This is a genomic window from Rhizobium sp. 01T437, assembly GCF_056398505.1.
This window is the reverse complement of record NZ_JBFTPM010000010.1, coordinates 56,646-287,331: the sequence shown is the minus strand read 5'-3', so window position 1 is coordinate 287,331 and position 230,686 is coordinate 56,646. Positions and strand designations below refer to the sequence as shown.

The following is a 230,686-nucleotide window of genomic DNA, read 5'->3' as shown; positions in this document are numbered from 1 at the left end:
CGCAAGCTCTACGACCTGTCACGCCAGCAGGACGAGCGTCCCTGGTGCCTGACCGTCAGTTTCACCCATCCTCACGATCCCTATGTCGCCAGGCGCAAGTTCTGGGATCTCTACGAGCACTGCCCGGCCCTTGACCCGACTGTTCCGGCACTGCCTTTCGACGAGATGGACCCGCATTCGCAGCGTCTGCTGGAGGCCTGCGACTATACGGCCTTCGATATTACAGCAGAGCAGATCCGCCGGGCCAGGCGCGGCTATTTCGCCAACATCTCCTATATCGACGAAAAAGTCGGAGAAATCCTCGAGGTGCTGGAGCGGGGGCGGATGCGCGACAATACCGTCATCCTGTTCGTCTCGGACCATGGGGACATGCTCGGCGAGCGCGGCCTATGGTTCAAGATGTGCTTCTTCGACGGGTCTGCGCGCGTGCCGCTGATGATATCGGTACCCGAGTGGAAACCCGCCTTGATCGATCAACCGGTCTCCACTCTTGACGTCACACCGACGCTCGCATGCCTTGCCGGCCTGGATATTTCGGCGATTGCCAAATGGACGGATGGCGAAGATTTGGCACAACTGTTGTACGGCGCAAAAGCCCGCGGTCCGGTTTTGATGGAATATGCGGCCGAAGGGTCAATCGCACCGCTGGTGGGCATTCGCGCCGGGCACTTCAAACTGACGGTCTGCGAGAAGGATCCACCCCTGCTGTTCGACCTTCAGGCCGATCCCCACGAGCTCGTCAATCTGGCCGGAGATCCGGCCTATGCGAACACGCTGGACACGCTCCTCGATCAGGCGAAGCTACGTTGGGACCTTGCAGCTTTCGATGAAGCGGTTCGAGAAAGCCAGGCACGTCGCTGGGTCGTCTATCCGGCCTTGCGCGAGGGGGCCTATTATCCCTGGGATTATCAGCCCCTGCAGAAAGCCGCCGAGCGATATATGCGCAATCATATGGATCTGAACGTGCTGGAGGAAAACCAGCGGTTTCCTCGGGGCGAATGATGCTCAGGCACACCATTGGACGCTACATGCATCCGCCGGCCCGACCACCCGCACACCGAACCTTCCTCAAGCGCAATCATCTGCGCGACAGGCCACCTTTCAATGCGGCGTTTGTCGCCATCAATCCCGATCCAAAGCCTTGCTCAAACCTCGGTTTCCAGGATTTCGACCGTCGATAGCAGCAGCATTCGGGCGCCCGAGACAACATGATGCGGCGCCGCATATTCGGCTTCGTTATGGCTGAGGCCATCGCGGCAAGGCACGAAGATCATTGCGGCAGGCGCGACCCGGTTGACGAACAGTGCATCATGGAAGGCACCTGACAACATCCTCCTGGTTGCCAGTCCGCCTTTCACCGCGGCCCTGTCCAATGCATCCAGCACCTTTTGAGGAAAGTTGGCCGGCGGCATATTGAAGGTCTGCCTGAGCGCAACCTGGCAACGTTCTGCTTGGGCTCGTTCGCCAAAGACTTGCTCGATGGTCGCGCTCAGCCGCTCGATCTCTGATGGATCCGGGTGACGGATGTCGATGGTGCATCGCGCCGTCTGCGGGATGGCGTTGATGGCACTGGGTTCTACGGCGATACGTCCGACGGTAAATCGGGCACGATCGTCCTGAGGCATGATACTGGCGTAAAGTCTGTTAAGGGCCGCGATCATCGCGCGAAGCGGATCTCGTCGATAGTTGAGCGCGGTCGTCCCGGCATGGGCCGTCTGGCCCGAGACCGTCACTTCCAGCCACCGCGTCCCCTGAATGCCGGTGACGATACCGATAGGGATATCCTCTTTCTCCAGAGAAGGTCCCTGCTCGATATGCACTTCGAGATATGCGTAAGCGGGAAAGCCGAGGTCGCGCATCGAGGCCTGCGGAAGACTGGCAACAGTTGCTCTCAACTCGTCGTCAAACCGTGCGCCGTCGGTTGCGATGAGGTCGGACCATGCAAGCGGAATTTCGCCTGCCGAGAAGGCTGACGACCCCATGCAGCCGGGTGCGAAGCGGCATCCCTCCTCGTTGGTCCACGCAACCACCTCGATCGGCCTTCCTGTTCCAACGCCCGCATCCTCAAGACTTTCCAGGACCTCGAAGGCCGACAGCGTTCCGAGCGCACCATCAAAGCGGCCTCCAGACGGCTGGCTGTCGAGGTGACTGCCGATCAGGAGCGGCGGTGCCGCCTCGTCCCTGCCCGGGCGGCGGATGAAGAGATTGGCGGCTGGATCCTGGAACACGCCAAAACCGCGCGCCTCTGCCAACTCTGCCAGCAGCAACCGGGCCTTTCGATCCAGCTCTGTCAAAGCCTGGCGATTGACCCCGCCTCCCGCGGTCGCGCCGATCTCGGCAAACCGATCCAGGCGTTCCAGCAGACGTTTTCCATTGATAGCGGGATTGCCAGTCATTGCGCGGCCCCTCAGGAATAGGCTGCTTCGTGGAAGTCGATCTCAAGGCGTTGGGCACGGCCGAAAATGGCGCTCAATCGCTTGCGTTCGGCAAGATCCATCGTCTCGCCAGCCTCGTCCAGCACCGCCTTCAGCCAGCGCGCCTGCGCTTCGAATTCCGGTTCGGCATGAAGCCTGACCCATTCCTTGAGAAGCGGATCGCTGATGGCCATCCGGTCTGCCTCGGTCGACCAGGTCCAGTACATCCATTCAGCTGCAAACATGGCGGCGATCGTATCGAGGAAACCGCCGTCACGGGCAATCGCCAGCATTCCCTCTCGGAACGCAGCGACATCGGCTCGGCCGGTGTCATAGCTGGCGGGGTCGATGGCGCGCGCTGCGAAGGTCTTCTCGAAATAGGCAATCTGCTGGTTTGCGAGCGCGTCCAGCACACTGATCAGCCAGCGCTTCTGCTCGATGGTGCGGGCCTTTGCAGTGGCATAGGAGAAGATCGCAATCGCCGTATCGACGAAGGCACCCTCGAAGACCAGATATCGTTCGAAGGCTTCATTCGGGAGACGGTCAGCCTTGATGTCTTCGACGAAGCGGTGGTGGACCATGGCTTCGAAGACGTCGCGGTTCTCATCGAGCATCTGTTCGGAGAGAGATACCATGATCGTTACGACTCCAGACCGGGTTTTGCGGCTTCGACAAAGGCTGCGACACGGGCCGGCTCCACAGGGTTCCACCAGACGCCACCCTCCTTCAGCGACGAGGCGACGATGACGCCGTTGGTGCGCTTGAGGATCTCGACGATATTATCCTTGGTCACGCCCGAGCCGACGAGCAACGGAAGATGGGTTGCAGCACCGATTTCCTCGATCTCCTCCATCGTTGCACTGTTGCCGGTTCGCTGGCCGGTGGCGATCACCACATCCGCATCGAAGAAGGCCAAATCACGGGTCAGCTCATCGATCGTCCGGTCGGCGGTGATGGCGTGTGCCCCATGCTTGACGTGGCTGTCGGCAAACACCTTGATATGTTCGCCGCGCAGCAGCGAGCGATAGCGCATGGCCTCGGCTGCACGGCCCTCCATGAAGCCTTCATTGGCGACATAGGCGTTCGCCCACTGGTTGACGCGGATGAAGCGTGCGCCGCCGGCGGCCGCAATCGCGAAAGCGGGGATCGGCGCATTGGCAAGCACATTGATGCCGAGCGGCACGCCGACTGCACGAGCGATGCGGTCGGTTACAACAGACATGAAGGCTGCAGTTTCGTGGCCGATATCCTCGGGCTTGGAAAAGGGGATGTCGCCGTGATTTTCGACGATCAATCCATGAATGCCGCCTTTGACAAGCGCCTCGGCATCGCGCATGCAGGTGTCGTAGATCAAATCCATTGCCGCGTTGCGGTAGCGTGGAGCACCCGGGAAAGGCGGGCAATGGATCATGCCGATCAGCGCCTTGTCAGTGCCGAATATTTCCCGTATGGCGCTTGTGGCCTTATCCGATATCTGCTGCATTTTTCTTTCCCTTCTGAAAGCCCGTCATGCGTGCCTATGTCATCGGTAACGTCGCCATCGACGAAACCATTTCTGTAATGTCCATGCCCGAAGCGGGTGCCTCGATCCTCGGTCGGGAGGAAACCCGCGACCTCGGCGGCAAGGGCGCCAATCAGGCCGTCGTAATGGGCCGCACCGGCCTTCCCACGACGCTTGTTACAGCCGTCGGCGAGGATTTCCGCGCCCAGACGATCCGTGACCAGCTTGCTGGTGAAGCGCTGGACGCCCGATTGTTGGGCAGTCCTCACCGCTCCAGCGACTTCTCCATCATCTTCACGACGCCCGATGGCGAAAACGCCATCGTCACGACGACGGACTCGGCCGAGGCACTGACCCTGTCCGAGGCGCTTGCGCCGCTCGACGATGCGGTCGGCGGCGACCTCGTCGTCCTGCAGGGCAACCTCAGCGAAGACGTGACCCGCGGCATCCTTGTCGAAGCCAGACGCCGTGGCCTGACGACCGCCTTCAACCCATCGCCGCTCAGGCCCTATTTCGCCGAGCTCTGGCCGTTCATCGACATCGCCTTTCTCAACAGAGGCGAGGCCGAAAGCCTGACCGGATCATCCGGCGAGGCCGCAATCCATCTCCTTGCCGAAGCCGGGGTGGCGCAGACCGTGCTCACCCTCGGCGGCAGCGGGGCAATCCTTGCCAGCGGCAATCAGGTGCTGGCAACCGTTCCTGCCCGTGTCACAGAGGTCGTCGATACGACTGGCGCCGGCGACACATTCATGGCCGTCGCCCTCGCCTCTGCCGCGCTCAGATCGACCACGCTCGACGCCAAGGCCATTCATCATGCGACTGCGGCGGCGGCCATTACCGTCAGCCGCCGCGGAACGCGTTCGGCCTTTCCGAGCAGGACCGAACTCGCCGGCATCCTCGCCGGCGAATGACGCCTACTTCGCCTCTGTCAGCCAGCCGAGGATATTCTTCCAGAGACGCCCATAGCCTTCCCACTCGCAGAAGGCAGGCGAAAGCCAGTGCGGCCCAATATCCGAAGTCCAGGCGGCGGTTCTGCCTTTGCCGAAGCGTCCGGTCACCAGGAGCGGATGGCCGCCTTCCGTATCCGGCAGGCGAGCGATGACTTCGACATCGTCGCGCTCGCGCACTTCTACCTCGTTGACGCCCAGAAGCAGAGGCCATTCACCTGACAGGCCGGCAACCGTGGCGTGATCTGACTTGACGAGGACCGGCGTCGTTCCCTCCGGAATTTCCACTCGGTCGTCATAAGGCAGACACGTGACCGGCAGGACATCCTCGACCGGCGTGCGGCGCCAGCGCGCCTTGCCGTCGATGCCCTGGAACGAGAAATAGCCGCCGACCATCAGCAGACCGCCGCCCTTTTCAACCCAGGCTTTGAGCAGCTTCAACCGGTTGGGAACCGTCTTCGAATGCAGCCAGACCGCCGGGGGAAGCAGCAGGGAATTGGCGCCTATATCGGAAAGAATGATCGCATCGAAGGCGTCGAGCCCCGCCATATCGAAGGGGAATTTTTCGACCGCTTCATGGGCCGGCATGTAGGTGAGCTCGAATGCACTATCCTTGAGTGCCGCAACGAGCGGCTCGGCGCCGAGATGAAACGTGACGCTTCCGAACTGGTCGAAACCCTTGTAGTGCGTGGCGGAACTGACCCAGCTTTCGCCGACGAGAAGAACCTTCTTTGTCATGATGTTTCCATTTCTTTTATGTCACGGTCAGGCGCTGGCCTGAAAGACTGATTTCGGATTGGCGCGCATGAAGATATCGAGCGTCGCGTCGTCGAGACCGTGACGCTTCAGGCGCGGCAGGAAGTGGCGCAGGATATAGGCATAACCGTTGCCCCCGTAATGCTTGAGCATCATCTTCAGAAAGACGTCGTGGGAGAGCAGGAGGCGATCCGCATGCCCCATCTCGACGAGCTTGACGAGCGCGCGAGCCGCCTCCTCGTCGCTCGGGCATTGCACCTGCTGATCGGCATAGAAGAAATCCATCCCGATCATGTCATATTCGAGAAACGCGCCGCGGGCGGCAAGCTCGGACTGATAGGTGAGATCGTCATGTGACGGGTTCATGTGGCAGAGCACGGTGTGCCTGAGATCGCCGCCTTCGGAGGCGACGATATCGAGGACCTTGTGGCCCAGGCGGTACCAGCCGGGGAGATGGACCATCAGCGGCAGGCCAGTGCGCACCTGCGCCTGGGCAGCACCGCGCAGCGACTTTTCCTCCTCGGCAGTGAAATCGGACGACACGCCGATCTCGCCGATCAGGCCGATCTTCACGTCGCTACCATCCGCGCCGACGATGGCTTCGGAGACGATCTCGTCGGCGATCTCGGAAGCAGACATGCCGGCGACCTTGGCCGGATGCGAGGAACCAAGATAGAAGCCGGCACCCATGACGATATTCAGTCCCGTCGCCCTGGAAATCCGCCGCAGGGCAAGAGGATCCCGGCCGATGCCCTGGCACGTGGGCTCGACAACCGTTCGACCGCCAAGACCGGCAAAGTCCTGGAGTTCAGTGACAGCAAGCTGCTCATCGTCGAGCGTAATGTTGTGCTTGTTGACGAAAGGGTCCTGCCTGAGTTCGCCGAGGATCTCCATGCAGACGAAACCTTCGGCAAGGTATTGCCGCTCAGGCGTCTTCGGTGCATGCCACCAGCAGCGGCAATCGTTGAGGATGTGCTCGTGCATCAGCGTAACGCCGATCTCCGATACGGAAACCGGCCCCGAGACCGTCATCACCTTCCCGGATCGCACGTGACCCGGCGAAAGCTCATCCGTTACCATCAGCTTTTCCTCCTGCCGGCCAGACGGAAGTTTGCGGTGAAGATGCGGGTGTTCAGCCAGATGGCAACCAGAATGATGGCGCCGGTGACGATCTGGGTGAAGAATGGCGAGATATGCATCAGGATCAGGCCGTTGCCGATGACGGCGATGGTCATCGTGCCGAGCACCGTGCCGATCATTGTGCCGCGCCCGCCCATCAGGGAGGTGCCGCCGAGCACGACCGCGGCGATGACCTGCAGTTCGAAGCCGACAGCTGCGTTCGACGAGCCGGAGCCGAGACGGGCCGCAATCAGGAGACCGGCAAGCGCAGAGGCAACGCCCGATACGAGGTAAACCGAGGCGACGATCCATTTGGCCGGCATGCCGACGCGGCGCGCCGCCTCCATGTTCGATCCCACCGCGATAATCTGCCGTCCATATTTGGTGACGGCCATGATGACGTAGCCGACGATCGCGACCAGGATCGCAATCAGTGCCGGAACGGGAAAGCCCGCCAGCTCGCCGCGCCCCAGGTAGAAGAAGCCGGGCTCGTTATTGATCGGAATGGAATAGCCCTGTGTCAGGTAGAGGGCCACGCCACGCAGGATGGAAAGCCCGGCAAGCGTTACGATGAAGGCTGGAATGTTCTGGTAGGCGATAAACCAGCCCTGCAGCAGACCGACGATACCGCCGAAGGCGAGCATGCCGATCGAGACGATCGGCCAGGGTATGCCTGTGGCGAGAGTAATGGCGGCGACGGCGTTGATCAGAGCCAGCATCGAACCGACTGACAGGTCGATCCCGCCGGTCACAATGACGAGGGTCATGGCAATGGCGACGACGAGGATGGGAGCCGCCTGGCGCACGATGTTCAGGATGTTGCCCGTCGTCATGAAGGTGGTGGTCGTTAGCGTAAAAAAGACGAGGCATGCCAGAAAGAAGAAAGCGATCGACAGGACCTGGGCGTTTTCACCCAGAAAGTCCGCCATCGGCGAGCCCTTGGCGCGTTCGGTGTAGACGGTCAATGTCTTTCTCCCCCGACGATGAGCTTGACGAGATCCTCGAGATTGGTCTTGCCGATATCCCGCTCGGCAACCTTGGTGCCTTCGTACATGACGGCAATCCTGTCGCAGACCCGAAACAGGTCCTGAAGACGGTGGGTGATGAGGACGACCGAGACACCCTTCGCCTTGACCCGGTTGATCAGTGAGAGCACGGCTTCGACCTCGGCAACCGCAAGGGCCGATGTCGGTTCATCCATGATCAGGACCTTGGGCTGGAAGGAGGCGGCACGGGCGATTGCGATCGCCTGGCGCTGGCCACCGGACAGCTTCTCGACCTTGGCGGAGAGACGTGGAATGCGGATTTCCAGCGCATCCAGCATCTTGCGCGCCTCGCTCATCATCTTCTGACGGTCGAGGAACGGACCCCTGGTGAGTTCGCGCCCAAGAAACAGATTGCCGACGACATCGATATGGTCGCACAGGCTCAAATCCTGGAAGACCATTTCGATATGGCGGCCGCGGGCATCCGCAGGTCCGGAGAGATGAACCTCCTCGCCGTTCAGCGAAATCGTCCCTTCATCCGGCAGGTAGGTTCCGGAGATGATTTTGGTAAGCGTTGACTTACCGGCCGCATTGTCACCGACAAGACCAAGGCACTCGCCGGGAAAGAGGTCGAGATCGACGCCACGCAGCGCCTGATGCGAGCCGAAAGTCTTGCGGATCCCGCGCAGCGAAACAGCAGGTGTCCGGGCGGACGAGCCGGAGGAATGCGGGGAGGCTTGCGCCTCCCCGGCCCCGGCATAAACAGGCCGGTTGTCCGTCATCATTTGAAGACGGCCCGGTACGGCTCGACATTTCCCTTCGTCACGATCGTGATCGGGACGGAAATGCTCTTTTCGACGCTCTGACCTGCGGTCAGCTTGGCAAGAGCCTCGACCGCCGCCTTGCCTTCGCCGGCAGGATCCTGCTGGACGACGGCAACCACGTAGCCGTCGTCGAGACCCGAAATCGCCTGCGCGGTCAGATCCCATCCAAAGACCTTGATACTGTCCTGTTTGCCCTGGCTTTGGACAGCGGCGATCGCGCCGAGGAGAGCCGGTTCACCGGTTGCATAGATCGCCGTCATGTCGGGATTGCCAGTAATCAGGTTTTCGGCAGCGGCAAGTGCGTTATCCTGGATGTTCTGGCCGTCGACGACGCCAGCCGCCTCGATGCCATCGCTCTTGACAGCGTCCTCAAAGCCCTTCTGGCGAACGTTCTGGATATAGGAATTCAGGGCGCCGACCACGCCGAACTTGGCTTTACCACCCATGTTCTTCTTCACGTAGTCCACGAAATAGGCGCCCATGTCGGCACCGGCCTTGCCGTTGTCGACGCCGATCTGCGATTTCTGCGGGCCGTCCGGCAGGATCGCGTCAATGGCGACAACCGGAATGCCGGCATCCGAAGCCTGCCTGACGGCAGGCATGATACCGTTGACGTCGATTGCGACGACGATCAGGCCATCGACCTTCTGCTGGATGTAGTTTTCGATAGCGCTGTTTTGCGCGGCCGCTTCATTGTTGGCGTTGAAGATGACGAGCTTGTCGCCGGCAGCATCCGCCGCCTTCTGTGCGCCTTCATTGATCTGGTTGAAGAAAAGGGCCTGCTGGTTGATCTGCACCAGTGCATAGGTCTTGCCTGCAGCCTGAGCAAGTGAGGCTCCAAGCGTTGCACTGGCCAGCGCGGTGAAGGCAAGAGCGGCGGTAAACGCCCGACGTCTGATCTGTTTCATGTTCTCATCCTCTGGTTTTGTTCTCGTTGCTTATTATGGGTCGACGGCGGCGCAACGGAGTTCCGCACGACGATTTCGACTGGCACGAGTTCCTCGGTGGCGAGCGATTTGCTCTCCTGCCAGTTTGTTTCGAGAAGAAGAGATAGGGCGCGCCGGCCGATGGCGCGCACCGGCTGTCGGATCGCAGTCACTGGCGGCGCAAAGAGGTGCAACGGACTGACATCGTCGAAGCCGATGATCGACAGGTCCTCGGGGATCGATATTCCTTTCTCCCTCAGGACTTCGATCATGCCGATGGCTATTTCGTCGGAACTCGCAAAGATTGCCGTCGCCGGCATGCCTTCTTCCAGGAAGCGGCGCGCCATGTCGCGCCCGCAGGCGATCGTATATTCGCCGCTGTAGCGCCGGATCGAGGCATCGTCGCCGAAACGCTCCTGCAGGCCCTTGCGCAATCCGTTGAAGCGCCGCTGCGTGCTGATCATTGCATCGGGGCCGCCGACATAGAGCACGTCGCGATGACCAAACTCCGCCAGATGACGTCCCGCGAGATGACCGCCCTGGAAGTTGTCACAAAAGAGCTTCGGGACACTGGCAAGCGGAACGTCTTCGTCGACGACGATGACCTTGCCTGTTCGATTGATGAGAGCTGCCAGATCCCCGTTGTCGGGATGGTTGGTGACGAAAACCAGGCCGTCGACGTGATTGTGCTCGAGCAGCCGAAGATAGGCGACTTCACGGCCGGTCCGGTTGAGAGTGGCATAGAGCGAAACGGCAAGCCCCCGGTCGTTCGCCTCCTCTTCGACCGCCGCCACCATGGTCGCGAAGAATGGGTTGGCGATATCGGGTACGACCAGTCCGATCGTGTCGGAACGCCCGCGGCTCAGCCGCCGTGCGTGAGGGTTCGGCTGGTATTTGAGGGAAGTGATAGCGTTTTCGATACGCTGCTTGGTGAGCGCCGGCAAATCCAGCGAACCGTTCAGCATGCGCGAGACGGTCGTCACCGACACACCGGCAGCTTTCGCGACATCCTTCAATCCTGGGGTACGTCCATGCGCCATCAGCTTTGTAAACCGCTTTAGTAAAACGCTTTACTTACACTCCATGACAAGGGATTGCCTGTCAAGAGCCGTTATCAGCTGCCGACGATTCGATTTGGGAGGCCGACTAAGCCGCCCCGTGGAAATGCGCCGCTTCGGTTTCGACTGCGCGCGTCGCCAGCCATTCGACGAGCCATGGTTCTCGTGGGCAGGCGAAGGGCTCTTTAAATCAGTTGGTTAGCTTCCGGAGGAATACGGCGATCTCGTCTTTCTCGAAGTCGCAGACCATTGCTCGCTGCGAAGCCGCCCGCAACAGTCGCAACCACACGAAAAATGCGTCTCACACAGACGTCGAAGCTGATCAGCCTTTCGTCGGAATTTCCAGACGCACGACGTTTGCCGATTGGATCGCCGAGGTCCTCGCCTTCTCGAGGCAGGCGGCTAGATCCTCGACCTTGAAGGGTTTCGGGACGACCGGACGTCCGACTTCGGTACCAGCCTCCAGCCTGTCGCTATAGCCGGTCATCAGCACGACGGGTAGAGACGCATTTCTGCGGCGGATCTCCTCGGCAAGTTCGATGCCCGACATGCCCGGCATCATGATGTCGCTGACGATCGCCTCGATTTCAGGATGGCGGTTCAGGATCTCGATCGCCTCGGGTCCACCTGCAGCTACGAAGATCGTCGGCACGATGCCGTCAAGCGCCAGTCGCACGGATTCCAGCGATGCCGGTGTATCGTCGACGATCATGATCGTACGGGGAAGGCTCACCGAAGGAGCTGTATCCGCACGCACCGCCCGCGGCTCGTTTGAGCGCGGCAGAAGCAAGGTAAAGGCGCTGCCGTGGCCGGCCAGACTTGCGACCTTGACTGCACCGCCGCTGCCGGTGGCGAAACTGTGGACCTGCGTCAGACCAAGGCCCGAGCCACCATCCTTCTTGGTAGAAAAGAACGGCTCGAACACCCGTGCGAGATTTTCCGGGGCAACACCTGTCCCGGTGTCGGAAATCGTCAGCGCGACGAACGGCCCCTCCAGCCCGGAATCCTCCGTGGCGGCGTCGAGCACATTGCGGGCGGAAATGGTCACCTTTCCACCTCCCGTCATGGCTTCGCGCGCATTCGTCAGGATGTTGATCAGGGCAATTTCAAGCCCCGCAGGATCGACGTGAACCGGCCAGGTATCTTCCGGCACCCTGATTTCCATCAGGATCGCGTCGTTGACGGCTTGGCGCAGCAGCGGAGACGATTCGGCAAGCCTGACGTCCAGCTCGACCTGGGAGGCGCCCTGGTTGGAGCGCCTTGAAAACGACAGCAGCCGTTGCGTGATCGCCTTTCCCCGGGCCACGCCATCGCTCATATGCGCCAGAAGCTGCGTCACGCGCTGTTCGTCATTTCGTCGCCTCTTGATGCCCTCCACCCCGGACTGGAAAACCATCAGGAGATTGTTGAAATCGTGGGCCGCCTGCCCCGTCAGCTTTCCAAGCGCATCCATCCGCTGCCAGTTGGCCATGCTCTCCCATTCCCGGTTTCTGGCGCGCACCTCCCTATAGAAGAGAAATACAGCCGAGCCGGACAGCAGGAGCGTGAAACAGCTCGCCGTCACGAGCAGCATGGTGGCCCTGCGCGCTAGCCGCTCATAGTCGGAGACCGGTAGACCAACCCTTACCCGCCAGGGCGTGTCGGCGAGCGCAACTTCGGCGACCCGAAGCTCCATCCCGTCCTTGAGGGTGGCCGCGCCGATGTCCTGGCCTGAAAAGGTTGCGAATTCGCTGGCCGGATTACCGGCAAGCGCGGGAGCGCCGGTCGATGCCACCAGACGGTCCTGTCCATCGACGATCCAGGCCGACCAGGATCCTGGAAGTCCATTGGCATAAAGCAGCTTGGTCACGATCGTTGGACGGATCACCACCGACAGGACGGCTCTCAAACGATCGCTTCTCTGGATCGGAGCGCGCAACGCAAAGGCCGCCTCGCCTTTCGACCCGATGGCGATATTGCCGACCAGGGCGACACCTGTGCGAACCAGGGCGTCGTGGCTTTCCATGTCCACAACGCGCGTATCGGCCGACGGATCGAGCGGTGGAAACGACAGAACCACCTCGCCCTTCTCGTTCGAAATCCGGATCTGCTCCCATTCAGGCACCCGATCGCGCAGACGCCGCGCAGTCTCGGCAAAAGCCGCGCGGGGAATCGGTGGGTCGAGGCGGGGAGAGTCGGCGACGATCGAGAGCAACTGGATCTGGCTCTTGAGTTCACGTTGAAGAGTGGCGGCCAGCGTTGCTGCCCGGCCGCGAATGTCATCGTCGAGAGCGGCTTGCTGCTCCTTGATGAAGAACCTTCCCATCAGCGCCGCCAGTATGATGACCGGAATGAGCGACGCCGTAATGAGAAGGAGTGCTGGCCGGGTTTTGTTCAACAGACACTCCGGATGTGTTCTTCGAGCCCTATCAAATAATCCAGGGCACGAAACTTGCAATGCCAAGCTGCGAAGAGACCGAACTTTCCCCCTAAAGATACGCGGTGACAGCAGAGCTGGTATCATAACTCGGCTTCCGAATGGGTATGCTTCAACCCGTCAGACCGCGTCGCCAGCCGGCTGTCGATGCGAATCACGCACGTCATTTGTCTAAGTCTTCCAGATCGCCAGCAGATCACCGTAGATCTGAGGTCCATGGACGTGTGGCGTCAGAACGCCGCACACGTTGTCCGCCGCTCCAAATGTCCGGCACTCAGCTACCGTGCGGTAATCGACAATAGAGCGGTAAAGACGGTACCTTGCGCCCGCTCGGTATCGTAGGTCCCATCCATCTGGCCGACGAAGGATTTGATCAATCTGCTTCCCATGCCGGTTTCTGTTGCAACCGGCTCATATCCGACGCCGTCGTCCGCCACTTCAAGCAGGACCTTGCCATCGGGACGCTGAAGCAGTTTGATGCGGATATGTCCGTCGGCCCGGCCGACAAAGGCGTATTTCATGCTGTTTGTCAGAAGTTCGTTGAGCAGCAATGCAAATGGCGTGGCCTTATCCGCATCGATCCTAATGTCGTCGATCTCGAAGGTCAGCTTGATTTCGCGATCATGCAGCCCGACCAGCGTGCGAACCAGGTTTGGGACGAACTGCCGTGCAGTGACGCTACTGAACTGATCGAAGCCATACATTTGTTCGTGCACCGCCGACATGGCGACGATCCGCTCGTTCACCCTCCGGACGGTTTCAGGCCGCAAGCCCTGCAGCCGGATGAGCGCCATCACGGTCTGCAGATTATTTTTCACCCGGTGATGAATTTCCCGCATCAGCACCTGATTGGTTCGAAGCGCCTCGGCAAGTTCGGCGGTGTGGCGCGCGTCCGCATGCGCCAGCCTCAAGATCTTCAATCCGCCGACCACGGCCGCGCAAAGGGCCAGAAGAACGATCAGCGCAGCAATCGAAACATCGGTCCAGAAGGGCTTGAGGATTGCCGCGGTGTCGGCCGATGCGATGGCGACGAAGGGTGTGCGCTCGACGATGCGGTATGCCACCAACCTTTCGACCTGGTCGACGGGGGAGACAGACACATAAGAGCCCGATGTTGCCTTACGCATATAGTCGGTAAACAGGACGTAGTTGCCGAGATCGACAGCTTCTTTCGGCTCGGGATATCTGGCGATCAGCTTTCCATCGCGCCTCAGGAAGCTCACCGTCGAGCTTGGCCCGAGCGACGCAGCGTCCCAGATCGATCGCAGCATCCCGACATCAAACGCCAGGATCGCGACGGCTTCGAACTTGTCGTTCCGCTCGATGCGCGCAGCCGAGAGGAAGACGTGGCGATCTGTGTTGCGCATGACCGTCATCGCCGACGTATGGTCCTCAGCGCCATTGGCCAGGCGGCGGAAAAAGGTCTGGTCGACGATGTCGGCGGGGCTGCTTTCCCGGTCGGTCGAATAAAGCAAGGTCCCGTCCGCGGCGACCACATAGGCGGTTGCCGTGGTCGGCAATTCGGCCGTCGCGGCGTTGAACCTTCGAATGCGCTCTCCGTCTGACAAGTCCTCTGCCGTTCCGAAGGCATCGTCCATGCGGTGAAGGGTCTGGCGCGCCAGGGAGTTGATCCAGATCGCGTTGGCTGCAACGATCTTGGCCGTGGCTGTGACCTGATCTTCCCCACGCGTAACGGCGGACATGTAGCTCGAATGCAGCCAGAAGCCCAAGACAAGCGAGAGCGCAAGGAACATTGACACGAGGGCGGCTATCGCAGCCCTGCCGACAATCGTGAAGCCTTTCGTGAGGCCCATCGAATCCCCATGGATTTAACAGGCAGCACTGTCGGATAGCAGGCTATCAGAGTCAAGGATAGGTTGCAGCCGCCCCACTCCTCCCATTCTCTGCAACCCGATTTAGCGGACTAACACACTCTTTCCGAGATTGCTGGCCAAGGGTTCCGGCTCATGAAATCGGGACCCCAAGACAATGTCGTCATGATCGGTGACCCAATGGCTCTGGCCAGTGTCAGCGTGGAAGGCAAGCGATCGGACGAGTTCGGAAGGCTCGATTGTGAGGCGGCTGACATTGCTGCCTTTCGACGAGAATTATGGTATTCTCAAAATTACGGTTGTCCTTGGCTGGGAGGCAGTTGATGGTCGCGCGAAGGGACATGACAAGCGACGAATGGAAGTGGCTTGTGCGGCTCTGCCAGCACGAAGCTGATAGCATTCCCAAGGCGATCGAAGCGAGGTTAACCGAGCTCGGACTATCCGGGCCGAATGGTCTTTCGAACGAAGCGAGAGACCTGGTCCAACATGAATTGTTGAATGAGCGGCGAAATCGGCTGCAAGGCCTTCATTGACTTGTTGATCAGACACAAAGGAAGTATGCAATCTCTTGTGTGAGATCCAATCCGCAAGGCAAGATCTTTCTGCGAGCCGACAGGTGCGACAGTGCTTGCAGCATGCGATCTGTTCGTGCCGGGCAAGATCGGACTGAACGATATAGTCGTCTGCATTGTCGCGTACCGGTCAAAGCTTCACGATAGGAACTATCGTCTCGACCCTTCGTTACCTCCGCACAAAAGCGAGGTAACGTCATGAAGAAAATCATAGGACTATCGGCGGCGATCTTTGGATTGATCTCCACTTGCGCCTTTGCGCAGGCCCCAGCTGAACCATCGCCGCTTCCACCCCCATCGCCAGAATCCAGTAGGGAGAATCCGCCACTTCCGACGAATTCTTCACGCAAGAACGAAGAGCGCGCGGACGCTGATTGGCGGTCGCAGCCGAGGGAGCGCGGCGCCCGGTTCCACATCGAGAACGGCCAGACCAGGATCGACCTCAGGTGCGCCGACGGGGACTCCACGAAGGATTGCGCCGACGCAGTTCTGCAGGTGCTGGAGCATTTGCAAACATCCAACTCCGGCAACAACGATCGACGCGGCGATGACCGACGTGATCGCTGGGAGCGCGACTAGCAGCTGAAGCTGTCCCTCAGGTGAACGGCGTTTTCAGCCTCGGTTCACCAGGACAGGCGCTAAATCCCTCCGACAATCGGAGAAAAGAAGATGCGAAAACTGCTCGTCACTATAGCCCTTCTCGCAGCCGGAATAACGGCTGGAGCCGCCAATGCCGCACCTGTCGGCAGCATGACGGCGCCAGCAGCCTCGAACATCATAACCGTCGATTTTGCATGTGGCCGCGGTTATCACCTGAGCCCGCGCGGTTTTTGCCGACCCAATCGGTGGGCACCGCCGCCGCGACGCTACTACGGTTGGGATCGCAGCTACGGTTGGGATCGTCCCCATCGCGGCTGGCGCGAATACAGGCGCTACGAGCGCTCGGATCGCGATCGCGACTGGCGGTAATCACTCCTTTCGCCGGCCGGAATCTCGATCATCTGCTATAGTTCATGCCGGTGATCGACCGCCACCGTTATCGGGTATGACTATTTCCCGTTCGTGTCCCCAGATTGTTTCGTAGCTGCCCGCAACACGCCCTTCTGCAAATCCGCCTCGTCGGCAAGAATGGCCGCTGCCTCGTTCAGCAAGACGTCTTTTGCTTTCTTGCGTGCATTTTCAATGGCAATATCAGCACTCAGGCTGCGCTCGTTTGACTCCAGGCCATCATCTCCACCGGGACCTTCGCCATCGCCTAACTCGGCTCGAGACTTCCGTCGATTTTCTCGAGCAGTCGCTTCTTTGCGGCGTTCGGCTTCATTGAGAGAGATAATTCCCTTCTCGCGCTGCGCCTTCAGGTCGGCAATGTCCTTCACAAGACCTTGGAAGTCCGGATCGCTCCCAACCCGCGTATCGTGGCGGCTTTGCAATGTGGGCAGCAACTTCGTGACCGTGTCGGCGGGCGTGTAGTTTGCGGGCTTGATCTGCGCCCACGGCAGGGCATTGTCATAACTGGTCTCGCCGAAGCTCGTCGGATCGGAAAGTCCAGGCAAACTGATATCAGGCGTCACACCGCGCAGCTGCGTCGTACCGCCGTTAACCCGGAAAAACTGGGCAATCGTCACTTTCAGCTCCCCGAATTCGGGTTTGCTGTTGCGAACCATCTGGTCAAGATCGACGACGGTCTGAACCGTCCCCTTCCCGAAACTGGGTTCGCCGATGATCACGCCTCGACCGTAATCTTGAATTGCCGCAGCAAAAATCTCTGAAGCCGATGCCGACCCGCGATTGATCAGAACACCCATCGGGCCTGTCCAGACAGGCGCTGCAAACTCAGCGCTTCTGACCTCGACCTTGCCGTCGCTGCCGCGTTGCTGAACCACCGGGCCATTGCCGATGAACAGACCGGTCAGATCAATCGCCTCGTCCAATGAACCGCCGCCATTGTTGCGCACGTCAATGAGAACGCTATCGACCTTTTCTTGCTTCAGTTCGTCAAGAAGCTTGGCGACATCGCGGCTTGCACTTTTATAGTCCTTGTCGCCTTTGTGCCGGGCCTCAAAATCCTCGTAGAATGTCGGCAGAGTAATCACCCCGATTTTGCGCGTGACGTCGCCCACGTTCACGGACAGCACGGTCTTCCTGGCGGCCTGCTTATCGAGACTGATTTTATCGCGCACAAGGCTGACAACGCGGTGCGTGCCATCTGCGCCGGCATCCGCCGGCAGGATGTCCAAGCGCACGACGGAGCCTTTTTTCCCGCGTATCAATTGCACGACTTCATCAAGGCGCGTGCCTACAACTTCTTTTATCGCACCGTCCTTTCCTTGACCGACGCCGGTAATGCGGTCTCCGACCGAGAGCTTGCCGGACAGCTGGGCCGGACCGCCAGGCACGAGTTCCCGGATCGTCGTGTAGTCGTCGCGCTCCTGCAGTACCGCACCGATACCAAACAGTGAAAGCTTCATCGAGATATTGAAGTCGGCCGAAGCGCTCGCGCCAAAATAGTCGGTGTGCGGGTCGATCGACGTCGCATAGGCGTCCATGAACAACTGGAAAACGTCGTCACTTTTGTACTGGTAGGCGCGCTCGAGAGCGTTTGCGTAGCGTTTGTCGAGCGTTTCGCGAATAGCGGTGTCGGTTTTGCCGGCGAGTTTCAACGGCAACCAATCGCTTTTGACGCGCTTGCGCCAAAGCTCATTGCTCTCGGCTTCCGACTGCGGCCAGGGCTCTTTGTCGCGCAGTACGGAATAATTTTCCTGCACACTGAAATCGAAGTCCTGCTTAAGCAAATTGCGCGCGTAGTTCATGCGATCGACAATACGCTGTTCATACGCGTTGAAGATCGCAAACGGGATCTTCAAATCCTTCTGTTCGATGGCGTCGTCGATCTCGCTGCGGTCAGACATGAACCTGTCGATGTCGGCTTGCAGGAAGAGCACATGGTCCGGATCCAGTGACTTGATAAACTGATCCATAATTCTGGCCGACAAGGCATCGTCGAGTGCAATGGGCCTGTAACTGTATCGCGTGAGAAGTTGTGCACTCAACTGCGCGGCTTGCGCCTGTTGCTTTAGCGGCGCCAAAACAGGAGGTGATGCGACTTCAGCATAGGCGGACTGCGCGACTGCAAGAAATGCAGCAAGAAAAAGGTATGGTATGCGCATTCAGCTTCGATCCAATTCTTAGTGCCTGTTATCGATGTGCGATCTAGGCGGGTAATTATGGTTTTTTGGCAACCAAATGGTAAACGGCATGGTTTGCAAAGCCGCGAAAAACCATCCGGCACGATCGGTCGGGAGGCAGTGAAGCCCATCGGGGCTTCAGCATAGCACCACGCAAAGCGCGCGGGAAAGCGGGAATTCGCGTCACACGAGGTCGTGACAAGGGCAGCCGCAGGAGCTTCAGGATAGCGGTCCGCAGGGAAGCGGGGCCAACTGCCCTAGGACTTCGCGTTCCGCCTTCGGGCCGCGCTCGCCACAAGTCGCGATCCTCACACCTGCCAACCAGCCAGCACTGCCTCACCTTCTTCAGTTCACCCCGGGTTCGGCAAGTGACCGCCTACCGACGCATGTCGTATTGATATACTGATGCATTAGCGCTTTAGAACCTCTTTGCGTAGCATGACGTGCCCCCGTCAAATTGGGCCATTCAGACCTGGGATTTTCCACTTATGATCCCCGTTCGGAAGAAGAGGAGAATTCGATGAAGGCCTCGAAGTTTTCAGAAGCGCAGATCGCGTTCGTTTTGAAGTAGGCAGAGGACGGAACGCCGATCGGTGAAGTCTGCCGCAAGGCAGGAATTTCGGACGCGACCTTCTACAACTGGCGCAAAAAATACGCAGGGCTGATGCCCTCGGAGATGAAGCGTCTGCGGCAGCTCGAGGAGGAGAATGCCAAGCTCAAGCGGATGGTGGCCGACCTGTCGCTGGACAAAGCCATGCTTCAGGACGTGCTGTCAAAAAAGCTCTGAGGCCTGCCCGCAAGCGCAAGCTTGTCGACACTTTGAGAGGCGGTGAAATCGCCATGGCTGCGACGGCGGCACCGGCGGAAAGGAGTGCGCTCCTGCGTGTCATGGAAGAAAAGGTCTGGGTCATTTTCGGCTGCCTGCGGCTTCTTCGTTGAGGCATCAGGCGACACTGAGTTCGTCTGACGGGCTGATAGTGCCGCAAGCGTGGGGCGCTCACAATTGCGCCAATAGTTTCGATTTTATTGCGAAATCTGAAATGGTGACGGTGGTCGACGGTCCCGATGGCCGCAGTATGCTGATCGTGACGCACGAGATGGCGTTTACGCGCGACGTTTCCAATAAAGTTTCTTCACGAGGGTGTCATCGAAGAAGCCGGCGCGCCTGCCGAGCTTTTCACGCAGCCGAAATCCGAACGATTTCGGCAGTTTCTGTCAGGGCGAGGCGACGCCGTTTGACGTGCGCTTCAGATCCCGTTCGCAGCCTGATATTCAACGTTGACACGTCAATCCGACCACTTGTTTAGTGCTTGCAGGCAAGTGGCAGCAGGTTCATGCTTGTCTTCGCTTTTGAAGCCCGCCAGTAGCGGCTGATCAGCCGAACAAAGTGGGCTCTTCGTGAGACGCGTGCGATGGAATGCGCCGGCTGCGGTTTCGACATTCAAAGCGGTTTTGCTTTCTGTCCGCGATGCGGCGCAAAGCAGCCGCTCTTGTGTGCTGGCTGCGGCTACTCATGTCAGCCCGATTTCGCCTTCTGCCCCCGTTGCGGCGCGTCGCTTGCCAGCAAAATGCAGCCCGTCCTGAAGTCAAGTACCGAGGTGGCGGTACCGGAAAAATCAGACAGCGATGCCGATCGGCGGCCGGTGACCGTGCTCTTTGCCGATCTCTGCGGCTTCACCACTCTGAGCGAGCAGATCGACCCCGAAGTCATGCGGGCGCTGCAGAACGAATTGTTCGAAGAGATGACCCGGGCGGTTGAAACTTATGGAGGCTTCGTCGACAAGTTCGTCGGCGATGCGCTGCTGGCGTTGTTCGGCGCGCCTGTGGCGCATGAGGACGATCCGATCCGAGCGCTTAACGCGGCGCTCGACATGATCGATCGGGCCACCGAGGTCGGCACGCGCTGGCGTTCACGCGCCCGCGTACCGCTGCGGCTGCATATCGGCATCAATAGCGGACCTGTCGTCACCGGCGGTTTCGGTGCGGTTGGCGCAAAGTCCTATTCTGTCACCGGCGACACGGTGAATACGGCACAGCGCCTGCAGTCCATGGCCGGCGAAAACGACATCCTCGTCGGGCCGCTGACCTATCGCCTCACCCGTCATGCCTTTGCCTTCGATAGTCTCGGCGCGCAGACACTTCGGGGCAAAAGTGGTAACGTCCATGTCCATCGACTGACAGGGCTCCTGGAAGCGCCGCATACCGCGCGGGGGCTCGAAAGTTTCGGCCTGCAAGCGCCGATGATCGGACGGGACGCGGAACTGTCGCGGTTGCTGACATGCCTCGATCTTGCCTGCGGCGGCACGGCACAGCTTGTTCGCTTGATCAGCGAAGCGGGCATCGGCAAATCACGCCTGGCGAATGAATTCGTGACAATCGCCGGCAATGCCGGCCGTTTCCCGGGCCTCGCCATTCGCAAAGCCACTTGCTCTCCCCTCGGCGAACAATCCTATGGTACGCTTGCCGCCGTGGTGCGGAGCGCCTACAGCGTCGGCGAGCGGGATGATCCCGACAGGACGCGGCAACTGCTGTCGACGGGGTTTCGCGCGTTGGATTTCACGCAGGAGGAAGTCGAGGGGCTTTTGCCGCTCTTCCTGCATGTCCTCGGCCTCGGTGACCCCGACGGCGCGTTGCGGCATATCGAGCCGGAGCAGTTGCGGCGGCAGATCTTCTATGCGGTCCGCACCGTCTTCGAGCGGCGGCTGGGACAGGGTCCGCTGCTGCTCGTTATCGAGGATCTGCATTGGGCGGACGCCGCCTCGCTGGAAGTGCTTCGCTTCATGATGGACCGGCTGGAGCGCAGCCGGCTGATGCTGCTTGCGATCTACCGGCCGACATCGCAGACCGACCCGCTGAATTCCGATCGTGTCAGCGTCACCGTGCAACGCCTTGGTCCGCTCATGGCAGCCGACGGGCAGAAGCTGCTTGCCGCGTTTTTCGGCGAGGCTCACGGAAAGCTGCCGGTCTCGATGCGAAAGCGCATCCTTGAGCGGGCCAGCGGAAATCCGCTTTTCATCGAGGAAATCCTTCGGGGACTGATCGACATGGGCACGTTGCATCATGACGGTCAGCACTGGCATGTTGCGGCCGAAGACACGGATGTCGATATCCCGGTCAATCTGCAAGCGCTGCTGCTTGCCCGCGTCGATCGTCTGCCGCAGGAGATAAGGCGGTCGGCGCAAGAGGCGGCGGTGGTGGGACCGAAGTTCGATACCGCGCTCCTGCGCACCGTCGCCACCGATCCGGCCGGCATCGATGCTGCATTGGATTACCTCTGCGACGCCAATATCATCGAGGAACTGCGCGGCCCCGATGCCGCTGTATCGCCGGGCTATCGATTCAGCCAGACGCTGATGCATGACGTCATCTACCATAATCTCCTGCTGCAAAGACGCATGGAGCTTCATCGACGGATCGGCCAGTTTCTGGAACGCCAATATGGCGCCTCTCCCGACCGGCCCGAGCATCTGGCGCTGCTCGGCCACCACTTCAGCCTAACCACCGAAAGAGCCAAGGGAGCAGCCTATCTGATGGCGGCGGGCGATCTGGCGCGCAAGACCTACGCCAATGACGATGCGATGCGCCTTTACCGCCAGGCGCTTGCTGCCTTCGCAAACGAAGCGGAGGTGACGCCGGAGCAACCGGCACTCCTGGAGCGCCTTGCCGATCTCTGCGGCCCGGCCGGTCTGCGCGACGCTGCCTTGAACCATTACCAATGCGCGCTTGCGATCCATCGCTCCAAGGACGACCCTATCGCCGCAGCGAGGATACTGCGAAAGATCGGCCGCCTGCATCTCGATGCCGGGCGCCGCGATCAAGCGGAGACACATTGCGCCGAGGCTGAAGCACTGATCGCGGCGATCGATGCGCCGGTCGAACATGCGCATCTTCTACAGGAGCGCGGTCATCTGGCCTTCCGCATGGGGGATCAGGCCGCTGCCGCCGAGTGGGCCACGCAAGCCCTACAACGCCTGCAAACGCTACCGATCGACGGAACGACTGAGGCCGGACGGGAGGCAGCGCGCGCGATGGCGGAGGCGCTGAACACCAAGGGTGCCGCACTTGCGCGGCTCGGGCGGCGGCGCGATGCCGTGCAGGAAGTGGAACACAGTCTTTCCGTCGCCGAAAAGGCCGATCTGCAAAGTGCCGCCTGTCGCGCCTATTCCAATCTCGGTGTCCTCTACACCATCGTCGATCCGGGCAACGCCATCAGGATCTGCCGGCGCGGACTGGAGGTGGCGACCCGTATCGGCGATCTCGGCTTCCAGGCGCGCCTTCTCGCCAATCTCGCAGTCTCCTGCTGCACTTTCACCGATCGCTGCGCCGCCGAAGGCGTGCCGGCGGCGGAAAAGGCCGTCGAAATCGACCGGGCGCTCGATCAGCGCGATCATCTCTCCGTGCCGCTGATTGTGCTCGCCCAGATTCATCAGTGCCATGGGCAGCCGAAGCTAGCTCGTAAGTATTACGAGGAAGCCCTTGAGGTTGCGAAGGAAATTGACGAGCCGCAATTGCTCTTTCCGTGCTATGATGGTCTGGCGACACTCAGCCTCGAGCATGACGACATAGACGAGGCGGAACGGTATTTCACGCTGGCACAGGATGTATGCATCCGCCACAACCTCGATCCAGCCACGCTCGTCGTATTGCCGTTCCTCGACTGACTGTCCCCGTTGCAACGACTGCAGGAGATCGATGAGGAGAATCGTATCCAACGCATAAAGGGAGGAATGAAAGATGCAGGAGAACCACGTAGCAAAACCATTGCAGCCAGGAGATCGCGCGCCGAACGTGGTGCTGGATGCGATCACCCGCCAGGGCAAGATCGCCATTGACGATTTTCGCGGCCAGAAGCCGGTGCTCGTCGGGTTGTTCCGCGGACTGCATTGCCCCTTCTGTCGCCGGCAGATCGCCGCTATGGCCGAACTCACCGATGCCTTACAGGAGAAAGGCATCGATAGCCTGACCGTCGTCAACACGCCGATCGATCGCGCCCGCCTCTATTTCCGCTACCACCCGCTTCCCAATCTGCTGGCGGCTTCCGATCCGGAACGGGTATCGCACAAGGCCTTCGGCCTGCCGAACCTTCAGTTCACGGAAAACGAGAACGACTGGCCGCACAAAGTCAGCATGAGCACTGTGTCCTCGATGCAGATCGACATGCCGGGCGAGCTTCCGGCGCCCATGGGCGTGATGGAGGCGGTGGAATATCTCGACAAGGCGGATGGCTATGAATTCACCGAGGACGACACGCAGATGATCGCCACCGGCCACGGCCAACTTGTCGGCGAATTTCTGCTCGATCGAGATGGCGTCGTGCGTTGGTGTTTCACCGAAGTCGAGGATGGTGGCCGCCATATGTTCGGCGGCCCCGCCCCGCGGGAGGTGATGTCGGCAGCTTCGAACATGGCAGTCTGAGACGAATTGCTGGTGCGACAAGCGACGACAAGATTATGTCGTCGCTTGAAGGACTGATGGTGACCGATCTTCTGGTTACCGAGAACATGGATGGGGAAAACACAACCATTCATCGTGGCGGATCCCACACCCGCAGTCCTGACAGCCGCTACCACCCGTCGCGTAAAAAGCTGCCGCGCAAACCTCATCCCTGAGGCCCAGAGGATCCTTGTCCGCCGCCCACGCCAAAATCCCGTTCGTTTGGATAAAATCTCAATTAGTTTGGATGTCATCGCAGGGCTGAAACTGGAAACGCAGGTCGCGGGCACCTACCTAAGTTATTGGTCCTACGCAGTCGGCGTTTGAGAATACGATTCTGGAATTCCAATAAGCTTAGCTAGAATTACGATTTTTTTTGATCCAGAATTCCCTTCTTTTGGTGCGGACACGGCGAGGCAAGCCTGGGGCGAAATGACGATCACATTCGAAGTCTTCTCCGACCACTGGGCGCATCTCGGCGAGAGCCCGATCTGGTCGGAGACTGAAAATTGCATCTGGTGGGTTGATACCGATGGCCGCAGGCTGCTTCGCACCGATTCGACAACCGGCAAGACCTCGACATGGGACGCACCCGAAGCAGTCGGCTGCATTGCGCTGCGGACAGATGGAACGTTGCTCGCAGGCCTTGCGACCGGCATTTTCCTCTTTGATCGGCGGACAGGCCTGTTCACGCGCGTCTGYGCGCCGGAAAGCCGCGCGGATGTCCGCTTCAACGATGGTACGCTCGATCCGGCCGGCCGGCTCTGGGCCGGCACGATGCAGCGGGAGATGGCAGCGCCGGCCGGAGCGATCTTCTGCATCGAGCCCGATTTYAGCCACCGCCGGGTCTTCGAAGATTTCTGGACGCCGAATGGCCTGGCCTTCGATCCGATACGGCAGAGAATGTATTTTTCCGATTCCCATCCTTCGGTTCAGGCCATCTGGGCCTGCGACTATGATCTTGCCACCGGCACGCCGTCCAACCGGCGGGTCTTTGCGACCACGCATGCCTTTACTGGACGGCCCGATGGCGCATTCGTCGATGAGGACGGCGTCTACTGGATTGCCGGTGTCGGCGGCTCGCAGTTGCTGCGCTTTGGGCCATCGGGTGAACCGCTTGAGCCGGTGGAGCTACCGGTAACCCATCCGACCAAGCTCGTGATGAACCGGACAATGCCGCGCGCAGTCTTCGTCACCACGCGACGCATCGCCGATCCGGATCAGAGCGACGCCTCCGGCCATCTCCTGCGCTGCCTGCTTGTCTGAGGCTGCCCTTAGCGCTGGACGAAATCGGGATATTGTTCGCAGATGAGATCGATGATCGATAGCGTACCGGACAAGTGCTTGCGCATAGCCGCGACCGCCCTTTCAGGCTCGCCGGAGCGAACCGCTTCAACGATCGCACGGTGATCGGCAAGCACCGTCTCCAACTTGCCGGGCATCGGCAGGTTGAGGCGGCGCAGCCTGTCGAGATGGACGCTCAGACGCCGCACCGTTGCCCAGAGGCCCAGAATGCCGCTGCGCTCAAAGAGCGTGCGATGGAAATCCCTGTCGAGTGAATCGAACTCGTCAAACTGATCCGGCGAGGCCACCGCCTCCTGTTGCCCAAGCACCCGCTCCAATACCTGCGCCGTCTCGGCCGGGCTTTCGAGCGTCAGCCGGCGGACCGCCTCGAGTTCGATCGACAGCCTGAGGAAATGCGCCTGGGTGGCGTGGTCGATATCGATCTTGGCGACAACAGTCGCATATTGGGGATAGACCTCGACCAGTCCCTCCTCTTCAAGCCGTATCAGGGCGTCGCGCACCGGCGTCTGGCTGACATTGAACTCGCTCTGCAGCGCGATGCGGGACAGAACCGTTGTCGGCGTCAGATCCATGGAGAGAATGCGGGAACGAAGGATTTCAAGAATTTGCGGCGCGACCTGGCGCGTTCGGTCAAGGGCAAAATGCGTCCGATTAACTTTCACGCCTGGCCATCCATCCTGTCGAAGCACTGCCGACCGTTTAAACATATTTTGCGGCTTGATGCACTGATACATTAGTGCTTTAGTCAAGCCAATGCAAAGCCGTTTCGCCAGAAGCGGGACGGCATTTTCTTCAGTTCGAGACAGGACTTCAAAACGATGAAGGCCAGAAAGACACCTTCCAAGCTGCGCAGCGCCAGATGGTTCGCGCCCGACGACCTCAGAAGTTCAGGCCACCGTTCGCGCACCATGCAGATGGGCTACGCGCCGGAGGAATGGGCGGGCAAGCCCGTCATCGCCATCCTCAACACCTGGTCAGATGCCAACCCCTGCCATGCGCATTTCAAGCATCGCGTCGAGGATGTGAAGCGCGGCATCTTCCAGGCCGGCGGCTTCCCGCTCGAACTGCCGGCGCTGTCGCTGTCGGAAAGCTACGTCAAGCCGACGACCATGCTCTATCGCAACTTGCTCGCCATGGAGGCGGAAGAACTGCTGCGTTCACATCCGGTCGATGGCGCCGTGCTGATGGGCGGCTGCGACAAGACCACGCCCGGTCTTGTCATGGGTGCGCTCAGCATGGGCCTGCCGATGATCTACCTGCCGGCTGGCCCGATGCTGCGCGGCAATTATCGCGGTGAATATCTGGGCTCCGGTTCGGATGCGTGGAAATTCTGGGACGAGCGCCGTGCCGGCACGATTTCCGAAACCGAATGGGTCGAGGTGGAGGCCGGCATCGCCCGCTCCTACGGCCACTGCATGACCATGGGCACGGCGAGCACGATGACGGCAATCGCCGAAGCGCTCGGGCTGACGCTGCCGGGCGCGAGTTCCATTCCGGCAGCCGATTCCAACCATATCCGCATGTCGTCGGCGGTCGGCCGGCGCATCGTCGAGATGGTCTGGGAAGACCTCGTGCCCGCGAAGATCGTTACACAGGCGGCAGTCGACAATGCCGTGACAGTCGCCATGGCGACAGGCTGTTCCACCAATGCCATCGTGCATCTGGTCGCGATGGCACGCCGTGCAGGCATACCGCTGACGCTTGACGATCTCGACCGTGCGGGCCGTACAACGCCTGTGCTCGCCAATATCCGCCCGACCGGCAAGACCTTTCTGATGGAGGATTTTTATTATGCCGGCGGCCTGAGAGCGCTAATGGCAAAGCTCTCCTCCAAGCTCGATCTCTCGACGATGACGGTCACCGGCGTAACACTCGGCGAAACGCTTGAGGGTGCCAGATGTTACAATGACGATGTCATCCGCTCTCTCGACAATCCGCTCTATCATGAAGGCTCGCTCGCGGTGCTGAAGGGCAATCTTGCACCGACCGGCGCCGTGATCAAACCCGCGGCCTGCGATCCGCGCTTCCACAGGCATCAAGGCCCCGCCCTCGTCTTCGACAGCTATCCGGATATGAAGAAGGCTGTCGACGACGAAACCCTCGACGTCACCCCGGATCACGTCATGGTTCTGCGGGGCGCCGGCCCGCAGGGCGGCCCCGGCATGCCGGAATGGGGAATGCTGCCAATGCCGAAGGCGCTGCTGAAGAAGGGCTATCGCGACATGCTGCGCCTCTCTGATGCACGCATGAGCGGCACGAGCTACGGCGCATGCATATTGCATATTTCACCGGAATCGCATGTCGGCGGCCCACTCGCTTTGTTGAAAACCGGCGATATCGTTCGCCTCGATCTCGAAGCCCGCCGTATCGACATGCTTGTCGACGATGGGGAACTGGCGCGCCGCCGTGCAGCCTGGGTCAAGCCGGCGGAAAAGTTCGGCCGCGGCTATGGCTGGATGTTTGCCCGCCACATCGCCCAGGCCGATACTGGCTGCGATTTCGATTTTCTGGAAACCGGCTTTGGGGCCACCCCCGACGAGCCGGATATCTATTGATTTCAGGAGGACAAGATATGACCACCACCTTGAGCCAGCAGACGCGAGAGAAGCTGAAGGGCGTTTCGACTGCGACCCTTTGTACCGCTCTTTTCAAACGCGGCCTGCGCAACCAGTTCATCCAGGACGTGCGCCCGCTCTCACCGAAGAAGACCAACATGGTCGGTCAGGCTTTCACGCTGCGCTATATCCCGGCGCGCGAAGACCTGAACACGCTTGATGTCTTCCGCAATCCGGAACATCCCCAGCGCGCCGCCGTCGAGCGCTGCCCGCCGGGCGCCGTATTGATCATGGATAGCCGGCGGGATGCGCGTGCTGCCTCCGCCGGCTCGATCCTCGTCTCGCGCCTGCAGGTGCGCGGTGTTGCCGGCGTCGTTACCGACGGTGGTTTCCGCGACAGCCCCGAAATCGCCGATCTCGATATTCCTGCCTATCACCACCGGCCATCGGCACCGACCAACCTGACCCTGCATCAGGCGATCGAGATCAATGTCCCGATCGGTTGCGGCGATGTTCCTGTCTTCCCCGGCGACATCGTGGTCGGCGACAATGAGGGCGTCGTGGTCATCCCCCTGCATCTTGCCGAGGAGATCGCCGACGAGGCCGTCGAGATGACGGCCTACGAGGATTTCGTTACCGAGGAGGTGCTCGGCGGCGCGACCATCATCGGGCTCTATCCGGCGACCAGCGAAGCACCGCGCGAAAAGTTTGCGCAATGGCGCAAGAGGAATAACCGATAGGCGCGGAAAGGGGCGGCTTCTGCCCTTTTTCATTCCTTGACGGCGCCTGTCATCGACGAGACGTAATAGTCCACGAAGGACGAATATCGAGCATTACACGCTATGTATGCGTATTTTCACGACTTTTCCGCCGGAGCACCGCCGGTCATCCACGCCCGACAAAGGGCATCTTGGTCGCCATCACAGTCATCGTCAGCACATTGGCGCTGAGCGGCAGGCCCGCCATATAGACGACCGCATCGGCGATATGGGCAGGGTCGATGGTCGCCTCTGCGGCAGTCGTCCCATTGGCCTGAAGAACGCCGGTGGAGATTCTTTTCGTCATGTCGCTTGCCGCATTGCCGATATCGATCTGGCCGCACGCGATGTCGAATTCGCGCCCATCAAGCGCGGTCGATTTCGTCAGGCCGGTGATGGCGTGTTTGGTCGCCGTATAGGGCGCGGAATTGGGACGGGGTGTCGTTGCCGAAACCGAGCCGTTATTGATGATGCGGCCGCCGCGTGGCGTCTGGCTCTTCATCAGCCTGAACGCCTGCTGCGTGCAGAGAAAGGCGCCTGTCAGGTTGGCCGAGACGATGGCGCTCCAGTCTTCGAAAGACACATCCTCCAGCGGCATGCCCGGCACCGAGACACCGGCATTATTGACCAACAGATCGAGGCGGCCATGCTGATTTTCGATCGCATCGAACAGTGCTCTGACCGAAACCGGATCGCCGACATCGGCCCGGATTGCGGTAACTTCCGCACCTGTCTCGCTGCCGAGTTCGACGGCGGCTTTTTCGAGAATCTCGGCACGCCGTCCCGAGATGACGACCCTGTAGCCGGCAGCCCCGAGCCCCTTGGCGATCGCGCGGCCAATGCCCGTGCCGCCACCGGTCACCAGGGCAATCTTCGACTGCGTGCCGGTACCTTCACTCATGCAATCCTCCCGCCGAGTTCATCCTCGATATGCACCTGCAGGATCTCGTCAAAACTCGCCTCCGCCTTGAAGCCGAGCGCGGACGCTCTCTTCGCATCGAACTGCGTCGGCCAGCCGGCGACGATGCGCTCGATCACCGGATCGGTCTCGCGCTTGATCAGCGTAACGGCCTTGTCGCCCGCAATCCGGCGCAGCGCTTCGATCTCTTCCGAAACCAGGGCCGAGAGACCCGGCATGGTCAGGTTGCGCCGCGACCCCACCTTTGCCGTGTCAATGCTCGCCGCGTGAACGAAGAAACCGACTGCCGCTCGTGGGCTCGCGAACCAGTGCCGGACGCTATCGCTGACCGGCAACACAGCTGGCTTGCCGGCGAGCGGCTCACGCAGAATATTGGAGAAGAAGCCGGAGGCCGCCTTGTTCGGTGCACCCGGCCGCACGCAGATCGTCGGCAGGCGAATGCCGATGCCATCGAAAATGCCACGGCGCGAATAGTCGGCAAGCAGCAGCTCGGCAATTGCCTTTTGGGTGCCGTAGCTCGTGAGCGGCGTGGAGAAGAACTCGTCGGGAATGACATCAGGGAAAGGCGTGCCGAACACGGCGATCGAGGAGGCGAAGACCACGCGCGGTACATAGGCGGACTTCAGGCCCTGATGGCGGATCGCCTCGAACAGTGCGCGCACACCATCGAGATTGACGGCATAGCCTTTATCGAAATCGGCCTCCGCCTCACCGGAAACGATCGCCGCCAGATGAAAAATCAGACCGGGCCGGGTCTCGACCAGCTTGTCGGCGACACCTGTCTGGGCGAGGTCGATCGTCAGGGTGCTCGACACGGACCGAAGAGCCTCGGGAACCGGCGGCGGAACTGCATCGACCAGCGTCAGTCGGCTGATCGCGGCGCCAAGCACACCGGGTTCGCGGGCAATTCTTTCGACCAGCTTGCGGCCGATCATGCCTGCCGCACCCAAAATCATCACATGCATATTGGCTTACCTCCCAGAGCTGCCGGCGTCATTTTTTCAAGACGATCTCGATGTTTGATCCGAATCCGTTCTCCCCAGTCTGATCCCGCGCACGTCACGCCAGGCGCAACGCCATCTGCTCCTTCAAATTTCCACTGCCTCGGACCGATACTCCGGAACGTTAGCGGCCAGACGAAACCAAACAAAACTGCAACCTGCAGGTCAACTTACCTCGCATGATCTGCGGGTGGCAGCAATCGAACCCAAGTCTCATGCGCATTTTGCGCCAGTACCGCCATCAGCCCAGAACCGTCATGCCCGGCAGGACGACACCGCTCTTTTCAGCGAGGATCTTTGCCACCGCAGCATCATCTTCGAGGCCGAGACCAGCGTCGGACGCTTGCCGGAAGAGATCGAGCGCGGTCACTGCGAGCGGCGTGAAGGCACCTGCCCGATCTGCTTCAGAGGTGACGATACCGAGATCCTTGACGAAGATATCGACCGCTGAGCGCGGTGCATAGTCACCCGAGACGATATGCTCGCCCCGGTTCTCGAACATCCAGGAGGAGCCGGCCGAAACCCGCAGCACCTCGTAGAGCGTCTTCAGGTCGATCCCGGTCTTGGCTGCAAACGTCATCGCCTCGGCGGTCACGGCGATATGCACTCCGGCAAGGAGCTGGTTGATCATCTTCACCTGCGAGCCGGGACCAGGCCTGTCCCCAAGCCGGAAGACCTTGCCGGAGACCGCATCGAGCGCCTGTTTGGCACGCGCAAAAGCTTCCGGCGAACCAGAACCCATGACGACCATCTCTCCGGAAAGTGCCTTGGCGTGACCGCCGGAAACCGGCGCGTCGACGACAAGCATGCCGGCGATCTCGAGCCGATCGGCAATCGCGACCGTTGCGCTCGGTGCCATGGTTGCGCAAAGCAGGAAGACGGTACCGGCACGAGCCGTCTCCAGCGCGCCGCCAGGCCCGAACAACACGTCCTCGGTCTGGCTGCTGTTGACGACAAACACGAAAACCGTGTCGGCTGTACCGGCGGCTTCGGACGGCGTTTTACACGATTTGCCGCCGGCCTGTGAAAAGCGCTGAAGAACATCCTGGCGGACATCGCATCCGTTGACGACAAATCCGGCCCGCAAGAGGGACAGGGCAGCACCCCATCCCATCGAGCCGAGGCCGATGACTGCAGCCTTGCCGACATCCTGTGAAGTTGTCTTCATAATACCAATCCGTCGATTGATCTTGTGTTACCGATACCGGTATCGATACCAAGCGCTAGAATCGCCACAGATGTCAAGCGCTGCCAGTTCCACTTCAACCTCAACAAGCTTATGAATACTGGCGCTCAGAAGCCCTGCTATCGGGAGATCCCTTGCATACGCACAAATCCACTCTGGAAGAGGTCGCTGCGGCAGCCGGCGTCAGCAAGATGACCGCATCGCGAGCCCTGCGCGGCGCGCCCGACGTCTCGATAAAAACGCGGGACAAGGTGCTGCAAGCGGCTGAGCGGCTGAATTATCTCGGCAATCGCCTGGCTCTGTCGCTCTCGTCGCAGCGAACCGACCTTGTCGCCGTCGTGGTTCCAAGCATGTCCAACATCGTCTTTCCCGAAGTCCTCGCCGGCATCTCGACCGGCCTGGAAGGGTCGGGCATGCAGGCCGTGTTCGGCATTTCCGATTACGATGCGACCAAGGAGCGCAACGTTATCCGAGACATGCTGTCCTGGCGGCCTTCTGCCATCATCGTCACGGGTCTGGACCAGCCGGATGAGACCGTGAGGATGTTGAAGAACGCGGCTATTCCCGTCATTCAAATCATGGACCTCGATGGCACGCCGATCGATTTCAATGTCGGGCTCTCGCACGGCAAGGCTGGCGAGGAGATGGCAAGCGCACTGATTGCGGCCGGCCGGAAGCGTTTCGGCTACATCGGCAGTGCACTGGACCGGGACCTGCGCGCCGGAAAACGCAAGGCCGGCTTCGAGCGCGTCCTGCATGAGAACCGTCTCGCCTTCATCGGGCAAAGGCTAGGCGACACCCTTTCCTCCGTCGGCCTCGGCAAATATCTGACGCACCAGTTGCTGAGTGCCGAGCCGAGCCTCGACTGCATCTATTACTCCAATGACGACATGGCAGCCGGAGGCGCATTCGCCGGCATGGAGGCTTCTCGCACCAACGACGTTCTGATGGCAGGCTTCAACGGACTGGAACTGGCTGCCGCGCTTCCAGTGAGGATCGCCACATCCAGATCGCCGCGCCATATGATCGGCGAAGTCGCAGCGCGTCTGGCACGCGGCTCCATGGCGCCGGACGCTCCATCGGTCAGCAAGATCACCGCCTTCGTCCCCGAGATTACGGGGATTGTATAGCTTGCGTCGCCACTCCAGCCGGCGGCCAGATGGCTACGGAGAAACCGCGCCTATGAATTTAAACGAATACTGAGATTTAAATCAAAGAAATCGATTTATATCGGCCTCTGGCAACTTGCTGTATCAGCATTGTCGATATAAAGCCGTGTGTGACGCAGCATGGAGTGATCATGGAACGCTCGTTTTTGACGATCGATGCCGGAGTCAATGACACCGTTATCAAAGCTCTCTCTGCACCAGGACGCCTACAGCTCCTCAAACTTTTGTGCTCAAAAGGCCCCATGAACGTCAACGACATGGCCCGAACTCTGTCGCTGCCGCAGTCAACCGTCGCAACCGGAATTCAAATTCTGGAGGACGTGGGATTAGTCGAATCTCGCCTCGCCAAAGGCCGGAAGGGCAATCAGAAAATCTGCTCTGCAGTTTATGATGAAATCCTCATCAGCTTTGAGGACAAGTCCGTCAACAAGGCAGACGACGTCATCGAGGTTGAGATGCCGGTTGGGCTCTATACGAGTTGCGACATCCACGCCCCTTGTGGCCTTTGCTCAAGTGACAGTGTCATCGGCCTGCTCGACGTTCCTGACTATTTCCTTGATCCACAGCGTATGCAGGCCGGTCTCGTGTGGTTCGGAAGGGGCTTTGTCGAATACAAGTTCCCGAACAATGCCAAGGTTTTGAACAAGGACGTACGCGCCATCGAGTTTTCGATGGAACTGTCTTCGGAAGTGCCGGGAACCAATCTCGACTGGCCCTCCGACATCACGCTTTGGGTCAATGGAATGCCGGTCGGCACCTGGACTTCCCCTGGCGACTATGGTGACAAGCGCGGCGCCTATACGCCTGACTGGTGGAAGCTTAAAGGGTCCCAATACGGCAACCTGAAAACCTGGCGTATCTCCACACGAGGCACATTCATCGACGGCGTCTCAACCTCCAACGTCACGGTTGGAGACCTTGCCCTCGCGCAGCATTCCTCGATCCGCCTGCGCGTCGGCATTGCCGAGAATGCCAGCCATACCGGCGGCGTGAATATATTCGGCCGTGGATTTGGGAATCATGGCCGCGACATCGTTATGCGGCTCTACATTTAACGAACAATATCGGAAATCCTGATTTCAATAGTACGATATTTTTTTCGCCAAAAGACGACAATTCCGATCTAAATCACTGTGAACTAATAATTATTTCTGGCGTCCGAGCGGTGCATAGCGCACGCGCTGTTCAATTGACTCCCTCCAATCAAGCCATCAAGATAGCTGTATAAGAACGAAGAAATCGATATTTAAGGGAGGGTTCGTTGAAGGCGAATGTTGTCGTTCATCGCGATTTTCGGGTCGCGAACATTGATCCCAGACTTTACAGTTCGTTCCTCGAGCACCTCGGGAGAGCCGTTTACGGCGGCATATACGAGCCGGGGCATCCAACAGCCGATGCGGACGGTTTCCGTCAAGACGTCATCGATCTCGTGCAGCAGCTCGATACGCCCTATTGTCGTTATCCCGGCGGCAATTTCGTTTCCGCCTACGATTGGCAAGATGGCATCGGCCCGCGTTCGGAGCGCCCTGTCCGTCTTGACCTTGCCTGGCGCACCCGTGAAAGCAACCAGATCGGCGTCAACGAATTCGTCGACTGGTGCAAGAAGGCGAAGACCGAGCCGATGCTCGCCGTCAATCTCGGCTCACGCGGGCTGGATTCGGCCCGCAATTTCCTCGAATATTGCAACCATCCTGGCGGCACCTACTGGTCGGACCTGCGCCGCAAGCATGGTTGGGAAGCGCCCCATAATGTCAAATTGTGGTGCCTCGGCAACGAAATGGATGGCCCCTGGCAGGTCGGACACAAGTCGGCGCACGAATATGGCCGGCTCGCCGACGAAACGGCAAAGGCCATGCGCAATTTCGACAAATCGCTGGAGCTCGTGGTCTGCGGCTCGTCACATTCCGATATGAAGACTTATCCGGACTGGGAAGCGCAGGTCCTCGACGAGTGCTATGACAGCGCCGACTATATTTCGCTGCATATGTATTTCGCAAACCGCGAGAAAAATACGCTCAACTATCTTGCCCGCACGACCAAGCTTGATCGTTACATCACCACCATCGGCGGCGTGATCGACTATATCAAGGCGAAGAAGCGGTCGAAGAAGACGATCGGCATTTCCTTCGACGAATGGAATGTCTGGTATCATTCCAACCAGCAGGACAAGGATATCCTGGCGAAGAACGAATGGCCCGATGCGCCACATCTTCTCGAAGACGTCTATAATTTCGAGGACGTGCTGCAGGTCGGCGGTATTCTCAATACCTTCATTCGCCGTTCGGATCGCGTGCGCATTGCCTGCATCGCCCAGCTCGTCAACGTCATCGCTCCGATCATGACCGAGAATGGCGGTCCGGCCTGGCGTCAGACGATCTACTACCCCTTCTATTTCGCATCAAAATACGGCCGTGGATCGGCCCTGCAGCTCATCACCGACGCGCCGACCTATGACTGCGACGAAGCGGACGACGTCCCCTATCTCGACGCATCAGCGGTCCTTTCCGATGACAGCCGGACGCTGACCTTCTTTGTCGTCAACCGTCATCCGCAAAACGCGCTTGACCTCGACGCCCGGCTGGATGGCTTTGCCAACGCCCGCGTGCTGGAACAGGTGGAGATGACGCATCCGGACCTGCAGGCCGTCAACACGGCTCGGCAGCCGGAGACAGTCGCCCCCGTCAAGGTCGAGAACGCGAAAATCGAGGATGGCAGATTGCGCGCAACGCTAAAGCCCCAGTCCTACAGCGTCATCCGGCTGTCGGTCTGACACTTTTCCGGCCATCACACTTGTGCTGGCCTGGAGAATATCCGCTCGCTGCGAGGAGGCAGCCGAGCCGGAGGAATGGTTCGCAGAAGCATCGGACCTGACAAGCACAAGTCCCAATGCGGCTACGAACCCAAAACCGCGACGTCCCATGCGTCCATTGCGGCCGCGCGCTCGTCGCATTCAAAGGGAGGAGATTATGCAGCATTGGAAGAAGCTTGCATTCGGCGTCGCCTTGGCGACGCTCGGCCTGATGGCCGCGGCTAAGGCTGATGACTATAAATCCTTGCCTCGCAAGGACACCCTCATCGTCGAAAATCCGGAAGGCACTATCAAGAATCCCGGCTGGTTCAATATTTGGGTCAACGGCGGCGGTGGCGTTTCAACCGGCCTGCAGCAGTTGACCATGGACACGCTCTGGTACATCGATCCGGAAAAAGGCCTCGGCGGCTCGACCTGGGACAATTCCCTTGCCGCCGACAAACCGCAATATAATGCCGACTTCACCGAGATGACGGTGAAACTGCGCAAGGGGCTCTATTGGAGCGACGGCGTGGAATTCACCGCCGACGACCTCGTCTATACGGTCAAGACACAGATGGACCATCCCAGCATGGTCTGGGGTGCTGCCTTTTCCGTGCAGGTGGCGAGCGTTGAAGCGACCGATCCCTATACGGTCGTCTTCAAGCTGAAAAAGCCCAATTCCCGTTTCCACGCGATCTTCACCGTGCGCTGGAACGGAGCCTGGATCATGCCGAAGCATGTCTTTGAGAAGGTGGCCGATCCGCTTCGCTATGATTTCGCCAATCCGGTCTCGCTCGGCGCCTACAAGCTCAAGGCCTACGATCCTCAGGGCCAATGGTATACCTGGGAGAAGCGCGACGACTGGCAGCGAACATCGCTTGCGCGCTTCGGCGAGCCGGGCCCGAAATACGTGACCTATGTCGATCCCGGCCCGCCGGATAAACGCACCATCGCGCAGCTCGAACACAATCTCGATATCATTCACGACAACACGCCCGAAGGCATGTTCACCCTCAAGGAGAAGTCAAAGTCGGTCGAGACCTGGTTCCCGGGCTTTCCTTTTGCCCATCCGGATCCGACGCTTCCGGCGGTGATCTTCAACAACCAGGATCCGGCCTTTGCCAATCCCGATGTCCGCTGGGCGCTTGCCCTTTTGATCGACATCAAGGCCGTAGACATGGCGAGCTACCGCGGCGCTGCCACGCTGTCGGCACTCGGCGTACCGCCCACGGCGGCCACCATGAAAGACTACCAGGCGCCGATGCAGGATTGGCTGAAGAATTTCGAGATCGATACCGGCAAACGAAAGATCAAACCCTATGATCCGACAATCGGACAACAGGTTGCCGATATCCTGCGCAAGCAGCCGAAGTTCAAGGACCAGATCCCGACCGATCCGGCAGCGATCAGCACGGCATTCGGCTACGGCTGGTGGAAACCGGATCCGCAGGCAGCAGCCGAACTTCTGGAAAAGGCAGGCTTCAAGAAAACCGGCGGCAAATGGATGACCCCGGACGGCCAGCCGTTCAAGATCCGGATGACAGTTGAGGGCGACACGCGCTCCGTCTTCACCCGAGCAGGCACCCTGATCGCACAGCAATGGGCCTCTTTCGGCATCGACGCCAAAGCCGTGCCCGCCGCAAAACTTTGGCAGGTTGCACTGCAGCCCGGCGATTTCCAGGTAGCGATTGCCTGGAGCGTCGAGACCTGGGGCGGCGATCCCGACCTGTCGTTCTTCCTCGACAGCTGGCACTCGCAGTTCGTGGCAAAGAAGGGTGACAATCAGCCGCCGCGCAACTGGCAGCGTTGGAGCAATCCGGAGCTCGATAAGATCATCGAAAGCATCCGCGGCATCAGCGCCGACGATCCGAAGGGCATCGAGCTCGGCAACGATTATCTGAAGCTGGTCGCCCGTGAAATGCCGACGATCCCGCTGATGTCCTATAACGTCTTCACCTCGATGGATACGACGTATTGGACCGGATATCCGACGATATCAGACCCCTATACCGACCCGGTTCCGAATTGGGCGAATTCCAGGCTCATGATGGTCAAATTGAAGCCGGCACAACCGAAATAATCCTCCCAACGCCGGCGCGATCATGTCGCGCCGGCCCCCTATTGACGGGCATGCGCCCCATGTCCGTCAATCCTTTCGAAAAAGGGAACCAGAGAGGAACCACTGCTCTATGACGTCCTATCTGATCTTTGTGCTGAAGCGGTTCGGTCAGTTTCTGCTCGTCGTATTTCTTGGCGTGACCATAACATTCTTCGTCACCCACCTGACCCCGATCGATCCGGTCGAAGAAAGCATAGGCGCCATCACGCAGATGGGGCAATCCGATCCAAATGCGATTGAACTGATGCGTCAGTCGCTGCGAGAGCTCTACGGAATGGAGGGTTCGATCTGGCAGCAATATCTGCATTTTTGGCTGCGGCTTGCGACCGGTGATCTCGGCCCCTCGCTCTCGGCCTTTCCCACGCCTGTTTCCACCATCATTCTGCGGTCCCTGCCCTGGACCATCGGGCTGATGACAGTTTCCACTCTGATCTCCTTCGTGCTCGGAAATGCGATCGGCGCGCTCGCCGGCTACTATAGGAAGGATATGGTGCTGAAGGCCGTCAGCCTCGTCTTCATCGCCCTGCTTCCCATTCCCTATTACATTCTTGCTTTCGTGCTTCTCATCGTGTTCGGCTATCTCTGGCCGGTGCTGCCGATCAATGGCGGCTACGAGATGAACACCAATCTGGACCTCTCCTTCGCGCTCGTCCTCGATATCCTGAAACACTCGATCCTGCCGGCGCTGTCGCTGATCCTGGTCGGCGCTGGAAGCTGGCTGATCGGGATGCGCGCGCTTGTTTCCAACATCATCACCGATGATTACGTCGTCTTCGCCGAACTCGGCGGCGTTCCGAAGCGAAAAATTCTCCGCTCCTACATCGCCCGCAATGCCATGGTGCCGCAATTCACCGGGCTTGCCATGTCACTCGGCGCTATCTTCAACGGCACCGTCATCACGGAGATCGTCTTCGGCTATCCCGGCATCGGAAACCTGCTGATTTCGGCGGTGCATGCCGGCGACTACAGCCTGGTGCTCGGCCTCAGCGCATTGTCGATCGTCGGCGTCGCCGCCGCCGTGTTCATCATCGACATTCTGAGCCCGCTGATCGATCCGCGCATCAAGGTGGAATAGAGCATGTTTACGATCATCCGTGACCTCGCACGCCAGAACATGGAGTTCCTCTGTGGCCTGCTGCTCTTTGCCGTCATCGTCGGATTGGTAATCGTGTCCTATTTCTCGCCCTACGGCGCCACGGACATCTATCTTCTGCCGCCTGACATGCCGCCCGACGGCGATTACTGGCTCGGCACGACATCACGTGGCCAGGACGTTTTCTGGCAGTTGACGACCGCACTTCGCAACACCTTGTTTTTCGGCATCGGCGTCGCCTTCCTTTCGCGCATCATATCGCTCGTCGTCGGTCTGGTCGCCGGTTATGCCGGCGGCGCGGTCGACCGGGTCCTGATGGCCATCAATGACAGCGTCATGGTCATCCCGCAGTTCCCTCTGTTGATCCTGTTCTATTTCGTGCTGAAGGACAGCATGACCTGGACTGCGCTCATCGTCATCATGGCCTCGCTCGGCTGGTCCTACGATGCCCGCCTCATCCGTTCGGTCGCGATCGGTCTGAAGACGAGACCCTTCACCACCCAGAGCGTCTATTCCGGCATGAGCATGCGCAAGATCCTCATCCAGGAGCACCTGCCCTATGTTTTGCCGATCGTCTTCGCCACCACGATGAACAACATGATCTGGTCGATCGGCATGGAGATCACCCTGTCGGTGCTGGGCTTCACCGATATCGAGACGCCGACCATGGGCATGATGATCTACTGGGCGAATGCCCATTCGGCGCTGATAGCGGGAATATGGTGGTGGGTGGCCGCACCCGTTGCCGTCATCGTCGTTCTCTTCCTGGCGCTGTTTCTCCTGTCCATGTCGATGAACGAATACAACGATCCGCGCAGCCGGCTGAACCGGATGGGAGGTTAGCCATGGATGCCCTGGTCGAAGTCCAGAACCTGAAAGCCTATTACCGCGCCTTCCTTTACGGTGTCGATCGTGAGGTGCGCGCCGTCGACGACATCACCCTGACGATCGGGCGCGGCGAAATCTATGGGATCGCCGGCGAATCCAGCAGTGGCAAGACGACCTTGATCAAGACGATTGCCGGCGCCATCCGGCCACCGCTCAAGGTCGTATCGGGCAAGGTGATATTCCATTTCGCCGGTGGCACGCAGGACATGTACGCCATGACGGCGGACGAGCGTATGGCGCTTCGCTGGCTGTACCTATCCTATATCATGCAGGCGTCGATGAATGTGCTGAACCCGGTTCGGCGCATCCATCACTCCTTCACCGATTTCGCCTTCCGTCACATGAAGGTCGGCAAGAATGAGTTCTTCACAAAAGTCGGCTCGCATCTCCAAAGATTGAAACTTGATCCGCATCTGCTCCAGGCCTATCCGCACGAACTCTCCGGTGGCATGCGCCAACGTATGACGATCGCGCTCGCAACGATCCTGACACCCGAATTCATCATTGCCGACGAGCCGACGACGGCGCTCGACGTCATCGTCCAGCGCGACGTGCTGTCGATGATCCGCGAAATCCAGCGCGAGATAGGCTCCTCCTTCCTATTCGTCACGCACGATATGGGCGTGCATGCGACGGTTTCTGACCGCGTCGGTATCGTCTACGCCGGCCGCCTCGTCGAAGAAGCGCCAACCCGCAAGCTCTTCGCCCTGCCGCTGCACCCTTACACTCAGCATCTGGTCGGCAGCCTGCCGCGTATCGGCGATGCGAAGGCCCGGCCTTCGCTCGAGGGACGTCCGCCAAACCTTGCCATGCCACCCGAGGGGTGCCGGTTCCATCCGCGCTGTCCGAAGCGGATGGAGATCTGCTCGCAGAAGGTCCCGCCGATGATCACGGTTGAGCCGGATCGGCGAGTGGCTTGCTTTGCGGTTACGGGAGATCAGGCTTGAGCGCTCTTCTCACTCTCTCTCATGTCACGAAGATCTACCGTCAGGGCGGCATGCTTGGCCGGCGGCAGATTGTGGCGGTCAAGGATGTCAGCTTCGAGATCGGCAGCGAGCCAGAGATTCTCTCCATCGTCGGAGAATCCGGTTCCGGAAAATCAACGATCGCAGCGATGATCCTCGGACAGACAGCGCCCACGCAAGGCGAACTCCAATTTCGTCAGAAAGCGGTCGCCCTCCACGGCAAGGCCGAGCGTCGCGCTTTCATGAGGGAAGTGCAGCCAGTCCTGCAGAACCCCTTCGAAGCCTTCAACCCACTCAAGCGCGTGGATCGCTACCTTTTCGAAACAGCGCGGAACTTCTCAGCTGGCGCGAGCAAGCTGGATCGGCAGCAGATCGAACGATTGGCCGACGAGGCTCTCGGCCATGTGGGCCTCAGTCTTGCGGAAGTGAAGGGCCGGTTTCCGCACGAACTGTCGGGAGGCCAGCTCCAGCGCGCCGCAATTGCCCGTGCCCTGATCCCGCAGCCACGCCTGCTTATCGCCGACGAGCCGGTATCGATGGTCGATGCGTCACTGCGCATGGCAATCGTCAGTCTTTTCGAACAACTGAAACGCGAGCTCGGGCTTTCCATCGTCTACATCACCCATGATCTCGCCACCGCCTACTACATCAGCGACCGGATCATCATCATGTGCAAAGGCGAGATCGTCGAGCAGGGCGAGGCGCGCAAGGTCCTCGACAATCCTCAGCACCCCTACTCGCGTGCGCTGAAGGAGGCCGTGCTGAGCGCAGATTTCGCTGCAACGGCCTAGCAACTCGAACGGCGGCGCCGTCCACGGCGTGGAGAGACGAGTGGCGAGGTCCGCGCGAAAGTCGAGAGAGCGGCGGCGATCCTGGGTCCTCAGCCCCTCCTGGAGCGCTATCCGCGACAATTGTCGGGCGGGCAGCGCCAGCGTGTCGCCATCGGCCGCGCCATCGTCCGCAACCCTGCGGTTTTCCTGTTCGACGAGCCGCTTTCCAATCTCGATGCGAAGCTGCGCGTACAGATGCGTACCGAAATCAAGGAGTTGCATCAACGCCTGCGCACGACAACGGTCTGTGTAACGCACGATCAGATGGAGGCGATGACGATGGCAGACAGGATTGTCGTCATGCGCGGCGGCGTCATCGAACAGATCGGCACGCCTCTCGAACTCTATGATCGTCCCTGCAACACCTTCGTCGCCGGTTTCATCGGTTCGCCGTCCATGAACTTTCTTGAGGGACTTATGACCGAAGAGGGGTTTCGTACAGCCGATGGCGTTCTTCTACCGGTCAACTCGACGAATAGACGAGCAGCAGTCTTGGGTGTTCGCCCCGAAGCGATCGGTCTTGATCCATCGGGGCTGGAAGTGGACGTCGTCCTGGTTGAGCCAACCGGTTCCGAAACGCAGGTCGTTGTCAGGCTGGGTGGCCAGAACTTGATCGCACTCATTCGCGAACGGATGAGATTCGCGCCGGGCGCCAAGATCAAGATCTCCATCGATACCTCGGCAGTTCACCTATTCGACGCGCAAGGCCACCGCCTCGCAAACGACGCATGAGCCGATAGCCCTGGAAGGCCGGGGTCCGTCCGCGGCTTTTACCCGCCAATGCTGAGGAAACAGGTGATGATTGAAGGGAGATTTTGCGCATCAGGCTTAAAAGCCCTGTCGCCGTCCGCGTTCACGCAACGAGGATGCTGAAATCGCCATTCCTGTTTGTCACTACCAGTTGGTGAAGCTGCCGTCGCGACGGCGCAGATGCGGGGGCTCGAAATACTGAAAGTCGAGCTTGTTCAGCGCATCTTCGTTCACCTCGATCCCCAGGCCCGGAACCTCCGGAATATCGTAGTAACTGCCGTTCAACTCTGCCTGCTGCGGAAAGAGCTCGCGGGAATCGAAGCCGAGCTGCTCGACGGGAGAAGCGCGGCATTCGAGCCAGGAAAAATTCGGCACCGCAGCGGCAAGATGCACTGTCGCCGCCGTGCAGACGGGACCAAGCGGATTGTGCGGCATGAGATCCACATAGTGGGCTTCGCTCCAGCCGGCGACCTTCATGGCCTCGGTGAACCCGCCGACATTACAAATGTCCAGTCGATTGAACTGATGGATATCGCGCTCGATATAGGGCAGGAACTGCCACTTGGAGGAAAACTCCTCACCGATCGCAAATGGCACATCCGTCATCCTTCGAAGCGCTTCATAGGCTTCCGGCGTCTCGTCCCGGATCGGCTCCTCGATATAATCGAGCGTTCCGGATGGCATTTTCTGGCAGAAGGAGGCCGCCTCGGCGACGCTGAGCCGATGATGGTAGTCGATACCGAGCACTGCCTCGGCGCCCAATTCCTCCCGGACCTTGACCATCCACGGCGCCGTGCGCGCAATCGACTCTCTCGGCTCGAAGACGTCGAGGGAATGCTGTCCCCACGGCACGAAGCGGATGGAGTTCCAGCCCGCATCCATCAGTATCCTGGCCTGCTCCATCATCTCGGGACCGGGATCGGCCGGCGCGGTGGCAAAGGCCGGAACACGATCACGGTGTTTGCCGCCGAGAAGCTCGTGGACAGGCACGCCAAGCGCCTTGGCGCGGATGTCGTGGAAGGCAATATCGAGTGCACCAATCGCCGCTGTCAGGACCCGCCCACCCTCGAAATATTGGCTGCGGTACATTTCCTGCCATAGTGCACCCGCCCTGCGGACGTCGCGCCCAACGAGAAATTCCTGATAATGCCGGATCGCTCCAATGACGGCATGTTCCCGACCCGTCAGACCGGATTCTCCCCAGCCATGAATCCCATCTGCGGTCGTGACTTTGACGAGGAACTGGTTTCGATGCCCCACCCTTGGCGTGAAGCACTCAATTCGTTCGATTTTCATCGGGCATCATCCGTCAGATTGATCAGGCCGTTTCAAGCAGTCTAAGATTTGCTCGCTATCGAATGCAATTCCAGCTTGACGGGGACGAGCTGACCGCCTCGCCTGTTTTCGCGAGGCGGCTGACTTTTGGTGATCTCAGAGCTCAAGACTACTCGAGCGAGAAAGCGTCCTGTATCTGCTGGGCCGCATCAGCGGGGCTCACGGCGCCGGAGACGATTTCGACCGACATGTCATTGACCACCGCACCCACGTTCGGCCCGAGATCCTGATCAAGAAAATTCTGATGCCAGGTTTCGGCCGCCACGGCGTCGGCCGCAGCCTTTACCGTCGGTTCGTCGATGGCATCGGCCGCGCCCTTTGCCGAAGGCAGAACACGGGTTTCCTTTGCCAGGATGCGCTGCGGTCCGGTGGAACTCAGATATTGCAGGAACTGTTCCGTTTCGGGTGGAGCGTTTTTGGTTATCGCCCAGCCGTTGATGCCGCCAAGATTGTCGGTTGCAAGACCGGGTGCGCCGTCGACGGCAGGAAATGCGAAGCGCCCAATGTTGGACAGGGGTTGTCCTTTTCCGTCGGCCGCGTTGACGGCCTGCGTTCCCGGCGTGTTTTCAAATCCGAGGATGATTGCGGCTTTGCCATTGCCGAAGGCACCGAGGGCATCGTTCCACGTCGCGCCGAGGTAACCGTTCTGGAAAGGTTCGATCTTGCCCAACGCGGCGAGCTGTTTGCCGGCCTCCACAAATGCGGGCCCGACAAAGCCGTCTCCGTTGCCGGACTTTGCCTGATTGAACCCATCCTTGCCGGCTTCGCGGATGGCGAGATAGCCCCAGTAGAAATGCAGCGGCCACTTGTCGCCTCCGCCACCCGCGATCGGCGTGATGCCGGCAGATTTGAGTGATTTCACGGCGTCGAGAAATTTCTCCCAGCTCGTTATCGAGCCGGCATCAACGCCCGCCTTGGCGAAGAGATCTTTGTTGTAGTAGAAAGAGACCAGACTGACCTTGAAGGGGGCTGCCCAGACCTTGTTGCCGCTCGAAAGGCCGTCAATTGCAGCGGCGTTCAGCGATGCCCTCCAGGCCGCGCCATTAGCGTCCAGCGCCGGCGTCACGTCGCGAAGCATCCCGGTCTGAGACTGCGCTCTCAACACGCCGCCACCCCAGCTGTAAAACATGCTCGGGGCGTCAGACGACTGCAACAGGGTCGGCAGCTTGGCCTTGAAGGCCTGGTTCTCGAGGAACTGCATCTGGATCTTGACACCCGGATGATCCTTTTCGAACGCATCGGCAATTCCCCGCCAGACCGCCACAACCTTCGGCTGGGCCTCTGGATGAAGCCATTTGATCACGGTCTCGGCCGCCGCCGCAGACGGCAACAGCGAAATTGCAGCGCCGGCTATAGCTGTTGAAAGACCGATCATCGTGGATATTCTCAAACCCATGCTTCTTCCCCCGTTTGAATGTCTGATCCGGTTGACATATCGATTGATCACCGCATCATTGCCTGCGACGCGCGAAGCCTCCTCAAGCTTGATCGGGCTTATAGATGGGATCTAAAGACTTTGCAAGAAGGACAATATCATGCTGCCGAAGGGGGTGATCGCCGATACGGTCGAGAGGTTCGGCAGGTCAATCGTCGAAGGTGACTGGCAGCCGGGGGAGCATTTGCCGCCGGAACCGGAACTCGCCGCCCGCTTCGGCGTCGGGAGAAACGCCCTGCGAGAGGCAGTCAAAGTCCTCGCGGGCAAGGGCCTGATCAGGACCGCGCGCCGTTACGGATCGCGCGTCGCCACGACCGAGGACTGGAACGGCCTGGATGTCGACATCATCCGCTGGAGGCTCAAAGACCGGAAATCGCATGCATCCTTCCGGCGCGAAGTCGCGCAACTGCGCGAAATGATCGAGCCCGGCGCAGCCGCAATGGCAGCTCGAAACGCGACCATCGAGGAACGGCAGACGATCCTGTCAATGGCCAGATCGATGCAGGATTTGCCGTCCATTGCGGCAATCGAGCAGGATATAGCTTTTCACCTTGCGATCTTGCGGGCCAGTCACAACAGCTTGCTGCAGGGGATCGGGCGCTCGCTCGAAATCATGCTGCGGACGCTTTTTACCGCGGACCTTGCACTCGACGAGCACGATTTGATCTACGATCCAAACCCGACGATCCATCTCGCGCTCGCCAACGCGATCCTTGGCGGCTTCGCCGAAGAGGCGCGGCATATCGCGATGGCGATGATCGCACGCGGCTCCGAGGGCGCCGATCGTCTGGAGCGTGCGAGCAACAACGGAAGGACCTTATCTTTGGATCCCTCCCTCAGATCATGAGGGAAGTCGCTCGGATTGCTCAAACCGTGGATCGGCATCGCGACCACTCGCCCAGAATCTTCTAGATGGGATTTATAGTTTGGATTGAAGCGAGAGCCGGCGGATCGCGGCAGGCGCTCTCGGCGCCGCCGTGATTGCTGCCGGCAGATGATGCTGCGCATTTATCTGCCGCCCGAGAGCAGGCAAGGACCGTCCCTGGAAAGGCAACCCCCGCGCCCTGCGAGGATTGCCTGATCATCAAACCAAGGAACAAGCTTTAGCAAGAGAGAAGGCTCAGGCAGCCTTGGCAATATCGTCGCTATGGCGGATTTCCGTGCCCAGCACCTTGAGGCATTCGCGGATGAATGCCGCAAGTGCAGTCCATCCCTTCGCCGAAACCATGGTGCCATCGACATAGGCTTCTGTCGGCGACAGATCGATATAGGTACCCCCTGCAAGCGTGACTTCCGGCTCGCAAGCCCCCAAGGCACCCACCTTCTTGCCGCGAACCACGCCGTCGACGGCAATCAGAATCTGGACGCCGTGGCAAATCGTAAAGATCGGCTTCTGCTTCTCGTGGAAATGGCGCACGATTGCCTGGACGCGTTTATCGGTCCGGATGTATTCGGGGCCGCGACCGCCTGCGCAATAGACTGCATGATACTGGTCGAGCTGCGCCTCGGCCTCCGAGAAGGTCTTATTGATTGTGAAGAAGTGCCCGAGCTTCTCCGTATAGGTCTGATCGCCTTCGAAATCGTGGAGCGAGGTTTTGATCAGGTCGCCAGCCTTCTTGTCGGGGCAGATCACGTGGACCGTATGGCCGACCGCCTCCATCGCCTGCTGATAGACGTAGATTTCATATTCCTCGGTGAACTCACCGGTCAGCATCAGTATCTTCTTACCAGGCATGATTTGCTCCTCTTCTTCATGCAATGGGGCGGCGGCTGCGGCCGCCCCGGTTTCAGGTATTGTCAGAACGGAGAGTCGGGGAAGTAATATTCCTTGGCGTTCTCCTGCGTGATCAGCGGCGCATCCAGCTTGACAGTGCCTCGCACCGGCGCCTGGCCGACAATATTGGCAACGGTCATGTAGATGGCGGTCTTGATCATCGATGGCGGATAGGGTGTTTCGACCGGCGTCATCTGATCGCCGTCGATGACCTTCTTGACGATGTCCTTCATGCCATTGCCGCCGAGGGCGAGCTTGATGTCCTTGCGGCCCGATTCCTTGACGGCCTCGAGCACACCAAGAAGCATATCGTCGTCATTTGCCCAGACGGCGTCGATCTGCGGGTATTTTGCGAGATAGTCCTGCATCAGCTTGAAGGCGTCGTCACTGTTCCAGTTCGCGTACTGGATGTCCAGAACCTTGAGATCGGTTCCCTTGATGGCGTCCTGGAAGCCCTGGATGCGTTCATCGTCGATGACGGTCGGGATACCGCGCAAGACGACGAGGTTGCCTTTGCCGCCCAGCTTGTCGATCATGAACTTCGCCGTATTGCGGCCGACCGCGATGTTGTCGCCGGCAAGATAGAGGTCCTGGATGGACTGGTCGTTCAGGCCACGGTCCACGACGGTGATGAAGGTGCCTGCATCCTTGACCGCCTTGACCGGCGTCGTCAGTTCTTCCGACGTATAGGGCAGGATGACCAGCGCATCGAGCTTGCGTCCTGCGGAGAGATCTTCAAGCGCGCTCACCTGCGCCGTTGCCGAGGGCGAGGTCTTCACGACGACCTCGACATTCGGAAAGGCGGCATTGATTTCCTTGGCGGCGGCCTGCGCGTGATAGACGATGCCCGCCGTCCAGCCATGGTCGGCTGCCGGGATCGACACTGCGACGACCTTTTTGTCTGCCGAAAGGGCCTGGCTGGCAAGCAGCACCGTACTGACGGCCAAGGCCGCAATCCATTTTTTAGACATTCATTCCTCCCAGAATCGGACCACAAACATCAATCCGCGCGGTCCGGACGCGGTTACTTCGAGAACCTCTGTATGAGCATGGCGATAATGATGATGACGCCTTGAACGCCGGCGACGAGATATTCGGACACGAAATCCGAGAGCACCATGAGGTTGGCAATGAGTTCGAGGATGACCGCGCCGGCGACCGTGCCCCAGACATGGCCCTTGCCACCCCGCAGGGCGGTTCCGCCGATGACGACTGCAGTGATGACCTGCAATTCCCACAGCACGCCGGTGGTCGGCGTTGCCGCACCCAGGCGCGGCACGTAGCAGATCGCGGCGATCGCAACACAAGCGCCCTGGATCGCATAGGCGATCGTGCGCGTCTTGATGATAGAAATGCCTGAATAGCGAGCAACGTCCTCGTTCGCACCAACGGCGGCGCATTTCCGGCCATATTTCATCTTGTAGAGGATGAAGGATGCGATGGCGGCGACGGCAATCGAGATGAGGATCGGAAAGGGAATACCGCCAAGGGTCCCGAAATAGACGGGCCGATAGGCGTCACGGAGGCTGCGATCGATCGGGATCGTTCCGCCGTCCGACATATAGGTAATGAGGGCCCGGAAGATCCCCATGGTGCCGAGCGTTGCGATGAAGGGCTCGATCTTTCCGACCGTAACGATGACCCCGTTCATCAGCCCGCAGATGAGCCCGACGACGAGCGCGACCGCCATGCCGGCGGGAATTGCCAGGACACCCCAGTCGGGAGCCATCCTATTCATGAACATGATGGTTATGCCGGTGATGAATGCGGCCATCGAACCGACGGAGAGATCCAGCCCGCCTGACGAGATGACGAAGGTGGCGCCGACCGCGATGATGGCAATGAAAGCGCTTCGGGTGATCACATTGCCGAGATTGGTCGCAGAGAGAAAATCCGAGTTGATCGAAAAACCGATCACCAGCAGCGCCAGAAGCGCAAGGAACGGACCGACATCCGACCAGCCGATGTTCCATTCTCGCTCCGGCCGAACCGGTGTCGAACCCGTAATCACAGTCATTGCCTTCCTCCCTGCTTCGCCACAAGCGTCGTTTCGCTGGTGGCAAGAAGCGCAATCTCATGTTCCGTCATTCTGTCGCCCGTCACCTCTCCTGTGATGCGCCCCTCCCGCATCACAAGAATCCGGTCGCAGATCCCGATCAGTTCCTGCATCTCGGACGAGATGACGATGCAAGTCCTGCCCTCTGCGACGAGGCGCTCGATGAAGGCATAGATCTGGGCCTTATTGGCGATGTCGATCCCGCGCGTCGGCTCGTCGATGACCACGACCGAAGGGTCGGTGAGAAGCACCTTGGCAAGCAGAAGCTTCTGCTGGTTGCCGCCGGAAAGTTGGCCCGCCTTGACCGCGTAACTTTTCAGGCGGATGTCGTAGGCCTTGATGGCCTCGACAAGCGCGCCCTGCTCGCGGCGGCGGTGCATCAGAAGGCCGGGATGAAACCTGCTGAGGGCGGACAGCGTGAGGTTCGGCGCGAGCCGCTCTTGCAGCAGCAGCCCCTTGCCCTTGCGGTCTTCAGTCAGATAACCGATGCCGGCATCCATCGCCGCCCGGGGGCGCCTGATGTCGATCGTCCTGCCCTGCAATTTTACGGTTCCCGTGGCGGGACGCAGGCCCATGATGCCCTCGAACACTTCGGTGCGGCCAGCACCAATCATGCCAGCAAATCCGAGGACTTCGCCTTTGTGGGCTGTAAACGAGATTTCGCTTGCAAAGCCAGGAACGCTGAGGTCCCGGACTTCAAGCATCGCCTGTAAAGCCGGCTTTACGGTCTTCTCGGGATAAAGTGCGGCGAGATCGCGCCCGACCATCAGCCGCGCCATGTCCATCTGCGTCAGGCTATGGCCGGGATATGTGCCGACCATCTTGCCGTCTCTGAGCACCGTCACCTTGTCGGCAAGCCGTTGGACCTCATCCAGGCGATGACTGATGTAGAGCACGGCAGCACCCTGCTCCTTCAGCTGCAGGATGATTGCAAGCAGCCGCTCGACCTCCTCACCCGTCAGGACCGCGGTCGGCTCGTCGAAAATGACAAGCTTGTAGTCGTCGAGGAGTGCGCGCGCGATCTGCACGAGCTGGCGATCCGCAAGCGAGATGTCGCGCACCAGAGCATTCGGCGACACGTGGCAGCCAAGGTCGTGAAGCTTTTCGACGGCCAGACGCCGCATCGTCCGATCATCGACCAAGCCATGGCGCATCAGTTCCCGGCCGAGGAAGAGATTTTCGGCAACGGTCAGGGCGTCGGCAAGCAGAATCTCCTGGTGCACCAGAACGATACCCGCTTCCTGGGCCTGCTCAGGCTTCGAGAAACCGACCTTGCGTCCGTCCATCGACAGCGTTCCGGCAGTGGGTTCGGCATAACCGGAGAGGAGCCGCATGAATGTCGACTTGCCGGCGCCATTCTCGCCGATGATGGCATGGATCTCGCCGGGCAGGATATCGAGCGTGACCTCCGAGAGTACGGTGACGGATCCGTATTGCTTCGACATGCCCTCTGCACGAAGGACCGGATGAGAGGCGAGGTCTTCTGTCTCGGCCACCACGCTCCTCCCTCTCCTCTCGATGGTCATGACGTTCGACATTACCCGCCTCTTAATCGAAGGCCGGCACGAGCCGGTCCCGTGAATGTTCGAGATGGGTTCTCATTGCCTTTTCGGCGGCCGATGGGTCGCCTGCAGCGAAGGCGGCGAGAAGTGCCTCGTGCTCGTCCAACGCCTCTTCGGTGACGCGGGAATGGAACATCAGTCGAAAGATGTGAAAATGCGTGTGCTGGTGGCTAAGGGTTTGGCGGATGAGCTCGTTGCCGGCAAATTCCATGATCCTGTCATGGAAAAGGGCATCTTGCCGCGCGAAGGTCGAATAGCGCAGCCGTTCATCGCCTCCTTCCCGGCGCCCCATGACACCGGCCGCCTCCCTCAGGATGGCGAGCTTTTCATCGTCCATCGCCCTTGCCGCCCTTGCCGCACCATCAGGCTCGAGAAGCAACCGCAAATGGTAAAGCTCGTCGAAGCGCCGATGAGTGATCTGCGGGGCCGCGCTGTAACCGATGAGATGCGTCTTGACGACAAGTCCCTCTCCTTCGAGGCGGCCGAGCGCTTCGCGGATCGGGGTCTGGGAGACGTTGAACTCCTTGACGAGATTATCGACGGTGATGCGCGCGCCCGGAGCGATCTTCAAGGACATTAACTGCGCAAAAATCACCTCGTAGACGCTGTCCGCGAGACTGTTGCTACGCTGGATGAAACCACTCGGATCAGGCGTGGCATTGAGCATCATCGTATTCCGGCCCTGTATTTCTTTTGCCTCTTGACAGGAACAATCGCTAACACGATGCTCGGCGATATGCAATCCCATATCCTATAGGATTTTATATCGGAGGTTTCATGAGGGTCATTTGGATGGGCGCGAAAGAAATCGCACGCCAATTTTGCGACACTTCCTCACGGTCTTTCTTCATCCCACAACTGGTGAAAGGACCAGCACAATGACCCTCTTCGCCGCCATCAGGCTCCCGAAAGAAATCCTGTTCGGCAAAGGCCAACGTTTTGCGCTGCCGGCGGTCGCCAGCAGGCTTGGTCGAAGGGCGCTGATCTGCACGGATGAGCGCCTCGCAGGAACGTCCATATTCGCCGAACTCGTTGCCGCGTTGAACGCGGCATCGATCGAGACATTGGTCTACGACCGGGTCCTGCCGGATGTCCCGCGCGACACTGTTGCCTCATGCGTCGAAGAGGCGCGGAGCTTCGCGCCCGACATGGTGATCGGGATAGGCGGAGGAAGTTGCCTCGACATGACAAAATGCGCCGCCCTTCTGCTGAGCCACGGCGGAAGCCTCGCCGACTATTACGGTGAGTTCAAGGTTCCCGGTCCGACAATCCCGATCATCGCTGTCCCGACTACGGCGGGGACCGGCTCCGAGGTGACGCCGGTTGCCGTCATCTCCGACCCGGACCGGACGTTGAAGGTCGGCATATCGAGCCCATATCTCATCGCCGCAGCGGCCATCTGCGATCCTGAGCTGACGATGTCCTGCCCGCCGGGCCTGACCGCTGTCGCAGGCGCAGACGCACTGACCCATGCAATCGAGGCATTCACGGCCGCCCGACGCGGCACCGACCCGTCGCTGCCACAGAACCACGTCTTCATTGGTAAGAGCGCAATTACCGATCATTTCGCACTTCTCGCCATCAAGCTCTTGGGACGCAGCCTGGAAACGGCTTGCAAGGAGGGATCGAACGAAGATGCGCGCGCTGACGTCATGATGGGTGCGCTGGCCGCCGGCTGTGCATTCGGCACGGCAGGCACTGCCGCAGCGCACGCCATCCAGTATCCCGCAGGCGCATTGACCCATACGGCCCATGGGCTCGGCGTCGCAACGATGATGCCCTATGTCATGAACTACAACCGCTCCGCCTCGATGACCGAAATGGCTGAGATCGGGCAAGCGCTGGGTCTGGATTCAACCGGCAAGACGACGCAGGAGATGGCGGAGGCGGCCATTGAGGAGATCCGCAGGCTCTTTCAGGCCATCGGCATCACGCCGACGCTCGCCGATCTCGGGCTTTCCGCCGACAAGCTCGACTGGACTGCCGAACAGGCGCTCAGCATCGACAGATTGATCAAGAACAACCCGAGGCCCTTCGACATCGACGCCATGAAGCGTCTCGTTCGTGCAGCCTATGACGGCGATCTTGCCGCCTCAGCCCTCTAAACATTCGAGGAACAAAATGACCATTGCCCAGCAAGTGCCACAGGCCGACCGCCACCTGCCAGACATCGAGGCTGCAGCCCGCGGTCTCTATATCGATGGGAGCTGGCGGCAGCCAAAAAGCGGGCGCAAGATCGATGTGATCGACCCCTCGACCGGGGCACTTCTTGCTGCTGTAGCGGACGCGACCGTCGAGGATGCACAGGCAAGCGTCGAGGCCGCAGCCCAGGCTGCGCCTGCCTGGCGGTCGACACCGCCACGCAAGCGCTCGGAGATTTTGCGACGCTGTTTCGAGCTGATGATCGAGCGTTCCGAAATGCTTGCTACCCTGATCTCTCTCGAGAACGGCAAGGCGCTGCGCGACGCCCGCGGCGAGGTCGCCTATGCCGCCGAGTTCTTTCGCTGGAACGCCGAAGAGGCCGTCCGCATAACGGGAGAATTCGGCGTCGCCCCGTCGGGAGCAAATCGGATCATTGTCGACTACCAGCCGATCGGCATCTGCCTGCTGATCACGCCCTGGAACTTCCCGGCTGCGATGGCAACGCGAAAGATCGCCCCCGCCCTCGCCGCTGGCTGTACCGTCATCCTGAAGCCGGCAAGCGAGACGCCGCTGACGGCCTACGCACTGGCCTCGATCTACGAGGAGGCCGGCGTACCACCAGGCGTCGTCAACGTTCTGACGACAAGCGCCCCTGCCCCATTCAGTGCCGCCATTCTGGCGGATCCACGTGTCAGAAAACTATCGTTCACCGGCTCGACAGGCGTCGGTCGCCTGCTTCTCGCAGAAGCGGCCAAGCATGTCGTCTCATGTTCCATGGAGCTCGGCGGCAACGCTCCGTTCATCGTTTTTGATGACGCCGATCTGGAGGCAGCGCTCGACGGCGCGATGGTTGCCAAGATGCGCAATGCCGGCGAGGCCTGCACCGCCGCAAACCGCCTCTACGTCCAGTCCGGAATCTACGCGGCCTTCGCTGAAGGGTTGACCAAAAGAATGGCAGCTCTGACCGTTGGTCCGGGCGTCGACACCCTGACCGAATGCGGGCCGATGATCACGCCAAAGGCTGTGGAGAAGATTGATCGCCTGGTCGGTGACGCAAAGGAAAAGGGCGCGCGCGCCATGTGTGGCGGCGAGGTCTCTGCTGGGCCGGGTTACTTTTACCCGCCGACAGTTCTTGTCGACATGCCTGATGGCGTAGAGATGGCGCATGAGGAAATCTTCGGACCGGTCGCACCTCTTTACAGGTTCGAGACCGAGGACGAGGTGATAGGACGTGCCAACGACACCGAATACGGCCTTGCCGCTTACGTCTTCACGCGCGACATTACGCGGGGACTGCGCGTTTCCTCCGCTTTGGAAGCGGGTATGATCGCGCTCAACCGGGGTCTGGTTTCCGATCCGGCGGCGCCCTTTGGCGGCGTCAAGCAGAGTGGTCTCGGTCGTGAGGGCGGACAGCATCACGGCATCGCCGAATTCATGGAAGCCAAATATATCGCAACGAGCTTCTGACACGTCAGAGGAGAAATCATTGGAAACCGATCCGTTCCGCATACGGGGACACGTGCCGGAATTCGACGCCATCGTGTCGGAGATCAAGGCAAGGAGTGCTTCTACCCGCGCAAGGCTCCGCATGAAAGAAATCTCCTACGGAGACGGTGCAAGCGAAACCCTGGACCTCTTCTACCCGGACGGTACACTCGAAGGGCGGCCGGTGCACATGTTCATCCACGGCGGCTACTGGCGGATGTTTTCCAAGCGCGACTACTCCTATGTCGCCGACACCATTACCGGCACAGGGGCAATCGCCGTTATTGTCGATTACGCCCTGATGCCGCATGTCCGGATGGACGTGCTTGTCGACCAAGTTCGACGGGCCAAGCAATGGGTGCTTAAACATATCGCGAGCCACGGCGGCGACGGATCGCGCTTTACGGTCAGCGGTCATTCCGCCGGTGCGCATCTTGCCAGCTTCCTGTTTCATCGACAGGAGGCTTTCTCAGGCGTGTCGGCCGCTCTCCTGCTTGGCGGCCTTTACGACTTGAAGCCCCTGCAGTCATCGTTTCTGCGCTCAGAGATAGCCATCACCGATAGAGAGGTTGCCGACTTTTCGCCGATGCTGCACTCCTTTGACCAGGGCTGTCACGCCATCATCGCGGTCGGCGCTGAAGAAACGCCGCCGTTTCATCAACAGGCGGACACCTTCTCATTGCGCTTGCAACAACAAGGACTGTCGGTCACCAGCGAAAGCCTCGAAGGCTCCAATCACATGAGCAGCGTTCGCGATCTTGGCCTGCCGGAAACGGCTATCGGTCGAATCCTCAGTGAAATGATTGCATCTGTCGGGTGATGTCGAAAGGTCGATCTTCAACTGAAATCGACCTTCTTGCTCGGCGTTTGCGATTGGCTTAGGCAAAAGGCCGCCGAGATAATTCTCTTGCGCCTGCCGTCTCGGCTGATAAAAGCCGGCCTTCCAACTGAAAACAGCGACTGAATGACAGAACACGCCATTACCTGGAGCATTGCCGGCTTGACCGCCATGGGTGTGGTCATTCGCCCATTCCGATGGCCGGAAGCGGTATGGGCCATGTTTGGCGCCTTGCTGCTCTTTGCCTTTCGCCTGATTGGATCAGAGGATGTCATCACGGGCGTCTTAAAAGGCGGCGACGTATATCTCTTTCTGATCGGGATGATGCTTTTATCGGAACTCGCCCGCCGGGAAGGCCTGTTCGACTGGATTGCAGCGATCGCCACAACGCACTCTCGTGGCTCCTCCCGACGCCTGTTCGTGCTTGTCTATCTGGTCGGCGTTGTCGTGACGGTCTTTCTCTCAAATGATGCGACGGCCGTCGTCCTCACCCCAGCCGTCTTTGCGGCCTGCCGGGCTGCCCGCGTCCGGGACCCGATGCCCTATCTCCTGATCTGCGCCTTCATCGCCAATGCCGCAAGCTTTGTCCTTCCCATCTCCAATCCCGCCAATCTGGTGATCTTCGCGGGTGGCGAGATGCCGCCGCTGGCGCGCTGGATGTCGACGTTCATGCTTCCATCGATCGTTTCGATCGTGGTTACATTCGTCTGTCTTTACTGGACTCAGCGCCGGGCTCTTGCCCAGGACAGCGTTGCCGAAAATGTACCGCGGCCGATCCTTTCCGCGAGCGCTCGGCTAGCCGGATGGGGAATTGTCCTGACGGCCGTCATTCTTATCGTGGCATCGGCGATGCATATTGATTTGGGTATGCTGACTTTTATCGCCGGCACGATTACCACCGCGCTCGTCCTGGCGCTGACCCGGCAAAGCCCGATCGAGACCTTCAAGGGGGTAAGCTGGAGCGTCCTGCCTTTGGTCGCAGGCCTGTTCGTCGTCGTGGAAGCGCTGGATCGCACTGGTCTCACGACCATGCTCTCCAACCAGTTGGCCCTGCTCGCGGCAGCATCGGAAACACAGGCGGCCGGCATCGCAGGCATGGTTGTCGCGCTTGTCTGCAACCTCGTCAACAATCTCCCGGCAGGCTTGGTTGCGGGAAGCGCGGTGCAGGCGGCGCATGTCTCAGACAAAATTGCCGGAGCGGTGCTGATCGCAGTCGATCTCGGCCCTAACCTTTCCGTCACGGGATCCCTGGCAACAATATTGTGGTTGACTGTCCTTCGCCGCGAGGGACTGCACGTCAGCGCGTGGCAGTTTCTGAAGCTCGGAACTGTCGTCATGTTTCCGGCACTGATTTTGTCTTTGCTGTCTCTCGTTCTTTTCTGAGACTTCCAACCGGCAACGTCTCGCGAAGTAGGCGGGACAATCCAAAACTGTCCATCAATGATGCCGTTCGCCTCCATGCTGCGACGCGACAAGAAGCCAATCGACGTCAGCACTATAGCCTCATCTGCGTCTCTGCATCGAAGAGACTGACGCTCGATGGGTCCACAGCAAAGGCAACAGGCTCTCCCCTTTTCCCAGCAAAACGTGGTTCCACCCGGGCGATAACGGTTTGGCGGCCGATGACAGTCGTCAGGATCGTATCTGGTCCCGTCGGCTCGACCACGTCGATGATCCCATTGAAGGCGCCATGTCCTCGCACAATCTTGAACTCCTCCGGACGAACACCGAGAATGAGGTCTCGCTCGGTCAATCCACCGTTGCCGGATCCAAGTTCCAGCGCTACGCCTTCCGCCCTGAACTGCCAGCCACCCTCGCTTCCGACCACGCGCCCGTGGAGGAAATTCATGGCCGGTGAGCCGATGAAGCCGGCGACGAACATGTTGGCGGGGCGCTCGTAGACGGTTCGCGGATCGGCCAGCTGTTGAAGGTGGCCGCCTTTCATGACCGCCACTTTGGTGGCGAGTGTCATGGCTTCGATCTGGTCGTGTGTCACGTAGACGATGCTGGTCCCGAGCCGCTCGTGGAGCCTCTTGATCTCGGTGCGCATCTCCACCCTGAGCTTGGCATCAAGATTGGAAAGCGGCTCGTCGAACAGAAACAGATCCGGATTCCGGACGATTGCGCGGCCCATTGCCACGCGCTGGCGCTGCCCGCCGGACAGATTTGCCGGTTTGCGATCGAGGAGATGCGTGACCTGCAGCATGTCGGCCGCTTGCGCCACGGCTTCGCGCCGCTGATCCGCAGGCACACCGCGCATCTCCAGACCAAAACCGATGTTACGCTCGACCGACATCGTCGGGTAGAGCGCGTAGGACTGGAAGACCATCGCGATGTTGCGGTCTTTCGGCGGCAGAGCCGATACCGAGCGACCGCCGATGGCGATATCGCCGCTGGAGGAATCGTCGAGCCCAGCGATGATGTTGAGCAAGGTCGACTTGCCGCAGCCGGATGGTCCGAGCAGAACAAGGAAACCGCCGTCCTCCAGCTCGACGTCTATCCCGTGAAGAACTTCAAGCGCCCCGTAGGACTTTCGGATGTTTTTGAGTGAGAGCGTTGCCATTCGATATTGTCCCCTTCAACCCTTGATCGCACCGGCAGTGAGCCCCTGGACCATCGCCCGTTGGACGATTGCGAAAAGAAGCATGACGGGCAGAATGCTGAGGATGCCTCCGGCGGCCAGAACGCCCCAGGGAAGCTGGAATTCACCGACCATCAGCTGGAGCCCGACGGGCCACGTGCGTGACCCCTGCCCGGTGGTCAACATGAGCGCGAAAATGAACTCGTTCCAGGCGGCGATGGCGATGAAGACGGAACTGGCGAGGAGACCATTCCGCGCTAGCGGCAAGACGATGCGGACCATGGCGCCGAGACGCGTCGACCCGTCGATGCGCGCAGCGCTTTCCAGCTCCTTGGGCGCGGCGTCCAGGAAGCCCTTGAGCATCCACACGAAAAGCGGCAGCAGGAAGCTGGTATAGGCAAGCGCGAGGCCAAACCGGCTGTCCACCAGGCCCACGGTTTTCATCATCACATAGAGCGGGATGATCATCATCACGGCGGGGAACATGCGGATCAGCAAGTAGCCCAGCATGAGGCTGTTGCGGCCGCGGAATGTCATCCGTGCAAACGCATAAGCGGCCAGCGTGCCGGCAACGACGCAGATAGCGACGGTGACGATGGTTACGATCAGACTATTGGTGATCAATACCGGAAAATTGGACTGCGTCCAGATCGCCACATAGTTCTGAAATGTCACGTGCTGGGGAATATACTGCATCTGCGAGGTGACGATGTCGGTCTCTGCCTTCAGCGAGGTCAGGAACATCCAGAGGATCGGCCCAAGGCAGAAGGCCCCGAGCGCACACAGGACGATGTAGGTGAGAACATCGGCTGCCAAACGCCTGCTGTGTTTGGTTCGAAACATGGATCATTCTTTCGTTATGCGCGACAGGCGGATGTAGATCGTCGCAAAGATCATCAGGATCAGGAACATCACGACCGACAGAGCGCCGGCATAGCCAAAATTGAAATCCCGATGGGCGGTCTGAAAGGCATAGAGTGACAGCACTTGCGTCGCGTTTCCGGGGCCGCCGCCGGTCAGGACCAGCAGAAGATCAGGAGAATTGACAAGGCTGATGACACGCAGGATGACTGCAGCGGCAATCACCGTTTTCAGCATCGGAACCGTGATCAACCTGAATTTCGTAAAGGATCCGGCGCCGTCTACCGCAGCCGCCTTGTAAAGGTCCTCGGGAATCCCCTTAAGACCAGCGAGAAACAGCAAAGCAAAGAACGGAAACCCGTGCCAGGCTTCGACGAGGATCGTGGCCGCAAGCGCGGTACTCGGGTCGGCAAACCATGCCTTGTAGGCACTGAGCACGCCTATCCGGACGAGGATGTCATTGATGACGCCAAGCCGCGGGTCGAGAAGCAGGGCCCACATGTGTCCGGCCACGACATTCGGAAGGAAATAGGGCAGCAGGATCAAAACGCCGAAGATCTTCGTCCCCGGCAGATTTCGGTTCAGTGCAACGGCCGCGATGAAGCCGAGCGTCATCTCGATGGCGATCGCCGCCATCACCCATATCGCAGTGTTCTTCAACGAGATCCAGAACACGCGATCGGACATCATCGCCACGTAGTGCTTCATCCCCACCCAGCCGTTGAGGCCGGGCCGGGTGAGGCGCATTTCCCGCGCACTGATGACGAAGCCATAAATCGTCGGATAGGCGACGACGAGGAGTAGCAGAAGGAGGCTCGGCAACAGGAGAAGGTAGACCCAGGAGCGTGTTTCCGAGAGTTCACCAAGGCGGCGAAACGGTTGGCGGCGTGAGGCTGATGTCATTGGATGTCGGCGATGCGCCGTCCTTGATTAAGGCGCGTGCCCCTTGCGGGACATCGCGCCTGAACGAGGTTAGCGAAGGGCGGCTTCGAGGCCTTCGATGATACGGTCCACGGCCTGTTCAGGCGTCAACTGACCAGTAAGGACTGCCTGGAAGGTCGGATTGACGACGTTCTCCGACCAGCCGGCGGCGCCGACGAAACTGTTGGGCAAGCGGCCGAACTCCAGCGTCTGCGTTGCCGCGTTGTAGATCGGGTTGCCCGTAATGCGCTCGTCCTTCAATGCTGCCGTGGAAGCCGGGAAATATCCCGTTGCCTCGAGAAGCGCGATGGCCGCATCGGTCTCGCCCCAGAAGCTGATCCATTTCCACGCGGCTTCGACATTGTCTTCCTTGAAGATCCCGTTGCCTGCGTAGGCGACGCGGGCGATATGCGCCTTCGGACCCGCAGGCATTGGTGCAGTGGAAAACTGCTCGCCTTGTTTGAGCGCTGCCGAGATCTCGATGAGCGAGCCGGTATGGTGCCAGACCATCGCCGTCTGACCGGTCCTGAAGCCCTCCATGATCTGCCGGTAGCTATCGTTCGGTGCGCTCGGCGGAACCACTTTCTCCTTGCGGAAGAGGTCGGCGTAGAAGGTGATCGCCTCGACGGCGGCCGGCTTGTCGATGGCAACCTGGCCATCCTTGACGAGCGGCGAGCCGAACGCTTCCATCACGTCGATGACGTATTTGAAAGCCCCGGCGCCGCCGCGCATCCCGAATGCATAGCGGTTCTTGGAAGGATCTGTCAGCTTTCGGCAAGCGACCAGGAATTCCTCGAAGGTCTTGGGGGGAGCGGAAAGCCCAGCTTCCTCGAAATAGTCCTTTCTGTAGTACATCCAATCGACGAAGGCGTAGGCTGGAACTGCGTAGATGGCACCATCCTGCGACATTCCTGTCCAGCGGTTGTCGGGCAGGTTCGCCTTGCCGGCCCAATTGTTGACGCGCGCGCTGATGTCAACCAACGCTCCCATCGCCGTCAGGTCAGCAAAACGCTCGGCGATCACCATGCCGGTGTCGGGGCGCCCTCCGGCAACGACCGCCGACGAAACCTTCGCCATATATTCGGAGTTCGGGATGCCCTCCTGCGTCACCGTCACATCCAAATTTGCTGCTGCGAAAAGCTGGATGATCTTTGCGAGTCCGGCCATCTCCGACTGGCTGGCGAAATGGTGCCAGTAGTTGATGGCGGTGGCGGCGTTGGCGCTGCGAAGGCTGGCCGCCAGGCTCAGAGCTGCCGAGGCTATCAGGAATTCACGCTTGCTTAGTTGCACTACCATCTCCTCCCGAGATATCAGACCACCAATCTGATCGATCAGACGGCAATATCATCGTTTTGGAGATCCCGCAACACACTCGCAAGAGGACAGCGAATATGGAAACGCTCAGACGAGACCGAGATTGCGTTGTACGGCAGCTTGGAAGTGCGCGATCAGGGCCTTTTCGGCAGCATCCGCGTCCCTCGTGCTACATGCTTCGAGGATATCGAGGTGCTCCTTCAACGTGCGCACAAGGATCGGCGTCGTGACCTTTCGCTCCAGCCGCAGAAGACGCAGATAGTTGTGCATGCGCCTGTAAGCACTGTCGATCAGCGGATTGCGCAGGGCCTTGATGATCTCGCCGTGCAACTCCAGCTCGAGCGCGTCCGTCTCCAGAAGCTGCTCCGGCCCTATGCCGTTGCGTTCAAGCTGGCGAATAAGCCTGGAATGCCTGACTTCCAGGGCATTCATCAGGTGCTCATCGCCCTCCTCGGCAAACACCCGAATAGCCGCGCGCTCGACGATCGAGCGGAACTGATAGGTGGAGCGCGTCAGCTCCATGCCCGGCCGGACGAACTGGATGCCCGAGCGAGGATGGATGGTCAGAATGCCCTCCGCTTCCAGCACCCGCAGCGCGTCGCGCAAGGGTGCCACGGGAACATCAACGATTGCCGACAGCTCGTTCTGCGAGATGAAGGCACCCACAGGCACCTTCCGTTCGAACAGGCTTTCCAGGATGCGCTCATAGGCTATGTCGCTGAGGCGCATTGCTGCGGCATCCCCGATCGCAGACTTCGCGACATGCGGCTCTTGCAGTTTCTTCATAGGTCCGATATCACCTTTCTGATCGATCAGATCAACGTTTTAAACGATCAGTGAGCGCTACGATGTCTCTCTCCCACTTCCGTATAACCCGATTTCAGTTTGCCCGCGACCGCGTAATCGGCGACAGTCAGGTTCGCGCCGACGAGACCAACGTCGCAGCACTCGAACTGATCTCGGACACAGGCGAGGTGGGGCTCGGATTCATCCAGACCCTTTTTTATCCTCTGCCGGATCAGGCGGAGATCGAGGCCGTTTTTGAGAGTGAGGTCTGGCCGACGATCAAGGGAGAAAAGGCGATCGGACTGGTTCATCGCGTGAACAGGCCGCGCGGCGGCAACCAGCGCGCCTATTCCCTGCCGTTCCACGAAGCGCTGCAGGTGGCTCTCTGGGATCTCGCCGCCAAGCAGGCGGGCATGCCCTTGCACCATCTTCTCGGAAGCCGACGCAACCGCGTCCGCGCCTATGCGAGCGGCCTTGATTTCCACCTGAGCGACGACGCCTTCAGCGCGCTGTTTGCGCATGCTGCAAGCGTCGGCTACACGGCCTTCAAGATTAAGGCCGGCCATCCTGATTTTGCCCGCGACCTTCGCCGTCTCGAACTCTTGAAGAAGGTCGTGCCGGAGGGATCGCAGATTATGATCGATCCGAACGAAGCCTGGAATTCCAAGGAAGCCCTGGTCAAGCTCACGGCAATACGCGATGCAGGACACGATCTCCTCTGGGTGGAGGATCCCATTCTGCGCCACGATTTCGAGGGTTTGCAAACCCTGCGTCACGCCGTCAACTGGACGCAGATCAATAGCGGGGAATATCTCGACCTGTCCGGCAAGAGGATCCTGCTCGACCATCACGGCACCGACATTCTGAACGTTCACGGCCAGGTGACGGACGTTATGCGGATCGGCTGGCTGGCCGCCGAACTGGGCGTCCCGGTCAGCCTCGGTAATACGTTCCTGGAGATCGGCGTGCACATGGCTGTCGCCCTGCCGGAGGTCGAATGGCTGGAATATTCCTTCCAGAACTTTGACCACCTGGTCGAGACACCGATCGAGATCCGCGGCGGCTTCGCCTACGCACCAGACCGCTTGGGTCATGGCCTGGTGCTTTCCGAGGAAGCGCGGCGCGATTGGGCGCGGCCACACCGGCTGGAGCGGTCCAAGCTTGGCCCAGCACCGAAAAACAACCGCCTCCCCCTCCTTTCGTGAGGAGAGGTTCGCAAGGGGCGAACGGCGGCGACGAAGACGGGCAGGACATCAGCCAAAGCGTCGAGTTCCTGCCCCTTCCACCATCCCATAGCCGCCGTGCAGATCATGCAGGTGAACGTCGGCGACGACCGAATTTTCATCAGGTGGCAGCTCCGCGCAGGTCGCGGCGGGCGGTCTCGAACAGGTCCGGACGATCCAAGTTGATATAATTGACGCCGACAGCGGCGATCTCGCGGTGAACGGCCATGTCGTTGCCACCATAATAGACCATCACTTCGAGGCCAGCCTTGCGGCAGGCGGCAAGCAGGCCCGGGCGCCGCATCTGTTCAGGCGTAATCTCGATGATTGTGGCGTGATGGACGGCGCCTACCAGTGACGGCGACTTGGCGATGTTCAGTGTCGTCATCTTGCGGAATTCCGGCGCGATCAATTGCAAATCACGGCGCATTTCCTCGGAAAAGGAGAAGTAGAACGTGTCGCGCACCATGCCGAGATCGCGCACAAGCGCAACGACCTTGGCCGGATCGCAATATTTCAGTTCGATATAGACGCCCGCGCGACCCCGAAGATGTTCGAGATAGGCATCGAGACGTGGCACGATGGCACCTTCGAACCGCTTGTCGAACCAGGCTCCGGCGTCGAGCGCGTCGATTTCGCTGGCGGATGCATAGCCGAAGGGTCCGGTGCCGTTTGTGGTGCGGTCAAGGGTCTCGTCGTGAAACACATAAAGTACGCCATCGGCGCTCTCGCGTACGTCGAGTTCGATGTAGTCGGCACCCTGCTGCAGCGCGAGATCCGCCGCCGCAAAGGTATTTTCTGGCGCAAAGTGATTGGCACCGCGGTGGGAAACGATCCTGGTCATTGGGAAAAGTCCTGTCAGTATGTCGGCTCGAGATCTCTGGCCCGGATATCGGTCTGGTATGAAAGCTCGGCGTTGAGGCCGGCAATGCGGTTGCCGTCCGCATTAAAGACGAGGGTCAGACCGGATTTGCAGGTCAGCCCAACCCGGGCGCCGGGCGGATGCCGCACCGCCTCGCCATATTCGAGCGCGTGGATGATGCCGGCAGGCGTGTCAAGTGTGTAGAAGACCTCGCGGCCCATGGGCTCGACCACTATCACCTCACCCTTCAACGACGCATCTGTCGCTGCAACGAGGACGACATCTTCCGGGCGAAAACCGAGCGTGACCTCACCCGTGCAGGACAGGTTCAGCCCGATTGTGATTTCGCCAACCCGCAATTCGCGACCGCTCGCGGCACCTTGAAGCCGGTTCATCGGCGGTGTGCCGATGAACCCAGCGACAAAGAGGTTGTTCGGTCGGCGATAGAGATCATCGGGCGTGCCAATCTGCGCGATGACGCCATTGTTCATGCAGATGATCCTGTCCGCCATGGTGATCGCCTCGATCTGGTCGTGGGTCACGATCAGCGTTGTAATGCCCAGTCGTTTCTGGATGCTCTTCAGTTCCGCCCGCATGGCGATGCGCAAGGTGGCGTCGAGATTGGACAGCGGCTCGTCGAGCAACAGTATGTTGGGCTCTTTTACCAGCGCGCGGGCAAGGGCGACGCGTTGCTGCTGGCCACCAGACAACTGCGCGGGGCGACGATCCAGAAGCGTGCGGATCTGAACAAGGCTTGCGGCGTCCGCCACCCTCCGGTTGACCTCGTCTCGCGGCATGTTCTTGAAGCGCAGGGGAAAGGCGATGTTTTCGCGGACCGTCAGGTTCGGGTAAAGCGCATAGGACTGAAAGACGATGCCGACATTGCGGTCGCGCGCATCGATGCGATTGACATTGTGGCCATCGAAGGCGATCTGGCCGCCGGTCGGCGCGTAAAGCCCGGCCAACAGGAACAGCGTGGTCGATTTTCCGCAACCTGACGGCCCGAGGATGGCGACGAACTCGCCGTCCGCAATTGTCAGGTTCATCGGTTGCAGGACCTGGGTGTCGCCCCAGCTTTTCGTGACATTGTCGAGGGTGATCTTGGCCATCGGTGTTATCCTTTGATCCCGCCGAAGCTCATCTGGGTGATGTACTTCTGCGTGAAGATGTAGAGGATCAGCACAGGCAGGAGATAGATGATGCCGACGGCGGCGATCATACCGTAATCAGCCCCCATGTTGTCCTGTGCGACGAAGAAAAGGTAGAGGCTCATCGTCATCTGGCTCTTGTCGATGAGCAGGGTCTGGACGAATACATACTCCTCCCAGCCACGTAGGAACGTGAACGTGGCGACAGCGATCAGCCCGCCTCGAAGCTGCGGCAGCACCACCATGCGGAATGCCTGCGCGCGTGTCGCGCCATCGGTCACGGCACTCATTTCGATGTCCCAGGGGACGTTGTCGAAAAAGCCTTTGAGAACGAAGATGGCGAAGGGCAGTTCCAAGGCGCTCATCACCAGCACGACGCCGAAGAGATTGTTGAGAAGGCCCATGTAATGCAGTTGCACGAAGATCGCGACCGTCAGCGCCAGGGCCGGAAAGGCGTGCAGCAGGAGCAGCCCGCGCAGAAACGATTCCCGACCAGCAAAGGCGAAACGTGACAGCGCGTAGGCCGCCGGCGTCGCAACGAGTATGACGATCAGGGTTTGCGAGACGGCGAACAGCAAAGAACTACCGAGAGCCGCCCAGATCGACGGCATCAGGTCCATACGCGTTGTGCCGGTCCCGGCGATGTCGCGGTTCCACAGGAAGCGATAGTTGTCGAGCGTTAGGTACGGAGCAACGAACACGAACGCGAGAATGGCGACCACCACGCCAAGCGCCGTCCAAAGCATGGCCGGACTGCGCATCCGTGTGGACGATAGTGCAATCGCGATCGCGCCGAGATAGCCGACAACGGCAATCGCACTGCTGCGCCACAGGACCATCTGGCTGATGTTTGGGTCCGATGAGGTGAACGACTTTACCAGCAGCCATAGGTAAGGCAGCAGGATGGGAACCGAAACCACGGTCAGGAAGACGATGATGGTGGAGAGAAAACGAGCTCGGTTGGCAATGCCGCGGCGCTTCAGCCGGGACCAGTCAGCCGCAATGGTTGAAGCAGAATTGACGAGCGTCATCAGAGCACCTCGATTTTCGGATGAGCAAAGGTCGAGCGCATGTTGCTGATACGCCATTGGATGAAGGTCACGACGACGCCGATGACCATCAGGCCAAGCGCCAACGCCGCGCCGTAGGCGTAGGCGCCGCTCTCGAAGGCACGACGGTAGATGTAGAGCGCGTAGGGCGTTGAGTCATAGACGGGACCACCGCCGGTGATGAGCAGGATGTATTCGTAGGTCGTCATCAGCGACAGTGCCTGGTAGAGTGTGATGAAGCGGATCGGCGCCTCCAGTGCCGGTACCACGACATGACGCAGCACGCCCCACTCGCTCGCTCCGTCAACGCGGGCCGCATTGGCCAGATGCGACGGGATGGAGCGGATCGAGGAGGTCAGAATGACCATTGCGAAGGATGCGCCGACCACCCCATTTGCCAGGATCACCACGAACAACGGAAAGTCGTTGCGCAGGTTCATTGGCTGAAAGCCGAACGTACCCGCGACCTGGTTCAGAAGACCCGAAGACGTAGGGTCGACGATCCAGATCCAGAGAATGCCGTAAAGAACGGCCGGGCTCATGCGCGGTAGCAACCATAGTCCGCGAAAAAAGTTGCCGAGCCTGTCGGGTATCGCCGTCGAGGCGATTGCCAGCAGCGCACCGAGCCCGATGTTGAAGATGAACAGCGTCGCGGTGACGTAGATCAGCGTCGTCAGCAGCACCAATGGCAACCGTCCGTCCCGCTGGACGATGCGCGGGAAATTCTCGACGGTGAACTTGCCGATGCGAAGATTTGCGCCCATGTCGGTGAAGGCGATCACCGTGTTGACAACGATTGGCGCAAGAAAAAACAACGCCAGAAGGGCGATCGCCGGCGCAAGATAGAGCATCGGTCGGGCTGGCCGATGTTGCCGAAGCTGGAATTGGGACATTGTGGAGTACCAGTGAGAGCAACGGTGCCGCCCGACAAAAAGCCGGGCGGCTTGGAGCGGGGCAAGCTTAATTGCTTGCGGAGTCGCGGATTTCGATGTTCGAACCGAACTGCAGTTCGAGTTCGTCAGCGATAAACTCGACAGCTTCAGGAGCCGTCATCTTGCCTGTCTCGACAGCCTGCAGGCCGCTGAACAGGATCTTGTTGTAGCTGCCGAATTGGGTGTGGTTCGGCACGAACCGAGCATGCGCCATCATCGGCGAGGCAGCCGACAGTACCCAGCTGTCCTTGTATTTCGGCATCGCCGTCTGGGCGTTGCTGATTGCCGTATGATAAGATGTCACGGCATGCTCGTTGTTGAAATACGGCAGTGTCGCCAGAGCGACGAGGTCGGCGGCGATTTCGGTATTCTTGCTCTTGGCATTGACGGTATAAAGCAGCGGATGCGACAAATTAGCCGGCTTGCCGCCCTTTTCGGCGGCAGGCGCCGGGATCCAGCCGATCTTGTGGAAATAGCCTTCCCTGTCGGTCGGCCACGTGGCGCCGTTCTTTTCACCGAGCTGCCAGGCGACGGCCCAGACGCCCTGATGGAAAACAAACGCCTTTTCCTGCTTGAAGGCGCCCTGGATTGCATCCCAGCTCATGGCGGTGTTGTCGACCGGAGTGACGCCCTGCTTGGCGTTGCGTTCGTACCAGCCAAGCGCCTGCTCCATCTCCGCCTTCGGCAAGACCAGCTTGCCAGTCGTTTCGTCCATGAATTTCACACCATAGGACTGGAAGACCATCAGGTAGTCGATGCCAACATTGGGGCGATGCAGCATGCCGTATTGGGCGACTTTTGCATCGACCACTTCCTTGGAGAGCGCGGTCAGGTCGTCCAGCGTGAACTCGCCGGCCTCGACCTTGGATGGGAGGCCCTCAATGAAGGCCTCATCCTTACCGATCTTGCGCAGCATATCCTTGTTGTAGAAGAACATACGGATCTCGGCATCCTGCGGTACGCCGTAGATCTTGCCATCGTTGCCCTTAGCGGAATTCCACAGCACTGGCAGGATGTCGCCGTAGACCCACGGGGCGGCAGCGATCCGTTCGTCCATCGGCAGCGCATAGCCGTCTTCGGCAAACTTGCCGATCCACTCATGCGGCACAACGTAGATGTCCGGACCCTGGCCCACGGAAAACGCCTTCAGCGTTTCCAGCGCCAGATCATCCCAACCCTTGACGGCGCTGTTATTGGCTTCGATGACAATACGCTTGTCGACTCCGGCAGCCTTGAACTGCCGGTTCATGATCTCGGCGGCACCTTCGATATTTGTCACGCGACCCGGCGCGTTGCGCTCTGCAAGAGTGGAAATCTTGATCTTAATATCCTCGGCATGAACCAGTCCGGCGGCAAGAGTGGAAAATGCGACGGTGGCGAGGAAGGCGAGGGATTTGTTCATAACTATCGCTCCAGTGGGGTGATAATTATTTAATTAAGTTGCTTAAGTAACCGATTTATGACATCGCCAATATCATTGATGTGGAGGTACAACATCCTGTGCTGAACAAACGACGGCCCCTAGACGGCATCGGCAACACACAAGCGGCAGTGCTTAGGCACCTACGCCGCAAAGGCATTGCATCGCGTGCGGAAATCGCCGAATTTTGCGGTGTTACGCCAGCTGCCGTTAGCATGATGACGCGTGACCTGATCGAACGGGGTATCGTCATCGAAGGGGCTAGACGTCTTAGTCGGCGTGGCGCGCCTCACATCGACCTGATGCTCGACGGCGGCACCGGATATGCACTTGGTGTACACGCCCATCGCTATTCGCTGACCCTGACGCTGCTCGATTTCTGCGGTAGACGGATTGGTGAGCAACAACTTGACGGGCCATACGATACATTTTCCGACATCCAAACGACCCTCGACGGTCTCAAAGCCGACCTCCTGGCGTCAAACGGCATCGATGAACGGCTGCTGATCGGCGCTGGCGTCGCCATGCCGACCCGCTTCCGCCAGGGCACGGCGGTGCTCGACCTTGCAGAGGAAGTCGTGTCCTGGGCGGGTTCGGATCTTGCCTCGACCCTGCGTGAGACACTTGGCTGCCCGGTGATGATTGAAAACGATGCCAATGCCGCAGCCATAGGCGAGCTTGCTCTCGGCAACGCCACCGAACACGACAACTTTGCATATCTGTACCTCTCCGAAGGCATCGGCAGCGGCATCATTATCGGCAAGGAACTCTATCGCGGCAATCTGGGAAATGCCGGCGAGGTAGGCGCTCTTCGGGCGCGCGGATTATCTCGCCCATCTTTTGACGATCTGGCAGCCTGGTGCAAAGAGCATCACGGAAACATACCGAAAGGCCGATCTTCGGCCCCCTGGACGGCATATCTCGAAGCGAACCCGATCGTTCTTGACGAATGGCTGGAGAGAGCCGGGCCGGAGGCAGCCAGACTTGCCTTTGTGGTGGCAGCCGTTCTTGCGCCATCGGCGATATACATTGGTGGAACGCTGCCCAGACTGGTTCGGGAAAAGCTCGCAACATGGCTTGATTTCTCGAAATCGGATCCGTTCGATGGGGCGCATATCCTTCAACCAGAAATCCTCATTCCGCAAATCTCAGCGATCGACGCCGTTGCTTTCGGCGCCGCCGCCATGATCCTTCATAGCGTGCCGCGAACGACTGTGGCTTAGCAACTGCTGGTTATCCTGTCGAAGCTGCGATTGGACCAGCCGAAGAAGCCATTCCTCTCATTATGGCTCGGATCAATCAGCACAAGCAGCGTCGCGCAAAGCGCCGGCGTCAGCGTCAACGCGAGAAAGGCCGAGAACAGGATGGATACTTCCATGGATAGCGTGAACTGCCGGTAGATCGCGCCGACCGAACCGCTTGCGAGCCCCATGGGAATAAAAACGGCCACCAGCACCAGCGTGATACCGATGACGGCGCCGGTGATCTCCTTCATCGCCTTCTGCATGGCCTCCTTGGGCGGCAGGCCCTCTTTTGCCATGATGCGCTCGACATTCTCCACCACGACGATGGCATCGTCGACGATGATACCGATGGCGAGCACCATGCCGAACATGGTCAGTACGTTGATAGAGAAGCCGGCAGCCAACATCATCGCAAAGGTGCCGAGCAAGGCGATCGGTGCGACGATCGCCGGAATCAACGTGTAACGGATCTTTTGCTGGAAGAGCAGCATCACGAAGAAGACCAGCACCATCGCTTCGAGGAGGGTCTGGACTACTTTCTGGATCGAAATCCTTACAAATGGCGAGGTGTCGTAGGGGATCGTATATTCCATCCCCGCCGGCATCGCCTGGGCAAGCTCGGCGAGGCGCGTGCGAACACCTTCGGCGGTGCGCACCGCATTTGCTCCCGGCGCCAGCTGGATGGCTGCCGCGGCGGCGGGCTTGCCATTGTTGCGGATCGAGAAGGCGAGGCTTTGGGCTCCGAGTTCGATACGGGCGACTTCGCCAAGAAGCAACTTGGAGCCGTCGGGTTCGGAACGAAGCACGATCGCCGCGAATTGCTCCGGTGTCGCCAACTGGCCGTGGACCGTGAGCGGAATGCTGATTTTCTGCCCAAGGACGGTCGGTTCGTCGCCGACACGTCCCGGCGCAATCTGCGCATTCTGGCTCTCGATCGCCTGGGTGATGTCGGATAGCGAAAGGGAATAGGAGACGAGCTTGGCAGGATCGACCCAGATGCGCATTGCTCTTTCCGAACCGAAGGACTGTACACGGCCGACCCCTTCGACGCGCTTCAGCTCTTCAACGATATTGCCGGTCATGTAGTCACCGAGGGCGAGCGCATCATACCGGCCATCTTTTGAATTGAGTGCGACCAGCATCGCAAACTCGGAGGATGCGGATTCGACATTCACACCGGCGCGTCGGACTGTTTCGGGCAGACGCGCCTCTGCGGCTTTTAGGCGATTCTGCACATCCACTTGCGCCAGATCCGGATCCGTTCCCGGCTTGAATGTCGCTGTAATGCTGGCGCTTCCCGACGTCTCGGCGGTCGATTCGAAGTAAAGGAGGTTCCTGGCACTCGATAATTCACGCTGGATCAGACTGATAACGCTGTCATTGATTGTTTGCGGAGTGGCGCCCGTATAGGTTGCGTTGATGCTGACGCTCGGCGGTGCGATCGTCGGATAGCGCGAGACAGGAAGCTGCGGGATAGCGATGACGCCCGCAAGCGCGATGAAGATGGCGATGACCCAGGCGAAAACCGGGCGGCTGATGAAGAACTGAGGCATGATGCTTCCCCTCACTGCTGCGTGGAGGCGTTGGCATTGCCTCCAGCGGTGAACGGAACGGTTTCCAGCAGGACGCCGTCGTGAACGCGGTCCTGACCCTGCACAACGACCGTCTCACCGGCTTTCAGGCCGGCCGTGGCGATGGCGCGACCGTCGACGGTCTCTCCAAGCTCGATGTCGCGCCGTTTCCCGTGCTTATTGTCATCGACGGCAACCAGTTGAGGCCGGCCGGCCGGATCGCGAACGACGGCTTCCTGCGGCACGAGAAGTGCGCCGTGGCGAACGGCGCGCGGAAGCCTGGCCCGGACATACATGCCTGGAAGGAGCACTTGAGCCGGGTTATCGACCTCGACACGTACGGTGACGTTGCCGGTGCCCGGATCGACGCTGATTTCAGAAAACAGCGTCCGTCCCCACACCGGATATGGCTTTCCGCTGGCTGAGAAGATAGCGACGGGAATCTTCCACCTATCGTCGATCTCGCTCGATTTGGCCGCATCGCGAATGGCGTCGATTTGCGAAGCGGGCTGCCGGACATCCACATAGACCTTGTCGATCTGCTGGACGATCGCCAGCGCGTTTGTGCCGGAGGCAGAAACAAGCGCGCCATCACTGACCAGTGCCTGACCGATGCGGCCCGAAATCGGCGCCTTGACGGTAGCGAACGCCAGATCAAGCTGGCGACGCTGCAGGGTTGCCTTGGCTTCGGCGACGCCCGCCTTGGCCTGAGCGAGATCCGCGACGGCCTCGTCGTAGGTTTCCACGCTGATCGCCTTGACGCCGATCATCTCCTTGGAGCGGTCGAATTTGGCTTGTGTGCGGGCAAGCACGGCTTCGACCCGCTGAAGTGCCGCCGCAGCACTGTCGACCTCCGCCTTGAAGGGCTCCGGATTGATCTGAAACAGCGGCTGACCCGCCTCGACCTTGGAGCCTTGCTCAAACAATCGCTTCTCGATAATGCCGCCCACCTGGGGGCGGATCTCGGCCGTCCGGAGAGCTGCGACGCGCCCCGGCAACTCGTCGACGATCGTCACCGTTTCCGGCCTGACGGACGTCACCGTCACCAGCGCGGGCGGCAGCCCGCCTTGTTTGCTATTTGCTCCTCCGGAATTTTCGTCACTGCATCCAGACAGAACGCCGGCTGTCAATGCACCGAGAACAACGAGCGAAACTCGCAAGCCATAAGCCATATGTCAGATCCAATCGGCATGCGCGCCAGCCGCGCTTCTTCATCAGGCGCTATTGCCTGCGGACGCTGGCAAACCGTGGAGATTGTGTGGACGTATCGCGCAGGCAGCGGTTGATAGCTCGACGTGGCGCTGCGACATCGAATATTATCAAAGCTTGAGAAAGTGGTGCCTTATTAGATGAACGCTCTTGCCATCATAGCCGAAGACGATTCGGAGATCGTCGAGATCCTTGACGCCTACATGACGCGTGAAGGGTTTCGCACGGTGCGTGCTGCCGACGGGAAAACAGCCCTTGACCTGCACCTCGTCCTAAAGCCGGACCTGATGCTTCTCGATGTGACGATGCCGCGCCTCGACGGCTGGGAAGTGCTCGCTGAGATCAGACGCAGAGGCGACACCCCAGTCATCATGATCACGGCCCTTGATAAGGATATCGACCGCCTCCAGGGTCTTCGCATCGGCGCCGACGACTACATCGTAAAGCCCTTTAACCCAATTGAGGTGGTTGCTCGTGCCAAGGCGGTCCTTCGCCGCGCCGGGCTGGGCAACGCGGCGGGCGTGCTGCGGGTAAGCCGGCTGACGATCGATCTGGATAGCTATCAGGCAAGGGTCGAAGTCGACGCAGAGAACAAGGCCGTGCCGCTGACGCTCACGGAATTCCGACTTCTTGCGCATATGGCGAGGGCACCGATGAAGGTCTTCGCGCGGGGAGAACTTGTCGACGCCTGTCTCCCGGGAGGCGATGCGCTCGACCGAACGGTTGACAGCCATGTCAGCAATCTCCGCAGGAAGCTTGAATTGGCTGGCGCTCCCGGGATGTTGTCGGGTGTTCGTGGCGTCGGCTATAGACTGGCCGCCGAGCAATGATCCGGCGCCCCGCTCTCAGCCGTCAGATCCTGCTGTCGATGGCGGCTGTCACAATGATTGCCGTCATGGTCGTGTTCTTCGGCCTCTATATCATCTATGCCATTCTAATTTCGCTCTTTCCGTCCCTGATGGAGGAGGATAGCTGGCTCCCATCGGGTACCGACCTTCTGGTTCTCACCGCCCTTGCCTTCCTGGCCTTGCTCGTTGCCGGATTTGTCTCCCTAAAACTCGCTGCGCGCATCCTCGTGCCGATCAACTCGCTCGCGGAGAGCGCTCGCCGCATCGCCGACGGAGACCTCACCGCCCGCGCGACCCCCGGTGACCGCTCGCTTGGCGAGACCGCCCATCTGGTCGCGGACTTCAACATCATGGCCCAAAAGCTTCAGGACATGGCCGACAACGTCGCCTTCTGGAATGCGGCGATTGCCCACGAGCTCAGAACTCCGCTTACAATACTCAAGGGCAGGCTGCAGGGTGTTGCCGATGGCGTGTTTCCCGTCGACGAGAAATTGATCGACGGTCTCATGGCTCAGACCGAAGGGCTTACAAGGCTGGTCAACGACCTGCGCGTGGTCACCCTTGCGGATGCGGGCCGTCTGGACCTGCAGATCGAGCCTGTCGATCTCGCCGCAGAGATAAGGAAGGTCGCAGATGTCGTCGAGCCGTCGCTTCGGCAAGCAGGTTTTTCGCTGGAGCTTACCCTTGTGGATATGATCGTTCCGGCGGATGCGGTCCGGCTCCGGCAGGTGCTTCTGTCGCTCCTGAACAACGCCCAACGCTACGCCAAGCCTGGTCGTATTGAAGTATTCACGCTGGCGTCGGGAAACACGGTTGTCATCCGGGTTGAAGATTCTGGCCCCGGGCTGCCGCCCAATTTTGACAAGCGTGCATTTGAACCTTTTACCCGCGCCGACGCTTCCCGCTCGCGCCTCTACGGTGGTTCCGGTCTCGGCCTGTCCATAGTTCGCGCCATTGCGGAAGCGCACGGTGGTCAGGCCTCGTGCTGCAATTCCTCACGTGGAGGCGCAGTGTTCGAAATCTCTTTGCCACGGGCAACTTGACGCCCAGCGGACACTCCGCACTGACGCTCAACATCACGTGCGGGCAAACGCCGCGGTTATTGCGTTTCATTGCAGCGATGATAGTTCAGCCTTCCTCCGGCTGAGCTTGGTACATATCTCACAAATCGGCAGATATCCCGGCCGCTGCAGTCCTTTCGGCAACCTGGGAATAGAAATCAAGAACATTGGCAATGCCTACTGTTCGAGAAAATGGACGCAAATCGTAAACCACACGGGACAGGCCAACGGCGCCTTCTGTGCGAAATGCGTCACCTAGGGCCGCAGCAAGGCAGTCGATAGATCCAGGCTCCACGAGGGTTATCGGATGGTCACGCAGATACTCCGATGGTCCTTCAGCCGCAGTCGCAATTATGGGAAGCCCCTCGTGCATGGCTTCAAGTATCGCAAGGCCAAACGATTCCTCGCGGGACGGAGAAACGAACAAATCCAGATTGCGTAAAAATCCGGAGACATTATCGCTATGGCCCAGCAAATGAATTCTATTGTCGCCTTTGGAGAGATTTTTCAATGCTGCGCGCTGCGGTCCCTCGCCTACAATGACCAACGCCGCATTATCAGGAGCAGCCCGTCGAAAGGCTGAGACCAGGACATCGTAACCCTTGCTCGGATGCAACCGCCCTACGGCGCCGACGAGTGTTGTTTCACGCGGCAACTTCAATTTCGAACGTAAGTCGAAACACTCGTCCTCTTCCACGGCCGGCAGCCAGTTCGAAATAAGGCGCGCTTGGCCGGCATAATTGCCAAGACGCGACAATTGGGCACTGTTCACGCAGATCACGCCGTCGAGCCGAGCGTGTTGCTTTGCCTTGAAGCCGACGTGCAGCGTTGCAATCTTTGTCACGCTGGCGGGAGCAGCGGCAAGCCCCTTGCAGGCAGGGCTGAGATGTGCGTGAGCAATCTCAATCGCTGCGCTTGCGATCAAGCGTCGCAATCTCATGCCGCGCAAGAAAGGCGTCGCGAAGCCGTGAAAGACGACTTCCCTGGAGAGAAGGGCGGCCATCGGGGAGGCAAATGTTCCCGCAACATGCACCTCGTGCCCAAGGGCGGCCTGTCCGTTGGCAAGGTCGATACAGTACCTTTCCGATCCCGCTATCCGAGAAGAAAAAAGCAGATGCAGGATTCGGTGCTTGCTTGTCGCTTTCCGGCTGCCGGAGGATGACGCTCCCTGATCTTTCGAAGGATGGGGAAAGTTCTCAAAAGTTGCAACGCGACTTGTGCCGCTATTTCGTGAATTGAAGGACATCGAGTTTCCAACCGCTGGATGGAAGCCTCCATAACGTCACGATGTTGCCGATGCGTGGAAGTTGTGTGGATGTTCGAAGGAGGAATGAACTTGAGTTCCGACCTTTGGTTGCACTCTTTCCTGAGCATTGGCTTGCGTCGATAACCAGCCGTGACCTCCATCAAAACTCCACCATGTCTGCGAACAAACTGAACGCGAGCCCTCAATATTGAAGTGAGAGAAAGGGTCACGAATGCTCATCAACAAAAGCTTCGAAGTGCTGCGCGAAGACATAGCCGCCACTCCCGAGGATATAGACGCGGTGTTTATCGCTGGCTTCGGATTTTCCAGGTCGCGGGGGCGATGACGAAAGTGCGTTGCATCGGTCCCGGCACGATCTGCGCACAGTTTGAAGCTTTTGCGCGGGAAAGGAGCGAGCCCACGCTGTTGAAGCAGGAAGTCGGGAACAGGGAGGCCTCGCTGTGAAGCGAGCCTGTTATCTGGTCCTTTTCCGTAAAGGGGTTACCGGGGTTCGTCGAGAAGAGTTCACACTGAAAACATTAGCGATTTTCGGGAAACGGATAGAAAGGTGACCCTTCGATGCAGGTTGGACATGGGCGAAACGACGGGGTGGATGATTGCGACCATGGGCAATATCCACATGACCACGGGACTGTGCCTTCTCGCAACGATCTTTGTGTTGTCGAGGAAGCTGCCGACGACAAGCAGCGTCGCACTGCGGATGATCGTCCGCGAGGGGGAGCGGACACCATCCTCATCTGCGTTCTGACCGGCCTGTCCGGCGCTGTGACAGGTTTTGTATTTGCCGGTCAATTCGCGCTCGCTGGCGTCGCCTACGCTGCACTGGTCCTCGGCGGAGTTCTCGGCTGGCTGGCGCGGGGAGCGGTGGCATGAGAGCTCTCCACAGGCGGCAGGCTGATCTTTCACATCACGGTGCGTTTGCGGAGTTCGAGAAAGCGTTGATCAGTGAAAGGCCACGCGGATCTTTCAGTAAATCACCTAGGTCTGGCAAACATATAGCAACGGCGCCTTGGCAAGGTTCGTGTCGACGCGCTGTTTTCTGTCGGCAACTTCGCGATAGAAATCAAGCACATTTGCAATACCCGTCGAGCGAGAAAAAGCACTCAAGTCATACCCGACGCGCGCCTCGCCCACAACGCCCTGAGGCTTGAGGGCGTCAATCAGGGCCACGGACAGTTGGTCGATGGAACCAGGTTGGACAAGCGTCACTGGGTGGCCACGCAGATATTTTGAGGGTCCTTCCGTCGCTGTTGCGATCACAGGGAGCCCCTCACGCATGGCCTCAAATATGGCCAGACCGAACGATTCCTCGCGAGATGGAGAGACGAACAGGTCCAAATTGCGCAGAAATCCGGGCACGTTGTCTGTATAACCCGGCAAGTGAACTCGACTGTCGCCTCCTGCAATTTTTTTCAACTCGCTGCGCTGCGGCCCCTCGCCTACTATAACCAACGCCGCATTTTCCGGCGCCGATTGTCTGAAGGCCGCGATGAGGACGTCGTTACCCTTGCTGGGATGCAATCGTCCTACGGCGCCCACCAACCGCGTTTCACGAGGCAGATTCAATTCGGAACGTAGGTCTACCGCCTCCCCACTTACTGCATCTGGTAACCAGTTCGAAATTAAACCTGCTTGACCGGCGTAACCGTCAAGCCGCGACAACTGATCGTGGTTCACGCAGATCACGCCGTCCATCCGCGCGTGTCGCTTCGGCTTGAACCCGACATGCAGGGTCGCAATCGTCGTCACGCCGTCGGGAACGCTGGCAAGGGCCCCGCATCCTGGGCTGTGATGTGCGTGCGCGACCTCGATTCCAGCCTTCGCAATCAACTGTCGCAGTCTCATCCCCCGCAGTAACGCAGTCGAGAATCCGTGAAAAATGACCCCATCGGAGAGGAGCGGGATGATCGGCGAACGGCAAAATCCGGCGACGTGAACCTCATGCCCAAGAGCTGCCTGTCCGTTGGCGAGGTCGATACAATGCCTCTCTGATCCTGCAATTTCGTCTGCGAAAAGCAGATGCAGGATGCGTAGCTTGCGCATCGCACCGCAGCCGAACGAAGATGAAACCTTTCCATCGATGGAACCTGACGAGGAGTTCGTGCTTCTCGCACCCGCGTCGATACTTTGCAAATTGACAGGCATTAAGACCCCCCCGGGTGTGCCAAATGACCTCTCTTCATATGGCCGACATGTTGCAGATTCGTGGACGGCATATGAATGTTTGGTGGACGATTTAATCTTGGAGAGATTGACCGGGGGGCCACCAATACTTTCAGGAAGCATTGGCTTTTCGGGATCACGTGGCACGACAAAGCCAACGATAAGGAAGCTCAGCGCGCCTCCACGCTGTCGAGCGCCGGAAGAAGCCATTTCCGCTAACTAGTTCACCATCCTGCGTATCGCCTCAAGAGTGCCGTTGGCGAGCATCGTTTCTTCGACTGAGCCGAGAACGACGGGGTCGGCTAGGTGAGAATCGGGCCTCTTTCCCTCCAACGCCGGTTGCCGAAGCGATCACGAACATCGCCGCCGCAATTCCAGCATCCAGACCCACCTCATGCTGCCGTGATCCAATCGCTGCGTTCGCAGAAAATTGCGCCCAGTCCATGTCGCGGGGAGAATTGATCCACCTCATTGGATATACAACGAGCGAGACATGAACTCGTCTCGATGCGCGTCTGTGACCACAGTCGAGAACATGATGGCGAAGGCTGCCATGATGACGCAGAAGATAATCAAGCGGCAGATAAGCATCCTCGCTCCTTTCTATCAGCTTGATATTGCTGGTGTATGTTCGGCGTCTGTGCAGATAGCGTGGAGCTTCGGTGAAGATCGCCATTATGCGTGAATTCGAGGCAGTTGATGCCTGTACACCTCGGTAATGTCCTGCAATACGTCGCTAACAGTCTTCCAACCACGGGCGGCGGATCGATCCGGCGCCGGCAGGTGAACGTGGTCGGCCCCACAACTGATGAAGATTGGCCGAGAAACCTCGCATCATCCACGGAGAGATTAAGTATGAGAGAAGCTCGATACCCGCTGGCAATTCGCGTTCTACATTGGATTATGGCGGCGATCGTGTTGGGGATGATCGCACTTGGTTGGGTAATGACGACGGCTGGCGAGTCCGGGCCGGAGGCGTTGTACCCGCTTCACAAGTCATTCGGATTGCTAATATTCCTTCTCGTAGCTCTGAGACTCGTATTTCGCATATGGGCGGGAGTACCGGAGTTGCCGAACGGTCTCAGCAAGTGGGAGGTCGCGGCCGCCAAGGCAGCCCATATTGCTCTCTATGCGTTGATGATTATCGTCCCCCTCATGGGATACGCGATGTCGAGCTCATTCACTCAGAGTGACGGAGTCGTTTTCTTTGGAATCACGGTGCCGGAGTTGTTGCCCAAAGACGATACGCAGTTCAGGCTGTTCCAGCTGCTGCATCGGCTTCTGGCGTACACATTGCTTGCCTTGGTCGCGCTACACGTTCTCGCAGTCCTGAAGCATCGCTTCCTCGATCGGAACAAGGAGAACGACGTCCTTTCACGCATGCTGTGATGCGTAGCCGAAACGGTGTCGGTGCTTGTCGAGCGTTGGCGTCTCCGGGGACAACTGGGGCGATCTTGGGGGGCGAACGCACCCCGTTATTGATCGCTACACAGGATATGGGAGCGACGCTAACAGAGCCGGCTGCCTGATAATTGCTGCTAAGCGGCAAGCTCCCCCAGGGGATGTTCGGGTCCGCTCGAATGCTGGGTTGCGGTCGTTGCCGTCGCGCTTGAAGGGTGTTCTTCCATGCTTTGTGGATTTGCATATAGCTCGACTCGGTCACGGCCGCCTCGCTTCGCAAGGTAGAGTGCCTGGTCTGCCTGATCCCGCAGCTTCTGTGCATTGCAATCGCCTCTCCAAACGGCAACGCCCGCGCTCACACTCGGCACTATCGTCTCCGCGCCAGATGCGAATGCCAAGGCATTGACCGTCCTGCGGATTTGATCCGCCTTGGCAACAGCAGTTTCTTCGGTTTGATCACGCAGAAACAGCGCAAACTCCTCGCCACCAAGACGGCCGAGCGTGATCTTGCGTCCAGCGGCCGTGGCGATGGCGATGGCTTGCGCTACACCGACAAGAACCTCATCGCCAGTTTCATGGCCGTAGCGGTCGTTGACACCCTTGAAGTGGTCGATGTCTATCATGATGAAGGCGTCGCCTCCCCTGAGCTCGCTCGGAAGGGATGCCAGGAAGTGCTGCCGATTTGGGATTCCCGTCAGTGCGTCGGTGTATGCCAGACGTTTGAGCTGAGCTTCCGCTCGTTCCTGGACCAGGACAACCACGAAGAGCGCGACGGAGAAATGGCAAATGATAAGCATGAAAAAGGCATAGCGGGGTTCGACCGGCCCATACTGTGGAAAGATCATTCCGACGGCGACCAGCGTCGAAAAGCTCATCGCAGCCGCGAGTGATGCAAGCAGACACCATCTCGCGGGCAAGCGGTCGAGGAAAAAATCCCTTAAGATGACAGCGCAGGAGACCCCAAGGAAAACCGCGGTGTTCGCATTGAATATTGCAGCGCGCGTTTGGTTGTCGGCGTACCAATGCATAGAGCCAACAGCGACCGACAAGGTTAGGGCCACAACGAGCAGAAGGTAATCCGTACGCTTTCGCCGGCGGCCGCTCAACTGGACAAATCCCATCGCCATCAGCGCATAACCTATGACGCCGATGGAAAAGCTTCCAAAAGTCCAAACCTCATAGGGCAGTATGCCCTGCTCTCCCACTCCGGCAAGCGTGGATGCAAAAGCAAGAAGGCCTTCGCCGATTGCCAGAAAATCGAGGCCTGGCTCGCTGGAGCGCCACCTAACGTAAAAAAAACAGATCGCGCCGACTATGAACGAGCACTTGTGAAGAAGAAGAACTGTAGCAAGATCCATCGTCAAACCGAAAAACAACCAAGGCTGCCGATGCCTATAATCTCCGAGAACTACTTTTGAATGAATCCTCTCCCGCTGGGAGGGCAGATTAGGAACGACTTCATCGCGAGACCAGCTTATGAGCTTTAAAAAATGCGAGGACTGCGCTTAAAAATTCTTCCGGCTGTTCCAAGTGCGCGAAATGGCCGCTTTGGGCGAAATGTATCAGCTCCGAATTCGAGCAGCTGTCATGCAGGTTCTTCGCCCATTTCGGACCGCATATGAAATCGTGAGCTCCGACCAGAACAAGCGCCGGTACGGAAAGGTCCTGAAGTCTTGAGCGGACGTCAAACGGCTCATTGTTGCCGATGAGAATTGTCGCCTTTATCCGCAAGCGGAATACTCCAAGATCAAGCTTCTCGTGAACATCGTCGGCAAAGTAAGCGGGAAGCAGGTCGCGCATGATCTCGGTATAGTGTTCGTCGCTCGACATCTTCGGAACCGACTGCCACGCTCGCAGTACTGCCCGTCCCTCCACCTGGTGGCGATCAGCAAAACTCCGCACACCGTCTGCGGCCGCCGCCATGAAGTCACTCCCTGTCACCGCTGACGAGGAATACAGGATCATCGCCGATACGCGATCCGGGTGCTCGATCGTATATTGCTGGATGACGAATCCTCCGTGGGAATGACCAAGAAGCACAACGTTTGAAAGATCGAGTGTTTCGAGCAACCTGCCAAGCTGTTTGGCGAAGCGTTCGACGGTATAGCCATGGGGGTGCTCCGCCAACCGGCCCGAGCCACCGGTGCCGATCGGCTCAAGGTAGAGCATGGTAAAATGCCGCTCCAAAAAACCCATGCGAAGATATTGCCAGTGGATCCCTGGGCCGCCAGGGTGAACGACCATGACCGGCCCCTGGCCCGCGACATGAAAGCTTTGCTGAATTCCGTCGATATCGACGACATGATGTCCGGGATTGAGGCTATTTCGCATTGACATCGATTAGACCTTATATCGCTTGAAAAGCACGGCCGTCGTTGCACCGCGCCAGAGAAATGGATTGAGTCCGGGGAGCCGTGGGCGAACACATTGGTGTCACTGCGAACCTGTAAGGGATGCCGCACGCTCGAGGCGCACGACACACTTGTCCTAAACTCCGCCGATCGCCGTTGCCGCAGCATTATAGGAAGAAAGCTGCGGCAAGGTCTGAGCTGGAAGGCCAAGCACGGTGGACTGCTGGTTTTGGTTCGTGCCAGTCATCGGCTGGTCAGAAGGACCTTACGTTTCGCGTCCACTAGTAGCATACCTCGGTCCTGACCGGACGCCCGGGGCGCTCAGCGTCCCATTGCCAATAGCAGCGATCATAGTCGTCGTTGCTGCCCAGGAAGAACGGCCCGCGATCCCTAAACCGTCCATCGAAGCGGTCGTGGGCAAAAAACGCACCGCGGTTACCTTCCCTGTCGAAATGGCCCATACCGAATCCCCCCATGTGCTCCCCCCCCATGTGCTCCCCTCCCATGTGCCCCCCTCCCATGTGCCCCCCTCCCTCGTGGCCTCCGCCTCCGTGACCTCCGCCTCCACCGTGAGCCAGTGCGGGCGTTGCGATGGAGCCAACTGCGAGGGTCAGGGAGATAAGACCTGTTGCGGCGATTTTACGAAGCATAGACATGGTGGTTTTCCTAAAAAGCGGCTCTGTGTAGCCACTATCCGTATGTGTTCATCGAAATTGGCGAACACCTGCCACAATTCAGGAATTTTGCTCACATCTTGTCACATCTTCTCACCACGACCCGTAACACCCGTGATCGCTGGTTGCGCGGAGGCGAGGCATTGAGAGGACAGCCTTCACCCGGCATTGCCAAACACCTGATGATCCCGGTCAGCGGAGACACGTTGGTCCGTGCAGCAAGAAGAAAATCTATATCTTAAAGTCCTTCCTTAACCGCCCGGAGCCAGATGAGATAGGTCTGGGCGCTTCGGCAACCCCTCGTACAAAGCCATACAGGAAGCCTTCGCTCTTCCTGGCAAAACAATCGCAGCAACGTCCAGAAGCGAGAATTGCGCCTTGCTTCAGCGTGCAAATGCCTCGAACGGATTGACTTCGGTGAGTTGCCGGACCGTGTCCTGGCTTACACCCGCGATTTTGAGCAACGGCAGAAGGCTCTCGACAAGGTGCGTGTAAGGTCTCGGGGTTCCACCACCGGGCTGCGCCGGATCATACCAGCCGAGATCGTGGCTTATGAGCAGCTGCTCGGCCAGCCCGTTTTCAAAAGCGCGCATTATCATTGCGACCAGATCCTCGTCGGGGGCCCTTCCGACATGGTCGTATTCGATCCACGCACCACGCTCCACCAATGCCCGGTGAAGCCCGAAGTCCCTTTCCTCCTGGGTATGAATGGATATGAAGCGTTCTGGTGCGCAGCCCTCTGACTGAAGGATGTCCAACTGCTCCATCACAACCCTTCCCCGGATCGTATGCGAGCCGATTACCGCATTAGTCCGCACGGATGCTCTTGCCGCTGCGCGGAGGATACGGGTTTCGAGCGGCGTAATCCCATCGTCGCCAGCGCTGAGCTTGATCCATCCCGCCAGCACACCAGTGTCCTCGATTCCCTCGGTGAGCTCACTTACCATCCATTGTTCAAGATCACTCTCACTGGCCTCGGCTACCCAAGCGGGTATCCATGGTTCACGATAGTTGCCGGTCGGGACGACGATCGGAAAGTCGGCTGCCTTCGACACAGCGAGATCTATGTCAGCACGTCTTCCAACGCCACCCGTCGTACACTCGACGAGCAGCGTAATGCCTTGTTTTTTAATCGCCTCAATCTGCGGGACCATCAGTGCCACAACGGCGTCTGTCTCCGCTTCGGCATAGCCAAGCTGGTCGGGCGTCCTAAGGTCGACGAACACATGCTCGTGCGGGAGGATCATCCCGAGTTCGTCGCGGCGCTTTGGTCCCAGAGTCGTGTAGATCTGCTTCATCGTTTAAGGCCTCCCTCTCGCAATTGGTAGAACGACAGAACTTTGAATGCATCTGATCCATCTGGTCTACAGAATAGTAGGATCAGTCGTCTGCAGGACATTCGATGACATTTCCCAATCGTGGACTATTCGACGGTGCCCTCGGACACCAGACCCCGGCAGGGTCTGCCGGGATCATCGACGTAAGCGGCTTTAACGTTAGGCGAGATGAGAGCTTTGCGTTTCCGCCGGTTGCTCACCGCGCCATGTGGCATATCCAAAACCGCCCAGGCTCAAATCGCTGCCGGACAAAAATTCAGTGGCAGGTCATGAGGCCACCAAACCCTTGGTCAACTCCAGCGCCTGCCGCTCGAACAACCGGCGATAGATGCCTTCATTGAGCCGGATCAGCGCCTGGTGGTCGCCCTCTTCGACAATCTTTCCTTTGTCGAAGACCAGCAGCCGATCCAGCGCCCGCACCGTCGACAGTCGGTGCGCGATGACAAGCGTCGTGCGGCCGTCCATCAGGCGTTCCATGGCCTGCTGGATCTGCACTTCGCTCTCGCTGTCGAGGCTCGACGTCGCCTCGTCGAGGATCAGCACCGGCGTATCGGCCAGGAACGCCCGGGCAATGGCGACACGCTGCCGCTCGCCGCCCGACAGCTTGACGCCGCGTTCCCCCACCATGGTTTCATAGCCCTTGGGAAGCTCCATGATGAAGTCGTGGGCACTGGCCTGTTTCGCCGCCTGCTCGATCTCGCGCCGCGAGGCATTCGGCCTGCCATAGGCGATGTTTTCCGCCAGCGTGCGGTGGAACAGGATGGGCTCCTGCTGCACGATGGCGATCTGGCCGCGCAGGCTTGCTTGCCTGACGCGCGCGATATCCTGCCCGTCGATGCGGATCGAGCCGGCGTTCACGTCATAGAGGCGCTGGATGAGCTTGACGAAGGTTGTCTTGCCCGAGCCCGAATGCCCCACCAGCCCCACGCGCTGGCCCGGCTTGATGGTGACCGAGAAGTCCTCGTAGAGCGGGTTGGGATGCGCGCCATACTGGAAGGTGACGCGATCGAAGACGATCTCGCCCCTACCAATCTTGATGGGCGTGGCGTTCGGCCTGTCCTCGATGCCGAGCGGCGTCCTGTCGAGCAGCACCAGTTCTTCCATGTCGTTGACGGCCCGCTGCAGATTGCGGATGTCCTGGCCGACGTCGCGCAGATGGCCTTGCAGGACGAAGAACATCGCCAGCACGAAGGTGATGTCGCCAGGCGTCGCCAGCCCCTGCCGCCACATGATGAGGCCCGTGCCCAGGATGCCCGCCTGCATGGAAACCATCAGGAAGCCCTGGATCGTGCCGCTCAGGTTGCCGCGTTTCCATGTCCGCCGCGTACGGCTGTCCCATCTGGCCAGCACATGGCCCAGCCGCGTTTCCTCGCGGCTCTCGGCTCCGAAGGCCTTGACCACCGAATTGCAGCTGATCGCATCCGCCAGCGCGCCGCCGAGCTTGGTGTCCCAAGCATTGGCAAGTTGTGCCGCCGGCGATACGAAGCCCATGGAAAGCGCTACCGTCACGCCGATATAGACGAGCGAACCCACACTCACGATCAGACCCATGATCGGCCAGTAGCTGCCCAGCACGATGCTGGCGCCGACCAGCATGACGATGGACGGCAGCAGGGCAACCAGCAGCAGGTCGTTGAGCGAATCGAGCGCCCACATGCCACGGGTGATCTTGCGCACCGTCGAACCGGCAAAGCTGTTGGCGTGCCAGTCGGTCGAAAACCGCTGCACCTTGTGGAAACCGTTATTGACCACATCCGCCATGGTGCGCAGCGTCAGCCGGACGATGCCGTTGAAGATGAACCAGCGCAGCGCGACGCTGGTCAAGCCCAGAGCCACGACTATGACGAAGGCGCGCAAAGCGCCGTCGGCCGCATTGCCGCCGGCGATGGCATCGACGATCTGGCCTGAAAACACCGGCACCATCACTTCGGCCAGCGTGCTTAGGATCACCAGCACGATGATGCCGCCGACCAGGAGAGGCCGATGGGTCCAATGATGGAAAACAAAGCCGAGCACGTGGCGATAGGCATCGGCGCGAAAATCGAGCTTCTTACGAGTCATTTTAACCAGCCCGGCCCATATCTCGGTAACCGGTCCTCAAAATCGAGAGCTAAAAGGCACAGCCCGTGCGGGAGACGAAATGATCCCGTCAGATCAATCGGGCTATGAAGGGAGATAAACCGCGTGTCGCGCGCTCGAGGCGGGCCGCGAATGGAAATGACCTAGTGTCGGGACATTCCACACAGGAAGGTTTCGATGATTGCTGGTCTCATGCAACGCCTCCCTTATGTTCGATCTGGAGCGGTTCAGCGTTTTGTACCGAACCAATTCGCCATTGCCAACCGGTTTTTTACAACCTTATGGAAAGTGATGCGAAAATGACACAATTTAGCAACTTGCAGCTTTGTATTTAGTCATGTTGGCCCAGAGGCCCTTTGGGTGGCGCGAAACCGCGACGGCCTCGACAAACTGGCCGAGGATTTCCCTTCGGTCGACATCCTGCAGCTCGACGCGACGAACGACGAGGCACCGCAAACGGTCTTCAGAGCAGTGCTCCCCGATATACCTGTTATTGCGGCCGGTGCGTTTCCGCCGGCTGGCCCTTTGCATGAGCTGAAGTGGGAAGATTTCGCGATGGCCCTTGGTTAGCTCATTCCATTCACGTGCTCACGCTGGAGGACGAACCTATCTCAAGGATCACTCTCTTCCACAAACCTGCTCAAACGCGCCTGTTCGAAGCTTTGGCCTTCCCGTGACCCTGCCGGCCAACTCCGTCTCCGGCGCTCCGCACCGAACCTGAGACGGCGGCGTCACGACGTTTGTCGCAACTGCCAAGAAAGGGGCTGCGAAAATCGCTGCGTGATCCAGTCAGCGAAGGCGCGCGTCTTGTTTGGGATGTGCTGCGTGGACGGATGAACGACGTAGATGCCGCCCTCGTCGGGGATTGGGAATCGATCCAGGACGCCGACCAGACGACCATCGGCAAGCTCGCGGCCGACGAGCCAGTCCGTCGCATAGAGCAAACCATGTCCTGCGACCGCCGCGTGCACCAGCGCTTCCGCATCATCCGACGCGAAGCGGCCGGTGACCGGGATGGAAAGCTGACCTCCCCGCGGCGCTGAAAATTCCCAGACGCTGGGGTTGGCCTTTCCCGTGAAGATCAGGCAATCGTGCGCCAGAATATCCTGTGGCGTCGCCGGCGTGCCTCTCTTGGAGAGATAGTCCGGTGAAGCGACAATCATTCGCTTCCGGTCGGCAAGCTTACGGCTCACCAACCGCGAGTCCGGCAAAACGCCCAGACGAATTGCGAGATCGAAGTTTTCACCGATAAGATCCACGAAGCGATTTGAGAAAGAAACGTCGATCGAGACCCCCGCAAACGTCTCGCGAAACTCGACAAGAAGGGACATCAGCCACATTCGGCCAAAGCTGCCAGGCAAAGCCAGCCTGAGCCTCCCGCGCGGTTCACCGTCCGAGAATCGCTCGGTTTCTTGGCCCGCAGCAATCAGTTCCTGTAGCAGCGGGCGAACCCTGTGAAGATAGGCCTCCCCTGCCTCTGTAAGTGCCGTCCGACGTGTCGAACGCTCCAGAAGCCTCACGCCAAGGATCTCCTCGAGTGAATTTACCCGTCGCGACACTACGGTTGCATCCCGGTGCAGCCGCTGTCCCGCCGCGTTAAACGATCCGGCCTCTGCGACGGCCACAAACGCAGTCAGACATTCGATATCAGGAAGATGGAAAGATTGCTGCATATTTTGCAGTTATAACCTGTTGATTATCCATATTCCAGTTTTTTCTTGCAGCATCATAATCGTCCCCGCTGAAACTCAAAAGAGGCAAGCTACGATGTTCGCAATATCACTCGGCGGCCCGTCGTTGGACCAGTTGAAAAGAATAGACCTTCCCGATCCGCCACTACCCGGCCATGGGCAAGTGCTTGTCCGCATGCACGCGGCGAGCCTCAATTTCCTCGACCTTGCTGTCGCGCTCGGACAATATCCTGGCATTGTCTATCCGCTGGTGCCCGTGGCCGATGGCGTCGGCGAAATTATCGCGATCGGTGATGGCGCCACCGGCGTCGCCCTCGGTGACCGGGTGGCACTACATCCCAAAGCGACATGGTTCTCTGGCCGAGGATCAGTGGAAAAGGCTGGGATCACCCGCGGTGTTACGCTTCCTGGATCCTTGATGGAGATCGCGACCGTAGATGCTCAATCAGTCGTTAAACTTGCTGACCACCTTTCGTGGGAGCAAGGAGCAACACTGCCAATTGTGGCAACAACCGCCTGGAACGCGCTTTCCTGCGCCAATATCGTTCCAGGCTCAAACGTTGTGCTTCTGGGAACCGGTGGCGTCTCCATGATTGCTCTTCAACTTGCCAAGGCCCGAGGCGCCCGCGTGATCGTGACGTCCTCATCCGATGCAAAGCTTGCGTTTGCCCGCGAAATCGGCGCCGACAAAACAATCAATTACACGGCCTACCCTAATTGGGATCAGGACGTCGTCGCGTTGACGAACGGTCTTGGCGCAGACCTCGTCCTCGATACCGTGGGAACGGCGACCTTCCCCCGATCTCTGTCCGCGACGCGCTATGGAGGGGTCGTCTTTACAATTGGATTCGTCACCGGCACCGCCCTGGAAATCGACTTGATGCCCATCATCGTTAAAGCGCTCAGGGTGCAGGGCAATAATACGGGCTCTGCCGAAGATTTTGCCAAGGCCATGCAGGCGATACGGGCATCGCGGATCGAACCCGTCCTCGCCACGACGTTCGGGATCGGAGAAGTGGCGGAAGCGTATCATGCGCAATCACACGGCCCCGTCGGCAAAATTGCAATTCGGTTGGATTGGTAGCGACTTCGCGATGGGCTGGGTCGACTGTGACTGTCGGCTTCATTTCTGAACCGCAAACATCCTGCTCGCCTAACTGCTTGAGGGTGACTAACTCGCATGCGACCGATGAGTTTTAGCTCATCGGTCAGTCCTTGGATTAAGTGGCCGTGGTGGCCACTATATCAAGAGGACGTTAGAGATGAGACTAAACAAGAAAGTTGCAGTCGTTTATGGCGCGGGCTGCGCGGTGCAGAGCACCGTTGCACAAACATTTGCCAACGAAGGCGCCATGATCTTTCTGGCAGGTCGAAATCCTACTTCGGTGGAAGCAGCCGCAGCGCGGATCCGGTTGAACGGAGGAGTCTTAAATTGGCGCAAAGCATCGCAGGAGAGCGCCTATAACAAAGCCGCCCGCCTCATGCGAAGTACCGAAGCGAGCGGCGGCGATGCACATATCAATCCCACGGTTTTCTCGGAAGGAATTGCGAATGAAGGAAAGCTATCTTTGGCGCTCCTCAATCGTATCCGCGATCATCACATCAATCTCTTGCGCCTTCACGGCGAGGAGAGACTCCGTGTCCGAGGCATCTAGCAGCAGCGGCCTTTCGAAGAGATAGCTCATCTCCACAAGCTCGTGCATGCCGAATTCTTCCATCTGCGCATGTGAGTACGTTCCGAGCGCGGGCGGCTCTTGACCGAGGAAAGCCGCGACTCTCAGGATCAACTCGCGGGGCGAGATATGCTGTGACGGAACATGGAACGCGCGATCCCATGCGCCTCTATATTCTGCAGCGGCCACCAACGTGCGGGCTACGTCCTTGGTGAATGACCAAGCATGCTTCGCGTCCAGGTCGCCTAGGAACGCGACGGGCTTCGACGCCAGAAGTGACGGCAGCGCCAATAGCGAGAAATATGTCACTGCTCCCTTCCCGAGGTAATCGCTCGCCCGTACCTCGATGGCGGGAACACTGGCCCGCAATGCCCGCTGCCACATGATGGTGCGGACGGCGCCCTTGCGAGAGCTGGGGTCGAGCGTTTGGTCGGGCCTGAGCAATCCCTCAGGGTTCGAGCCGTAGCCATAGAGATTTCCGAGGACAATCAATTTTGCGCCGACATTCTCAGCGGCGCGAGTGACGCCATCCATGATCGGGAAAAAATCCGTCGGCCAGCGATCATATGCCGCCATCGCGCACATGAAGATCGCATCTGCCCCCTTACACACCTGCGTTAAAGCTTCCGCGTCGGTAGCGTCCGCCCGGACAGTCCTTACGTTCGTCCGGTCCTCCGAATTGACGCTTCGGCTTGTGATCGTAACATCATGACCTGCGTCACCAAGTAGCCTCGCCGTTTCAACTCCAACCGGACCGGCTCCGACAACAACATAAGCGCTCATATCAACCTCTGCTCACCATTGCGATGAGCACAGTTTGCAAAAGAGCAGATTGAAAATCGCGCTGTAATCGCCAAATTTTGAGCACGTTCCGCCAATCATGGAGGGCACCGTGGGCCTACATTCCACCACATATCAGTCGGGTAGCGTATCGATCGCGTCTCTCAAGATTGGGGCCGGAAGCTTTCTTCTTCCTGAGGCGGATCGGCATCGCGTTGCTGTCCACGCGAGCCCCGCGACACGCTCGTACTGTTGTCAGGTGGGCAGACACTTCGTGCGTCGCTCAGGGGACATAGATGTGCTGGCTGCAGGAGAGCTTGGCGGATTCGATGCTGAGTCCGCTTTCGACACAATCATACTGAGCCTTCCCAAATCGCTCCTCCAGGACGTCGCTGACAGTGCCGGTGTAAAAGGATCCGGCCGACTCCAGACGCGCCACCTCCTCCGAGACGAGCAGATCGAGCACCTGACGCGTGCAGTCCAGGCAGACTACGAAGCTGGTTCGCCAAGCGGACCACTGTACGCGGAGAGCATTGGAATCGCGATAGCGGTGCGCCTATTGGGCCTTGAATGCTCGGCTCCCGCTATGGAGCGTCGGCTATCTGATGCTCAGTTAAAGCGGGTGATGGACTTCGTCGAGGAACAGATTCAAACCAGCTTGAGCCTCGACACTCTGAGCAGAGTCGCCGGTGTCAGCAATTCGCACCTGCGTACGTGGTTCAAGGCCGCGACCGGTTTGACGGTACATCGCTATGTGCTGCATCGTCGAATAGAAAGAGCTCGTGCATTGTTGGTCTCGACAAACCTCAGCATCAGCGAGATTGCCCATCGAACAGGCTTTGCACATCAATCCCACCTCGCCCAATGGATGCGACGCGAGATCGGTCAAACCCCGTTCGGGTTGAGGCGAGCCAGCGCGATGTAAGGTGTGCAGGAATATCAAACAAGTCGAGGAAAGCGGATGTCGAATATGATGGGCAATTTCGAGACAGTCTGCATCGTCTCGACGGCGACCGACGGAACGATGGTCGCGCAGGATCACGCCCCGGCATGCCTCTCGCGCAAGTCACCTATTGACTAGCCTCGCCTTGCCAGCCATTTTTCGGCTGCATCGTGGCGCCTAGGGGCGATGCTTTATCCGGAGAGCAATCTCGTTGAGAATGAGAGCCAAGAGGCTTACGCTTTTTTTTGTCGCCTCGGGGGTGCTGTTGACCGCGTCACTGGCGGGCGCCGCCGATAGCGAAGGCACGCCTAACCATCCCGATTCCGGCAGCTGGATCGTGACATTGGGTGCAAGTGTCGAGTACGGCCCAAAATTTCCGGGCTCGAAGCATGATGGCTTCAGCGCCTTGCCCTCTTTCGATATCAGGCGTTTCGACGAACCGGATGAGCACAGCGCGCCGGACGACAATATCGATTATGGCCTTATCGACTTCGGCGGCTTCGAAGCGGGTCCGGTAGTCGGCTTGCGCGACAGCCGTTCGCAATCCGATGATGACCGCTTGAAAGGCATCCACTCGGTGGATTGGGACATCGATGCAGGGGTTTTTGCACAATATTGGGCGATTCCGAACCAGCTTCGATTCCGCTCCGAGATCCGCCAGGCCGTGTCGAATGGCAGCGGTCTCGTCGTCGATATCGGCGCCGATTGGTTCCAGCCGCTCGGCGACAGATGGCTGCTCTCGGCAGGCCCTCGCGCTTCGTTCGGCAACGGCGCTTACATGCGGACCTATTTCGGCATTTCGTCGAGCGAAGCTTTGCAGAACGGCGCCCTACCCGCCTTCGATGCAAAGGGCGGCCTGAAGTCGATCGGCTTTACGGTTTCCGCCGCCTATAATGTGACCCCGACCTGGACGCTGCAGATTTATGATCGCTTCGATCGCCTGACCGGAGATGCGGCCAACAGCCCGATCACATCGAAGCTCGGCAGTGAGAACCAGAATGTAATCGGCATCTCGCTCACCAAGGCCTTCAACATCAGCTTCTGAAATCCGTAATTCAACCGCTCAGCCGGCCGGTCTCGACGCCGTTGCGATCAACCAGACACCGACCAAGATCAGGAGGCTGCCAGCAAGCCGAAGCAACGGCAATGGCTCGCCAAAGGCGGCCCAGGCAACGCCCATGATGAGAACATAGCTGATGGCCGAGAGCGGGAAGGCCTTGCTGAGATCGAGCTCGGATAGCACGCTCATCCAGATGGCAAAGCAGACGATCTCTGCGACAATCGCCGCCAGGAACCAGTGTGACGACAGAATATCGACCAGCCAAGCTCCGCCCGCCCTGCCCGCATCGACCGCGCTCTGCTTCAGCAATATCTGTTGCGCCGTGTTCAGGAGCGGCACCATCAGCCAGATCGGCCGCATCGTTCTCACACTTGCACCTCGCCACCATCGTCTGCGGCAAAAAGCGGTGAGACCGTCTTGAGGATGAATTGCAGCAGCGAATTGGAATGGCGGAAATACATCGCATTTGCCGTCAAGCAGCTTCCAAGCCGAACCTTGTTGCGATAGTAGGCCTGCCCGCTCTGATAGCGGCCCATGCCATGGTTCAGGCAATATTCGATATTGGCGCACCAGCTGAGATAATAGAGATTGTAGGATCTGCCCTTCTGACCGTCCATGCAGAAGAACTTGTCGATCAACCTGTCCTCGTCGTGGATCAGCAGATTGGCAGCAAGCAGTTCGTCGCCCACAAAATACATTGCGCAGAAAGATCGGCCCGGCATGCCTTTCAGCACCCCTTCGAAATAGGCCGGCGTCAGCTCTTCGAACTGTAATCCGCTCCGCTCGCGCGTCTCACGATAGAGCTGCATGACGCGCGGCAGAAGATCACCGAATTCCGTGCGGTATTCGACCCGAACCTCCTGCCGGCTCCGCAGTTTCCGACGCATATCCTTGCGGGTCGCCGTAGACAGGGTGACAAAATAGGCGTCGATCGTACCGAACCCGATGTTCATCCATGCTGTCGGCAGTCCGCCGATCTCGGCGTAACCTCTCGCCGACAATACCGGTTCGACGCCTGACGGAATGGGGTAGGACAGATCCTTCAGCGCCGTCAGCGAGCAGCCTTCCATGCGCGCATGCGCCTCAAAAGCGTCGAGGAGTTCGGTAAAAAGCGCCGACCGGCGAGCCTGTGCGATATCAGGATGAAAGCCGATGGAAGCCGTCTCCGTGCAAGGTGAGCCAAGACAGGCGAGGCGGAGCTTCAGGAAGCCGCTGAAGATGCGGCGGATGCTTTCCACCGCCTTCCGCAAACGCCCAGCCTCCAGCGTCGTCTCAAGGGCATAGCTGCAAAGGAATGCCGGCATGGCGGCAACAATCTCGTCGTCTTCGCGCACGACCGCATAGCGCCACTCAAAACCCTCGATACCGGCTTCCTCGACCGCGAGCAGATAGTCATAGGTCTCGACCTCGCCGGGGAAGCAGGCGTTCCAGTCATCGCGGTCGAGCATTCGAATGCTCGGAACGATCATCGCCGCCACGGATGACGTATCGCTTGAGACCTGCGCTTCAGGTGACCGCACTTTAAGCGCTTGCTGCATATTCTGCCTCGAAGAATTCCGCTGTCATGTCAGCCACACGCCTGTGCTGCCGATCGAGATGGATCATGTGATAGCTGTCGTCGAGCCAGCGTAGCTCCCGGCGCCCGCCAATATGCGCGGCGATATACTGGGCATGTGCGGGACCGCTGAGATCGTCTTCGCGCGAATGGAGGATTAGGGTCGGTGTCCTGATCTCGGGAAGCCGCGCTTTCAGCGTCCGGCCAAGCTCATGCATCTCGATCAAGCCGCGGCCGGGAAAGGTTTCGAGCATGCCCTCGCCTGTCATGCCGGCCACCATTCGGCGCATGCGCTCGTCCTTGATGCCGAGGGAGGCCGTCTCGCGAAAATTCAGCCGATCGATGAATGGGATAAACGAGATCCAACGAATGTGTGGAGAAAACAGCGAATAATAGCGCGGCACGTCCCATCCATCGTAATGGAAACAGGGCGAATAGACAGCGACGGCACGGATCGACATGGGATTGCGATCGGCTGCCATCATCGCCAGCTTGCCGCCAACGCAAATTCCGGCGGCAAAGACCATATCGCTGCGTTCGCAAAGCCAACCAGCCGCCGTTTCGACGCTGCCGAGCCAGTCTTCCCAGCGCGAGCGACGGAGCGTCGCTTCGTCTTCGCCGTGGCCGGCCAGCAGTGGGGCGTAGACGCTGAAGCCGCGGCGATGGAATTGCCTCGCCACAAGCCGCATTTCCGCCGGCGCCCCCGTCAGTCCATGAACGAGGATGACTCCCTTGCCGTTCGTGCCCTCGAGAAAGAAGGAAAGACTGTCAGCCGACATGCGGGAATTCCCCCTGCTGGCGGTTCTCCTTCGCCATGAAACCGAGAGCATGGCAAGTGCTGATCACATGCGTGCCCGCCGCCTCCTGCTCCTGCTGGATCTGCTCGTGGAAGGTCCTGAGCTTCGTCCAGTGCATCTTCGGGCGATAGTGATGTTCGGCGTGGTAGCCGTTGCCGAACCAGAGCCAGTTGTAGAAGCTGTTATGGCTGCTGACGCCCCAGGCGATTGGGACATCGGGGTCGCCGTTCAGATGCTCGTAATAGCCGTTGAGGGAGGACAGGCAGTTGCCAAGATAATAAAACGGCAGGAAAAAGAACGCCGCCCTCCAGTCGTAGATAAGAGCGAAGAGGACGAAGGCAAAGAACGAGACGAGCTCGATACGCCCCCATCTCGCATCGAATGGCCTTTTTTTCGCAATGGCTCGATGGATGTCGCCGACATCATCGCGGAAGAAGCTGAGAAAGGTATAGGAGAAGACATTTTCCGGCGCGCCGTTCTTGCCATGCTTGTAGATCGACAGGAGGTCGACCGTCTCACCGTTTTCGTTGGGACGGTCGCTATTGCCGGAATGGTGACGCATATGCACCCAGTGATAATAGACCTGCGAAAAGCCGATCGTTACGGATTCGAGCAGGCTGAATGCGTAGTTCATCCACTTCGGCTTGAAATAAGGCGTGTGGATGAAGTTGTGCGAGATGCTGTTGATGTTCCACGATATCGACACGGCATAGACCGCACCGAGCGCCGCCGACAGCCAGAGCGGCCGGCTTTGGAAGCCGGCAATCAGATAGATGTTGAATGCCAGATGCGCTGTCGCGGCAAGCACCGGCACGATATCCCATTTCGTGTGCGCGAAGATTTTCATAGTCCCGTCGCTCCAACACAGACCACGCCGGCCGTCACCAGGACGATGCCGAGAGCGTGGCGAAGATTGATGGTTTCCTTGAAGATGGCGGCGCCTGCAAAAGCGATCGCCGCATAGCTCAGCGCCATCAGCGGAAAGGCCACCGACAACGCCACCTGTTCCAGCACGCGCGTCCACATCACCAGTTCGACCGCCCAGAAAACGATCCCGAGCCAGATGACCGGTTTCTGCAGGGTCTCAACCAGCACGCTTGCTGCGCCATGCTTGAAACACAGCTCGCGGCCGGTTTCGGCAAGAATGCAAAAAGCAATGATGGCGAACGTCCATCCTGTCAGTCCCGTCGTCATGCCATCAGCTCCGACAGGACTTCGAGCAGTGCATGGTTTGCCGCGCTGTTGATGTTGCGGACAACCTTCATGTCGCGACGGCGCAAGGGCTGGTCGATCAGCACCTCTGCCTTCTTCATCGCGCGCGTGTAGAGATCGCCGCCGTAGTGCGGCGTCGAATAATCGCCGGTCACGTCGGCTCCGATGACGCGGTACCGTTCACCGATTTCGCTGAGCAGCCAAAGGACGTAGGGTAGCCGCATGCAACCCTGATCCCAATTGGTCACGGCATCGGCATCGGAGAGAGCGTCCTTGTCGATCGTGACATAGACCGCTTCGGTTTGGATGCGGCCTAGAAGCCGGTCGAGGAAATTGCTCTCGCCGAGTTCCGATATCGATTGCCAGTGCAGGGCGCCGTCGATCTGGCTGAAACTCGGACCGGAACCGTAGTGCAGTCTCACTTTGCTCGGCGGATGCTGATAGGGATAGAGTTCCAGGCGGCCATCGGATAGCGGCACGAGATTGGCGCCCTTGCGCTCCGGCGACCTAAGATCGCGGCTGCAGACCCCGAGGGTTATCACCTTTTTGACCAGGGGTTGTTCGAGCGCTTTGTTGACCCAGGAACCGCAATGCATGCCTGGGTCGAAATGGACCCAGTCGGGATGATTGTCGATATGGATGACGGTGACGGCTTTGGTGCTATTTTCCAGAGCCTGCGACAGAAGAAGAGCCGTCACATGGTGGAAGTCGCCCGATCCCATGAAACAAAGGCGGGTTCCCTCACGGGCTGATGGCCGTGCCTTCGCCAGGTTGCGCCAGACGGTATCAAGGTCCGGCCGTCGCCCCCAAAGCCTGATGGCGCGGCCGCTATCCTTGGCCTCGACTTCGCGCGCCCCTGCCATCCGGCAGGAATGCACGAAGTCGGGCTGCAACTCCAACGCATCATCAAGATGGAGAAGGARGAGCTGCAAGGTCCTATCTCCGCTCGGCGCGCGTCAGAAGCTGGTCGAGCAGCGAGATCGCAAGCTCGATCTCCTCGTGGCTGATCATCAGGTTCGGTGCAAGGGTGATGACGTTCTTGTGGTATCCGCCGACGTCGAGCACCAATCCATATTTCCTGCCATCGACCGCAAGATCACCCTTCATGCCTTCGTCCGCCATCCAGTCGAGCGTCGCCTTGTCGGGGGTGAAGCCGTCGGGCCCGCAGATTTCCATGCGAAGGGCAAGGCCAAGGCCGTCGACATCTCCGACGATCGCATGCCGCGACTGCAGGTCCTTCAAGCCTTCGAGGAAATGTGCGCCCTTTTCCATCACATTCGCGCCGAAGTCGGTTTCAGACACCATCTTCAGTGTTTCGAGAGCGACGGCCGTGCCCATCGGGTTGCTGGCAAAGGTCGAATGGGTGGAGCCTGGCGGGAAGATCGTCGGGTTGATCATCTCTTCTTTGGCCCAGATGCCCGAGAGGGGATTGAGACCATTGGTGATCGCCTTGCCGAAGACGAGTACATCTGGCGACACGCCGAAATGTTCGATCGACCAGAGCTTTCCGGTCCGATAGACGCCCATCTGAATCTCGTCGACGACAAGCAGGATTCCGTGATCGTCGAGGACCTTCTTGAGCTCCTTGAAGAAATTCATCGGCGGAATGACATAGCCGCCGGTGCCCTGGATGGGTTCGATGTAGAAGGCGGCATATTCCGATTTTCCGGCCTTCGGATCCCAGACGCCGTTATATTCACTTTCAAACAGCCGCGCGAATTTCTGGACGCAATAATGCCCGTATTCTTCCTTCGACATGCCCTTCGGCCCGCGAAAGTGATAGGGGAATTCGATGAACTGGGCACGCTCGCCAAAATGGCCGTAACGCCGGCGATAGCGGTAGCTCGAGGTGATCGATGACGCGCCGAGTGTTCGCCCATGGTATCCGCCCTCGAAGGCGAACATCAGGCTCTTGCCGCCGGTATAGTTGCGAACGAGCTTCAAGGAATCCTCGACGGCCTGCGAGCCGCCGACATTGAAGTGAACGCGGCCTTTCGAACCGAATTTATGTTCGGCATCCCGAGCGATCAGCGCTGCGAGTTCGACCTTTTCGCGATGGAGATATTGCGAGGCAACCTGCGGCAATCGATCCAGTTGCAGATGCGCGACATTGTTCAAACGCTCGTTGCGATAGCCGAAATTGACGGCGGAATACCACATCTGGAGATCGAGAAATGGTGTCTCGGCTGCGTCAAAGACGAATGAACCATCGCAGCTTTCGAAGAATTTCGGCTTCTGCGAATAGTGAACCGTATCGCCGTGGGAGCAATAGGTCTCTTCGAGCCGTCGCAGCTCGTCTTCGGAGGCGATGGGGTGCATGCTTGCAGCAAGTTTCAGGTTGGAACGCATGAAGTCCTCTTCTCACGCAGTTTTTGCCACGGGCAGCGCAACAGGCTGCCGTGACGGGCTGGAAAGGATGGCTGCGACACTCGCCTGGATTTCGGCGAAACCGCTATAGGGGATGAAAGGAAGGCAATTCGCGCGGCAGTAATCCGCAAGCTTGGCCTTGGCGAAGACAAGTAGTGCCTCATGGGAAACGCAGAAGTCGCTGCGGCCGTCGCCGATATAGATATGGTTGCCGGACGGCCTCACCTGGGCGCATTTGCACACGCCGGCGCCTGCTGCGCAGGCTGCGCTCTTGAACGGAAAGCCGAGATCGAAATCGGGCATAGTGCAAGCGTGCGGGCGAGAAATCAGCTTGTTTGCGATGATCTGAATGTCTTCAAGACCATGCCTGGCAAGGACCCGCCTGATAAAATGATCGACACCGTCGCTAACGATGGTGAGGCCTAACCCGTTCTTTTCACAGAATGCCTTGAAAGCTCCGAAGGCACTGTCGATTTCGATCGTGTCCAGGAATGCGTCGATGTCTTCGTGTTTTGCCTGAAGCAGCTGGATCTGGCGGCGCATGCACTGGGCAGCTGTGATCCTGCCGTTAGTCCACTGATCTTCGATCTCGCGCCACTCTGGACGCGCGAAACGGTCCAGAACCAGATCGGTCACGTCTTCTTTCGATATGGTTCCGTCGAAATCGCAAAACACCTGCATCGCATGCTCCTTCAATGTGAGGAAGCATTTAGCGTCGCTACCTGAAGGCGAGATGAGGCGAATGTGAAGCGAAACTGAATTGACCGCTTACGCGGCAGGAATATCGAGATCCACCTTCAGGCCGGATCCCCAGGCAGGCGTGCCGAGGCTGATCCCAATGTCGAGACGGTTGCCAATATCGGCGACGATCGGCAATCCCAATCCCGCGCCCTCCTCCCCGCCTCGAGCGTCAAGGCGGTTGAACCGCTGAAATGCGGCCTCCCGCTGCTCGGGTGGGATACCGGGGCCGCTGTCTTCAATGGAGAGGCGAAAGCCGCGCGAGCTAGGTTCGATGCGTACCTCGATCCGGCCGCCGGCAGGGGAATATTTGATCGAATTGTCGAGGAGATTATCGATCATGACGCGCAGCAGGGCACGGTCGGTCAAGACTTGGGGATCTTGCGTTCCGACCAACTCGGCATTGAAACCGCGGCGATTGAGCATGACCCCAAAATCCGCCAGGGCTGCCGCCGCAATCTGGCGCAGCGGCAACGCCTCCAGCTGCAGCGGCTGATGGCTGACCCGTGCAAGCCGCAGCAGCTGTTCTATGAGATGCATCGCGCGCTCGTTGCTGACAACAAGATCCTTCTGCAGGGCGGCGCGCTCCTCGTCGGAATCGGCACGATCGAACAGTTGCAGAAGCAATTTGATGCCGGCCTGCGGTGTTCGCAGTTGATGGGCGGCAAGATCGGAAAAGCGCCGCTCCATTGCCAGCGAGTGGCTCAGCTTTCGCAAAAGGTTGTTGAGCGAGTGGACAAGCGGCGTCAGATCCCGCGGCAGTCTTCCCGTCGCAATCATCGACAGATCATCCGGCGTGCGAGCCCGGATCTGCGAGACCAGCCCCCGGACATTGGTAAGCCCGTTATTGATGGCGAGCCAGATGATGATGGCGCTGACGGGCACAAGGACGAGCAGCGGAAAGGCGAGATTGAGAAGAATGTTATCGACAAGACCTTCCCGAAGGATGATCTTTTCGGCGACCTCGATGGTCACGTCGCTATTCGGGATCGGCAGAGAGTAGATCCGCCAGAGCTCATTCTGATAGGTCACATCGGAGAAACCGGCCGAGAAGCGCTTGACCTCGGCTGGAAAGGCGTTGCTGCTGGCAAAGGCCAGCGCCGGCCCCTTCCAGGCGCGAAACGAATGGGCGTCGGCATAGTCGTCCGCGTCCTCGTTGAGCGCAAGCTGGTTGTCCATATTGAAATCAAGATCCGGAACCTGCACCGTCGGCCTCGCAGTCATTCTTGTGAGGGGGTGCTTCATCAACGACCAGAGCACGTTGGCATCGTTGATCAACTGCGCATCGTAGATGTTGTCGATCTCGCGCGTTGCGCTGTGATAGGCGAAGATGCCGACGATTGCGATCGTGATGATGAGGGTCGGGAGAATGCGGAGAAAAAGGCGTTGGCTGAGTGTCACTGCTGCCGCTCGACCATGTAGCCGACGCCGCGGATCGATCGGATGAAATCGGTACCGAGCTTCTTGCGCAGATTATAGACAGTCACTTCGATCGTATTGCTCTCGACCGAAACATCCGTGTCGTAGAGTGCATATTCGATATCGTTCTTCGTGACGTAACGTCCGCTCCGCTCCATGAGGAGCCGCAACAGATGGAATTCCTTGGCGGGCATGTGAAGCTGTACGCCATTTCGACGCGCCACCATGGCCGAAGGGTCGAGCTCGACGTCGGCGCATCGAATGATGGTTTCGGTGCGGCCCTGCCGTCGCCGGATCAGCGCACGCAGTCGGGCGAGCAGTTCGTCAAGGTCAAAGGGCTTGACGAGGTAGTCGTCCGCCCCCTCGTCCAGGCCGTTGACGCGATCGCGCACGCTGTCGAGCGCTGTCAGCATAAGGATTGGGACGTCGTTGCCTCCCCCCCTGAGCGAACGGACCACCTCGAAGCCGCTTGCCTTGGGAAGATTGACATCGAGGATCACGCATCCAAATTGGCTGTCGCGCAGCGCATCAAGCGCCGTCTCGGCATCGCGGAACCAATCCACGCCATAGGCGTGCTTCTCGAATGCGCGTTTCAGCGAGGAGCCGAGAATGTAATCATCTTCGACCAGGAGTATGCGCACGTCCGCGTCCTTGCGATTTCAACTCTCAACTTGCTTCTTCGGTCTCGATTGAGGCCGAAATCCGGCGAAGGTTTCCGCGGGCTGTCCGAAGCCCTTCCACGCTACCATCTCGGCATATTGGCTCGAAGCAGCGAGGACGCCACCTCGTTGTTCAATGCCTTGACGCTGTCACGCCACGAGGAAACGCAAACTGTCCTGGCCAGCGGATTGCGGCTCGGCATTGTGTCAAATCAATGGAATTACCTCGCCGTTCACCCTGGCGCGACAATTGTGCTAAGGGTCCCGCCGTATTTCGTGGCGGAACCACATGCAAAAACCACGCGCCCGCCTAATGCGCAGAAAACCGTTCAGGTCGGAACGAAGCAAGCATAGGATGCTCTCTTCCAGTGGCGATTTCGAAAGCTTGCAGCTCGCCTACGATGAGGCCGAGCGTTGCGCCACTATGGCTGAAGGCAACATGGTAGCCTGCAATGGCTTTGAATGCACCGAGGACCGGTTCTCCATCGCCGGGGATTGGCTTGCCGCCGACGCCGATGGAAGCAACCTCGAGTTCTGGATTACCCTCCAATACCTTCGACGCTTCTTTAAGCAAAGCCGCAACGACTGAGTGGTCGATCTCATAGCTGCCATCCGGATTGATCTTCACGCCTTGATCTGCCGCCCAGTCGGCATCAAGCGAAAGGGTTCCGTCTGGTGCCGGACGCACCGCGACACGCGGCGTGTTCAAGACGGCCTTGAGGGGATGGTCAAGCCGTTTGGTCTGCACCAGAAGTGCAATCGGCGTCCCATCGCCGATCGTCTGCCCAGAGTCGGCCGCCATTTTCGGTACGGCAGGGCCAGTGGCAAGAAGGACAGCATCCGCCTTGAAACGGGTACCGGATGTCGTTTCGACTCCGATGGCCCGCCCGCCCTCGACCACGACCTTGGCTTTGCCCTGATCCGTAATGAGCACGCCCCCCAGCGTAAGAAACTCCTCAAGCAAATGGTCGATCAATCTCGGCAAATCGACCCAACCCTCCCCTGGATTGAAGATGGCGCCCGGCGACGTGACGGCCCTTGCATCAACGCCCGGGGTCACACTCGCGATCCTGTCGGCCGAAAGATGCTGAGCGTCATAGCCAATCGAGGTCTCGTAGTCGAAGGCGCGAACGATCTCATTCCCCTCGCCCTCGGCGTCCCAGGTCAGGCCGCCCTCGAAGCGGAGCCAGTCCGCATCGGGGTTACGTGCAGCCAGTGTGCGATAGCGGTCGATCCCTGCCATGCGCAACAAATGATAGGGTCTGGAGCGCATGCGCGCAGAATTGAGCCAGGAGAGCGAACGGCCCGAAGCGCCGTTGGCCGGCGGACCGTCATTGACGATGGTCACCCGGATGCCGCGCCGGACCAGCTGCAGACCGGTGGAAACGCCGAAGATGCCAGCTCCGATGATGGCCGTTGAGCTGATGATGTTGTCGTTCATTTTCGTGTCTTTCAATGGTTGTTCGTGATGAACTGGAAAGAGATTAGAAGGCTTCCCAGCGGCCGGTCGTCGCTGAGCGAATGAGAGCGTCAATCGCCTTCATGTTGGCGATGGCATCATCCAGCCCTGACAAGAGCGGTCCCCCGTTAAAACGGTTGAGGCAAAGGCGTCGGCCTGCTCGCCGTAGCCTGCGCCCGGCCCAGATCGCGCGAGGCGATGGCCGCCGCCCTACCCAGCCGGCTCGACTGGATCGCCGGAAGAACCGCTTCGATCGCCGCTGCGCAGCCAAGCACGCCCCACCGTATCGTTCGTGTCATTGTCATCTCCATGCGCCGTTTGGTCAGAGCACTTCCGCAAGGAAGCGCTGGAGGCGCGGGCTTTCGGGATTGTCGAAGATCGCCTCGGGCGTTCCCGCCTCGACCACGCGGCCCTCGTCCATGAACACGACCTGATCGGCGGCCCGACGGGCAAAGCCCATCTCGTGAGTGACGACGACCATGGTCATTCCCTGCTTTCCAAGATCGGCCATAAGGTTGAGCACACCCTTGACCAGCTCGGGGTCGAGCGCGCTTGTCACCTCGTCGAACAGGATGACCTCAGGCTCCATCGCCAGCGCGCGGGCGATCGCAACACGCTGCTGTTGACCGCCCGACAGACCACCGGGACGGTGATGCTGGCGGCTTGCAAGGCCGACATCAGCAAGCCGTGCCTTGGCGATGCGTTCGGCTTCAGCCTTTGGCAGGCCCTTGATCTTCGTCAGCGACAGCATGACGTTTTCGAGCGCGGTGTGATCGGGGAAGAGGTTGAAGTGCTGGAAGACCATGCCGACACGCCTGCGCAGCCGCTCCGGCTTCATGGCGAGAATGCTTTGTCCGTCGACAAGGATATCCCCGCTCTTCGGCTCCACCAATCGGTTGAGGCAGCGCAAAAGAGTGGATTTACCCGAGCCGGACGGACCAATGATACAGGTGACGCTACCAGCTTTCACCGTAAGGTCGACGCCCTTCAGCACATCGAGTTCGCCATAGGCCATGCCAAGCCGGCACACATCGAGGCTGCCCCCCTTGAATTTAGGCTGAGATATGCTGCCGGTGCCGTCGAGTTCGCTGACCTCCTCCAGCCCACTGGTGATGATCGCAGGGCGCTGCTTGCCAAGTCTCAAGCGATTGTCGATCGCGTTGACGACATGGGTCAGCGGCACGGTGACGATGAGATAGAAAATGCCTGCGAGCAGCAGTGGCGAAAGATTACCGGTTACGACCGCCTGGTCCTGCCCCACGCGAAAAATCTCGCGCTCCGATGCAAGCAGGCCGAGGAAGTAGACAAGGCTCGAATCCTTCACATTGCCGATGAACTGGTTGACAAGCGCCGGCAACACGCGGCGCACGCCTTGAGGCACGACGATCAGCCGCATGCCCTGACCGTAACTCATACTCAGCGCCCGACACGCCTCCATCTGGCCGCGATCGACGCTCTGAATGCCTGAGCGGAAGATTTCGCCGATATAGGCACCGGCAATCAGACTGAGCGCCAGGATGCCAAGGGGATAGGGCGACGGGCCGAAGAGTTCGCGTCCAATGCGCGCAAAGCCCTGGCCAATCAGAAGAATGGTGACGATGGCCGGCAGACCGCGGAAGACATCGGTATAGACGCGGGCTGGAACGCGCAGCCAAGGTGAGCGAGAGATGCCCATGATGGCAAGCACCATGCCAATGACGACGCCAAGCACGGTCGAAGCCGCGGCCAGGATCAATGTGTTCTTCAGGCCGACCGTGATCATGGTCGGCAGAACTTCGGCCATCGCATTCCAGTCAAGGAAGCTGCGACGCAGATTTTCAAGCCAGTTCATCAAATGGTCCCTTGCAAGAAAGGCCGGCCCGACCGACAGAGGTCGGACCGGAAGGTGGCATCACTGCTTGGGAAGATAGGCGTCTGGCATGGGGGTGCCGGGGAACCATTTTTCGTGGAGCTTTTTCCATGTTCCGTCCTGCATGGCGGCATGAAGACCCTTGTTCAGAGCTTCGCGCAGTGCGTCGTTGCCCTTGCGGACGACGAAGCCGGCCGGCGCATCAAAACTCGGGATGTTGATCGCCACCTTCAGCGCTGGGTAACGCGCCGAATAGTCCTTGGCAGCCTCGTAGTCGAGGAAATGCGCATCGACCGTTCCGTTGTTGAGGGCCGACACAGCAGAGTTGTTGTCCGGAAATTTCACGAGGTCGGCACTCGTGAAGTTCTTCTGTGCATAGATTTCCTGCAGCGTTCCCTGCACGACGCCGAGCCGCTTGCCCTTGAGGCCCGCAACGTCGGTAATGCCGGCATCCGACGTCAACACGGTGAGGTAACCCGCAAGGTAGCCATCAGAGAAATCGACCGTCTCCTTGCGCTTTGCGGTGGTACCGATCGCTGCGGCCGCAACGTCGAAGCGGCTGTTGGCGACCGATGGCATAAGGGCCGAGAATTCCTGGCCGGTGAAGACCACCTGCTCTTTTTTGAAGCCCATGCGCTCGGCGACATTGAGAAAGAGTTCGATGTCAAAGCCGGTGAAATTGCCGTCAGCGGTCGTGAAAGCGTAGGGCTTGGCGTCACCCATCGTGCCGACGCTGATGACGCCCGGATCGATCAGGCCATAGGGATTATCTTCGGCAGAGGACGGCGCCGCACCTGCTGAAAGGCCAAGGGCGATGGCAAAAAAGGTGACGCGAACTCTGGCGAAGGGGGACGTGATAATCTCGGGAAATTTCATCGTTTCATTCTCCTCTGGTGGTATCGATTACGATTTTCCACGACGCAGGGGTCCCATCCGGGCGACGGCCGAAACCGCACGTCCGGCCCATGCGATCGCATGTCGGATTTCGATGGATTTTTATATGAGACCGGTCTCTTTTTAAATTGAGACCGGTCTCATTGGCTTTTATCAATTGTTATCTTCGCATTTGCTAGTCGTCAATATCTCTTGTAAGGCTAGTTTTCATGGATCCGAACTCACCTCAAACCGCCTCCGTTACGGTGGCCGATGTCGCGCGCAAGGCGGGCGTATCAAAGGCAACCGCTGCGCGCGTGCTGGGCGGCTATGGGACCGTCAGCGATCGGGTGCGCGATGCTGTCACCGCCGCCGCCCGCGCGCTCGACTATCGGCCCAACGAACTTGCACGCAGTATGACGACGGGACGTTCCGGCACGATCGGCGTGGTCGTGGGCGATATTGAAAACCCCTTCTTCAGCCTCGCGATGCGCGGCATCACAGACGTCGCCCGGCAAGCCGGCTTTACCGTCATCCTTATCAATTCGGGTGAAGACGTATCGGCAGAAAAAGCCGCGATCCGGACACTGATTGCCAAGCGGGTAGACGGCCTGATCGTCTCTCCGGCCAAGGAGACCGACGTTGAGCATCTTCGGGAGGTTGTCGGTTCAGGACGGCCACTGGCGTTGCTGGACCGCGGCATCAATGCTTTCGAGGTTGATACCGTCATTGCCGACGACCGGCAGGCAGCCGAGGGTGTCACACGCCAGCTTATCGCATTGGGGCACCGCCATATCGCCTATCTCACGGCCTGCGACACGCCCGATCACCTTTTCCGAACGCCTGGTGACATCAATACCGGTTCCGTCCGCAGGCGAATTGAGGGCTTTCTTAGCACCTGTCGCGAGGCCGGTCTTGGCCCGGTCGAACGTTGGATTCACATGGGCGCCGTGATCCCCGAGCAAACGCGTCAGATCGCCGAGCGGCTGCTCGAGGGAAAGGATCGTCCAACTGCAATCATCGCCTCCGACAGCGTGATCGGGCTGGAAGTGTTCAAGACGAGCCGCACGATCGGGCTGGCAATTCCAGATGACCTGTCACTCATCTCATTTCATGATGCTGACTGGACCGCGGTCACCTCTCCTCCCGTAACGGTCGTGCGCCAACCGGTCTATCAGCTTGGTGAAATGGCTGCGCGTCTTCTCGTCGAGCGCTTGAACGGGTTTGCTGGGCCAGGACGCGAAGTCGTCCTTCAGACAGAGTTCGTTGAACGTGCGTCGATCTCCAGCGCTCCGACCCTACCGTGATAGCCCTCCACGCGGTCCGGACGGCAACTGTCCTTGCGCCCATCATGAGGGCACATCTACTGATCCTCTACTGAATCAGCAAAACGCGCTCGAAAACATCAGCAAATGCGCGTCAGGGCCCTTTTTTTGGCGGCCCAGACGACCAGTCCCGCCGAATCGCATCTGGTCACAATCGTACTATTTTGCGATCGGCAAGAGCTCTAAGCACCGCCGCTACAGAGAAACGGACGGGGCTTTTAAGCCGGCATATTCCTCGTAGGAATCCTCGACGGTGAGGATATGGCTTCGCATCGTATCGGCGGCAAGCTCGCGGTTGCCCTGCAGGATGGCGACAAGGATCGCGTCATGTTCTTTGTACGATTTCGCCAAACGTCCTGTGGTCAGAAACTGTGCGCGACGAAACGGCGATAGCCGCCGACGTGTCGCGAGCGTGATCTCCACAAGGTAGGCATTGTGGCTGCCGGCATAGATCGCCGCATGAAACTTCTCGTTGAGCACATGGTAATGGCTCGGATCGTTTTCCTTGAGAATCTGGGCAAGGCCTTCGTGAATGGTCTCGAGATTGCGCCGTTCCGAAAGGGTCATGCTGGCGGCGGCGAGGCTTGCGCAGAGCGCTTCAAGCTCCGCCATGACGTGAAACATCTGCCGCAGATGTTCCGGCGAAGGACGGGTGACTATTGCGCTACGATGCGGCCGCGTCTCAACGAGGCCCATGGCTGCCAGGTCCCGGATCGCTTCCCGCAAGGGAGTTCGCGAAACGCCGTAGCTTGCGGCAATCTCGGTCTCGTCTAGCGGCATTCCCGGCGAGAGCTTGCCATCGACGATATCGTCTGCAAGGCGCGTGCGCACTTCCTCGGCACGCGTCAGCTTCCGCCGCGATCCGGCTTCCTTGATCAAGGAATTGTCTTCGCCCCGGCTGGGTCTAGTCTTCATTATGTTGTCCAAAGCAGCCATCTTTGCGAGTATTCTTATGTCGGACTGGTGAGCTTGCGCAACATGCTTCGACCTCGGCGTGTATTAGACGGACCCGTCACCGATATAACCGCGCTATCGGCAAGCCTCCTCCAGCGCAGGAGAAGCGTGCAGGCGACGCTTGTAATGCCCACCAATACGCCGAACCAGATGCCGACGGCGCCGAGACCGAGCCCGAAGGCGAGAAAGATTGCGATTGGCATGCCGAGCAGCCAATAACCGCAGAGACCAATGATCATCGGCACTCTCGTGTCCCTCAAACCGCGCAGGGCTCCATTGGCTGCCGACTGCATGCCATCGAAGATGAGAAACGCCGAGAGGATCATGATCAGCTTTTGCGCCAGCGCCTGGATTGCCGAGAAATCGGCGGCCTCTTCAGCGAGGAACATGCTGGCAATGTCTTCCGACGCCAGCAGCAGGATCGCGCCGAACAGCGCCATCAGGCCGGCTGCGGCGATCAGTGAGAGATTGCCAGCCAGCCGGGCGACCGCGTCTCTGCCGGCACCCAGATGGTAGGCGACGCGGACGGTTGCCGCCTGGCCAATCGCAATGATCGGGTTGAAGGCGATGTTGTTCAGCGTATAGGCAATCTGGTTGGCAACGATCGCAACCGTCCCCAAGCCGCTGGTAATCAGCGTCAGAACCAGCGTCATACCGAGCTCCGCAGCATAGATCAGCGCGATTGGCCAGCCGATCGACCAGACATCCCTCGCCGCCCTTGCCGCCGTCGGAACGGCGCTGCGGAACGTCGAAAGCGGCAAATGTCCTCGAGCAATTGCATAGGCCGTCAAACCACCAGCGATCAGCCACCAGGCGATCACATAGGCGAGGCCGGCACCCGCAATCCCATGGCCGGCATCGCCGAAGGCACCGAAGGTGAGAACCGAGAGAAGCGGCACGTAGGAGAGCGCCCCAAGCCCGACCGACACCATGATCAGCCAGGATTTCCCCGATACCGAGCAATAGAGACGGATCGGCGCGATCCACAGGATAGCCGGTAGCGCCCAGGCCGCCCGGCTGATGAACTGCTCTACATCGCCAAGAATTTCGGACGCGACACCGAACGGCGCAAGTACGGACGGCAGATTGAGGAGGATCGCCACCGATAGGAACGAAAAGACGAGGCCGACCAGCACGGCCCCGCCATAGGCATAGGCCGCGCCATCCTCCTCAACCGTCCCCGTTTCGCTTCTTCCTTTTGCGGCCGCCATCAGCGGGTGCGCGCCGGCGATCACACCCTGGGAGACGACCGTCAGCGCCTGGATGAAGATGGCGCAGAGGCCACCGGCCGCAAGCGCCGAGCCGCTGAGGCGGCCGAGCATGACACTCGCCGCCAGGCTCATGACGAGCTGGCTCGCCTGGGTCACAGCCAGGGGAGCTGCGATGCCTGCAAGCGATCGCAGTTCATTCCATGTCGTACGGCTCATGCTTGTCTCGATCAGGCTGCAGCAACCTGACCGGCGAAGGTATCGATGACCTCCTGGGCGCAGCGGCGCGCGCCGGCCTGCAGATATTCCATGGCGACCAGCGCCGCATCATGTGCAGCCTGCCCGGAACCGGATACGCAATCCTCGATGACGCGGCAGTAGTAATCGCCCTGGTGCGCATCGACAAAGCTGTAATGAATGCAGACATCGGTGAAGCCGCCGACGAAGAACAGGGTCTCGGCTTTGACAGCTTTCAGCAGGATTTCCATTTCGGTGCCGTAGAAGACCGAATAGCGGCGCTTGGTAATGCGCAGGTCATCCGCACGCATCTCCATTTCCTCAACTGGGAAGGGCGTGCCCGGCGAGCTTTCGAGGCAATGAATGCTTTCCGAACCATCGAGCTCGCGCCCGAAGTCGATCAGGCTGTCGCGATGGGCTTCCTGCACGAAGATGACGGGGATGCCGGCCTTGCGGGCCGCATCCACTACCGACTTCGCACGCCAGTTGCGCTCGATATGATCGCCCATGAATTCCAGACGCGACGTCTTCGGACGCGGCATGAAGCCCGATTTTTGAATATCGACAACGATCAGGGCGGCACGCCCAACGATCATAGGCTTCGGCACGATCGGCTTTTCAGACATTTTCACTCGCTCGCTTTGAATAGACACTGTCGCCATTCTCTTCTTCAGCCATCAAACCGATGGGAACGGCTTTCACGGCCGCGATTATACACGCCGAAATTCAGTATGCAATATTGCATACAATACGCCTATTATTTGTGCATATGCCTACTTCTTCTCAAATATATAGGTCTCCCAAGGCAGAAATGAAAGAGCACAAATTTCACTACATGTCTGTATATAAACAGATTTATTTATCTGGCACGACCATTGCATAGCAATTGGTCATCCGCTCAAGAGGACAGTTAAGGAGAACATAGCATGGCATCCAGAAAGCCCTCCTCGCCTTCCGGTCAGGACAGCAACTCGGCGATATCGCGCAGATCGGTCCTGAAGGCCGCCGGCGGCCTTGCCGCAGCGTCGATCCTTTCGGCGCCCTTCGTGCGACCCTCCTATGCAGCAGCGACGCTCAGGGTCTCGAACTTCGGCGGCTTCTTCGAGGAAGCTTTCGCGAAGAGCGTCTATCCGGCCTTCACCAAGCAGACCGGCATCGCGGTCCAGTCGATCCCGCAATCCGGCAGCTCGCAGTTCTTGGTCCAGCTCGGCCAGGCGATCCAGGCAGGCTCGGCCCCGATGGATATCTGCTGCGCCGGCCAGGCGGATGTCATCCGCGGCCGCCAGCGCGGCCTCTGGGCAACGGTCGAAAGCTCGAAGCTGAAGAACCTCGGCAACCTGATGGACGGCTTCGTCTATAGCGAAGACGGCAAGGTCGACGGTGTCGGCGCCATGGCCTGGTACATTACCCTGATCGCCAATCCATCCGAATTCGAAAAGCTACCCGACAGCTGGACGGAACTCTGGAAGCCGCGTGCTTCGGCCTGGGGCCTGCAGGGCGGCGGCAACAGCGTGCTGCTCGACATCGTCGCTTCCGTCTATTTCGACGGTGCCTCGACGCTCGATAGCCAGGAAGGCATCGATAAGGTCATCGCCAAGATCGCCGAACTGAAGCCCAATGCAAAGCTCTGGTGGACCGACGAAGGCTCGATGCAGAGCGCCTATCAGAACGACGAGGTCGTCGGCGGCCTCTACTTCCACGACGTCTCAATGATCATGAAAAAGGAAGGYACCGACGTCGCCTCGATCTTCCCGAAGGAAGGTGCCGTGCTCGGCTACAACGCATGGTGCGTTCCGAAGGTCGCCCAGGTGAGCGACGCGACGATCGCCTTCCTCGACTGGAGCGCCACGCCGGAATGCCACGAACTGATCGCCCGCAATGTCGGCGCCGCTCCGCTGATCGAGCGTTCGAAGCTAAGCTTGACGGATGACGAGTTCAACGCGGTTTCCTTCACTGGAAACCCGATTGTCGTCGCTTCCGCGGCAAAGGTGAAGAACGCCGACTACATCTCGACGCAGATGCTCAAGATGCTCGGTCAGTAAATCTGGACGGAATGATGCAAGGCTTGGAAATTTCACACCTCACGAAGTCCTTCGGTGCAAACACGGTCGTCTCCGACGTCTCGCTTGCCATCGAACAGGGCAAGTTCGTCTGCTTTCTCGGCCCGTCCGGCTGCGGCAAGACGACCCTGATGCGCATCGTCGCCGGTCTGGAACAGCCCAGCAGCGGCACGGTACGCCTCGACGGTCGCGACATCACCGGAATTCCGACGAACGAACGCAACTTCGGAATGGTGTTCCAGGCCCTTGCTTTGTTCCCGCATCTCGATGTGGCCGGTAATATCGGCTATAGCCTTCGTTATCGCACGATGGCGAAGCACCACAAGCAGGAACGGATCGACGAGCTTCTGAGGCTGGTCGATCTGCCCGGAATGCAGTCGAGGCGGGTTGATCAGCTCTCCGGCGGCCAGCGGCAGCGCGTCGCGATTGCCCGCGCGTTGGCCCAGGAGCCGCTTCTCTTCCTGATGGACGAACCACTCTCGGCGCTCGATGCGAAGCTGCGCGACCATATGCAGGTCGAATTGCGGCAGCTGCAGCAGAAGCTGAAGATCACCACGATCTTCGTCACGCACGACCAGCGCGAGGCGATGACCATTGCCGACCAGATCGTTGTCATGGCGCATGGCAAGGTGCAGCAGGTCGGCAGCCCGGTCGATATCTACCGCAAGCCAGTCAACCGGTTCGTCGCCGACTTCATCGGCCAGAGCAATCTTGCCGAGGGCATTCTCGTCGATCGCGAGCATGTGCGGATCGGCGAAAGCGTCGTCACCACCAGCCCCGCTTCCGCTGCGCTGAAGACCGGGGATCGCGTGACGGTCTGCGCCCGGCCGGAAAGCACACTCATAAGCCGGCCGTCCGCCGGCAGCGACGGCCCCTTCGGAACAGTCACCTTCGTGCGCGACCTCGGCTCGAGCGTCGAAGTCTTTCTCGAAAGCGGTGACCGCCAGGTTGTTGCTTCGCTCGCACCGGCCGCCTGGGCTGAACTCGACGGCGGCCACGAGTTTTCGATTTCCTTCGCACCGGGATCGGTGACTGTGCTGGAGGATTGACCATGTCGCTCATATCCGGACAGGAAGGCATGAACCGGCAGCGTCTGTCGGTGGCATTCGGCTTGCTCTGGCCATTCTTCATGATCGTTGCCTTTTTCGGCGTGCCCTTCGTGCTTCTGCTTCGCGTCAGCGTCGCGCATGTCGATCCTGCTTATTATCAGGGCAGCGGCTGGTCGCTTGAGGCGATGGCAAGCCTGTTCCAGCCCATGGTGATGAACGGCCTCGCTTTCTCGCTCTGGCTTGCGCTCACGGTCGCCACGCTCAGCATGATCATCGCCTTTCCGGCGACCTATTTCATCACCCGGATGAACCGCAAGGCGCAGATCGTGTGGCTTATCGGTCTGCTGACGACGCTTGCGCTCTCCGAAGTGCTGATCACCTTCTCCTGGCAGATCATCCTCTCCAAGCGGGTCGGCATTTCGAATTTTGCCGTCTTCCTCGGCCTCATCGACAAGCCGGTATCGCTGACACCAAGCTTTTTTGCGGTCGTCAGCTGCCTGATCTATGTCGTCATCCCTTTCAACGTGATGACCATCTATCCCGGCCTGTCGCGCATGGATGCTTCCTATATGGAAGCGGCGTCCACCATGGGCGCGCCTCCGATCCGAGCCTTTTTCAACGTGCTTCTGCCCCTGATGCGCAAACCGATCGCCACCGCCTATCTGACGACTGTGGTGATGACGATCGGTGCTTATGTCGCGCCCCTCGTGCTCGGCGGCCCGAGCAATTGGACGATCGGCGTCATCATCAGCGAAGTCGCCAATTCCGCCCAGAACCTGCCGCAGGCCTCGGCAATCGCAGTCTTCCTGATGATGGTCACCGGCGCGATGATCCTGGTGATCAACCGCATCGGCGGCAAAGGATACACGTCATGAGCCGGTTTGCTCTCAAATTCGTGCGCCAGTTCTTCCTCCTCTGCCTGGCCTTCTTCCTGGCGGCGCCGCTCATCATCGTTGCAGGCGTCAGCTTCAACACCACAGCGCAGATGACTTTTCCGCCGCAGAATATCAGCCTGCGTTGGTATTGGACCTTCATGGAAGACCCGGCATGGACCTCGGCCTTCCTGCGCTCCGTCATCATCGCGATCGCCTCTTCGCTTCTGACGATCACTGTCGCCTTTCCGATCGCCTATATCCAGTGGAAGACCAATTCGCGCTTTGCAAAACTGCTGGCCGGAATGGCGGGCGTTCCCTTCATCCTGCCGCCCGTCGTCATCGCCGTCCTGTTCCTGTTGTTCTGGGGCACGGTCCGCCATGTCGGCCAGATCGAGAACATCGTCATCAGCCATGCCGTCACCTTCATCGCCGTGCCGCTGGTGATGATCTCGCTCGGCTTTTCGGGGATCGACAAGTCGCTCGTCGAGGCCGCCCGGACGATGGGCGCGCGCGAAAACGATATCCTCAGAACTGTCGCCATACCGATGGTCCTGCCTTTCGTCGTCTCAAGCTTCATCTTCGTCGCGATCTTCAGCCTCAACGAATATGTGATCGCCTTCATGGTGGCGGGTTTCACTGCCGAGACGATGCCGGTCAAGATCTTTTCCAACATGCGCACCGGCTTCTCGCCGACCATGTGCGTCGGCGCCGTCCTGTTCATGCTGATCGGCCTGTTCGGCTTCATCACCGTTGCTCGCCTGGGCAATCTTCCGAAACTTCTCGGTGCACGTTTCTAGATCGAAGGAGCATCCCATGCCAAAGAAGCAAAACCCCATGATCGTCGGCCAGCCGGTCCTGATCGTCGTCGACATCCAGAAAGTCGGTTTCGACGATGATGGCTCGATCCCCCTGATGCCGGGCATAGTCGAGCGCATGCGCAAGGCGCGTACCGTCATCGATGCCGCCCGCGAAGGCGGCGTGCCGATCATCTTCCTGCAGGAAAGCCACCGCAAGAGCGGCGTCGATTACGGCCGCGAAATGGATGGCGATGAAGACATGCACCTGCGCGAAGACTGGGAGGGCACCAAGATCGCCGCCGAGGAAGTCGGCCTGCGCGACGACGATTACGTGATCGTCAAGCGCCGTTATTCCGGCTTTATCGGTACCGACCTGCAGATCCTGCTGCGTGGCCTGAAAGCTGAGACGCTGATCCTCGTCGGCGGCCTCACGAATATCTGCGTCCATTATACATTCGCGGACGGCCACCAGTCCGACTACCATTGCCGCGTCGTCGAGGATTGCGTCGCGGGATCCTCGATCGAGGCGCATGACGCCGCGCTCGCCAATATGGAATACCTGCAGCATGGCGCCCGCCGTACCGCTGCAGAAATCAACCAGGCATTCCTAGCTTTCAAACAGGGGAAGGCTGCCTGACATGCAGGATCGCTTGAAGACGGAAACACGCCGCATCTGGTCGGGGCTTGCCGCAGAAATAGAGCAACTGTTTGCGGAGATGTGGAAAGTGCCGGAACTGCCGGCGCTGGAATACAAGTCGCAGGCGATCCTCTGCGGCTTCATCGAACGGCACGGTTTTTCGGTCGAGCGCGGCGTCGGCGGCGTGCCGACCTCATTCATCGCCCGCATTGCCAAAGGCGACGGCCCGAAAGTCGGCATCCTGATCGAATACGATGCGCTGCCGAGCCTCTACAATGACGCGGTTCCCTACCGGCAGGGCAATCGTCGCCTGCCCGGCCATGGCTGCGGCCACAACCACATCGGCCCGGCCAATACCGGCGCCGGCATCGCCGCCGCAAAGGCGATGATCGAACTCGGCCTGCCCGGCGAGATCGTCATCGTCGGTTGCCCGGCCGAGGAGATCGGCTGGGGCAAGCTTGCGCTGCAGGCGGCCGGCGTGTTTGACGGGCTCGACCTCGTCCTGACCTCGCACGGCGACTACCAGAACGGCTCGCTTGCCCGGCCATGCCACGCCATGGCGAGCGGCGAATTCAAGTTCATCGGCGAAAGCGCCCATGGCGGCAAGACCGCCACCCGCAACGCGCTGTTGGCCGCAGAAGCTGCCTATGCGGAATTCGACCGCCTCCGCAAGGAGGTTCCCGGCCTCCAGCTGAAGCACGTCTATCGCTTCGCAGGCATCACACCCGGCGTGACGCCCGAGGAAGTGCGCCTCTGGTCCTCCGTCCGACATCATGACTTCGACATAGTGCAGCAAGGTTACCAGCTGATGCTCGACACCTACAGCCGGATCGCTGCCGAACAAGGCGTCGAACTGATGGCCGAGCAGATCGCCAATTGCCGCGGTTATCTCGGCAATGACACCGTCGGACGGGTGCTGGATACGTGCCTGAGGGAAATCGGCCCGCCGCGCTGGACCGAAGCCGATATCGAATGGATGGAGCAGCTTTCCGCCGCCTGTGATCCCGGCAAACCCTTCAAGCTGCATCGTGAACTCGAATATTTCGACACTGGCATCGATTATTACGGCCAGGATGACGGCGACATCAGTTGGCATATCCCGCTCGGACGGGTTAACTGGGCCTATCCCGACAATGTGCCGATCCATCACTGGGCATGGACGGCGCTGTCAGGACATTCGTCCAGCAGTCCGGGACCGCTGATGGCGTCGGAAGCGCTTGCCATGGGCGCGATCACATTGCTCGCATCGCCGGAAACGATCGCTACCGCCAAGGCGGAACTCAGCGAACGCATCGGCGGCAAGCGTATTCCCGGACCGGCACCGACGATTTCCGACGTGCTGGCAAAGGATCCGCAGTCCTTCTGGGACGCGACCTGGGCGCGCTGAAGCGCCCCGCTCATCATAATGTAAAGGCTGATATCCAGGAGGAACCGAATGAAGGGCATGCTTGACGACTTCCGGATATTCGAGCCCTATCCGGGCATATTCGCCTATTATGACGGGCGCATCGCCGGCAAGCGGCTCTATTCGGAAGGGCCGAACTGGCTCGACGATGGCGCCTTCAGCCTCGGCATCGCATCCTATGCGATCGTCGATGGCAATGAGGCGCTGGTCTACGACACCCACATAAGCCTAGACCATGCCCGCGCCATCCGCGCCCATCTGGAAGCGCGAGACATATCGAAGATCATGGTCGTCCTCAGCCATTTCCACAACGACCATATCGCCGGCAACGAGGTATTTGCCGATTGCATCATCGTCGCGAATGGCGCGACCGCCCGGCTTCTCGAAGCGGAAAAACCGCTCATCGCCGCCCGCCTGCCGAAGATCGATCCTGTCATCATGCCGAACAGCCTGTTCGACGGCAACCGGTCGATCACGGTCGGAAGCCGCGCGATTGAACTTCACGAGTTCAACATCCACAGTCCCGATGCGACGATCCTATGGCTGCCTGAGGAGCGGCTTCTGTTTGCCGGCGACACACTCGAAGACACCGTCACCTACATAACGGATGCTGCCGCCCTGCCGCAGCATCTGGAAGAACTGAAACGTCTGCGCTCCTTTCCCATCGCCCGTATCCTCCCCTGCCATGGCGATCCGGATCGTATTTTCGCAGGCGGCTACGAGCCTTCCTTCATCGACGCGACGATCCGGTATGTCGAGGCGATGAGTGACGAGGCGCCAGAGCCGGAGATCTGGCGCAAGCCTCTGGCCGAAGCGGTCAGCGAGGATGTGAAAAGCGGCGCGCTGATCTACATCCCCGCCTATGAAGATGTGCATGCCTCCAATATCGCATTGCTGAAGACCTTCCGAGAAAGGTGAGGCGTTTACGAACGCTCTCCAACGGCATCCACGACGCTGACGGACCCGACCTGGGAGATGAACCGGATTTACGGAGCATCCTTGAACAAGAGGCACGTGGGATCAGACTGACGTTTCGGGTTCATGCAGGCCATGCTGGTCTGCAATCTCACGCTGATGTGCAATTCGATCGAGCCTCTGCCCCGACCCATCGCGTGATGGTCTTGATGAGATTCGAACTGCCAGACCGGGAACTTCTAAGACCATTGTCGTTCACGCACCGAAGGGATCCACCAACACCTTGCACTGGGTGGTTCGTTTGCGGAGAGCTTCAAAAACGTGGGGCAGGTCGTTCAGCGAGACTGTTTCGGAAATAAGATTCTGCGGCGCGTACCGGCCGGAATCCAACGCGTCGATGGCGGCCGCGAATTCGCGCATATTGAAGAACACCGACATAATGACGTTGACCTCTTTGGAAATTGCCCGGAAGCTGTCCAAATGGTCGCGCGCGGTACAAAGGCCCAGCACGACTACCTTGCCGCGAGGCCGGACGAGCTCGATACAGTGGTCGATGAGACCCGGCTTGCCAACACATTCGAAGACGATATCAGGCGGACCACCGAGAGCGGCCTCGACATTGGCTGCCTGATCGGGGTCGGCGGTGACAAAGACGCTGGCACCGACGTCCATCGCACGCGCTTCCTGATGACGATGGATGTCGGTGACGGCGACGGCCCCTGCTCCCAGTCTGCGCGCCCAGAAGGCGACTGCAAGTCCGATAGCGCCTGCACCCACGATCAGCACGCGGTCGCCCGGCCCCATGGCAGCCCGCATCAGCCCATGCAGGGCCACAGACAGCGGTTCCGCCAGTGCGCCATCGGCAGTGCGAATGCCCCAAGGCAGTTTACGGCACTGCCGGCCGGCAACGGCGGCATATTGTGCATAGCCGCCGCCGATCAACGCCATGCTATCGCACCAGGCCGGTTCCCCCTTCAGGCAGTTCGAACAATGGCCGCAGCCACGATTGGGCGCGACCGTCACCTGGTCGCCGACCTTGAAGGCTCCAGCCTTTGAGCCAACCTCGATCACTTCGCCGGAAAATTCGTGGCCGAGAATGTCGCCGGGCGCGACGCGAAAGACTGGATCCTCGGTCATATGGAGGTCTGAACCGCAAATGCCGCAGCGGCAGACTTTTAGCAGAAGATAATCTGTCTTTGGTTTCGGGTCCTCCGCTTCCATGATCTTGAGCGGCGCGCCGAGCCGGTCGAAAAGTGCAGCCTTCATCATGTCAGTTCCTACCTTCGTCGGATTGCCGGATTAGTTTGCGCCCAACAGGAAACCAGGCCGCATCGAAGAACCGGCAATAAAGCCCCCAGATACCGCTCCGGGCGTAGAGCGCCATGAACAGAGTGAGGATGCCGAGGACCACCATGTAGATCGCGCCATACTGGCTGAAATAGCGGTCGGCAAAGAAGTAGATCAGAGCGCCGATGATCGGACCCTCGATCGAGCCGATGCCCCCGACCATGACGATAAAGATGCAGATCGAGGCCCAATTCGGATCATAGCCAGATGACGGTGTAATCCTCAGCTGCGCCAAATAGTAGATTGCGCCCGCAAGCCCCGTGCCTACAGCTGCTGCAACATAGATCAGGAAGCGTAGGCGCTTCACGTTGACGCCCTGGCTTTCGGCGGCGACTGGATTGTCGCGCATGGCAGTCAGGGCCAACCCGTAACGAGAACGAAGCAGCAGATAGCTGCCGCCGACTGTCACCAGCAGCATGATCACGCATAGCGTTATGATCGCGACTTCGCGCTCATGCAGACTATATTTGGCGAGCACGCGAAGCGTGAGACCCGCGCCGGCATTGACGTAATCGAGATTGCTGGTCAACAGCCGCAAGGCCTCGGCCACGACCCAGGTCCCGATCGAAAAATACGGGCCGTCCAGCCGGTGCAATAGACCATAGGTCGGCACGGCGAGTAGAGCCGGCAGGGCGAGGCAGAGTCCGACGGCGAGGAACGGGTTGACGCCGAAGTTTGAGGCCAGGACGAACATGAAGTAAGCAGAAGCGCCGATGAATGCCTGCTGGCCGACCGACACCAGCCCGGCATAGCCGGCAAGCAGGTTCCACATCTGGGCGATGGCAATCAGACAAGAAAGCTCGATTGCCCAGCGGATGCTGCCCGAACCGGCCCACCATGGCATGGCGAGCATGGCAACGAGAACGAGAACGGCGATCGTCTGAGCTACCCTGCTCGACAGGGTGTGCCGGTCAACCCGAGCCGGCGCAAAAGCTCTCTTCATCGTCTCACCTGTCGTGGCCTGCAAGATCGTTTGGTTCATGACGGGTTACCTTTTCGAAATCAGGCCTTGCGGGCGGGTCGCGAGCACGAGCAGAAAAACCAGATGGCCGGCAAGAATTCCCCAACCCGAGTCGAGCCGGAACCCCACGGCCTGGGAGATGCCGAGCACCATCGATCCAAGGAAAGCTCCCCAGATCGAGCCCATCCCGCCGATGATCACGGCTTCGAAAGCGTAGATCAGTTGCGCCGGACCGTCGGCCGGCGAAACGGTGGAGCGCAAGGACTGGAAGACGGCGGCAAAACCCAGGATGCCGACGGAGAGCGCCGTCGCCAGGGCGTATACCTTGCGCGGGTTCACACCGCTGATAGCCGCCGCCTCGGTATCGGCGGCGGACGCGCGCAGCGCACGGCCGAACCGCGTAGAGCGCAACATCAGATCGATGCCCGCGGTGAGAAGTGTGGCGACCAGCAGTACGATCAGCGGAAGGACCCCGAGGTAGAGCCCGGCCACGTTGACCGACGCCGCCTCGATGCCCCCGCCCGGCAGCGAACGCGTGTCGGCCGACCAGATCTGCAGCATCAGGTTCTGGAGCGCGATAGACAGGCCGAACGTCGCGATCAGCGATGGTAGAGGATCGTCACCGAGGACGCGATTGAGAATGAGGCGCTGCAACAGCCAACCCACGGCCGCGGCCATCGGGATTAGCAGGATCATTAGCGTAAACGGCCCGAAACCGAGGATGCCCGCAAGCGAGATTCCGATCAGTGCGAGCAGGATGACCAGGTCGCCATGCGCGATGTTGACGATGCGCATCACACCGAACATGAGCGCCATGCCAAGCGCGTATTGGGCATACATGCCCCCCAGCAATATCCCTTGGATGACGGCGTCAAGCCACTGCATGATTTGCTCCAAAATAGGCCCGTGCGACATCCTCCCGCGAGACATCGGCGGAATCTCCCGAGAGCGTGATCCTGCCCTCCAGAAGGCAATAGAGCCTGTTGGACGCGGCCAACGCCCGCGACACGTCCTGTTCGACGAGGATCACCGCCGTGCCCGCTTTGGTTATGGCCGGCATGGAATCGTAGATCTCACCGATGACCTTGGGAGCCAGCCCAAGCGATATCTCGTCACAAAGTAGCACCTCCGGCTGGCTGAGCAGCGCGCGGCCTATGGCCACCATCTGCTGCTGGCCGCCAGACATCTTCTCAACCAACCGCTTTCGCATGGAAGCCAGGGCCGGAAAGAGATCGAGGACGCGCTGCATCGTCCAGGTCGCCGTGCCGTTCCTGCGGCCATGATCGAGCGCCACCAGGAGATTGTCCTCGACCGTCATGCCTGCAAAAAGCCGGCGGCCTTCGGGTACCATGGCAAAGCCTTTCTGAACCATCTGATATGGTGCGCTGCCACCTACCGACACGCCGGCATGGCGAATCATCTCCTGGTTGCTCGGCAACAAGCCCATAATGGTCTTCAGCAAAGTCGATTTGCCGGCGCCGTTGGCGCCGATCAGGGCAACCACCTCGCCGCGCATGACCTCGAAGTCCACCGAGAAGAGTGCCTGGAAATCACCGTATCCGGTGCAGAGCCCGTGGGTGGATAGGATCGGTACTTCAGTCGTCATGCTTCAATCCCCATATAGACCCGGCGGACATTGGGATCGGCGATGACTGCTTGCGGGCTGCCTTCAGCAATCTTCTCCCCGAAATTCAGCACCATCATCCGGTCGGCTGCGGCCATGATTGCGTTCAGCACGTGCTCGATCCAGATAACCGTGACGTTGCGGCGACGAACCTTCTTCACCAGATCAACCAGGACATGCGATTCATGCTCGGTCAGGCCACCAGCGATCTCGTCGAGCAGCAGCAGCTTCGGATCGCTTGCCATTGCGCGTGCCATTTCCAGACGCTTGCGATCGAGCAGCGTCAGCGAGCCTGCGGTCTTGTTGGCCTTGTCGGCTAGCCCGCAATCCTCGAGGATCTCAGCGCAATGACCGTTCGCACTTTTCTCCGAGCGGGACGCACCGAACATCGCCGCGACCATCAGATTCTCAAATGTCGTCATGCCCCCGTAGGGCTTGGGAATCTGGTAGGTACGACCTATGCCGCGCTTGCAGCGCTTGTAGGGCGGCTCGTGCTGCAAGATGGAGCCAGCGAACAAGAGTTCGCCGGCATCCAGTTTCAGATCGCCGCTGATCAGGTTGAAGAGCGTCGTCTTGCCTGCGCCATTCGGTCCCAGGATACCCAAGACCTGATTGGTGCGCACCTCGAAGCTTACGTCCTGGACAACACGAATGGCGCCGAAGGACTTGGAAACGCCCACTGCGCTGAGGAGCACTTGATCATCCATGGTGATGTCAATCTTCTCGCTCAGGACCAGTTGAGCAGGGACAGCTTCTGTTCCGGCGCGATCAGCTTTGAGACCGCGTTGTCGACGATCTTCAGGTCATAGGGGTATTTCGCGCCCTTCACCCACTGGCCGCCGAAGATCGGCGTCTTGCAGATGTTTGGGTGCGGACCACCGCTGAACTTGATGGGGCCGACAACAGTGTTGAGATCGGTCGTCTTCGCCGCGTCGCGGATCGAAGCGCGGTCGCGCGGGTCTTCGGCGCGCTTGAGCGTGTCCACGACAACTTCCCAGAGCGCATGTGCATAGCCGAGCGGCTGGATCCACTGCTTGTTTTGTGAGCTTTCCCATTCATTCGCGATGTCGGCGCTGTTTTGGCCCGTCAGCGACGATTTGAAGGTGAAAGCCGGCGTCCACCAGACCTCCGTCGACATCCCTTCGCCAAGCGGACCCATGGCCGCGATACCTGATGGGAAGAGCAGCGCCGCAGCCACCGTCACCACCTTGGGCCTGTAATTCTGCTGGCTGCATTGGGTGATGAAGGTCTTGAGATCCGAGGGGTAGGTGATGCCGCCGATGATATCGCACTCCTGCGCCTTGTATTCGGCAATCTGGGCGGAGAAATCGTTGGTGCGCGGCTGGAACATTGACGGGATCACCGTCGTGAAGCCTTCCTTTTGCACCGTCGGCGGCAGGCCATAGTCGTTGTTGCCCCAGGTTTCCCCATCGGCATTGCGCGGAAACAGCATCCCCACCTTCTTGTTGGTCTCGACCGATTTCCACAGACCAACGAATGTAGCAAGCGCATCTTCGAGGCCCCAGAAGAAATGGTAGTTCCACTCGAAGGGCTTCTCGGCGCCGCCACGCGGCATGACGAAAGCCTGCCAGGGTGCGGCGGTCGAGATCGAGGGACACCCGTAGAGTTCGGCCTGATCCGCCACCGGATTGTTGATATCGGTGGTCGAGGCCGGAATGATCAGGTGCACCTCATCGTTAAGGATGAGATTGCCGGCAATTTCGGCGGCCTTGTTAGGGTTGGACTGGGCGTCGTGGGGAATGATCTCGATATCGTATTTCTTCCCCTTGTTCTCAATGCCCCCGGCCAGCAGCGCACGCATCTTGTCAAGTGTGTAGCTGTCGGCCTCACCGAAGGGCGCCAGCGGCCCCGTCATCGGCGAGACGAAGCCAATCTTGATCGTGTCGGTCGTGCCTGCCCGCAGGACGGCGGGCATGGCGAGCGTGGCGGCCGCGGTGCCCATAGACTTGAGTGCGGTGCGGCGGCTTATGCCGCCTTTCAGAAATTCGATCCTGCTCATTGTGTTCTCCTCCACTTGTTTGTTGTTTCACGCCGTCACGCTGCCTCCCGCAGCCCGTGGCGTGAATTGAATGGCGTCCTCGGCGGGCCTGAGAACCAGGCCTCCGTCGATCACGATATGCGCACCTGTGACATAGGATGATGCAGGCGAGGCGAGATAGAGCGCCAAACCCTTGATCTCCGAGGTTTCGGCAACCCGGCCGAGGGCCGACCACATGCTGAACGCCTTGCGGTCCTCCTCGAACCGCATTCGGCCGCCGGCAATATTGGTGATGAAAGGACCCGGCGCGATGGCATTGACAAGAATGCGGTGACGGCCGAGCTCCATCGCTGCCTGACGGACGAGATGGGCGACACCTGCCTTTGCCGGCATATAAGGCGTGCCAACGATGCCGTCATTGTAGAGGGCGGCGACGGAGGATGTTGCGATGATCCGGCCTCCGCCAGTGCGCTTCATGTGGCGGGCAGCGAGCTTGATCGTGTTGTAAACGCTCGTCAGGTTCGTGGCGATTACTTCGTCCCAATGATTGTCATTGAGGTTGTCGATCTCGCCATCGGGATTGCGGTCTCCGTCTGGTGTGAGGAAGCCAGGGCCGGCATCGATGCCCGCATTGGCGAACACCACGTCGATCCTGCCATGGCGTTTGACCACTTGATCGAAGGCGAACGCCATGGCCGGGCGGTCGGTAACGTCCACCCGCATGCCCCAGACATTGCCACTGCCCCGCGAGAGTTCTCCAACCGTGCGGTCGAGCTCGCTCTGGTTCATATCGAAAATACAAACGCGCGCCCCCCCATCTGCGAGCACTTCCGCATAGGCACGGCCGAGACCCGAGGCGCCACCAGTGACGATTGCTGACTTATCCGATACGTCGAACATTTCCTGAAGCGACATGCTTCCTCCCGATGCTGCAATTCTCAAGGGGTTTACGAAGGATCAGATGAACATCTGCTCGTTGATCTTCAGACCTTTTTCCCTGCAGTAACTGGTGTAGTGTTCGATGAACCAGAACACATCCGCGGTGAAGGTGAACTTGGCGTCGTCGTCGAAAAACTCGATAGGCCCATTGATCCAGAAGAGCGCCTTCATGCCGTTGGGATCGTCTGAGTAGAGCGTGTGCGCCGAGCCCGGCAGCTCGTAGACGAAATCACCCGGACGCGCCGTCCAGTCATATTCGTAATAGCCCCACGAACCCTCGAGCGTGACCGCCGAGACTACGCCGCGATGCTTGTGGGTGCCGATCCGACCGCCGCCTTTGACCCAGAGGATGTTGGCAACGGAATTGGTACGCACATCGAAACAGAGATGTTTGATTGCGGCGGAATCGCCGAAAGGCACCCACGGTGTCGAAGCGTCGTCGCCGGGAATATGGGCGCCGTCGCGGGCAAAACGGCGGATGGCCTCCTCGTACGGCTCTTCGGGCAATTTCACGATTTTCGGTCGTTCGTTCATGGAAATCTCCTCCGAATATTTTCCATCCGACAACTGCAACGAAGCTTAGGAAGCGGCCAAAAATCCCGTCAAATTCTTTCTTTCAGAGATTTCTGCGCGGAGGGTGTCATCGATAGCACCCGTTGAAACTGTTATGGAAAATCGCATTTCGAACGCTCGTTGTTGCGATGCCAACGCCTCATGATGCGCTGCAGAATTTATCAAATGGCAAATTCCACTTGCTCAAATCATAAACTCGAGCACTCTGACGGCGGGGAGCCCGCATAGATTTAGAGTGGACCGTCAGGGGAGGATGCATTCATGAAACTTGCCGTAAACCAGGAGTCCCTGCTCGATCGGGGCGGCAATCCGACGATCCGGGAATTCCTGAGCAAGCTCACCTACAATCCCGTCGACGGCACGATCAAGCTCAACGAGCGTCGTCTGATCATGCAGCGCGCCACCTCACGCGGCGCGCTAAGAGACGAGCTTGTCCGCCGGTATGGTCGTGATGACGCCTTTGTCATTCTGACCCGCCTGGGCTATCTGGCAGGCAAGGAAGATGCCGAGTTCATTCGACAGGCATGGCCGGCACTTGATCAGGGTGACGCATTCACAGCCGGGACCAGGCTTCACATGCTGAAGGGCGAGGTTCGCGTTGAAACGGTGCATAACGACTTCGACTTCAAAAAGGGTAAGTTCTCGGGTGAGTTCTTTTGGAATGACAGCATAGAAGCCACCGAATATCTCGAGCGCCACAATATCGCTCATGAATCCATGTGCTGGACGCAGGTCGGCTACGCCGCCGGCTATGCTTCCCATTTCTTCGGCAAGCTGATCGTCTACAAAGAGATTCAGTGTATCGCGCGCGGTGACAAACGCTGTCGTGTGGTTGGCAGGCCGGCGGAGGCATGGGACAAAGACGACGAGACGGTCCGGCTCTATCGCCGCCACGTTTTGGCTGAGGGAAAGCCGTCCACGCTCCAACCGCAGGCGATGCGGACGACGACAATACAGCAGGATGGGCACGATGGTGGACACGACACCTCGGATCCGGTCGCCGCCATCCTTCTGGAGCCGGTGCGGCAGCGCCTGGAGCAGATCGTCCAGATGGCGAATATCCCCGTTTTGATAACCGGTCCCTGCGGCAGCGGAAAATGCATGGCCGCACGTCATATCCACGATGCCGTTCACGGTACCGCGGCGCGGTTCGAAAGCTTTTCCTGTTCTGCGATTGCCGATGGCAACCTGTCCGACATGATGGCTGCCCAGCAGCGCCGCGGCCGCAAGTCGGCGGCAGGCGGGGAAGCTGCAACAACGATCGTGCTGCAAGATATAGAGGGGCTGAGCGAGGCGGCCCAGCTTGAAATCGTCGAAATGCTTTCCGGCCGAAGAAGAAGGCAAGAAAACAGTCTTCATTCGAGACTTATTGCGACCTCAACCCTCTCTCCCCAGGAGTTGGCGAGCCTGCCACATCTCCGCAAAGATCTGCTCTATTCGTTCATGGCTCTGCCCGTCGCCATGCCTGCGCTTGCAAGTCGGCCCCACGACATCGGCCGTCTGGCCGAAGCCATCATCAGGTGTTTGGCGCCCGGATACGGCAAGAGCCAGCCTATGCTGGCAGAGGATGCCACGGCATGGCTCAAGGCGCTTCCATTGCCGGCAAACCTGCTCGAACTCGAAGCATTAATGCGTGGAGCAATTCTGACCGCGAAGCAAGATCGGGTGACTGCATCGACGCTCGAAACCGTGGCCGGGGATATGGGAATGCTGCCACAGCCTCTAGCGACAGACAAAGCCCTGGCGGTCGTTCTGGCGCAGACAATCGAGCAAGGTGGCTTTTCCATCGATGATCTTAACCGCCAGATCTACCAGATGACCATCCGGCAAGCAGATGGCAACGTAGCACGGGCAGCCCGTATGCTCGGGCTCAGTCGGGCCCAGTTCGCCTATCGGCTGGGTCAGATCAGCAACGGCAGGGGCCGCTGAAGCAAAGCTGCCGCTGCCAATTCCCAGGCTATGAGCGATTTCGGCGGGTGCTTCAATCCAAAAACGTCTTCCTCAAGCGATGAATATGAGCAGCACCGATGCCGCAGCAGCCACCGATTATTGTCGCACCCGCTTCGACCCAGGAACAGGCATAACGCGAATAGGCATCGTCATTGAGATCGTTGCGGGTGTCGTGCAGGCCTTCATTGGCGGCTGCGTCGCCCTGTTCCCCTTCGAAGGCATTGGCATAGACGCCGATTTCGAGGTGAGCGTCCACCTTCCGGAACGCGCGCACTGCCGTCTCCACGGCCGATTGCATGACTTCGGGCTTGCTGCAATTGAACAGGAGGGCTTCAGCACCCGATGACGCCGCCCAGAATGCCGCGTCCTCGACCCTTTCGTTGGAGCGGAGCTTCGCTTCTCCACCCTTTATGGCTGCCTCGTCATCCGCCGCGGTGAAGGAAATCCAGAACGGCTTGCCTGATGTCGCCACCGCCTTGCGGACAGCCTCTGCCTCGGCAATCAGGCTCAACGTCTCGCCGAGCCATATGTCGACGAAGGGGCCGAGGTTTTCGACAAGCACCTCGAGATAATCCTGCACCCGCGAAGGCTGAAAGTTCTGCGGCTCGTACGAGCCGAAGATCGGCGGCAGCGAACCGGCGACCAGCACCTTCCGATCCGTGACGGCATCGGCTGCCTCACGCGCCAGGCGACCTGCGAGACGGATCAGCGCCGGCCCTTCCTTCCAAAACCGGTCCTCGCCGATGTGAAAGGGCACGAGCGCATAGCTGTTTGTCGTAACGACCTCAGACCCGGCGGCGATGAATTCCTGGTGTACCTTGCGCACGATATCCGGCGAGTTGATCAGCGCCAATGCCGACCATTCCGGTTGTTTCAGTTCCGCGCCCAGCCGCAGCAGCTCGCGGCTCATGCCGCCATCGAGAATTCGGGTCGTGCTCATGAAGAGGTCTCCATTCAGGCTGTCGCACCGTCACCGGCAGCGGGCTTTTCATAACAAAGTGGGCAAGGTGCACATGGTTCGTGCGCAAGCGAGTTCATGGCCAGACCTTTTCCATCGGCCTAACGACGAACCGGCACCTGCGCTTCGAAACCTCGAAAGACGCGGGCGATCACTGCGGTCAGGGCGAGATAGAAGAGGGTGACGACCAGCAGCGGTTCATAGACGAGCAGCGTGTCCTGCCGAACCTTGTTTGCCACAGCATAGAGATCCATCACCGTCACCGTAAAGGCGAGCGGCGTCGCCTTGAGCTGCATGACGATCTCTCCCGCAATGGTCGGCAGGGCAATGCGAATGGCGCGCGGCAGCCAGATGCGGCGGGTCAGTTTCCAGGGCGACAGGCCGAAGGCCCGGCCGGCTTCGAGCTCGCCCTTAGGGACGGCAAGCAGCGCGCCGCGCAACACCTCTGCCTCATAGGCGGCATAGTTCAGCGTGAAACTGACGGCGGCAAAGAAGAAGCCCTCGCGCAAGACTGGCCAGAACAGGCTCTGGCGGATGCCGGGTATCATGGGGAGCAGCGAGCCCACGCCGTAGTAGAGAAGCCACAGCTGTATCAATAAAGGTGTGCCACGGAAGAAGGTGCAGTAGCTGCGGGCGAGCAGCCGCGTCAGCCTGCCGCCGCTGACCTGCGCGAAGGCGAGACCAATGGCGATGACGAAGCCGAACACCACGGAAATCACCAGCAGGCAAACCGTCTGCCAGGCGCCCGTCAGAAGCAGCGGCCAATAGGAAGAGATCCAGGTGAAACTCATAGGGCGCTTTCTTCAGGCAAGGCGCGGCTGCCCTCGCCGTACCCGTCCCTCGATCAGTTTGACGATGACGTTGGAAACGAGCGTGATGGCGAGATAGAGAAGGGCCGAGGCAAGGAAAAAGACGAAGTAGTGTTTGGTGCTTGCCCCGGCAAGGCGGGTGGCGAGCGCCAGCTCCTGATAGCCGACGACCGCGACCAGCGCGCTGTCCTTGGTGACCGACATCCAAAGATTGGCAAGACCCGGCAGGGCGTTTGGCAGGAGCGCCGGCAGCAAGACCCGGCGGAACCTCAGCACCGGTCCCATGCCGAAGGCCTTGGCGGCATCGATCTGGCCGACAGGAATGGCGAGGATCGCGCCGCGCAGCACCTCCGTCATGTAGGCACCCTGCACGAAGCCCAGCACCATGACGGCCGCGACGAAGCCGTTCACATTGACCGGTGGCAGGTCCAAGGCGGCCAGGAGCCGGTTCAGGCCATCGGTGCCGGCATAATAAAGCCCGATGATCAGGATCAGCTCCGGAACGGCGCGGATCACCATGGTGTAGAAATCGAGCAGCAAGCAGAGCCCGCGATTGCCCGAAAGCTTTCCAAGCGCACCACCCGTGCCGAGCAGCAGGCCGATCGTGAAGGCGCAAGCCGAGATGGCGACCGTGGAGACTGCACCTGCCAGAAGAACGCCGCCCCATCCCGGAGGATAGGGAGACAGCAGGTCCAGAATACCTTGTTGCGTGGTCGCCATTATCAGGACTGCTTACTTTGCGCCGTAGATGTCGAAATCGAAGTATTTCTTGGTGATGGCGTCATACTGGCCGCTGGCCCGGACGGCAGCGATGGCCGTGYTCAGCTTGGCTCTCAGCTCCGTGTCTTCCTTGCGCAGGCCACCCGAAACGCCAGCGCCGAGAATTTCCTTGTCGTCGGCGACGTCACCCATCTTGGCGCAGCAATCCTTGCCGCCATCGCTCTTGAGGAAAGCGTCAAGCGCCAGTGAATCGCCAAAGACATAGTCGATACGGCCGGAGGCGAGATCCTGAAAAGCCTCGTCGAGCGTCTGGTAGGTTTTTTCTTCCGCAGCCTCGGCGAAATACTTCTTGTAATATTCCGACTGGATCGTCGACACCTGGATGCCGATGGTCTTGCCCTTCACGTCCTCGGCAGTGGCGCCCGGCTTCTGGTCCTTGGGACCGATCAAGGTGCTCGGCGTGTTGTAATATTTGTCGGTGAAGTCGATCACCTTCGAGCGTTCCGCGGTGTTCGACATCGACGACCAGATCACGTCGAACTTCTTGCTCTGGAGGGCCGGAATGAGACCATCCCAGGAAATGTCGACGATCGAGCATTTCTCCTTCATCTCTTCGCAAACGGCATTCATCAGGTCGATTTCCCATCCCTGCCATTGGCCCGACGCGTCCTTGGCGAAGAAGGGCGGATAGGATTCGTTCATGACGCCGAAGCGGACTTCGGCCTGTGCGGTGACGGCGGAAAGCACGAGTGCCGCGCCGGCGAAAAGCGTGGGGAGCAGTTTCATTCGCAGGATTCTCCTGGTTTGTGTTGTCGACGAGAGTTCGCGCATCAGTGGGCGCGCAGACCGGTAAATTCCCGGCAGCGGGCGCTCACCGGCGCCCCGAATATCTGCTCCGGCGGACCTTCTTCCTCGATCCGTCCCTGATGCAGAAAGAGAACACGGCTCGAGACATCCCTGGCGAAGCGCATTTCATGCGTGACGATCAGCATGGTCCGGCCTTCTTCCGCGAGATCACGGATGACCTTCAGAACTTCGCCGACCAGCTCCGGATCAAGCGCCGATGTCGGCTCGTCAAACAGCATGACATCAGGGTCCACGCAGAGCGCTCTTGCGATTGCCGCCCGCTGTTGCTGACCACCGGATAAGAAAGCGGGATAGACGTCACGTTTGTCGAAGAGCCCGACCTTGTGGAGCAGTGCTTCTCCCTTTTCGATTGCCTCACGCCGCGAAATGCCCATGACGTGCACCGGCGCCTCGATGACGTTTTCCAGCACCGTCCGATGGGCCCAGAGATTGAAACTCTGGAAGACCATCCCGAGCCCGGTCCGCAGCCGCTCGATCTGCCGCCAGCTGCGCGGCTGCAGCCGTCCGCCCCGACCGATCTTCAGCGCAATCTCCTCGCCGTTGACCGCAACCCGGCCACGATCCGGCATTTCCAGGAAATTGATGCATCGGAGGAAGGTGCTCTTGCCGGAGCCCGACGAACCAATGATCGAAATCACATCGGACTTGTGGGCCTCAGTCGAAATGCCCTTGAGAACCTGTTGCGTGCCGAAGCTTTTATGGAGATCTTCGACGCGAAGAGCAGGAAAGGGTTGATCCGACATGCATGGTTCCGGCTGAACTGAATTTGCGAAGGATAATGATAAAATAACGCGGTTTTTTCGCGCAATTTTCATCCATTATGCATATTTTATGCAAAATAATCTTCCCCGTGCGGCAAATGCGGCAGAATGCGTGAAGTGTCGCGGCAAGAATTGGACTGGACAATGGAACAACTGGATCGTTTTGACCGTGACATTCTCGATATCGTTCAGCGCGACTGCCAGCTGAAAGCCGAAACGATCGCCGAACGGGTCGGGCTATCGGTCTCGGCCGTGCAGAGGCGGTTGAAGCGCCTGCGCGAGGAAGGGATCATCAAGGCGGAGGTGGCCGTCGTCGACCGCAAGGCGACGGGGACATCGATGGTGTTCATCGTCGGGATGGAGATCGAGCGGGACAATTACGACGCGCTGGCGAAGTTCCGCCTCTGGGCAGAGAAGCAGGATCACATACAACAGGTCTATTACGTCACAGGTGCGGTCGATCTGATCGCGATCGTCACCGCCCGCGACGTCGAGCACTATGACGACATCGCGGCCCTGATCATGGCGGAAAACCCGCAGATCCGCCGCATGCACACGAATGTCGTGCTGCGAGACGTCAAGCTCGGCCTGTTCGTCCCGCTGGAATAGCGTGCAAGCAACGGTCCCACCACCCCGTTTGGTTTGGGCAGCGGAGAGGTCCCAGTTAGCACCGGCCTTTTATTGGGTGACAATCAAGGCTCAATAGACCTGACAGTTCATTCCTCGGGCACGCCCTCAAGAAGGCCATCATAGACATCCATGAGCGCGTTGGTGATCGCCTGACCCAGCGCGTTTCCGGCTTGGCGAACATCGTCATCGGTGCCGTCCCGCGCTGCCCTCGCAAGCTCGAAGCCCTGGTCGCCAACGATTTGCTTGGCCATTTCGATTGCCCATAGTCCGAAATCGCCGCGGTTATCGATCTTGATTGTATCGTTCATGCGCCGGGCTCCTGTGATCAGCTGCGAGGATTTACCCACTCACGCCAGGAAAGGCCAGCCTTCGACGTGGCGTGATCTGTCCAGGATCGGACGTTCTTGTGAACTACGACATTTATTCCGCTGGTTGTCGCAAGGAGCCCAGAGGAAGTCAAAAGCGCAGCGATGGCTTGGCGGATCGTTCGATCCAAGGATTTTCTGCGGTGAATTCGTTTATGGCGATCTTGAAAAGCTCCGGGGACCATGCAGGTTTGACGGCGCTTTGCTCCAATCCGATTTTTTCAAGATTATTGTCGATTTGCGAAAGGCTGCTTCGTTGTCAATATGAGCGGGCTTGTTCAGCGGCAATGGTGCCGGCGTCTCGCTACCGGAGGATCTTCCCATGCGTTTCATGTCTATCGTCACATCTACCGATTTCATGCATCCGACGCCGGAGCTTGGCGAGGCTATCGGCAAGCTTGCCGATCGGGAAATCAAGGCCGGCCGCATGCTCGACACCGCAGGGCTGATGCCGCTCGCGACCGGTGCCCGCGTCACGATCCGTGAGGGCAAGCTGAATGTGATCGACGGGCCTTTCGTCGAGGCCAAGGAGGTCGTCGGCGGTTATGCGATCTTCGAGCTGCAAAGCAAGGAGGAGGCCGTGGCGCTGGCGGTCGAGTTCATGCAGCTGCACAAGGATCTCATGCCCGGCTGGGAAGGCACGTGTGAAGTGCGCGCCTATTTTGAACCGGGTGCGGAGGGGATCTGCGACCCGCTCGCCGAAGCAAGGGCATGATCCTGTCGACCTGTAATCGGGACGGACGATCGTGACGGTCGCCGGCACCCATCAAACGATCCTGGCGGTCTGGCGGATCGAACAGCCGCGGCTTATCACCAGCCTGGCACGATTGCTGCGCGACGTGCCGCTGGCCGAGGATCTTACCCAGGAAACGCTAACTGTAGCCCTGGAACGATGGCCGAAGACGGGAATCCCCGAGCGGCCCGGCGCATGGCTCATGACCACTGCCAAGCGTCGGGCGCTCGATCATCTGCGGCATCGCCGGATGCTGGATCAGAAGCACGAGATGATTATTTGGGAAATGGAAGCAGAAGAGCAGATCATGCCCGATCTAGACACGCCTCTGGATGACGATATCGGCGATGAAATGTTGCGCCTGATATTCACCGCGTGCCATCCGCTGATCTCGCGCGAGGCGCGTGTGGCTCTGGCCTTGCGGATGATCTGCGGCCTGACGACACCAGAAATCGCCCGGGCATTTCTGGTGACGGAAGCGGCGATCGCCCAACGCATCGTCCGCGCCAAGAAGACGTTGTCGGAATCGGGGCTGGGCTATGAGACGCCGCATGGCGAGCAGCTGTCGCAACGTCTCGCCTCGGTGCTGGAGGTCATCTACCTGATCTTCAACGAGGGTTACACGGCTGCCCGCGGCGACAACTGGTTTCGGCTGCAATTGTGCAATGAGGCGCTGCGGTTGGGCCGGGTCTTAACGTCCGTGGCACCGCAGGAGCCGGAGGCGCACGCTTTGCTGGCATTGATGGAGCTGAACGCGTCCCGTACTGCGGCGCGCACGGACGCTGCCGGCAATCCGATCCTGCTGCTCGAACAAAATCGCGGCCGCTGGGATCAGTTGCAGGTTCAGCGCGGGTTGAAGGCGTTGATACGGACACAGGAGCTTGACGGGGCTGGCGGGATTTATGCCCTGCAGGCCGCGATCATCGCATGTCACGCAAAAGCGATGAGCGCCGATGAAACCGATTGGAGGCGGATCGCCGATCTCTATGCTGAACTTGCTGGGCTTCTGCATTCGCCGATCGTCGAACTCAATCGAGCCGTGGCCATCGGCATGGTCGAGGGCCCCAAGGCGGCACTGGACATCATTGAAAACCTGCGCGATGAGCCTGCATTGAAGAACTATCATCTTCTGCCCAGCGTCCGCGGCGATCTTCTTTATAAGCTTGGCCGATACGACGAAGCGGGGCGAGCCTTTGAAGCGGCAGCAGCGCTTGCCGAAAATAAGAGGGAGCGTGATTTCCTCATGCGCCGTGCTGGCGAAGCTGCCACCGCAGCGAAGGGTTGATCCGGCTGAGAGGCAGCTCTTTTTGCCCTAAGCTATTCCACAGCCTGAAGGCGGCCCCATCGGTCTCCGCTTTCCCGACGATCAAATCTTATTGGGCTTTTTCCGGATGGACTCTGCTGCAACGGTTGACGCCCCTTGCCCGGATAATGATGCGCGAGGTGGAAGATCCGGTGAGCTTACAAGTCTTCCTCAGAACGTAGGTCTAGGTGATTTCGGGTTGCGTGCCAGTGATAAAACTGCGCGCAACGGCCGAAATCGCATCGGCAACCTTCGACATGGATCCGAGATGCGGAGAGCGCAGCATCACGACGTCCAGCTGCAGATCCTGGTCGCTGATGTTGACCCTCTCGATGCCATGTGGCGGCGAGCTTTCAAACAGGCGCCTGGGCATCAACCCGAGGCCGAAGCCCCTGCGCACCAGCGCGAGCTGCATGCCCGCATCCTCAATTTCGGCCGCAATCGTCAAGGGCTGGCGCTGGCCGGCCAACAACTCTGCGAGACAACGGCGGGCGTCGCAGGGTTCTGGGCTTAATATCCACGTCCTGTTCGCTGGATGATCGGCGCTGCCGGTCCCGCTGGCGCCGATGACGATCAGTTTTTCGTCTCCGATATTTTCGGCGTGCGGATATCGGGAGCGCTCAGACAACACGATGGCGGCATCGAGATGCCCCAGCCGGAACTGCTCGACAAGTTCCTGGCTCCATTGCGATTTCAGCCGCATCGAGACCTTCGGAAACCGTGCCGTCGCCGAACCGAGTTCTCCGGCGAGACTGTCATGCGCAAGGCCCTTGGCCACGCCGAGCCGGAAAAGGCCATGCGCCTCCGGCGCCGACACGACGGCCTTCATGTTCTCGAAAGCAGCGAGAATATCGCGGCTACGGGCCAGCACTTCACGTCCTGCCGGCGTCAGAACCGGCGGCTTCTGCCGACGGTCGAGCAGCGTGACGCCGAGCGCCTGTTCAAATCTCTGGATCTGACGACTGACGGCTGGCTGGGTCAGCGGCAGACGTTGCGCGACCCTTTGAACCGATCCTTCATCGGCAAACATCACGAATGTCCGCATCTCGTCAAACATGTTTACTCCACATAATTATTTTGCATATTATGAATTTGAGTATCACAGAGATCAAGGTCATTTTGCGGGCACGGATAAATCAGCCCGGAGAAATTTCATGAAAGCGATCGTCCTCAACGAGGCAGGCAGCCTCGACAATCTGACACTGGAAGAGCGCCCGATGCCACAGCCCCAGCGCCAGGAAATCCTGATCCGCGTCAAAGCAACGGCACTCAACTATCGGGATCTCGAAATTGCGCAGGGACATTATCATACGGCATTCAGGCTGCCGCTCATCCCCTTGTCGGACGGCGTCGGCGAGGTGATTGCCGTCGGTAGTGACGTAACTCGTTTCAAAATCGGCGACAGGGTCTGCAGCACGTTCTGGCAACGCTGGACCGGCGGCTCCTTTCGGATGGCAGAACCGTCCTACCAACGCGGCGGCCCGCTCGACGGGCTTCTTTCGGAATATGCAATTCTCGATGAACAAGCAGCCGTTTTCGCGCCGCGCAATCTGAGCGATATTGAAGCGTCGACCTTGCCGTGCGCCGCCGTTACGGCGTGGCAAGCCCTTGTAACGGAGGGGCACATCAGGGCCGGAGAAACCGTTCTTGTCCAGGGAACCGGTGCCGTATCGCTTTTTGCACTGCAGTTCGCCCGCGCGAGCGGCGCTCGTGTGATTGTCACCTCCAGCAGCGACGAAAAGCTGGAACGCGCAAAGGGTCTCGGTGCATTTGGTGGGATCAACTATCGGCGCACACCGGAATGGTCTGCCGCCGTTCTCGATATGACTGATGGTCGTGGCGTCGACCACATCATCGAGGTCGGAGGACCACAGAGCTTTGAGCAGTCGCTAAAGGCAGCATCCCGTCGCGGCCAGATCAATGTGATCGGCTACCTTGGTGGCTCGCAGGGCACGATCAATCCTCTCGACATCTTTCGAAAGCAAATAGACGTTCGCGGCATTCCCGTAGGATCGCGTGAATCCTTCGAAGCCATGAACCGAGCCATAGAAGCCCTCGACCTCAAGCCGGTAATCGATCGCGTATTCGATTGGGCAGACGCTGCAAATTCGATGCGCTATTTCTCAGCCGCTTCCCGTTTCGGAAAGGTTGTGCTGCAACTCGCCGGATGAAGCCTGCTGCGGTCGTCACCTTTTGCTTGACTGGAACGGCCCCGTTACCGAAGTCCTGACCCTAGCTGTCGCCGACCTTTAATTCCGGCTCCTCGGCGCAAATCGCAGCGAGGAAATCGATGAATTGCCGCACTCGGGAGGGCATGCGCCGTCCGGCAGCGGTAACTGCGTTGATCGGAAAGGGCGGCGGCGCATGCTGGTCCAGAATTTGTACAACCTCGCCGGAGGCCAGCACATCCGTGAACAACCAACTTGCGTGGTGGGCGATGCCGAGGCCCGCGAGGACCGCGCCGCGGACATGCTCGGCGTCGTTTGTGCGGAACGCTCCCCCACCGTCGACCGTGACCTGCCGGCCGTCTACGTGGAAACCCCACCCTATGATATCGCCTTGGTGGACATAGCTGATACGCTGGTGGGTGCGCAGTTCGTCTAACGTTTGCGGCGTGCCGTGTTCGGCAAGATAGCCGGCGGAGGCCAGGGTTATCATCCGCATGTCGCCGATGCGCCGGGCGACGAGTGCCGAATCCGAAAGCCGACCGATACGGATCGCGACGTCTATTCCCTCTTCGATAAGGTCAACGTGCCGCCCAGAGACTTCCATCTCGATCGCGACGTCGGGAAAACGGTTTCTAAATTCCGATAGCCGGGGAATAACGAACATCCTCCCGAAGGCTGGCGAGAGGGTCACGCGAACCAGCCCTGAAGGGGCCGACTGCCCTTCAAGGATCCTCTCTTCGATGAAGTCGAGATCCTGAAGGATACGGACGGTGGCCTCATAATAGTCCTGTCCTGCGGGCGTCACGGCAAGGGCACGAGAATTTCTCGCGAGGAGTTGCGTCCCGAGCCGCGCCTCAAGAGCAGCGAGTTGCTTGCTGACCGTCGGCTGGCTGACATTTAAGTCCCGCGCTGCCTGCGAAAAGCTTCCGCTTTCGACGACGCGCACGAACATCCGCATCGCTTCTAGCTTATCCATTACTTTTTATTCCAAACAAGAATTGAAGGCATAACCGTTTCCGATCTCAAGCCATTCCGCTCAGTAATAGATGACATTCCATAAACATCAATGTCATTCTTGTAGGGAATATGGGAATTTGCGTTCGGCCGCCCGGTCACGGGCCCCGAACCGAAAGGAACAGTTATGGCAATCAAGATCTATGGTGATGCGGGCTCGGGCAGCTTGCGTCGCGTGAACACGGCTGCGAAGATCATGGGCATTGAACTCGAACGCGTTAACGTTGACCTGTTCAAAGGCGAGAGCCAGACCGACGAGTTCAAATCGCGCCTCAATCCCCACGGTCTGACGCCGGTTCTGGAAGACGAAGACACCATTCTCTGGGAGTCTTCGGCGATCAATTTGTATCTGGCCAACAAGGTGAATTCGCCGCTGGTCGGAACCACGCGGCAGGAGCGCTTCCAGGTCCTTCAGTGGATGTTCTGGTCAGGCGAGCAGTGGCGCACCTTCACCACCACCATCTTCAATGAGCGGGTCGGGAAGACGGTCATGGGCCTACCGAGTGACGACGCCCTCATCGAATTCGCTGAGGGTAAGATTCGCGCCGCAGCAAAGGTGCTCGACCAGCATCTTGAAGGCCGTGAGTTCATGGTTGGCAATGCGTTGACCTTTGCTGATATCGATATTGCGGCCCCCTTCTCCCAGGTCGATCGGGCAAAGTTTCCGTTCAAGGAATATCCGAACCTAATCGCTTGGCACGACAATCTTCTCCAGTCGTTCCCAGCGTGGGCGGAGACGAAGGCTGAGATTGACAACCGTATGGAAAGCTTCCTGGCGAGTGTCGGCGTGAAGCTATAATTCCTGGGCTTTCTGTCTGGCCAGCGCGCGTATGAGGATGGTGCGCGCTGGCCGAAATTGCCACGATCTCGTCAGTGGAGCGGTGGACGGCTTGTGGCCATTGATCATCTCTCTAGGCTCGCATCGAAATGACGCTCCCCACCGCTTCCAGCGATTGTACAGCGTCTTATGCGGGCCATAGTCCTTGGGCGCATCGCGCCATCGCAGCCCGCTGCGGTTGACGAAAACGATGCCGCTCAACACTCGTCGGTCATCAGCCTGAATCAGATCGCGCACCTCACATCAACGTGTCCTGACCCTAGGGATAACCACCTTTTTGTGGGGCACTGTGTTAGATCAAACCGAGAGCCAGCGACACCGGTTTGCCTTTTCTATTGCCCCGTCATTCCTGCCTGAATGCCCCGGCAAACGTGCTTGCCTCCTGCTTCCGCGAGACTAGCCAGAAGATCCTGCCACCGCGCGTCATGCTTTGCGACGTCGTCCTGCTGAGCCCAAAGCTTGACTTTCTTGGCTGCAGCCTCGTCCTGATAGGTTTCCGCGACATCGCTGTGCAGCGTCAGAACCAGCGTTTCGACGTCTCGGGCAGACAGGATCTCGGTCTCCGATAAGTTCTTGGGATTGGTGAACGAGAGCGAGTTGGGAAGCAGCCAATGCGTCCCGATTCCGCCATCCCGGAAAACGCGCGGCATGGTGATCTCGTGGATGCTGACTTCAGAATTGTGATCGCAGTAAAGTTTTTCGATCGCCGAGCGAAGCTCCGTCTCGAGGCCGAGGCCCAACTGACCCCCGGCGCCGAGCACCGAGCCAAAACCGAAGCTCTCGCTATAGCGGCCGGCAGGTGCTGAAACATCGGCGATGACGACGTGCAGCGGCGGCAGTGCCTGCAGCGATTGCGGCGCTGAGCGGAACGCATCGCGGATGGCGTAGTAGAGCGTCATGGCGCCACGGTTTTCGACCGCTCCGCCATCGGTCACCCAGTATCGTGTCCTTGCTTGGCCGGATACTTCGATGTCGATTGCAGCGTCGGGAAAGACCGGCGGAAAGTTTGCGCTCAGGGCTGCGGCGCGCGCGATCGACATGTCCGCATTGTCGAGTGCGACGAGCTGCATGTGCAGCGATCCGTCGTCCGGCGGAGACGCAGGCGCGGCAAGGTTGGTCAGCACCAGCCGCCCGCCCGCCTGGGCAGCATCCAGAAATTGGCGGCAGCGTGTCGCTCTCTCGGGAAGCGAAAGGCTCCGATCGGCTTGGCAGGAGGGGCTGTCATCGGAAAAAGATCCGACGATCGCGGTGTTGAGCATCAGGCCGAAGGACGGCGCTTCCATCGTCCCGGCACCCATATGACAAACGAAGGATTCAGCAAGAATCGCGCCCAGTCTCGAGCGCGCGGGTATCCAGCCCGTCACGTCTTCATCCGGCCTTTGAGCTTCACGGCAGGCCGAGGACGCCCAATGCCAGCGCCCGAAGGCGAAGCGCATGTCGCTCGCACCATCGATCACCTGTTCGATGAAGGGCAGCGCCATGGCCTGCGAAAAATCATCCCATGCCTTGACGTCCATGCTTTCACGTGGCCGGCGAAGCTCCTGCTCATGAAGCGCGAAATAGCCGAGCGCAGCACTGCCACCGGAGACGCCACTGACCAGAACGACGTTGCAGATCTGGTCGTGCTCGGCCAGCCCCCGCAGGAGCGAGGCCGTGTAGATCGCCGCACGCGTGCCGCCACCGGAGGCGATAACTGCAATTCTCGGCGTTGTGGGCTGGAGCGGACCGCAGCCGCCGTTGGGTTGGCCGCTTTCGAATAGGAATGATGCCGGCTGCTTGCCCACATGTCGTTCGGAGCGGATTGCAAGTTCCGGAGGCTGGATCGCCCGCAGGAAACTGAAGACAGCAGGACCGCCGATGAGGCCATAGGCCAGCGCGCCGACGAGGGCGGGATAGACGAGCGTCGAGCGCTGGAAATTGCGCAGGCTCGCAAGCAGATCCCCGGCCGGCGCCTGCTCGGCGGGCAGGCGCTCCAACTGCGCGCGAAACTGCGCGAGCACTTCCGCCGGCGTCATGAACTGGATCGCCCGGTCAGACGCGGCCTTGGTCCGCCGCTGGTACTGATCCTCATAGCGGCCCTCGATCTTCAGGCGCCCCGCGCCATGCAGCGCGATTGTCCGGCCTTGGTTGCGGACCGTGCTCAAGGTCTCGCTGCCTTCATAGTCGTAAGCAATTTCGACTGGAGTGATCGCCTGCTGCTCACTGTCGATGAGACGCATGAGCCGGCGCGCGACGAAGTGATCGCACCAGAAGGCGTAGTACCAGGCGACGGCATAGGCGAAGGCGATATAGCGCATGAGGGTCGTATTGCCGTAGCCTTCGGAGCCGGCATTGAAGAGGTAGGTGATGTAATGGACGTCGGCGAGGCGAAGCACTGCGACGACAATGACGAGAACGCTGATCACCCGCTGTGGGCCAATGAAGAAAAGACGCCCGATTGTCTGCAGGATTTCCATCAACCGGTCGAACAGGATGCCGAGGAAAAGGGCGATCCATGCAGCAATACCGGTCACCAAGAAAGCGTACCAGAGATAGTGATCCGGCACGAACAGGGTGAGCAGCGATCCGGGCAGAAGCAGCTCGACCGGATAGCGGATTGGGGCGATGACAAGGGCCGACACCAGCGCGGCAATCGGTCCGCGGCCCATGAAATCGTAGCGATTCTTGGGCAGGAAAAGCTCCACTTTCGGCAGGCTGTCGGCAAGCCCGCCGCCTGCATTGGAGCGGAATAGGCACCGCGAGAGCATCCAGGCCGCCGGCAGCGCAAGCACGAGTGCGCAGACGATCACGGCGCCGATATGCAGGCGGGGCCGCGCCGTCATCATGCCGTAGGTTTCCGGGCGCGAATTGATGATGAGAAGCGCGGCAAGGGCCGCAAGGATCACCAGCTGTCCGGCAAGCAGATACTGGTTGAAGACCGCTTGCCGGCTAGCAGCCGCATGCAGCAGGAAAAGAAGCGCGAACCCAATCGCAAGCAGACCGAGATTGCCCCAGCGCATCTCGACGGTCGGACCGAGCGCCATGGCAAGGGTCAGAATGCCCGCGAGCAGCGGCACGAACCAGGCATAGCCGTCGGGGGCGAGCCATCGCCACGCGAGGCCCCGCCCCTTCGGCAGCGGCTGGTTCAGCCAGGCATCGAATTCCCGCCACCATCGAACGAAGCCCCGGACGCGTTCGCCGAGCCAATTGTAGATGCTGGCTTCCCGATGAATGGGGTGTTCGCTCATCAGCGTGTTTCCAGTCAGCTGTCGGTGAGAATGACATCGGCCGCCTTCTCCGCGACCATGTAGACGGCAGTGGCAAGGAAGTAGCCGGGAATGCGGGGGAAGACCGAAGCGTCAACGACGCGCAGGCCTTCGATGCCGTGCACCCTGAAGCGGCTGTCGAGCACGCCGCCATCTTCGCGGGGGCCGATGGCGCAGGTGCCGCAGGCATGATGGCCCCAGGCGTTTTCGGCGACATAGCGGCGAAGCGCCTCGTCGCTCTCGTTCTGCCGGCCGGGCTCCTCTTCGCTTGCGATGAGATCGTCCATCGCATCGTTGACCTTCCGGACGAAGCGGATGGCATGGACGACGGCGTCGAAATCGAGGTCGTAATTGCCGCTTCCCTCGAAGAAGGAATGAAACATGACCGCAGGCAGGGCCGCGGGATCGGCGCTTTTCAGCCGCACCGTTCCGCCCTGATTTTCGGTATAGGCCTTGAGGATCGCCCAGGTCATGTAATCAGGCTTACGGATGCGCTCGGAATAACGAGGATAATAGCCGCGGAAATCGGCCAGCAGCGAAAAGCAATGCAGGTCTGGCTCCGTCAGCGTGTCGCGGGATTTAAGCGTCAGGGAAAACATGACGCCGTTACTCGTATAGTTGCCGATGCGAAATCTGCGCCACCGCCGGTAATGGGCATCACGCGCCGTATAGGTGACGCCCTTGAGCGCCGACCAGGGTTCGTTCATCCGGCTGACGACGCCGACCTCGTAGCGGTCCTGCAGGTTCCGCCCGACGCCCGGAAGCGCCTCGACGACGGGAATATTGTGCTCATCGAGATGGCCGGGATCGCCAATGCCGGAGAGCATCAGAAGCTGGGGCGAGGCGAAGGCGCCGCCTGACAGGATGATCTCGCGGCTAGCCCGAATGACCTCTTCGAGCCCCTCCCCGTTTATGCAGCGAACCGCGACCGCGCGCTTGCCGTCAAATTCGATGCGCGTGACCAGAGTGTTCAGGCGAAGCGACAAGCGGTCGGGGTGCCGCTTCATCACGTCGAGCAACCGCTCGCGCGGCCCGTGCCTGGTGTGGCGGCGCGTCGAAAGCGGAGTGACGCGCACGCCGCAGGCGCCGACGTTCCAGTTGCGGTGGTCGTTGGGATCGATCTCGGTCGTCTCCCAGTCGGAGCCCCGTTTGCCGAACGCATCGGCCGCCGCGCCGATGCAGCGTAGCAGCGCCCGCCACAGCGGCCAGTCGCGCAAAGCCCGCAGTGGCAGGGCCCGCTCCGTCGTCATCCACCCCCACCATCCGTGGCCCGTCGGATTGAGGCCCGTTGCGGCGGCGAGCCACCGCCACAGGAAGAAGCGGTAGCGGCAGCGTTCGATGCGCTCGAAATAGCCCTGCATGTGCGAAGCCTTCCAGCTTTCATCGCCGGTGATCGCAAAGATGTGGTTCCAGTCGCGATGATTGGGCCGCACGATGATCATCGCATGATGGGCGGTGCAGCCGCCGAGCCCGCGCACGCGCGGATAAAGCACGCCGTCCTTTTCTTTGCAGTATCGCCAGTCGCGCTCCTGCATTTCCTGATTTTCGTAGTGGCGCACCCAATGATTCTCGGCCATGCCGGGATGTTCGGAGGCAAAGGCATGAAAGGCCGGCACGCGACAGGCATCGGGAAGCGGTATGTCGGAGCCGTCGTCGGTCTTCGCCAGCGGATCGCCGCCGGCCTCGATGACGAGCACCGTCCGCCCCTCTTCGGCCAGCCGCGCGGCGAGGACGGCGCCGCCCGCCCCGCTGCCGATGACGATATAATCGTGGGTCGGCCCGCCGGACATCGTCAAAACTGCGTCAGATAGGAAATCAGGGCATTCTTGTCCGATTGCGGCAGACCGGCGCCGAATGTGTGCCCACCATTGACCACATAGTCAGGGCATTTGCTCAAGCCCACCAGGCGGTCGACGAGCTTCGTGTCGCGCACCACCTTCTCGGCTTTGGCGAGCACGGCGGGATCTGCGAGTTCCTCCGGCGTGCATTGCCCGCCGAGCTCGGAGAAGGCTGCGATCAGCGCCGGGCCGTTGGCGATCAGGCGCTTGTAGTTGGCGAATTTGCTCTCCTCGTCATTGTCGGGCAACAGCTCGGTGTTGGTCAGCGCGTTAACAGGGAAACCGGCTGGGAACGGGCCGACGGTGATCGAGCCGTCCTTCTTGAAGGCCCAGCCGGCGACCTTGTTCAGCAGGCCGGTGAAGGGCTTCACCTTGTCGGGCACGAAGCCCGGCGGCACGATGAGGCAGGAGGGAGCGCTGGTGCGGTAGATATAGCCCGGCACCGGCGCCTCGGTCATCTTATCCATGCGGCGCGTCTGCGGCGAGAGCATCTGGCGGATCGACCGGTCGAAGACCGCAAGCCTGTTTTCGACGCAGGGCAGATAGGGATCGCCGGCATCCGCCGCCGGGCAGGCGGTGCCGCGACCGGCGCCGTAGCCGCCGGCATAGTCCTGATTATAATAGTCCGTCCCGTAATAGCTGTCCTCGTGGCCAACGGAATTGTTGAGCAGGAAGGGCGCGGTCGACCAGAGGCTGACGAGCGAGGGCGGCCTTAGATAGCCGCGTCCGTTGCCTGCCGCCTGTAGCGGCGTTGCCGCCCCCGAAACCGGATGATTGACCGTCACCTCATGTGGAGGCGGCAGCGACTTGTAGGTGGAGGAGGTGAAATTGTCCCAGATGTCGCCCGAAAGACCGTTGGTGGCGATCGCGCTGCAGGCATTGGTGCGCACGACATCCATCGGCACGCGCCGTTCCGTCGATAGGTAATTGCCGTCGAGGAAGCTTTTGTTGTCGATCTTCACCCTGTCGGTGACCAGATCTGCCATGCCTTGCTTGAAGGCATCCGACTGCGCCCAGGCCCAATAGCGGTCCCAGCATTCGCGATAATGCGGGCCGGCACCGCCGCCTGCGCAGATGCCCTGATCGACGCCGAGCTCCGGCTCCGGCTCCGGCTGCTTGCTTGAATGGCAGGCCGCGCAATTTTCGGCAAAGACGATCTTCCCGCGCTCGACCTCCGCCGCATCGCGCGCTTCGAGTACCTTTTCTCCGACCGGCGTATCCTTCAGGTGATCGGCGCGGGCCGCGACCAGGAAGAATATCGCCATGTCAGGCGTCATCGCCTCAGTGGCCTGCCAGTAGACCGAGTTCTTCTCGGCATCGGCGATGCGGATCGGCGAGATCTTCTGCCCGCCGAGGAAGGGGCGGAAGTGCAGCAGCCATTCTTCGCTGAAAAGGCCGATATTGAGATAGACGCGATTGAGCGCACCGAGCGTGCCGACGGAATCGGCGCCGTCCTTCAGGACGCGCATCGAGGCGACCGTGCCGGTCGCCTTGTCGTAGAGGGAACCGAAGGCTGCGGTCTGCGGATAGTCCTGCGCCTGCTTGTTGTCCTTTTCGTCCCCCTTGATGATCTCCTTGCCCGTCTTCGCCCCGATGCGCAGCCGCTCCAGGACGTCGTAGACGGCATTCATCGTGCGGGGATTGTTCATGTAATCGGAAGAGACCAGCGATGTGTCGAGCGAACCCGGCGGGTTCGTATGGAACAGCTGGAAGAGGAAATTCCTCTCGTTCTCGGCCGGTTCCCCAGGCGTCGCGCGCGGTTTGGTGTTCCAGAAGAAAATGCGGTCGACCCAGAAATATTGGGCGCCGGGATTGGACGAGATTTCAGGGAATTCCGGGCTCTCGACATTCTTCGGCGGGTTGATCGGATTGGGACCGACATGGCAGAAGGCGCAGGACATGCCGACGCGATAGGGACGCACGAGATCCTTGTCGTTGTAATAGGAGGGATCGGTGTAATAGCGCACCGCATCCCAATGTTCGGCGGCCTTGCTGTCGAAATCAGGATTGGGGAAGAGACGCAGGCCCATCACGCCCGTCGGTTCGCCGTAATAAGAGCCGACCGGGATTTTCTTCTCTTCACCCTTTATCTTGACCGTGGTGCCGCGCGCGCCGATCTGGACGCCGGGATAGCGGGCATCCGCCTCGGCATTGCCGCCGAAACTGTCGGCCGCGCAGTCCTTTTTGCGTTGATCGATCCACAGCCCCCAATGATCGGGATCAGCGCTCTTCGGGGTGTCGAAGCAGGGTTCGTTGACGAGCCCGAGATAGCGGAAGCGGTTGTCGCGGCCATAGGCCATCGTCGGATGGGACGAGATGGTCTTCAGGAGATCGAAGGAGCCGATCGTCGCGCTGGCAGCGAAGTCCCAGAAACGGTCGTTGCCGCCGGTCCAGACGATCCAGGCATTCTGTCCGCGGATCGCTGCCCTACGGACGGCCTCCGGATCGAGCCCGGTGGCGGTTGCGACCTCCTTGATCTCGTCGGGATAATCGGCGCCGGCTGCCGGCGGCAGCAGCAGCCCCTTGTCCATCGCCGCGAAGTAAGGCTCGCCGGCTCCGGGAAATTCCTCGACCTTGCGATGGACTGTCTTCGCCTCGTCCTCAACATTGCCGAACTGGCTCGCATCCGGCTCGATCAGCCACCAGACGATGAGCGCAACCGCAGCAATGGCGATGACGGCGAGCGTGACGACGGCTGCGACCGTCCAGGCGAGAAATCGCACGATGCGCTGTCTGACGTTTGCCATTGCCCCCTCCTGATGGTCAAAGTGTCTTGAGATAGGAAAGCAGTTGCTCCTTCGCCTCCGCAGGCAGATCCGTGCCCCAGAGATGACCGCTATTGCCGTTGCCCGGAAGGCCGGTATCGTAGAGCGTGCCGTATTGCTCCCCCGGCTTATCCGGCATGCTCACGAAGCCGCCATTGTCGGCATCCACAAGATCGGAGCCGCGGTAAAACTGCCCCGGCCGCTCGGCAGGCGGAAGCAGCAGGGCGCGCAATGTCGGGACGCTGCCATTATGCAGGTAGGGACCGCGCAGCCACAGGCCACCAAGGCCGGTGGCGACATAACCGTCGGTCTTCTGGAAATTGGCAAAACCCCAGGCATAGCGCGGCTCATAGGCCGCATAACGATCGCGGGCTGCTGATGTCCACATATCGAGGCGATGGCGGTCCGTGCCGAGCTCGACGATCGGGATCGGCGTCCGGTAGCGTGCGCCCTTGGCATCGTGGCAGACGGCGCATTGCGCGGCATAGATCGCACGGCCGGCGTCGACTGCCGCCGCATCGACATGATAGGGATCGCCTGCCGGCTTGAGGGGAGAAAACGGTGACGGCGGCGGCCCCTGCAGGCGGATGAAATCCATAATGCGGCGAAGACCCTCTTCGCTTCCCCCATAGGATTTGTAGGTCATGCCGTCGCCGATCGCGCCCGAGACCACCGTCTCGTAGAGATCGGTCTGCAATCCGTCCCAATGGAGCGAGAAGCGGCGCGTATTGGTGGCGGCGAGGTCGGCAAGCGACCACAGGGGCATCATGTCGGAATTACCGATCGTGTGGTCATCGGCAAGTTGGAGGTTCTGGAACTTGACCGGATTGAAAGGATCGATCCGGCCTGGCCCCCAGTCCGGCCGATCCTTCATCCAGGCAAACTGCCGCCCCTGTTCCTGGAGGGCTGCACGGGTCGCCGGCACCAGGACGAAGCGATAGAGCGCCCGCTCCCAGACCGGCATGTCATAGATCCTGCCGATCTCCGTCATCACCCGGTCGGCGGTAAACCGCGGATCGGCGCCGACATCGATCAGGAAGCGGATATAGGCCTGCGGATTGACCCTCGTTCCTGGGCCCGCCTCGACCAGCCGCGCCGGCTCGGCGGCATGGAGCCGATAGCTGCCCTGGTGGCAGAAGGCGCAGTTCGGCGCAACGCGCTCTATGACGCCGAGCGTCTTGACCGACAGGCCAACCGGAACCTCGTCGCCGGCGCGCCAGTAGAGGCCGAAGGCGCCATAACCGTCCGCGTTTGCGGGCAGATGTTCGGGAAAGAGCTGCGGCAGGACGCGCCAGATCCAGTAGGGAATTCCCTGCGCCTCTTCATTGCCGATCGAGCCGTGATTGAAGACTTCCGCCAGATCGTTCGTCCTCGGCTGGGCGACCGGCCGGAAGAGCAGGAAGAACAGCGCAAAAGCGCCGAAGACGAGCAGGATCAGAACGGCGAAAAGCCATTTCCAGAAGACGCGCCTCATGCCTGTCTCCCTTCGGCGATGTTCTGTTCGAGCCGCAGGATGCGCAGGAGACAGAAAAGCGTCGCAATGCCGACCGACCCGTCGAGGAAGACGCCGGCGAGATAGCCGATCGGCTGGTCAAAGACGAAGACGGCGAGAAAGAAGAAAACCGTGCCGAGCGTGCGGGAAGGGAAGACCGCGAGCCAGGCGAAGACGCGGTAACGGTCGATATCGAGCGTCGCCGGAATGTAGAAGATCGACAGGATCCCGAGCAGCAGTCCGGCAAATCGCGGCCAGATCAGCTGGTTGACGGTGATGCCGAAGAGGCTGAGGATCCATTCCGGACAGAAGATGAGCGGCAGGACGAAGGCGAAGTTCAAAAGGATGCCGATCCAGACGAGGACCGCATGCCGTGTCTTCCATTTGCTGAGCGATCGCGACTGGGTCATAGCGTCTTCATATATTCGACGAGGGCGTCTTTTGCCGCCGCCGGCAACTCCGTACCGTAGCGATATCCTTCGTGGCCGGCATTGCCATTTCCGGGCCGCGTCGTGTCGTAGCGAAAGAGATCGCCGCCGGCAGACTGATCCGACCGATAGCCCACTTTGGCGAGATCGAACTCGTCGCTGCCGCGGAACCAGACGGACGGCCGCTTGGCGCTCGGTTCAAGCAGATCGCGCAAGGTCGGCACCGAGCCGTTGTGCAGATAGGGCGAGCGCGCCCAGATGCCGTCGAGCGGGTGATTGGCATAGCCGTCCGTCTTGTGGAAGCGGCTGAAGCGCCAGGGATAACCGGCATAGAGCAGGTTCTGCTCGGCGGCGAAATTTGCCGTATAGGAGGTCCAGCGTCCCGCATCGGTGCCGATATCGGCGAGCGGAACCGTCTTGCCGAGGCGCGTGAAACGCTGCCTGTCGTAGTTGTAGTCCTTCGCATCCTTGAAGCCGTGGCAATCGGCGCAATAGTGCAGGAACAGCGTCTTGCCCTCTGCCGCCTTCGCCTGATCGATCTTGGCAGCGATGGGGAACGGCGGCGAAGGCAGATCCCACATCCAGTCCTCGATGCGCGCGATCGACGCCCGGTCGACCGTCACGGGCGTCACGCCGGCGCCGAGTGCGGCGCTCAGGTTTCGTTCGGCCACGGAATCATTGTTGCCGTCCCAATGGAGGTTCATGCCCTCACGCGGGCGTTGGCGCCAGATGGCGGGATAGTCGGAAGAGCCGTTCAGCGCAGCACCGCTGATATGGGCCTCGTCCATGGGAAAGTTGAACTGCAGCGCCTTGTAGGGATTGAACGTGTCCACGCGGCCCGGCCCCCAATCCTCCTGACGCTTGACGAAATCGAGCTGGGTGCCGAGATCGAGAAAGGCGTTCTTGACCCGTGGGAAGACCACGTAGCGATAGACCAGCCGCTCGAAGACATTGAGATCGCCACCAACCTTGGGGCTATCGATCGTCGCAATCAGCGCATCCGCGGTAAAACCGGGATCGCGGCCGACATCGATGAAGAAGCGAATGAATTCCTGCAGGCGCAGATTATTGGAAGGTGCGCCGGGGATGAGATGGCGAACCGCGTCGCCAGAAAGATGATAGGTGCCGACATGGCAGACGGAACAGTTGAGCCAGACCCGCTCGACGCCTGAGACCACGCGGCGCGACACCCCGATCGGAAGGTCGTCGCCCGGCTTTTCGTAGAGGAAGCCGAAGCGGCCCCAGCCTTCCGGCCCGAGCTTGTCGGCATACATGACCGGCAAGGCCTTGAAGACCCAGTAAGGCGGTCCCGTCGCCGTCTCGCTGCCGATCGAGCCGTGCATGAAATGCTCGCTCTGGCTTTTGAAGGCGACGACATACTGGTTGACGAACACCAGGTAATAGACGAGCGCGAGCAACAGCAGCACGACGATCGCCAACCACCAGCGGCGATGGCGGGCGACGGCGATCTCGACGGGCGTCTTGCGGTCGTTGTCGCTGCTCATAGGTCCACTCCGAATGCGCGGGTGATGGCGCGTGTCAATGGAAGGTCGGCGGCTCGAAAACCGACATGACCTGCTTGATCATCTTGCCGTAGCGATCCTCGAAGCTCGCTCCGTCAAACCGGCTGAGATCGTAACAGCCGAGTGGGTTTTCGAGATCGTTGAGCAGACACTTGTTGCAATAGGTGCATTCCTTCTCCGGGCCGTTGGCCTCGGCGAGGATCTTCGGCAGATCGTTGTTGGCGATCAGCGGGCGGGCCATGGTGACGCCGTCGCAGGCTTTCGAGCGGATGGCCTCGGCGATCCTGTCGGCATGCTGGAACCCGCCTGTACAGAGCACCTTGATCTCGGGATCGATCTTGCCGATCGCTTCGGAAACCGCGCGCGCATAATCGAGATTGATGCCCTCGATGACCTTGCCCCTGCGCCAGCGCCAGAGCGCCTGGAAGGCGCGCCCCAGCAGGGGATTGGAAAAGATCGCATAATTCATCGGCGCACGCGTGCCCTGCGAGAGCATGCCGTCGTACCAGCGATGGAGATCGTTCAGCGGCAGGTCTCCGGCCGGATTGCGTGGATGCGGAAAGGTCGAGCCGCTCGAAACATGGAAGGAGTCGACGCCCTTGCCGCCGTCGAGCAGCATCGTGCAAATCTTGACCGTCTCGTCGAGCGTGTTGCCCTTCTTGATCCAGGGATAGAGCCAGTCATTGTGGTCGACGCCGTTGATCTTCATCTGCAGATGGAAGTCCTGGCCTACCTCGCGGCGGATCGCCCTGACGATCTCGAGCACGAAACGCGCCCTGCCCTCCCAGCCGCCGCCATATTCATCCGTCCGGTCATTGATGCCGGAACTCAGGAACTGCGTCAGCAGATAGCCGTTGGCGCCGTGAAGCTCGACGCCGTCGAGCCCCGCCTCCCGGGCGCGCCGCGCCCCTTGCGCGAACTGCTCCACCACTTCCGCGATTTCGGGTTTCGTCATCGCCTGGGCGAGCAGCCCATGGAAGTAGTCGCTCTTATCGGTCGAACTCAGGCCCTTGTTGAACAGGTTCTCGACGCCGCCCATGTCCTGCTGGCGGCCAGAATGGCTGAGCTGCATGATGAACCGACAGTCATGGCCGTGGACGCGGCGGCCGACTTCCCGCCAAAAGGGGATCTTATCGTCGTCGTCGATCATCGCATAACGCACGAGGATGCGGCCACGCACGGAGACCGGCGTAAAGGAGGAAATGATGCAGCCGATCCCGCCGCGCGCGAACTTCTCCTCCCAGTTCAGCCGGGCATTCCCGCCGTGACCGTTATAGTCGTCGAACTGGCCGGATATATTGGATCGGAAAAGACGGTTCTTCACCGTCAGCGATCGAAACTTCAGCTCATCGAAAATGAGCGCCGCATTGTCGGCGTGGATGTATTGACTGTCTGGATGCATGAAGGCCTATCCGATTGACGTGCCGAGGCGACGGAAGAGGAAGTAAAAGCCGAAATGCAATGCTAAAGTTATAACTTTCTAGTGTATTGAAAGCTAATGCAATTTAATGTGGTTTGCAAACGAATTTCGGGGCCATGCGCCGCTTTACGTGGCAAGTCGCATGCAACCATCAGGGCACACAAACCCGCTGATGTTTGTGATGATCAGCAGGGCGGCGAGCATCGCCACAATGGCCCCAGCAATTTATAGGTTCATCGGAGCGGTCAATCGCCGATCCCCGTGAGGATAGAATTGCAACGACCCGCCGGTCGCTTCATCGGCGCAGCCACAGGAACGGCGGGACGCTTTACGCCTCGACATCGCCGGCATGAACGAGAGCCGCGGCGCCGACAGGCGGTTTTGTGATGGAACTGCCGGTCTTGGTTCGAAAGAGATGAAGGCGCGCGGGCCGGACCGCAAGTTGCAGGGTTGCACGGTCCTTGATCGCCACATGATCAGGCAGGTGGACGATCGTTGCAGTCCCGCTGCCCTCCACCACGCCATATACATAGGTATCCGTGCCGATGCTTTCGGCGTAATCGACTTCGAAGCGGATCGGATAACCGTCGGCGCCATTGCCCCTGGCGAGTTCGAAATGGCTCGGCCGGACACCGAGGACCACGGGTTCGCCGACGGTCGCATCCCCCAGTTGCGCCGGAATGTCCAGGCGGCCGAAGCCCGGTACGTCGACAACAACATGACCAGGACCGGTCCCGGCAAGCATTCCATCGAAGAAGTTCATCTGCGGCGAGCCGATGAAGCCGGCGACAAACTTGTTGGCCGGGGCCTCGAACAGCTCCAAAGGAGTGCCGACCTGCTCGACGCGTCCGGCATTGAGGACGACGATGCGGTCCGCCATCGTCATGGCCTCGACCTGATCATGCGTCACATAGATCATAGTGGCGCCAAGCCGCTTGTGGAGGCGACTGATCTCGCCTCGTGTCTGCACGCGAAGTGCGGCATCCAGATTGGACAGCGGTTCATCAAACAGGAAGAGCTTGGGGTTCCTGACAATCGCACGACCGATCGCCACGCGTTGCCGCTGCCCCCCCGAGAGCTGTTTCGGGCGTCGATCGAGGAGAGGCTCGATCGCGAGCATTCTTGCCGCCTCCATCACACGCCGATCGATTTCGGCCCGGCTCATCGTGAGGTTTTCGAGGCCGAAGGACAGATTCTTGGCAACGGTCATATGCGGGTACAACGCATAGGACTGAAACACCATCGCGATCCCCCGATCCCCCGGAGGCGACGCCGTCACGTCATCGTCGCCAATGATGATCTTTCCGGCGCTCACACCTTCCAGGCCGGCGATCAGGCGAAGCAATGTCGACTTGCCACACCCTGAAGGGCCGACCAACACGACGAATTCGCCCTCACCCACATCGAGATCGACACCATGGAGAATCGAATGATGGCCGAAGCTCTTCCTGACATCGTTCAATTTGAGACCGGCCATGAATCCATTCCTTTGACGTTTCTTCCGGAGGCGGCCGCAGCCACACCGAGGCAATCGGATCTCCTCATATCTCGGCTCAGTCTGCGTGGAAGCAATTAGTTCGTCAAGATGACGAACGTATTTTTCTATTAGCGACCATCAGTTTCCTCCCGCCTGCAGACAGGATTTTCAATAAACCCCATTCTGGGCGGCGTGCCCCTGCCCGGGTCTTGGCGGTCATTCTTCTCGGCTATCTGGCCTTTGGCGATGTGCAGCCGCCGTCACCGTTATCGGTGGCGGGACCGTCATTGCGCCTGGCCACTCCGGTACCGCGACCATTGTCGTATGGCACGGGGGATCTGCATGACAATCAAAGCGGCGGCGGCGGCAAGCGCCGCTGCTCCGGCAAGGTCTGGGGAGAAAAAAGCAGATTATGAACGTGGTTCAGTCCGATCGCGAGGGCCCCGACCAGCGTTGCCCGACCGCCAAGAACACTTGCCTCGACATCGATCGCACGGCGGCTCGCTTTCACGATACCTCGCCGAACGCCTTCGGCTATCAGGGGGTGGCGACCGATACTGCCGCCGAGAACGACGATCTTCGGATCGACGATCGCGTTGACGGACACGACAAGCAGCGCGGCAATGTCCGACACCTTGCCGATCACCTCGACCGCGATCGGGTCGTTCTTTTCGGCAAGTTCCAGGATGTCCCGGACCGAGGTGTCCTTCTCCCCCCCCGAACGCTCGTAGAGCTCACTAATTCCCCGAGCCGCGATCGCGCATTCCAGCGCGCCCCTTTCAAGACTGTCCTTCGTGTATGGATCGGCACCGAACGGCATGTAGGAAATCTCACCGCCCGCTCCGTTTGCGCCACGCATCAGCTTGCCGTCCTGGAGCACGCCGAGCCCGATACCCGTCCCGAGCGAAATGAACGCCACGGTATCGATTGCGGTCGCGCATCCCTGCCAGGACTCGCCGATAACGGCTGCGTTGACATCGTTTTCCAGGACGACGGGACAGCCGAGCCTCTGGCTGAGCGTCCTGCCGATATCAATGCCGGCGATATCGGCAAGATTCGGCGCCATCGAGAGCGCACCCGTCGCAGGATCGACAACCCCTGGCGTGGCTATCGCCGCCACGAGGAGGAACTCCCTGGCTATCCCCAGCTGCAACAGCATCTTGGACAGCATTGCCTCGGCTTGATCGATCAGATGATAGCCGCCGCGGCGGTCGGACGGATAGTCGACTTCGCCGACAACGCTTCCGACGATATTACCAAGCACGATGCGCGTCGTCGTTGCGCCCATGTCGATACCGACAGCATAGCCGGCATCGCCATTGACCTCATAAGTAATGGCAGTGCGGCCGATGCGACCGCTCGTGACGCCTTTTTCCCGAACCCAGCCACCTTCTTCCAGCGCCCTGATGACCTCGGACATCGTCTGCTTCGAAAGGCCGGTGATCTTTGAAAGCTCGGCTCGCGAGGTGGGTCCGGCATGGAGCAGCACGTCCATGACCGCGCGCACGGAGATCTGTCGCAGCACGGGAGGCGCGTTTTCGGTCAATACCATCGTCGAGCTACCCCGCCAGATCCGTCTTCATCGTTGCACCGGTGTTTTGCTTTTTCCATGAAAGCCCCCCGATTTCAAACAGCTTGTTGACAGTTCGCGGGCGCGGCCATAATAAATTCGTCAACCTGCCGAACAAATATCGCAAAAGGACTGCATTTGTCAAATATTTCAACCATTGCGTCTGGCTTGCGACAGGCGAACAGCGTCCATCGTTCGGACGAAGCGGGCGGATCTCAAGGCATGGTCGCCGGTGTTGACCTCGGCGGTACCAAGGTCCTGGTGGGACTTGCCGATCTGCAGGGGCGTATTGTGGCAAAGGCCGAAGAGCCGACCGAACACGGCGCGGGAGCCCCTGTATTGCGGCAAATTCCACGGATGATTTTGTCCCTAGTGCAGGACAATCGCGATCGAGGCCCGTTGCGCAAGGCTGTTGTCGGCGTACCGGGTGCGGTATCGCCGTTGACGGGGCTTGCGTCACTTTCCCCTCACTTGGCAATTCCTGCCGACCAGCCGCTCGCCGCGCTGCTCGCACGAGCCCTGCCATGCCCCGTCGTGGTCGAGAACGACGTCAATCTCGCAGCTTTCGCCGAGGCCACTCTCGGCAAAGGACAGGATCAGGACTCGCTTGCATTTATCGCTTTCGGAACCGGTGTCGGCATGGGGCTGGTCATCGGTGGAACGCTCTTCCGCGGCCAGCATGGGCGGGCAGGCGAATTGGGTTTTCTGCCGCTAGGCCCCAATCCTCATCAGGCGGCGCCGCAGGCCCGCGCTGGTCTCTTCGAGGATCAGGTTGATTCGCCTGCGGTGCGCAGCCTGTATGGCGATGGCACGCTGTCGGTCGCCGAGATATTCGCTCGCGCTGCTGCCGGAGACGAGGACGCTGTCGCGGCCATCGAGACGCTCGCAAAATCAGCGTCGGTCGGCCTGGCCTCCGTGCAAGCCCTCTTCGACCCCGCTCTCATCGTGCTGGGTGGGGGCATCGGGTCGCGCTGCGAGTTTGTCGAGGCCGTCAGGCGTCACATGTCGACGCTGCTGCCGTTTGAGACACGGATGGAGGCAACCGGGATTGGCCCTGAAGCTGGCATGCTCGGGGCGCTTATGCTTGGCCTGACCGATCTTGCGGCAACTGAGAATGCAGGAAAACAGGAAGCCATCCAATGAGCGCCGCACCAGCAAAACCGCAAGTTCTGATACCACTTGATGACGGACAGCTTCGTTCTACGACACCGGTGCTTGTCCCGTTCATGGCTCCGCGCCTGCAGGGCGATTGTCGGCCGGAAGGCAGGATTGAGCTTTCGCTATGGGGCGCCGGCAAGCTGGTCAATCTGACGTTCACCGGCTGGAGCGCCCCTTTCACCTATGCCCCGAACCGGGTGGAAGCGCATGGCGGAGGGCTTTACGTGGCGCAGTCGGTGCCTGCGCTCTTCTTGAAGGGCGCAAAGCTGCGGACCTTCATCCCTGCCCGGCGCTGTGCCTGGTGGGGCACAATGGCGAAGCGCGAACCGATCGAACGGCAAGAGGGTCGCCGCATTGCCCGCACCGGTTGGGGCATCGCCATTGCGGAGCAGAGGCCGGACGGCATTTTCGTGACCGCCGGCGCGACGATCGAGGAAGCGCTTGCAGCGCTCGAGCTCGACCAGACGAAACTGATTGCCGAGGCCAATGCCTATGTCACGCGTTGCGATGCGATGCCGGAGGCGCCTGCCCTGATGCGCAGCATGATCTCGCAGAGCCTGCATGCCGCTCTTTCCAGCATAAGGCGGGACGAGCATGGCGCCTTTGCCGGCCTCGCCGCCGGCCAGGCCTACAGCGCGCCGGCTCGCACCTATTACCGTGACGGCTATTGGACGCTCCAGGCTCTCCTGGATCGGGAACCGGAGGCCGTCCGCGCCCAGATCGATCTTCTTGCGCGGGGTGTGCAGGAAAACGGCGAGGCGCCAAGCGGCGTCATCCTCACGGGACCAGGGCAGGCCGAGGAATGGGAAAAGGTGCGTCTGACTGATCCACGGATCAAGGAGGAGCACCTACGGCCCGGCGACTGGTGGAGCGACCACTTCGACAGCCCGCTCTTCTTCATTCTGACGATCGGCGACTATGTCAATACGACCGGCGACGGCTCACCGCTGTCCCTGTACTGGGACAAGGTGATGGCGATCTTCAATCGCTACTGCAGCTTCGACGAGACGGGAACCGGCTTGCCGACCAAGCCGCGGCACGACCGCGATTGGGCCGACAATGTCTACCGCCACGGTTACGTGGCCTATGATCTCGGCCTGTGGATCGGTGCCCTCGACGTCATCGCCCAGCACGGCGCCTCGCTCGACAAAGCCGTTGCATCGAAGGCGGCAGCCGTGGCGCAAAAGGCGCGCGCTTCGCTGGACGAGGCACTTCTGCAACCGGGTGGCACTTATGCGGACTACGGGACAAAGACAGATTTCGTCGAAGACCACCTGACGCTGGACAGCCTGACGCTGCTTCGCTTCAAGGCGGTTTCTCCCGAGCGAGCGAAAAGCGTTCTCGCCAAGGTCCAGGAGATCCTGGAAAGTCGCAACAACGATGGCCAGCCTTATGGCGACTGGGGCGTGCTTTGCGCCTATCCGCCGTTCAAGCGCCCCAAGGATACGCGTGAGAAGTCCTATTTCGCGTATCGCTACCACAATGGCTCGGACTGGCCCTATCTTTCGGGCCTCTATGCCGAGCAACGGCTTGCCTACGGCCTGGACGGCGCGGACTACCCGCTCCTGCGCTGGTGGAAGACCTGCCTCGAAGAGGGCTGGATGGGTGCCGTCGAATATTTCTCGCCACCCTGGGGGCGTGGTTCGCTGCTTCAGGGATGGAGCAGCATGCCGGCCGCCGCAGCCCTCGCCCACAAGGACAAACTGCCGGCGGCGATCCGCTAGAGGTTTTGCGACCGGTCGCCACCGAGGCGGCTTTTGAAAGAGCAAATGCAAAAAGGGCCGCCGGAAAGGCGGCCCTTTTTGCATGACATGTTGCAGCACTATTCCTTCGTTGCGCCCGCCATCAGGCCGTTCATCAACATGCGCTGCAGGGCTGTAAACATGACGAGCACGGGCAGCACCGAAAGCACGGACATCGACAGCAGCCTGGGCCAGTTGATACCGAAGCGCCCCACCGTATTGGCCAGCGCGACCTGAACCGTCCACTTGTCCTGGTCGCTGATGATCAGGAAAGGCCAAAGATAGTCGTTCCAGCGCCATACGAGATTGAAGGCGAGCAGCGTGCCGATTGCAGGTATGGCAAGCGGAACGATGATCCGCCACAGGATCCGCCATTCAGGCGTACCATCGAGACGTGCCGCCTCTAGAAGGCTGTCAGGAATGTTGGTGATGTATTGGCGCATGAGGAAGACCCCGGTCGGGGTTGCCGCCGGCGCGATGATGATGCCTGCCAGCGTATCGAGAAGATTGAGATCCCGCAGCACCAGAAAGACCGGGATCATGATGATCTGCAGCGGCACCATCAACGACGACATGATGAGCAGGAAGAAGAGCGTGTCTCCTTTAAACCGAAACTTCGCAAGCGCGTAGCCAGCCATGACGCTGATGGTGACGGACAGCAGCGCCGAGAGCACGGAGACAATGGCCGAATTACGGAAGAAGATGAGGAACTTCGCGCGCGACACCGTATCGATGAAGTTCTGCAACGTCGGTTGCGCCGGCAAAATGGTCGGCGGCCACTGGAAGATCTCCTGTTGTGATTTCAACGAAGACAGGAAGAGCCAGATCGGCGGCATCAGGAAGACGAACAGTGTCAGCACGACAAAGGCCAGTCGCCAGGGAGAGTAGATGCGTGTCATTTCTCGCTCCGCGATATGCGCAACTGGAAGATCGTGAGGAACAGCAGGATGATGAACAGCACCATGGATTGGGCGGCCGCAACGCCAGCCTGCATCGGTTTCTGGAACGCAGTGTCGTAGATCGTCTGTATGAGGTAGACCGTCGCCTTGCCCGGACCGCCACCCGTCAGGGATACGACGAGTTCGTAGACCTTGAAGGCCTCGATCGAGGACAGGACCAGGACGACGGCGAGCGTCGGCTTGAGGAGCGGCAAGGTGATATGGGTGAACTGCCGCCACTTGCTGGTGCCGTCGATCGAGGCCGCCTCGTAGTAATCAGTGGAAATCGCAGTCAGGCCCGCAATGAAGATCATCATGTTGAAACCGGCTTGCGCCCACACCCAGGCTATGATGACGGCGATCTGAGCCATCGTGTCCTGCTCCAGCCACGGGATCGGAGCGATACCAGTCAGCGAGAGCAGGTAATTGACGAGGCCGTTGTTGAGGCCGAACAGCCACCGCCAGGCGACGCCGATGATCAGCAGGCTGATCATGGACGGAAAGAAGACGATTGTGCGTACGACGGCAAACAGCCTGGTCTGTGGCGCCAGCAGGAGAGCCAGCGCCAACGAGACGACGATGTTCAGCGGAACCGCGACGACGACGAAAAGAACCGTCTTGAGCAATGAAACCTGAAAATCGGCATTGCTCAGGAGCCCGATAAAGTTATCCAGGCCGACATATTGCGGCAAGGTGTTAGGCACCTGCGGAACGACGACCACACCCCGCTTGAAAAAGGCCATGAAGAGGCCCTGGACCAGCGGGTAGAGGGTGAAGGTGACGAGGAGCGCCATTGTCGGCGCCATGAGCAGGTAGGGCCAACCGAGGCTTGCCAGGCTGCCTCGCAGACCTTTCGGCACTGGGTGGGGACCCAGTGCCGAACGGCTGTCTTCCAGTATGTCCGTCGTCACTTGCCAGCCTCAAGCGAGGCATCGGCAGCCTTCTTGATCTGCGAAATGGCCTCGGCAGAGGAGATCTGACCGGCAACAGCCTGCGTGACGGCTGTCTTCACGGTACCCCAAACAGCCTGCATCTGCGGCCAGGCCTGGTCGGTCGCAGCGTAAGCAGGGCTGGCGTTCAACTCGGCCTGCATTGCCTTGATCGCATCGGTCGCGGCCGGATTATCGTACTTGACGGCTGCCGCCTTCAGGTTGGCCGGGATCATGCCGAAGGTCTTGGCATACTGTGCCTGGATATCCGGCGAGGTGACCCATTTGATGAAATCGATCGCTTCGGGAAGATGCTGGCTCGTGTTGAAGGCCACGATATAGTCGCCTCCGTAGATCGACGACGCGACGGTACCCCGCGGCGTTGGACCAGCCTGCCACGCAAAATGCGCGTTGTCCGCCAGTCCGGCGATTTGCCAGCTTCCCGACATATAGGCTACGGCCTGACCGGCTGTGAAGATTTCCTTCGGATTGTCCGAGCTCGCGCCGGACCAGAGCCCGGGCGGCATCGCAGCCTTCGTGATGTCGATGAACTTGTCGAGCGCGCTCGTCCACGCTGCCTCGTCCATGACGACCTTCACAGGTTCTTTTTCGGTGTAGATGTGATTTCCGTACTGATACTCGTGAACGATCCAGCGGCTTGCCGAAACGTCCCAGACAAGCGGATAGCGTGTACCCGACTTTTCGGCGACTTCCTTGATCTTCGGAACGAATTCATCCCAGGTCCAACCGGTCGCGTGGTCCGGGATGGCAATGCCGGCCTTCTTGAAGGCATCGACGTTCAGGAAGACGCCCGTCGAGGTTACGCGCAACGGCGCGGCGATAACCTTGTCGTCGAGCTTGGCGCCATCGCCCCAGCCCTTGACGAAGTCGTTGATCCATTCGGGGCCGATCTCCTTGTTGAGATCGACGAGGAACGGACGGATAACCGGCTCCATCGACGAAGTAAGCGACAAATCCGGCATGATGCCGGAGGCCGCATATTGCTGGAATTTCTGGACCATCCCGTCATAAGGGGTGATCTCAAGGTCGAAGGTCGTGTCCGGGTGCAGTTTCGTGTACTGATCGAGCAAGGCGCGCGTGTTCGCCTCTTCCTGATCGTTGTCGACATACCAGACGATCTTCAGTTCGGATGCTGCCGCAAGCGAAATCGTCATCGCCAGGGCGCTTGCCGTCATAATCAATGTCTTGAGCGGTTTCATAGGGTTCCCCTTCTTTGCTCCTCAAACTCTGGCAACAACCGGCCTCCAAATCTCCCTTTGGCCGATCGTTTGTTCGTAACCATGACGAATTAAATACGAGTTTTCGGTGGTGTCAACACAAACAAGATTGACCGCATCAATTAGTTCGTCCTGTTGACGAATAAAATGGCGTAGCTTAATCATCCCGAGAGCCAGAGGAGAAGCAATGGATATTTCACTCGAGCCGAATGGCGCTGACCTGCAGCAATCTATCGACAGGCTGGTTAGCGCCGGTGGAGGAACACTTCTCCTGCAGGCGGGCAGGCACATTACGGGACCCATCCGCCTGTTCAGCGGTATTACGCTGTCAATCGGGCCGGGTGCCACGCTAGAGTTCGTCCCCGACTACGCGCTCTATGCCGGAAATTCGGTGAGCGTAATCGCCGAGGGATCCGATCGCGCCTATATCGTCGCGCAGGAGGCCCATGACGTCGCGATCGTCGGCGAAGGCAAGATCCTTGCTTCAGGCGGCGCCTTCAGCACCGGCTTCGACGAGACCGTCGGCACCTACACGCCGAGCGAACAGCGGCCGAGGGTCCTGGTGTTCGAAGACTGCAGCAAGATCAGGCTGGAAGGCTTTGTCATCGAAGATTCGCCGATGTGGACGGTCCACCTGGTGCGCTGCCGTGACGTGATCGTCGAGGGCATAGCGGTATTCAACAACCGACAACTCCCGAATACGGATGGGATCGTCATCGACAGCTGCGCAAAGGTCGCAGTGCGCCGCGTCATCATCAAAACGGCGGACGACGGCGTCTGCCTCAAGACCAGCCGAAGCGAAAAGGGCATCGCACGCTGCGTGGAAATCGAGGTTTCGGACTGCCTCGTCGAGAGCAACAGTTGTGCATTGAAGATCGGCACGGAGAGTTTTGGTGACATCCGCGACGTCGCCTTCACGCGTTGCAAGGTCCAAGATTCCAATCGCGCCCTCGGCATTTTCTCGCGTGACGGCGGAGTGATCGAAGACGTCGCCTTCTCGGACATAGAGATCGATTGCCATGAAACGCCCGACGGTTTCTGGGGCTCGGGTGAGCCGCTCACAATTACCCAGCTCGATCGCCGGCCGGAGATACCGGCTGGCGTCGTCACCAATGTCCGCGTCGAGAACGTGACGGGGCGCTGCCAGGGTCCGATCAATCTCTTTGCGGCGAGAAACGGTGGGATTGCCGGAGTGAGCCTCAGCAATATTCAGTTGACGATCGAGGAAGGCTTACTGGGAACAGCCAGGCAATATGACCTGCGCCCCACAAGTGCCGATCTCTCCCCGCCCAAGGACCACGAGGGTCGTGGCAATGCCTGGTTGCGGGGAGCGGACGGAAAAATTGTCGGCCTTATCGATTATCCGGCAGGCATGCCGGCGCTCTTTGCGCACAATATCGCTGGCCTCACGCTCGACAACATCGAAGTCCGGCGTCCGGAGCCTCTGCCAAACGGCTGGAACACCGAAACCCTTTGCATCGAGTGACCGATAGGGGTCAGTCACACCAAGAGCAATTTGGCGCATGATGTGAGGGAAGCCGTCCCGGGATCGTCGTCCTTACTGTTCCATCCGTCAGGAGGAACGCAGGTCCCCGGCGGCCCTGATCGTGGCTATTCTCGCGCGTTAGCGGCTCCGGATGGTCTTTCCTTAAGACGCCACCGCTACCGCCCTTCTGCTCAGGATGCCAATCACCAGGGATCCACAAAGCGCGGCAATAGCTGCAAAGCCGAACACCCCTGCCAGCCCCTGCGCCTCGACGATGAGACCACCAATGGCCGCCCCACTCGAAATGGCGACCTGGAAAGTGGTCAACATCAACGCACCAGCGCTTTCCGCTTCATCGGATGCTGCCTGCGTGACGAAGCTCTGAACGCTTACCGGCAGGGCTCCGAAGGCAAAACCCCACAGCGCGGTCGCGACAAACGCGACGCTTGCAAGGTTTCCGGCAAGCGCTAACGCCAATGTCGTCGCAGCGATCCCGGTGGCCGCGATGACGATGGACAGCGCCGTGCTGCGCTCGGAAACAAAGCCTCCGAACAGATTGCCGAGAAAACCGCCGATCCCGAAGGCCAGCAGAACCACAGATATCCCCTCAACCCCAAAATGCGGCACAGTTTCGAGGAAAGGCCGAATGAAGGTAAAACCAGCGAAATGGCCGGCGACCACCAGCAAGACGGTCAGAAGGCCCAGTCGGATTGCCGGGCGACGCAGCACCGTGGCCATCGTGCCCAATCCTGCGGCGCCGGTCGACGGCATCGCAGGCAGGGTGAGGAGCTGAGCGATGAAGGCAAGGCCGCCGACTGCAGCCGCGATGACGAATGCAGAACGCCAGCCATAGGCTTCTCCGACCCAGGCGCCGACAGGTGCAGCGCAAACCGTTGCAACGGATACGCCGGTCATGATGATCGCCATCGCCCGCGGCATTAACCGCTCGGGAACAAGCCGCATGGCGAGCGCCAGCGACATGGCCCAGAAGCCGCCGAGCGCGATCCCGAGCAATCCACGAGCAACAAGAAGCGTCGCGAGCCCATCAGAGAATGCTGCCAAGAGACTGGAAACAACGAGCAGGGCTGTCAATCCGAGCAAGGTAAGACGACGGTCAAATCGGCTGGTGCCAATGACAATTGCAGGGCCTGCGATCGCGCCGATGACCGCGGTCATCGTGACCGACTGGCCGGCAGCACCGATACTGACGTGGAGATCTTGTGAAATCGGCGTAAGCAGGCTGGCTGGAAGAAACTCGGCCGTCACGAGACCGAAGACGCCGAGCGAGAGCGATACCACGCCTGCCCAGGCCGGATCGGCCTCCTTCTCGTTCGCGTGGAAGCCATTGGCTTCGGGATTGATGTTCATATGCCATCTCCAAAGATTGTGATGACAAGGCTAGACGGCTCACGCTGGTGTTTCTATGCTAGAAAATCCACAAGACATGACTGTTCGTCCAAATGACGAGGGCACGATGAGTGATGCACTGACGGAAATGATGCGAGGGCTTCGTCTGGATGGCGTCGACTACGGCCGCTGCCAGCCGTCCGCCCCATGGGCGACGGCGTTTCCGACCAAGGATGAAGCGCAGTTTCACTTTCTGGCAGCCGGAGAGGCATTTGTGCAGACGCCGGACGGGGAATGGATAGAAATGCGCCCGGGGGACGCGGTCCTGCTGCCGCGGGGCGATGCCCATGTCCTTGCAAGCGCGCCCGGTATAGTGCCGACGCCCGTCGAATCCATGCCGCGCAAGGCCGTCTGCGATGGGATCGTCGATCTGCAATGCCCCTGCGCGGATAGCAAGAACCTGCTGTTCTTCGCGGTCATGCGCTTCAATGTCGACAAGCGGCATCCCTTGCTGCAATTGATGCCCAATGTGATGCGGACAAGCGATCTCGCAGCCAGTGAGCCCTCCATCCCTTCCCTGCTCGATGCGATGATGCACGAGGTCGATATGAACCGCGTCGGCGCTGGCGGTATCCTGGCCCGGCTTGCTGATGTTCTGACCGCGACGATCATCCGCGCTTGGGTGGAACACGGCTGCGGCGATGCTTCCGGATGGTTGACGGCCGTTCGCAATCCCGAGGTCGGGCGGGTCCTGGCAGCGATCCATCTCGACCCTTCCCATGACTGGACGGTCGAAGAACTCGCTCGCAAGATGGGCGCTTCCCGTTCTGGGTTCGCGGAGCGCTTTGCCAGGGCCGTTGGTGAAACACCCGCTCGATACGTCGCTCGCATGCGCATGCACCAGGCGCATCAGTGGCTGCGTGAAGGACAGCGCGTGGCCGCGATTGCCGAGCGCCTCGGCTATGAATCGGAGGCATCATTCAGCCGGGCGTTCAAACGCATCATCGGCGCCCCGCCCATGGCGTTCCGAGGGCGACCGCAGGATGGTCGTGCTTCCGCGACACCGTGATCTGTGAGGCACACACCGCTTCGATGTCGGTTTTTTGCGACAGCTGCATGAGCGACTTGGAGACGACGCACAAGTTTGTCGATCACAATGGAGACCGGATGGACACGATAGAAACTGACCGACTTGTGCTGAGAAATTTCCAAGGTGGAGATGCTACCGATCTGTTCGCGTATTTACACAGGCCTCGGGCAAGCTGTTTCCTCTCGCTTACGCTTGAGACCATGGAAGCAGCAGCAGTCGAAGTGAAAAAGCGAAGCAAAAGCGACGATCACATCGCCGTATGCTTGAAGGTTACGAACAAGCTCATTGGCGACATGTTCGCCATCCCCGAAGAGGATACGTTCTCTGTCGGCTGGAATTTTAACGCGGACTTTAGCGGAGCGGGATTCGCTTCAGAGGCCGCGTTCGCGTTATTTGCTTATCTCTTTAAGGTTAAGGGAGCTCGCCGTCTCTACGCTTACGTCGAAGACCATAACGCGGCCTCGCAGCGTCTATGTGAACGCCTGGGAATGCGCCAGGAGGGATTATTCAAGGAATTTGTGTCGTTTCATAAGAACGAAGTTGGCGATCCTATCTTCGAGAATACGATGCAGTACGCAATCTTGCGAAAAGAGTGGCACTCACGTGATTGACCAGGGACGTGGCTGGGCAATGGCCGCAAAAATCGGGTTTGACGAAGCCCCAGCGTGTTTCGTGGTTCGAACCGATAACCATCCGGCACAGATTGCTGAGGCACACGCGGGTATTGTCACTGTTTCAGCACGAGCTGCCGCTGATCGCGTCATGTGCTCAATTAAAAATCCAGTCCTTGTCTTCCATGCGATAAAGATTGCACGTTCGGTTGGAGCCGGATGACCTGTCTACGCCTTTCGGCTGAAAACCCGCGAAGCTCCTTCCTTCCGCCGATGATAATGCTAGAGTTTCCGTTAGTGATCCGGCTAACATCAACAGAGTGATGAATGAAGGCTTTGCCTACAAAGGCCGCGGCGACGGTAATCGTACTGTTCGCACGCGCGGTCACGGCGGTCCGCGCCGTGTGGCCCGAGGGAGGGCTGCCTTCCCGACCCTGCGTTTATTATGCCAACCACTCCAGCCATGGTGATTTCGTTCTGGTCTGGACGGTATTGCCGCCAAGACTGCGCAATCGGGCCCGCCCGGTCGCAGGGGCCGAATACTGGTTGAAGTCCTGGCTCAATCGCTTCATCGGCAGAGATGTCTTCAATGCGGTGCTGATCGCGAGGGATCGGGACAAGCGGACGGAAGATCCCGTCACTCAGATGGCCTCGGCCATCGATGCCGGTTCGTCCCTCATTCTCTTCCCGGAGGGAACACGAAACCAATCCGATGCAAGGCTCCTCCCGTTCAAAAGCGGCATTTTCCATCTGGCTGTGGCGCGCCCTGATGTCGATCTCGTGCCGGTTTGGATCAGTAATCTGAACCGCGTCATGCCAAAGGGTGAGATCGTTCCGATACCGCTGATCTGCACAGTTACCTTCGGCAGCGCTTTGCAGATCGCGCCGGGCGAAGACAAGGATGTTTTTCTCGAACGGATGCAGGCCGCACTCCTGGCACTGTCTCCGAACACTGTAGGCGGTGGGGAATGAGTGGCGCGAATTCCGATCTTATGACGCTCGTAGCCGGGATCTTCGGCGTGCTCGTCGTTGCGTCAGTCATCGGTTACATATTACAGCAACGCCTCTCGCCGAACGGTTCGAATGCGGCTGTCGAAAACCTCAACGCGCGGATCAAGGCGTGGTGGGTCATGGTCATCCTGATTGGCATTGCTTTCATAGCGGGCCGTATCGGCGTCTTGATCCTGTTTGGCTTTTGTTCATTTGCCGCGCTTCGCGAATTCGTAACCCTCATCAATACCCGAAGGGCGGATCATTGGGCGCTTGCGGCAGCCTTCTTCGTCGTCGTTCCGATCCAGTATTTTCTGCTCTGGGCTGAACAATACGGCATCTTTTCGATCTTCATCCCGGTCTATGCCTTCCTGCTAATGCCGATCATCTCGGTACTCCGAGGCGACACGGAGCGCTTTCTCGTTCGCATCGCGGAAGTACAGTGGGCCCTGATGATCTGTGTCTTCTGCGCTTCCCATGTGCCTGCACTGCTGACCTTGAAGATACCGGGATATGAGGGCCGCAATGTGCTGCTGATCGCCTTTCTGGTCATCGTCGTCCAGCTCAGCGATGTCCTGCAATATGTCTGGGGCAAACTGTTCGGACGCACGAAGATTGCGCCAAGACTGTCGCCATCGAAAACGGTCGAGGGCTTTGTCGGTGGGATCATCAGCGCGACGCTGATTGGAACGGGCCTCTGGTGGATTACACCATTCGCACCGCTTCAGGCAGGGCTTCTCGCCTTGGTCATCACGCTGATGGGCTTCTTCGGAGGCCTGGTGATGTCGGCGATCAAACGCGATCGCGGTGTCAAGGACTGGGGCAATCTCATCGAAGGCCATGGCGGATTGATCGACAGACTGGATTCCGTCGTCTTCTCGGCACCCATCTTCTTCCATCTTACCCGCTACTGGTGGTCGCTCTGATGCCCGTTGTGCTACAACGTCTTTTGCGTAGCGGAGTGGTACACGTCCTGTTCGCTTTTCTGGCGATGGGCAGCTGGGCCATCTTCGCCAATCGCGCTCATCTCATGCCGGCGCCGCTCTATGCCGGTCTTGTGCAGGGTACGATATCCGCCTGCCTGACGCTTTTCCTGAAATCGGCGATCGACTGGCTTTCCAGCCGCTTCAGCGGTCCAACACGATTTTGGGCGCCGCCGCTGATTGCCTGCTTTGGCTCGGCCAGCATTCTCGTGGCGATCCACGCGGCGAGCGGCACACCGGAGATACTCCGGACCATCGCGCTGCCGCTGCTGGTGTCGACGACTTATGCAGCGATCTACAATTATTCAATCTCCGCACGGCGAGGTTTCGACACATGATGGAGACGGGAGACAGGAGACCTCTGGCGAGCCGCAATACCCGCTGGGCGGGCGCAATTGCCCGATGGATGGCCGCGCGGGCCATCACGCCGAACCAGATCTCGCAAGCCAGCATGCTGGCTGCAGCGATTGCCGGCAGCACTTTCTATCTGGCGGGACAGACGACAGGCCTGCCACGTGCCGGCTACTTGCTGCTGGCTGTTTTATTCTGCCAGGCACGCCTTCTTTGCAATCTGTTCGACGGCATGGTCGCCGTCGAAGGCGGAAAGGGAGAGGCTGACGGTCCTTTCTGGAACGAGTTTCCGGATCGCATCGCCGACTTGATGATATTCGCCGGCGTCGGGTGCGGCATCGACATGCCGGGACTCGGCTGGGCGGCCGGTGCCTTCGCCGTGTTGACAGCCTATGTCCGGGAACTCGGCCGCGCCACCGGCAATCCCAGCGATTTCTCCGGCCCGATGGCCAAGCAGCACCGGATGGCGACGATCACGGCGGCGGGATTAGCATCCCTTCTCGAGCCATTGTGGGGCGGGCAAAACCAGATCCTCACGATCGGTCTCTGCGTAATAGCGGTGGGAGCAGCCCTCACAGCGATCCGACGCTCGAAGACATTGGTAACGCGCCTCAAGAGTCGCTGACGAGGCGGTCATAAGGTCGACACGAAGATCCTATGGGAAGGAAGTGGACGCCACTTCCTTGTATGTGTCGACGCCAGCCTTGACAGTCGTCAGGCGCGCCACGGGATGTCTGCACGCTCGGAGGCGTGGTTTGGAATTGGGATTTCGACTGCGACTGCCTTGATCGCCAATGCGCGACAGGGTCAATGGCAGCCGCCATTGCGTTGCAACGGCGGCTGAAGACTGATTATCGCAGAGTCCGACCGAGGCGCGGCCTGCCGAGACAGCGCTCGCTGCCACGCTCAGACGGGAGTCATATGCTCAAGCACAAATATTTAATCTCGACGTAGTCATCGAGACCATATTTCGAGCCCTCGCGGCCCTGGCCCGATTGCTTGATACCACCAAACGGAGCGACCTCGGTCGTAATGAGCCCGGTATTGATACCGACCATGCCGTACTCCAGTGCTTCTGCCACTCGAAAAACTCTCGATAGGTCCTTCGCATAGAAGTAGGAGCCAAGCCCGTATTCGGTGTTGTTGGCCATAGCGATCACCTCCTCTTCCGTGTCGAAACGAAAGAGCGGGGCGACCGGGCCGAATGTTTCTTCCCGCGCGATCTTCATATCGGACGTCACGCCCGTAAGAACGGTCGGTTGGAAAAATAGGCCACCAAGCGCATCGCGCTTTCCCCCGACTGGAACAGACGCTCCTTTATCCAGCGCATCCGCAATATGCTCTTCCACCTTCACCATCGCCTTCTCAGCGATGAGAGGACCAGTATTGACCCCCGGTTCGAAACCATCGCCGACCTTCATGGCGGAAACTTTTGCCGCAAGCTTTTCGGCGAAAGCCTCGTAGACGCTCGACTGCACATAAAGCCGGTTTGCACAGATGCAGGTCTGGCCGTTGTTGCGATATTTCGAGACCATGGCGCCCTCAACCGCCGCATCCAGGTCAGCATCGTCGAAAACGATGAAGGGCGCATTGCCACCGAGTTCCATTCCCAATTTCAAGACCTTGTCGGCGCCTTGACGCATCAGTATCTTCCCGACGCCGGTTGAGCCGGTGAAGGTCAGCTTCCGCACCTTGTCGTTCTCTGTGAACTCCTTGCCGATAGCCGAGGCATCCTGCGACGTTACGACGTTCAGGACGCCAGCCGGCAGTCCAGCACGCTCGGCAAGCAAGGCCAGCGAAAGAGCCGATAGCGGCGTTTCGGCAGCCGGCTTCGAGACCACCGCGCAGCCTGCCGCGATTGCTGGCGCAAGCTTGCGGGCCAGCATGGCGTTCGGAAAGTTCCACGGCGTAATGGCCGCCACGACACCGACTGGCTGCTTGATGACAATGAGGCGCTTGTCCTGCTGGTGCGCGGGAATGGTGTCGCCGTAGACGCGCTTGGCTTCCTCGCCGAACCACTCGACATAAGCGGCTCCGGAAAGTATCTCGCCTTTCGCCTCAGCGACAGGCTTGCCCATTTCCATGGTGAGGATCGCAGCAAGGTCGTCGGCATTGGCGACCAGAAGGTCATGCAGTTTGCGCAGCACCGCAGCCCGCTCCTTGCCGGTCCTCTTCGCCCATTGTTTCTGGGCCAGATAGGCAGTGTCTATGGCGCGCGCTGCCTCGGCGCGGTTCATGTCCGGCAACACGGCGATCACGTCACCTGTCGAGGGATTGATGACTTCAAATGTCTTTTCATGATCGCTCGCACCGACCCAAATACCGCCGATGAGCGCCTTGTCCGTAACGAGCGACGTATCCTTCAGTTTTGACAGAAGTTTTTCAGAAATGGTCATGGATCAGGCCTCCGCAGCGCATTGCCGCATTGTCGTTTCGAGAATGCCGAGTGCTTCGTTGAAAACCCCGTCCTCGATGGTGATCGGCGCGAGAAAACGGATGACATTGCCGTAGATCCCGCAGGTCAGCAGGATCAGACCTTTCTCCAAAGCCTTCTCGCGCACCCGGTTGGCGAAATCGGGATTAGGCACCGTCGAACCGGGGATGTTGAACTCGACAGCGTTCATGAAACCGGGACCACGAATGTCAGCGATCTGCGGCACGACGTCGGTGAGCGACTGCAGGCTTTGTTTCAACCGGTTGCCGAGCTGCGTTGCGCGCTCCGTCAATCCTTCTTCTTCGATCACATCCAGCACGGCATTGCCGGCAGCGACACCGATCGGATTGCCTCCGTAGGTCCCGCCGAGACCACCTGGCCCCGGTGCATCCATGATCTCGGCACGACCCGTGACCGCCGCGATCGGAAATCCTCCACCCAGTCCCTTGGCCATCGTGGTGATATCGGCAACCACACCGAAATGCTCCATCGCAAAAAGCTTGCCCGTGCGGGCAAAACCAGTCTGGACCTCGTCGGCGATCAGCAGGATGCCATGCTTGTCGGCGATTTCGCGCAGCCTTTGCATGAAGGCGCGCGGCACCTCATAAAAGCCGCCCTCCCCTTGAACCGGCTCGACAATAAAGGCCGCAACGCGATCGGGATCGACATCCGCTTTGAACAGCTTGTCCAGGACCGCGAGCGAAGCCTCCATCGTCTGGCCATGCAGTTCGACGGGGAATGGGACGTGAAAGACATCGGGCATCATGGCGCCGAACCCGGCCTTATATGGAACGACCTTGCCGGTCAGTGTCATGCCCATGAAGGTGCGGCCATGGAATGCGCCGCTGAAGGCGATTACCGCCGAACGACTGGTTGCCGCACGGGCAATCTTGACGGCGTTTTCCACCGCCTCGGCGCCGGTGGTGACAAAAATTGTCTTCTTCTTGAAATTACCGGGAACGGCAAGGTTAAGGCGCTCCGCCAGGCGCACATAATTTTCGTAGGGTACGACCTGATGGCAGGTATGGGTGAACTTATCGAGCTGTTCCTTTACGGCAGCGATCACCTTCGGGTGGCAATGCCCCGTGTTTACGACGGCGATGCCAGCCGCGAAGTCGATATATCGACGGCCTTCCACATCCCAGATTTCGGCATTTCGGGCATTGTCAGCATAGACTTGGGTGGTGACGCCGACTCCGCGCGAAATCGCGTCGGCCCTGCGAGCGGCTATAGCCGAATTCGACATTGTTGTTCCTCCAATTGACAGGGGATGGGCGGCGGGCGCGTTTCCTCGTCGCCCGCAACATGTTTTCTGCACGGCGACGGCTGCCCGCGTCGCTCCATCGCTATCGGCTCTTTTCAAGCAGCAAGTGCCCAGGGCCGATCAATACCCAAGCGCGCAACCGTCCTTGCGGTGATCGGATGCACCGAGCAAAGTACCGTTATCCCAATCGATCCAGATCGCTTGAGCGCCGCCTATTGCCCAATTGGGCGGCTGTACGCCGAAACCGCGTTCCTTGAAGACCTCGCCGACCTTCAGGCGAAGGCTTTCTTCCATCTCCACCTTTGCGGTTCCTGGCAGGGGAAACAGGCGCGGCAGTTCGATCGCCGCTTGCATATCCATACCGTAGTCGAACAGCTTCGACAGAAACTGAGCGTGGCCCATGGCCTGGTAATGTCCTCCCATGACGCCGAAGGACAGGAAGGTCTTGCCGTCTCTCGTCACCATTCCTGGAATGATCGTGTGCATCGGCCTCTTGCGGGGACCGATCGCATTCGGATGCCCCTCCTCCAGAACGAAGCTTTGGCCGCGATTGTGGAAAAGCACGCCCGACTTGGGCGTCATCAGGCCACTGCCGTAAGGATGGAAGATCGAGTTGATAAAGCTCACGCAATTGCGATCCTTATCGACGACCGAAATATAGACCGTGTCGGAGTGGGCGACCCCGCCGATCGTCGTTTTTGCATCGATGGGGCGCCTGAGGTCGATCTTCGAGGCCAGGTCGTCGGCGAGCGCATCCGATAACAGGAAGTCCGTGGACACGCCTAATGACGAAGGATCTGCAAGCCACCTGTCGCGGGCCGCATAGGCAAGCCGCGTCGCTTCGACCTCCCGCATGAGATTGTCGGGATCAAGCGGATCCCCCGCCGGTTTGTGCCGCTCCAGAATTTTAAGGATCATCAATGCGATGAGGCCTTGCCCGTTCGGCGGGCATTCATGCACGGTCCAGCCGCGATAATTGGCGCTGATCGGCGTTACATATTCCCCCGCAGCCTCTGCGAAATCCTCTTCCGTGTGAAGCCCGCCTCTCTCTGCCAGGTAGGAGACCATTTCCTCGGCAACGGAGCCGCGGTAAAAGGCGTCGCGCCCCTCCCGACCGATCGCTTCGAGCGTGTCGGCAAGTTCTGGCTGATACTGCACGGATCCGACCCGCGGCGTGTCGTCGGCAGCAAGGAATGTACGGCGCGTTGAAGGCTCCCGCATAAGCATGGCTTTCTGATGCGAAATGTCCGAAGCAACGCGTGGCGTGATGCCGTATCCGTCCCGCGCAAGTGCGATCGCCTGCGAAAGAATGTCGGACATCGGCATGCGCCCATGGTCGGCAACAAGCCGTGTCCAGGCGTCGACAGCACCCGGAATGGTGACGGCGTGCGGAGAAGACCGATCGATCGCCGTAATGCCTTCTTGCCTGTACCACGACAGGTCGGCCGCCGCCGGCGTTCGGCCGGAACCATTGAAGGCAATCACCTTGTCGCCTCCGTTTGCCGCCAGCAGGGCAAAGCAATCGCCCCCGATCCCCGTCGATCCGGCTTCGACCACGCATTGAACGGCGCAGGCCGCCACCGCCGCGTCGATTGCCGCACCCCCTGCCTTGAGGACTTCAATCGCCGCCAGCGTCGCCAAAGGGTGAGAGGTGGCAGCCATGCCGTTGCGCGCCACGGCGAGCGAACGTCCAGGATGTTCGAAGTTGCGCATGTTTCCCCCGTCAGATGAGGTTGCTGGTCTTTGCCCAGTCATATGTTTCATCGAGCGCTCTGGTTGAGCGATCGAACATCTCGTCAATTTCCGGCTCCGTCATGATGAGCGGTGGGCAGAAGGAGAAGTTATCGCCAAGCGCGCGGGTGATGACACCGTGCGCCTGGGCACGCTTGCCGGCATAGATCGCAACGCCATCGCTGGGTTTGAACGCTTCCTTGGTGGACTTGTTGCGAACGAGTTCCAGCGTGCCGATCATGCCGCGGCCACGCACGTCGCCGACCAGAGGGTGTTCCCGAAGCGCATTCAGTCGTCGTTGAAACAGCGGCACGACAGACCGGACATGACCCAATATGTCCCGCTCTTCATAAATCTTCAGCGTTTCCAGGGCGACAGCAGTCGCAACCGGATGGCCGCTATAGGTGAAGCCATGTCCGAAGGTGCCGATCTTCTGGCTTTCGGCGACAACCGCCTCATGCAGCTTGGCATTGATCATAAGAGCCGAGATCGGCTGATAGGCCGCCGACAACTGCTTCGCCATCGTGATCATATCCGGCTTCATGCCGAAGCTCTCGGAACCGAACATGGTTCCCAGCCGGCCGAAGCCGCAGATCACCTCGTCGGCGATCAGCAGGATGTCATAGCGCGACAGGATGGCCTGAATCTTTTCGTAATAAGTCGGCGGCGGAACGATGCAGCCGCCTGACGCCATCAGGGGTTCCGCGAAAAAGGCGCCGATCGTTTGGGGGCCTTCCTCAAGGATGAGCCGTTCAAGCGACGCGGCGCAACGGGAGGCGAATTCCTCTTCCGTTTCCCCCTCATGGCCGTAGCGATAGAATTCAGGGCAATCCGTGTGCAGGATCCGGTCGATCGGCAAATCGAAGTCCCGGTGATTGTTGGGAAGACCCGTCAGACTTGCGGACGCGATCGTGACGCCATGATAGGCCCTGTTCCGAGAGATGATCTTCTTCTTCTCCGGCTTGCCGATCGCATTGTGATAATACCACACCAGCTTCATCGCGGTGTCGTTGGCTTCCGAACCGGAATTGGCAAAAAACACTTTCGACATGGGCACGGGCGAGAGCTTGATCAGGCGCTCGGCCAGCTCAATCGCCGTCTCATGGGACTTGCCGCCGAAGCTGTGGTAGAAGGGCAATTCCTTCATCTGCCGATAGGCTGCCTCGACGAGGCGCGGCTCGCTGAAACCGAGGGAGGCGCAAAACAAGCCACCCAGCGCCTCGATATACCTGTTGCCATCGTTGTCGATGACATAGACACCCTCCCCTTTGGCGATGACCATCGGGCCATCCTCCAGGTGCTGCGAGGCATTCGTGTAGGGATGAAGCACAAAGGCAGTATCGCGTGCTTCCAATGAATTCAGCAGAGCCGTCACGTCGATTTCTCCATCGATCGTTCAAAGCGCAGACGCGCATTCGGTCAACCCGGCAATCTCCTGCCGGGCCGGTGTCGTGGTCGCTGTCGTATCGGGACTAGTTGACGCTCGCCTTGATCCATTTCTGGGCAAGCTTGTCGATCGTGCCATCGGCCTTTGCCGCGTCGATCGCCGTGTCGAACATCGTCTTCAATGCCGTGTCGTCCTTTCGCAAACCGACACCGATGCCCTGACCAAAGACGCCACCGGTGAATGTCGGGCCGGCGAGCATGTAGTCCTTGAAATCAGCTTTCCCGAGCGTCGCGATCAAAGCCGTCTTCTGGGCCATGACGGCGTCGATACGTCCGGCCTGAAGGTCGAGATCGTGCTGTTCGGTCGTCTTGTACTCGCGCGTCGTCACGGTGTCCTTCAAATACTTGTCGAGGAATGCGACGTTCGCGGTCGACACCTGGGCTCCGACGCTGGTGCCCTTGATGGCTTCACGCACCGGCTTCAAGGCAGCGTCGACAGCAGCGGCATCGCCGTTCAGGTCGACGGTCGTGCCTGTTCCCGGCAGCTTCGCCAGCGGTCCGTCCTTCTGCACCATGAATGTCGCAGCCGTGGACGCATAGGGCTTGCTGAAGGAGATCACGTCGAGACGCTTCGGCGTGATGATCATCGATGCCATGACCGCATCGAATTTCTTCGCGTTGAGCGAAGGGATCAATCCGTCCCAGTCTTGGGCGACGATGGTGCATTTGACCTTCATTCGGGCGCAAAGGTCGTTGGCGAGATCGATCTCAAGGCCGGCCAGCTTGCCGTCGGGACCCGTGAAGTTCCAGGGCTCATACGCCCCTTCCGTCGCGATGGTGATCTCTTTGGGCGCCGACTGCGCATGAGCGCCAGTTGCTGCAAGCAGCATCGCAGCTGCGATGAATTTCATTTTTTTCATTGTCATTCCCCTTTGTTTGGCCTCGCACAGACGCTCGGCGGTTGAATTTTCAAATATCGTTCAGACACTTCCCCTTGAGGTTTTGCGGATCCTGAAAGCCTCGGCCGCCAGGCAGAGCAGCTCGAACAGGACTTGCGCGGCAATTTGCGCGGTGTTCGTCGAGGGATCGTATTGCGGCGCAATCTCCACCACATCGCCACCGATGATATCGAGGCCCTTGAGGCCACGAAGAATTCCGAGCGCCTGCGCTGACGTCAGACCGCCCACCTCCGGCGTTCCGGTCCCAGGAGCAAAGGCCGGGTCGAGCGAATCGACATCGAAACTGACATAGGTCGGACCATCGCCGACAATTTCGCGCGCCTTGGCGATCACGGCCTTCAGGCCCATTTCATCCACTTCTTCAGCATGGATGACCGTCATTCCCGAAGCGAAGGAAAATTCCCAAAGATACTCGGAATTACCGCGAATGCCGATCTGAATCGTGCGCCGGGGATCAAGAACGCCATCGAGAACGGCTTGCCGGAACGGGCCACCGTGGTGGAACTTGCATCCTTCGAACGAGCCGCCCGTATCGCAATGGGCGTCGATATGGATCATGCCAACCGGCCTGTCGCGCCCGATCGCGCGCAAAACCGGCAACCCCATCGAATGATCGCCCCCGACCGAGAGCGGCACTACCCCGGCATTAACGATCGAGGCTATGAAACGCTCGATGTCCTCATGCGACGAAGCGAGATCGAAACGGCTCCGGAACGGCACATCGCCGACGTCGGCAACGCGCACATGGGCCGTGGGCACGGCCTTCAGGACATGTTCGTAGGGGCCGACCCGTTCAACGTTGCGGACCGCCCTGGGGCCGAACCGCGCGCCCGGACGGTTGGTGACGCCGAGATCCATCGGGACCCCCAGAAGCGCCACATCCAGGCCCTCAAATGTTGGCGCCAGATCCGGACGATAGGGTGCGCGCAACAGTGAGGGCAATCCACAATATGGCGCCTGCCGGCTGTCGCCCTCACCGAAGACGAGCCTGGCCACCTGCGAGAATTCCGGATCAAAGACGTCACCGCCGGACGCGCCGGCGAAGCGGGCGCGAAGCGCATCTAAGTCTAGAATTTGCGACATTTATCCCTCCCCCTATCGTCGTCCAGCACTCGAAAGAGCACCCTTGTTTTCCTTCCTGCCGAAACCGGAAAAAGACGATTGATTGGTGTGCTCAGTGTTGTATACATATTTGTACTCGATCTTGGATGCAAGCTTGAAATTCAAGACTTGACTTGCTGATGCAGACCGGAGAGCAAGCGATAGAAAGCTTCGCCAGTGGTGGGAGGAATGAGGTGATGGTGTCCGCAGATAAAGAACTCAAAGTCTCCCTGCGGGAGGCGACTTACAATCAGCTGAAGGATCTGATCCTCAACGGACAGCTTCGCCCTTCGGAGCGCTTGTCAGAAAATGGATTGGCCAAACGCTTCGGCGTAAGCCGGACCCCCCTTCGCGAGGCCCTGATGAAGCTGGAAGAGGAGGGCCTGATCACTGGTCAGCGCAATCTCGGCTATACCGTCGCCGATCTCGATATAACCGGCTTCTGCAACCTTCTCGTCGTGCGGGAAGCGCTTGACGTATGCGCCGCGAAACTCGCCTGCGAAAAGGCAACGGAAGAGGATTTGGAACGGCTGCGCGGCGTCATCGACCAGATGGTCGTACTGAAGGATACTGACAATCTCACCCCTTCAGCAGCAGCTGAGAACCTGCATCTCGGCCTTCACATACATCGTGTCATTGCCGAGGCGACGAAAAACGAAGCACTGGTTCGAGCGACAGACCAGATCTATCAGCAGCTTCGACTGGCCCTTTGGCTAGAAGTTCTGTGGGTCGATCTCGAGCATACCGACCTCGACGAACATCAGGCTATTGCGGACGCCATCATCGCCCGCGACCCGGAGGCTGCCGCCAAAGCGGCCAGCGCGCACGTACAAAGCTCTCTCAAGAACATGTCGAAGCTTGAGCGGATCTGGCAGCACCGGCGACTGTCCGGGCTGGCCTGAACTAAAAAGAACAAGGGGAACCAATGGATGCAATCAAGAATTATGTTGAGCTTGTCGGGTTCGGACAGGAAGGATGGGGTGGCCTTCTACTCTCGGCGATGATCATGACGATCGCCGTGTCGATCAGCGGCTTTCTGACTGGATCGGTCCTCGGCACGATCGTTGCCGGCATGAAACTTTCGTCAATTGGGCCGCTGCGCTGGATCGGCGGCTGCTACACGACCGTGCTTCGCGGCGTGCCCGATCTTCTTGTGGTCTATCTCTTCTATTTCGGCGGAGGCGCGTTTCTCAGCTACATTGGCGCTTTCGCAGGCTACGATGGCTATATTGGCATGCCAGCTTTCCTGACCGGTACTGTTGCTCTCGGTGTCGTTTCGGCTGCCTACCAGGCCGAAGTTTTGCGTGGCGCCTATCGCGCGGTTTCGCGGGGAGAACTTGAGGCGGCGGATTCAGTCGGCATGCGGCCATGGCGGAAATTCCGCCGCATCGTCGTTCCCCTTGTGCTGCGTTATGCCACCCCGGGGCTTGGCAACACCTGGCAACTGGTGCTGAAGGAATCGGCGCTGATATCCGTGACCGGTCTCGTTGAAATCCTGCGTCAATCACAGATCGCCGCCGGCTCGACACGCAAGCCATTCGAATTCTACCTTACTGCGCTCGTCCTTTATCTGGTGATCACATGGGTCTCCTCGCTCCTGTTCGGGCGACTGGAGAACCGGGCCATGCGTGGCTTCAGGAGGATGGCCTGATGGATTTCACCTTCATTTTCGAGACGCTCGAGACCCTAGTCACAGGATTGCCGCTCACTTTAAGCATGGCGGCGATTTCAATCTCGGCCGGCACGATTCTCGCGATTGCGCTCGCCGTCCTTGCCGTTTTCGGCGGAGCCTCCGGCAAAGCCTTCGCCAGCGGCTACGTCTTCGTATTCCGCGGCTCGCCTCTCCTGGTCCAGATATTCCTTATCTACTACGGATTGGGGCAGTTTCGCCCCGCTTTGCAGGCATGGGGTCTGTGGCCGATCCTGCGCGAACCCTATTGGTGCGCCGTCATCGCCCTGACGCTCAATACGACGGCATATTCGGGCGAGATTTTCCGCGGAGCGCTGCAATCGGTTCCAGCCCAACAGGTGGAAGCCGCGCGCGCCTGCGGGATGTCCGGCCTCCTGCTTTTCCGGCGCATAATATTCCCGATCGCCCTTCGCCAGGCGCTTCCCGGCTACGGGAACGAGGTCGCCTTGATGGTCAAGGCGACGGCGCTCGCCTCCGTGATCACGATCATGGAAGTGACTGGATTGGCTGGCAAACTGATTGCCGACAGTTTCAGGGCATTTGAAGTCTTTTGCGTCGCCGGCGCGATTTATCTGGCAATCAACCTGATACTCACGCACCTCGTCGCGATGCTCGAGTACAGGCTTTCACCGCACCTGCGTCTGCAACCGGCACAAGCCGCATAAAGGAGGGAACAATGTCCAGCGCAAAGCTCATTCCCGTTACCGCGAGGGAAACGGACGTCGCCGCTGTTTCGGTGCGGAACCTTCACAAGTCGTTTGGCCCGGTCGAGGTCCTCAAGGGCATTGATCTGGAAGCACGGGAGGGAGACGTCATATCGATTCTCGGCTCCTCTGGCTCCGGAAAATCGACGATGCTTCGTTGCGTGAACATGCTTGAGACGCCCGACAGCGGCGACATAGCGATTGCCGGCGAAACCATCAGAATGAAAATGCGGGGCGACAAGGCAACGCCCGCAGACAGGCGGCAGGTGGACCGCATCAGGCAGCATGTCAGCATGGTTTTCCAGAATTTCAATCTCTGGTCACACATGACCATTCTCGAGAATGTGATCGAGGCGCCAATCCACGTGCAGGGCCGGGACCGCGCCGAATGCGTCGCAGAAGCAGAAGCCCTACTTGAAAGGGTCGGGATTGCAGACAAGCGGCATGCCTATCCGAGCCACTTGTCCGGAGGGCAGCAGCAGCGCGCCGCAATCGCCCGTGCGCTTGCTCAGCGTCCAAAGGTGATGCTGTTCGACGAGCCGACCTCTGCGCTCGATCCCGAACTCGTCGGCGAAGTCTTGAAGGTCATGCGCTCGCTCGCCGAGGAAGGACGGACCATGCTGGTGGTGACGCATGAAATGTCTTTCGCGCGCGAGGTCTCCAACAAAGTCGTTTTTCTCCACAAGGGGCAAATCGAAGAAGAAGGCGAGCCCGGGCAGATGTTTGCATCTCCGAAATCCTTGCGATTCAATCAGTTTTTAGCCGCCGAACGACGTTAGAATTAGCAAACCCCTGCCCCGCGCGCTGCCCGGTCCAGCTCCCCGCGAAAATCGGGGTGGGCCAGCCCAATCAGCGCCCTTGCCCGCTCCGCCACGGACTTGCCCTTTAGGTTCGCCCATCCATACTCCGTAACGACGATATGCGTGTCGTTGCGCGATGTTGTCACTGGTCCGGTCAGCACTGGTACGATGCGCGAGAGCGTGCCATTGGCCGCGGTGGAATGACAGGCGATGATCGATCGCCCCCCGCGCGAGGCATAAGCGCCGCGCACGAAATCAACCTGGCCGCCGGACGCACTGAACTGCCTTCCGTTCACGAACTCGGAATTGCACGCGCCGTTCAAATCGACCTGCAGCGTCGCGTTGACCGACACCACCCGATCATTCTGCGCGATGATGAATGGATTGTTCACATAGTCGACTGGGTAGGCCTCAACTGCCGGGTTGTTGTTCAGGAAGTCGTAGAGGGATTGATCTCCGAGCGCAAAGGTGAAGATCGACCGCCCGGCATGTATCTGCTTGCGACTGTTGTCGACCACGCCCGTCTTGACCAGCCGGGCGAGGCCCGGCGTCATCATTTCCGTGTGAATACCGAGATGGTGATGTCGGGAAAGCCCCGAACACACCGCGTCAGGCAAAGCACCGATACCCATTTGCAGGCAGTCGCCATCTTCCACCAGGTCGGCGATGATCGCCCCGATAGCATCATCCACCTCATTGCGGGGAGCGGCGAGCAACACAGGCAGGCTGACATCGTTTTCAACCAGCGCTGTCACACTTGATACAGGAATCATGCAATCGCCCCGCACATAGGGCATATTGCTGTTGACCTCGAGGATCAGGCGGAGCCCGGGCTTTCGCGATACGGTGAGCGCATAGTCGGTACTGGCGCCAAGGCTGAAATTGCCATCGGCGTCCATCGGCGAGACGGTTGCAATCAACGTGTCCACACCGACATGCTCGACCATCGAGCGCGGCACCTGGCTGAAATGACAGGGTACCAGGTCGACCGCGGGCAGCGCCTTTGCCAATCTTCTCTTGTCGAGCGCACGCTCGACGCCTCCATGAAAATAACTCATTGGGACGATCAGGTCCCGCAGCTCGAAATCGAATACACTGGTGCCGGCGACGCCAGTGCAAAGAAGATAATAGAGTCGCACATTCTCGACGGCTCTCGCGCGGGCCCGTTCAGCAAGCGCCGCAAGGATAGCGGGTGGCTGACCGGCAGCCAGTGGCATCGCGACCTTCGCGCCGGACGGGACCATCGTGACCGCCGTGTTTGCAGATGTCAGCCGTTGGCGATACAGCCTCTGATGGATCGTGGTCATTGGGCCCTCCTCCCAGTGCATATTTCAGAGCAAATCAGTATCCATTTCCATGATCACAACCTTATCGGCGTTTGGGACCGTCGCAGGCGCTTTCGTCTGCCACAGAACACTCTATAAAAAGCGCCCAGCGCGTATTTTTTGCAAGGCTGGGCGCAGTGGTGCCGCCCTCGAGCGAGCCTTCGTCGGTGCTGTTTTAGTCGCAGCTTTCGCCCACGCGCTGGCGATGCCACTGCTGGAAATTTGGATAAGGACTCTCGAGCACACGCAGCGGCACCGTCGTAGAGCCGCGCTTACTGCCAGAATTCTGATCAGGTATGGGAAACGTCCTAGCCGCCCGAGGCGAGGGGCGGCGGTCAATGTCCAATGGAAGCCGAAATTGACGACCGTCACGCCAATGCCGACGACGGGTCAACCATCGCGATCGGTCGTCAATCTAGAGAAGATGGTTTGCATGCAGTTTGAGTTGACCGACCTCGATCGCTAGACGACAGTTGTAACTTGCAGCAATCCAGGAGGAAATGCGATGGACGAGCCAGACCGGTGGCGCCACATGGAAAGCGCCCCGAAAGACGGGAGTCGGATCTTGGTCACGATCCGCCCGTCCGAACAGGGGCCGGCAGAAGTTGACCTCGCCTATTGGTCGAACGGCGATCAGTTCGGTGGAGAGGGCTGGCGCGCCTCTGATTCCTCCCCCGGACACATCATCGAATATGCTGAGCCGGAATTGAAGTGTTGGATGCCGATGCCCGCGGCAAACCTCAGCCGCAGCTCGATGCCCTCGCCCTGGGAAGGCGACGACACTGAGCAGCTCGACGGGTCGGGGATTTAAGAACTCGCGCTGAACGACAATGGTTTCTGCCTCCGCAGAAGAGGTCCAGATTGCCGTCGACTGCAACAGGGATTCCGCCCGCGGCTCGCATCGGTCCAGCCTCCGAAGGCGCAACGGCAAACCGATGTTAACACGTACCATCTCCCGCGACGATTGATGCGCTCCGCTTCGGTGTACGGCGTCCCGGGTGATCAACCATTTGTTTCGACCATGTTGAGATGATCGTAGAGCGCAATCGCTTTTCAAGTCGCGCACCGCTTTACAAAGCTTCTTGGCCGCTGCCTGCACCTGCGCATCTCAAATCCGGCAGAGCTGAACATAGCCGTATTTTTCCTAAAACCGATCCCACTATTCTCTGTGAATAGTTGGCAGCCTTTCGCGGTGCCTGCAAAGTGACGTCGCCTAAACAACATTCCTTTGACGCTGCTTTGACGGTGGGGTGCTACGGCCAGTTTGCGAAGTTATGCAGAGGGATTTCAGCCGGTTATGCTTCAGTTCAACCATCGCCAAAGTATCGATTTGCCTTTTGGAGTTCCGGTTTCCCTTATCGGTTGCTTGCCAGACGCCGCAGTTGTGGCAGACTGCCCTCCGCATGCTAGGTCTTCGAGCTGCCAAACCAGCACATCGGAGGCAACGGGGGCGGGGCCGGTGGATTGCATGGACAAGGAGCAAAATCCGTTTCGGATGTTCCTGCTCGGGCCTTTCGCCCTTGTGGACGCTGGAGGTCGGTCGGTTACTCCAAAATCAAAAAAGGCCCAGGCTCTTCTGGCGATGCTTGCATTGTCCGCCCGTGGCTCTCGCTCGAGAATCTGGCTTAGGGACAAATTGTGGAGTGATCGCTCCGACGACCAGGCGGCAGCCAGTCTGCGCCAGGCTCTTTTCGACATTCATAAGACTCTGGGGCCAGCACGTAATCTCTTGATTACGGATAAGAATACCGTTTGGCTGGATATGGACCGACTCGTACTCGATACCGACCTGGTGGTTCGGACGGAGCGGTCTGCGGATCAAATCACCGATGAATTGCTCGAAGGTATCGACATCCGCGATCCGGAATTCGAGGACTGGTTAGCGCTGGAACGGCAGAACTGGTATCGCCGGCTCGATGAAGGACAAGTCCATGATGTATTCGAGCCGCGACAGCAGCCAAGCCGCGATATCGCCAAACATTCCGCCCTGCTGCCGCTGACAGGCGCTCCGGATGTGCCGAGGCCAGGCAAACCCACGGAAACCACCGGCAGCGACCCCAATCCGCGGCGGGCTTCCGGTGACTGGCGATGGGTGATGGCGCTTCAGTCACCCATTGTGGTGGGCGCAGCAGAGGGCGGACAAATTGCTGCGACACGGTTCCAGAACCTCATTGCAAAAGCCGTCATCGACGGGTTGGCCATTGGTGTCACCGACCTCTCCTTCACCCTGCCGGATATTGAAGAGAACGAACAGCAAATCAGCCTTCCGATATGCCTACAGCTTCGCCTGACGTTTGACGGCGACATGGTGCTGATCGAACTGGTGATGAAGCACCTGATCAACAACCGTATTCATTGGCTGGGCAGTCAGGCAATCAACCGCATGCAGTTCGAGCGAGGCGAGTTCGGCACCGCCGCTGCGCTGATCAGCCAGGCCATCGATCAGCTGGCCTATTTCCAGGAGACCCAGGCAACCGACAGCCGATTGTCGCAAGACGGTCTCCTGATCGACGCCGTCAATGCGATCTTTCGGCTGTCGCGCAGCGATCTTGATAACGCAGAGCGGCGGCTGGAAGAACAGATCCAGTATCAACCGCGGTCATCGGCTTTTGCCTGGCTGTCATTCATCAGGACTTTCCAGGTCGGCCAACGTTTCAACGTGCTCGACGCGCATCTGATCGAGGAAGCCCAGGCCTATGCGCGCAAGGCGCTGGAACTCGATCCGCAGAATTCCGTGTCGCTCGCGCTCGTCGGCCACGTCCATTCGTTTCTGTTCTGCGAATATGACTATGCGGCCAACCTGTTCGAAAAATCGATCCGCCTGAACCCGGCCCTGCCGCTCAGTTGGGATCTCTACGCCATGCTTCATTGCTATGCAGGCCAGCCCGACAAGGCTGTGGCCATGGCGCGTTGGGTGCAAGAGCTCGGCGTCTACAGCCCGCATAAATATTACTTCGATACGACCAAGTGCATTGCAGCCGCGCTTGCAAGCGATCATGCCACAGCCATAGCTGCAGGCGAAGAGGCTCTGCGGGCACGGCCGAACTTCAACAGCCTACTGCGCTATCTTGCCTCCAGCCATGCCCATTCCGACGATCTCGGCGGCGCGCGCCATTACCTGCAGCGTCTTGAGGCGGCCGAGGGCGGCTTCTCCATCAATGCCTTTCGCGGCAGCGGCTATCCGCTGCTCAACACAGGCGGCGGCCAGATCTTGATCGACGGCCTGCTCAAGGCGGGCGCTAAGCTGCGTTGAACCCCGGACAAATTCTTCAGAACTTCGCGCAAGGAGGCTTCAATGGAAGCGGACACCACCCCGGAACTACAATCAAAAATTGTTTCATTTCTAGACAGTTATAAATTCAGGATTGAGCCGGATACGGTTCTTCCATGCGAACCGAGGGGCGATGCGAGCGCTAATCCCCTCGCCAGTGCATCGCCGGCTGCGCCTGATGCAGCCTCCGAACCTGCGCTTTTCTTCGGCACGGATGAAGATGCGTCGCCCATGGCCGGGCCCATGATGGCGACGATGGCCGTAGCCTCGGTCCTCAACAAGAGCGTCGCGAACAAGTCGGTGCTCAACAAGGCGTCGCTGAACAAAAACAAGAATAAAAATAAGAACAAAAACAAGAACAAGTCGACGATGGACGGCGCCAGTCTCGGCGTGTCGCAACTTATCCCCTCCTTCGAACTGCGCAGGCTGCACCAGCAGCCCTCACGCAACGCCTATACCGCGGCGCGACGCTTCACCTGGGAAATGCTGGATATACTTCCGCCGCCCGGCCCGGATTATACCCGCCTCGAGACGACGGTGCTGCTTTCCATGCAACGCCGCGACCGCGAACGTGCGCGGCGCCTGCCCGACATCGAGATCGAAGCGACGATCTCCGTGGCGGAATTCACCCGCGCACTGCATATCGAGGATCTCGGCGGCTTCGAGCAGACGGAAGGCCTTTTCCAGGCGATCCTGACGGCCTGCGAATATGTCGGGCTGATCTACAAAAGCCAGTTTAACCGGCTGCGGCCAAACCAGTTCGAGCCCATGCTGCGGCCGCTACTGGCCGTGCCTGCCCACGAGTCCTATCCCAGCAACCACTCGTTCCAGTGCTTTTCGATCGCCTTCGCGTTCTCGACGATCCTGCCGGAACATCCGGCCACCGACGAGCTTGCCCGCATCGCTCAGAACGTCGCCGAAAACCGCGAATGGGCCGGCCTGCACTATCCGAGCGACACGCAGGCGGGGCGAGATCTCGCCCGACGCTTCGCTCCCTACCTCCACGACGCGTTCGGTCCTCTGTTCCAGGCCGTACACGACGAATGGGTCTGAATTCGCCAGCTGCTGCTCAACAGGATGATAACCATGACGGATCAAACACAAATGCCTGAGCCCGCGCCGATCGACTACTATTATCTCTGGCACCTGACTGCCCTTGGCGTCGTCGACGCGGAATATGGATCGGCTCCGCCTGCTCCACCCGCGCTCGATGCGAGCGCCGCACGCGCGCTCCCCGATCCCCTCATCACCGGCACGGTCTGGGATGCCATCGCTTCCGCCGGCCCGTTGCGACCCGCACGGGTCGCGCTGATCGATGTCGGCGTATCTCCTGACCATCCCAATCTGGCAACCCGGCTTGACCGGGAAGCGTCAATCGATTTGACGACCCATCGTTACGGCGCGCGCGTGCTCGAAATTCTCGAGACGACCACGTCCTTTGACCGTGAGGAAAGACATGCCTTCTTCGCCGGGCTCAACATCGCTCCGCTCGGCAATATCGGCCTTTCGAACGACGACCGGGACTATCTCAGTGACCTGGTTGCCGAATACGCCGCGTCGGAGGGGGTTCTCCGGCGGCTCTACAATCCGGAATCGCTGTTCGCATCGCATGGTACCTGCTGCGCAGGGCTGATTGTCGGCGAACCCGCCGTTGTTGCCGAAGAAGGCACACCAAGCCTCCCGCCGGAAGGAGCCTTCTACGGGAATGGTGACGAGCTGCGTACGAGCGGCAATCGCAATGTCATCCCCTATTTCGGCGTTGATCCTTTCTCGAGGCTCATCTCGATCAGAACGTCCTTCGAAGACGATGTCAGGCAGTTCATTGCGGCCTTTCTTTATGCCTATCATCAGAAAGCTGACGTGATCGTCCTGCCGCGCGGTCTGCCCGACCCCAAACGCAGCATCGTTGATCCGAAGAACGAGCTGAAGGCGGACCTGGAGCTATGGAAAAACCAGGATGCCGCCAATCTGTTCACGCGCATTGCCGTTGCTGATCAGGGTGGGCCTGAACTGGAGCCGAAAGCCGCGCAGAAAGGATCCAATCCGGATCGCCCGTGGCATATTCTCAAACAACTCATCCTCGCCATCAGCCGGCACATCCCGATCGTCTGCGCCGCAGGAAACAGTGGCGAGAGCCAGTTGATCTATCCGGCAAGTCTTGCCGCCGATAACAACGGCATCATTGCTGTTGGGGCCGTTACCGTCGAAGGTTTCCGTTCGGGTTACAGCAATTACGGCGAAGGATTGACGGTTGTCTCCCCCTCTGACGACGGTGAGGTCTTCAATAGGCATCAGTTGCGCCTCGACCGGCTTTCTCCATTTGCGGCGCAGCACGACTACGGCGCTTTTCGAACGCGGGAATACTACTATTCGCACTTCTCGCTGCTGACGACGGACCTGTCAGGGATTTTCGGCTATAATCATGGCTCCGATCCGTGGTCTGCCATCGTGCCGTTCGGAATCAATCCGGGCATCGGGGGCGGATACTACACCACTTTCGGGGGCACCTCCGGCGCGTCGGCGCAGGTGGGGGGGCTATGCGCCCTGATACAGCGGGCCTACAAGAGCCGCCACAATCCCGGTGACCGCCTCTCGGGGCCTCACGTGAAGTCAATTCTGAAGGCCGCATCCCGCCTGGACGCCATTGTCGCGCCCGGAACGAGGAAACTGACGGCGGATTGCATGAATGCCGAAAGCGAGGACGCGCTCGATATGGCCTATTTCTTTGGGTCAGGCCTGCCGAACGCGCGGGCGGCGGTGCAGGCAGCTCTGGCCATCTGAACCTCGGCGGCGCGTTTTCCATAATTCGAAGCCTCCTCTGTCGAGGGGGCTTTTTCTTTGTTTACGCCCTTTTTACGGATTTTTAACGCGGTACTGGCGAGCGAATGACGCCCTTGGGCAATAGTGCCTCTCAACAGACGACGCACACCGTTCCGATGCCGGACGAAGCGGTCCCAACCGGGGCATCTTCACCCGAGATGCAATCTTGATCCGCCCGAAGACAAACTCACGGAGGCTGTTGATGTCCGCGACCCGCATTCAACAATTGGCAGATGAGGCGCGCCACCTGCTCAAGGGCAATCCCTTGATGGCAAGTACCGTCTCCCTGCAGCGCGTCGCAACTCGCAACCTTTTGAAGCGACGCTTCCAATATGGCCGTACGCTCGCGACGGCTTCGAAGCTCGCCGATTGTTCGGCCGGGGTAGAGGCGCTGGCGGGCCATTTTCCCGACCTTGCAGATGGTGGATACGCTCGCCTGCTCGAGCTTTCGCCAGCGATTGCCGGACCGGTCAGCACCGACCCTTACCGTTCATCCGTGCTTGCGGCCTGGATGGGTGGGCTCGCGCGCAATCTGGAATGGCAGGCGGGCGGCCCCGATGCGCAGATCGTCCGCCGCTATCTGCGGACGGATCTGATCGCAGCCGATCTTGAACTCGAACGTCAGCCAGCGCGCCGGCTCTCCTGCGGCATTGGCCTCGTCCGCATCGAGAGCCCGGCGTGGAGCCATGTCATGCAAGCCCTCCTCCGCCAATGCATGCCTGACTATCCCGGTTCCGACGACCCCATCACGGGCGAGGCCGAATTGGATCGCATCGCCGAACATCTGGAGAAGGCCTTCGCCTTAATCGCTGAACTGGACGTATCCAGCTATCAGCGTCTGATCGCCGGCCTGCACACGCTTCACGTCGGCGTGCGGCTCGATCGGCCGTCTTCCTTCTCGAGTTCGAACGAATTGCCGGGCGGCGCGATCATCGCCCTTTCAAGTGAAAGATTGCGCGGCGGCGATCATGCCGCGACCGCGGCCCAACTGCTTCACGAGGTGGGGCATATCCTGCTGGGATTTTATACAACCTCGGCGGCGGCATCCCTGCCTGGAGAATTCCGGTATGTTTCCCCATACGAGAAGAACCTACAGACGCTCGAGAGCATCCTGCATACGGCCTACGCCATTCCCTGGGAGTGCGCCTTCCGCATGGCATGCCTATCCGCCGAGGTGGATCCTGAGCACCGCGCCCGGAAGACGGCATTTATAATCGCCTATGCTGCGCGGCAAATCCCGCTCATCGATATCGCTCGGAAAGGAATCGAACGTCTCGGCGGCGATGTCCTCCTCGACCTCCCAGACATCGCCGCCATTCCTTCCTGGAGTGGCCGGATCCTGTTCCTCGTGAGCCAGTTGCTTGCCGAAGAGCCCATCGCACACCGCCAGGCTCACCTTGCCGAGCGCCAACGAGTTCTCGATCGCCAAGCCTGGAACATCGGACAGGTGCTCCTGCGCGGCAAGGAGCCGATCGATCCTCGGATGGGCCAGCGAGAGATCGATGACAGCGGCGACAATGTCTGCCTCTGGTACGACGGCAGATTTCACGTGATCACGAAGGCTGCCGACCATGCAATGAGCAAGGATTACGGTCGCTGCGCCGAGACGACCCGTGTAACTGCGCCCAGCGAGATGGAGGCAATGTGATGGTCAATTCTCGGTCTAAACGATTGTCAGCGGCTGCCAGCGCGCCCGTCGATTTCCCGAACCCCTTCGCCCACAGCCTTGGGCGGGGCGGCAGAGGGGCTCTGTTCACCGGCAATAGTGCTGATGCTGTCGAGGAACAGAGCCCCAATGTTACCAGGGCTGCATTTGGCGTCTCGTTGAAGGCGCCCGATATGCCGGCGAAGAACGAATATGTCGCCGCCGCAATCGATCACCACGACGCCTTTCCGACACCGCTTTGCCATCGGCAACACGACTTCGCACGGTTTCGAGAAATCGACTTCGTCATCATCGGATGCGGCGGCGTCGGCTCGCAGATTGCCATCCAGCTTGCAACCCTCGGCGCGCGCCATTTCCTTCTCGCGGATGCGGATCGTATCGGCGAGAATAACTTAAGCGACCTCCCCTGGGTGGGAAAAGCTGACCTCGGCTGTCTGAAGACAGACAAGCTGGCGACTTATCTGGCCGCACGTTTTTCTGCCAACGTCTTCGCACTGCCGGAAACTGCGGAAGGGGCTGCTGCGCGTCGGTTGATCGCAGACTACGCCCATAATCCGTTCGTCGTTCTCGCCGGCGAGGATTCCCCTTTGGAAGGGAAGTTCGTGGCAGCCGGTCGCGCATCGACAGCCGGTATGCCGCCCTATTTGCAAGTGAGCAGCTACGGAGGCTATCGCACCCCCAGTTCCGCTGTCGTGGTGCATGCCGTCTCGCAGATCGCTCAACAATGCCTTTCGAAACACTCTGCATCGCCAGGACGCCGATGGATAGCCGACCTCAGAACCGATCAGGGCGAGCTCCGTTCTCCTTCCAAGAACCTCGCAAGTGGAGGCCCGTTCGTCGCTCCGAGAGGCGCCCAGAAGGAACCTGCCGAAATCGCTGATGCCATCAATCCGGCGCCGCATTCACAGATGTGGTCGCTCGCGCCATGTTCGCTCATCTACGATGCTGGCGAAACTGGCGGAATGAATGGTGAGCTGACGATATCAGAAGCTCTTCGCGATCCGCTGATCGCCATGGTGATGCGAGCCGACGGCGTAACCAGCGAAGAATTGAAGCAACTCCTGGAGACAGCAGCCCGCAAGGTCGAAACGAATCTGTCTGACGAAGTTCAGGAACAATGAGATTCGATATGATGACAAATTTCCCAACGATAATTCTTGCTTTTGCGGGAGGTAAAGATCGCAAGGTGATCCGTACCGCTCGCGAGGCTGCGCGACTGCTGCTGAATGAATGGCCCACCGACGATGGTGAGGAATTCTTCACGGCGGTGAGAATCTGTTTGGAGGTCCTTACCGGAAATACCGAACCCGAGAACTTGCACGAGGCAATCGTCCGCGCCGCATATGAAGCGGGTATTGCTGCGATCACGACTGATCACCGCCTGGGTATCCTCAGGATCTATCCAGTTACGGAGGTCTGCCGCGCATGCGCTCCTCGCGATCCCGCTCCCGTCGAACCGCTTCCGCTATTGCCATCAGGGCGCCGACCGCGGCAGCGAAAATGGTTGGGGCGATCCAAAAGGCATCGATCGGAAATGCATCGGGATGTTTCGAATGAAGGCGAAACTGCCCACGTATCTCTTCGCGACAACCGGAATGAGAAGACCAAGATATTGTGATTTGCCGAAGCTCATCGACCTGCGCGAAGCTATGCCCGTCCTGTTGGGCTCGTCCCAAAACTCTCGCGAAACCGGCGGGAGAAATGCGAGCGCGACACGTAGCCCGCAGCCTCGGCGGCGGCGATTGCCGTAGCGCCGGATGTGATTGCATGCTGCGCGGCCTTTAGACGCTCGCGCCGCAAGATTGCACGGAAGGACGTGCCGTCCGCGGCCAATCGACGTCGCAGCGTGGATGCTCCAATTCCGAGTTTTCCTGCGACATCAGAAACGTTCCAAGCCTCGGAAGGGGCCGTTGCGATCAGCCAGGCGATGTCGTCCGACAGGCTCTGTCTGAAGAGCGGTCGCGCCTCGGCAAGTGGCCGCAATAGTGCCAGGACCTCTGTCAGCCTCAGCCGTTTGATCGTTTCGCCGACGCTGACATCGGCGATCGTGGATGCTGCGTGGCAAATCGTCTCGACGAGATCGATGCTCAGCGGCACGGCGTCGAGATCGACTGCATTGTGGGCGTGCTCCGCAACGGACAGCGGTGGAATGCCCTCCGGCAGGAACGGCACATCGAGCCGCAACGCTGCGTAGACGCCCGTTTTGTCGTTTGGAATGTTGACTACGTCCATCGGCACACCACCGGGCAAGACGAAGAGCGAGCCGGCCGTAAAGGACCGGGTGCGATCGCCAAGCCACACGTCCTTTTGGCCGTAGAGCACGACGCAGATCATGGGACAATCAAGCCGAAGAGCTGCCACCCGTTCGCGGTCGAAGCAGCAATAGGCGAAAAGCTGCCCGCCATAAGGATGCATCCCAACATCGAGCTTTCCCGCCACCATGGGGCGGAGTCGATTGAGCAGGCGTTGGGAAAGCTCGGAACGTCGGTCGCGGATCATCATTTTCATAGGCACAATGTATGAGAAGGCGCGGCAAGAAAAAATACCGCCGGTGAGCGTTTCGGGCCCAAGTGATCACAAATCTGGCGCATGCCGAGTGGCCAAGGGCGGCACAAGAAGGATCTTCAAGACAAGGAGACCTTCATGAAGACCTTCAAATTTGCGCTTGCCATCGGGGCAACGGTCGCATCGCTGTCCTTCGCTTCCACGCCGACACGCGCTGCTCCAGACCTTGAACTCTGGCGTCTCGACTGCGGCGACGTCATCGTCAAGGATTTATCGATGTTTTCCGACACCTTCGCTTTTGCCGGCAAGAAAGGTGTGCTGACGGACAGCTGCTACGTTATCCGCCACGGCGGCGACTACCTTCTTTGGGACACCGGGCTTCCTGCCGGCATCATCGGCAAGGCACCCGATCAGGATGCGCCGATCGGCGTCTCGCTCAAAACCGACATCCCGACCCAGTTGAAACGGATCGGCATCAAACCGGAGCAAATCGCAACCGTCGGCATCAGCCACAACCATTTCGACCATCTCGGGCAGGCTGCGACCTTTTCGAAAGCCACGCTTATGATCGGCGCTGCCGATTGGCAGACTTTTCACGACAATCCTCCGCCCTTCGCGGTCGTACCGGATCTCGTCAAACCCTGGCTCGATGGCAAGGCGAAACTCGACCTCGTGACGGGTGACCGTGACGTCTTCGGCGATGGTTCCGTGATGATGCTGTCGATGCCCGGCCATACGAAAGGGGAAGCCGCCCTCCTGGTAAAGCTTGCAAAGATGGGGCCGGTTCTGCTTTCCGGCGATGTCGTGCATTTCGAGGATAATCTGGCCACCCACGGCGTGCCGGGTTTCAATGAAAACCGTGCCGACACGCTCGCATCGATGGAACGCCTCGAAGCGGTTGCAGCCGGGATGAACGCAACGCTCGTCATCCAACACGATCCCACCCATATTTCGCGCCTGCCGGCCTTCCCCGAAAGCGCAAGATAGGCGACGCGATCGCCATCGGCATATAGTTGCAAATGCCACCGGCGTTGACATGCCGGTGGCAGCAGCACGGTCGGGCTCGCCAACATCTTTCCCTTAGCAACCGGAGGCCGGCCATCCCTCCTTCACCTGCCCGGCGGTCCTCTCGGGCTCGATGCCGTGCTCGGCGCTAACGCGCCTTTCGCCCTTTTTCATAGGCTTCATCGAAGCGCGATGTGCGATGGATCCGACGTTCCCATCATCATGGACCCGACGAACAGGTCACTGGATCGTTTTCAGGCGCTTTGCGCGCAATAGCCACGCCAGCCGCCATAACCAGTGATATCCGGCTGGCCGGCGATGGCCGCACTTTCACAGAGAAAGCCTGTCACCTGCGAACCGTCGTCGAGCGTCAGCTTGCCGACCCCGAGCGGCGCGGGAATGCGACCGATGAAATCGCCGAAACCGGCAACCGGCAGGGCCCAAATTTCGACGGCGATCGGCGCACCGCCTTCGGCGCGGATCAGGCCCGGTTTGGCCGGAACAGTTCTGGTCAGCGCGTAGAGCCTGTAGTCGCTGCTGGTGGCGGTGGACCGGCGGAAAAAGCCGCCGCGTTCGACAAGTTCGTGGTTGAGCGGCATGCCGGAAAGATGGGCGCCAACCACGGCGATCTCCCAATAGCCTTCCGGCAGCGGCTGTTCGGTAACTTCCGGATAAGGGTTGTCGAACTTGGCCAGCTTGAGGCCCGTTGCCTTGTGGAAGGCGGCAGCTATGCCGGCTGCGCGCGCCTCCTCAAAACCCGGCGCCAGGAACGTCACGCCGAGCGGCAGGCCGTCCTTGCGGAAGCCGTTGGGAACGGCAATGCCGCAAAGCCCCATCAGGTTGACGAAGTTCGTATAGATGCCAAGCTTGCTGTTCAGTTCGATCGGGTTCGCGGCGATCTCCTCCTTTGTGTAGATCGTCGGCGTCGTGGGCACCATCAGAACGGCGATGTCCGTCCATACGGCGCGCGTGTCGCGCTTGAGTTCGGCAATGCGATGGATTGCCGCGAAGGTGTCGATGGCGTTGAAGCTGCCGGATTTCGAGAGGATCTGCCGCGTTACCGGATGGATCGCATCCCGATACTTTTCCAGCACGCTGTCGAGGCTGAGCGCGCGTTCGGAAATCCAGGGGCCGTCATAGAGAATGCGTTGCGTTTCCTCGAAGGGCGTGAAATCCACCTCGACCTTCTCGCCGCCCATGGCGATCAGCCGTTCGACAGCTTCGCCGAACAGGCGCTCGGCTTCGGCGTCACCGAAGAAACGAAGCGCATCGCCGGCCGGCACGCCGAAACGGAAGCGCGGCGGCGGCGCGACGGGAGTGAGCTGCACGTCGTCGGCTTCCGGCTTCGAGAAGGGATAGGACGGGTCATAGCCCGCCATCAGCTTCAGCACGCTCATGCCGTCCTCGACCGTCAGCGAGAATACGGAAAGCGTTTCGATGGTCTTTACGCAGCCGCCGCCGGAAACACAGGCATTGCTGACCAGACCGGGCGTCGGCTTGATGCCCACGATGTTGTTGAAGCCTGCGGGTACGCGCCCCGAGCCGGCGGCATCGTTGGCGATGGAAAAGCTCGAAAGTCCGGCGGCCACGGAAACGCCCGAGCCCGAGCTCGACCCCCCGGAAATATAACGCTCGTCGAAGACAGAGGAACAGGCGCCATAGGGTGTGCGCATGCCCACCAGACCGATACCGAACTGGTCCATATTGGTCTTGCCGATGAGAAGCGCGCCGGCCTCGAAAAGGCGGTCGAGCGCCTGGCCGGAGGAGTGGGCGACATAGGCGGCTTCCTTGAGCGCGTTCGTCGTCGGCACGCCGACGATATCGTTGCAGTCCTTCACCGAGAAGGGGATTCCCCAGAGCGGTCGTCCGTCATGGCCGGCGGCCTCCAGCGCGGCTGCGGCCTTGAGCGCGGTCGCGCGCGGCACGAGATAGGTCCAGACGTGGTCGTCGCCGCGCGCTTCGATGCGGTCGTAGATGGCGTTGACGATGCGGGTCGGCGTCAGTTCACCGCCAGCATAAGCCTTGCCGAGCGTGGTGAGATCGAGGCTGCCTGTGGCGTCGGACCAGTTGAATTCTGACATGATGCTACTCCTGAAGTGTCGTTAGTGCCGCCAGGACGTCGGCGGTGGCGGCAACCGTGCCGAAAAGGCCGTTGCCGAAAGTTGTGATGCGCAATTGCGCGCTGTGGCGCAGGGGCGAAGTGCCCTTGCAGGCATCCGCCACCGCCAGGCACTCGAAACCCATGTCGTTGGCCGCGCGCTGGGTGGCGTGAACGATGCCTTCGGTCGGAAGGCCGGTCACGAGCAGGTTACGCGCGCCGCGCTGGCGCAGTTCATCCTCGAGCCCCGTGCGGAAGAATGCGTTGTCGCCACCATGATCGACGAGGATTGCGTCACCGGGCAGCTCCAGCCTTTCGCTCAGCGCCCATTCGGCAGAATGTCTAGCGGGAACATGGTCGCCGAGGAGACGACGGCGAGCCGCCATCGCGCTTTCGGACGGGTCTGCGCCACGGCGGGCGGCAACGACGGTAAGGCCGGCTTTCTTGGCCCCTTCGAGCAGTTCCATGGCGGCTTCGAGCTCCGGCCCGGCCGACAGCGCGGCGATGTTGCCGTTCTGGAAGCCGAGGAGCAGAAGCGCGGTGTCTCTCGCCGACCAGATCCCGTCAAAGGGCCAGGAATAGGGATTGGCGGCGATGGCGGCGAAGTTTTTCATGTCGCGCTCAGCCATCGAGCATCTCCAGCATGGCCTTGAACGCAGCCCGGTCGGAGACGCCGCCCCAGCGCCCGCCGAATGCCCCAAGGATTTCGAGGGTCGCCTCGTGATTGGGTGATTCGACCGCCGCCGTGCAGTCTTCGAGAAGCACGCACTCGATGCCGTATTCGAAACCGTCGCGCAGGGTGGATTGCACGCAACAATCCGAGGTGACACCGGTGACGACAAGGCGAGAGATGCCGCGCTTTTTCAGTTCGCCCGCCAGTTCCGTGCGGTGGAATGACGACTTGCCCGGCTTGTCGATCACCAGTTCCCCCTCGACGGGACTTAGTTCGGGAATGATCTGCCAGCCCGGCTCGCCATGCACCAGGATACGGCCGGTCTTGCCCTGGTCGCCGATACCGAGCCCGTGGACGCGGGTACGCCATTGCTTGTTGGCATGCAGGTCCGAAAGATCGGGTCGGTGTCCCTCTCGGGTGTGAATAACGGTGATCTCCGCCGCCCGGGCAGCCTTAAGGACATCGCGGATCGGCGCGATAACGGAGCGGGTGTTGGAGACATCCTCGCCGAGTTGGTCGACCCAGCCGCCGGGGGCGCAGAAATCCACCTGCATGTCGATGATGATGAGCGCGATCTCCGCCCTTGAGACGGGACCGCCGAGCGGCCAGAAGCCGCCGGTTGCCGGACTCGTCACAAGGTTACTCCCGTTTGCGCATCAAAAACGAGGATGGACCCCGGATCGATGGCGAAGGACACGCTCTCGTCGCGGCTGATGCGATGGCTGCCGTCGATCATGGCCTTCAGCTTCGGCGACGACTTCATCACATCGCGTTCGTCCTCGATCATGTCGGCATGGCCCATGGCGATCTCGCCAGAATCCAGATGCAGTAGCAGGTCGGCTCCCAGATCCTCGACGAACAGGACCCTGGCGGAGAGGGTTCCGGGTCCCGTCGAGCCCGTGGTCACTTTGAAGGCTTCTGGGCGGATGCCGGCGACAACCTTGCCGCCAATACGCTGGGCCAACCGGTCCGCCGAGGCCGGAAGCGGGAGCAGGAAGGGACCGATCTGCAAGGCCGGTGCGCCATCGCGACCGACGAGGGTCGCCTCCATGAAATTGATCGGCGGCGAGCCGATGAAGCTCGCAACGAACATGTTCACCGGATTGTCGTAGAGCTTGCGAGGGGCATCGAGCTGCTGCAGCGTTCCCTTGTTCATCACGGCGACGCGATGACCCATCGTCATCGCCTCCACCTGGTCGTGCGTCACGTAGACCGTGGTGACCGCCCGCATGCGCTGCAGCCTCGAAATCTCTGTCCGCATCTGACCCCGCAGTCGAGCGTCGAGGTTCGAAAGCGGTTCGTCCATAAGAAAGGCGTTGGGCGAGCGAACCAGCGCCCGCCCCATGGCGACGCGCTGGCGCTGGCCACCAGAAAGGCGCGCCGGCTTCCGGTCGAGGAATTCCGTCAGTTCGAGCAGAGCAGCCGTTTCGCGAACCTTCGCCGCCACCTCCTCGGGCTTGGCGCCGCGAACCTTCAGTCCGAATGCGATGTTTTCGCCTACGGTCAGATGCGGATAGAGCGCGTAGGACTGGAACACCATGGCGATATTGCGCTCGCGCGGGGCAAGATCGTTGGCGACGTTATCGTTGATCCGGAGCGTGCCGCCGGTGATCTCCTCGAGGCCCGCGATCATGCGCAGCGCCGTGGTCTTGCCACAGCCCGACGGACCGACAAGCACCATGAATTCGCCGTCGTTGATCGAGAGGTTAAAGTCCGTCAGTGCTGCGGACTTGCCGCCCGCGTAGGTCTTGGACACGTTCTGAAACGAAATCTGGGCCATGGATCTGGGTCCTACTGTACGCCGTTCGTTGCGCCCTGAACGAAGTAGCGATTCATGAACAGCGCCATCAGGACAATCGGAATTGTTGAGAAGTGGGCAAGCGCGCCGAGCGTGCCCCAGGTGATGTCCTTGGTACCGTAGGCAGTCAGCAACGCGACCGATATCGGCTTGGAATCGAGTGTCGTGAGGAACATCGGATGAAGGAAGTCGTTCCAGGAAAACATCATGCAGAACAGGGCGCAGGCGATCATGCCTGAACGGGTGGTCGGCACAGCGACCTTGAGGAAGGCACCCATCTGCGTGCAGCCATCGGTCAGTGCCGCCTCTTCCATATCTGGAGGCAGCGACTTGAAATAGGAGAACATCATCCAGGTCACGAAGGCGCAGTTGAGCATGGTGTTGAAAACGATGACCGCCCACCAGCTTCCGAGCAGGCCGATGTCCCGCATGAGCAGATAGAAGGGGATCAGGGCGGCGATTGCCGGGATCATGCGGATCGCCAGGAAGAAATAGGCAAAGCCCGCGGCATATCTGGATTTCGACCTTGCCAGAGCATAGCCCGCGGGAGTGCCGAGCAGCAGCGACAGAAGCGTCGTACCGACGCTGATGACCAGCGACGAGCGCACCAGCGAGAACACGTCGAAAGCCGCAAAGGCCTTGCGGAACTGGTCGAGCGTTGGCTCGAAGAACAACCGCGGCGGCACGGAGAAGATCTGGTTCGAGGGCTTATAGGCCGTGGAAATCAGCCAGCATACCGGCAGCAGGAAGAGCACGGTAATGGTGAGAATGGTAGTCCGCTCGAGAAAGACGCGTCGTTTGGAAACCATGGCCATCGCATTACTTCCCATTGATCCGTACATCGGCGCGGCGCACCACAAGCATCAGCGCGGTCGCCATCAGCGCTATAAACAGCAGTGTGACGTTGCCGACCGCCGACGCATAGCCGACATTGAAGAATTGCAGCCCTTCCTTGACGCCGAGCATCATCAACGTGTTCGTGGCGTCGTCGGGTCCACCTCCGGTCGTGACGAAGACGGAATCGAACACGCGGAAGGCGTCCATGCTTCTCAGCGTGAGCGCCAGGAAGACCGATGGCAGCATCAGCGGCAGGATAAGCATCCGAAAACGCTGCCAGGCCGTTGCGCCATCGACCAGCCCCGCCTCCAGCACGTCTGCCGGCAGCGCTTTCAACCCCGCGAGCAGGATCAGCGCCATCAGGGGCGTCCATTCCCAGCAATCGATAAAGATCAGCACCCACAGCGCCGTGCTGCCGTCCGTCAGCAGGCCGCTGCGCGGCCCGATCCCGGCCTCTGACAGGAAGTATCCGATCATACCGTAGTCCGCACCGAGCAGCGCCTTGAAGATCAGGCCGACCACAAGCGGGGTGATCGTGGCGGGAATGAGCAGGAAGGCAAGGACAATGCGATTGAAGCGACTGTCGCGCCACAGCAGTAGTGCAAGGCAGAAGCCGAAAACCAGCTGCAGCCCGACGCTGAAGACCGTGAACTGAAAGGTATTGAGAATGGCCTTGCGGGCCGACGGATCCGAGAAGATGTCGAAGTAGTTCTGGAGGCCAACGAACTGGGTGCGGGCCGGGCGCAGAAGATGATACCTATAGAAACTGTACCAGATGCCCTTCCCAAGGGGCCACAATCCTACGGCTGCGACATATATGACGGCCGGCGCGGCCAGAAAGAACAGGAAAAACCTGCGACGGTCTGAGAAGCTGTAACGCACAGGTCCAACGCTCCACTCTAAATTCGGCAGGCTGTCGCGGCAACAGCCAGCGCCTGTCATATAGGTCGCAACTTTACTCAGGTTGCATTGAAGATCGGCCCGCCACCCATTCCTCGGATGGCGGGCGTCAAAGTCTGTCAGAACAGTTTTTCGGCTGCCGCCTGGGCTTTGTCCAGCGCATCCTTCGGCGTAACCGAGCCAGAGAGCGCCGAGTTCACGGCAGTGCCAAGCAGATCCTGGATTTCCGGATACTGGGGAATGCGCGGGCGGAATTCGCCATTGCCGTGCTCATAGGTTTCCTTGAGAACCGGCAGGAAGTCGAATTTCGCGTTGAGATCGGGGTCGTCGAGCTCGCTCTTGCGGATGAAGCCACCTGCCCCGAGCATGTTGAACTCCTTGTGGACCTTCTTGCTGCTGATCCACTTGATAAAGGTCCAGGCAGCGTCCTGCTTGGAGGCGTCGATGTCGGCATTGATCGACAGGCCCCAGCCGCCGACGCCGTATTGCGGCGTCATGCCCGTTGCGACCGGAGCGACCGAAATACCAACCTTGCCGACCACGTTGGAGACCTTCGGATCGGAATAGGACGTCGCACCGACGGACCATGTCTGCATGAAGGCTGCGAGCCCCTGACGGAAACTTTCTTCGCGACCGCCCCAGTCGTATTCGATTGCGCCGGGAGGTGCGGCCTCCGTGAAGAGCTGCTTGTAAACCTCGAGGCTCTTGATGTTGGCCTCGGAGTTCAGCGCCGGTTGGCCATCCTTGTTGAGAATGGAGCCGCCAAGCTGATTGTTATACTGCATCCAGTCCTGCGCGACCGCGGGCCCCTTCTGGCCATTGGCGACAAAGCCATACTGCTTCTTGGACGGGTCGTTAAGTTTCAGGGCGTCCTGGACAAGCTCTTCCATGTTCGTCGGCGGCTTCAGGCCGGCCGCTTCCAACAAGTCCTTGCGATAGGCCAGGACGTTGGCATAGGCCGCAAGCGGATAGGCAACATATTTGCCGTCATATTGCCCGAGCGATTCAAGGATCACCGGATAGATATCATCGAGATCGAGTTCCGCCGCATCGCGCTTTACCCTGTCGGTCAGGTCAACCGTATACTTGTTCTCCGCATAGGCGCCGGCCCAAACGATGTCCATGGTGACGAGGTCGTAGCCCTTGGTGTCGCCGATGAAGTCGGCGGTCGTCTTGGTCAGCAGCGTGCCATAGTCCATGATCTCGACCTTGACGTCGGCGCCCGTCTCCTCCTTGAAGGCGGGGGCGAGCGCCTGAAGGACGTTCGCAAAGCCGTCGTTCATGGAGGCGATCGTCAGCGTTACGCCATCGAGCGACTTCGCCTCGGCATAGGCAGCAGAAGCCATGAGCGCGAGCACCGATACCGCCAGCCTGCCTGCTTTAATGGTCATGCATGGTGAGGATAGTTTCATCATGGATCGCCAACCCCTTCTGTTTTTGAACCGGATGAAGGCAGGTTAGCTATGACCGCACTCAAGTCAAACAAAAATTCACATCCATCACAAAAAACATACCGAAGTCTATCTCTCTGATTAATCCTTTTGCAGGATGATCAATGCGTAGCCGCGATCTGATTTATTTTAAGGCAGTAGCGTCTAATTTTTCATCTTATTGTTTTTGCAGGGATATTTTTCCATTCTATATTTCCCCGTTTCGTTCTCAGAAGGGAGCCGCCGTTTGTGTTGCGAAGAAGAGTGCGTGTGCGAAAAAAAGTGAAAACAACACAATCAAACACTTTACAACTTTCCCTCTCTCGATACCTTGGTGTCGTTTCCCGGAGAAATGTCGCCATGCAGCCATCGCCAATGGATGTTTCAGCCTCACACCGCCCCGCATATGGTGCCGCGGCCGTCGCCGCACTTGAAGCGCAGGTTGCGCGCGACCTCGCAACGATAGAAGTCGGCCTGCGCGAGTGGGTGCCGGAACGACGCCGCACATCCGGCGAGGCGATATCAGATGTCGTCATCGTGGGAGCAGGTCTCTCGGGCCTGTCGGTTGCCTTCGGGCTGAAGCGGCAGGGCGTCCAGCGCGTACTCCTCATCGATGCTGCACCGGACGGCCGCGAAGGACCCTGGATCACAACGGCGCGCATGCGCACATTGCGTTCGCCCAAGACCCTCACCGGGCCGGATCTCGGAATTCCGTCATTGACCTATCGGGCCTGGCACGAGGCCACATATGGGTCGCGACATTGGGAGACGCTGGACAAGATCGATCGGATCGACTGGATGGCATATCTCGGCTGGTTCAGATCGGTCCTTGCACTCAATGTTTACAACGATACAAAACTGATCCGGATCGAGCCCGATGAAGGGCATCTGCGCCTCCTTGTGGAACGAGAAGGAGCGCTAGGTGAGCTTTCCTGCCGCAAGGTCGTGCTGGCCACCGGCCTCGAAGGGGCGGGCAGCCTGAACGTGCCGGACGCAATCCGTGAAAACCTTCCACGTCAGCACTGGACCCATAGCGGTGACGAGATCGATACCGGCTTCTTTGCCGGCAAACAGATCGGCGTGCTCGGTGCGGCCGCATCCAGCTTCGACTGGGCGGTCGCGGCTCTCGAGGCTGGCGCTGAATCCGTGACGGTTCTGGCGCGCTCGACTGTCCTGCCACGCACGGAACTGCTTGACTGGTCAAATTTCCCCGGCTTTCTCAACCATTTCGCCGATCTCGATGATCACAGCCGCTACAGATTTACCCGGCGGATGTTTGCCTTCAAGACACCGCCGACCAACGAGATGTTCAACCGCGCCATGGCACATGAGGCGTGCCGGCTGGTGACGGGCGCCTATATGCGGTCGGTCGCCATGGAGGGCGGGAAGATTTGCATAGAATCCGCGGCCGGCGATTTTCGGTTCGATCACCTCCTGCTCGGCACGGGCTATCGCGTTGATCTTTCATGCCGGCCGGAGCTTTCCAACCTGATCGGTTCGGTTGCGACATGGGCGAACCGCTTCATCCCGAACGAGGGGGAGGATGACCGCGATCTCCTGGCCTATCCCTATCTGGGCCCGGCTTTCGAATTCCTGGAGAAGACGCCGGGCTCTTTGCCGATGCTCGCCAACATCCATGTCTTCAACAATGCGGCAATCCCGAGCCTTGGGCCTGTGTGCAACGGCATCACCGGACTGAAATCTGGCGTGCCGAAACTCGTTGCCGGCATTTGCCGCGGCCTCTTCAAGGCCGATATTGAGCATTTCTATCGATCGCTCGACGGCTACGACAAGATCCATTTCCAGCCGGAATATTGCTTCGACGGCGGCGCGGCCTGAGGCGCCGGCCCGTCATCTGTCTTCAGGGCGAGCGAAGAATGGGTTCGGCGTTCAGCCCGTGACTTGCCCCTGAAGGGTGTCCGCATCGAAATCGATCAGCCCCATGCGGCGCGCGGCGACGACCTTGTAGAGCGGATCGCCGGTATCGCGAAACTCCTCGAATGCCGAAAACACCAGAGAATGGTCGTGTTCGTCATTTGAGGCGACGGCAGCGGCGGCAATGACCTCATCCGGCGGCACCGGCACAGTCCGCCATTGGTCGAGAACCTCCGGCGAGGGCAGTGCCGGCATGTCAATCTTGGTATAGAGCGCCATGACGACTTCCCAGAAATGCATGGCGAGGCGTTGCGGCTCATCCAGATGGGGACTGACGAGCCGCAGCCAATGGCAGCCGGTGACGGCATGCAGCGCCTCGAAACTCATTGTCGCGGCAAAGAGCGCAAGGGATGCGGGACGCATCCGGCCCAGCAGATCCGGCGACGGCGCCAAACGCCCGAGCCGCTCCTGAAACGCCGGCACCTTGCCCATGGCCTGGATCCATTTCCAAAGCAGATAGGTCGGCGCGTCGATATTGCGAAGCCGCGGATCGGCATGCATGTCGAGCAAAAGAGCGACCGGATCGATGACGTCGCGCCGGCGATCGGCCGGAATGGCGTCGTAAGACAGGTAGGTGGCCGCCCAGTAACCGAGCGCGACGGCAATCTCGGTATCGTCGCTGCGAAGCACCGCATAGGCGAGCCTCATCAATCCATGGGTGGCGGAAGCGGCAACGCCGGGAAAGAGGCGTGGCAGGTAGCGTCGGATGGCTGCGTGCCCGCCTATCTCGCCAACGACCCCCTGGAAGAAGCGCCGCAGGTCGCCCTCATGCTCGCGCTGCCCCAGCACCGTTTCCCAGTTCGAGGCATCGAGCTGCCTGACCGGCGCCGCAGGAAAGGGAACGGCATGAATGCGAGTGTAGTGCTCAGCATATTCCTCCAGCCGCGATGGTGAAGCGCCGAGCCGCCCCATGGCTTCGAGCACCATGGGAAGATGGTTGGCAAGCAGGACCGGAAACTCGCCGCTGTGACGGCCGATATCGGCGATCAACGAGGGCAGCCGCTCGCCGGCCGACGGATCGGGATAAATGCCTTTCAAGGAAGTGAACATGATCGCGCGCACCGTTTTTCTGTCCGGAGACTTCTGCCCATTGGAAATGAGCCATAGGGCTCAATTCACGAATAAAGAACAATCTCTAACAAAAAACAACAAATAGCAACCTGCCCTCCCCTCACTCCGGGGGAATTTCCAGCGGATTATCGTTCGCACGATCAATGCATGCAACGCGCATTTACGTCTTCAAAGGACAAGCACGTTCTCGGCAAGCAATCGTGATCCGAATTTAGGGACATTGCTTCGTGGGTATGCGGAACGGGGCCGGTCAATTGGCGACGATAATTTCCACGTTTGCGTTGGTCAGCGCCTTGTAGAGGTCACCCGTCGGCATTTCGTCACAGATAAGCGTATTGAACTCCGTCAACGCGGCCACGTACACCAGAGACATATTGTTGAATTTGGTTGAATCGCACAACACCACACGCCGGGACGCTCGTGAAAGATAGATACGCTTCATGTCCGTTTCTTCGAACGAATAGTCGAAGATCCCTTCAGGCGTCAGGCCGGAAACACCGACGAAGGCCACGTCGAACCACAGGGATTCGAACTGGCTCACGGCGGAAGAACCGCTTGTGGACATTTCCTCGCCGCGGATTCGACCGCCGGCGAGATAGATCTCCGCTCCCCTTCCGGCCAGATGTGCGGCGCTGCGAATGCTGTTGGTGAAGATCTTCGTGTGCGGACGTACCGCCAGGGTTTCCGATACGAAATAGGTGGTCGTTCCAACGTCGAGCGCGATACTGCGAGCTCCCGCCGCAAGATCGACGGCGGCAGAAGCAATCCGCCTCTTCAGGTTCTCGTTTCGAACAAGGCGGGTTTCGAAGGCTGGCTCTTCGCTGTCGGCACTTTCGCTGACCGGCATCGCCGGCGCACGATCTGGCTTCACCGCGCCGCCATGGGTGCGAATAAGCTTGCCGTCCTTTTCGAGTTCTACGAGATCGCGGCGGACGGTCATTTCCGACACCGAGAGCTGCTGGGCCAGATCGCTTACGGTCACCGAGCCGAAGCGGCCGATCGCTTCGACAATTGCGGCCTGCCTGACCTGCGCCAGGAATTTGGGCCGTTCATTCGTTTTCAACGCCGACTGTTCCCTCGCCATCTGCCTCTTGTCTTTCGTTTGTCGCCAATGTCCGTTGCGACGAAGATAAAAGCTAGCTTAGCCGAAAGGGAAAGCGTTTCAAACAAAGCTTGTTCGAATCAAACACGCCATGCACAGACGATTATGATCACCTCTGTGCGGAAGTACAGGCTGCACATTTCGCCTAACGCGTATGACTGGTTGCATTGCCTGTCGAAAAGAGCGCTGCGACGCCGGCCAGCGCGTCGATCGTCAGATCCGGTCGTCGGTCCGTGTCCTCTTCCTTAAGACCACCCTTCTGCATGGTGAAAAGCACAGAATAGAGACCTGCGGCCCTGGCGGAGGCGAGACCAGTGTGACTGTCTTCGACAGCCACGATCGATGCAGGAGAAAACCCCAGCCGTTCTGCCGCGTTGCGATACGGCATGGGCGAGGGTTTGCCCTCCGCTACATCATCGAGGCTGATCGAAAAACGGATGCAGGAGGAAATGCCCATGGCATCGAGATTGGCGTCGACGACGGGCCTGCAGGAATTGGAAACGCATACTTGCGGAATGCCGATATCGGCGAGCATCCGGATGGTTTCGACCGCTCCTGGCACGGCCTGCAGGCTGTGCCGGTTTTCACTATAGTGGCAATTGATCGCGTCCAGCCATTCCTGTTCTGCGAGCCCTCGCGGCAGGCGGGAGCGCAACAGCTTCCAGACGTCGCCCATGTGGACGCCGCGAAACGCCATATCCGGAAGATCGGACAGGTCGACGCCAAACCCCCACGATGCCGCCACAAGTGCACGATGGTGCAACGGCTCGCTGTCGACCAGCGTTCCGTCGATATCCCACGCAACGGCCAGAAAGCCGGCATCACTCACGAGCCGGCTCTCCAGCGCGGCGCGAGCCGTTCGTAGAGGTCACGGTAGCGGAGGTAACCCTCCCGGTATGAAGCAACATTCTCGGCCTGCGGCTGCAGGACTTCGGAAAAGGTGACGAAGCGGGTCACGCCCCGCCAGTCGTTTTCAAGGCCGACGCCGATCGCTGCCGTCCATGCCGCCCCGATGCAGGAGCCAGGATGACCGGACAGGCGCTGGACCGGCGCATTCAGCACATCCGCAACGATCTGCATCCAGACGGTACTCTGCGATCCGCCATCCGACACGAGGAAGCGCCTGAGATGGTGGCCCATATCGACCAGAACCTCGATATGGTGGCGAATCGCATAGGCATAGGCCTCCAGGAGGGCTCGCCAGAGATGGCCGATATCGTGCGAAAGCGTGAGCCCTTCAATGACGCCGCGCGCTGCGGGATCATGTATCGGGGTCTTCTCCCCGAGCAGATATGGCAGAATGGTCAGCCCGTCGGCGCCTGCAGGTTTGGCAGAAGCCAGGACATCAAGATGCTGATGAAGGCTTCGCCCCGCGGCCCGCGCCGCTTCCCGCTCGCCTCCAGCAAATGTCTCGACGAACCAGTTGAGGGCCGAACCGCCAGTCGACATGCAGCCATTCGGCATGAACAGGCCCGGCACGAGATGGTAGTCCAGAAACAGGCGCGGATCGGGCTTGACGAGATCGGTTGCTGTGAGAATGTCGACCGCTCCGCCGAATTTCAGGAGCACGTCGCCCGCATCAATGACACCTGCCCCGAGCGCCGAGGCGATCATGTCGGCCGCGCCGCCGACGACTGGCGTGCCGGCCGCCAGGCCAGTCTCGCTCGCGCCGCGGGCATCGATCAAGCCCATGATCTCGTGCGAAGCCCGCTTGGGCGGAAGGACGTCGGGCCTGACATGGGCAAGGCAGATCAGCTCCTCGTCGACAAGGCCCGTCGAAATATCCACGAAACCTGCTTCGAGCGCCCAGTTCTGCTCCATGGCCCGGCTGCCTGTCAGGCGATAGTTGATGTAGTCGTAGGAGCCGAACACAGTGGCAATGCGGGAGAAGACTTCCGGCTCATGCCGCTCGATCCAGCGCAGCTTGGCCGTGACGAGTTGTTGGTTGATGCCATTGCCGGCCCGCTTGAGAAAATCGGGCTCGTTCCATTCCTGCCGAAGTTCGGCAACCTCCGCCCCGCAGCGGCCATCGCTCTGCTGGATGCTCGGACGCAGCACGTTACCCTCGCCGTCAAGCAGCACCACAGCCGGCAACATGCCGGTGACGCCGACGGCCTTGACCTCGGACGCTTCGATGCCGCTCGCGTTCAGGAGTTCCGTCACGATGGCACGCACATTGGCCCACCATTCGGCCGGGTTCTCCTCGGCCCATCCGGCGTGGGGGGAGAAAAGCGTGACCGGGCGGGTAGCGGTCGCCAATATGCGGTCAGGTAGCCCGACCAGGATGCCGATGGTCGAGGTCGTCCCGATATCCAGGCCAAGAACAACGGTCATGAAGCGGTTCCGTCTCAGCGCAATGTTTCGACTACGTCCATGAAGCGTTTGACGCGACTTGCGTCAACCGCATTCCAGGTGTTGCCGTCGACCTTGAAATGGGTGCCGATGACGACACCCTGCGCCATGCCGAGAATATCCCGGACGTTGTCGATGTTGACGCCCGTATTGGCGAAGACCGGGACATCCTTTATGACGTCGCAGACATCGCGCAAGTCCGACTGATTGGCCGGCTGGCCGGTAATCGGGCCCGAAACGAGGATCGCATCGGCAAGCGAGGAGAAGACGGCGCTCCTGGCGCGAAGAGCAATCGGGCGCTGGTCGAGAGAATGGGCGAATTCCGCGTTGATGTTGAACAGCATCTTCATGTCCTTGCGGCCGAGAGTGGCGCGCAGGCGCGCGGCGCTGGCGCAATCCGGCTGCCACAATCCCATGTCCGAGGCGAACAGGCCCGTGAAGATCTCGCGCACGAAGCTTGCGCCGGTGACGGCCCCGATGGCGACGCTGGCCAGCGGATCCCACAGGTAGTTGACGCCGAACGGTACTTTCAGCGACGGCTTGATCGCCTGCACGATAGCCGTCATGGCCGCGATGCCTTCCGGCGAGCCCTTGAACACATACGGGCGGTCGTTTTCATTGCCGAACATGATGGCGTCCACGCCGCCGGCCTGAAGCTTCTCCACATCCGACATTACGTCATCGATCAGTTTCTGGACGCCGCCATCGGCATCATAGAGCGGAGAACCCGGCAGCGCCCCTATATGGGCCATGGAGATCACGACTTTCTTGCGGGCTCCAAAGCAGTCAAAAACCATTTCCAGATCCTTTAGCGGCGTCAGACTTTTCCGGGCGAAACTACCCGTCCGGTGTGAGATGTCGAAAGCATAGACAGAGAAACGAACGCAAGCAAACAAAAAAAACATTTGATAAGTTCGATTTTGTTTCTTATCGTGGTGCAGCATAATAAGGAGCAGTCATGACTCATCCGAGTTTCCCAGAACTACGCGAGCGCCGTGCCTTCCTTACCGGAGGCGGTACCGGCATCGGTCTTGCCATCGCAAAGGCGCTCGCCCGGCAGGGCGTAACGATCGCCATTGCGGATATCGATGTGCGATCTGCCGAAAAGGCGGCGCAGGAAATCGGAAACGGCGCGATTGCCCTTGAGGTCGATGTGCGCAAGCGCGCGTCGGTGCAGGCGGCTTTTTCGAGCGCGCTGGAGAAACTGGGCAGCATTGATATCCTGATTGCCAATGCCGGGGTTTCGACCATGCAGAAGGCGCTGGAACTGACCGACGAGGAATGGGATTTCAACTTCGATGTGAACACTCGCGGCATATTCCTGACCAACCAGATCGCCGGGCGTCATTTCTCGGAACAAGGCCGCGGCTGCATCGTCAACACCGCATCGCTGGCCGCCAAGGTTGGCGCTCCGCTTCTGGCGCACTATTCCGCGAGCAAGTTTGCGGTGCTCGGCTGGACGCAGGCGCTGGCGCGCGAGCTTGCTCCCCAGGGGATCAGGGTGAACGCCGTTTGCCCTGGCTTCGTCAAGACCGGAATGCAGAGCCGCGAGATCGAGTGGGAGGCCACCTTGCGAAGCATCACGCCGGAGCAGGTTTTCAACGAATATGTCGGGCAAACACCGCTTGGTCGCATCGAGACACCTGAGGACGTCGCCGACGTGGTCGTCTTCCTATGCTCTGACAGCGCTCGCTTCATGACCGGCCAGGGCATCAACGTTACCGGTGGCGTCTATATGACGTGATGGGCCGGGACGGCAAGCGGACCTGAGCACAAGTGCAAGGAGATGCCGCCAAACGGGTATTCCGGTTTCAGAGTTTTGTGCAGCTGGGGTAGGCTATCGGATGCCTTCAGCCGCAAGGTGAACGGCCTGGCTGACGCAAAAATAGATCCGGCTTGCAGCGGTCGAGGCGGTAAAGATTTGTCAGCTTAATAGACAAAAGGCGACCGTCGCGTTTTCAAGGCAATGCAGCAACAGAATTCTTTTGTTGGCGATCGCCGGCGGGGGCTTGTCGTCGGGAAGCCTTCGCTAACCGTCACTGGCGCTGCTTACGCCCAGCCGAACCTGTCAGATCAGACAGGCGCGAGGCCGGCGGGACCTTTCGGGTCCCGCCTCAACCTTCAAGATGGACACTACCGGCCCGCGGGCGTGGGCTCACCGAGCGAGAGCATCAGTCGGTTCGCCCAATTGAAGAAGGCTGCCCCGTGAATAACGTCGGCAATCTCCAGGTCCGACAGCCCCTCCTCCCGAAGACCCACAATATCCTCGAGGTCGAACTCCGTGGGCGTTGCGGTGATCGCGACCGATGCCGCGACCACCGCGTTCCAGCGACGGCTGCCGAGATCCACTTCTGTGCCTTCCTTCAGAAGCCGTTCCACGTTTTCGGTCCGCTTGGAGTGATGGGAGGCAAACCGCGAGTGAACGGATGCGCAGAAGATGCAGCCATTCGTACGCGAGGCAGCCGTTGCGGCAAGTTCCCTTTCCGCACGAGGCAGGCCGGACGTCGTATTATAAAATATGTCCTTGTCCGTCTTCGTGCGCGCCTCGAGCGTGTCCGGATCTCGCACGAGCAGCATGAAGTATGGAGACTTGGACCGCGCAGCATCCACAAGACCTGCCCAATGCCGGTCCGTAAGATCGGACTCTAAGAGAGGTTCAAGCCAAGGCGTCCAGCCGATTTCGTCTTGCGTGAAGACGTTCGGAGAATTTTCGACGTTCGGACGAATAACCGATTCAGTCATATCAAGCTTCCTATTCTGCAGCTGCCGAGGAGGCAGCCTGTCCGGCGCCGGCGGCGTCAAGCGCCTTGAGCCCCTTGATCACCCTGATCTGGAACGAGAGAAACGCGACGATCTGCGAGAGCGTGACGATCCCGGTCGTCGACCAGCCTGCATCCAACAGGCTCTGAAGTGCATTCGGACTGGCGTCGCGTGGACGAAACACCAAGAGATGGGTGTGCTCCAATCCTGCGCTCAGTTTCTCTCCCAATACCGCGCGGCCAATATCGGACACGGCAAAGACAAGCCCTTCCTTGTTTTCGGCGGATAAAGGACCCTCGGGATAGGAACCATAGGGACCATTGGTCACGCCATGATCCACTTCGGCTCTCACCGCGCCAGAAAGGGAAGATCCTCCGGATAATTCGTTAAGACCAGCATCGTAAAACCCGCTCGCTTCGTCGGCCTGGTGGAGCCTGGCGACGAAAGTGGCGAGTGCCAGTCGCTCTCCACGCGTGACATCGCCTTCTTCGCGGGGCTCGAACAGCGCCAGATAGCTCTTCTGTGCATTCAGCCTGGTTTCCGGCCGCTCGGCACGAATTCGATCCACGAATGAGCCAGGTTCTATCCCGGCCAGAAGATCGATCACATCCTTTGACGATGACTTTGATGACGGCATGGAATTTCCCTCCAATGAATTCAGGCTGAAGCAGCGTGACGCCGCGGTTGAGAATTGCGCGTGGCGCCCAGCCATCCGAGCGCCGGTGCGACCTCCGTTGCGATCAATTCCAGTGAGCGCAGGATGTAGGAATGAGGCGGATCGACCGAATGGACCTGGAAAACGAGATCGGTGACCCGTGCGAGCGACTGATCGGCCTTTAAAGAGGCAATCACGTCATCGGGCGTCCCGACATGGACGTCGAAGGCCTTGATGAGCTCTGCGGTCGTCGATGCGTTGACCTTGTGTCCGTTGGCGACGAAGCGCTCGACGCTGCGGTTGAGACCAATCTCGGCGAAATGAAGTGCCTCTTTGCGGTCGTCTGCGACGAACAGGCTTCGAGAGCCCAGGACGCGCGGGGCACGCCCCTCTGGGAGGGCAGCCAGATAAGTGTCGATGATCGGGTTCTGCAACTCCCAAAGTTCCGCTTTCGGCGTCTCGGCCGGCCGGGGTTGGGTGCGTGACAACATCAGACCATCGCCATCTCGCCCTGCTCGCTCACCGCCGCCCACAGAGAATGTTGCCTGCCAGACACGATCGCCGAGGTCCCCGCCTGCGGGATAGAGATAATTATCGCCGGCAAGCGCCCTGCCCGCCCAAGCGTCACGAACCGTTGCCAGATGCCTGGCGTAGACGGATCCACGATCACTGCTTTCCAGTCCGAACGGCAGGAAGGATTGCGGCGTCCCGCCAGTGCCAAAGCCGACCTCAAGACGACCATTGGAAAGCAGATCGAGAACGGCAGTGTCTTCTGCGACACGAACCGGGTCTTCCATAGGTAGGGTTATGACGCCTGTGCCCAAGCGGATGCGCGAGGTTCTTGCGGCAACATCGGCCAGAAACACCAGGGGGGCTGGCAACCCCCCTTCATCGCCGTTGAAATGATGTTGCGCTACCCAGGCAGTGTCGAAACCGAATGCCTCGGCGTGAACAATCTGCTCGGCCACAAGCCGGTAACGGGTGGCGGGGTCCGCCTGATCAAGCACTCGGCTGAAGAAGCCGAGCTTTTTGGGGATATCTGTCCGGGTCATGCTATTTTCCTGCATTGGACGTCGTTGGCTGAACGGCACGGTGAACAAGTTTCTTGCCTGGGATCGCGTCGATCAATTCGCGCGTATAGGCGCTCTTCGGATTGCGGAAGACCTCTTCTACGGGTCCGCTATCAACGACACGTCCGCTGTTCAGGACCGAGACGGTGTCGGCGATCTGCCCGACCACGGCGAGATCATGGGAAACGAAGAGATAGGTCAGGCCGAGATCGCGCTGGAGCTCGTCGAGCAAAGCAAGGATCTGCGCTTGCACGGTCACGTCGAGGGCCGATACGGCTTCATCGAGCACAAGAATTTCCGGTTTCAACACCAAGGCGCGGGCAATTGCAACGCGTTGGCGTTGTCCACCCGACAATGCTCGCGGCCGGCGCTGCAGGACGTCGAGGGGCAAGCCAACCCTCTCGATCGTCGTTGCCACACGTCTTGCCCTTTCGTCTTTGGACAGAGGCTCGAAGTTTAAAAGCGGCTCTTCAACAATACGGAAGATACTCTGGCGGGGATCGAGGGATCCAAATGGGTTTTGATAAACCAGCTGTATCTTCTTGCGGAATTGTCGCAGGGTCTCCCCGCGCAGAGTGGCAAGGTCGAGACCATCGACAATCACCCTCCCCGATGTCGGCTTCTGAAAGGCCGAAACGATCCGGATCGTTGTGGTCTTACCTGAGCCAGACTCGCCGACAACCGCGTGAGTGGTTCCGCGGCGAACCCGGAAGGAGATGTCATCAACTGCACGAAAGCTATCGCTCTTGCCGAGACCGAAGTCCTGGACAAGGTTCTCGACGACAAGAACGTCGTCCGTTGCGGGCCTGCTCACGTGCCTGGCCTCTGTGCGGCGCGTCTTCAAGTTCAAAGACGGGACATCCGCAAGAAGCTGCCGGGTATAGGCGCTTTTCGGGTTTGCCAGGATGTCGGCTGTGCGGCCCTGTTCTTGAATGCGGCCTTGCTTCAGGACGATGAGCCGGTTCGAACGATCGGCCGCCACACCGAGATCGTGGGTGACCAGAAGCACCGCCGTCCCGAACTCGCTGCGCAATTCGTCGATGAGATCAAGGATATGCTTCTGTACTGTGACATCGAGTGCGCTGGTCGGCTCATCAGCGATGATCAGGGCCGGCTTCAATGCGATCGCGATTGCAATGAGAACGCGTTGTTTCATGCCGCCGGAAAGCTCATGGGGATATTGCTGCGCGCGAAGCCTGGGCTCCGACAAGCCGACCCGTTCCAATAGCTCGATTGCCTGCGAATAGGCGACGGGCCCGGTTGCATGGCCATGAATGGCAAGGATCTCCGCAACCTGTTTGCCGATTGTCTTGATCGGGTTCAGCGAGTTTCCGGGATCCTGCGGGATCAGGCTCACAACCGAGCCACGGATCGCGTCGAGGCGCTTTTGCGGCCAGCCGGAAATATCCGTTCCGTTGAGCCGGATCGTGCCGCTGATGATGCGGCCATTGTCAGCGAGCAGACCGATGATGGCCTGGGCCGAAGAGGTTTTCCCAGAGCCGGACTCGCCGACCAGCGCGACCACTTCGCCGGCTGCCACGTTGAAATCGATCTCATCGACGGCCACACGGACCTGGTCACCATCTTGATACCCGACCGTCAGCCCCGATACGTCGAGGACAGGCTCCGGTCGGGCGCTGCCCTCGACAGGGTTGGAGAGAGGACGGTTCATCGAGATCCCTTTCCAATGGCTTGGCTGATGCGGTTTACCGATAACACCACGACGACAACGACGATCCCCGGGGCGGCCGTCAGCCACCAGGCGGTGGCGACATAGTTTCGTCCTTCGGCAATCAACAGGCCCCATTCCGGTGTCGGCGGCGGCGCGCCATAGCCGAGGAAACCGAGCGTCGACAGTTGCAGGATCGCCCAACCGATCTGCAAGGCGGTGTAGGCAATGACGGAGGTCAGCGAGTTCGGGAGGATGTGCCGCCAGAGCACTTTCAGGAAGCTTCCACCACTGCCGAAGGACGCCTCGACATAGTCGCTTCGCCTGACCGTGACGACTTCCGACCGAACCAGACGGGCAAAGCTCGCGATCGAGGTCACGCCGACTGCTATCGCAGCGTTTATCGTGCCGAAGCCCAGGAGAATGATGATGCTGAGCGACAATAGGAGCACGGGAACGGACAGCAGGACATCGACAATCCGCATGACGATGGTTTCGACCCATCCACCCAGGGATCCGGCAAGAAGCCCAAGTGTTGTTCCGACAACCAGCCCGATGCCGACTGCGGCAAGTGCACCCGACAATGAATGGACCGCCCCGTAGACAAGCCTGGCATAGAGGTCACGACCCAGAGAATCGGTGCCAAGCAGATGGAGCGCACTTGGTGGCTTCAACTGCTGACGTGGAATCCCCTCAATCGGATTGTAGGACGTGAACAAGCCGGGCGCGATGGCCGCAAGCAGAACGATTGCGAGCACTATTGAGGCAAGCAACAGGCCTGGTTCAATGGCAAGGCGCCGCTTTCGGCTGATCGATCTTGTATCGCCACGAGCATCCCGGCTCGCCGGTGCCGTCCAGTCGACCGGATCAGGGCTATCGATATTGAAATGAGGTTCGGGTGCTTCAACGTGGCTCATCAGGCGCCCCCCAGCTTTGTTCTCAGGCGCGGATCGAAGACCGGGTAGAGAAGGTCCACGGCCAGACTGATAGCGACGAAGGCTGCGGCGGAGATAACGACGATCGCCTGCAGGACAGCGACATCCTGGAAATTGACAGCCTGCTCTGCGAGGCTTCCGATGCCATTGCGACCAAATACGGTTTCCGTGATGACCGCTCCGGCAATCAACTCTCCGAACAGGAGGCCTGCCACGGTCATCACGGGAAGCAGGGCGTTTTTGGCCACATGCCGCCACAGGACCCAGACATGTGAAGCCCCCTTGGCGCGGGCGACCGGAACGAACGGGCGAGTGAGCATCTCATCGATGTTGCGCAGAAGGATCTGGGCGAGAGGCGCGGAAATTGGAACGGCAACGGTCAGGACAGGCAGGATCAAGCCTTGCCACGGACCTGGGTTGATGACCGGCACAAGCCGGAAGCGGAACGAAAAAATCTGGATCAGCATGATTCCGAGCCAGAAGGTCGGAACCGAGATGAAGAGAGAAGGGATCGAGTGCGCCAGCGATCGAAGCCATCTCAAGGGCGGCAGGTTTGCAAGTATCGCGATCAAGACTGACAGCAGGATGGCGCCAAGAAGGCCCAGTCCGGCGAGCCAAAGGGTTGGCGGAAGGTTGGTCGCGATTTGATCCCGCACCGCAACGCCAGCCTGCAGTGAATAGCCGAAGTTTCCGGTGAGAAAATTGCCGATGGCATGGAGATATTGCGAAAAGATCGTCCCGTCCGCCGCATAGGCAGCGCGGATGTCGGCAATCTGTTCGGGGCTTAGTCCGTAGTCCGGGTTCTGAAACYTGATCAGGACCGCGTCACCGGGCAAGGCTTGGAGCAGGACGAATGAAACGGTAAAGGCAGCCCATAAAACGAGCAATGCCTGTCCGATCCTCGAGAAAAAATATTTAGCCATGACGATCTCCAAAGCTGGCCCGGCCACACCGGGCCAGCTTGTGCTCCTCAGTGTTCGGCAAGCCAGGTACTGTAGAAGGAGGGTCGACCGACGGCTTCGAAGGCAACGCCGTTGACGTAGGGAGCACCCGCAAAGGCCTGCGGCTCCTCGAAGATCGGGATGGCATAGGCCTGGTCGAGGACGTAGTTCTGGATGTCGGCGGCGATGGCCAGGCGCTTGTCACGATTGGGTTCAGAGGAGAGGCCCTCCAACAGGTGGTTGAGCTTGTCGTCGACGAAGCTCTTCACCTTGTCGCTCTGACCGCCCTTCTGACGCAGAACGTCCCGGTTTTTCGGATAGTAGTTGCTCTTGATCACGTCCGGATCGGCGCGGCCGACCATTGCCGGTGCTACCGGGGTTTTTGCCGGATCGAGATCGTCCAACGTCTTGCTGCCCGCGTCGCCAGCCAACACGTTCAGCGTCACGCCAAGCTTTGCCCATTGCTGGGCGACCAGCTGAAGCGTCGCCTTGTTCTGTGGCTGCGGCAGCGATTCATAGGCGGTCAGGACGAGCTTCTGCCCATCCTTCCCGCGCTGCCCATCAGCGCCGAGCGTCCAACCGGCCTGATCCAAGAGCTTGGCGGCCTGCTCGGGATCGTAATTCAGCTTGGAAGAGAGATCGACATAGCCCTGAGCGGTCGAGGCGATGATCGATTTTGCCTGAGGGTAATGGTCTGAAAATAGCGTCGTTACGATTTCCTGCGCATTGGTTCCGTGAAGAAGGGCTTGGCGAACGTGAAGGTCCGCAACGAGCGGATTGTCAGGCCGGAACACGACGCTGTTGTTCACACCGCGTGTCGGGGCGGCATAGATCTTGTAACCTTGCGCTTCGACCTGCTCCTCGTCATAGGCCTGTACCTGGCGGATAAAGTCAGCTTGACCCGATAGAAGAGCTCCAATTCGCACACTGTCTTCACCAGTGACGATATATTTTATACCGTCGAGATACGCCCTGCCCTGGTGCTCCAGCTTGGCTGGTCCCCAGCTATAGTCGTCACGGGCTTTCAGCGATAATTCCTTGCCCAGGGTTTCGCTTTCGACGACGAACGGTCCGGAACCGATAATCTTGGTCGCATCGCCCAGTTGTTCAAATGGCAAGGAAAGCGTCTTCAGGGAGACCAGGCCGGAGCCAATGACCGATGTACCCTGCAGGAAGCCCGGCGATGGCCGCTTGAAGTAGAACTTCACCGTGTAGGGATCGACGACTTCGCTGTGATCATAATTATTGATCACTTCCGACACCGGAAGCTTGAGACCCTTGTCGCCCAGACCGTAGACGTCATAGTTTTTGGCAACCGCATTGGCGTCGAGCGGCGAACCGTCCGAGAATGTCACGCCCTGCCGGATCTTGAACGTATATTGCGTCGCATCGTCATTGACCGTCCAGGATTCAGCGATCCACGGCTCGATTTCGAGCGTCTTTGGGTTCTGGTAGGTCAGCTTATCCGTGATCTGGTTGAGAATACCGCCGTTCGGATAGAAGCCACCGGCCGGCGAATAGAGATTGGTGTGCGCCTGCTGCTCCAGATAGATCAGCGTCCCGCCCTTGACCGGCTGATCGGCAGAGAACGCGGTCGCAGTAAGCGACATCCATGCGCCCAGGAATGTTGCGGCAGTGAGTCTGGCTTTGATGCCCATTTTGAAAAGCCCCGAAATTGATACGGGGATCAAGCTAGCTCTATCATCATTTAGTACATAGAATTTGTATTCTATTTTTAGCCTGAGGTGTGAAACGAACTCCCCGAGGATCGCGCAGCATTGCGCACGCGATTGCCGTGACCGACATCCGATGCGGAAGGGAGCGGCGTGTTCCAGCACACCCATCTCGATCCAGCCGTGATGGCGTCCGCTCGACCGTCAGATCGTCGTCATACTGCGCAGGCAAATCGCGCCCGCATGCGCCTGACCGGGCCATCCAGATCAACGCATCGACGACGCGACGATTGTTTAGAGCGTGACCCTCGCCGCCCCTAGCGCCCTGCGGGCACAAAAGGTCCGATCCGAGACCATTGGTCGACGCTGACTGTGTCGATATCCATGACACGCCTCCAACGGCCAGTCTTGAATCCGATTTGCTTAAACCGCGAATTCCAAAACGTTAAATCGTCACCACGACCTAGTCCCCGACCCACACTTTTAGCTATATAAAGAGAAGGCGTAGCAATCGGCGCGCCAGCCGAAAGTTGCAATTTCCTGCGCGAAAAAGAGGTTTGAACATTTTTAATCCGGACTATCTAAATTAGATAATGCATACCTAAGTTGTGGCGGCTTTGAGTTGCGGTGATCGTTCTCAAGGAAACTCGACCATGGAGAGCTCAGACATGCGTAAAGTTCGTGCCACGCGCGCGACTCCTGAAGATAGACAGGAACATGCCCCGAGCCCGATCGATCGGCTCTTGTTCTTCGACCACGATTTCAATCCGATCAAAAACTTGCTGGGCGATGAACTGCCCGCTGCGCTTGCACCCGCAATGTCGCTATGGGAGCATTTTCCAGAACTGGACAAATTGGCGACCATGCAGGCACTCCGCTCAATGGGCGAAGGCGTCCAGTCCTTGCGATTGTCGGTCAATGTCAGGAAACCTGGTTCGCAAAGACTAACGATCTTTCAGATCGGAAATATGTACGCAGTTGTTCGATCCGGCGATCGCCTTGACGATGAACGAGCAACCCTATTGCATCTGGCAACCCACGATCCGTTGACGGGCTTGCCAAATCGACGCCAGTTTAGCGAGGATCTCGCTGTGTCGTTGACGGAAATAGCTGCCTCGGGCGAGACCTTGTCTCTGATGCAGCTTGACCTCGACGACTTCAAGCCTGTGAACGACACGTTGGGTCATCCGGCCGGAGACAAGCTTCTTCAACTTGCTGCTAGCCGCATTCAAGAATGCCTTGCAGAAGACGACAGGGCTTATCGCCTCGCGGGTGACGAATTCATGGTCATCTCCATGGGCCCGGGACATCCGGCCAAGGGTCACCAACTGGCGGAAGCCCTCGTTGCGGCATTCCAGAAGCCCTTCACGATCGACGGCATCGCGGTGTTTGTCGGTAGCAGCGTTGGCGTGTCAAGTGCGCCACCGGACGGCGCCAGTCCGGAGCAACTTATGAAGGCGTCTGACGTCGCACTCTACGCCGCGAAGAAGGAAGGTCGCCGTCGCGCAAAATCGTTTGATCCTTCAATGCTTGAATTGCTGGAGCAGCGCGAGCTACTGCGCCGGAGCCTTCGAATAGCCCTGGCAAACCACCAATTCTCAATGGAGTATCAACCGATCGCCGAGGTCGGTTCCATCGTCGGCTTCGAAGCGCTTCTGAGATGGCACCACCCCCTGCTCGGGAGTATTCCTGCAAGCACCTTCATTCCAATGGCCGAAGCAGATGGCTTGATGCCGGAAATAGGCGCATGGGTTTTGGAACAGGCATGTCGGGAAGCGATGACCTGGCCACAGAACTACATCGTCGCAGTCAATGTGTCGGCGGCTGAATTCCTGACAAACGGCCTTACCGATCGAATTTCGCAAACGCTGGATCTTGTGGGATTTCCATCGGATCGCCTGGAGCTTGAAATAACCGAGAGCGTGCTGCTCGAGCGGACTGTCAACAACATCGACACCCTCAATACTCTCAACGTACTGGGCATCAAAATCGCCCTCGACGACTTCGGGACAGAATATTCATCCCTCAGCTATCTGAAAACATTCCCTTTCGACACGATAAAAATCGATCGATATTTTATTACCGATCTCGAAAGCGATTTCAAAAGCCAGGCAATCGTGCGCTGTGTCATTGAGCTTGCACATGGCCTCCACATGCGCGTCACCGCCGAAGGGGTTGAGACGGCACAGCAGGCGAACTGGTTGCGCAAGGCGGGATGCGACAGGCTGCAAGGCTATTTGGTGAGCAGACCGCTCCCGATCGCGACGATTGGGGAATTTATCGATCATGCGAACACATCCCAAGGCCGCGCCACGCAATTGTGAGTGCGAGCGTTACAGCGTGTTCTAAAGGATGGCATGCGCCACCCATGTACCAACGGAGGGTGTATTGGAAGAGATAGCAACCAGCATCGATCACCGTGCATTCACCCTCATGCTGTCGCTGGAAATGGATGTCGCATTGGTGAAATCCGAATGGAGATTTTGCGACAGGATTACCGAGTATCTCTCCGACATTCTTGGTCAAGGACACAGCGACCCCGCCCGATACTCGAATTTTCTTTCGGTCGCGGCGAACGAGCTCGTTGAACTTGCTTTCCGCTGGTCGGGTCAATCAGGTTTGATGAGTTTCAGTCTCCATCGAAACGCAACAACAAATCGCCTGACAATTGAACTCCCCTATGAGGACCTGTCCGGTGGTCGTCACACAAGTGCGAGCCTGATCGAACTCCGGCCTCCCCTCGCGGGTGAGGCAGGAGACGGGAAGGCGTTCACGGCCGATACGACTGCGCTGCTCGGAGATTTGGCGACAATATTCCGCTCAACTATCCGGATTGAGACAGACGGTGTGCAGAGCACGAAGATCGTCGCGGATTTCCCCTTGGCCGAGGACTTTCAATGAGCCACGCCGCATCCTTCACAGTGCGTTTTGATCCGACAAACCAAGAGCTGGTTTTGTCCGGCAAGATACGGCCAAAAGGTGCCGCGGAAATTGCCGATGCCCTGTCGCTGATGCAGCAAAGCCTGGAAAGGTATAGCGGGGTCGTCTACCTCAATGTCAAACGCCTGACGCATATCAACATGACGGCCTTTTCCGCCCTTGCCGATATCCTCATGGAAAGCTGCCGGACGAGACCAGAGCGGAAGATCGTAATTGTGACCTCGAGCGTGATGGCGTGGTCGACTCCGGTTTTTGAAAAGCTGGCCAAACGCTACCCCAACCTGACGGTGGAAGCTTACGACTCGGCCTTTTATCCCGGGCAGAGCTTTGTGGAAGACGAGGCTTTCATTCCCATTCTCCGTACTCAGACTAAAATGACATGGAGGCACGAGAGAGAACTATTGCCTCGTCACGGTCTCCGTAGCGGTCTTGTCGTTGCGGACATCTGCTGCGGGATTGGTGATTTCGCAGCCTTGGTTCAACGGGAATTTAAGCCGTCCCGCCTTGTCGCCCTAGACCACTCGGTGCGCAGCCTGGACTACGCTCGTAGAGTGGCTGCGGACTTCGATTTGAAGGAAATCGAATACACCTATGGCGATGCGTCCCAGATGCTGCTGCGGGACAATCAATTCGACTTTGTGACGTGCCGGCATTCCCTCCAGATTTTCGACCGACCTGAGATGCTGCTGCGGGAGCTCTACCGTATCTGCAAGCCCGGCGGCCGGGTCTATATTACAAACGAGAAAAACTCGCATTGCCTGGGCGAGCCACATGCGGAAACGATCAAGTGGACCTATGAAGAAGTCGCCAAATTGTTCAGGCACTTCGACATGGACGTCGAGATGGGGCCGAAAAGCCGTCACCTGCTCGCCGACGCGGGCTTCGAGGCGATCAAGGTCGATGCTTTCATGGTAACAAACCTTGACGGCGATCCCCAGGACTTCGCCGACATCATCGAAGCCTGGGAAAACGTCTACGCGGGCCAGATGGCTGTCCGACGGGGAGACACACCGGAGTTCATTCGCAGGTTCAGGCAGGGATTTAAGGACCACATTTTCGCGGCCCTTCATCCGAAGGGTTACGCGGGCTGGCCGATCTGGGCGGCGTCCGGCCGAAAGCCATTATGATGGACAGGATATCTTCGAAAAGACCGATAAAACTGGGTTCATTCCGCGCAAAGTTCATTCTGGTCGTCGGCGGAGCGGTCCTTTTTGATCTGCTGGTGAGCGGAGGACTGGCACTCTGGAACGTCCAACGGCTGTCACGCGACGCGACGCTGGAGGTCGGGCAAGGCCTCGAGGCGGCAAGCCAGGAATACATCGGAACATATGCCGACTCCACCGCTGCCCAGGTCAGTTTGTTGTTACGGCAGGTTCACAACGATGTTGGCACGCTGGCAGGCGTGCTACAGGCACAAATCGACGATCCCGAGCGCAATTTAGACGTCGGCGCGGCGATCGCTCGAACCTCTCCCGGCAGCGTCAGGCTCGTTTATGACCAGAAGGGGAACTGGTCTCAAAACGTTCCGGGCGCTGTCTCCGTTGTGAGCGTTTGGGGCTACCTGCTGAGGCCTGACCATAGCCCAAGACCTGACGTCGAGGCCGACATCCAGGCCAGCTCGGTTCTGGACATCGTAGCGCCGAGTTTGCTGCAACACGGTTCTTCCAAGCTTCAGATGTATTACATTGGCTCGAAGGAAAGGCCGATTTTCAGAACCGCACCGTATACGGATCAGGCTCAGACTTTCGACCGTCTTTATCCCGGTCACAACGACGCAAATTTCTGGGACTTCTTTTTTCCCGGGCTCTACGAGTCTTGGCAGAGTTGGGCCACCAATAGGAATTTGCGGCCGGTCGCAGACGATATCACGCAGACAGCTCCATATACCGATGCGATTACCGGGAAACTCATCGTGAGTTTCTTTCATCCCCTATGGACAGCCGACAGGAAGGACGTCGCCGGCACGGCTGGCGCGGACATCACGCTCGACCAACTCGCGCAGACTGTTGAAAATGTTAAAGTGGCCCAATCCGGGTTTGGCTTCCTCGCAATGTCCGACGGAAACGTCGTCGCGATCAACCATACAGGCGAAGAGACCCTCGGCCTGCGATCCGCGAGCGATGCGAGCGGAACAGGCGTGACCGGACTGGAGCGGTCGTTAAAGGGAAGCTCCCAGCCCGAAATTGCGAAAATGGCGCTGGACCGCGAACAGGGCATCCAACACCTGTTGTTGGAACGAGACGGGCAAAAAGTCCCATACATCGTGATCGTGAAGAAACTGCCTGCGACCAATCTCTGGTCCAGCGGCCCGGTCCGTCAGGAGGCGATGTCCCTCGTACTGGCTGTACCTGAACGAGAAATCGATGCTTCCCTATACGCGGCACAAGCCAAGATTTCCGAAGCCACGAACCGCATCGTGCTCTATCAGGTCCTGGCAATCGCGATGTCGCTGGCGATCGTGACCCTCGCGGTGCTTGCCGCCTCAAAGCGAATAACGAGTGGTATCAGTGCCCTCGCAAATGCCGCGAGAAGGATCCAGACGAAGGATTACTCGGTGCGGGTTGCCATTGCCAGCAAAGACGAGGTTGGCGAGGCCGGAGAAGCATTCAACAGGATGGCGGAAGAGATCAGCTTCCACACGGAAAATCTCGAGCAACTCGTTGAAGAGCGAACGGCGCAGATCGAAGATGCAAAGGAAGAGATCTCAACGTTGAACGCGCAGCTTCAGCGCGAAAATCGACGACTTGGGACAGAACTGGCCGTCGCCGAGAGAATCCAGTTGATGGTGCTGCCATTACATCAGGAACTTGACGAACTGCCGGCGCTGGAAATAGCGGCATACATGAGACCCGCCGAGGAGGTCGGTGGCGACTATTACGATGTTTTGAAAAGCGGCAATCGTTTGAAAATCGGCATTGGTGACGTCGCCGGGCACGGGCTCGAAAGCGGAGTGTTGATGTTGATGGTTCAATCGGTCGCCCGCGCACTGCAGGAGGCAGGCAATGTCGATGCGGTCAAATTTCTCACCGACCTGAATAGCGCCCTTTTCAAGAATATCGTGAGAACCAAGATCGACAAGCATCTCACTTTGGCATTCCTTGACTACGACGGAAAAGAAATGATCCTGTCTGGCCAGCACGAAGAGGTGATCGTAATACGGACGAACGGCGAGATCGAACGAATCGATACTATGGATTTGGGAATACCGATCGGACTGCAGGCCGATATTTCCCCGTTCATCAAGACCCGCACGATTGCGTTCGAGAAGGGCGACCTCATTCTTCTCCACACAGACGGCGTGACGGAAGCCGAGAACGACGCTGGAGAACTGTTTGGCATTGACCGTCTGTGCCTCGAGGCACTTCGCCTCAAGAACGAAAGTGCCGACAAAATCGTCTACGAGATCGTTGCGGCATTGATGCATTTTATTGGGTCACAAAAGATCCATGAYGACATCACACTTCTCGCAGTACGACATAGGTGACGCATGACACCAACGTTATATGGGCTCGAATCTCTGGCAAATGAGAACTTGGATGCGAGCACGCGTCTGACATTGCGCGATGGACCGCTTCAACTCGGGTGGAAACATTCGGGGATGACTTCGGACTTCATCGCAGAAGTAATGGCCCTCCCGTATTCCCACTCAAAGAGAGACTACACGCAAGCGCATCACGACATCGGATATCTCAGCAATGAGCTAATCGAAAATGCCGTCAAATTTCGACAGCCCGGAGAAATCCTCATCGAAGCCGGGATATCGGACGGATGCTTCTTCATGAGGACAACGAACAGCATCGATAGCGCATCGTCATCTCGTCTTCAGCAGATGCTGCACCGACTTCGGTCGAGGGAACCCGGCGAGCTTCTTCTCGAACGGATCGAAAGCAATGCAATATCGGAAGGGAGCGGATCCGGTTTGGGATTGCTCACCCTGCTAAGCGACTATGATGCAAAAATGGCATGGGCATTCGAAGAAGCCGACGACGACCACGTCAAACTGACGACGACCGCATTGGTGGCGTTGCCACCCTCCTCCAAGCTGTGAGCGAAAAATGGAAATCAGCGACGAAAATTTCCGCGTATGGGCAGAAAACACCGAGGTATATTTCGATGGTATATTTCGGCTGGCAGGACCCGACGCCTACGCGCCCATTCATTCGATGATACTGGGGCTGCTCCATGAAGGACACAAACAAGTAACGTTCAATCTGACGGGTCTCGAGTTCCTCAACTCCTCCGGCATAAACCTACTTGCCAAACTGACAATCGAGGCCAGGAAAATGGGCGAGCTCCAGCTCGTTGTGAAAGGCACCAGCCAATATCCCTGGCAGGCAAAATCGCTTCCGAATCTGAAAAAATTGCACCCGCTGCTTGATTTGCGCCTGGCGTAACGGTTCGCTGCGAAGACAGGGACAAGGCCGTCGCAACTCCCGGTGAGTGAGGCAATGCGCCGACCCGTCCATAGGCGGCGCCGGCGCGCCCGCAAATGGAGGCTTACCTCCGCCGCATGACATTGACGATGAGAACACCTGCTATCGCCAATATCCCACCAGCCGCACCAATTGTCGTTAGCGTTTCGCCCAGCAAGGTAAACCCGATCAGCGTTGCTGTCGGCGGCACGCCATAGAGGAAATTCGTGGCACGCGCGGCCGGAAGCCGCTTCAGGGCAACCGCCCAGGTCACATAGGCAACCACCGTCGGGAAAACCACCAGATAGGCAACGTTTGAGATGACGATCGCTGGGGCAATAGCCAGAGCCTTGACGGTGGCGGGTATCGCCGGGAGGAGCGGAAGCGATCCGAGAAATAGGACCCAGGCGGTCACCGTCAACGCCGGCATGCGGGCAAGAACAGGCTTTTGCAAGACGCTTGCAACTGCCGAACAGAGGGCAGCGCCAAGAATTAGAACAGCGTTGAGGTCGAGGCCGAAGCCGTCGGCGGCCGAAGCGGCGATCAATGCCACGCCTGCAAACGATACGGCGGTACCGACCCATCCCCACAGACCGAAGCGCTCGCCAAGGAAGAGGGTGGCGATCAGCGCGGTAAAGATCGGCATGGTGTTGATAATGAAACTTGCCGGTCCCGCCGGCACGGTTTGTTCGCCGGTATTGAGGAGCACCGCGTAAGCGGCAATGAACAAGACGGCAGCAACGGAAATACGGGCAAGATCGGCCCCTTTCAGTGGGGTCCAGCGAAATGCCAGATAGCAAACAGCAATCAGGCCGGCCGTCACATAACGGGCAGTCGCGAGTTCGACAGGCGTCAACGGTCCGAGACAGACGCGGATGACGACAAAAGAGGATGCCCAAAAGACGATCGTCACGACAATCGCCAAAAAGGCAACAAGATCGAACCCTGCCTTGTCTTCCGGATCTCCAACCACCGTCGCCATGTTTGCCTCCACGCTTGCGTGTGCCGAATTAAGCGTCTCCTTTCCGGCTTGAAAAGCACCGCAATCGATGATCTGGTGTGTCGATGGTTCACAGCTCGCAAAGCCTCCCGCCACTCGATACGCTCGAAGCTTTTTCCCGGGCCGCGCGCCTTGGATCCTTCTCCGCTGCTGCCGAAGAAGCCGGCATCACCCATGGGGCGGTTTCCAGACAGATCTCGCGCCTGGAGCGGTGGCTGGGCGTTCGGCTGTTTGCCCGTCAGGCCCGGGGCGTCGCTCTTACACCGGAAGGCATCCGCTTCTTTGCCCGCGCCGAGGAGGCGCTTGCCCTACTCAGTGGGGCTGACGAGCGGTGGATCCCGCGACGGCACAAGACGACGGTGCGCCTTTCACTCACGCCGTCCGTCGCGTCCTTGTGGCTGTTTTCCCGATTGGGAAAACTGGAACTCGACGACATTCACATCGAACTCTTCCTGGAGCACAGGCTTGCGGATCTCGGCGAGGGAACGGATCTTGCCATTCGGTGCGGAAGAGGTCCCTGGGCCGGCATTCGTGCGACACCGCTCTGGAAGGAGAAATCCTTTCCGGTGGCTGCCCCGTCGCTTGCAGGCCAATTGGCTGGAAACTGCGACGCCCGATCGCTCCTCAAGATGCCGATCCTGCATGATTCGACCATCGAGGGCTGGCGGCGCTGGCTGGCGGCCGAGGACATCGACTATCTGCCGCGCGGGCAGGATCGTCGTTTCGAGGATTACAACCTCGTCATCGACGCCTGCGTCCAGGGCGTCGGCATCGCGCTCGCCCGCCCACCGTTATCGGACGCAGCCATTGCGTCGGGTCGACTGGTCGCGGTCTCCGAAAGAGCCTTGGACTATCACGTCTCGTTTCATCTTGTGCGGCCCGACGGACCTTTGAGCGGGCCGGCGACGGAACTTGCCAGACGCCTCCTTCAGGAAGCCGGGCATGCCGAGGCTGCAATCGGCGCTTTCATAGCGCCGGCCAAGAGGGCCTAGGTGGCGTGGACACTTGTCTGATCGATAAGACGATGGCGGCGACGCGCGACTACCGACAGACCACGGGAACCGGCGTTCGCTCCCCGGTTTGCCGCAGAATGAAAGCGATCTGCACCTCGGTGAACTTCGACTTTTTTCATGCCGAAAACTCCGTCTGGACTGGAATTTCCAGTCTCAACCGGTCCGGAAAATCGGAGGTGTCAAAGCGGCAACAATGCGTCAGGCTTCACATCACCGATTGATGCGTAACTGTGGGTTTCTCTGACGCCAGGAAGCGGCAGAATGACCCGCTGCAGGAATTCCTGAAACGTCGCCATGTCCGCTATTCGTGCTTTGACCAGGTAGTCGAAGCCGCCAATCACCATATGACATTCGATGATTTCGGGTGCCTTCGCGACAGCCTCTGCAAAGCGGTCGAAGACGTGCGGCGCGGTGTGATCGAGCCTTACCTCGATAAAGACGAGCGTGCCGCGTCCGATCTTTGAAGGCTCGAGCACAGCCCGCACAGCGCGGATAAAGCCTTCACTGAAAAGCCGCTTGATGCGCTGCGATGCGCCGGTGGGTGACAATCCAACGCGTTCGGCGAGATCAAGAACAGTCCGGCGACCATCTTCTTGCAATAGCCCGAGCAGCATCCGATCGACACGGTCCAAGTCACTCATCTCTGATTCACACTTTCTTGGGTTAGAATGCGTGACAATCACGCAAAGAGGTCGAAATTACTATATTTCGTCGCGCCATTTGCCGCAATACGGTTGGAAAGAAACTAAACCCCAACCAGTCGAAGGCAAGCAACATCATGGACAGAACCCAACCTGCCTTAAGCACTCACACCAAAGGTGAGATCAAGATTCTCTCGCTGAGCGAAGCGGAGGTCAAAACATGCATCGACCTGCGCAAGCTGCTCGACGCGCTAGCGGACGGGTTCAAAGCGCTCTCCAACGGTCGTGTCGTCAATCCAGCGCGGCCACAACTCGATATTCCGAATGCGGGCTATTCGTTGGCGATGCCGGCCTGGATGAAGGGAATGCATTTGACCGTAAAACTGGTCAACGTGTTCGAAGGCAATATCGCCCGGGGCATCCCCAGTCACCTCGCAACAATACATCTCTTCGATCCAGAAACAGGAATGCCTGTTTGCATTATGGATGGTACCTACATCACGGCCGTACGCACGTCTGGCTCAGCGGTCCTCTCGGTGCGAGAGCTCGCCAGGCGTAATGCCAAGGTCGCAACCGTCGTGGGCGCGGGCGTTCAAGCTAGCCAGCACCTTCACCTGTTGCCGCTCGTTCGCGATTTCCAGGAAATTCGAGTGTTTTCTAAAGATTTTGCTGATGCGCAGGCGCTGGCTTCACGTCATTCAGGCATCACTGCCGTCGAGGACCTCGAGGCGGCGATACGCTCTTCAGATGTTGTGTGCCTCGCGACGCACTCCTATGTCCCCGCAATATCCGCAGAATGGGTTCAACCCGGAACGCACGTGTCCTCGGTTGGTGTCGCGCCGCCTGGCGGCGAACTTCCGATCGATTTGATCGCTCGCGGCACCCTTTTTGTTGAGACGCGGGATTCGTTCGCGCCAACACCCGTGGGCTGCTGCGAACTCGCAAATATTGATCCCGAGGCAGGCACTGATCTTGGTACGATGTTGCTGGGGCAGCGATCAGGTCGGACGTCTGATCAGCAGATCACGATCTACAAGGCCATGGGCGTCGCCATGGAGGATATGGTGGCAGCCGACCTCGCTTACCGCGAGGCCAGACGCCTGGGTGTGGGCCAAGCTATTTCTCTCTAGACGGCCTGGACTGTTATCTGATCCATAGGACGATTGCTGCAATGGTGACGACGGCGAGGTAGTTTCTCGCCGTTTTCTCGAAGCGCGTTATGCGGCGATATCCGCTCCCATTGCTCATCACGCAAAATCAGACGATCCAAAACACCAATGACTGCCTCCAAAAGACAGTCTTGAATCTGATTTGCTCAGCCTTGGGAATCCCAAGAGTCCACACGACCTAGTCCACCCGCAACGATCCAGTTGCTACCCGAGCAGAGTTGGGACAAGGCATCGGCCAGCGCCAGACGCTTGGTCGCCTTGATGGAGTTCGAACCTGCCATCGGCTCGTGCCTCGATTGACGCTTCCGTAAATTGCCGATGATTTTGGCGCGAGAGGCACAGTATGATTTACGGATCCTCCGCGAAGAATTTACCACCAGAAAACCGGCTAATCACGAGATGCCTAGCACCTCCAGCGCAATGCAGCGGTAGCAACGGGCGAATCCCATAGAGAAAACTCCTCGTCCGTGAGGAAGGCGAGCGTGATGGAAAGGCCCTGCATGTCGAGCGAAGTGGCATAGGTGCCAACAAGCGAGCGCTCGACCCGCACGCCGTACTCCGACATGATGCGAAGGGCAGAGTTGTAGGCAAGATAGAGTTCAGCGGGCGGCGTGCCGCCAAGTCCGTTCACCAGGAGCAATGCCTTGCCTGTGCCTCGGCTGGTATCGTTGAGGATAGTCTCGCTGAGATACCTGACGATAGTGTCAGCGTCGGAGAACCGCTCTCTCGAATGACCCGGCTCCCCATGAATGCCGACGCCCATTTCTACCTCGTTCGGCCCGAGCGCGAAGGTTGTGCGCTGGGTGTCCGGCACGGCGACACCGGTCAGGGCAACGCCCATCGACCGGATGCGTGAGGAGAGGTTGTCGCCAAAGGCTTTCAGTTCCGAAAGGGACCGACCCTGCTCGGCAGCCGCTCCGAGCAGCTTTTCAGTGATAAGCGTACCGGCAACCCCGCGTCGCCCGCGACCGTCGCCGCCCCTCGTCGTTTCGATGTCGTCGCAGGCAAGGACCATTTCAATCTTATGCCGGTCCGACGCCATCTCAGACGCCATTTCGAAGTTCATGACGTCGCCATCGTAGTTCTTGACGACGAGCAAGCAACCGGCGCCGGTGTCTGCTTCCTCTATCGCGCTGACGATCTGGCTGGGCGTGGGCGATGTGAAGATATATCCGACGCAGGCAGCATCGAGCATGCCGCGACCGATGAAGCCGATATGCATTGGCTCATGGCCGGCCCCACCGCCAGAAATGATGGCGACCTTGCCAGGAACGAGCTCACGGCGGCGTATACATTTGCGATCGGCGCCAAACACAACGAACTCCTGATGGGCGCGCACAAAGCCTTCGATGCTTTCGGCGACCATGGTCTCCGCGGTGTTCATGAATTTCTTCATCAAGCCCCTCCCAAGGCGATGATCATGCCAATCCTTTTGCATGCGCCACAAGGGCTTGCTTAATCCGGCGGCCCGGAAATTGCGGCAATCTTCTGCACCAGATCGGCAATCGCTTCCTCCAGCAGCCGGTTGCGTCTCTCGTCGCCGAAATCGGGCACCATCAGCGAAATGTGCCGCAGTTTTTCCGAGGCGCCAAGTTCCGGCAGCTTGCCTGGATGTGCAGCCTGATAAGCATCCAGAAAGTGCTCCTGTTCAGCGGCGCTGAAATGGCACACCCGGAAGATCGTCGCGAGATGCCGGGCAGGAAGCGGCGTTGCATAGGTCGGGCTTGTTATCTGCGTGACGAAACTGCGATGTTTGCCAAGTTCCGTCGCGAGCCGCTGGCGTGTTCCAGAAGGCCTGTTGTCGATGATTTGCGCCAGAATGGACTTATAGGCGATAATGGCGTCTTCCGTGTCTTCGCGCGCCATCCTATTCTCCGGCTGCCTTTGTCCCATCTGCCTTCAGGCCGACGATTGCCGATCTTATCGCGGGAAGTTGAGCGGGTGTCACGGAAAAATGTCGTATGCCTGCGGCAAGCAGATCCGCGGTCAGGGATGGATCCCCGGCCATGTCGCCGCAGATGCTGACCGGTTTGCTTCCGGCGAGTTTCATGGCCTGGGTCAGCAGGCGCAGTAAGGCCGGCACCGCCTTGGCCTGGTAAAGCGCAAAGCCGGCATCCTCGCGTGGCAATGCGACGAGATATTGCGCAAGGTCGTTCGTACCAAACGAAAAAAAGTCAGCGCTTGCGAACTCGTCCAGCATGAGGGCTGCGGCCGGGACCTCTACCATCATTCCGATGGGAGGCATGCGATGCGGCACGCCGCGTCGGGCGAGCGCGTCGGATTCTTCGCGATAGATCTGCCTGATATCATCGACGTCGGATGGAAACATCACCATCGGCAGCATGATGCGAAGACTGCCGAAGACTGCCGCACGCAAAAGCGCGCGGGCTTGAACACGCGCGATCTCCGGCCGGGCAAGCAGAAGACGGATACCGCGTAGCGAGGGTACTTCGGCAAGTCCGGCGAGCGGCTTGTCGCCGCCTATATCCAGCATGCGAATTGTAACTGACCGACCGTCCGCCCAATCCAGCAGATGGCGATAGATTGCGAACTGCTTTTCTTCGTTTGCTGCATCTCCAAGCGACGTCAGGGCGAATTCCGAGCGCATCAACCCGATGCCGGCGGTTGTCGCAACAGCGATCGCATCGACTTCGTCGGGAGCGTTGACGTTGATGGCCAGCAGGACCTGCGAGCCGTCTGCCGTGTACAAAGTGCCGTTGTCGGCCATCGATGCCATGCTTGCAAGGCGATGGTCGAGCGGAGCCGACGTCGCTCTCTGCGTGGCTGTCTGAAGGATGATGACACCTGAATCGCCATCAACCCCGACGTATTGTCCCCTCTCCGCCGCGAAGCGACCAGCACCTATAACCATCGGGACCGACCGAGACCTGGCAAGCAGCGCCACATGGCCGACTGCGCTGCCCGCATAAAGAGCGATACCCCCTCCAGCCGACCAGTCATGTGCCAAGAAGCGACTGGGCTCCATGTCTTTTCCAACATAGATGGAGCCGGCTGGAAAGTCGTTGATCGGCGCCCCGGTCAGGATCGACAGGACGCGATTTTTGATGTCGAGAATATCGACGGCGCGCGCCCGCACTTGATCCTCCTCCGCGCATTCCAGTTCGCGGATATAGCCATCGAGTGTCCCGACCCAGGCAAAGGCCATATTTTCGCCCGTATCGATGCGCGCGCCCGCCATTTCCATTAACGTCGGATCCTGGAGCACTTCGATCTGAAACTCGATGATATCGACACTCTCGGGGTCTGCCCCGGTCGCAAGGTCGCGTAGCGCGCGGATGGCTTGCCTGATCGCGTCGCCGAGCTCAGCACGACCGGAAAGGCTTGATGGCGGCGAGGCGGCGGCAGCCATCGGCTCTGCGACATAGGCCGGTCCGGTTGCAATGCCTGGCGACGCACTCGTGGCTTTCACTTCAAGCGGTACGGCCATGCTTCTTTTCCTCATCGAAGTTGCGCTCGACGAGGCCCTTCAATGCGCGAATCGCTTCCTCGGCGAGGATCCCCTCGGCGCGAATCTTGAGCAACGATCCCTTGCGGATCCTGGCACCCATGATCTTGATGATGCTCTTGCCATTCAGCCAGACATCGCTGCCGTTGATCGCGACTTCGATCGAGCAGGGAAACGACTTCGCAAGCCGCGTGAATGTCACCGAGGGCCGAGCATGCAGTCCAACGCCATGCTTGACCTCGACCTCCGTCTGGTAGTTGGCGTGCATCTGCTCGCCCTCACGGCCTCCCATGCGCAATCCACTGCTCATCAGGGTGATAGCTCCTCTGCCGTCGCAATGACCTTGGTCAGCGATGCGCCGCCGGAGGCCTCGGCCGCCGCGATAACAGCTCCCTCCACGACGGGTGCATTGCAGATCGATACCTGCTTCGACCGCGGCAGGCCGAGCATCTCAACCGCCATTTCACTGTTGGTTTCAGCGCCCCCAAGATCGACGAAGACGGCAACGCCTGCGTCCGACCAAGCCTCCTCGATGGCTTTGAGAATGCCGCGAGCATCCGTCCCGAGTTCGCCGTGACTGTTGCCGCCCGACCAGGCAAGCGGCACACTGTCACCGACCATCTGCCGCACCATGTCGGCAGTACCACGCGCAACCAGCGGCGAGTGGGAAACGATCACAATCCCAACGTTGGGCCTCTTCCCATTCATGCAGGTCGGTACTCCTCGAGGTAGCGGCAGATCGCAGTTGTCAGCAGTGCACAACTTGAGGCGCCCGGATCGACATGACCGATCGACCGGTCTCCGAGATAGGAGGCACGCCCGCGCATGGCCCTCATCGCAGCCGTCAGTTCGGCAGAAAGTTCGGCCTGGCGCGCGATGTCCGTCAAAGGCAATCGATGTGCGAGCGCGTCCTGAACAGGATAGAGAACATCAAGAAGCGTCTTGTCCCCGGCATGTGAGCGGCCACGACGCGCGACGGCATTGATCGCCTGTTTCAGTGCTGACGAAAAATCCTTCTCCTCGTCCGGGGCACGGAGCTCGCGGCCCATCTCCATGAGCAGCGTCCCGTAAAGAGGGCCTGCCGCTCCGCCGATGTTCATCACGAGCGTCAGGCCAATTTTCTCAAGCGCATCAGGCAAGGGAAGGGCAGAAACGGAGGCGTCCTCGGCGCTCACCGCTTCGCAGCCGCGTCGCATGTTCGTTCCATGATCGCCATCACCAATGGCGCGATCAAGCGCACACAAGTGCTCGCTGTTTGCCGCGATCGTCGCACGGCAAGCTTCGATCAATCCCATGAGAAGAACCGGTTCAGCCAGCACCCGAAACCCTCCCGCCTGCAGAACTCATACCAGCGCTGCCATTACCTCGAATACGCCTGCCACGGCCACGGCACCCGGATCGGGCACGCCTTCCAGATCCCTTTCGCCAACGTAGGAGGCGCGACCGGCCTTTGCCTGTCGCATCGCTCCTGTCGACTGAGCACCTGCCGTCGCCGCTCTTGCCGCGGCTGCGACACCCTCCGATGAAAGGGCCGCAAGCGCGGGAGCCAGTGCATCGACCATTGTGCGGTCGCCCACAACGGCGCCTCCATAGAACGTCATCCGATCAAGCCCGGCAAGCAGGGCAGCGGCGATATCGTCCTTTTCGGCCATGGACTTGGATGCGGCAGTGAAGAAGATCGAGAGAAGGACGCCGCTGGAGCCGCCCATGCTCGTGCTCAGGATTTCGCCGATGGAGGCCATCGTCGCGGCAGGGTCTTTCAGTGGAAGTGTGTCGATGCGAGCAAGAATGCTGCGGGCTCCGGTCGCAACGGTGGAGCCGGTATCGCCATCACCAACCCGGCCATCCAGGCGGTTGAGCTCGCTTTCGAGCGAAATCAGATGCTCGCAAAGTGCCGTCAGGAGAAGACGATTATTCCTATCGTCGCTGGCGGGTGCCGCTTCGCTCTGCGCCGACGCACGTTGAGGTGCTGGAAGGATAGCGATCTCGTGTCGCTCGGTCGCGGGCGGCCAGGCATGGGGTTCGACGGCGGCCCTCAGGGCGGCTTCACGGTCGGCGTCCAGTCGAATGAGCGACAGGGAAAAACCGTTCATGTTGAGAGCGGTCATCATCGGTGCCGGCCCAATGATCAACCGAACACGGTTGGCGATCGGTGACGACAGCACAGTGTTGGCGATGACGCCCATTTCGAGCGGCGGCACGGCGCCGAGATTGTTGATCAGCAGCGCATGATCTCCAGCACCATCGAGCTTCGCCGCCAGTCGCTCGGTCATCGTCGCGACCAGATCGGCAATCGGCTGCAGGGAAATACGCTCGACCCCGGGCTCGCCGTGGATACCGAGGCCGAGTTCGCCTTCGTTGGCGCCCAGCCGATCCTCATGCGTTTGGCCCGGGACGCTGCAGGTTGAAAGCGACATGCCGAGCGAAACGATGCTGCCCGCTGCGGCGGTCGCCAGGCCCGCCACCGTCTTGAGCCCGGCGCCGGCTTCGGCATGGTAACCGGCGATCTTGTGCACGAACAGCGTACCGGCAACGCCGCGG

General features: G+C 59.6%; 201 protein-coding genes and 7 pseudogenes (2 of these 208 only partly in view). 81 read left to right on the top strand and 127 right to left on the bottom strand.

Translation table 11 applies throughout. From position 1 onward, the window contains the following. Positions 1-1,002, top strand: partial view of a choline-sulfatase gene (gene betC, locus AC1DM5_RS22385; RefSeq protein WP_477822340.1) — the 3' portion only. 513 nt of this gene lie to the left of the window's left edge; the window shows 1,002 of its 1,515 coding nt (coding positions 514-1,515); its start codon lies beyond the left edge, outside the window; the stop codon is at positions 1,000-1,002. A 143-nt stretch (positions 1,003-1,145) separates the two neighbouring features. On the opposite strand, the gene AC1DM5_RS22380 is transcribed toward betC, so the two are convergent. From AC1DM5_RS22380 to AC1DM5_RS22370, 3 genes are read right to left on the bottom strand one after another with little or no spacing between them, the layout of a single operon-like run. Beyond that, positions 1,146-2,396, bottom strand: a complete 1,251-nt coding sequence (locus AC1DM5_RS22380) for a Zn-dependent hydrolase (protein ID WP_477822337.1) — start codon at positions 2,394-2,396, stop codon at positions 1,146-1,148. Between the two features lie 11 nt (positions 2,397-2,407). Continuing rightward, positions 2,408-3,049 carry a TenA family protein gene (locus AC1DM5_RS22375; RefSeq protein ID WP_477822336.1) on the bottom strand — a complete coding sequence of 214 codons (642 nt, stop codon included), beginning with the start codon at positions 3,047-3,049 and terminating at the stop codon, positions 2,408-2,410. Between the two features lie 5 nt (positions 3,050-3,054). After that, positions 3,055-3,897, bottom strand: a complete 843-nt coding sequence (locus tag AC1DM5_RS22370) for a BtpA/SgcQ family protein (protein WP_477822335.1) — start codon at positions 3,895-3,897, stop codon at positions 3,055-3,057. 26 nt (positions 3,898-3,923) lie between these two features. Between AC1DM5_RS22370 and AC1DM5_RS22365 the strand changes: the two genes are divergently transcribed. Further along, entirely contained in the window at positions 3,924-4,826 is a 903-nt protein-coding gene (locus tag AC1DM5_RS22365; RefSeq protein WP_477822334.1) for a PfkB family carbohydrate kinase, read from the top strand. Positions 4,827-4,829: 3 nt separating this feature from the next. On the opposite strand, the gene AC1DM5_RS22360 is transcribed toward AC1DM5_RS22365, so the two are convergent. The 8 genes from AC1DM5_RS22360 to AC1DM5_RS22325 form a co-directional block, all read right to left on the bottom strand. After that, entirely contained in the window at positions 4,830-5,600 is a 771-nt protein-coding gene (locus tag AC1DM5_RS22360) for a glutamine amidotransferase (RefSeq protein WP_113185243.1), read from the bottom strand. A gap of 27 nt (positions 5,601-5,627) precedes the next feature. Next, positions 5,628-6,698, bottom strand: coding sequence for a phosphotriesterase family protein (locus tag AC1DM5_RS22355; RefSeq protein ID WP_477822333.1), 1,071 nt, complete (start codon positions 6,696-6,698; stop codon positions 5,628-5,630). Further along, a complete protein-coding gene (locus tag AC1DM5_RS22350) occupies positions 6,698-7,702 on the bottom strand; it encodes an ABC transporter permease (protein WP_477822332.1) in 1,005 nt (334 codons plus the stop codon). Before AC1DM5_RS22350 ends, AC1DM5_RS22355 begins: the two co-directional genes overlap by 1 nt. Further along, positions 7,699-8,508 carry an ATP-binding cassette domain-containing protein gene (locus AC1DM5_RS22345; RefSeq protein WP_025668588.1) on the bottom strand — a complete coding sequence of 270 codons (810 nt, stop codon included), beginning with the start codon at positions 8,506-8,508 and terminating at the stop codon, positions 7,699-7,701. Before AC1DM5_RS22345 ends, AC1DM5_RS22350 begins: the two co-directional genes overlap by 4 nt. Continuing rightward, positions 8,505-9,455 carry a substrate-binding domain-containing protein gene (locus tag AC1DM5_RS22340; RefSeq protein ID WP_477822331.1) on the bottom strand — a complete coding sequence of 317 codons (951 nt, stop codon included), beginning with the start codon at positions 9,453-9,455 and terminating at the stop codon, positions 8,505-8,507. The genes AC1DM5_RS22345 and AC1DM5_RS22340 overlap by 4 nt, the downstream gene beginning before the upstream one ends. Further along, entirely contained in the window at positions 9,452-10,513 is a 1,062-nt protein-coding gene (locus AC1DM5_RS22335; RefSeq protein WP_439018241.1) for a LacI family DNA-binding transcriptional regulator, read from the bottom strand. The genes AC1DM5_RS22340 and AC1DM5_RS22335 overlap by 4 nt, the downstream gene beginning before the upstream one ends. Before the next feature lie 340 nt (positions 10,514-10,853). After that, positions 10,854-12,908 (bottom strand): ATP-binding protein, encoded by a 2,055-nt coding sequence (locus AC1DM5_RS22330; protein WP_477822330.1) that lies wholly within the window; start codon positions 12,906-12,908, stop codon positions 10,854-10,856. A gap of 317 nt (positions 12,909-13,225) precedes the next feature. Next, positions 13,226-14,761, bottom strand: a complete 1,536-nt coding sequence (locus AC1DM5_RS22325) for a sensor histidine kinase (protein ID WP_477822329.1) — start codon at positions 14,759-14,761, stop codon at positions 13,226-13,228. Positions 14,762-16,020: 1,259 nt separating this feature from the next. On the opposite strand from AC1DM5_RS22325, the gene AC1DM5_RS22320 reads away from it, so the two are divergent. Beyond that, entirely contained in the window at positions 16,021-16,320 is a 300-nt protein-coding gene (locus tag AC1DM5_RS22320) for a GCG_CRPN prefix-to-repeats domain-containing protein (protein ID WP_477822328.1), read from the top strand. An 80-nt stretch (positions 16,321-16,400) separates the two neighbouring features. On the opposite strand, the gene AC1DM5_RS22315 is transcribed toward AC1DM5_RS22320, so the two are convergent. Continuing rightward, positions 16,401-18,518, bottom strand: coding sequence for a carboxy terminal-processing peptidase (locus tag AC1DM5_RS22315; protein ID WP_477822327.1), 2,118 nt, complete (start codon positions 18,516-18,518; stop codon positions 16,401-16,403). 538 nt (positions 18,519-19,056) lie between these two features. On the opposite strand from AC1DM5_RS22315, the pseudogene AC1DM5_RS22310 reads away from it, so the two are divergent. The 6 genes and pseudogenes from AC1DM5_RS22310 to AC1DM5_RS22285 form a co-directional block, all read left to right on the top strand. Then, positions 19,057-19,358, top strand: a pseudogene (locus tag AC1DM5_RS22310) (transposase); the annotation flags it as partial. A 242-nt stretch (positions 19,359-19,600) separates the two neighbouring features. Further along, positions 19,601-19,775 (top strand): annotated as a pseudogene (locus AC1DM5_RS22305) (histidine/lysine/arginine/ornithine ABC transporter ATP-binding protein); the annotation flags it as partial. Between the two features lie 173 nt (positions 19,776-19,948). Further along, positions 19,949-23,197, top strand: a complete 3,249-nt coding sequence (locus AC1DM5_RS22300; RefSeq protein WP_477822326.1) for an adenylate/guanylate cyclase domain-containing protein — start codon at positions 19,949-19,951, stop codon at positions 23,195-23,197. Positions 23,198-23,270: 73 nt separating this feature from the next. Next, positions 23,271-23,951 (top strand): peroxiredoxin-like family protein, encoded by a 681-nt coding sequence (locus AC1DM5_RS22295; protein ID WP_007822094.1) that lies wholly within the window; start codon positions 23,271-23,273, stop codon positions 23,949-23,951. 35 nt (positions 23,952-23,986) lie between these two features. Next, positions 23,987-24,145: a hypothetical protein gene (locus tag AC1DM5_RS22290; protein WP_162748179.1), complete on the top strand. Its 159-nt coding sequence runs from the start codon at positions 23,987-23,989 to the stop codon at positions 24,143-24,145. Positions 24,146-24,401: 256 nt separating this feature from the next. Next, positions 24,402-25,235 carry an SMP-30/gluconolactonase/LRE family protein gene (locus AC1DM5_RS22285; RefSeq protein WP_477975652.1) on the top strand — a complete coding sequence of 278 codons (834 nt, stop codon included), beginning with the start codon at positions 24,402-24,404 and terminating at the stop codon, positions 25,233-25,235. A gap of 8 nt (positions 25,236-25,243) precedes the next feature. Here the strand turns inward: AC1DM5_RS22285 and AC1DM5_RS22280 are convergent, their stop codons facing one another. Then, positions 25,244-25,936 (bottom strand): GntR family transcriptional regulator, encoded by a 693-nt coding sequence (locus AC1DM5_RS22280; RefSeq protein ID WP_477975650.1) that lies wholly within the window; start codon positions 25,934-25,936, stop codon positions 25,244-25,246. Positions 25,937-26,092: 156 nt separating this feature from the next. Between AC1DM5_RS22280 and araD the strand changes: the two genes are divergently transcribed. Then, complete coding sequence (araD, locus tag AC1DM5_RS22275; protein ID WP_477822323.1) at positions 26,093-27,829, top strand: L-arabinonate dehydratase; 1,737 nt, start codon at positions 26,093-26,095, stop codon at positions 27,827-27,829. A 17-nt stretch (positions 27,830-27,846) separates the two neighbouring features. Next, the gene (locus AC1DM5_RS22270; RefSeq protein WP_477822322.1) at positions 27,847-28,569 is read left to right on the top strand and encodes a ribonuclease activity regulator RraA; all 723 of its coding nucleotides are present in this window, start codon (positions 27,847-27,849) and stop codon (positions 28,567-28,569) included. A gap of 145 nt (positions 28,570-28,714) precedes the next feature. Here the strand turns inward: AC1DM5_RS22270 and AC1DM5_RS22265 are convergent, their stop codons facing one another. The 3 genes from AC1DM5_RS22265 to ltnD form a co-directional block, all read right to left on the bottom strand. Further along, entirely contained in the window at positions 28,715-29,488 is a 774-nt protein-coding gene (locus AC1DM5_RS22265) for an SDR family oxidoreductase (protein WP_477975648.1), read from the bottom strand. Next, entirely contained in the window at positions 29,485-30,471 is a 987-nt protein-coding gene (gene denD / locus AC1DM5_RS22260; RefSeq protein WP_477822320.1) for a D-erythronate dehydrogenase, read from the bottom strand. Before denD ends, AC1DM5_RS22265 begins: the two co-directional genes overlap by 4 nt. Positions 30,472-30,748: 277 nt before the next feature. After that, positions 30,749-31,675, bottom strand: a complete 927-nt coding sequence (gene ltnD / locus AC1DM5_RS22255; protein WP_477822319.1) for an L-threonate dehydrogenase — start codon at positions 31,673-31,675, stop codon at positions 30,749-30,751. Between the two features lie 152 nt (positions 31,676-31,827). Here ltnD and AC1DM5_RS22250 point away from each other — a divergent pair, with 152 nt between their 5' ends. The 9 genes and pseudogenes from AC1DM5_RS22250 to AC1DM5_RS22210 form a co-directional block, all read left to right on the top strand. Then, on the top strand, positions 31,828-32,823 hold the full coding sequence (locus tag AC1DM5_RS22250) for a LacI family DNA-binding transcriptional regulator (RefSeq protein WP_477822318.1): 996 nt from the start codon (positions 31,828-31,830) through the stop codon (positions 32,821-32,823). Between the two features lie 170 nt (positions 32,824-32,993). Beyond that, entirely contained in the window at positions 32,994-33,917 is a 924-nt protein-coding gene (locus tag AC1DM5_RS22245) for an ArsR/SmtB family transcription factor (RefSeq protein ID WP_477822317.1), read from the top strand. A 206-nt stretch (positions 33,918-34,123) separates the two neighbouring features. Then, positions 34,124-35,632, top strand: a complete 1,509-nt coding sequence (arfA, locus tag AC1DM5_RS22240; RefSeq protein WP_477822316.1) for an arabinosylfuranosidase ArfA — start codon at positions 34,124-34,126, stop codon at positions 35,630-35,632. A 196-nt stretch (positions 35,633-35,828) separates the two neighbouring features. Next, positions 35,829-37,733 carry an ABC transporter substrate-binding protein gene (locus AC1DM5_RS22235; protein WP_477822315.1) on the top strand — a complete coding sequence of 635 codons (1,905 nt, stop codon included), beginning with the start codon at positions 35,829-35,831 and terminating at the stop codon, positions 37,731-37,733. 109 nt (positions 37,734-37,842) lie between these two features. Next, positions 37,843-38,847 carry an ABC transporter permease gene (locus AC1DM5_RS22230; protein ID WP_477822314.1) on the top strand — a complete coding sequence of 335 codons (1,005 nt, stop codon included), beginning with the start codon at positions 37,843-37,845 and terminating at the stop codon, positions 38,845-38,847. A gap of 3 nt (positions 38,848-38,850) precedes the next feature. After that, the gene (locus AC1DM5_RS22225) at positions 38,851-39,708 is read left to right on the top strand and encodes an ABC transporter permease (protein WP_477822313.1); all 858 of its coding nucleotides are present in this window, start codon (positions 38,851-38,853) and stop codon (positions 39,706-39,708) included. Between the two features lie 2 nt (positions 39,709-39,710). Beyond that, positions 39,711-40,700, top strand: coding sequence for an ABC transporter ATP-binding protein (locus AC1DM5_RS22220; RefSeq protein ID WP_477822312.1), 990 nt, complete (start codon positions 39,711-39,713; stop codon positions 40,698-40,700). Next, positions 40,697-41,509, top strand: a complete 813-nt coding sequence (locus AC1DM5_RS22215) for an ABC transporter ATP-binding protein (protein WP_477975645.1) — start codon at positions 40,697-40,699, stop codon at positions 41,507-41,509. Before AC1DM5_RS22220 ends, AC1DM5_RS22215 begins: the two co-directional genes overlap by 4 nt. A gap of 3 nt (positions 41,510-41,512) precedes the next feature. After that, positions 41,513-42,280, top strand: a pseudogene (locus tag AC1DM5_RS22210) (ABC transporter ATP-binding protein); the annotation flags it as partial. Between the two features lie 162 nt (positions 42,281-42,442). Here AC1DM5_RS22210 and AC1DM5_RS22205 read toward each other — a convergent pair. Both AC1DM5_RS22205 and AC1DM5_RS22200 read right to left on the bottom strand, forming a co-directional pair. After that, on the bottom strand, positions 42,443-43,594 hold the full coding sequence (locus AC1DM5_RS22205; protein WP_477822310.1) for a mandelate racemase/muconate lactonizing enzyme family protein: 1,152 nt from the start codon (positions 43,592-43,594) through the stop codon (positions 42,443-42,445). 148 nt (positions 43,595-43,742) lie between these two features. After that, the gene (locus AC1DM5_RS22200) at positions 43,743-45,029 is read right to left on the bottom strand and encodes an extracellular solute-binding protein (RefSeq protein WP_477822309.1); all 1,287 of its coding nucleotides are present in this window, start codon (positions 45,027-45,029) and stop codon (positions 43,743-43,745) included. Between the two features lie 139 nt (positions 45,030-45,168). Between AC1DM5_RS22200 and AC1DM5_RS22195 the strand changes: the two genes are divergently transcribed. Further along, entirely contained in the window at positions 45,169-45,915 is a 747-nt protein-coding gene (locus tag AC1DM5_RS22195; protein WP_477822308.1) for a FadR/GntR family transcriptional regulator, read from the top strand. Positions 45,916-46,188: 273 nt separating this feature from the next. Here the strand turns inward: AC1DM5_RS22195 and AC1DM5_RS22190 are convergent, their stop codons facing one another. The 5 genes from AC1DM5_RS22190 to AC1DM5_RS22170 all read right to left on the bottom strand — a co-directional run bounded on the left by AC1DM5_RS22190 (position 46,189) and on the right by AC1DM5_RS22170 (position 51,127). Continuing rightward, a complete protein-coding gene (locus tag AC1DM5_RS22190; RefSeq protein WP_112972442.1) occupies positions 46,189-46,803 on the bottom strand; it encodes a DJ-1/PfpI family protein in 615 nt (204 codons plus the stop codon). 62 nt (positions 46,804-46,865) lie between these two features. Beyond that, entirely contained in the window at positions 46,866-47,813 is a 948-nt protein-coding gene (locus AC1DM5_RS22185) for a substrate-binding domain-containing protein (protein ID WP_310381700.1), read from the bottom strand. Positions 47,814-47,866: 53 nt separating this feature from the next. Beyond that, complete coding sequence (locus tag AC1DM5_RS22180) at positions 47,867-48,859, bottom strand: ABC transporter permease (protein ID WP_439018268.1); 993 nt, start codon at positions 48,857-48,859, stop codon at positions 47,867-47,869. Further along, on the bottom strand, positions 48,856-50,424 hold the full coding sequence (locus tag AC1DM5_RS22175) for a sugar ABC transporter ATP-binding protein (protein ID WP_477822339.1): 1,569 nt from the start codon (positions 50,422-50,424) through the stop codon (positions 48,856-48,858). The genes AC1DM5_RS22180 and AC1DM5_RS22175 overlap by 4 nt, the downstream gene beginning before the upstream one ends. Before the next feature lie 22 nt (positions 50,425-50,446). Beyond that, positions 50,447-51,127 carry a GntR family transcriptional regulator gene (locus tag AC1DM5_RS22170; RefSeq protein ID WP_310382178.1) on the bottom strand — a complete coding sequence of 227 codons (681 nt, stop codon included), beginning with the start codon at positions 51,125-51,127 and terminating at the stop codon, positions 50,447-50,449. Between the two features lie 211 nt (positions 51,128-51,338). Here AC1DM5_RS22170 and AC1DM5_RS22165 point away from each other — a divergent pair, with 211 nt between their 5' ends. From AC1DM5_RS22165 to AC1DM5_RS22150, 4 genes are all read left to right on the top strand, one after another. Further along, the gene (locus tag AC1DM5_RS22165; protein WP_477822307.1) at positions 51,339-52,565 is read left to right on the top strand and encodes an iron-containing alcohol dehydrogenase; all 1,227 of its coding nucleotides are present in this window, start codon (positions 51,339-51,341) and stop codon (positions 52,563-52,565) included. A gap of 16 nt (positions 52,566-52,581) precedes the next feature. Continuing rightward, entirely contained in the window at positions 52,582-54,069 is a 1,488-nt protein-coding gene (locus AC1DM5_RS22160) for an NAD-dependent succinate-semialdehyde dehydrogenase (protein WP_477975643.1), read from the top strand. Between the two features lie 19 nt (positions 54,070-54,088). Then, on the top strand, positions 54,089-54,907 hold the full coding sequence (locus AC1DM5_RS22155; protein WP_477822305.1) for an alpha/beta hydrolase: 819 nt from the start codon (positions 54,089-54,091) through the stop codon (positions 54,905-54,907). A gap of 144 nt (positions 54,908-55,051) precedes the next feature. Continuing rightward, on the top strand, positions 55,052-56,308 hold the full coding sequence (locus AC1DM5_RS22150) for an arsenic transporter (protein ID WP_477822304.1): 1,257 nt from the start codon (positions 55,052-55,054) through the stop codon (positions 56,306-56,308). A gap of 112 nt (positions 56,309-56,420) precedes the next feature. Here the strand turns inward: AC1DM5_RS22150 and AC1DM5_RS22145 are convergent, their stop codons facing one another. The 5 genes from AC1DM5_RS22145 to AC1DM5_RS22125 form a co-directional block, all read right to left on the bottom strand. Beyond that, entirely contained in the window at positions 56,421-57,488 is a 1,068-nt protein-coding gene (locus AC1DM5_RS22145; protein ID WP_477822303.1) for an ABC transporter ATP-binding protein, read from the bottom strand. Between the two features lie 15 nt (positions 57,489-57,503). Then, the gene (locus tag AC1DM5_RS22140) at positions 57,504-58,349 is read right to left on the bottom strand and encodes a carbohydrate ABC transporter permease (protein WP_477822302.1); all 846 of its coding nucleotides are present in this window, start codon (positions 58,347-58,349) and stop codon (positions 57,504-57,506) included. Positions 58,350-58,352: 3 nt separating this feature from the next. Continuing rightward, positions 58,353-59,270 carry a carbohydrate ABC transporter permease gene (locus tag AC1DM5_RS22135; RefSeq protein WP_477822301.1) on the bottom strand — a complete coding sequence of 306 codons (918 nt, stop codon included), beginning with the start codon at positions 59,268-59,270 and terminating at the stop codon, positions 58,353-58,355. A 69-nt stretch (positions 59,271-59,339) separates the two neighbouring features. Next, positions 59,340-60,584 carry an ABC transporter substrate-binding protein gene (locus AC1DM5_RS22130; protein WP_477822300.1) on the bottom strand — a complete coding sequence of 415 codons (1,245 nt, stop codon included), beginning with the start codon at positions 60,582-60,584 and terminating at the stop codon, positions 59,340-59,342. Between the two features lie 105 nt (positions 60,585-60,689). Beyond that, entirely contained in the window at positions 60,690-61,388 is a 699-nt protein-coding gene (locus tag AC1DM5_RS22125) for a GntR family transcriptional regulator (RefSeq protein WP_477822299.1), read from the bottom strand. Between the two features lie 62 nt (positions 61,389-61,450). On the opposite strand from AC1DM5_RS22125, the gene AC1DM5_RS22120 reads away from it, so the two are divergent. Continuing rightward, on the top strand, positions 61,451-62,593 hold the full coding sequence (locus AC1DM5_RS22120) for a mandelate racemase/muconate lactonizing enzyme family protein (RefSeq protein ID WP_477822298.1): 1,143 nt from the start codon (positions 61,451-61,453) through the stop codon (positions 62,591-62,593). A gap of 139 nt (positions 62,594-62,732) precedes the next feature. Here AC1DM5_RS22120 and ugpQ read toward each other — a convergent pair whose 3' ends face one another. From ugpQ to AC1DM5_RS22095, 5 genes are all read right to left on the bottom strand, one after another. Further along, positions 62,733-63,455 (bottom strand): glycerophosphodiester phosphodiesterase, encoded by a 723-nt coding sequence (ugpQ, locus tag AC1DM5_RS22115; RefSeq protein ID WP_477822297.1) that lies wholly within the window; start codon positions 63,453-63,455, stop codon positions 62,733-62,735. Between the two features lie 14 nt (positions 63,456-63,469). Beyond that, positions 63,470-64,582 carry an ABC transporter ATP-binding protein gene (locus AC1DM5_RS22110; protein ID WP_477822296.1) on the bottom strand — a complete coding sequence of 371 codons (1,113 nt, stop codon included), beginning with the start codon at positions 64,580-64,582 and terminating at the stop codon, positions 63,470-63,472. Between the two features lie 5 nt (positions 64,583-64,587). Continuing rightward, a complete protein-coding gene (locus tag AC1DM5_RS22105) occupies positions 64,588-65,652 on the bottom strand; it encodes a carbohydrate ABC transporter permease (protein ID WP_477975641.1) in 1,065 nt (354 codons plus the stop codon). Beyond that, positions 65,652-66,563 carry a carbohydrate ABC transporter permease gene (locus AC1DM5_RS22100; RefSeq protein WP_477822294.1) on the bottom strand — a complete coding sequence of 304 codons (912 nt, stop codon included), beginning with the start codon at positions 66,561-66,563 and terminating at the stop codon, positions 65,652-65,654. Before AC1DM5_RS22100 ends, AC1DM5_RS22105 begins: the two co-directional genes overlap by 1 nt. A gap of 67 nt (positions 66,564-66,630) precedes the next feature. Continuing rightward, positions 66,631-68,004, bottom strand: a complete 1,374-nt coding sequence (locus AC1DM5_RS22095; RefSeq protein WP_477822293.1) for an ABC transporter substrate-binding protein — start codon at positions 68,002-68,004, stop codon at positions 66,631-66,633. Between the two features lie 98 nt (positions 68,005-68,102). Here AC1DM5_RS22095 and AC1DM5_RS22090 point away from each other — a divergent pair, with 98 nt between their 5' ends. Beyond that, a complete protein-coding gene (locus AC1DM5_RS22090) occupies positions 68,103-69,245 on the top strand; it encodes an ROK family transcriptional regulator (protein WP_477975639.1) in 1,143 nt (380 codons plus the stop codon). 14 nt (positions 69,246-69,259) lie between these two features. Here AC1DM5_RS22090 and AC1DM5_RS22085 read toward each other — a convergent pair. Together AC1DM5_RS22085 and AC1DM5_RS22080 are read right to left on the bottom strand one after the other, a co-directional pair. After that, a pseudogene (locus AC1DM5_RS22085) lies at positions 69,260-70,819 on the bottom strand (efflux RND transporter permease subunit); the annotation flags it as partial. A gap of 11 nt (positions 70,820-70,830) precedes the next feature. After that, a complete protein-coding gene (locus AC1DM5_RS22080; RefSeq protein ID WP_477822291.1) occupies positions 70,831-72,009 on the bottom strand; it encodes an efflux RND transporter periplasmic adaptor subunit in 1,179 nt (392 codons plus the stop codon). A 177-nt stretch (positions 72,010-72,186) separates the two neighbouring features. Here AC1DM5_RS22080 and AC1DM5_RS22075 point away from each other — a divergent pair, with 177 nt between their 5' ends. Both AC1DM5_RS22075 and AC1DM5_RS22070 read left to right on the top strand, forming a co-directional pair. Beyond that, a complete protein-coding gene (locus AC1DM5_RS22075) occupies positions 72,187-72,876 on the top strand; it encodes a response regulator (protein ID WP_477822290.1) in 690 nt (229 codons plus the stop codon). After that, positions 72,873-73,937 carry an ATP-binding protein gene (locus tag AC1DM5_RS22070; protein WP_477822289.1) on the top strand — a complete coding sequence of 355 codons (1,065 nt, stop codon included), beginning with the start codon at positions 72,873-72,875 and terminating at the stop codon, positions 73,935-73,937. The genes AC1DM5_RS22075 and AC1DM5_RS22070 overlap by 4 nt, the downstream gene beginning before the upstream one ends. A gap of 118 nt (positions 73,938-74,055) precedes the next feature. On the opposite strand, the gene AC1DM5_RS22065 is transcribed toward AC1DM5_RS22070, so the two are convergent. Beyond that, complete coding sequence (locus AC1DM5_RS22065; RefSeq protein WP_477822288.1) at positions 74,056-75,201, bottom strand: glycosyltransferase; 1,146 nt, start codon at positions 75,199-75,201, stop codon at positions 74,056-74,058. A gap of 579 nt (positions 75,202-75,780) precedes the next feature. Between AC1DM5_RS22065 and AC1DM5_RS22060 the strand changes: the two genes are divergently transcribed. Continuing rightward, positions 75,781-76,095, top strand: coding sequence for a hypothetical protein (locus tag AC1DM5_RS22060; protein ID WP_477975637.1), 315 nt, complete (start codon positions 75,781-75,783; stop codon positions 76,093-76,095). Positions 76,096-76,200: 105 nt separating this feature from the next. Here AC1DM5_RS22060 and AC1DM5_RS22055 read toward each other — a convergent pair whose 3' ends face one another. Continuing rightward, positions 76,201-77,367 carry a glycosyltransferase gene (locus AC1DM5_RS22055; protein WP_477975635.1) on the bottom strand — a complete coding sequence of 389 codons (1,167 nt, stop codon included), beginning with the start codon at positions 77,365-77,367 and terminating at the stop codon, positions 76,201-76,203. 571 nt (positions 77,368-77,938) lie between these two features. Here AC1DM5_RS22055 and AC1DM5_RS22050 point away from each other — a divergent pair. Then, the gene (locus tag AC1DM5_RS22050) at positions 77,939-78,070 is read left to right on the top strand and encodes a hypothetical protein (protein ID WP_477975633.1); all 132 of its coding nucleotides are present in this window, start codon (positions 77,939-77,941) and stop codon (positions 78,068-78,070) included. A 14-nt stretch (positions 78,071-78,084) separates the two neighbouring features. Further along, a complete protein-coding gene (locus AC1DM5_RS22045) occupies positions 78,085-78,774 on the top strand; it encodes a cytochrome b (RefSeq protein WP_477975631.1) in 690 nt (229 codons plus the stop codon). Between the two features lie 149 nt (positions 78,775-78,923). On the opposite strand, the gene AC1DM5_RS22040 is transcribed toward AC1DM5_RS22045, so the two are convergent. From AC1DM5_RS22040 to AC1DM5_RS22025, 4 genes are all read right to left on the bottom strand, one after another. Then, a complete protein-coding gene (locus tag AC1DM5_RS22040; RefSeq protein WP_477975629.1) occupies positions 78,924-80,144 on the bottom strand; it encodes a GGDEF domain-containing protein in 1,221 nt (406 codons plus the stop codon). A 100-nt stretch (positions 80,145-80,244) separates the two neighbouring features. After that, the gene (locus AC1DM5_RS22035; RefSeq protein WP_477975627.1) at positions 80,245-81,123 is read right to left on the bottom strand and encodes an alpha/beta fold hydrolase; all 879 of its coding nucleotides are present in this window, start codon (positions 81,121-81,123) and stop codon (positions 80,245-80,247) included. 1,071 nt (positions 81,124-82,194) lie between these two features. Then, the gene (locus tag AC1DM5_RS22030) at positions 82,195-83,109 is read right to left on the bottom strand and encodes a phosphotriesterase family protein (protein WP_477975625.1); all 915 of its coding nucleotides are present in this window, start codon (positions 83,107-83,109) and stop codon (positions 82,195-82,197) included. Between the two features lie 306 nt (positions 83,110-83,415). Beyond that, positions 83,416-85,209 carry an ABC transporter ATP-binding protein gene (locus AC1DM5_RS22025; protein ID WP_477975623.1) on the bottom strand — a complete coding sequence of 598 codons (1,794 nt, stop codon included), beginning with the start codon at positions 85,207-85,209 and terminating at the stop codon, positions 83,416-83,418. Between the two features lie 378 nt (positions 85,210-85,587). On the opposite strand from AC1DM5_RS22025, the gene AC1DM5_RS22020 reads away from it, so the two are divergent. Then, a complete protein-coding gene (locus AC1DM5_RS22020; protein ID WP_477975621.1) occupies positions 85,588-85,797 on the top strand; it encodes a hypothetical protein in 210 nt (69 codons plus the stop codon). Between the two features lie 161 nt (positions 85,798-85,958). Here the strand turns inward: AC1DM5_RS22020 and AC1DM5_RS22015 are convergent, their stop codons facing one another. Beyond that, positions 85,959-86,900, bottom strand: a complete 942-nt coding sequence (locus tag AC1DM5_RS22015) for a LysR family transcriptional regulator (RefSeq protein WP_477975619.1) — start codon at positions 86,898-86,900, stop codon at positions 85,959-85,961. A gap of 94 nt (positions 86,901-86,994) precedes the next feature. Between AC1DM5_RS22015 and AC1DM5_RS22010 the strand changes: the two genes are divergently transcribed. After that, entirely contained in the window at positions 86,995-88,002 is a 1,008-nt protein-coding gene (locus AC1DM5_RS22010; protein ID WP_477975617.1) for a zinc-dependent alcohol dehydrogenase family protein, read from the top strand. Positions 88,003-88,480: 478 nt separating this feature from the next. On the opposite strand, the gene AC1DM5_RS22005 is transcribed toward AC1DM5_RS22010, so the two are convergent. Beyond that, the gene (locus AC1DM5_RS22005; protein WP_477975615.1) at positions 88,481-89,374 is read right to left on the bottom strand and encodes an NAD-dependent epimerase/dehydratase family protein; all 894 of its coding nucleotides are present in this window, start codon (positions 89,372-89,374) and stop codon (positions 88,481-88,483) included. A gap of 295 nt (positions 89,375-89,669) precedes the next feature. Here AC1DM5_RS22005 and AC1DM5_RS22000 point away from each other — a divergent pair, with 295 nt between their 5' ends. Continuing rightward, on the top strand, positions 89,670-90,296 hold the full coding sequence (locus AC1DM5_RS22000; protein ID WP_477975613.1) for a helix-turn-helix domain-containing protein: 627 nt from the start codon (positions 89,670-89,672) through the stop codon (positions 90,294-90,296). A 235-nt stretch (positions 90,297-90,531) separates the two neighbouring features. Then, positions 90,532-91,359 (top strand): MipA/OmpV family protein, encoded by an 828-nt coding sequence (locus AC1DM5_RS21995; RefSeq protein ID WP_477975659.1) that lies wholly within the window; start codon positions 90,532-90,534, stop codon positions 91,357-91,359. Positions 91,360-91,377: 18 nt separating this feature from the next. Here the strand turns inward: AC1DM5_RS21995 and AC1DM5_RS21990 are convergent, their stop codons facing one another. The 14 genes from AC1DM5_RS21990 to AC1DM5_RS21925 form a co-directional block, all read right to left on the bottom strand. Then, positions 91,378-91,734, bottom strand: a complete 357-nt coding sequence (locus tag AC1DM5_RS21990) for an EamA family transporter (RefSeq protein WP_477823220.1) — start codon at positions 91,732-91,734, stop codon at positions 91,378-91,380. A 5-nt stretch (positions 91,735-91,739) separates the two neighbouring features. Continuing rightward, the gene (locus AC1DM5_RS21985) at positions 91,740-92,843 is read right to left on the bottom strand and encodes a peptidogalycan biosysnthesis protein (RefSeq protein WP_477975657.1); all 1,104 of its coding nucleotides are present in this window, start codon (positions 92,841-92,843) and stop codon (positions 91,740-91,742) included. A gap of 52 nt (positions 92,844-92,895) precedes the next feature. After that, the gene (locus tag AC1DM5_RS21980) at positions 92,896-93,708 is read right to left on the bottom strand and encodes an alpha/beta hydrolase (RefSeq protein ID WP_477823213.1); all 813 of its coding nucleotides are present in this window, start codon (positions 93,706-93,708) and stop codon (positions 92,896-92,898) included. Then, positions 93,698-94,573, bottom strand: coding sequence for a fatty acid desaturase family protein (locus tag AC1DM5_RS21975; protein ID WP_477823212.1), 876 nt, complete (start codon positions 94,571-94,573; stop codon positions 93,698-93,700). Before AC1DM5_RS21975 ends, AC1DM5_RS21980 begins: the two co-directional genes overlap by 11 nt. Then, positions 94,570-94,920: a DMT family transporter gene (locus AC1DM5_RS21970; protein ID WP_477823211.1), complete on the bottom strand. Its 351-nt coding sequence runs from the start codon at positions 94,918-94,920 to the stop codon at positions 94,570-94,572. The genes AC1DM5_RS21975 and AC1DM5_RS21970 overlap by 4 nt, the downstream gene beginning before the upstream one ends. Then, positions 94,917-95,870, bottom strand: coding sequence for an arginase family protein (locus tag AC1DM5_RS21965; protein WP_477975611.1), 954 nt, complete (start codon positions 95,868-95,870; stop codon positions 94,917-94,919). The genes AC1DM5_RS21970 and AC1DM5_RS21965 overlap by 4 nt, the downstream gene beginning before the upstream one ends. A gap of 4 nt (positions 95,871-95,874) precedes the next feature. Continuing rightward, positions 95,875-97,287: an aspartate aminotransferase family protein gene (locus tag AC1DM5_RS21960; protein ID WP_477823209.1), complete on the bottom strand. Its 1,413-nt coding sequence runs from the start codon at positions 97,285-97,287 to the stop codon at positions 95,875-95,877. A gap of 12 nt (positions 97,288-97,299) precedes the next feature. Then, positions 97,300-97,986: an MtnX-like HAD-IB family phosphatase gene (locus AC1DM5_RS21955; protein ID WP_477823208.1), complete on the bottom strand. Its 687-nt coding sequence runs from the start codon at positions 97,984-97,986 to the stop codon at positions 97,300-97,302. A gap of 87 nt (positions 97,987-98,073) precedes the next feature. After that, on the bottom strand, positions 98,074-99,444 hold the full coding sequence (locus tag AC1DM5_RS21950) for a sensor histidine kinase (RefSeq protein WP_477823207.1): 1,371 nt from the start codon (positions 99,442-99,444) through the stop codon (positions 98,074-98,076). Then, the gene (locus AC1DM5_RS21945; protein WP_477823206.1) at positions 99,441-100,103 is read right to left on the bottom strand and encodes a response regulator transcription factor; all 663 of its coding nucleotides are present in this window, start codon (positions 100,101-100,103) and stop codon (positions 99,441-99,443) included. Before AC1DM5_RS21945 ends, AC1DM5_RS21950 begins: the two co-directional genes overlap by 4 nt. A 328-nt stretch (positions 100,104-100,431) precedes the next feature. Further along, positions 100,432-101,562 carry an NAD(P)/FAD-dependent oxidoreductase gene (locus AC1DM5_RS21940; RefSeq protein WP_477823205.1) on the bottom strand — a complete coding sequence of 377 codons (1,131 nt, stop codon included), beginning with the start codon at positions 101,560-101,562 and terminating at the stop codon, positions 100,432-100,434. Positions 101,563-101,708: 146 nt separating this feature from the next. Further along, positions 101,709-101,879, bottom strand: coding sequence for a hypothetical protein (locus AC1DM5_RS21935; protein WP_477975609.1), 171 nt, complete (start codon positions 101,877-101,879; stop codon positions 101,709-101,711). Between the two features lie 23 nt (positions 101,880-101,902). Further along, entirely contained in the window at positions 101,903-103,411 is a 1,509-nt protein-coding gene (locus AC1DM5_RS21930; RefSeq protein ID WP_310381640.1) for an amino acid ABC transporter permease/ATP-binding protein, read from the bottom strand. Between the two features lie 60 nt (positions 103,412-103,471). Next, a complete protein-coding gene (locus AC1DM5_RS21925; RefSeq protein ID WP_477975607.1) occupies positions 103,472-104,305 on the bottom strand; it encodes an ABC transporter substrate-binding protein in 834 nt (277 codons plus the stop codon). 227 nt (positions 104,306-104,532) lie between these two features. On the opposite strand from AC1DM5_RS21925, the gene AC1DM5_RS21920 reads away from it, so the two are divergent. Next, a complete protein-coding gene (locus AC1DM5_RS21920) occupies positions 104,533-105,609 on the top strand; it encodes a LacI family DNA-binding transcriptional regulator (protein WP_477823201.1) in 1,077 nt (358 codons plus the stop codon). A 213-nt stretch (positions 105,610-105,822) separates the two neighbouring features. On the opposite strand, the gene AC1DM5_RS21915 is transcribed toward AC1DM5_RS21920, so the two are convergent. Genes AC1DM5_RS21915 through AC1DM5_RS21905 form a run of 3 tightly spaced genes read right to left on the bottom strand, consistent with a single transcriptional unit; the run spans position 105,823 to position 108,652 of the window. Further along, the gene (locus AC1DM5_RS21915) at positions 105,823-106,542 is read right to left on the bottom strand and encodes a GntR family transcriptional regulator (protein ID WP_310381635.1); all 720 of its coding nucleotides are present in this window, start codon (positions 106,540-106,542) and stop codon (positions 105,823-105,825) included. A gap of 35 nt (positions 106,543-106,577) precedes the next feature. Beyond that, a complete protein-coding gene (locus tag AC1DM5_RS21910) occupies positions 106,578-108,008 on the bottom strand; it encodes an MATE family efflux transporter (protein ID WP_477975606.1) in 1,431 nt (476 codons plus the stop codon). 11 nt (positions 108,009-108,019) lie between these two features. Next, on the bottom strand, positions 108,020-108,652 hold the full coding sequence (locus AC1DM5_RS21905; RefSeq protein WP_477975604.1) for a cysteine hydrolase family protein: 633 nt from the start codon (positions 108,650-108,652) through the stop codon (positions 108,020-108,022). Positions 108,653-108,952: 300 nt separating this feature from the next. On the opposite strand from AC1DM5_RS21905, the gene AC1DM5_RS21900 reads away from it, so the two are divergent. The 7 genes from AC1DM5_RS21900 to AC1DM5_RS21870 are packed head-to-tail and all read left to right on the top strand — an operon-like array spanning position 108,953 to position 115,767. Further along, positions 108,953-110,068: an ABC transporter substrate-binding protein gene (locus tag AC1DM5_RS21900; RefSeq protein ID WP_477823198.1), complete on the top strand. Its 1,116-nt coding sequence runs from the start codon at positions 108,953-108,955 to the stop codon at positions 110,066-110,068. 14 nt (positions 110,069-110,082) lie between these two features. Beyond that, positions 110,083-111,135, top strand: a complete 1,053-nt coding sequence (locus tag AC1DM5_RS21895; RefSeq protein ID WP_477823197.1) for an ABC transporter ATP-binding protein — start codon at positions 110,083-110,085, stop codon at positions 111,133-111,135. A gap of 2 nt (positions 111,136-111,137) precedes the next feature. Next, entirely contained in the window at positions 111,138-112,010 is an 873-nt protein-coding gene (locus AC1DM5_RS21890) for an ABC transporter permease (RefSeq protein WP_477975602.1), read from the top strand. Then, positions 112,007-112,807 carry an ABC transporter permease gene (locus AC1DM5_RS21885; RefSeq protein ID WP_477823195.1) on the top strand — a complete coding sequence of 267 codons (801 nt, stop codon included), beginning with the start codon at positions 112,007-112,009 and terminating at the stop codon, positions 112,805-112,807. Before AC1DM5_RS21890 ends, AC1DM5_RS21885 begins: the two co-directional genes overlap by 4 nt. A gap of 16 nt (positions 112,808-112,823) precedes the next feature. Beyond that, on the top strand, positions 112,824-113,444 hold the full coding sequence (locus AC1DM5_RS21880) for a cysteine hydrolase family protein (protein ID WP_477975600.1): 621 nt from the start codon (positions 112,824-112,826) through the stop codon (positions 113,442-113,444). 1 nt (position 113,445) lies between these two features. After that, a complete protein-coding gene (locus AC1DM5_RS21875; protein ID WP_477975598.1) occupies positions 113,446-114,831 on the top strand; it encodes a zinc-binding metallopeptidase family protein in 1,386 nt (461 codons plus the stop codon). A 48-nt stretch (positions 114,832-114,879) separates the two neighbouring features. Further along, positions 114,880-115,767, top strand: a complete 888-nt coding sequence (locus AC1DM5_RS21870; RefSeq protein WP_477975596.1) for an MBL fold metallo-hydrolase — start codon at positions 114,880-114,882, stop codon at positions 115,765-115,767. Positions 115,768-116,019: 252 nt separating this feature from the next. Here AC1DM5_RS21870 and AC1DM5_RS21865 read toward each other — a convergent pair whose 3' ends face one another. Genes AC1DM5_RS21865 through AC1DM5_RS21830 form a run of 8 tightly spaced genes read right to left on the bottom strand, consistent with a single transcriptional unit; the run spans position 116,020 to position 123,168 of the window. Further along, the gene (locus AC1DM5_RS21865) at positions 116,020-117,033 is read right to left on the bottom strand and encodes a zinc-dependent alcohol dehydrogenase (protein ID WP_477975594.1); all 1,014 of its coding nucleotides are present in this window, start codon (positions 117,031-117,033) and stop codon (positions 116,020-116,022) included. Position 117,034: 1 nt separating this feature from the next. Further along, positions 117,035-118,093 carry a branched-chain amino acid ABC transporter permease gene (locus tag AC1DM5_RS21860; RefSeq protein ID WP_477823190.1) on the bottom strand — a complete coding sequence of 353 codons (1,059 nt, stop codon included), beginning with the start codon at positions 118,091-118,093 and terminating at the stop codon, positions 117,035-117,037. 6 nt (positions 118,094-118,099) lie between these two features. Beyond that, complete coding sequence (locus AC1DM5_RS21855) at positions 118,100-118,957, bottom strand: branched-chain amino acid ABC transporter permease (protein ID WP_477823189.1); 858 nt, start codon at positions 118,955-118,957, stop codon at positions 118,100-118,102. Then, positions 118,944-119,678, bottom strand: coding sequence for an ABC transporter ATP-binding protein (locus tag AC1DM5_RS21850; protein WP_477975592.1), 735 nt, complete (start codon positions 119,676-119,678; stop codon positions 118,944-118,946). The genes AC1DM5_RS21855 and AC1DM5_RS21850 overlap by 14 nt, the downstream gene beginning before the upstream one ends. Beyond that, positions 119,675-120,403 carry an ABC transporter ATP-binding protein gene (locus AC1DM5_RS21845; RefSeq protein ID WP_477823187.1) on the bottom strand — a complete coding sequence of 243 codons (729 nt, stop codon included), beginning with the start codon at positions 120,401-120,403 and terminating at the stop codon, positions 119,675-119,677. The genes AC1DM5_RS21850 and AC1DM5_RS21845 overlap by 4 nt, the downstream gene beginning before the upstream one ends. 20 nt (positions 120,404-120,423) lie before the next feature. After that, positions 120,424-121,716 (bottom strand): ABC transporter substrate-binding protein, encoded by a 1,293-nt coding sequence (locus AC1DM5_RS21840; RefSeq protein ID WP_477823186.1) that lies wholly within the window; start codon positions 121,714-121,716, stop codon positions 120,424-120,426. A gap of 27 nt (positions 121,717-121,743) precedes the next feature. Then, positions 121,744-122,610 (bottom strand): SDR family NAD(P)-dependent oxidoreductase, encoded by an 867-nt coding sequence (locus tag AC1DM5_RS21835; RefSeq protein ID WP_477823185.1) that lies wholly within the window; start codon positions 122,608-122,610, stop codon positions 121,744-121,746. Positions 122,611-122,652: 42 nt separating this feature from the next. Next, positions 122,653-123,168: a 2,4'-dihydroxyacetophenone dioxygenase family protein gene (locus AC1DM5_RS21830; protein WP_477823184.1), complete on the bottom strand. Its 516-nt coding sequence runs from the start codon at positions 123,166-123,168 to the stop codon at positions 122,653-122,655. Positions 123,169-123,468: 300 nt separating this feature from the next. On the opposite strand from AC1DM5_RS21830, the gene AC1DM5_RS21825 reads away from it, so the two are divergent. Next, on the top strand, positions 123,469-125,136 hold the full coding sequence (locus AC1DM5_RS21825; RefSeq protein ID WP_477975590.1) for a XylR N-terminal domain-containing protein: 1,668 nt from the start codon (positions 123,469-123,471) through the stop codon (positions 125,134-125,136). Positions 125,137-125,188: 52 nt separating this feature from the next. On the opposite strand, the gene AC1DM5_RS21820 is transcribed toward AC1DM5_RS21825, so the two are convergent. From AC1DM5_RS21820 to AC1DM5_RS21800, 5 genes are all read right to left on the bottom strand, one after another. Beyond that, the gene (locus AC1DM5_RS21820; protein ID WP_477975588.1) at positions 125,189-126,097 is read right to left on the bottom strand and encodes a homocysteine S-methyltransferase family protein; all 909 of its coding nucleotides are present in this window, start codon (positions 126,095-126,097) and stop codon (positions 125,189-125,191) included. Positions 126,098-126,216: 119 nt separating this feature from the next. Next, on the bottom strand, positions 126,217-126,906 hold the full coding sequence (locus AC1DM5_RS21815; RefSeq protein WP_477975586.1) for an ABC transporter permease: 690 nt from the start codon (positions 126,904-126,906) through the stop codon (positions 126,217-126,219). Positions 126,907-126,918: 12 nt separating this feature from the next. Beyond that, positions 126,919-127,644 carry an ABC transporter permease gene (locus AC1DM5_RS21810; protein WP_477975584.1) on the bottom strand — a complete coding sequence of 242 codons (726 nt, stop codon included), beginning with the start codon at positions 127,642-127,644 and terminating at the stop codon, positions 126,919-126,921. Positions 127,645-127,656: 12 nt separating this feature from the next. Then, complete coding sequence (locus AC1DM5_RS21805; protein WP_477975582.1) at positions 127,657-128,430, bottom strand: transporter substrate-binding domain-containing protein; 774 nt, start codon at positions 128,428-128,430, stop codon at positions 127,657-127,659. 44 nt (positions 128,431-128,474) lie between these two features. After that, on the bottom strand, positions 128,475-129,254 hold the full coding sequence (locus tag AC1DM5_RS21800) for an ABC transporter ATP-binding protein (RefSeq protein ID WP_477823179.1): 780 nt from the start codon (positions 129,252-129,254) through the stop codon (positions 128,475-128,477). A gap of 162 nt (positions 129,255-129,416) precedes the next feature. On the opposite strand from AC1DM5_RS21800, the gene AC1DM5_RS21795 reads away from it, so the two are divergent. Then, the gene (locus AC1DM5_RS21795) at positions 129,417-129,881 is read left to right on the top strand and encodes an Lrp/AsnC family transcriptional regulator (protein ID WP_007821983.1); all 465 of its coding nucleotides are present in this window, start codon (positions 129,417-129,419) and stop codon (positions 129,879-129,881) included. Positions 129,882-129,988: 107 nt separating this feature from the next. On the opposite strand, the gene AC1DM5_RS21790 is transcribed toward AC1DM5_RS21795, so the two are convergent. Further along, entirely contained in the window at positions 129,989-130,210 is a 222-nt protein-coding gene (locus AC1DM5_RS21790) for a hypothetical protein (RefSeq protein ID WP_442206588.1), read from the bottom strand. Positions 130,211-130,589: 379 nt separating this feature from the next. Here AC1DM5_RS21790 and AC1DM5_RS21785 point away from each other — a divergent pair, with 379 nt between their 5' ends. Continuing rightward, complete coding sequence (locus AC1DM5_RS21785) at positions 130,590-130,982, top strand: YciI family protein (RefSeq protein WP_113320821.1); 393 nt, start codon at positions 130,590-130,592, stop codon at positions 130,980-130,982. A 31-nt stretch (positions 130,983-131,013) separates the two neighbouring features. Beyond that, positions 131,014-132,285: an RNA polymerase sigma factor gene (locus AC1DM5_RS21780; RefSeq protein ID WP_477975580.1), complete on the top strand. Its 1,272-nt coding sequence runs from the start codon at positions 131,014-131,016 to the stop codon at positions 132,283-132,285. A gap of 202 nt (positions 132,286-132,487) precedes the next feature. Here AC1DM5_RS21780 and AC1DM5_RS21775 read toward each other — a convergent pair whose 3' ends face one another. Further along, the gene (locus tag AC1DM5_RS21775; RefSeq protein ID WP_477975578.1) at positions 132,488-133,360 is read right to left on the bottom strand and encodes a LysR family transcriptional regulator; all 873 of its coding nucleotides are present in this window, start codon (positions 133,358-133,360) and stop codon (positions 132,488-132,490) included. Here AC1DM5_RS21775 and AC1DM5_RS21770 point away from each other — a divergent pair. Further along, entirely contained in the window at positions 133,359-134,474 is a 1,116-nt protein-coding gene (locus AC1DM5_RS21770) for a zinc-dependent alcohol dehydrogenase family protein (RefSeq protein ID WP_477975576.1), read from the top strand. The genes AC1DM5_RS21775 and AC1DM5_RS21770 overlap by 2 nt on opposite strands. Before the next feature lie 61 nt (positions 134,475-134,535). On the opposite strand, the gene AC1DM5_RS21765 is transcribed toward AC1DM5_RS21770, so the two are convergent. Continuing rightward, positions 134,536-135,429: a LysR family transcriptional regulator gene (locus AC1DM5_RS21765; protein WP_477975574.1), complete on the bottom strand. Its 894-nt coding sequence runs from the start codon at positions 135,427-135,429 to the stop codon at positions 134,536-134,538. Positions 135,430-135,612: 183 nt separating this feature from the next. On the opposite strand from AC1DM5_RS21765, the gene AC1DM5_RS21760 reads away from it, so the two are divergent. Beyond that, complete coding sequence (locus AC1DM5_RS21760; protein ID WP_477820338.1) at positions 135,613-136,284, top strand: glutathione S-transferase family protein; 672 nt, start codon at positions 135,613-135,615, stop codon at positions 136,282-136,284. Between the two features lie 138 nt (positions 136,285-136,422). Here AC1DM5_RS21760 and AC1DM5_RS21755 read toward each other — a convergent pair. From AC1DM5_RS21755 to AC1DM5_RS21710, 10 genes and pseudogenes are all read right to left on the bottom strand, one after another. Next, positions 136,423-136,545 (bottom strand): annotated as a pseudogene (locus AC1DM5_RS21755) (transposase); the annotation flags it as partial. Positions 136,546-136,655: 110 nt separating this feature from the next. Beyond that, entirely contained in the window at positions 136,656-139,550 is a 2,895-nt protein-coding gene (locus tag AC1DM5_RS21750) for a patatin-like phospholipase family protein (RefSeq protein WP_477975572.1), read from the bottom strand. Between the two features lie 14 nt (positions 139,551-139,564). After that, positions 139,565-141,358 carry a GMC family oxidoreductase gene (locus AC1DM5_RS21745; protein WP_477975570.1) on the bottom strand — a complete coding sequence of 598 codons (1,794 nt, stop codon included), beginning with the start codon at positions 141,356-141,358 and terminating at the stop codon, positions 139,565-139,567. A gap of 2 nt (positions 141,359-141,360) precedes the next feature. Further along, positions 141,361-144,153, bottom strand: a complete 2,793-nt coding sequence (locus AC1DM5_RS21740) for a hypothetical protein (RefSeq protein ID WP_477820335.1) — start codon at positions 144,151-144,153, stop codon at positions 141,361-141,363. 16 nt (positions 144,154-144,169) lie between these two features. Then, on the bottom strand, positions 144,170-145,645 hold the full coding sequence (locus AC1DM5_RS21735) for a c-type cytochrome (RefSeq protein WP_477975568.1): 1,476 nt from the start codon (positions 145,643-145,645) through the stop codon (positions 144,170-144,172). Continuing rightward, positions 145,642-146,073: a hypothetical protein gene (locus tag AC1DM5_RS21730; RefSeq protein ID WP_477820333.1), complete on the bottom strand. Its 432-nt coding sequence runs from the start codon at positions 146,071-146,073 to the stop codon at positions 145,642-145,644. Before AC1DM5_RS21730 ends, AC1DM5_RS21735 begins: the two co-directional genes overlap by 4 nt. Next, the gene (locus AC1DM5_RS21725) at positions 146,070-147,596 is read right to left on the bottom strand and encodes a c-type cytochrome (protein ID WP_477975566.1); all 1,527 of its coding nucleotides are present in this window, start codon (positions 147,594-147,596) and stop codon (positions 146,070-146,072) included. Before AC1DM5_RS21725 ends, AC1DM5_RS21730 begins: the two co-directional genes overlap by 4 nt. A gap of 34 nt (positions 147,597-147,630) precedes the next feature. After that, a complete protein-coding gene (locus AC1DM5_RS21720; RefSeq protein ID WP_477820331.1) occupies positions 147,631-149,016 on the bottom strand; it encodes an NADH:flavin oxidoreductase in 1,386 nt (461 codons plus the stop codon). A 346-nt stretch (positions 149,017-149,362) separates the two neighbouring features. Next, entirely contained in the window at positions 149,363-150,511 is a 1,149-nt protein-coding gene (locus AC1DM5_RS21715; protein WP_477820330.1) for an ABC transporter ATP-binding protein, read from the bottom strand. A 349-nt stretch (positions 150,512-150,860) separates the two neighbouring features. Next, positions 150,861-152,063, bottom strand: a complete 1,203-nt coding sequence (locus AC1DM5_RS21710; RefSeq protein ID WP_477820329.1) for an ROK family protein — start codon at positions 152,061-152,063, stop codon at positions 150,861-150,863. 240 nt (positions 152,064-152,303) lie between these two features. On the opposite strand from AC1DM5_RS21710, the gene AC1DM5_RS21705 reads away from it, so the two are divergent. After that, the gene (locus tag AC1DM5_RS21705) at positions 152,304-153,224 is read left to right on the top strand and encodes an ROK family protein (protein WP_477975564.1); all 921 of its coding nucleotides are present in this window, start codon (positions 152,304-152,306) and stop codon (positions 153,222-153,224) included. Then, positions 153,221-154,963: a GH116 family glycosyl hydrolase gene (locus tag AC1DM5_RS21700; protein WP_477975562.1), complete on the top strand. Its 1,743-nt coding sequence runs from the start codon at positions 153,221-153,223 to the stop codon at positions 154,961-154,963. Before AC1DM5_RS21705 ends, AC1DM5_RS21700 begins: the two co-directional genes overlap by 4 nt. A gap of 98 nt (positions 154,964-155,061) precedes the next feature. On the opposite strand, the gene AC1DM5_RS21695 is transcribed toward AC1DM5_RS21700, so the two are convergent. Genes AC1DM5_RS21695 through AC1DM5_RS21685 form a run of 3 tightly spaced genes read right to left on the bottom strand, consistent with a single transcriptional unit; the run spans position 155,062 to position 158,068 of the window. Then, entirely contained in the window at positions 155,062-155,880 is an 819-nt protein-coding gene (locus AC1DM5_RS21695) for a carbohydrate ABC transporter permease (protein ID WP_007814669.1), read from the bottom strand. Then, positions 155,877-156,830, bottom strand: a complete 954-nt coding sequence (locus AC1DM5_RS21690) for a carbohydrate ABC transporter permease (RefSeq protein WP_477975560.1) — start codon at positions 156,828-156,830, stop codon at positions 155,877-155,879. The genes AC1DM5_RS21695 and AC1DM5_RS21690 overlap by 4 nt, the downstream gene beginning before the upstream one ends. Beyond that, positions 156,827-158,068 (bottom strand): ABC transporter substrate-binding protein, encoded by a 1,242-nt coding sequence (locus AC1DM5_RS21685; protein ID WP_477820325.1) that lies wholly within the window; start codon positions 158,066-158,068, stop codon positions 156,827-156,829. Before AC1DM5_RS21685 ends, AC1DM5_RS21690 begins: the two co-directional genes overlap by 4 nt. 205 nt (positions 158,069-158,273) lie before the next feature. On the opposite strand from AC1DM5_RS21685, the gene pglB reads away from it, so the two are divergent. After that, positions 158,274-159,572 (top strand): polygalacturonase PglB, encoded by a 1,299-nt coding sequence (gene pglB / locus AC1DM5_RS21680; RefSeq protein ID WP_477820324.1) that lies wholly within the window; start codon positions 158,274-158,276, stop codon positions 159,570-159,572. Positions 159,573-159,734: 162 nt separating this feature from the next. Here pglB and AC1DM5_RS21675 read toward each other — a convergent pair whose 3' ends face one another. Further along, positions 159,735-160,940 carry an MFS transporter gene (locus AC1DM5_RS21675; RefSeq protein WP_477820323.1) on the bottom strand — a complete coding sequence of 402 codons (1,206 nt, stop codon included), beginning with the start codon at positions 160,938-160,940 and terminating at the stop codon, positions 159,735-159,737. 106 nt (positions 160,941-161,046) lie between these two features. Between AC1DM5_RS21675 and AC1DM5_RS21670 the strand changes: the two genes are divergently transcribed. The 6 genes from AC1DM5_RS21670 (at position 161,047) to AC1DM5_RS21645 (ending at position 165,569) form a co-directional block, all read left to right on the top strand. Then, positions 161,047-161,988, top strand: a complete 942-nt coding sequence (locus AC1DM5_RS21670; protein ID WP_477820322.1) for an AraC family transcriptional regulator — start codon at positions 161,047-161,049, stop codon at positions 161,986-161,988. 98 nt (positions 161,989-162,086) lie between these two features. Continuing rightward, entirely contained in the window at positions 162,087-162,620 is a 534-nt protein-coding gene (locus AC1DM5_RS21665) for a GNAT family N-acetyltransferase (RefSeq protein ID WP_477820321.1), read from the top strand. A gap of 327 nt (positions 162,621-162,947) precedes the next feature. Then, positions 162,948-163,592, top strand: coding sequence for a lysophospholipid acyltransferase family protein (locus tag AC1DM5_RS21660; RefSeq protein ID WP_477820320.1), 645 nt, complete (start codon positions 162,948-162,950; stop codon positions 163,590-163,592). Next, positions 163,589-164,536, top strand: a complete 948-nt coding sequence (locus AC1DM5_RS21655) for a phosphatidate cytidylyltransferase (protein ID WP_477820319.1) — start codon at positions 163,589-163,591, stop codon at positions 164,534-164,536. The genes AC1DM5_RS21660 and AC1DM5_RS21655 overlap by 4 nt, the downstream gene beginning before the upstream one ends. Beyond that, complete coding sequence (locus tag AC1DM5_RS21650; protein WP_477820318.1) at positions 164,536-164,931, top strand: hypothetical protein; 396 nt, start codon at positions 164,536-164,538, stop codon at positions 164,929-164,931. The genes AC1DM5_RS21655 and AC1DM5_RS21650 overlap by 1 nt, the downstream gene beginning before the upstream one ends. Beyond that, a complete protein-coding gene (locus AC1DM5_RS21645; RefSeq protein WP_477820317.1) occupies positions 164,928-165,569 on the top strand; it encodes a CDP-alcohol phosphatidyltransferase family protein in 642 nt (213 codons plus the stop codon). The genes AC1DM5_RS21650 and AC1DM5_RS21645 overlap by 4 nt, the downstream gene beginning before the upstream one ends. A gap of 292 nt (positions 165,570-165,861) precedes the next feature. Here AC1DM5_RS21645 and AC1DM5_RS21640 read toward each other — a convergent pair whose 3' ends face one another. From AC1DM5_RS21640 to speB, 6 genes are all read right to left on the bottom strand, one after another. Then, entirely contained in the window at positions 165,862-167,340 is a 1,479-nt protein-coding gene (locus AC1DM5_RS21640; protein ID WP_477820316.1) for an NAD-dependent succinate-semialdehyde dehydrogenase, read from the bottom strand. Between the two features lie 3 nt (positions 167,341-167,343). After that, entirely contained in the window at positions 167,344-168,624 is a 1,281-nt protein-coding gene (locus tag AC1DM5_RS21635) for a 4-aminobutyrate--2-oxoglutarate transaminase (protein WP_477975558.1), read from the bottom strand. A gap of 138 nt (positions 168,625-168,762) precedes the next feature. Beyond that, positions 168,763-170,355: a gamma-glutamyltransferase family protein gene (locus AC1DM5_RS21630; protein ID WP_477820314.1), complete on the bottom strand. Its 1,593-nt coding sequence runs from the start codon at positions 170,353-170,355 to the stop codon at positions 168,763-168,765. A gap of 10 nt (positions 170,356-170,365) precedes the next feature. Then, complete coding sequence (locus AC1DM5_RS21625; protein ID WP_477820313.1) at positions 170,366-171,748, bottom strand: aspartate aminotransferase family protein; 1,383 nt, start codon at positions 171,746-171,748, stop codon at positions 170,366-170,368. A 97-nt stretch (positions 171,749-171,845) separates the two neighbouring features. Beyond that, on the bottom strand, positions 171,846-172,670 hold the full coding sequence (locus AC1DM5_RS21620) for a lysine/arginine/ornithine ABC transporter substrate-binding protein (RefSeq protein ID WP_477820346.1): 825 nt from the start codon (positions 172,668-172,670) through the stop codon (positions 171,846-171,848). A gap of 69 nt (positions 172,671-172,739) precedes the next feature. After that, complete coding sequence (speB, locus tag AC1DM5_RS21615) at positions 172,740-173,801, bottom strand: agmatinase (protein WP_477820312.1); 1,062 nt, start codon at positions 173,799-173,801, stop codon at positions 172,740-172,742. 215 nt (positions 173,802-174,016) lie between these two features. Here speB and AC1DM5_RS21610 point away from each other — a divergent pair, with 215 nt between their 5' ends. From AC1DM5_RS21610 to AC1DM5_RS21595, 4 genes are read left to right on the top strand one after another with little or no spacing between them, the layout of a single operon-like run. Further along, positions 174,017-174,721 (top strand): GntR family transcriptional regulator, encoded by a 705-nt coding sequence (locus AC1DM5_RS21610; RefSeq protein WP_477820345.1) that lies wholly within the window; start codon positions 174,017-174,019, stop codon positions 174,719-174,721. 23 nt (positions 174,722-174,744) lie between these two features. Then, complete coding sequence (locus AC1DM5_RS21605; RefSeq protein ID WP_477820311.1) at positions 174,745-175,470, top strand: ABC transporter permease; 726 nt, start codon at positions 174,745-174,747, stop codon at positions 175,468-175,470. Beyond that, a complete protein-coding gene (locus AC1DM5_RS21600) occupies positions 175,470-176,174 on the top strand; it encodes an ABC transporter permease (protein ID WP_477820310.1) in 705 nt (234 codons plus the stop codon). The genes AC1DM5_RS21605 and AC1DM5_RS21600 overlap by 1 nt, the downstream gene beginning before the upstream one ends. An 11-nt stretch (positions 176,175-176,185) precedes the next feature. Continuing rightward, a complete protein-coding gene (locus AC1DM5_RS21595) occupies positions 176,186-176,992 on the top strand; it encodes an ABC transporter ATP-binding protein (RefSeq protein ID WP_477820309.1) in 807 nt (268 codons plus the stop codon). Positions 176,993-176,994: 2 nt separating this feature from the next. Here the strand turns inward: AC1DM5_RS21595 and AC1DM5_RS21590 are convergent, their stop codons facing one another. Then, entirely contained in the window at positions 176,995-178,320 is a 1,326-nt protein-coding gene (locus AC1DM5_RS21590; RefSeq protein ID WP_477820308.1) for an acetyl-CoA hydrolase/transferase family protein, read from the bottom strand. A gap of 523 nt (positions 178,321-178,843) precedes the next feature. Here AC1DM5_RS21590 and AC1DM5_RS21585 point away from each other — a divergent pair. From AC1DM5_RS21585 to AC1DM5_RS21555, 7 genes and pseudogenes are all read left to right on the top strand, one after another. Further along, the gene (locus tag AC1DM5_RS21585; RefSeq protein WP_477820307.1) at positions 178,844-179,149 is read left to right on the top strand and encodes a hypothetical protein; all 306 of its coding nucleotides are present in this window, start codon (positions 178,844-178,846) and stop codon (positions 179,147-179,149) included. A gap of 486 nt (positions 179,150-179,635) precedes the next feature. Continuing rightward, positions 179,636-181,591, top strand: coding sequence for an SARP family transcriptional regulator (locus AC1DM5_RS21580; protein ID WP_477820306.1), 1,956 nt, complete (start codon positions 179,636-179,638; stop codon positions 181,589-181,591). Between the two features lie 42 nt (positions 181,592-181,633). Continuing rightward, positions 181,634-182,662: a phosphatase PAP2 family protein gene (locus AC1DM5_RS21575; protein ID WP_477820305.1), complete on the top strand. Its 1,029-nt coding sequence runs from the start codon at positions 181,634-181,636 to the stop codon at positions 182,660-182,662. A gap of 33 nt (positions 182,663-182,695) precedes the next feature. Beyond that, positions 182,696-184,390 carry a S8 family serine peptidase gene (locus AC1DM5_RS21570; protein ID WP_477820304.1) on the top strand — a complete coding sequence of 565 codons (1,695 nt, stop codon included), beginning with the start codon at positions 182,696-182,698 and terminating at the stop codon, positions 184,388-184,390. Positions 184,391-184,631: 241 nt separating this feature from the next. Then, positions 184,632-186,077 (top strand): aKG-HExxH-type peptide beta-hydroxylase, encoded by a 1,446-nt coding sequence (locus AC1DM5_RS21565; protein ID WP_477820303.1) that lies wholly within the window; start codon positions 184,632-184,634, stop codon positions 186,075-186,077. Then, positions 186,077-186,898 (top strand): annotated as a pseudogene (locus tag AC1DM5_RS21560) (ThiF family adenylyltransferase); the annotation flags it as partial. The gene AC1DM5_RS21565 and the pseudogene AC1DM5_RS21560, both read left to right, overlap by 1 nt. Positions 186,899-187,224: 326 nt before the next feature. Further along, positions 187,225-187,713: a DUF982 domain-containing protein gene (locus tag AC1DM5_RS21555; protein ID WP_477820302.1), complete on the top strand. Its 489-nt coding sequence runs from the start codon at positions 187,225-187,227 to the stop codon at positions 187,711-187,713. A 29-nt stretch (positions 187,714-187,742) separates the two neighbouring features. On the opposite strand, the gene AC1DM5_RS21550 is transcribed toward AC1DM5_RS21555, so the two are convergent. After that, a complete protein-coding gene (locus tag AC1DM5_RS21550) occupies positions 187,743-188,537 on the bottom strand; it encodes a helix-turn-helix domain-containing protein (protein ID WP_477820301.1) in 795 nt (264 codons plus the stop codon). Positions 188,538-188,738: 201 nt separating this feature from the next. Here AC1DM5_RS21550 and AC1DM5_RS21545 point away from each other — a divergent pair, with 201 nt between their 5' ends. After that, positions 188,739-189,587: an N-acyl homoserine lactonase family protein gene (locus AC1DM5_RS21545; protein WP_477820300.1), complete on the top strand. Its 849-nt coding sequence runs from the start codon at positions 188,739-188,741 to the stop codon at positions 189,585-189,587. A 272-nt stretch (positions 189,588-189,859) separates the two neighbouring features. Here AC1DM5_RS21545 and atzF read toward each other — a convergent pair whose 3' ends face one another. From atzF to AC1DM5_RS21510, 7 genes are all read right to left on the bottom strand, one after another. Continuing rightward, positions 189,860-191,686, bottom strand: a complete 1,827-nt coding sequence (gene atzF, locus AC1DM5_RS21540) for an allophanate hydrolase (RefSeq protein WP_477820299.1) — start codon at positions 191,684-191,686, stop codon at positions 189,860-189,862. A gap of 4 nt (positions 191,687-191,690) precedes the next feature. Then, positions 191,691-192,332 (bottom strand): cysteine hydrolase family protein, encoded by a 642-nt coding sequence (locus AC1DM5_RS21535; RefSeq protein ID WP_477820298.1) that lies wholly within the window; start codon positions 192,330-192,332, stop codon positions 191,691-191,693. Next, a complete protein-coding gene (locus tag AC1DM5_RS21530; protein ID WP_477820297.1) occupies positions 192,325-193,011 on the bottom strand; it encodes a cysteine hydrolase family protein in 687 nt (228 codons plus the stop codon). Before AC1DM5_RS21530 ends, AC1DM5_RS21535 begins: the two co-directional genes overlap by 8 nt. Further along, positions 193,008-194,156, bottom strand: coding sequence for an ABC transporter ATP-binding protein (locus AC1DM5_RS21525; protein ID WP_477820296.1), 1,149 nt, complete (start codon positions 194,154-194,156; stop codon positions 193,008-193,010). Before AC1DM5_RS21525 ends, AC1DM5_RS21530 begins: the two co-directional genes overlap by 4 nt. Before the next feature lie 11 nt (positions 194,157-194,167). After that, the gene (locus tag AC1DM5_RS21520) at positions 194,168-194,989 is read right to left on the bottom strand and encodes a carbohydrate ABC transporter permease (RefSeq protein ID WP_007814701.1); all 822 of its coding nucleotides are present in this window, start codon (positions 194,987-194,989) and stop codon (positions 194,168-194,170) included. 4 nt (positions 194,990-194,993) lie between these two features. Then, on the bottom strand, positions 194,994-195,893 hold the full coding sequence (locus tag AC1DM5_RS21515; protein ID WP_477820295.1) for a carbohydrate ABC transporter permease: 900 nt from the start codon (positions 195,891-195,893) through the stop codon (positions 194,994-194,996). A 137-nt stretch (positions 195,894-196,030) separates the two neighbouring features. Then, positions 196,031-197,326 (bottom strand): ABC transporter substrate-binding protein, encoded by a 1,296-nt coding sequence (locus AC1DM5_RS21510; protein ID WP_477820294.1) that lies wholly within the window; start codon positions 197,324-197,326, stop codon positions 196,031-196,033. 375 nt (positions 197,327-197,701) lie between these two features. On the opposite strand from AC1DM5_RS21510, the gene AC1DM5_RS21505 reads away from it, so the two are divergent. Then, positions 197,702-199,180 (top strand): FAD-dependent oxidoreductase, encoded by a 1,479-nt coding sequence (locus tag AC1DM5_RS21505; protein WP_477820293.1) that lies wholly within the window; start codon positions 197,702-197,704, stop codon positions 199,178-199,180. Between the two features lie 51 nt (positions 199,181-199,231). Here AC1DM5_RS21505 and AC1DM5_RS21500 read toward each other — a convergent pair whose 3' ends face one another. The 5 genes from AC1DM5_RS21500 to AC1DM5_RS21480 form a co-directional block, all read right to left on the bottom strand. Next, entirely contained in the window at positions 199,232-200,326 is a 1,095-nt protein-coding gene (locus tag AC1DM5_RS21500; protein ID WP_477820292.1) for a questin oxidase family protein, read from the bottom strand. A gap of 271 nt (positions 200,327-200,597) precedes the next feature. Further along, positions 200,598-201,431 carry a DeoR/GlpR family DNA-binding transcription regulator gene (locus AC1DM5_RS21495; RefSeq protein WP_477820291.1) on the bottom strand — a complete coding sequence of 278 codons (834 nt, stop codon included), beginning with the start codon at positions 201,429-201,431 and terminating at the stop codon, positions 200,598-200,600. Positions 201,432-201,594: 163 nt separating this feature from the next. After that, positions 201,595-202,278 (bottom strand): HAD family hydrolase, encoded by a 684-nt coding sequence (locus tag AC1DM5_RS21490; RefSeq protein WP_477820290.1) that lies wholly within the window; start codon positions 202,276-202,278, stop codon positions 201,595-201,597. Next, positions 202,275-203,783, bottom strand: a complete 1,509-nt coding sequence (locus AC1DM5_RS21485; RefSeq protein WP_477820289.1) for an FGGY-family carbohydrate kinase — start codon at positions 203,781-203,783, stop codon at positions 202,275-202,277. The genes AC1DM5_RS21490 and AC1DM5_RS21485 overlap by 4 nt, the downstream gene beginning before the upstream one ends. A gap of 14 nt (positions 203,784-203,797) precedes the next feature. Further along, the gene (locus AC1DM5_RS21480) at positions 203,798-204,598 is read right to left on the bottom strand and encodes a BtpA/SgcQ family protein (protein ID WP_477820288.1); all 801 of its coding nucleotides are present in this window, start codon (positions 204,596-204,598) and stop codon (positions 203,798-203,800) included. A gap of 161 nt (positions 204,599-204,759) precedes the next feature. On the opposite strand from AC1DM5_RS21480, the gene AC1DM5_RS21475 reads away from it, so the two are divergent. After that, positions 204,760-205,545 (top strand): SDR family NAD(P)-dependent oxidoreductase, encoded by a 786-nt coding sequence (locus AC1DM5_RS21475; RefSeq protein ID WP_477820287.1) that lies wholly within the window; start codon positions 204,760-204,762, stop codon positions 205,543-205,545. 389 nt (positions 205,546-205,934) lie between these two features. Here AC1DM5_RS21475 and AC1DM5_RS21470 read toward each other — a convergent pair whose 3' ends face one another. Genes AC1DM5_RS21470 through AC1DM5_RS21440 form a run of 7 tightly spaced genes read right to left on the bottom strand, consistent with a single transcriptional unit; the run spans position 205,935 to position 213,441 of the window. After that, positions 205,935-206,543 (bottom strand): alkylhydroperoxidase domain protein, encoded by a 609-nt coding sequence (locus AC1DM5_RS21470; RefSeq protein ID WP_477820286.1) that lies wholly within the window; start codon positions 206,541-206,543, stop codon positions 205,935-205,937. 10 nt (positions 206,544-206,553) lie between these two features. Continuing rightward, positions 206,554-207,198, bottom strand: a complete 645-nt coding sequence (locus AC1DM5_RS21465) for a CMD domain protein (protein ID WP_477820344.1) — start codon at positions 207,196-207,198, stop codon at positions 206,554-206,556. 20 nt (positions 207,199-207,218) lie between these two features. After that, positions 207,219-208,268 carry a putative FMN-dependent luciferase-like monooxygenase gene (locus tag AC1DM5_RS21460; RefSeq protein WP_477820285.1) on the bottom strand — a complete coding sequence of 350 codons (1,050 nt, stop codon included), beginning with the start codon at positions 208,266-208,268 and terminating at the stop codon, positions 207,219-207,221. A gap of 1 nt (position 208,269) precedes the next feature. Further along, complete coding sequence (locus tag AC1DM5_RS21455; protein WP_477975556.1) at positions 208,270-209,958, bottom strand: dipeptide ABC transporter ATP-binding protein; 1,689 nt, start codon at positions 209,956-209,958, stop codon at positions 208,270-208,272. After that, positions 209,955-210,872, bottom strand: a complete 918-nt coding sequence (locus AC1DM5_RS21450) for an ABC transporter permease (protein WP_477820283.1) — start codon at positions 210,870-210,872, stop codon at positions 209,955-209,957. The genes AC1DM5_RS21455 and AC1DM5_RS21450 overlap by 4 nt, the downstream gene beginning before the upstream one ends. After that, entirely contained in the window at positions 210,872-211,813 is a 942-nt protein-coding gene (locus tag AC1DM5_RS21445) for an ABC transporter permease (protein ID WP_477975554.1), read from the bottom strand. Before AC1DM5_RS21445 ends, AC1DM5_RS21450 begins: the two co-directional genes overlap by 1 nt. A 47-nt stretch (positions 211,814-211,860) precedes the next feature. After that, positions 211,861-213,441, bottom strand: a complete 1,581-nt coding sequence (locus AC1DM5_RS21440; protein WP_244430540.1) for a TIGR04028 family ABC transporter substrate-binding protein — start codon at positions 213,439-213,441, stop codon at positions 211,861-211,863. A 731-nt stretch (positions 213,442-214,172) separates the two neighbouring features. Here AC1DM5_RS21440 and AC1DM5_RS21435 point away from each other — a divergent pair. The 6 genes from AC1DM5_RS21435 (at position 214,173) to AC1DM5_RS21410 (ending at position 220,838) form a co-directional block, all read left to right on the top strand. Continuing rightward, positions 214,173-215,828 (top strand): putative bifunctional diguanylate cyclase/phosphodiesterase, encoded by a 1,656-nt coding sequence (locus AC1DM5_RS21435; RefSeq protein ID WP_477975552.1) that lies wholly within the window; start codon positions 214,173-214,175, stop codon positions 215,826-215,828. 64 nt (positions 215,829-215,892) lie between these two features. Continuing rightward, positions 215,893-216,405 (top strand): hypothetical protein, encoded by a 513-nt coding sequence (locus AC1DM5_RS21430; protein ID WP_477820280.1) that lies wholly within the window; start codon positions 215,893-215,895, stop codon positions 216,403-216,405. Next, positions 216,402-217,571, top strand: coding sequence for a methyltransferase domain-containing protein (locus AC1DM5_RS21425; protein WP_477820279.1), 1,170 nt, complete (start codon positions 216,402-216,404; stop codon positions 217,569-217,571). Before AC1DM5_RS21430 ends, AC1DM5_RS21425 begins: the two co-directional genes overlap by 4 nt. Beyond that, complete coding sequence (locus tag AC1DM5_RS21420; RefSeq protein WP_477820278.1) at positions 217,568-219,928, top strand: SpoIIE family protein phosphatase; 2,361 nt, start codon at positions 217,568-217,570, stop codon at positions 219,926-219,928. Before AC1DM5_RS21425 ends, AC1DM5_RS21420 begins: the two co-directional genes overlap by 4 nt. 3 nt (positions 219,929-219,931) lie before the next feature. Continuing rightward, the gene (locus AC1DM5_RS21415) at positions 219,932-220,492 is read left to right on the top strand and encodes a slr1658 superfamily regulator (protein WP_477820277.1); all 561 of its coding nucleotides are present in this window, start codon (positions 219,932-219,934) and stop codon (positions 220,490-220,492) included. Between the two features lie 7 nt (positions 220,493-220,499). Next, on the top strand, positions 220,500-220,838 hold the full coding sequence (locus AC1DM5_RS21410; protein WP_477820276.1) for a slr1659 superfamily regulator: 339 nt from the start codon (positions 220,500-220,502) through the stop codon (positions 220,836-220,838). Between the two features lie 103 nt (positions 220,839-220,941). Here AC1DM5_RS21410 and AC1DM5_RS21405 read toward each other — a convergent pair whose 3' ends face one another. Further along, entirely contained in the window at positions 220,942-221,838 is an 897-nt protein-coding gene (locus AC1DM5_RS21405; RefSeq protein WP_477820275.1) for a DMT family transporter, read from the bottom strand. A gap of 83 nt (positions 221,839-221,921) precedes the next feature. Between AC1DM5_RS21405 and AC1DM5_RS21400 the strand changes: the two genes are divergently transcribed. Next, positions 221,922-222,848, top strand: coding sequence for a LysR family transcriptional regulator (locus AC1DM5_RS21400; protein ID WP_477820274.1), 927 nt, complete (start codon positions 221,922-221,924; stop codon positions 222,846-222,848). A 200-nt stretch (positions 222,849-223,048) separates the two neighbouring features. Here the strand turns inward: AC1DM5_RS21400 and AC1DM5_RS21395 are convergent, their stop codons facing one another. Beyond that, a complete protein-coding gene (locus AC1DM5_RS21395; protein ID WP_024324002.1) occupies positions 223,049-223,510 on the bottom strand; it encodes an Lrp/AsnC family transcriptional regulator in 462 nt (153 codons plus the stop codon). A 137-nt stretch (positions 223,511-223,647) separates the two neighbouring features. On the opposite strand from AC1DM5_RS21395, the gene AC1DM5_RS21390 reads away from it, so the two are divergent. Beyond that, positions 223,648-224,640, top strand: coding sequence for an ornithine cyclodeaminase family protein (locus AC1DM5_RS21390; protein ID WP_477820273.1), 993 nt, complete (start codon positions 223,648-223,650; stop codon positions 224,638-224,640). Between the two features lie 13 nt (positions 224,641-224,653). Here AC1DM5_RS21390 and AC1DM5_RS21385 read toward each other — a convergent pair. From AC1DM5_RS21385 to AC1DM5_RS21350, 8 genes and pseudogenes are all read right to left on the bottom strand, one after another. Next, positions 224,654-224,737 (bottom strand): annotated as a pseudogene (locus AC1DM5_RS21385) (IS5/IS1182 family transposase); the annotation flags it as partial. 345 nt (positions 224,738-225,082) lie between these two features. Continuing rightward, positions 225,083-226,075, bottom strand: a complete 993-nt coding sequence (locus AC1DM5_RS21380) for a dihydroxyacetone kinase subunit DhaK (protein WP_477820272.1) — start codon at positions 226,073-226,075, stop codon at positions 225,083-225,085. 59 nt (positions 226,076-226,134) lie between these two features. Beyond that, a complete protein-coding gene (locus tag AC1DM5_RS21375; RefSeq protein ID WP_477820271.1) occupies positions 226,135-226,545 on the bottom strand; it encodes a hypothetical protein in 411 nt (136 codons plus the stop codon). A gap of 1 nt (position 226,546) precedes the next feature. Further along, positions 226,547-228,127 (bottom strand): putative PEP-binding protein, encoded by a 1,581-nt coding sequence (locus tag AC1DM5_RS21370; RefSeq protein WP_477975550.1) that lies wholly within the window; start codon positions 228,125-228,127, stop codon positions 226,547-226,549. Next, the gene (locus AC1DM5_RS21365; RefSeq protein WP_477820269.1) at positions 228,111-228,455 is read right to left on the bottom strand and encodes an HPr family phosphocarrier protein; all 345 of its coding nucleotides are present in this window, start codon (positions 228,453-228,455) and stop codon (positions 228,111-228,113) included. Before AC1DM5_RS21365 ends, AC1DM5_RS21370 begins: the two co-directional genes overlap by 17 nt. Then, complete coding sequence (gene dhaM, locus AC1DM5_RS21360; RefSeq protein ID WP_477820268.1) at positions 228,455-228,853, bottom strand: dihydroxyacetone kinase phosphoryl donor subunit DhaM; 399 nt, start codon at positions 228,851-228,853, stop codon at positions 228,455-228,457. Before dhaM ends, AC1DM5_RS21365 begins: the two co-directional genes overlap by 1 nt. Further along, the gene (gene dhaL / locus AC1DM5_RS21355; RefSeq protein WP_477820343.1) at positions 228,850-229,440 is read right to left on the bottom strand and encodes a dihydroxyacetone kinase subunit DhaL; all 591 of its coding nucleotides are present in this window, start codon (positions 229,438-229,440) and stop codon (positions 228,850-228,852) included. Before dhaL ends, dhaM begins: the two co-directional genes overlap by 4 nt. Before the next feature lie 48 nt (positions 229,441-229,488). Next, positions 229,489-230,686: the 3' portion of a dihydroxyacetone kinase subunit DhaK gene (locus AC1DM5_RS21350; RefSeq protein ID WP_477820267.1), read on the bottom strand. Its footprint extends 443 nt past the window's final position; the window shows 1,198 of its 1,641 coding nt (coding positions 444-1,641); its start codon lies off the right edge, out of view; its stop codon occupies positions 229,489-229,491.

What these genes read in the sequence shown, in the direction of transcription:
- AC1DM5_RS22380 (WP_477822337.1), bottom strand. Translation starts at nt 2,396, where the DNA reads ATGACTGGCAATCCCGCTATCAATGGAAAACGTCTGCTGGAACGCCTG.
- AC1DM5_RS22375 (WP_477822336.1), bottom strand. Translation starts at nt 3,049, where the DNA reads ATGGTATCTCTCTCCGAACAGATGCTCGATGAGAACCGCGACGTCTTC.
- AC1DM5_RS22370 (WP_477822335.1), bottom strand. Translation starts at nt 3,897, where the DNA reads ATGCAGCAGATATCGGATAAGGCCACAAGCGCCATACGGGAAATATTC.
- AC1DM5_RS22365 (WP_477822334.1), top strand. Translation starts at nt 3,924, where the DNA reads ATGCGTGCCTATGTCATCGGTAACGTCGCCATCGACGAAACCATTTCT.
- AC1DM5_RS22360 (WP_113185243.1), bottom strand. Translation starts at nt 5,600, where the DNA reads ATGACAAAGAAGGTTCTTCTCGTCGGCGAAAGCTGGGTCAGTTCCGCC.
- AC1DM5_RS22355 (WP_477822333.1), bottom strand. Translation starts at nt 6,698, where the DNA reads ATGGTAACGGATGAGCTTTCGCCGGGTCACGTGCGATCCGGGAAGGTG.
- AC1DM5_RS22345 (WP_025668588.1), bottom strand. Translation starts at nt 8,508, where the DNA reads ATGATGACGGACAACCGGCCTGTTTATGCCGGGGCCGGGGAGGCGCAA.
- AC1DM5_RS22340 (WP_477822331.1), bottom strand. Translation starts at nt 9,455, where the DNA reads ATGAAACAGATCAGACGTCGGGCGTTTACCGCCGCTCTTGCCTTCACC.
- AC1DM5_RS22335 (WP_439018241.1), bottom strand. Translation starts at nt 10,513, where the DNA reads ATGGCGCATGGACGTACCCCAGGATTGAAGGATGTCGCGAAAGCTGCC.
- AC1DM5_RS22325 (WP_477822329.1), bottom strand. Translation starts at nt 14,761, where the DNA reads ATGGGCCTCACGAAAGGCTTCACGATTGTCGGCAGGGCTGCGATAGCC.
- AC1DM5_RS22320 (WP_477822328.1), top strand. Translation starts at nt 16,021, where the DNA reads ATGCGAAAACTGCTCGTCACTATAGCCCTTCTCGCAGCCGGAATAACG.
- AC1DM5_RS22315 (WP_477822327.1), bottom strand. Translation starts at nt 18,518, where the DNA reads ATGCGCATACCATACCTTTTTCTTGCTGCATTTCTTGCAGTCGCGCAG.
- AC1DM5_RS22300 (WP_477822326.1), top strand. Translation starts at nt 19,949, where the DNA reads ATGGAATGCGCCGGCTGCGGTTTCGACATTCAAAGCGGTTTTGCTTTC.
- AC1DM5_RS22295 (WP_007822094.1), top strand. Translation starts at nt 23,271, where the DNA reads ATGCAGGAGAACCACGTAGCAAAACCATTGCAGCCAGGAGATCGCGCG.
- AC1DM5_RS22290 (WP_162748179.1), top strand. Translation starts at nt 23,987, where the DNA reads ATGTCGTCGCTTGAAGGACTGATGGTGACCGATCTTCTGGTTACCGAG.
- araD (WP_477822323.1), top strand. Translation starts at nt 26,093, where the DNA reads ATGAAGGCCAGAAAGACACCTTCCAAGCTGCGCAGCGCCAGATGGTTC.
- AC1DM5_RS22270 (WP_477822322.1), top strand. Translation starts at nt 27,847, where the DNA reads ATGACCACCACCTTGAGCCAGCAGACGCGAGAGAAGCTGAAGGGCGTT.
- AC1DM5_RS22265 (WP_477975648.1), bottom strand. Translation starts at nt 29,488, where the DNA reads ATGAGTGAAGGTACCGGCACGCAGTCGAAGATTGCCCTGGTGACCGGT.
- denD (WP_477822320.1), bottom strand. Translation starts at nt 30,471, where the DNA reads ATGCATGTGATGATTTTGGGTGCGGCAGGCATGATCGGCCGCAAGCTG.
- ltnD (WP_477822319.1), bottom strand. Translation starts at nt 31,675, where the DNA reads ATGAAGACAACTTCACAGGATGTCGGCAAGGCTGCAGTCATCGGCCTC.
- AC1DM5_RS22245 (WP_477822317.1), top strand. Translation starts at nt 32,994, where the DNA reads ATGGAACGCTCGTTTTTGACGATCGATGCCGGAGTCAATGACACCGTT.
- AC1DM5_RS22235 (WP_477822315.1), top strand. Translation starts at nt 35,829, where the DNA reads ATGCAGCATTGGAAGAAGCTTGCATTCGGCGTCGCCTTGGCGACGCTC.
- AC1DM5_RS22230 (WP_477822314.1), top strand. Translation starts at nt 37,843, where the DNA reads ATGACGTCCTATCTGATCTTTGTGCTGAAGCGGTTCGGTCAGTTTCTG.
- AC1DM5_RS22225 (WP_477822313.1), top strand. Translation starts at nt 38,851, where the DNA reads ATGTTTACGATCATCCGTGACCTCGCACGCCAGAACATGGAGTTCCTC.
- AC1DM5_RS22220 (WP_477822312.1), top strand. Translation starts at nt 39,711, where the DNA reads ATGGATGCCCTGGTCGAAGTCCAGAACCTGAAAGCCTATTACCGCGCC.
- AC1DM5_RS22205 (WP_477822310.1), bottom strand. Translation starts at nt 43,594, where the DNA reads ATGAAAATCGAACGAATTGAGTGCTTCACGCCAAGGGTGGGGCATCGA.
- AC1DM5_RS22200 (WP_477822309.1), bottom strand. Translation starts at nt 45,029, where the DNA reads ATGGGTTTGAGAATATCCACGATGATCGGTCTTTCAACAGCTATAGCC.
- AC1DM5_RS22195 (WP_477822308.1), top strand. Translation starts at nt 45,169, where the DNA reads ATGCTGCCGAAGGGGGTGATCGCCGATACGGTCGAGAGGTTCGGCAGG.
- AC1DM5_RS22190 (WP_112972442.1), bottom strand. Translation starts at nt 46,803, where the DNA reads ATGCCTGGTAAGAAGATACTGATGCTGACCGGTGAGTTCACCGAGGAA.
- AC1DM5_RS22185 (WP_310381700.1), bottom strand. Translation starts at nt 47,813, where the DNA reads ATGTCTAAAAAATGGATTGCGGCCTTGGCCGTCAGTACGGTGCTGCTT.
- AC1DM5_RS22180 (WP_439018268.1), bottom strand. Translation starts at nt 48,859, where the DNA reads ATGACTGTGATTACGGGTTCGACACCGGTTCGGCCGGAGCGAGAATGG.
- AC1DM5_RS22175 (WP_477822339.1), bottom strand. Translation starts at nt 50,424, where the DNA reads ATGACCATCGAGAGGAGAGGGAGGAGCGTGGTGGCCGAGACAGAAGAC.
- AC1DM5_RS22170 (WP_310382178.1), bottom strand. Translation starts at nt 51,127, where the DNA reads ATGCTCAATGCCACGCCTGATCCGAGTGGTTTCATCCAGCGTAGCAAC.
- AC1DM5_RS22165 (WP_477822307.1), top strand. Translation starts at nt 51,339, where the DNA reads ATGACCCTCTTCGCCGCCATCAGGCTCCCGAAAGAAATCCTGTTCGGC.
- AC1DM5_RS22160 (WP_477975643.1), top strand. Translation starts at nt 52,582, where the DNA reads ATGACCATTGCCCAGCAAGTGCCACAGGCCGACCGCCACCTGCCAGAC.
- AC1DM5_RS22150 (WP_477822304.1), top strand. Translation starts at nt 55,052, where the DNA reads ATGACAGAACACGCCATTACCTGGAGCATTGCCGGCTTGACCGCCATG.
- AC1DM5_RS22145 (WP_477822303.1), bottom strand. Translation starts at nt 57,488, where the DNA reads ATGGCAACGCTCTCACTCAAAAACATCCGAAAGTCCTACGGGGCGCTT.
- AC1DM5_RS22140 (WP_477822302.1), bottom strand. Translation starts at nt 58,349, where the DNA reads ATGTTTCGAACCAAACACAGCAGGCGTTTGGCAGCCGATGTTCTCACC.
- AC1DM5_RS22135 (WP_477822301.1), bottom strand. Translation starts at nt 59,270, where the DNA reads ATGACATCAGCCTCACGCCGCCAACCGTTTCGCCGCCTTGGTGAACTC.
- AC1DM5_RS22130 (WP_477822300.1), bottom strand. Translation starts at nt 60,584, where the DNA reads ATGGTAGTGCAACTAAGCAAGCGTGAATTCCTGATAGCCTCGGCAGCT.
- AC1DM5_RS22125 (WP_477822299.1), bottom strand. Translation starts at nt 61,388, where the DNA reads ATGAAGAAACTGCAAGAGCCGCATGTCGCGAAGTCTGCGATCGGGGAT.
- AC1DM5_RS22120 (WP_477822298.1), top strand. Translation starts at nt 61,451, where the DNA reads ATGTCTCTCTCCCACTTCCGTATAACCCGATTTCAGTTTGCCCGCGAC.
- ugpQ (WP_477822297.1), bottom strand. Translation starts at nt 63,455, where the DNA reads ATGACCAGGATCGTTTCCCACCGCGGTGCCAATCACTTTGCGCCAGAA.
- AC1DM5_RS22110 (WP_477822296.1), bottom strand. Translation starts at nt 64,582, where the DNA reads ATGGCCAAGATCACCCTCGACAATGTCACGAAAAGCTGGGGCGACACC.
- AC1DM5_RS22105 (WP_477975641.1), bottom strand. Translation starts at nt 65,652, where the DNA reads ATGACGCTCGTCAATTCTGCTTCAACCATTGCGGCTGACTGGTCCCGG.
- AC1DM5_RS22100 (WP_477822294.1), bottom strand. Translation starts at nt 66,563, where the DNA reads ATGTCCCAATTCCAGCTTCGGCAACATCGGCCAGCCCGACCGATGCTC.
- AC1DM5_RS22095 (WP_477822293.1), bottom strand. Translation starts at nt 68,004, where the DNA reads ATGAACAAATCCCTCGCCTTCCTCGCCACCGTCGCATTTTCCACTCTT.
- AC1DM5_RS22080 (WP_477822291.1), bottom strand. Translation starts at nt 72,009, where the DNA reads ATGGCTTATGGCTTGCGAGTTTCGCTCGTTGTTCTCGGTGCATTGACA.
- AC1DM5_RS22075 (WP_477822290.1), top strand. Translation starts at nt 72,187, where the DNA reads ATGAACGCTCTTGCCATCATAGCCGAAGACGATTCGGAGATCGTCGAG.
- AC1DM5_RS22070 (WP_477822289.1), top strand. Translation starts at nt 72,873, where the DNA reads ATGATCCGGCGCCCCGCTCTCAGCCGTCAGATCCTGCTGTCGATGGCG.
- AC1DM5_RS22065 (WP_477822288.1), bottom strand. Translation starts at nt 75,201, where the DNA reads ATGTCCTTCAATTCACGAAATAGCGGCACAAGTCGCGTTGCAACTTTT.
- AC1DM5_RS22060 (WP_477975637.1), top strand. Translation starts at nt 75,781, where the DNA reads ATGCAGGTTGGACATGGGCGAAACGACGGGGTGGATGATTGCGACCAT.
- AC1DM5_RS22055 (WP_477975635.1), bottom strand. Translation starts at nt 77,367, where the DNA reads ATGCCTGTCAATTTGCAAAGTATCGACGCGGGTGCGAGAAGCACGAAC.
- AC1DM5_RS22050 (WP_477975633.1), top strand. Translation starts at nt 77,939, where the DNA reads ATGATGACGCAGAAGATAATCAAGCGGCAGATAAGCATCCTCGCTCCT.
- AC1DM5_RS22045 (WP_477975631.1), top strand. Translation starts at nt 78,085, where the DNA reads ATGCCTGTACACCTCGGTAATGTCCTGCAATACGTCGCTAACAGTCTT.
- AC1DM5_RS22040 (WP_477975629.1), bottom strand. Translation starts at nt 80,144, where the DNA reads ATGGATCTTGCTACAGTTCTTCTTCTTCACAAGTGCTCGTTCATAGTC.
- AC1DM5_RS22035 (WP_477975627.1), bottom strand. Translation starts at nt 81,123, where the DNA reads ATGTCAATGCGAAATAGCCTCAATCCCGGACATCATGTCGTCGATATC.
- AC1DM5_RS22030 (WP_477975625.1), bottom strand. Translation starts at nt 83,109, where the DNA reads ATGAAGCAGATCTACACGACTCTGGGACCAAAGCGCCGCGACGAACTC.
- AC1DM5_RS22025 (WP_477975623.1), bottom strand. Translation starts at nt 85,209, where the DNA reads ATGACTCGTAAGAAGCTCGATTTTCGCGCCGATGCCTATCGCCACGTG.
- AC1DM5_RS22015 (WP_477975619.1), bottom strand. Translation starts at nt 86,900, where the DNA reads ATGCAGCAATCTTTCCATCTTCCTGATATCGAATGTCTGACTGCGTTT.
- AC1DM5_RS22010 (WP_477975617.1), top strand. Translation starts at nt 86,995, where the DNA reads ATGTTCGCAATATCACTCGGCGGCCCGTCGTTGGACCAGTTGAAAAGA.
- AC1DM5_RS22005 (WP_477975615.1), bottom strand. Translation starts at nt 89,374, where the DNA reads ATGAGCGCTTATGTTGTTGTCGGAGCCGGTCCGGTTGGAGTTGAAACG.
- AC1DM5_RS21995 (WP_477975659.1), top strand. Translation starts at nt 90,532, where the DNA reads ATGAGAGCCAAGAGGCTTACGCTTTTTTTTGTCGCCTCGGGGGTGCTG.
- AC1DM5_RS21990 (WP_477823220.1), bottom strand. Translation starts at nt 91,734, where the DNA reads ATGCGGCCGATCTGGCTGATGGTGCCGCTCCTGAACACGGCGCAACAG.
- AC1DM5_RS21985 (WP_477975657.1), bottom strand. Translation starts at nt 92,843, where the DNA reads ATGATCGTTCCGAGCATTCGAATGCTCGACCGCGATGACTGGAACGCC.
- AC1DM5_RS21980 (WP_477823213.1), bottom strand. Translation starts at nt 93,708, where the DNA reads ATGTCGGCTGACAGTCTTTCCTTCTTTCTCGAGGGCACGAACGGCAAG.
- AC1DM5_RS21975 (WP_477823212.1), bottom strand. Translation starts at nt 94,573, where the DNA reads ATGAAAATCTTCGCGCACACGAAATGGGATATCGTGCCGGTGCTTGCC.
- AC1DM5_RS21970 (WP_477823211.1), bottom strand. Translation starts at nt 94,920, where the DNA reads ATGACGACGGGACTGACAGGATGGACGTTCGCCATCATTGCTTTTTGC.
- AC1DM5_RS21960 (WP_477823209.1), bottom strand. Translation starts at nt 97,287, where the DNA reads ATGCGTTCCAACCTGAAACTTGCTGCAAGCATGCACCCCATCGCCTCC.
- AC1DM5_RS21955 (WP_477823208.1), bottom strand. Translation starts at nt 97,986, where the DNA reads ATGCAGGTGTTTTGCGATTTCGACGGAACCATATCGAAAGAAGACGTG.
- AC1DM5_RS21940 (WP_477823205.1), bottom strand. Translation starts at nt 101,562, where the DNA reads ATGAACGACAACATCATCAGCTCAACGGCCATCATCGGAGCTGGCATC.
- AC1DM5_RS21935 (WP_477975609.1), bottom strand. Translation starts at nt 101,879, where the DNA reads ATGACACGAACGATACGGTGGGGCGTGCTTGGCTGCGCAGCGGCGATC.
- AC1DM5_RS21930 (WP_310381640.1), bottom strand. Translation starts at nt 103,411, where the DNA reads ATGAACTGGCTTGAAAATCTGCGTCGCAGCTTCCTTGACTGGAATGCG.
- AC1DM5_RS21925 (WP_477975607.1), bottom strand. Translation starts at nt 104,305, where the DNA reads ATGAAATTTCCCGAGATTATCACGTCCCCCTTCGCCAGAGTTCGCGTC.
- AC1DM5_RS21920 (WP_477823201.1), top strand. Translation starts at nt 104,533, where the DNA reads ATGGATCCGAACTCACCTCAAACCGCCTCCGTTACGGTGGCCGATGTC.
- AC1DM5_RS21915 (WP_310381635.1), bottom strand. Translation starts at nt 106,542, where the DNA reads ATGAAGACTAGACCCAGCCGGGGCGAAGACAATTCCTTGATCAAGGAA.
- AC1DM5_RS21910 (WP_477975606.1), bottom strand. Translation starts at nt 108,008, where the DNA reads ATGAGCCGTACGACATGGAATGAACTGCGATCGCTTGCAGGCATCGCA.
- AC1DM5_RS21905 (WP_477975604.1), bottom strand. Translation starts at nt 108,652, where the DNA reads ATGTCTGAAAAGCCGATCGTGCCGAAGCCTATGATCGTTGGGCGTGCC.
- AC1DM5_RS21895 (WP_477823197.1), top strand. Translation starts at nt 110,083, where the DNA reads ATGCAAGGCTTGGAAATTTCACACCTCACGAAGTCCTTCGGTGCAAAC.
- AC1DM5_RS21890 (WP_477975602.1), top strand. Translation starts at nt 111,138, where the DNA reads ATGTCGCTCATATCCGGACAGGAAGGCATGAACCGGCAGCGTCTGTCG.
- AC1DM5_RS21885 (WP_477823195.1), top strand. Translation starts at nt 112,007, where the DNA reads ATGAGCCGGTTTGCTCTCAAATTCGTGCGCCAGTTCTTCCTCCTCTGC.
- AC1DM5_RS21880 (WP_477975600.1), top strand. Translation starts at nt 112,824, where the DNA reads ATGCCAAAGAAGCAAAACCCCATGATCGTCGGCCAGCCGGTCCTGATC.
- AC1DM5_RS21875 (WP_477975598.1), top strand. Translation starts at nt 113,446, where the DNA reads ATGCAGGATCGCTTGAAGACGGAAACACGCCGCATCTGGTCGGGGCTT.
- AC1DM5_RS21870 (WP_477975596.1), top strand. Translation starts at nt 114,880, where the DNA reads ATGAAGGGCATGCTTGACGACTTCCGGATATTCGAGCCCTATCCGGGC.
- AC1DM5_RS21865 (WP_477975594.1), bottom strand. Translation starts at nt 117,033, where the DNA reads ATGATGAAGGCTGCACTTTTCGACCGGCTCGGCGCGCCGCTCAAGATC.
- AC1DM5_RS21860 (WP_477823190.1), bottom strand. Translation starts at nt 118,093, where the DNA reads ATGAACCAAACGATCTTGCAGGCCACGACAGGTGAGACGATGAAGAGA.
- AC1DM5_RS21855 (WP_477823189.1), bottom strand. Translation starts at nt 118,957, where the DNA reads ATGCAGTGGCTTGACGCCGTCATCCAAGGGATATTGCTGGGGGGCATG.
- AC1DM5_RS21850 (WP_477975592.1), bottom strand. Translation starts at nt 119,678, where the DNA reads ATGACGACTGAAGTACCGATCCTATCCACCCACGGGCTCTGCACCGGA.
- AC1DM5_RS21845 (WP_477823187.1), bottom strand. Translation starts at nt 120,403, where the DNA reads ATGGATGATCAAGTGCTCCTCAGCGCAGTGGGCGTTTCCAAGTCCTTC.
- AC1DM5_RS21840 (WP_477823186.1), bottom strand. Translation starts at nt 121,716, where the DNA reads ATGAGCAGGATCGAATTTCTGAAAGGCGGCATAAGCCGCCGCACCGCA.
- AC1DM5_RS21835 (WP_477823185.1), bottom strand. Translation starts at nt 122,610, where the DNA reads ATGTCGCTTCAGGAAATGTTCGACGTATCGGATAAGTCAGCAATCGTC.
- AC1DM5_RS21830 (WP_477823184.1), bottom strand. Translation starts at nt 123,168, where the DNA reads ATGAACGAACGACCGAAAATCGTGAAATTGCCCGAAGAGCCGTACGAG.
- AC1DM5_RS21825 (WP_477975590.1), top strand. Translation starts at nt 123,469, where the DNA reads ATGAAACTTGCCGTAAACCAGGAGTCCCTGCTCGATCGGGGCGGCAAT.
- AC1DM5_RS21820 (WP_477975588.1), bottom strand. Translation starts at nt 126,097, where the DNA reads ATGAGCACGACCCGAATTCTCGATGGCGGCATGAGCCGCGAGCTGCTG.
- AC1DM5_RS21815 (WP_477975586.1), bottom strand. Translation starts at nt 126,906, where the DNA reads ATGAGTTTCACCTGGATCTCTTCCTATTGGCCGCTGCTTCTGACGGGC.
- AC1DM5_RS21810 (WP_477975584.1), bottom strand. Translation starts at nt 127,644, where the DNA reads ATGGCGACCACGCAACAAGGTATTCTGGACCTGCTGTCTCCCTATCCT.
- AC1DM5_RS21800 (WP_477823179.1), bottom strand. Translation starts at nt 129,254, where the DNA reads ATGTCGGATCAACCCTTTCCTGCTCTTCGCGTCGAAGATCTCCATAAA.
- AC1DM5_RS21795 (WP_007821983.1), top strand. Translation starts at nt 129,417, where the DNA reads ATGGAACAACTGGATCGTTTTGACCGTGACATTCTCGATATCGTTCAG.
- AC1DM5_RS21790 (WP_442206588.1), bottom strand. Translation starts at nt 130,210, where the DNA reads ATGAACGATACAATCAAGATCGATAACCGCGGCGATTTCGGACTATGG.
- AC1DM5_RS21785 (WP_113320821.1), top strand. Translation starts at nt 130,590, where the DNA reads ATGCGTTTCATGTCTATCGTCACATCTACCGATTTCATGCATCCGACG.
- AC1DM5_RS21770 (WP_477975576.1), top strand. Translation starts at nt 133,359, where the DNA reads ATGTTTACTCCACATAATTATTTTGCATATTATGAATTTGAGTATCAC.
- AC1DM5_RS21775 (WP_477975578.1), bottom strand. Translation starts at nt 133,360, where the DNA reads ATGTTTGACGAGATGCGGACATTCGTGATGTTTGCCGATGAAGGATCG.
- AC1DM5_RS21765 (WP_477975574.1), bottom strand. Translation starts at nt 135,429, where the DNA reads ATGCGGATGTTCGTGCGCGTCGTCGAAAGCGGAAGCTTTTCGCAGGCA.
- AC1DM5_RS21760 (WP_477820338.1), top strand. Translation starts at nt 135,613, where the DNA reads ATGGCAATCAAGATCTATGGTGATGCGGGCTCGGGCAGCTTGCGTCGC.
- AC1DM5_RS21750 (WP_477975572.1), bottom strand. Translation starts at nt 139,550, where the DNA reads ATGAGCGAACACCCCATTCATCGGGAAGCCAGCATCTACAATTGGCTC.
- AC1DM5_RS21745 (WP_477975570.1), bottom strand. Translation starts at nt 141,358, where the DNA reads ATGTCCGGCGGGCCGACCCACGATTATATCGTCATCGGCAGCGGGGCG.
- AC1DM5_RS21740 (WP_477820335.1), bottom strand. Translation starts at nt 144,153, where the DNA reads ATGGCAAACGTCAGACAGCGCATCGTGCGATTTCTCGCCTGGACGGTC.
- AC1DM5_RS21735 (WP_477975568.1), bottom strand. Translation starts at nt 145,645, where the DNA reads ATGAGGCGCGTCTTCTGGAAATGGCTTTTCGCCGTTCTGATCCTGCTC.
- AC1DM5_RS21730 (WP_477820333.1), bottom strand. Translation starts at nt 146,073, where the DNA reads ATGACCCAGTCGCGATCGCTCAGCAAATGGAAGACACGGCATGCGGTC.
- AC1DM5_RS21725 (WP_477975566.1), bottom strand. Translation starts at nt 147,596, where the DNA reads ATGAGCAGCGACAACGACCGCAAGACGCCCGTCGAGATCGCCGTCGCC.
- AC1DM5_RS21720 (WP_477820331.1), bottom strand. Translation starts at nt 149,016, where the DNA reads ATGCATCCAGACAGTCAATACATCCACGCCGACAATGCGGCGCTCATT.
- AC1DM5_RS21715 (WP_477820330.1), bottom strand. Translation starts at nt 150,511, where the DNA reads ATGGCCGGTCTCAAATTGAACGATGTCAGGAAGAGCTTCGGCCATCAT.
- AC1DM5_RS21710 (WP_477820329.1), bottom strand. Translation starts at nt 152,063, where the DNA reads ATGGTATTGACCGAAAACGCGCCTCCCGTGCTGCGACAGATCTCCGTG.
- AC1DM5_RS21705 (WP_477975564.1), top strand. Translation starts at nt 152,304, where the DNA reads ATGGTCGCCGGTGTTGACCTCGGCGGTACCAAGGTCCTGGTGGGACTT.
- AC1DM5_RS21700 (WP_477975562.1), top strand. Translation starts at nt 153,221, where the DNA reads ATGAGCGCCGCACCAGCAAAACCGCAAGTTCTGATACCACTTGATGAC.
- AC1DM5_RS21695 (WP_007814669.1), bottom strand. Translation starts at nt 155,880, where the DNA reads ATGACACGCATCTACTCTCCCTGGCGACTGGCCTTTGTCGTGCTGACA.
- AC1DM5_RS21685 (WP_477820325.1), bottom strand. Translation starts at nt 158,068, where the DNA reads ATGAAACCGCTCAAGACATTGATTATGACGGCAAGCGCCCTGGCGATG.
- pglB (WP_477820324.1), top strand. Translation starts at nt 158,274, where the DNA reads ATGGATATTTCACTCGAGCCGAATGGCGCTGACCTGCAGCAATCTATC.
- AC1DM5_RS21675 (WP_477820323.1), bottom strand. Translation starts at nt 160,940, where the DNA reads ATGAACATCAATCCCGAAGCCAATGGCTTCCACGCGAACGAGAAGGAG.
- AC1DM5_RS21670 (WP_477820322.1), top strand. Translation starts at nt 161,047, where the DNA reads ATGAGTGATGCACTGACGGAAATGATGCGAGGGCTTCGTCTGGATGGC.
- AC1DM5_RS21665 (WP_477820321.1), top strand. Translation starts at nt 162,087, where the DNA reads ATGGACACGATAGAAACTGACCGACTTGTGCTGAGAAATTTCCAAGGT.
- AC1DM5_RS21660 (WP_477820320.1), top strand. Translation starts at nt 162,948, where the DNA reads ATGAAGGCTTTGCCTACAAAGGCCGCGGCGACGGTAATCGTACTGTTC.
- AC1DM5_RS21655 (WP_477820319.1), top strand. Translation starts at nt 163,589, where the DNA reads ATGAGTGGCGCGAATTCCGATCTTATGACGCTCGTAGCCGGGATCTTC.
- AC1DM5_RS21650 (WP_477820318.1), top strand. Translation starts at nt 164,536, where the DNA reads ATGCCCGTTGTGCTACAACGTCTTTTGCGTAGCGGAGTGGTACACGTC.
- AC1DM5_RS21645 (WP_477820317.1), top strand. Translation starts at nt 164,928, where the DNA reads ATGATGGAGACGGGAGACAGGAGACCTCTGGCGAGCCGCAATACCCGC.
- AC1DM5_RS21640 (WP_477820316.1), bottom strand. Translation starts at nt 167,340, where the DNA reads ATGACCATTTCTGAAAAACTTCTGTCAAAACTGAAGGATACGTCGCTC.
- AC1DM5_RS21635 (WP_477975558.1), bottom strand. Translation starts at nt 168,624, where the DNA reads ATGTCGAATTCGGCTATAGCCGCTCGCAGGGCCGACGCGATTTCGCGC.
- AC1DM5_RS21630 (WP_477820314.1), bottom strand. Translation starts at nt 170,355, where the DNA reads ATGCGCAACTTCGAACATCCTGGACGTTCGCTCGCCGTGGCGCGCAAC.
- AC1DM5_RS21620 (WP_477820346.1), bottom strand. Translation starts at nt 172,670, where the DNA reads ATGAAATTCATCGCAGCTGCGATGCTGCTTGCAGCAACTGGCGCTCAT.
- speB (WP_477820312.1), bottom strand. Translation starts at nt 173,801, where the DNA reads ATGTCGCAAATTCTAGACTTAGATGCGCTTCGCGCCCGCTTCGCCGGC.
- AC1DM5_RS21610 (WP_477820345.1), top strand. Translation starts at nt 174,017, where the DNA reads ATGGTGTCCGCAGATAAAGAACTCAAAGTCTCCCTGCGGGAGGCGACT.
- AC1DM5_RS21605 (WP_477820311.1), top strand. Translation starts at nt 174,745, where the DNA reads ATGGATGCAATCAAGAATTATGTTGAGCTTGTCGGGTTCGGACAGGAA.
- AC1DM5_RS21600 (WP_477820310.1), top strand. Translation starts at nt 175,470, where the DNA reads ATGGATTTCACCTTCATTTTCGAGACGCTCGAGACCCTAGTCACAGGA.
- AC1DM5_RS21595 (WP_477820309.1), top strand. Translation starts at nt 176,186, where the DNA reads ATGTCCAGCGCAAAGCTCATTCCCGTTACCGCGAGGGAAACGGACGTC.
- AC1DM5_RS21590 (WP_477820308.1), bottom strand. Translation starts at nt 178,320, where the DNA reads ATGACCACGATCCATCAGAGGCTGTATCGCCAACGGCTGACATCTGCA.
- AC1DM5_RS21585 (WP_477820307.1), top strand. Translation starts at nt 178,844, where the DNA reads ATGGACGAGCCAGACCGGTGGCGCCACATGGAAAGCGCCCCGAAAGAC.
- AC1DM5_RS21580 (WP_477820306.1), top strand. Translation starts at nt 179,636, where the DNA reads ATGCTTCAGTTCAACCATCGCCAAAGTATCGATTTGCCTTTTGGAGTT.
- AC1DM5_RS21575 (WP_477820305.1), top strand. Translation starts at nt 181,634, where the DNA reads ATGGAAGCGGACACCACCCCGGAACTACAATCAAAAATTGTTTCATTT.
- AC1DM5_RS21570 (WP_477820304.1), top strand. Translation starts at nt 182,696, where the DNA reads ATGACGGATCAAACACAAATGCCTGAGCCCGCGCCGATCGACTACTAT.
- AC1DM5_RS21565 (WP_477820303.1), top strand. Translation starts at nt 184,632, where the DNA reads ATGTCCGCGACCCGCATTCAACAATTGGCAGATGAGGCGCGCCACCTG.
- AC1DM5_RS21555 (WP_477820302.1), top strand. Translation starts at nt 187,225, where the DNA reads ATGATGACAAATTTCCCAACGATAATTCTTGCTTTTGCGGGAGGTAAA.
- AC1DM5_RS21550 (WP_477820301.1), bottom strand. Translation starts at nt 188,537, where the DNA reads ATGGTGGCGGGAAAGCTCGATGTTGGGATGCATCCTTATGGCGGGCAG.
- AC1DM5_RS21545 (WP_477820300.1), top strand. Translation starts at nt 188,739, where the DNA reads ATGAAGACCTTCAAATTTGCGCTTGCCATCGGGGCAACGGTCGCATCG.
- atzF (WP_477820299.1), bottom strand. Translation starts at nt 191,686, where the DNA reads ATGTCAGAATTCAACTGGTCCGACGCCACAGGCAGCCTCGATCTCACC.
- AC1DM5_RS21535 (WP_477820298.1), bottom strand. Translation starts at nt 192,332, where the DNA reads ATGGCTGAGCGCGACATGAAAAACTTCGCCGCCATCGCCGCCAATCCC.
- AC1DM5_RS21525 (WP_477820296.1), bottom strand. Translation starts at nt 194,156, where the DNA reads ATGGCCCAGATTTCGTTTCAGAACGTGTCCAAGACCTACGCGGGCGGC.
- AC1DM5_RS21520 (WP_007814701.1), bottom strand. Translation starts at nt 194,989, where the DNA reads ATGGCCATGGTTTCCAAACGACGCGTCTTTCTCGAGCGGACTACCATT.
- AC1DM5_RS21510 (WP_477820294.1), bottom strand. Translation starts at nt 197,326, where the DNA reads ATGATGAAACTATCCTCACCATGCATGACCATTAAAGCAGGCAGGCTG.
- AC1DM5_RS21505 (WP_477820293.1), top strand. Translation starts at nt 197,702, where the DNA reads ATGCAGCCATCGCCAATGGATGTTTCAGCCTCACACCGCCCCGCATAT.
- AC1DM5_RS21500 (WP_477820292.1), bottom strand. Translation starts at nt 200,326, where the DNA reads ATGTTCACTTCCTTGAAAGGCATTTATCCCGATCCGTCGGCCGGCGAG.
- AC1DM5_RS21495 (WP_477820291.1), bottom strand. Translation starts at nt 201,431, where the DNA reads ATGGCGAGGGAACAGTCGGCGTTGAAAACGAATGAACGGCCCAAATTC.
- AC1DM5_RS21485 (WP_477820289.1), bottom strand. Translation starts at nt 203,783, where the DNA reads ATGACCGTTGTTCTTGGCCTGGATATCGGGACGACCTCGACCATCGGC.
- AC1DM5_RS21480 (WP_477820288.1), bottom strand. Translation starts at nt 204,598, where the DNA reads ATGGTTTTTGACTGCTTTGGAGCCCGCAAGAAAGTCGTGATCTCCATG.
- AC1DM5_RS21475 (WP_477820287.1), top strand. Translation starts at nt 204,760, where the DNA reads ATGACTCATCCGAGTTTCCCAGAACTACGCGAGCGCCGTGCCTTCCTT.
- AC1DM5_RS21470 (WP_477820286.1), bottom strand. Translation starts at nt 206,543, where the DNA reads ATGACTGAATCGGTTATTCGTCCGAACGTCGAAAATTCTCCGAACGTC.
- AC1DM5_RS21465 (WP_477820344.1), bottom strand. Translation starts at nt 207,198, where the DNA reads ATGCCGTCATCAAAGTCATCGTCAAAGGATGTGATCGATCTTCTGGCC.
- AC1DM5_RS21460 (WP_477820285.1), bottom strand. Translation starts at nt 208,268, where the DNA reads ATGACCCGGACAGATATCCCCAAAAAGCTCGGCTTCTTCAGCCGAGTG.
- AC1DM5_RS21455 (WP_477975556.1), bottom strand. Translation starts at nt 209,958, where the DNA reads ATGAACCGTCCTCTCTCCAACCCTGTCGAGGGCAGCGCCCGACCGGAG.
- AC1DM5_RS21450 (WP_477820283.1), bottom strand. Translation starts at nt 210,872, where the DNA reads ATGAGCCACGTTGAAGCACCCGAACCTCATTTCAATATCGATAGCCCT.
- AC1DM5_RS21440 (WP_244430540.1), bottom strand. Translation starts at nt 213,441, where the DNA reads ATGTCGCTTACTGCGACCGCGTTCTCTGCCGATCAGCCGGTCAAGGGC.
- AC1DM5_RS21435 (WP_477975552.1), top strand. Translation starts at nt 214,173, where the DNA reads ATGCGTAAAGTTCGTGCCACGCGCGCGACTCCTGAAGATAGACAGGAA.
- AC1DM5_RS21425 (WP_477820279.1), top strand. Translation starts at nt 216,402, where the DNA reads ATGAGCCACGCCGCATCCTTCACAGTGCGTTTTGATCCGACAAACCAA.
- AC1DM5_RS21415 (WP_477820277.1), top strand. Translation starts at nt 219,932, where the DNA reads ATGACACCAACGTTATATGGGCTCGAATCTCTGGCAAATGAGAACTTG.
- AC1DM5_RS21410 (WP_477820276.1), top strand. Translation starts at nt 220,500, where the DNA reads ATGGAAATCAGCGACGAAAATTTCCGCGTATGGGCAGAAAACACCGAG.
- AC1DM5_RS21405 (WP_477820275.1), bottom strand. Translation starts at nt 221,838, where the DNA reads ATGGCGACGGTGGTTGGAGATCCGGAAGACAAGGCAGGGTTCGATCTT.
- AC1DM5_RS21400 (WP_477820274.1), top strand. Translation starts at nt 221,922, where the DNA reads ATGGTTCACAGCTCGCAAAGCCTCCCGCCACTCGATACGCTCGAAGCT.
- AC1DM5_RS21395 (WP_024324002.1), bottom strand. Translation starts at nt 223,510, where the DNA reads ATGAGTGACTTGGACCGTGTCGATCGGATGCTGCTCGGGCTATTGCAA.
- AC1DM5_RS21390 (WP_477820273.1), top strand. Translation starts at nt 223,648, where the DNA reads ATGGACAGAACCCAACCTGCCTTAAGCACTCACACCAAAGGTGAGATC.
- AC1DM5_RS21380 (WP_477820272.1), bottom strand. Translation starts at nt 226,075, where the DNA reads ATGAAGAAATTCATGAACACCGCGGAGACCATGGTCGCCGAAAGCATC.
- AC1DM5_RS21375 (WP_477820271.1), bottom strand. Translation starts at nt 226,545, where the DNA reads ATGGCGCGCGAAGACACGGAAGACGCCATTATCGCCTATAAGTCCATT.
- AC1DM5_RS21370 (WP_477975550.1), bottom strand. Translation starts at nt 228,127, where the DNA reads ATGGCCGTACCGCTTGAAGTGAAAGCCACGAGTGCGTCGCCAGGCATT.
- AC1DM5_RS21365 (WP_477820269.1), bottom strand. Translation starts at nt 228,455, where the DNA reads ATGAGCAGTGGATTGCGCATGGGAGGCCGTGAGGGCGAGCAGATGCAC.
- dhaM (WP_477820268.1), bottom strand. Translation starts at nt 228,853, where the DNA reads ATGAATGGGAAGAGGCCCAACGTTGGGATTGTGATCGTTTCCCACTCG.
- dhaL (WP_477820343.1), bottom strand. Translation starts at nt 229,440, where the DNA reads ATGGGATTGATCGAAGCTTGCCGTGCGACGATCGCGGCAAACAGCGAG.